The following is a 173397-nucleotide window of genomic DNA, read 5'->3' as shown; positions in this document are numbered from 1 at the left end:
CACGCTGCGGCAGATGCTGGCACAACGAATTGCCCGCATCCTGCCTCGCTGCCCATGCTGCGGGCGGGCGAGGAGTAATTTATGACACAGTCAAACTAGGCTGCTGGCCTTGAACACCGGGCGCGGCCGCCGCCGCGCCCGGATTTTGCGTTTCACCGCGCCCAGGACGGCACGGCCTGGGCGCGGTGCTGAACGCGGTTATTCCTTCGTCTCGATGAGCCACCACACGGCACGCGGCAAGGCGCGGCCCGTGATGGGATGAATGTCGGTGAGGTCGGCGCAGGCCGTCCAGCCCGAGGGCGGGCGGTAGCCGCGCACGTCGCCTGCGCCGTGCCAGCGCCGGGCGCGTACCGTGCCGGGCGCGTAGATCGCCGCCATGCGCGGGCGGCTGGTGGTGGTGCGGGTCATGGGGGCTTCTCCTTCCAGCAAAGCGCCCCGGTCGAGGCCGGGGCGCTCGCCTTCGGCGCGGGTCAAGCGGCCAGCGCCTCGGCAGGTTCATCCGCCATTGCTTCGGCATCCTCCGGGGCGTCCTGCTCCGGGCCTGCCTCCTGCGCGGCATCCTGCGAGCCTGCGGTCTTGAAGATGGCGGGCATCCAGCCCGTGCCATCGGCCAGCCGTTCGGCTTCATTGGCAATGTCGGCCTTCTTCAACTTCGCCAGCCGGGTGACGGATTCCGGTGCAAACGCGCCCACGGCATCCAGAATCACGGCCTTGGAAACGTGCTTGAAGTAGCCTTCTGCGGTCGGCTTCCACCATGCGCCCATATCGAGGCCCACGGCCTGCGCCAGTTCCTCGCCGGGCTGGTGCGGCGTGGTGCGAGGCGTCACCACGTCCACCGTGGAAGCCACGCACACGGCCAGCAACCGCACCAGTTCGTCTTGCGGCTTCGCCAGCAGCGCGGCGAACAGTTCGGCGCTGTCCTCCGGCAAGGCTTCACCCGCCACCTGTTGCAGTTCGCGCAGCGCCACGGCGGCGGGTGATTCGGGCCAGTCCGGGGCCATGCCTTCCAGCCGGTCTTGCAGTTTGAGGCCCACGCCCAGCGGCAGAGAATCACGGCTGCGGCCGTAGCGGCTGTCCTGCAAGACGGTCTGCACCATGCCATGCACCACAGCGGCCAGCGCAGCTTGCGGATGCCGGGCGACTTCGATTTGCAGCGCGGCGGTGCGGTGCGCGCTCAGGCGCTGCGCCAGCCGGTCGGACATGGCGGCGGTCTTGGGCTGCCTGTCGTCGTCTCCGTCCTCGCCTTCGTCGTCATTCGCGGATTCGCCTTCGCTGCCGAACCCTTGGCGCAGCCGTTCCAGCGTGCGAAGTGCCTTGGCCTCGGCTTCGCGCAGCAGGCCGCGATGAATGACGGCCTCGCCGTTGCGGTCGATGGTGACGATGGCACCGGCTGCGGCCTTCACATTCGCGCCGTAGCCCTGCAAGCCATCTTCCAGCGCCTGCAACTGCTCGCCCAGGGTTTCACCTTCCTCCTGCAAGGCGTCGGCCTTTTCCTCGTCGTCGGCGTCCAGTGCGGCATCCACGGCTTCGGCCAGTTCGTGCATCTTTGTTTGCAACTTCTCGATGCGTGCCGCTTCGCGCTTGTTCGGCTCGCGCCGCTCCCTCGGCGCACGCTGAAAAGCGTGCAGGTCGGCATGGGTCATGCCCGGCGTGGCATCCACCCACGCCCAACCCTCGGCGCGGACAGTGGCAGCGATGCCTGCCAGCTTGTCTTGCGCCAGCCGTTCCAGCAGCGCGGCATCGGTCAGATACACGCCCGCATCATCTTCCGCGAACAGGTCACGGCGGATGCCGCCGCCTGCGGCTTCGTAGGTGTCCAGCCCGACGAAGCGCACCAGCGGATGCCGGTAGGCGTCAATCTCACGCTCGGTGAGGCGTTCGCGCAGGTTGGACGGGTGACGCTGCCACGTTGGCGCATCGTAGAACGCGCTTTCCTGCGCGGCGTGGTCGTCCGTGATGGACAGGGCCATCAACTGATCGAGCGTGACAGCATCGGCGCGATAGTCGGCCATCAAGCGCGGGGAGACATTCGCCAGCTTCAAGCGGCGCTGCACCACCAGCGGCGTGACGCTGAAATCCGCCGCAATGTCCTCGATGGGCCGGCCTTCGGCCACCAGTGCCGCGAAGGCTTCAAACTGGTCTGCCGGGTGCATGGCTTCGCGCTGCACGTTCTCGGTGAGGCTGGCAGTGCGGGCCGTGCCATCGGCCACCAGCAGGCAAGGCACCTCCCATTCCTTGCTGATACGGTGCTTTTTCGCCAGCAGCTTGAGGGCCACGAGGCGACGGCCACCGGCCACGACTTCGTAATGCTCGCCATCGGCGGATGCAATCACGATCAGGTTTTGCAGCAGGCCGACACGCTGGATGCTCGCGGCTAGGGCAATGCTGAAAAAGTCCCTGCTGGACTGGGCGTCTGGGTAAATTACGGGGCCATGAAGCAGCAGACCCTTGCCATGGCGGCCGACGCGCAGTCGGGCTTTGAACAGCATCGCAAACCCACCCGGCGCGGCGAATTTCTCAAGACCATGGATGCGCTGGTGCCGTGGGCTGCGCTGTGCGATGAAATCGCACCGCACTACCCCAAGGCAGGCAATGGGCGTCCACCCATCGGTCTGGAGCGCATGTTGCGCATCCACTTCATCCAGCACTGGTTCAACCTCGCCGACTTGGCCTGCGAGGAAGCCCTGTACGACAGTGCCAGCTTGCGCCGCTTCGTTGGCATCGACCTGGGTTGCGAGCCCGTGCCCGACGCCACCACCATGCTCAGGTTCCGCCGCCTGCTCAACGACAACAAGTTGGGCGAAGCCCTGTTCGCACGCGTGGGCATGGAACTGCAGGCGCGCGGCATCAAAGTCAACACCGGCACCATCGTGGACGCCACCATCATCGGCGCGCCCAGCTCCACCAAGAACGCCGACAAGGCCAGAGACCCCGAGATGCACCAGACCCGCAAGGGCCAGCAGTGGTATTTCGGTATGAAGCTGCACATCGGTGTGGACAGTCAGACGGGGCTGAGCCACAGCGCGGTGGTCACCGCAGCCAACGTTCACGACAAACACCCACTGCCTGATTTACTGCACGGCAACGAGCAGCGGGTCTATGGCGACTCGGCCTATGCCAGCCAGAAGGCGCTGATATCAAGCAAAGCGCCCAGAGCCAAAGACTTCACCAACCAGCGCACGCGCTGCGCTGGAGAGGTGGACGAAGTGCAGCGGGCCAAGAACCGCAACAAGTCGCGTGTGCGTGCTCGGGTCGAACACGTCTTTGCCGTGGTCAAGCGGCTGTGGGGATTTACCAAGGTGCGATACCGAGGCCTGCAGAAGAACGCCACGCGTGCGTTCACCGCATTGGCACTGGCAAACATCTACCTGTGCCGGGGACATCTGCGTGGACAGGTGCGCCCGTAAGGGCGGGAATCGGGCCTGAAGGCCCCGCGAACTGCCCAAATGGGCGGTGCGAGAGGCCAAAACATCCGAAAAACTGCATCATCCAGTGCCGCACGGCAAATCACGACGGCTTGTTCAGCGTAGCCCTAGTTCGGGGATGGACATGCGCGGGGTCTTGCGCACGTTGCGGCCCGTGGGGCGCAGCACCAGCCGCGACAGCGGAACCAGAATCAGATTCTTGGTCGGGTCGGCGGCTTCCAGCGCAGGGGCTTGGATGGCGCGGGCTTCGGTTTGGGTGATGGCGTTCATGGTGATAACTCCTTGCGGTTAGGAAATGCAGCAGCGAAGAAAGCGGCAAGGGCTGCTGCCTGCCCCTGCCGCGTGGGGATTCAGGCTTTCAACTGGCGCAGGCCATCGGCCAGCATCCAGAGGGCGCGATTCAGGCGCACATCGGAATCAATGCCCTGTACGGGTCGGGTCTGCTGGCGGCGTCCATTGGCGCTGCGGCCATGCAATCCACCCTTGGTCAGGTTCTCCTGCGTGCGGTTGAACACGCTCCACAGGTCGGGGCGGCGGTCGTCGAACCGGCGCGGCATCAGGATTTGCGATTCGGTGATGGGCGCGGGCTTGCTGTCGGTAGGGTCGTACTTGAGCGCCAGCGCGGAACGGGCGAACACTTCGGCTTCACCTTCGTCCAGCGTGATCGCACGCATGGCATCGCGGGACTCCTTCACTCGGTCGAAGCCGCGCAAGACTTCGTAAGCGCCTTCGATGACATGCCCGGAAACATCGCCTTTGTGGGGCACGCGCACATCGGCCACGGTGTCGCCGCAGACAAGGCCATTGCTGCAAACGAAGCGGAACATTCCGGCCAGCATCTGATAGCTGCTGGTGCCGTCGTGCGAGTTCAGCAGCACGATTTCGTTAGCCTCCGCACCGTTGATCTGGCTGGCGTGGCGCAGGCGCAGCATGTGTTTCGTGTGGTCGCGCTTGCCTTCATCGCGCACGCGGGTCTGCGTCACCATGAAGGGCTGAAACCCCTCCTTGCGAAGTTCGGTCAGTACGGCAGCCGTGGGGATATAGGCGTACCGCTCGGAACGGCTTTCATGCGGAGCGTCCGCAAAGATGGACGGGGCTACGCGGTGAATCTGGTCATCGGACAGCGGGTAATCGCTGCGCAGCGAGGGGGAACGGGAAGCGAAACGGGATGCGAGTTGCATGGTCTTTCTCCTGACAAAAAGAGGTTTGCTGTTCACACCGCACACCGGATTCCTAGATTCGGAGCCCAGCCTTTCGGCTGTTCGGTGCGGTCGGCACGAGGAACCCGGTTGGCCCTGTTGCCACCGTCTTTCCTGAGTTCATCGCCCGCGACGAAAGGGAGCCCGTGGACGGGGGCCGTCAAGGAAACAAGCGCAGGGTTGGTGCGGCCCGCAGGCGCAGCCGAGGACACGGCCCTGCGCGCCTTGACGGCGCACGGGCGCGGGCTACAGTCGCGGACAAGGTGATGAGGTCAGGGAAGACGGCTGGACAAGGCAACGGCCCCTCCACACGCCGACCGCACGGCAAGCGAAGCGCGCAGGCCCGGATCTGGAAGCCGGGCCGGAGGCGTCAGCCGAGCGGAGCGAGGGAACGATGGAAACCCGACAGGGGCGAAACCCCGCAGGGGGTTCGATGCGCAGCACGACAGCGCGACCGGCCATCTCCCAGGTGGCCGGGGACGCCCAGCCTTCAATGCAAGATCAGGACGAATCCACGCAAGGCATCGTGGATCTGCTGCGAATGCGGTCTAGCCGATCCGGCGCAGCCGGGTCGGCGGTGTTCAGGGGCGCCAAGCCTGCGCGGCGGGGATAGCCCGCAGGGCTTTCCCCTGGAGTGCAAGCCGAAGGCGTGCAGGCATCGCGCCACATGGGCGCGATGCGAGGGGGCGTCCCGCGACGCCCCAAGGCCGGGTCAGACGATGACCCGCCCGGCTAGCCGCGCATCGCGCGCGTAGGCGCTCAATCGCTTCTCGGCGCGGAACGACAGGTCGCGCTCGATCGGCAGGCCCAGCCCGCCGCGCACCGTCGCCAGTTCGCCCAGGCTGACCCAGCCAACTTCCGGCTCACCCAGCCCCAGGTCGCAAAGACCAAAGGCGTGATCGTGGTCATCGGGATCAATCTCGGTCAGCAGCCAGGTCGCGCCGGCGTCCGGCGTGAACAACTTGACCACGGGCGCCGGATCGAAGTCCGGGTTCTGGAGAGATTCGCGGCCGTTGGCCAGCAGCACGATGCGCTGTTCGTCAGTGATGAGTGCGTTGATCATGGTGAACTCCTGAAAGGTTGCCGGGCGGAATTGCCCGACCCGTCCGAGGCACGGCGCAGCGCAAGCAGTCAGGGGACAGCGACGGCCGCAGGCCGCAAGCGCCATCGGCGCGCCGCCCTTGACGGCGAGCACGCCGTGGCACGATGAAGGGAAAAGCAAGACCGCATCCCTCGCGCCTCCACGCTCCCCGGTTTTCGGCAAGCGGAGCGCGCAGGCCCGAATGAAGTCGGGCCGGAGGCGTCAGCCGAGCGGAGCGAGGGAACGATGGAAGCCCGATGGGGCGAGACGCCGCAGGCGGCTCGATGCGCAGCACGACAGCGCGACCGGCCATGCTTCTTGGCCGGAGACGCCACTACTACACCTATAAATTCACCATCAGTGAAATTCTATTGACATTACGCGCAGACTTGTGCTGTAATGCCCTCGGCTAGGCGAATCGCCTAGGTACACGTTCTTTGAAGTGTTGCTCTTACCGTAAAAGCGAAAGGTCAGTGTATTGCCTGAAGTGATTCAGGCCGCTCCTTCATCCAGTGTTGGAGATTTTGAGGTGAGGCAGGCCGGTAACGATCGGTCCGCCGCGAAGGTTCGCCCTCGCATCGTCCCGCGCACCACGGTTAGCCAGATGCAATCTGCTAATCACAAAGCGCAATCGGATAGACGCTCGGACGGGGCTTCATCACCGCGACGACTGGTGTTGGGCTTGCGCATCGAGTTGGCTCCTTTCGGCCAATCGCCTTGTTACGGGGCTTCGGCGTTGTGCCGGGTTTAGAAGGAGCAATCCATGAAATTTGAAACTTTGAAGAACAGCATCGCAACGCTCCAAAAGCTGCGCGATGCACATTACAGCCAACTCGATGCTGGCGCTCTGGCTGAACTGGATGACGTGTTGTGGCAACTGCGCGATATGTCTGAAAGCTCTGAGAAGCGGGAGCACGATCACGGGAAACTCCTGGATCGGACTCTGCGCATCACTGACATCGTCATCCGCGCAGTGAGCAATCTCACTGACTGGATGAAGTGATGGAAGTGGGCCAAGACGCAGCAAGCCCAATATTTGATTACCGGAGTCGATCATGAACGTTGGACAAGCCATCAAGCTATGCCGCACTCGGCGGGGCATCTCCCAGGCTGATCTGGCGCGACAGGCTGAATGCTCGGTTTCCTATCTTTCCATGCTGGAAAACAATAAGCGTGATCCGACGCTTTCCACCATGACCAAAATCGCCCATGCGTTGCATATGCCCGTGGGCATCATCTTTTTTCTCGGCGCTGAAGGGGATGATCTGACGGGCATCGACAAGTCGCTGCAAGGAGACCTTGCGCGCACGGCACTGGAACTGCTCAATGAGCCAGTCAGCGACCAACGCCCCCTCCTATAGCCAGCGCCGCATCGGCACGCTGCAAGCCCTGCATGTTGCGCTGGGAATGCCTGTCGGCGACCTCCCGACATTGGCCGAGCGTGCTAACGACCTTTACCGAGTCGCAAAGTCCATCACCAAACCGGACGGCAGCATCCGTAATACTTACGATGCACGGGAGCCATTGAAGGAAGTTCATCGAAGGATCAAGAGTCAGATCCTCGACCACGTGAACTACCCGGCCTATTTGACGGGGAGTATCAAAGGCTGCGATTACAAGGTCAACGCCTCGCTCCATGCCCGCGCACGGATCGTCATCAACGAGGACATCAGCGGTTTTTTCCCTTCCACGTCGGCAGACCGCGTGTTCAGCATCTGGCGCGGCTTCTTCGGCTTCAGCGAGGACGTGGCGCGATGCCTGACACAACTGACGACCCGGCATGGCGAACTGCCCCAAGGGGCGATAACCAGTTCATTCCTTGCCAACCTCGTGTTCTGGTGGGATGAGCCCGAGTTGTTCGGCAAGTTCGCAGCCCAAGGTCTTGTCTACTCTCGCTATGTCGATGACATCGCCGTGTCGTCTAAAACGTTCCTGACCAACGAGGCAAAAACGAACGTAGTGCGGCAGGTGTACGGCATGCTGCTCAAGCATGGCTATAAGGCCAAACGAGCCAAGCATGAAATTGCCACATCGGGCAGCCGCATGGCCGTCACGAAGCTCGCAGTGAACAACAAGCCTGGCTTGGACAAAGCCACGCGCAACAAGATTCGTGCAGTCGTCCATGCCGTTGAACGACGCATCGCGCAAGGCGAGGCGCTTTCGTTTGAGCGTGGCCCATACGCCCAGGCAATGGGACAAGTTCTGCATCTGGAAAGATTTCATCCCGGCGATGCGGCACCACTGAAGAGGCGACTATTAGCCCTCAAAGAGGCAGGTGCAGCCCTGCCCCACTCCTAATAGAGAGGGAGGAGACAAGTGATCCTGACCGATAACGAAACCAAAGTTGATCTGCTGAATAACGAAGCCATTGCCACCACGATTATCGGGCTGCTTCGTGCGAAGCCCGACCACCCAGTGACGATCGGAGTGCATGGCGACTGGGGGGCGGGGAAATCCAGCGTGCTCGAAATGATCGAGGCCGGCTTCGCAGACCAGGACGATGTTCTGTGCCTCAAGTTCAATGGATGGCGTTTCCAGGGCTTCGAGGACGCGAAGATCGCCTTGATCGAGGGGATCGTCACAGGCTTGATCGAGAAACGTCCGGCGCTGAAAAAAGCGGCAGTAGCCATCAAGGACGTCTTCCGTCGCATCGACTGGCTGAAGGTCGCCAAGCGATCCGGCGGCTTGGCCCTGACCGCATTCACTGGCATTCCGACACCGGAGCAAATCGGAGCCATTGTCGGCTCGCTCGAAGCGCTGGTGACAGACCCTGCCAAGCTCGTAACGAAGGAAAACATTTCGGCGGCCATCGACCAGGCGAAGGCCGTGCTCAAGCCGGGCGAGTCCAAGAACGTGCCAGAGGAAGTGGAGGCTTTCCGCAAGGCGTTCGACCAGCTTCTGAAAGATGCTGGCATCAAGCAGCTCGTTGTCCTGATCGACGATCTTGACCGCTGCCTGCCTGACACAGCCATTGAAACACTCGAAGCGATCCGGTTGTTTGTTTTCACTGCGCAGACAGCGTTCGTCGTTGCGGCAGACGAGGCAATGATCGAATATGCGGTGCGTAAGCACTTTCCCGACCTGCCTGACAGCACCGGGCCGCGAGACTACGCCCGCAACTACCTCGAAAAGCTCATCCAGGTTCCGTTTCGCATCCCGGCCCTGGGAGAAGCCGAGACGCGAATCTACGTGGCGTTGTTGCTGGCCGGCGCCGAAGTCGGCGAGGACGACGCGGACTACGGGAAGCTGATCGCCGTGGCGCGGGAGAAGCTGAAACGGCCTTGGACCAGCGGCGGTCTGGATGCCGCGACGATCAAGACGGCGCTCGGCAAGCAGGCCGAGAAGGCGAACAACGCTCTTGCGCTCAGCGACCAGATCGGTCCCATTCTGGCGAGCGGCACAAAGGGCAACCCGCGCCAGATCAAGCGCTTTCTCAATACGCTGTTGCTGCGCGAACGCACTGCGACCGCGCGCGGTTTCGGCGACGACATCAAGCTACCCGTGCTCGCAAAGCTCATGCTCGCGGAACGCTTCATCCCACGGTTGTTCGAGCAGATCGCGTTCGTTGCAGCGATCCATCCGCAAGGACTGTGCGAAGACCTCGAAGCATTGGAGAAGAACCTTGCGGCGATTGACGCTAAAGATGGCGAGTCAAAAGGTCAGAAATCCGCAGAGCCCACACCTGCACCCGATAACGCTGTATTGATCGAATGGAAATCGTCGGAGACGGTGTGCGACTGGGCGCGCCTCTTGCCGAAGCTATCTGGACTCGATCTGCGCCCCTACTTATTCGTGACAAAGGACAAGAAGGACTACTTCGGCCCGGTGTCGGTGTTGGGTCACTTGGCTGGTGTGGTCGAGAAGCTGTTCGGCGGCAAGATGACCGTCCAAGGCTACGAAGTCGAGTTGAAGCAACTCGTGCAGCCTGAAGCCGAGAAAGTGTTCGAGGCCATGCGCAGCAAGATCATGGGCACGGGTGTTTTCGACACCAAACCGGCGGGCGTCGATGGTCTCGCCGTCCTCGTGAGGGCGCAGCCCAGCCTCCAGAGCCGGTTGCTGGATTTCCTGGAGGTGTTGCCAAGTAGCAAATGCGGGCCTTGGGTTGTCAGCGGCTGGCAAGGCGTCATCAAAGACACCGAATGCGCCACTCGCCTGACGAAGCTGCTGGGAGACTGGAGCAAAGTCACCAACAACCCCGGTCTCAAGGCCAGCGCCGAAGCGGCGCTCAAAGATCTGAAGGGAGGCCGCTAATGGGAACCTCGACAGCTTACGGCGGGCCAGGTGGCGGGACACCACTTGTTCCATCATGGCTGGGTGACATCGATGGCGGTGGCGCCCCTGCTGCTCCGGGAAATGGTGCAGGACCGGATGGCCAGCCGCCCGCGGACGGCGCCGCACCGCCGGTGCCGCCAAACCGCCCACCTATTCCCAGGACAGCGGACCCGCAGCGCTTCTCTGGCGCTCGCAACAGCTTCACGCGATTCGCTGGCTCTGGTGGCAGCGATCGAGCCAACCTGGGCCGTGCGGTCTCAAGGTACATCTCAACGTCCGCCGGGGGTTCACGCCAGGCTGCCCAGCGCATGGGCGCCTCTCGGGGTGCCGGCGCGCGGCTCCTCGGCTTCTTGGCCGATGCGCAAACGCGGGGTGTGCGCGAAGCGTTGCGTGCCCTGGATCTAGAATCGTTGGCAGGTCGCCCGATCACTGAGATTTTCGTCGGCTTGGCCGACTACATCTGCCCAGGCGCGGGAACGGTCGATGAAGGCATCGCCCGCGAGGCTTACATCGAAACCATTGTTGAATTGGCGAGCGAGGGTCTCACCGACTTGGCCACATTCACCCCGGATCAGATGCAGACGGTTTTCGAGCTATATGCCACCCATGCCATCGAGGCGCGCATCTGCAATGACATCGGCACCAAGGCCGTGACCATGCCGACAGATGCACAGGCAGCACATCGGGTCGAGCAGCAGTTGCGCGACTTCATCCGAGGTGGAGTGAGCGATGCGCTCACGCGAGCACGGGCGGAGACACCCAATCTCACCCCCGAGCGGGTTCAAGGCTTCGTGGACGCGGTGTATGAGTCCGCATTTGCGATCTTGCAGACCCTCGGCGAGGCGGAGGCCAATCAATGAAGCGACAACTCCTGGTGGGTCGTTTTGGCCCGGATGACCGCTTAGATGTGACGGCGGGCGCTGATGAACAGACGACCTACCTGCAACTCGTCGCCGGCGAGAAATCCTTGGATCACGGTATCAGTGGCGCGCTGACGAGTCTGAAGAAGATCGGCGTATTTCCTTCGGAAATCGGCATCGACCTGCTGGTACTGGCCGCCCATGTCCATGCAGCCGACACACGCATCTCTCGCACCGAGCAGTCGCAGGATTCGTGGACGCGCGAGATACGGCTGGTCGTGCCGGTCAGCGATCCGACTCGCTGGGGAGCAGCAGCGCCGACGCTCAAGAGGTCTCTGGACTTCTTGACGGGAGATCGCTGGACGATCGGCTTCAGGGCACGTCCAGATCGGTTCACGACGATCACCCAAGTGGCTCCTCCAAGTCTGATCGCGCCTCCCTTTGATTCCGTCAGCCTATTCTCAGGAGGACTGGACAGCCTTATTGGTGCCATCGACCTACTGGAGGATGGCGCGACGCCATTGCTGGTGAGCCACTTCGGGGAAGGGGCGACGAGCGATGCTCAAGGCAAGCTGTTTGCAGGTTTGAAGAAGTATTACATCCAGTCATCTTTCGAGCGTTTGCGGGTCGGCATGACCTTCAAGAAAGGCCTCGTGGCAGACGTTGGTTCGGAGGACAGCACGCGCGGCAGGTCATTCCTGTTCTTCGCGCTCGGGGTGTTCGCGGGCACAGGGCTTGGGCGCCGTTTTGTCCTGCGTGTTCCCGAGAACGGACTGATCGCGCTGAATGTGCCTTTGGACCCCCTGCGGTTGGGATCAAACAGCACCCGCACCACACACCCGTATTACATGGCGAGGTGGAACGACCTGCTCATCGCACTCGACATAGATGGCGAGATTCGGAATCCGTACTGGGACAAGACGAAGGGAGAAATGGCCGCAGCCTGTCGCAACCCGGACCTCTTGAAGAAGCTGGCGACGGATTCGTTGTCGTGCTCGTCCCCCGCCAAGGCCCGATGGCTAGGACATGGTATTGAGCAATGTGGCTATTGCCTGCCATGTCTGATCCGTCGCGCAGCCTTGACGGCAGCATGGGGGGCCGGGAACGACCCGACGACGTATACCGTTCCAGACCTTCATGCGCAGCCGTTGGACACGCGCCAAGCCACCGGGGTACAGGTTCGGTCGTTTCAGTACGCGATCGAGCGCTTGAAAGGTAAGCCGCAGCTTGCGAACCTCTTAATCCACAAGCCCGGCTCGCTTGTCGACGAAGCCGCACACCTAGACCAACTCGCCGATGTCTACCGGCGCGGCCTCGATGAGGTTGCACGGCTCATCGACGGTGCCGAAGCGAGACCGAGTTGACGAGGGTGAGTACATGATCGCCACAGCAGGCCTCGTGGACTTCCACTGCCATCTTGATCTCTACCCGAACCATGCTGCGGCAGTCCAGGACGCGGAGGCCTCTGGCGTGTTCACGCTGGCGGTGACGACGACACCTCGCGCCTGGCCTCGCAATCACGAACTCGCGCAGCGCACAAAGCATGTTCGAGCGGCTCTGGGACTGCATCCGCAGTTGGTCGCAGAACGCGAGAACGAGATCGAGCTATGGGATCAACACCTTGCGGAGACGCGCTATGTCGGCGAAGTCGGGTTGGACGCCGGCCCCCGGTTCTTCAAATCGCTCGATGCGCAGAAGCGTGTGTTCCAACACGTGTTGCAGCGTTGCGCGCAGGCCGGTGACAAGATCATTACGGTTCACAGCATCAGGTCGGCCAAGGCGGTACTCGATCTTGTCGAAGCACATCTACCGCCCGAGCGCGGGAAAATCGTTCTCCACTGGTTCACGGGAACAAAGAGCGAGGCGAAGCGTGCGTTGGAATTGGGCTGCTACTTCTCGATCAACGCGGCAATGCTGGGCAATGAGAGGCACGCACCGATGGTGCAGGCTATCCCCTTGGATCGGATGCTGACGGAAACCGATGGTCCCTTCACTCGCACTGGCGACAGGCCCTCGCAGCCGACGGATGTAGTAAGCGTCGTCGAGGAACTGGGCTGTTTACATCGGCTACCTGCAAACGACATGGCCAGCCTTATTCGTGACAACCTACGAGCATTGCTCGGATAGCTGGAGACGAAACGCTCCGCGCGAACTCTACATCCGCTTGAGTGTTCCCCAGTTCGCCCTAGCAAGTTGTCCCGATAGCTGCGGAACTTCACCATGTCTCCATGCAGCGTGCTCATGGAGTCCGAGGTGGAACATCTATCGCAAACGACCAACGCGGCCGGCATCGACAACGACATCGGCCGGTCTCTCCCCTTGCCGGGAACGGAGGCCTACGAGGCACTGCCGCAATTTCCGAAGCGCAGCGCCCTCCCCTTCCGACGCACCATTCGCCGCCAGGAACTGCGGCAGATAGTCCCCTTGGCCGAAACGACGATCTACGAAATGGAGCGCCGCGGCGAGTTTCCACGCCGATTCAATCTGACGCCGCGCTGCGTGGTGTGGGACTTGGCCGAAGTAGAAGCGTGGGTCGAAGAACGAAAGCAAGCGCCTCGCGGCGGCACCTCAAAGCCGGATGTCCACCTACGAAAAACCCGCCCTGTCCGGGCGGGTTCGAGCGAGAAATGAGGCCGGCGACGTTCCTCATCCGACCAGGGCTTGCAGTTCCTTTGACGCCGAGCGCGGCAGCCGCCGCCCCTCCTTCGCCACGTTGACCTGCAAAGCCACTCGCGCCACCTCCAGCACGTCCTTGGCCAGCGCATAACTGCCCTTGGCCTGCAACCAAGCCAGCACGTCCGCCAGATGCCAGATCGACGCACTGCCCTCATGCACCGGCGCCGGGAAGCTGCCCGGATGGGCCAGCATCAACTTGCGCATGTTCTGCCGCGACACGCCCACGATGTCGGCCACATCGGTCAGGCCGACCAAATCCGGCGCCACCTCGATCAGCTTGGCCGACGGCGCGGCACGGCGCACATCGGCCAGCGCACTACGCACCGCGTCATCCGCATCCGCCGCCTCGCGCGTGAACTCCAGCGCCAGGCGCCCCGGCTGCCCGATGCCGACCAAGGCATCGTCGCAGCCGGCTTCGCCCAGGCGCTCCACCAACGCCTCCGTGTCGCGGTCGTCGTCGGCAAGCTGGTATTTCAGGGTGAAGGTGTATTCCATCGCGCTACTCCTTGGAACCGTCGTCAGCCTCGTGCTGCTTGCGGTGCGTGGTGCAGTTGTCCACGACGCGCCGCAAGGCGCGAGCGTGGTTGCCGGGGTTCTTCGGCGTGCTCCACACGCTGGTGATGCAGAACTCGCCGCAGCGGCATTCCTCATCGTTGTACGGGCAGTAAATCCGCCCCCAGGCATGGCTACCACCGACTTCGACGCGCCAGCCCTGCCCTTCGGCGTGCCTGAGAGCTTCCTCGACCTCTTTCTTTGGATGAGGGGAACGAGCCATCAGTGACCTTCAGTATGAGGATGGCCGGCAAGGTTGTCAAGTGACAACCTTGCCAGGACAAGATCAGGCCACATATCGCCGACCAGCGAGAAGTTCAGATTTCCTCGTTTTCGATCACTCAAAGTGATCGCTTCCTCGAAATAACAAACCTGGCACAACCCGGCAAAGACCGATTCAAGGCAACCCATGATGCGGCCCTCCTACGCGATCGCGCTCAACGCCGGCACGACCACGTTCTCCGGCATCAGCTTCGGCACGTAAGTCTGTCCGCCACCCCAGGCATCGACCAGGTTGGCCCACTCTTGCAGCATGTGGCGCCGCTGCTCGGCGTATTCGGCCTTGTTGTAGACCGAACGCGAGGAACGCCCCTCCTCGTGCGCCAGGCACTTCTCAATCCAGTCGCGGTTGAAGCCGATTTCGTTCAGCAGCGTCGAGCCGGTGCGGCGCAGATCGTGGACGGTGAACGGCTGTAGCGGCAGATCTTTGGCCTTGGCACCTTCTGCCACCAGCATCGTGATGCGATTCAAGGTCGCATTGGACATGCACCGCTCTGCATCGTAGCGAGAAGGGAAAACGAACTTTGAGCCAGCCGCACAGGCGTGCAGCGTCACGAAGATGTCGAGCGCCTGGCGCGACAGATAGACCACGTGCGGATTGCGACCCTTCATCCGCTGCTTCGGAATCGTCCAGGTCTTGCGCTCGAAATCGACTTCATCCCAAGTGGCCTGGATCAGTTCGCTCTTGCGCACCAGCGTCAGCAGGATCAGGCGCAGCGCCAGCTTGATGGTCGGATAGGTCGCCACCGTCTCCAACTGCTGCACCATCAAACGGATTTCCAGCGGCGAGAGGGCACGATCCTTCGGCACGAAGGTGGCGATCGAGGACGGCCCCACGCTGTCGGCGGGGTTGACCACCTTCTCACCGTGGGCGATGGCGTAGACGTAGACCTGCTTCACGATGTCCCGGATCTGCACCGCGGTGGCTGGTGCCCCGCGCTCCTTGACCTTGTTGCACAGAATCCGAAGGTCTTCGGCCTGGATCTCGGTCAGCAGCCTATTCTGGAAAACCGGCAGGATGTCCCGGTCGATGATGTGCTTGCGCACGGCGCGGGTGCTGTCGGCCCATCTCGTGTGGGCAAGATACGTCTCCATCGCCGCGCCGAAGGTCTTGATGGCGCGAACCCGGCGCTTGTCGCGTTGCTTCTCCAGCGCGGGCGATATGCCCTGGAGAACGGCCTTGCGCGCCTCCAGAAGCAGTTCACGCGCCATTGCCAGCGAAATGCCGCCTGCACCGTAGCGGCCGATGGTCAAGGTCTCGCGGCGGCCGTTGAGACGGTAGTCGTAGCGGAAGGTGACGGTATTTGCGGGCGATACCGTCACGTACATCCCGTCCCGGTCAGAAACCTTATAAGTCAATGACTTAGGCTTCAGATTGCGCAGTGCTGTGTCGGTCAGCATCGAGGTTTACCTCCTGTTTTGCGACGGCTTTTACCGTCAAGGACCAGGAGACCCACTGATGCCCGGAAAGCCGCATGCAATAAGCTTTCCCGAGAAGGCTTTTACCGTCAAAGACGGTAAAAGTCTGAATAGTGAACGAGAGTGTCTTAATTCGGCCTCAGTTCTTACCGTCAGCTCTACCGTCAACCGTTTTTGCTGGTCGGCGATAGCCACCGATAGCTGCCGCGACGTATTTCCTTCTAAATCAACACGTTACGACGGGTTTTCGGATGGCTGGCGATAGTCCCTGAAGGACGTAAATTCACTCCCACTCGATCGTCGCGGGCGGCTTGGAGCTCACGTCGTAAGTGACGCGGTTGATACCGCGCACTTCGTTGATGATGCGGCTGCTCACTTTTTTGAGCAGTGCATAGGGCAGTTCAGCCCAGTCGGCGGTCATGAAGTCGCTGGTCTGCACGGCGCGCAGGGCCACCACCCAGTCGTAGGTGCGGGCGTCGCCCATCACGCCCACGCTTTTGACGGGCAGGAACACGGCGAACGCCTGGCTGGTCAAGTCGTACCAGCTCTTGCCGGAATGGGGTTCGATGGTCGAGCGCAGTTCCTCGATGAAGATCGCATCGGCGCGGCGCAGCAGTTCGGCGTACTCCTTCTTGACCTCGCCCAGAATGCGCACGCCCAGGCCCGGGCCGGGAAAGGGGTGGCGGTACACCATGTCGTGCGGCAGGCCCAGCGCCACGCCGAGCTCGCGCACCTCGTCCTTGAACAGGTCGCGCAGCGGCTCCAGGAGCTTGAGGCCCAGCTGCTCGGGCAGGCCGCCGACGTTGTGGTGGCTTTTGATGGTGACGGCTTTTTTGCTCTTGGCGCCGCCCGATTCGATCACGTCGGGGTAGATCGTGCCCTGCGCGAGCCACTGCGCGCCTTTGCTGCCCGGGCGCGCGGCCTTGAGCTTTTCGGCTTCGGCCTTGAACACATCGACGAACAGGCGGCCGATGATCTTGCGCTTTTGCTCGGGGTCGCTGACGCCCGCGAGCTCGCGCAAAAAGAGTTCGCTCGCGTCCACGCGCACCACCTTGGCGTGCAGCTTGCCGGCGAACATCTCCATGACCATGTCGCCCTCGTGCAGGCGCAGCAGGCCGTGATCGACGAACACGCAGGTCAGCTGCTCGCCGATGGCGCGGTGGATCAGCGCCGCGGCCACGCTCGAATCGACGCCGCCCGACAGGCCCAGTATCACCTCCTCGTCACCGACTTGCGCGCGGATGTTTTGCACCGCCTCCTCGATGTGGTTTTGCATGATCCAGTCGGGCTGGGCGCCGCAGATTTCGAGCACGAAGCGCTCGAGGATCGCGCGGCCCTGCACCGTGTGCGTGACCTCGGGGTGGAACTGCACGCCATAAAAGCGCCGCGCTTCGTCGGCCATGCCGGCGATCGGGCAGCTCGGCGTGCTGGCCATGACTTTGAAGCCCGGCGGCAGCGCGGTGACCTTGTCGCCGTGGCTCATCCACACCTTGAGCATGCCGTGGCCCTCGGGCGTGGTGAAATCCGCGATGCCCTTGAGCAGGGCGGTGTGGCCGTGCGCGCGCACCTCGGCGTAGCCGAATTCGCGCGTGGCGCTGCCCTCGACCTTGCCGCCGAGCTGCTGCGCCATGGTCTGCATGCCGTAGCAGATGCCCAGCACGGGCACGCCGAGCGTGAACACGGCGTCGGGGGCGCGGTCATCGACCTCATAGACGCTGGCGTGGCTGCCCGAGAGGATGATGCCCTTGAGGTGCCCGTCGGCCGCGTAGGCGCGCACCCAGTCGTCGCTCACGTCGCAAGGATGCACTTCGCAATACACATGCGCTTCGCGCACACGCCGCGCGATGAGCTGCGTGAACTGGGAGCCGAAGTCGAGGATGAGGATTTTGTCGTGTTGCATGGTGGGTGGCCGGAGAAAAAACGAAAAGCCCGAACGCCGCGTGCGGTGGGTTCGGGCCTGTGACGGTACTGCCTGTCAGTCGGCGCGGTAGTTCGGCGCCTCTTTGGTGATCTGCACGTCGTGCACGTGGCTCTCGCGTATGCCGGCTGCGGTGATCTCGACGAACTGGGCTTTTTCGTTCATTTCCTGGATGGTCGCGCAGCCGCAATAGCCCATCGCCGCGCGCACGCCACCCGCCATCTGGAAGATGATGGACACCACCGAGCCTTTGTACGGCACCCGCCCTTCTATACCCTCTGGAACGAGTTTGTCCGCATTGGGATTGCCGGTGCTGCTCTCTTGAAAATAGCGGTCGGCGCTGCCCTGCTGCATCGCACCAAGGCTGCCCATGCCGCGGTAGCTCTTGTAGCTGCGGCCCTGGTAGAGGATGACCTCGCCGGGCGCCTCCTCGGTGCCCGCAAACACGCCGCCCATCATCACCGTGGCCGCGCCCGCGGCCAGGGCCTTGGCCACGTCGCCGCTGTAGCGGATGCCGCCGTCGGCGATCAGCGGCACGCCCGTGCCCTTGAGCGCCGTGGCCACGCTGTCGATGGCCATGATCTGCGGCACGCCGACGCCGGCCACGATGCGCGTGGTACAGATCGAGCCCGGGCCTATGCCGACCTTGACGGCGTCCGCGCCGGCCTCGACCAGCGCAAGTGCGGCGGCGCCGGTGGCGATGTTGCCGCCGATCACCTCGACCTGCGGGTAGTGCTGCTTGACCCAGCGCACGCGCTCGATCACGCCCTTGCTGTGGCCGTGCGCGGTATCGACCACGATGGCATCGACGCCCGCGCGCACCAGCGCTTCGACGCGCTCTTCGGTGCCCTCGCCCACGCCCACGGCCGCGCCCACGCGCAGGCGCCCGGACTCGTCGCGCGCGGCGTTCGGAAAGCTCGTCTGCTTGGTGATGTCCTTGACCGTGATCAGCCCCTTGAGCTCGAAGGCGTCGTTGACCACCAGCAGGCGTTCGAGCTTGTGCTGGTGCAGCAAAGCCTTGGCCTGCTCGGGCGTGGTGGCGTCTTTTTCATTCACGGTGATGAGCTTTTCGCGCGGCGTCATGATCTCGCGCACCTTGACGTCGTAGCGCGTCTCGAAGCGCAGGTCGCGCCCCGTGACGATGCCCACCACCTTGCCGCCATCGCATACTGGAAAGCCGGAAATGCCAAGCTCCTCGGACAGCTGCAGCACCTGCAGCACGGTGTGCTCGGGCGTGATGACCACCGGGTCGCGCAGCACGCCCGATTCATAGCGCTTGACCTTGGCCACCTGCGCCGCCTGCTCCTGCGGCGTGAGGTTTTTGTGCACGATGCCGATGCCGCCCTCCTGCGCGATGGCGATCGCCAGACGCGCTTCGGTCACGGTGTCCATGGCGGCGGAGACGAGCGGCAGGTTCAGCCGGATGTTGCGCGAAAGCTGGGTCGCGAGGGATGTGTCTTTGGGCAAAACCTGCGAGTAGGCTGGCACCAGCAATACGTCGTCGAACGTGAGCGCTTTTCCGAGTAGGCGCATGTGAAAGCTCCAAAAAACGAATTGTATCCACGGCCACCCGCGCGGCCGCACCCGGCGCGATCTGTCCTACACTCGCCTTCCATGAAAAAGTCCCCGCTGCTTTTGTTCACCCTGGCCTGCACCTTCTCGCTCGGCGCTGCAGCCCAGTGGCAATGGATAGACAAAGACGGCCGCAAGGTCTTCAGCGACCGCCCGCCGCCCGTGGACGTGCCGGACAAAAACATCCTCAAGCAGCCCGGGGGCAACAGCAGCCAGCGCAGCTTCCACCCGGTGCCCGTAACGGATGCCGCCTCTGCCCCGGCCGCGGCGGCCAGCACTGCCGCAGGTGCCGGCAAGGACAAAGAGCTCGAAGAAAAGAAGGCCCAGGCCGAAGCTGCAGAAGCCGCCAAAAAGAAGGCCGAGGCCGAGAAAATCGCCAAGATCAAGGCCGACAACTGCGCCCGTGCGCGCCAGGCCAAGGCCGCCTACGACTCCGGCCGCCTCATCGCCACCACCAACGCGCAGGGCGAGCGCGTGTTTCTCGACGAAGCCGGCCGCGCGGCCGAAACCAAGCGCCTCGAAGGCATCATCGCGACCGAGTGCGCGCCCTGAAGTCGTGCGCCTTCGCTGGCGGGGCGCGGCAGGAGCCTGACGATCAGTCCTCGGCCGTCTTGGCCGTGCGCTTGGCAAACAAGCCACTGCCGCGCTTGCCCTGGCGCTCGAAGCGTTCACGCCGCGCGCGTTTGGGATCGACCTGCAGTGGCCGATAGACCTCCACCCGGTCGAAGGGTGCAAGGGGCTGCGTGAGCGCCACTTTGCGCCCCCAGATGCCGCAATCCAGGGCTTGTGCAGCGGGCGCTGCGCCGGTCGGCTGCGCGCCATCGACGCCGCATGCACGCAGCGCATCGGCCACCGTGGCGCCCGCGGGCAGTTGCAGCTCCAGCTCGCGCACCCGGCGCGGTGCGAGGCACACCGCCACGGTCACCGGGATAAGAGTAGGGGCATCGATCGCGTCAGCCATAGACTTTCTGTGCGCGTTGCACGAACGCATCGACGAGGCTGTTGGCGATGCGGTCGAACACCGGGCCCACCAGCGCCGCGAGCGCCCTGCTGGAAAAGCCGTAGTGCAGCCGCAGCTCCACGCGGCACGCGCGCTGCGTGCCGTCGCCCACGGGGTGGAACTGCCACTCGCCTTCGAGCTGTGAAAAAGGCCCTTTGACGAGCTGCATGTGCACGCGCCGGCCCGGCTCGTGCGTGTTGCGCGTGACGAAGGTCTGGCGGATGCCGCCGAGCACCATGCCCACCTCGGCCACCATGCCCGTGGGCGTGCGCTCGAGCACGGCGGCGTGGTCGCACCAGGGCAGAAACTCGGGGTAATGCTCGACCTGCGTGACGAGGTCGAACATCTCCTGCGGGCTGTACCAGATGAGGACGGACTTGTGGACGGTTTTCATGCAGACAAGGCAAAAGGAGGCAAGGCGGTCGGGGGCGGACTCTTACAATCGCGGGCCCGCGCCACGCGTTTGCACACGTCCGGGATTGTAGGCAGCCCCTTTATTCCCCCGCCGCGCACCGCATCTACGACCCCATGGCGAAAAAATCCGAACTCCCATCCCGCATTGCCGAAAACAAAAAAGCGGCTTACAATTACTTTTTCGAAGAGCGCTACGAAGCCGGCATGGTGCTGCACGGCTGGGAGGTCAAGGCGCTGCGCGAGGGCAAGGTGCAGCTCACTGACGGCTACGTGCTGATCCAGGGTGGCGAGCTGTTTTTGATCGGCTGCCAAATCAACCCGCTCAGAACCGCTTCGACGCACGTGCGCCCCGACGCCGCGCGCACCAAAAAATTGCTGCTGCACAAAGACGAAATCAAGCGCCTGATCGGCAAGGTCGAGCAAAAAGGCTACACGCTGGTGCCGCTGAACCTGCACTGGAAGAACGGCCGCGTGAAGTGCGAGATCGCGCTCGCCAAGGGCAAGGCCGAACACGACAAGCGCGACACCATCAAGGAGCGCGAGGGCAAGCGCGAAGTCGAGCGCGCGCTCAAGAGCCGCCAGCGCTGAGGGTGACGGGAAGCGGAGCGCGCGTAAACCCAGATTGTTCATTCGGACGCGGGATTATCGTTCCCCGTCATTGCGAGAGCCGAAGGCCCGCGGCAATCCATGGGGCCTTGGCAACAGCGCCTGCGCACGCTGCGAAGGACGGGACTGGATTGCCGCGCCCCTGCGGGGCTCGCAATGACGGGTTTCTTTGCTGCGGCCAAAATGACCGGCAGCCTTCCGCCAACGCCCGCGTAGGTGCGCAGCACCGCCTAATGGACAATCTGGGGTAAAACCACTCGCTACCAATACAGAAGCTGCCAGCGCTCTATTTACATTGGTTTCAGACACTTTCATCTCTGAAAACATTGACCATCAAGCGCTTGCAGCTACCATCATGAGAGCATGCGCAGCGGATGCGCCCACGTGGGCCAGGGGCTTTCAAAAAAGGGTTGCCACATCTCGGGCGTGACGTCTTCGATGCGCGGAGGGTTCCAGCGCGGCTGCTGGTCTTTGTCGATGGCGAGCGCGCGTATGCCTTCGACGGTCTCGCTCTGGCCGGGGCGCAGGAAGAAGCAGTGGCGCACGATGTCGCGCTCCATGCGCAAATCGTCGGCCAGGCCCAGGTGGCGCGCGCGGCGGATCTGCTCCAGCACCACGTGCAGCATGAGCGGCGAGCGGCGGCGCAGCGTGGCCGCGGTGGCGCGCGCCCAGTCGCTGTCGGCGGCTTCGAGCGCCTGCACGATGTCGCGCACCGTGGGCAGCGAAAAATAGTGGTCGATTTGGGCTCTGAGGCTTGCGAGGTCTGCGCTGGCAGCTACGAATTTTGCTTTGATGATGGCCTCGATCGCGGCGCCGTCGGCAAAGCCCTGCGTGGCGATCGCCTCCCACACCTCGGCCTGCTGTGCAGCGGGCAGGCAGCCGTCGGCGAGGCCGAAGGCGATCGCGTCGCCCGCGCCGATGGTCTCGCCCGTGAGCGCGAGCCACTCGCCCACGTGGCCGGGGCAGCGCGAGAGAAAGTAGCCGCCGCCCACGTCGGGGAACAGGCCTATGCCCGTCTCCGGCATGGCCATTTTGGTGCGCTCGGTCACGATGCGCAGGCTGCCGCCCTGGCTGATGCCCATGCCGCCGCCCATGACGATGCCGTCCATGAATGCGATGTAGGGCTTGGGATAGTTGTGCGTGAAGTGGTTGAGCACGTACTCCTCGGTGAAGAAGTCCTCAATCTTCGGGTCGCCTTTGCTGCCGGCCTCGTGCAAAAAGCGGATGTCGCCGCCCGCGCAGAACACGCCGAACGGCCCGTCCTTGCCATTGCCGCGGATCGCCACGGCCTGCACGCGCGCGTCATGCTGCCATGCGAGCAGCACCCCCATGAGCGCGCGCACCATGCCGAGCGACAGCGCATTGAGCGCACGCGGGCGGTTCAGCGTGATCAGGCCCACGCCGCCGCGCACTTCGCTTTGGACTTCTGCATTCTGTTCAGTGGGTTGCGTCGTCATCTTTGCTCCTTTCGTCTGGTGGTGGCACACATCAGGCATTTTCGCGGCTTGCGCGCTTGCGCTCGTGCTCCTTCAAAAAGCGCTTGCGCAGGCGGATGCTTTTGGGCGTGATCTCGACGAGCTCGTCGTCCTCGATGAATTCCACCGCGTATTCGAGCGTGAGCTCGATCGGCGGCGTGATCTTGATCGCGTCTTCTTTGCCGCTGACGCGGAAATTGGTCAGCTGCTTGGTGCGCGTGGCGTTCACCACGAGGTCGTTGTCGCGGCTGTGGATGCCCACGATCATGCCCTCATACACCGGATCGCCCGCCTTCACGAACATGCGCCCGCGGTCGTCGAGCTTGCCCAGCGCGTAGGTGAAGATTTCGCCGTCGTCCATCGAAATCAGCACGCCGTTCTTGCGCCCGCCGATCTCGCCCTTGTACGGCTCGTAGCCGTCGAAGATGTTGCTGATCAGCCCCGAGCCGCGCGTGAGGTTCAAAAACTCGTTCGAAAAGCCGATCAAGCCGCGCGCCGGGATGCGATATTCGAGCCGCACGCGCCCGCGCCCGTCGGGCTCCATGTTCACGAGCTCGCCCTTGCGCTCGCCCAGCGCCTGCATCACGCCGCCCTGGTGGCCTTCTTCGATGTCGGCGGTCACGAGCTCTATGGGCTCGCAGCGCTCACCGTTGATCTCCTTGAACACCACGCGCGGCTTGCCCACGGCGAGCTCGTAGCCCTCGCGGCGCATGTTTTCGAGCAGGATGGTCAGGTGCAGCTCGCCGCGGCCCGAGACTTCGAACACGCCGTCCTCGTCGGTTTCCTTCACGCGCAGCGCGACGTTGCTTTGCAGCTCTTTTTGCAGCCGGTCCCAGATCTGGCGGCTCGTGACGAACTTGCCCTCGCGCCCCGCGAGCGGGCTGGTGTTGACGCAGAAGTTCATGGTCAGCGTGGGCTCATCGACCTGCAGCATGGGCAGCGGGCGCGGGTTCGCCGGGTCGGTCACGGTGACGCCTATGCCTATGTCTTCGATGCCGTTGATGAGCACGATGTCGCCCGGCCCGGCCTCGGTGACCTGCACGCGATCGAGCCCCTCGAAGGTCAGCACCTGGTTCACGCGGCCTTTGAACGACTTGCCCTCGGGCCCTTCCATCACGAGCACGTCCTGCCCTGGGCGCAGCGTGCCCGCGTTGATGCGGCCCACGCCGATGCGGCCGACGAAGCTGTTGTAGTCGAGCGCCGAAATCTGCAGCTGCAGCGGCGCGCTCGGGTCGCCCTGGTGCGCAGGCACGTGCTTCAGGATGGTTTCGAACAGCGCCGACATGTCCGGCCCCCACTGCTCGCCGGGCGCGCCCTCTTGCAGCGAGGCCCAGCCGTTGATGCCCGAGGCATAGACCACGGGAAAGTCGAGCTGCTCGTCGGTCGCGCCGAGTTTGTCGAACAGGTCGAACGCAGCGTTGATGACCTTGTCGGGATTGGCGCCGGGCTTGTCCACCTTGTTGACCACGACGATGGGCTTCAAGCCCAGCGCGAGCGCTTTTTTGGTGACGAAGCGCGTCTGCGGCATCGGGCCTTCTTGCGCGTCGATCAGCAGCAGCACGCCATCGACCATGGAGAGCGCGCGCTCGACCTCACCGCCGAAGTCCGCGTGGCCCGGGGTGTCGACGATGTTGATGTGCGTGCCGCCCCAGCTCACGGCGCAGTTCTTGGCCAGGATGGTGATGCCGCGCTCGCGCTCGATGGCGTTGTTGTCCATCACGGTATCGACCACTTTTTCGTGCGCGGCAAAGGTGCCCGACTGGCGCAGCAGTTGATCGACCATGGTCGTCTTGCCGTGGTCCACGTGGGCGATGATGGCGATGTTGCGAATTTGTTGGCTCATGGTGTTTCCGATGGGCCGCCGGCCGAGGCGGGCGGCAAGTTTTGCAGGATTTGTTGAACTTCGATGGGGCTCAGCAGGCGGTCGGGCACGAGCTCGCCCGCCTGGACATGCGCGCTGCCCAGCAGCACGCGCGGACGCTCGGCAAACACGGCGACTTGCGCCGCATCGGGCCAGCGCCCGCGCAGACGCGCGCCGCACAAAAAGCGCCCGGCATGCTCATCCGCGAGCGTGACAGGCACGTGTGCGGCCAGCAGCACCTCGGGCGGCAGCAGGGCGCGCAGGCGCTGCGCCTCGTCCATGGCTTCGAGCTGCGCGAGCGTGAGGCACTGCGCCTCGCTAAACGGCCCCGTGGCCGTGCGCCGCAGCCGCGTCAGATGCCCGCCGCAGCCTAAGGCGCGGGCTATGTCCTCGCCCAGCGTGCGGATGTAGGTGCCTTTGCTGCACTTTACTTTGATTTCGATAGCTGCTTGCGCTTGCTGCGTCTGCGTCAAGGCCAGATTCAATGCATGAATCGTGACCTCGCGCGGCGCACGCTCGACTTCGACACCGGCGCGTGCGTATTCGTACAGCGCCTTGCCGTCTTTCTTGAGCGCGCTGTGCATGGGCGGCACCTGACGGATGCGGCCCAAAAAGCGCTGGCGCACGGCTTCGAGCAGCGCGGGCGTGATCGGTGGCACGTCGCAGCGTGCGCTCACCTCGCCTTCGGCGTCGCCCGTCGTGGTGCTCACGCCGAGCAGCAGGGTGGCTTCGTAGCTCTTGTCGGCGTCCAGGTGTAGCGCGCTGAACTTGGTCGCGGCACCAAAGCACAGCGGCAGCACGCCCGTGGCAAGCGGGTCGAGCGTGCCCGTGTGCCCGGCCTTTTCGGCGCGCAGCAGCCACTTGGCCTTTTGCAAAGCCTGGTTGCTCGAGAGGGCTAGCGGTTTGTCGAGCAGCAACACCCCATGCACAGGGCGCCGCTGCACCCTGGTGCGTGGCGCGTTCATCGCTTATTCGTCTTTGGCGCGCGAGGAAACCGCCTTGGCGATCAAGGCGTTCATGTCTGCCGCACGCTCGGTCGTGCGGTCATAGATGAAGTGCAGCGTGGGCACGGTGTGGATGTGCAGGCGCTTGAACAAGTGATTGCGCAAATGCCCTGCGGCGTGGTTGAGCGCCTCTTGCGCCACCAGCGGGTCGCCCGTGAGCACGCTGAAAAACACTTTCGCGTGCGCATAGTCGGGCGAGATTTCGACGCTTTGCAGCGTCACCATGCCCACGCGCGGATCCTTGAGCTCGCGTGCGATCAGCTCCGACAAGTCGCGCTGGATCTGGTCGGCAATGCGGTAGCCGCGGTTGGGAACGGTGCTCTTGCGTGGCATGGAACGGTGGGACGGACGGACTTTGAATCAAAAACCATAGCTGCCAGCGCTCGATGAACGAGCACTGACAGCCATTTTCATCACAAGGTGCGGGCGATTTGCTTGATTTCAAAGAACTCGAGCTGGTCGCCCTCTTTGATGTCGTTGTAGTTCTTGAGCTTGATACCGCACTCGAAGCCTTCCTTGACCTCGCGCACGTCGTCCTTCATGCGCTTGAGCGACTCGATCTCACCCGTGTAGATGACCACGTTGTCGCGCAGCAGGCGGAAACGCGCATCGCGCCGCACCACGCCCGAGGTGACGTAGCAACCCGCCACGGTACCGATCTTGGAGGCCACGAACACCGTGCGGATCTCCGCCGTGCCTATGACTTCCTCTCGCTGCTCGGGTGCGAGCATGCCCGACATGGCCGCCTTCAGGTCATCGACGGCGTCGTAGATGATGTTGTAGTAGCGGATGTCCACGCCATTGCTCTCGGCGAGCTTGCGTGCATTCGCGTCGGCGCGCACGTTGAAGCCGATCACCACCGCCTTGGACGCGATCGCGAGGTTGATGTCGGACTCGCTGATGCCACCCACACCCGCGTACACGAGCTGCACCTTGACCTCGTCGGTCGAGAGCTTGAGCAGCGACTGCGCCAGCGCCTCCTGCGAGCCCTGCACGTCGGCCTTGAGGATGATGGGCAGGGTCTTGACCTCGCCCGCCGTCATCTCGGCAAACATGTTTTCGAGCTTCGCGGCCTGCTGCTTGGCGAGCTTGGTGTTGCGGAACTTGCCCGCGCGGTAGGTGGCGATCTCGCGCGCACGGCGCTCGTCGCTGAGCACCATGAACTCGTCGCCGGCCTGCGGCACTTCGGTCAGGCCCAGGATTTCGACCGGGATCGAGGGCCCGGCGGACTTCACCGAACGGCCGTTTTCGTCGAGCATGGCGCGCACGCGGCCGTAGGTCTGGCCGGCCAGCACCACGTCGCCCACCTTGAGCGTGCCCGACTGCACGAGCACCGTGGCCACGGGGCCGCGGCCCTTGTCGAGCTTGGCTTCGATCACCAAGCCCTTGGCCGGCGCATCGACCGGCGCCTTGAGCTCCAGCACTTCGGCTTGCAGCAACACCTGCTCGAGCAGCTCGTCGATGCCCTGGCCGGTCTTGGCCGACACCGGAACGAAGGGCGCATCGCCGCCGTACTCCTCGGGCACCACCTCCTCGGCGATGAGCTCCTGCTTGACGCGATCGGGGTTGGCGTCGGGCTTGTCGATCTTGTTCACCGCGACCACGATGGGCACGCCCGCAGCCTTGGCGTGCTTGATCGCCTCTTTCGTCTGCGGCATCACGCCGTCGTCGGCGGCCACGACCAGGATCACGATGTCGGTGGCCTGGGCGCCGCGCGCGCGCATGGCCGTGAACGCCTCGTGGCCCGGCGTGTCGAGGAAGGTGATGGTGCCGCGCTGCGTCTGCACGTGGTAGGCGCCGATGTGTTGCGTGATGCCACCGGCCTCGCCCGCGGCCACCTTGGCGCGACGGATGTAGTCGAGCAGCGAAGTCTTGCCATGATCGACGTGGCCCATCACGGTCACCACGGGCGGGCGCGGCAGCAGCGGCACGTTGGCGTGCGCGGCATCTTCCTCGGCGAACGCCTCGGGGTCGTCGAGCGCGGCCACCACGGCCTTGTGGCCCAGTTCCTCGACCGCGATCATCGCCGTGTCCTGGTCCAGCGGCTGGTTGATCGTGACCATCTGCCCCATCTTCATGAGCACCTTGATCACTTCCGACGCCTTGACCGACATCTTGTGCGCGAGCTCGGCCACGGTGATGGTCTCGGGCACGTGCACTTCGAGCACGCGCGCCTCAGGCGCAGCCGACTGCTGGCGCTGGTCGTCGCGCTGGTCGCGCTCGTGGCCACGGCGCCCTTTGGGGCCGGCGCGCCAGGCGCTGCGCCCCACGCCGCTGCTCGTATCGCCGCGCGTCTTGATCTCTTTTTTCTTGGCCGCGTCGCCCGCCCAGCTCGACGACAGCTTGGCCGACTTGACTTCCTTGCTGCCGCCAGGCGCGGCCGGCGCCGCCGTGCGCGCAGCGCCGCCCGCACCGGCACCCGCCTGGGCCGCCGGCTTGTGCAAAGTGCCTTTTTTGGCGTCGCCCGCAGGCTTGGCCGCGGGTTTGGGCTCTTCTTTTTTCTCTTCCTTCTTGGCCACCATCACGGATTTTTTGGGCGTGGCCAGCATGGAACGAATGGCCGCAGCCTCGGCCTCGGCCTTGCGCCGGCGCGCTTCGAGGTCCGCGGCACGCGCGGCCTCTTCTGCGGCGCGCGCTTTGGACTCGGCCTCGGCCTTTTCACGCTCGGCCTGCTGCTGCGCCGCACGCGCTGCAGCCTCTTCGGCCTGCTCGCGCACTGCCTCTTGCTGGGCCGCCGTGGCCTTGGCTTTCTTTTCGGCCTCTTGCGCAGCGTAGGCAGCGGCGCGTTCGTCGGCTTCACGCTCGCGCCGCGCGCGCTCTTCGCGCTCTTGTTGCTCGCGCGCTTCGCGCTCGCGCCGCTCCTGCGCCAGCGCTTCTTCCTGGCGCCGGATCAGCTCGGCCTGCTGGCGCGCCTCTTCCTCGCGGCGCTCCCATTCGTGCTCCTGGAGCTCCTCGTGCGCTTGCACCTGCGGCTGCGCTTGCGCCGCGGCAGGCATCTCGGCGCCCGCCTCGGCCGTGTCCTCGCGCTTGATGAAGGTGCGTTTTTTGCGCACCTCGACCTGGATGGTGCGCGCCTTGCCGCTCGCATCGGCCTGCTTGATCTCGGTGGTGGATTTCTTCACCAGGGTGATCTTTTTGCGGTCGCCCGAAGCGGTGCCGTGGCTGGCCTGCAAGTAGGCGAGCAGCTTTTGCTTGTCGACCTCGGTGAGCCGGTCGGAAGCGCTGGCCTTGGCCACGCCTGCGGCGCGCAACTGGTCGAGCAGGACGGCCGGGGATTTCTTGAGTTCGGTGGCGAACTCTGCAACGGTATTACTGGACATAAATGCTTCGTGCCTCCCTGACCCTCATTGCTGGCCCGCAAACCAGTGTTCGCGCGCTTTCATGATCAAGGCTTTGGCCTCTTCCTCGGATTGGCCGGTGATGGCCGTCAGTTCATCGACGGCCAGGTCGGCCAGATCGTCGCGCGTGTGCACGCCGTGTTCCGCCAGCTTGGCGATCGTCTCGGCCGTGAGCCCTTCGATGTCGCGCAGGTCTTGCGACAGCTCCTCTACGCCTTCTTCGCGCGCGATTTCCATCGTCAGCAGCGCATCCTTGGCGCGCGCGCGCAGTTCATTGACCGTGTCCTCGTCCAGCGACTCGATCGCCAGCATTTCCTGCAGCGGCACGTAGGCGACTTCTTCGAGGCTCGAAAACCCTTCGGCGACCAGGATGTCGGCGATCTCCTCATCGACGTCGAGCTTTTCCATGAACAGCTTGCGCAGCGCCGCGGTTTCCTCGGCCTGCTTTTGCGCCGACTCGGCCGCGTCCATGATGTTGATCTTCCAGCCCGTGAGCTCAGAGGCCAGACGCACGTTCTGGCCGCCGCGGCCGATCGCGATGGCGAGGTTTTCTTCATCGACCACCACGTCCATCGCGTGCTTTTCCTCATCGACCACGATGGACTGCACGTTGGCCGGCGCAAGCGCGCCGATCACGAACTGCGCCGGGTCTTCCGACCACAGCACGATGTCGATGCGCTCGCCCGCGAGCTCGTTGCTCACGGCGTTCACGCGCGAGCCGCGCACCCCCACGCAGGTGCCTATCGGGTCGATGCGCTTGTCGTGGCTCAGCACCGCGATCTTCGCGCGGCTGCCGGGGTCGCGCGCGCAACTTTTGATTTCGAGCAAACCTTGCTCGATCTCGGGCACTTCCTGGCGAAACAGCTCGATCATGAACTCGGGCGCAGCACGCGAGAGGATGATGGGCGCACTGCGCAGCGTCGGATCGATCTCGAGGATGACGGCGCGTACCCGGTCACCGATGCGCAGGTTCTCCTTGGGGATCATCTCGCTGCGCTTGAGGCGCCCTTCGACGCGGCCGCTCTCGATGATCAGGTCGCCCTTGTCCATGCGCTTGACGGTACCGCTGAAGATTTTTTCGCCGCGGCTCAAAAAGTCGCTGAGCAGCGTCTCGCGCTCGGCATCGCGGATTTTTTGCAGGATCACCTGCTTGGCCGCCATCGCACCGATGCGCCCGATCGGCACCGACTCGACGGGCTCTTCGATGTATTCACCCACCTGGATGCCTGGCACACGCTCGCGCGCGTCCATGAGCAGCTCTTCGGCGTCGGGGTTTTGCAAGCCGGCCTCGTCGGGCACGACCAGCCAGCGGCGGAAAGTCTCGTAGTCGCCCGTATCACGATCGACCGCCACGCGGATATCCACATCACCCTTGTAGAGCTTTTTCGTGGCCTGCGCGAGCGCCGCCTCGACGGCAGCCTGCACCACGTCGCGCTCCACGTTCTTCTCGCGCGAGATGGCATCGATCAACATCAACAATTCGCGATTCATGCGACAACTCTCCTGTAATCCAATCCTTGTGCCCGCGGCGCGTGCGGCTTGCGCCGCCGCTCAGGCACCGCGCCCTTTGAAGTCCACGATGGGCGCAAGCCGCGCCTCGCGCAGCTCGTCGAGCGTAAAGCCCAGCACCTGCACGGGCGCGGGCGCACGCTTTTTGCTCACCCTCTGCCCAGGCTTGGGCGCGGGCGCATCGCTCCAGACGATCTGCCAGCCCCCCGCATCGGAGCGCTCCAGCGTGCCGCGAAACTTCTTGCGCAGCGCATGCACTTGGCCCGCCGCCGCACCGCCTATGGGCGCCTTGAGGGTGATGTCGATCACCGCCCCCGTGAAGCGCACGAAATCCTGCTCATGGCGCAGCGGCCGGTCTATGCCCGGCGAAGACACCTCGAGGCGCTTGTAATCGACCCCCTCGACCTCGAGCGCAAACTGCAGCTGACGCGTGACCCGCTCGCAGTCCTCCACGGTCACGAAGCGCTCGACTGGCTCGACTGGCTCGATCGGCCCAGCGGGCTCTGCCGACTCCACCGGCCCGCTCGACGCGGCGACCTGCCCGGCGGCCGCCTGCGGCGGCGCCCATGGCATGTCTATGGTCACGCGCAGCAAGCCCCCCGCAGAGCGCTCGACCTCCACCAGGTCGTAACCCAGCCCGCGCACCACTTCTTCGACGACTCGCTGCAATGCCACAAAAATCCGTTCCCCGCCAGAAAAAACAAAAACCCGACAACCCTGAAAAATCTGCGGTCAACAACAGAAATCCCAAGGCTTCGAGCTCCCGAACCGATAACCCACGATGACCGAGCCAAAAAAAAGGGGCGGTTGATTCCCGCCCGCTCGGTCGTTAGCCGGCCATTGTAGCCGTGCATTGGCAACTTTGCAAGCAAAAAGGACGCCAAGCGCACGTTCGGTGGAACGTTCGATGAAACAATACGCCCGTATGCCAGACTTGCCCGCCACCTGCGTGCCGGTGGCGGTTGCGGTGATCAACACGCGAAACAATACGCCCGTATGCCAGACTTGCCCGCCACCTCTGCGGCCTCATCTTCCCTGCCCGGCACCGACACCGCCAACCAGGCGCCGGCGCGCACAGACGCCGCCACGCGCACGCCTTGCGCGCCCTGGTGGGGCCCGGCGCGCATGCCTTTTTTGTTGCTCACGCTCGCCTGCATGGCCTGGGCGGTGGCTTGCTGCCGCTGGCTCGCACAGCACGGCGGCAACGCGTTGCACTGGAGCGATGCAGCACTCGCCACCCTGGGCGCGCTCGCCGCGCATGGGGGCACCAACGCACTCAACGAATACGTCGACTTCCGCTCGGGTCTGGACGCATGCGCACAGCGCACGCCATTCAGTGGCGGCAGCGGCACCCTGCCCGCGCGCCCGCGCCTCGCCGCCGTGGCGCTGGGACTGGGCGTCGGCGGCCTGGCCTTGAGCGCCGCGCTGGGCTTGTATTTTCTCTGGCACCACCCCGCCAGCCGGCCCCTTTTGCTGCCGCAGGGGCTCGCGGGCCTTGCGCTTGCCGCCGCCTACACGCCCTGGATCACGCGCCACCCCTGGCTGTGCCTGCTCGCGCCGGGCCTGGGCTTTGGTCCGCTGATGACGCTGGGCACGACCGCAGTGCTGCTCGACGGCCCGGGCCCACAGGCCATCGCCACCATGGCCGTCGCGGCGCTGCTGCCTTTTGGCCTTGCCAATGCGCTGTTGCTACTCAACCAGTACCCCGACATCGAAGCCGACCGCCGCGTGGGCCGGCGCACGCTGCCCATGGTGCTGGGCCCATCGCGCACCTGGCCCGTGCTCGCCCTGCAATACCTGCTCGCTTACGGCGCCTTGCTCGCGTGTGTCGGGGCGCTGGGCTTGCCGCGCCCTGCGCTGCTGGGGCTGCTCACCGCGCCCTTGGCCGCACGAACCGTGCACGGCGCAATGCACCACGCGCACCACACCGCCGCGCTGCTGCCCACGCTGCGCCGCAACGTGCGCGTGTGCCTGCTCACGCTCTTGCTGGCCGCCATGGGCGTGGCGATGGGATCTTGAACGCCCCACCCCACTTCTTCACACACGCATCCATGTCGCGCGCCCCTTTCACCTTCACGCGCCGCCTTGCGCGGCGTTTGTTTTGGCAACGAATGCTACATTTTTCGCAGTGGCAAAGTACCTTGCTTTGGGCGATGGTGGCTGGTTTTCTGGGTGCCTTGGCAACGCTGGGATTTCGCTTTCTGCTCTATGCACTCGACCGCCTGGCGCTGGGCCGCGGCGGCAGCCTGGTGGCCATCGCGCAAAGCCTGCCCTGGTGGGCACGCCTGCTGAGTCCGACGGTGGGCGGCCTGCTGGCCGGGCTGCTGCTGGTGCTCGCGCGGCGCCTCGCACAACGCAGCGCCCGGCAAGGCAGGCCGCAAAGCGAAGCGTCCGACTACATGGAAGCCGTGGTGCTGGGCGACGGGCGCATCCCCGTGGCGCAGACGCTGGTGCGCAGCGCCTCGTCGCTGCTCTCCATCGCCAGCGGTGGCTCGATCGGGCGCGAGGGCTCCATGGTGCAGCTCGCGGCGCTGTGCGCGTCCGTGCTCGGGCAGCGGTTGCGCTTTCCCGTCGAACACTTGCGCCTGCTCGTGGCCTGCGGAGCGGCAGCCGGTATCACCGCAGCGTACAGCGCGCCGATCGCGGCGGCGTTTTTCATCGCCGAAATCGTGCTCGGCTCGATCGCCATGGAAAGCGTGGGGCCGATTTTGATCGCCTCGGTCTGCGGCCACATCACCATGCAGCGCTTCGGCCTGGGCGCACCGCCCTACACCCTGCCCGCGTTTGCCGAAGTCACCGGGCCCGAGGTGGCGCTGTTCGCGCTGCTGGGCCTCTTCATGGGCGGCGGCGCGGCGCTGTTTCTGCAGGGCATGAACCGCAGCAAGCACCTGTTCGCGCGCCTAGCGCCGCCGCTGCCGCTGCGGCTCGCGCTCGGGGGGTTGGTGGTGGGGCTGATTTCGATCTGGCTGCCGCAGGTTTGGGGCAACGGCTACAGCGTGGTCAACCAGGTGCTGCAACAGGGCGACAGTATGGGCTGGAGCTGGCTGCTTTTGCTGCTCGCCGCGAAGATGGTGGCCACCTTTGCCACCGTGGGCTCGGGCGCGGTGGGCGGCGTGTTCACGCCCGCGCTGTTTTGCGGCTGCTTCGTGGGCGAGCTGTTCGGCCTGGGCGTGCACGCCTTGTGGCCCGCCGCCTCGGCCGCGCCCGTGGCCTACGCGGTCACGGGTATGGGCGCCTTTCTCGCCGCGGCCACGCAGGCGCCCTTGATGGCCATCCTGATGATCTTCGAGATGACCTTGCGCTACGAAGTCATGCTGCCGCTGATGGCCTGCAGCGTGGTCGCCTACTTCGTGGCGCGCTCGATCGGTGCCGGCTCGATGTACGAGATCACCATCAAGCGCCGCGAACATGGCGACGAAAAGCTGCGCCTCGCGCAGCTGCGCGTGCGCGACCTAGTGCAGCCCACCGACACCGTGGTGCCGCCGGACGCCGACCTGGAAACCATGAGCCGCCTATTTCTGCAGCAGCACGTGAAGTATCTCTATGTGGTTGATGCACAGCGGCATTTCCTCGGCGTGGTGCCCCTGCCCGCGCTGAGCGCGCACGCCGCACGCACCCCTACTGCGCCACCGCCGCGCGCCGCCGACCTCCTGACACAGGAGCTGTGCCCGCTCACGCAAGACATGCAACTGGGCGAAGCGCTGCAGCGCTTTCTCGAACACCACGGCGAACGCCTGCCCGTGATCCGCTCCGCGCAAGACCCGGTACTGCTCGGCGCCGCGGACAAGAGCACGCTGCTGGCGACTTATGTGCGGCTGGCGCAGACGTGGTGAGGTGCGCCATGATCGGGGCCGATACCCCGACCCTGAATTACTCCGGCTTGCCCGCAATAGGCCGGAAAGACGCACTCACTCCCCCACCCCAAAGCGCGCCCCCAATGCTGCGTCGAGCCCGAATTGGGCCAGAAGGGCGTGCAGGCGCTCGGCGGCGCTGCGTTTTTTCTGCCCGGTGTGGCGCGCGATGATGAGTTCGTTTTTCAGGCTGTGTTCCCAGCCGACGAATTCGGTCACGGTGACGTGGTAGCCGCTGGCTTCGAGGCGCAGGCAGCGCAGCACGTTGGTGAGCTGGCTGCCGAATTCGCGCGTGTGTAACGGGTGGCGCCAGAGTTCGGCCAGCGGCGTGCGCGCGAGGTGCTGCGCCTTGTCGCGGCGCAGGCAGGCCGCGACTTCGGCCTGGCAGCAGGGCACGAGCACCATGGCGCGCGCCTTTTTTTGCAGCCCGAAGTCGATCGCATCGTCGGTGGCGGTGTCGCAGGCGTGCAGCGCCGTGACGATGTCGATGCGCTCTGGTAGTTCGGCAGCCTGCGCCGACGCGGCGGCCGGGAGGTTCAAAAAGCGCATGCGCTCGAAGCCCAGGCGCTGCGCCAGGGCGCGCGATTTTTCGACGAGCTCGGGGCGCGTTTCTATGCCATAGACCCAGCCGCGCCCGAGCGGCTTGAAATACAAGTCGTAGAGGATGAAGCCCAGGTACGACTTGCCTGCACCGAGGTCGGCCAGCGTGGGGCCGAACGCGGGGTCATGGCCATGCGCTGCGCACTCTTGCAGCAGGGGCTCGATGAATTGGTACAGGTGATAGATCTGCTTGAGCTTGCGCCGCGCATCCTGGTTGAGCCGCCCCTCGCGCGTGAGCAGATGCAGCTCTTGCAGCAGCGCGATGGACTGGCCGGGACGCAACTCAGCCGCGTCGGGATGCGTGGCCGCTGCGGCCGTGGCGGCGCTCGCAGGGCGTTTGCGCCGGGGAAGAGACGTGGTCATGGGCGGGATTGTGCCGGTTGGCAGGCAAGCCCCTTGCCTGACACGCCGCGACATTGCTACATTTTTTATTGCAAAATACTGATCATTAAATTGGCATGCAGCGCTCAAAAATTCAGCGCAAGCAGCTTCTGGAAAAAGAGCAAAAATGCAAGATGCTCCGCTTGCTGCAAGCCCTTGTCCTCTATGGTATTTTTGCCGGCTTTGCAGCGCCCGCGCTGGCATGGAGCATTCTTTTGATCCTGATCCTGATTTTTCTGGCCGGCCTGTGGGCCGGCGTGCAAAACGCCCTTGCGGGCGGTGGCTCTTTCATCACCTTGCCGGCGCTCATGCTCGCGGGCATGTCGCCGCTTGCGGCCAACATCACTTCGACGGTGGCACTGTTTCCGGGGCAGATCACCTCGGGGCTGGCGGGGCGGCGGCTCGTGACGGGTGCGGGGCGGCTGCCGTTCTGGGCGCTGTTCGTGATCAGCATCGCGGGCGGGGCGGCGGGCGGGTTGTTGCTGCTGCACACGCCGCCCACGGTGTTCGCGCGCCTCGTGCCCTGGCTGGTGCTGTTTGCCACGGTCGTTTTCGCGTGGGGGAGTTTTTTTCGCAAGACGGGCGATCAGGCCACACACATCGGCCCCGTGGCCGCGGGCATTGCGCAGTTTTTGATCGCCATCTACGGCGGCTACTTTGGTGGCGGCATCGGCTTTTTGATGATCGCCGCGCTCACCATGGCGGGCCTGCCCACGCGCAACGCCGGGGCCACCAAAAACGCGCTGGCCGGCGTCATGAACGCCTCGGCCGTGGCGCTGTTCGTCACCTCGCCGGAGTTGCACTGGCGCGAGGCGCTGGTGCTGTGCGCAGGCGCCATCGGCGGCGGGCTGATCGGCTCATGGGCGCTGCAGCGCGTGAACGAGCGCGCGCTGCGCGTGGCCATCGTGTGCATCGGGCTGGCGCTCACGGTGGGGTTGTTTTTGAAGCCGGTGTAGGGTAATTTGGGCGATTGATTAAAAAGCCGCTTAAAATTCAGGGAAAATTCATGGAACACGTGCAAGAACTCTGGATCATGTACAACCAATGCGCCAACCTGTTGGCTGAGTTGCTTGGCGGAACGGGTGGTATCGTGGGCGAATATGGCGAACATCTGGCTCTTCAGCATTATGGCGGCAAGCGTCTTCCGGCCTCCAACAAAAGTGCGGACATTGAAGGGCCCAACGGCAAACTGTACCAGGTGAAGTCCAGAAAATTGAGTGGCAGCACCTCTACTACGCAATTAGGTATCATCAGGTCGTGGGATTTTGATGTATTGGTGGTGATGATTTTTGACGCAAAAGGGTATTTGCTGAAAGCGCTGGAAATATCCAAGGACGTCGCCCAGGCATTGGCAAAGCCCAACAACCATCAAAACGGCTACGTGATCACCACGGATCAGGCATTTTTCAACCACCCGCAAGGCAAAGACATCACGAGCGATATTGCAAAATTTACGCCTCTCGCAGAAGACGTCCTTGTCAAGAAGCCAGATGCCATCCTCGCAGCTCCAAAGCATCATGCCCCAATGACAAAAATGCAAAAAGCCGTTGCCCTAGAAATTGTCAATGTGACGCCGAAGAAGGGCATTCACTTCTCGAATATCAATGAAGCCACTCCGGTCTGGTGGCTCGATATCCCGACATGGGAAATTGAATCCGAGAAATTGGAACTCATCACCTTTGTGTTACATGATCCTGATGGGCGCCGGCTGCACGTACTTGAAATCCCAACTGCGTTCCTTCGAGAAAACATCAAAAGTTTATGCTTTTGGTCCAAGAAGACCGGAGATTTCTATAGTTTTGTGCTTTCCACTGATCCGAAAAATAAATTCACCAACATAAGGCCTATTGATTCCGGATTGGATTTTTCAAAGTTTCTGAAAAAATCCGTCCCCACGCCATAATTCCATGAACCCCAATTGCCCAATGAATGCCAAACGCCACGCATTCACCATCGTCGCAGCAGTGTCGCGGCTGCATGATGCGGGCTACGGGCGCTTGCGTATTCTGTGCTACGTGAAGGACGGTATCAGTGCTTGGCGCCACAGGCTTTTTGCTTCTGACGGCTTCAACCCTGATGACGCGCCAGGGACGTTCTTGTATTCGCTGCCGGGCCGGAGCATTGCCACCGGCAAGAACTCCAGGGCCGTTGCGGCCCATTTGCTCAAGGCATTTCCCGAACTGATGCAGGCAGCGCAAGGCCCTTCAGACGACTATGCCGCCTGGCTTCGAAGCCTTTTGGTGCAGCACCCGGGCGCCGTCTTCGAGATGGAAGAGCCGGAACATGCGTTGGTCAATGGATGGCGCGTGAAGTCGCCGTTTTTCGGCGAGCGCCCGGACGACACCTTTGCCGTCCATTTTTTCAAATTGCTGCTTGATCGCCGGAATTCTCTCTCTGGTGGCGGCCTGGGTGTCGATGGTGAAAAGACCGTGACAAAGCGTGCGGCAGCCTATGATGCGGGCAAGATATCTCCCTGCCCCGCAGACGAGGTGTTTGCCTTGGCCAGGAGGATTGCTCAATGAGCAGAAGGCTGCTGTTTCTCCCCGATGCGCGCCGAGAATTTTTGTCGGCGGTGGCTTTGTACGAGGAGGCGAGGCCCGGCCTTGGGGCCGAGTTCGCTCGAGCCGTTGAGCAGGCGGCGGGAAGGGCGCTCGCTTTCCCTCGGTCTGGCGAGCCCTCGGTCGCGGATACACGCTGCGTCGGGGTTGCGGGGTTTCCGTTCTCGCTGTCGTATCGATCGCAGGGCGACGGCGCGCTGCTCGTCCTGGCTGTTGCGCGCCCCAGCAGATGGAATTACTGGGGCGGCGTCACCCGCCGTGGGTGAAAGACAAACATTCCGGCACGTTCGGCCACGTGCCGCGCCGCTGCACTGCATGGTCGTGTAATTGGGGTCAGATGGCAATTAGCAGCGCGTTCAGGGCCTGGTTGTGGGTGGACGGCGCTTTGCGCCGTTCGTTGGCCAGCATATTCAGGAATGCCTCCCCTTCCGCCGCCCCTACGTCGCGCGGGTGGCGCATGCCTTCCGCACGGCCATGCCAGCGGGTACAGCATCAAGTCTGTATCCCGTTGATGTGGGACAGCTTTGAGGATGATTCTGTGCCAAGAATATTCCGCACTGCCCAGCTTATCCGAAAGTATCTGCCGGATACATTACCTTGGGTCGCTTGAGGCGAACCCTGAGACCTCACCGCGATAGACTTCGAACAGAGGTGCAGATCATGAATCAAGCATATACGGCGGTTGTGAAGCAGGATGGGCCCTGGTGGATCGGCTGGATTGAAGAAATCCCTGGGGTCAATTGCCAGGAGCCCACTCGGGCCGAGCTCCTGGATTCTCTACGAGTTACGCTTGTGGAAGCACTGGAGATGAACCGCGAAGATGCCCGCCATGCGGCGGGCAATGACTATGAAGAACTCAGCATCGCTGTATGAAGCGGCGCGATCTGCTCCAGCATCTCACTGCTCACGGCTGTTCATTGTTGCGAGAAGGCGGCAGCCATTCCTGGTGGCACAACCCAACATTGAACAAACGAAGTGCAGTTCCTCGTCACAACGAAGTAAACGACTACCTGGTGAAAAAGATCTGCAAAGATCTTGGTGTTCCAGCACCATAGCGCGGCGCCAGCAGGCGCTTCAAGCCGATGCTCACGCCCTGCGCTGCGCTCCGGTGCGCTCCGGAGCGAGCGCGGCTTAAGCTGAGCGTTAGGACGCCCACATCGCACTCCGCAGGTAATTGGAATCTGACCCCATTACTGACCCCAATTATTCGTAACGCAGCTTCCATTTGCGACTGCTCTGTCGTTGTATCCGGGTACAGCCGATAGCTGGGTGCGACTATGGGCGCCACCGTCCGGGCCTGCACGACGATGATGCTGTGTATCGGAAAACGTGGGCCGGTAACGCAGGCGATATGGTCATTTCCTATGCCCCCACCGCCGGCAGCCCCGACAGCGCCTGCGCGAGTTCGCGCTCGTCGTAGGACTCGTCCTTGAGCTGGCCGGCGAAGTAGGCCTGGTAGGCGGCCATGTCGAAGTGGCCGTGGCCGCTGAGGTTGAAGAGGATGGTCTCGGCCTTGCCCTCGCGCTTGCAGCGCAGCGCTTCTTCGATTGCGCCCTTGACGGCGTGGTTGGCTTCGGGCGCGGGCACTATGCCTTCGGCGCGCGCGAACTGCACGCCCGCGGCAAAGCAGTCCACCTGGGTGTAGGCCACGGCTTCCATCAGGCCCAGCTCCCGGACGTGGCTCACGAGCGGCGCCATGCCGTGGTAGCGCAGGCCGCCGGCGTGAAAGCCTGGCGGCGTGAAGGTGCTGCCCAGCGTGTGCATCTTGGTCAAGGGCGTGAGGTGCGCGGTGTCGCCGTAGTCGTAGGCGTATTTGCCGCGCGTGAGGCTGGGGCAGGCGGCGGGCTCTACGGCCACGATGCGCGGCTTGGGGCCGCCGCGCAGGCCGTGGCCTATGAACGGGAAGGCGATGCCGGCAAAGTTGCTGCCGCCGCCGGTGCAGGCCACGACCACGTCGGGCCAGGTGTCGGCCATTTGCATCTGTTCCATGGCTTCGAGGCCGATGATGGTCTGGTGCAGCAGCACGTGGTTGAGCACCGAGCCCAGTGCGTATTTGGTGTCGTCGCGCTGGGCGGCGATTTCCACGGCCTCGCTGATGGCGATGCCGAGGCTGCCCGGATGGTCGGGGCGCTCGGCCAGGATGCGGCGGCCGTATGCGGTTTCCGTGCTGGGCGAGGCGATGCAGCGCGCGCCGTAGGTTTCCATGACGGCACGGCGGTAGGGTTTTTGCTCGTAGCTCACGCGCACCTGGAACACCTGCACGTCGAGCCCGAAGAGCTGCCCCGCAAACGCGAGCGAGGTGCCCCATTGGCCGGCGCCGGTCTCGGTGGTGAGGCGGCGCACGCCGGCCTGCGCGTTGTACCAGGCCTGCGGGATCGCGGTGTTGGGCTTGTGGCTGCCGGCGGGGCTCACGCCCTCGTATTTGTAGAAAATCTTGGCGGGCGTGCCCAGCGCCTTTTCGAGGCGGTGCGCGCGGTACAGCGGCGCAGGGCGCCACAGGCGAAACACCTCGCGCACGGGCTCGGGGATTTCGACCTCGCGCGTGGTGGTTACTTCCTGCTCGATCAGGCTCATGGGAAAGAGCGGCGCCAGGTCGTCGGGCGCGATGGGCTGCAGGGTCACGGGGTGCAGCACCACCGGCAGCGGCGCGGGCAGGTCGGCCTGGATGTTGTACCAGAAGCGGGGCATCTGGCTTTCCTGCAGCAGGTATTTGGTCGGGGAACTCATGCGTGCGTCTCCTTCAATAAACGAAAGCCATGGAGCGCACATGCGCCGCCATGGCAGAATTTGCTATATTTTTGATTGCAAAATTTGCATCATGAAAACGACCTCTAGCGCAGGTATTATCTGCGCTTAAAGCTCACTTTTCCGTTAGCAAAAACCAATCATTGGCGGTTTTGGCGCCGCCTAGCAGCCTGTCGGACTTTGGGCGTCGAAAGCGAGAAGGTGCCCCAGCGAGGCCAGTTTTTGCCGGATTCGCAGCCCCATAGCGGGACTATGGGGCAAGAAGCCGGTAAAAAATGGGCCGCTGCGGCGCATTCGCAGCCGACGATTCCAAAGTCCGACAGGCTGCTAGGCTCACTGCGCTTGGGGCTCATCGGCCGCGGGCTCGACCACGATCGCCATCGAGCGCGTGATGCGGGCCTTGACCTGGTCGCCGACTTTGACTTTTTCGAGGCGCGCCGGGTCGCTCACGTGCACGTCATAGAGGCGGTCGTTGGCGTCGCGCAGCGTGACCACGCTGCGGGTGCGGTCCAACGCCTCGACGTTGGCGACGACGACGATGGTCTGGCGCGCCAGGCCGCCGGGCTGGCCGCTGGGCAGCGGACGCTCGCCCACGCGCTCGACGCGCTCGCGTATGCCAGAGCCGTTTTTGGCCAGCTCCAGCGCAATGCTGACGTGGTAGCGCACGTGCACGCGGTCACCGCGCTGGATTTTTTCGAGGTTTTGCACCTCGGGGCCGACCTGATAGATCGAATAGCCGCCGCCAGGCCGCTTGATGACGATTTGGCGCGCCGCCGTGTCCACGTCGACCACGATGCCCGTGCCGCTCACCGTCATTTCTTTGAGATCGGCGTCCTCGACCTTCTGGTGCTTGTGCCCCGCAGGGTGCTTTTGCGCCATCGCTGCGGGCGTGGCCATGCCCAAGGTAGCGGCCAAAGCCAGCGCCGACCAGGGCAGGAATTTGCGGGCTTGGGAGGAAACTCGAAGGCTTGCTTTCATCAGGGACTCCTGGGTGGTGAGGGAAAGAGGGGTGGAGGATTTTCACACCGGGGCGTCACGCAGCCCGCGCTTGCAGCCACGCGCCCAATTGCCCGGCGGGCATGGCCTTGGCGAGCAGCCAGCCCTGGTAGTGGTCGCATTGCGCAGCGCGCAGAAAGTCGAGCTGGGCCTGCGTTTCCACGCCCAAAGCATACTCTGTAAAAGCAAAGCGTCGGTCAAGCAACTTGCTTGCCACGTTGGCGACTGCGCAGCCGTGCGCTGCCGCCCTGCCCCGCGCGCTACTCCAGCGGCCGCAGCAGCTCGGCCAGATCGTCCTCGGTGAAGAGCGGCTCCTTGCGCGCGCTGGCGCCGCTGTACATGCTGCTGGCGAGCTCGGCCTTGCGCTCTTGCAGCGCGAGGATGCGCTCTTCGATGGTGCCCTGCGCGACGAGCTTGAGCACCCACACGCTTTGCGTCTGGCCGATGCGGTGCGCGCGGTCGGTGGCCTGGGCTTCGACGGCGGGGTTCCACCACGGGTCGTAGTGGATCACGGTGTCGGCCTGCGGCAGGTTGAGCCCCACGCCGCCGGCCTTGAGGCTGATGAGAAAGAGCGGCACTTCGCCGCTCGTGAAGCGGTCGATGACCTCGTCGCGCTTGCGCGTCTGCCCTGTGAGCTTGGCCCACTGCAGCTTGTGCTTGTGCAGCTCTTGCTCGATCAGCGTGAGCATGCTCGTGAACTGCGAAAACAGCAAAATGCGCCGCCCTTCGGCAAGCATTTCGGGCAAGAGCTCCATGAGCTGCTCGAGCTTGGCCGAGGTCTTGACCTTTTTTGCGGCATCGAGCGGCACCAGGCGCGGGTCGCAGCACACCTGGCGCAGCTTGAGCAGCGCGTCGAGGATGGTGATCTGCGACTTGGCCAGGCCCTTGGCCGCGAGCGCCTCGCGCACGGTTTTTTCCATGCCCAGGCGTATGGTTTCGTACAGGTTGGCCTGCGCGCCCGAGAGCTCTACGCGCAGCACGGTTTCGACCTTGGGCGGCAGCTCGTGCGCCACCAGCGCCTTGGTGCGGCGCAGCATGAAGGGCGTGATGCGCGCGCGCAGCTGCGCCAGGCGCTCGGCGTCGCCGTGCTTTTCGATGGGCGTGCGGTACAGCTCGGTGAAGCGCTTCTGGCTGCCCAGAAAGCCCGGCATCAAAAAGTGGAACAGGCTCCAGATTTCGCCCAGGTGGTTTTCCATGGGCGTGCCGGTGAGGCACAGGCGGTGGCGCGTGTCGAGCGCGTACACCACCTGCGCGGCGTGCGTGCTGGCGTTTTTGATGTGGTGCGCCTCGTCGAGCACCACGATATGCCAGGGGTTTTGCAGCCAGCGCTCGCGGTCGCGCTGCAGGATCGAATACGGCGCGATCACCAGGTCGTATTCAGAGAGCGTTTGCGCCACCTCGTGCCGCTCCTTGCCGTGCAGCACCAGGCTGCGCAGCTGCGGGCAAAAGCGCGCGGCCTCGCGCTGCCAGTTGCCCAGCAGGCTCACGGGGGCAACGATGAGCGCGGGGCGGTCGAGCCGGCCCGCGTCTTTTTCGACCTGGATGTGCGCGAGGGTCTGCAAGGTTTTGCCCAGGCCCATGTCGTCGGCGAGGATGCCCGCGAGGCCGTGCGCGCGCAAAAACTGCAGCCAGTTCAAGCCCTGCTGCTGGTAGGGGCGCAGGCTGGCCTGCACGCTCGCGGGCACGGCCACTTCGGGCAAGGCAGCCTGGCCGCGCAGCTGCTGCAGCAGCGCACGCAGCGCCTCGGCGCCCTGCCACTGTGCGCCTTCGCCGAGCGCGGCGCTCGCGCGTAGCGCCTCCAGGCGCGACAGGCGCAGGCCGTCGCCCGCAAAGTCGTGCCCGCGCTCGCCCACGAGTTCGAGCAGCGCGGCCATCCAGGGCTTGAGCGGCTCGGTGGGCAGGCGCACGAAGCCCTCGCCGCCGGGCATGGGCAGAAACACGTAGGGCGGCAACGTGGGCTCGCCCGTGGCGGGGTTGGGCGGGTGCGCGGCCGCCGCATCGATGAGGTCGGGCAGCCAGGGCAGGATGTTGTGGCGCTGGCCGTCGATTTCCATGCCCAGCGAGAGCGTGAACCAGGGCGAGGTGCTGTCGTCGCCTTCGTGCAGGCCCGCGTCCTCGGCCCCGCCCGCACCTTCAGGGTGCATGCGCACGTCGAGCACGTCGGCATGGCGCACCCAGCCGGCGAGCTCGGGCGCGAGCGTGAGTGCAAAGCCTTCGGCGCGCAGCGGCGCAAAGTCCTGCTCGAACCATTCGAGCCAGGTGCTTTGCAGCGCCGGGCCAGGCAGGTAAAAGCGCCCCGCGTCCGTGCCCAGCAGGCCCAGCGCCTGCAATCGCGCAAAGGCTGCGCGCTCGGCCTCGGGCTGGCGCACGAGCAGGATGCGCCGGGTCTTGGCCACGGCGGCCGCATCCGCAGCATCTGCCGCCGCAGCGTCGGCCGCAGGCGCATCGAGCAGCACGGGCGCGCCGTCCAGCCCCCACCAACCGCGGTGGCCCTGGTAGTCGAACTGCAGCTGCGCGGTGATCAGACCCTGCACGGGGCGCTCGGCCAGCGGCGTGGGCGCAAGCGTCAGCCAGGCTTGCGGCGCACCGCCTTCGACGCGCTCTATTTCCGGCAGCACCGGCGGCAGCGGCAGCCGGCCCAGGCGCTGCACGAGGTGGTTTTGCTGCTGGCGCAGCGCGCGCTCGTCCAGGGCCGGGGCGTGCAGCAGCAGCTCGAGCTGCGCGGGTGTGAAGCCGTCGGTCTGCAGCAAGCCCGTCAGGCCCAGCTCCAGGTCGAGGTACAGCGGTGGATCGTTCAGGCACAGCCAGACGCGCGGCGCGGCGGTGCCGGCGGTGGCGGTGGTGCCGGCGCTGGCGGCTGGGGTGGGCGTTGCGGAGCGGCTCGGCACCGCGGCGCCGGGCGCCGGGATGGCGGGTGCGCTGGATGCGGCGGCCATGTCGGCTGCGGCTTGTGCTGCTGTGGCGGCGCCCGGTGCCTGCAGCAGCTCGGGCGACGCCTCTTGCGCCGGCGCCTCTTGCGCCGGCACCTCTTGCAGCGGCGCGGCGAGCCGGGCGCAGAGTTGCCAGAGGCGCGGCGCCGGTGCTTCGGTGGCTGCTTCGGCGGCTGCCTCGGCCGCAGCGTCGGACGGGGCTGCCTTGGCGGCCCTGCGTGCTTTGTCCGGCGCCACCTCCTGCCATGCCCAGTCGAGCGCGCGCGGCGGCCCCCAGCGCAGCGGCATGCCGAGCTCGTGGGTCTCGGTGGCGGCAAACAGGCGCCCCGTGCCCGCGGCCATCTCGAGCGCCATCACGCTCAACCGCCCTTCGAGCACGGCGCTCGGCAGGCTGCCGCTGTAGTGGTAGTAGTAGCCATACGAGGACACTTGCGGCACGCTCGCGAGCAGCTGCAGTATCTGGCGATCGGCTTCGCTCGCGTGGTCGTAGGCCTGGTTGCCGGGGCCGGGCGGAGTGCGGATGTTGCGCGGCTTGGCCCAGCCGCCCGAGACTTTGGGCGTGGACAGCACGGCCTCGAGCCGCAGCAGTGGCCGGCGCGAAGTGCGGCCCTGCACCGAAAGCAGGTACAGGTATTGGTCGATGCGCGGCGCGCGGCGCTCGCCCTGCGCAGCGCGCGGGCCGCGCTGGGACGGCTGCAGCTCGGCGCTGTCGAGCGCTATCAGCCAGTCGAGCAGCCTGGCCTCGGCCTGCAGGCGCTCTTGCTCGGCGCGCTGCGCCCGCAGCCGCTCGCGTTCCTCGGGGCTGGGCTCCGGCGCCGCGGCCATCTCGGCGGGCGCAATGCCGTGCGTCTGCAGCCAGCGCTGCCCCTGGTACGCGGCCTTGAGCGAGAGCGCGACGGCGTGCTTGCATTGAAAGCCCACCGGGCAGGTGCAAAGGCCCTGCCAGGACTGCAGCACGCCCTTGTGCCGAAAGGCCAGCTGCACGACCACCTCGTAGGGCTCGCGCTGCGTGCCCTGCACTTCGCCGCTGACCTGCCAGCGGTCTGCGAGCGCTTCGATGCGCATGCTGAGCACGCGCTGCCCACGGTACAGCGCCGCGCCGCGATCCCAATTGTTGGAGGAACAGAGCGCGCGCAGCGAGTCGGGGTCAAACCAGGTATTCATCAAAAGAGTCGCTTTTTCGTAGGGATTTCGGTCGCACCGGAGGCTGCAGGATCGCCCGGCCTCAATCCGCCGCTGCCGGCTCGGCCGCGGCGATCACTCCGCCGCCCAGGCACACCTCGCCCGCGTAGAGCACCGCGCTCTGGCCGGGCGTGACGGCCCACTGCGGCGTGGCGAATTCGAGGCAGAACTGGTCACCCTGCGTGTGCACCAGCGTGCACGCCGCATCCTGCTGGCGGTAGCGCGTCTTGGCGGCGTAGGCGCCCGGCGCGGGCGGCTGGCCGGCGACCCAGCTTGCGTCTTGCGCATCCAGGCGCTGCGAGAGCAGCCACGGGTGGTCGTGCCCCTGCACCACGCGCAGCACGTTGCTCGCCAGCTCCTTGCGCGCGACGAACCAGGGCGCGTGCGCGCCGCCGCCGCGCTGCGCGCCGCGCTCTTTGACGCCGCCTATGCCCAGGCCCTGGCGCTGGCCCAGGGTGTAAAAGCTCAGCCCCACGTGCTCGCCGAGCTTGCGCCCCTTGTCGTCGAGGATGGGGCCGGGCGTGTGGCGCAGGTAGCGCTGCAAAAATTCACGAAACGGCCGCTCGCCAATGAAGCAGATGCCGGTCGAGTCTTTTTTCTGCGCGTTCGGCAGCCCGATCTCGGCGGCGATGCGGCGCACCTCGGCTTTTTGCAGCTCGCCCACGGGGAACAAGGTCTTGGCAAGCTGCGCCTGGTTCAGGCGGTGCAGAAAATAGCTCTGATCCTTGCCGGCATCCAGCCCCTTGAGCAGCTCGAACCGCCCGCTCGCCGGGTTCTGGCGCACGCGCGCATAGTGGCCGGTGGCGATTTTTTCCGCACCCAGGCGCATCGCGTGGTCGAGAAACGCTTTGAACTTGATCTCGGCATTGCACAGCACGTCGGGGTTGGGCGTGCGCCCGGCTTCGTATTCGCGCAAGAATTCGGCGAACACGCGGTCTTTGTATTCGGCCGCGAAGTTGACGTGCTCGATTTCGATGCCCAGCACGTCGGCCACGGCTGCGGCATCGACGAAATCGACATTCGACGCGCAGTATTCACTGTCGTCGTCATCTTCCCAATTCTTCATGAAGATGCCGACGACTTCATGCCCCTGCTGCTGCAAAAGGTAGGCCGAGACGGCGGAATCCACCCCGCCCGAGAGGCCCACGACGACGCGGTATTTGTGCATGGGCGGAATTATCCCGCGCCAGGCTGGCTGCAGGCAGCGCTTGCGGCGTCAGGCGATTGCGTTGGGCATCAGGCACCACCGTTCCACACGCTCGCGTCGGTGTGGATCAATTCGAGCGGGTGGCGCTGCCCGGCCAGGTAATCGTGCAAACATTGCAGCAGCACGGGGCTGCGGTGGCGCTCGGCGCAGGCGCGGATTTCGTCGGGCGTGAGCCACAGCGCGCGCACGATGCCCTCGTCGAGCTGGCGCCACTCGTGGTGCGTGCCCACCGTGCCTGCAAAGGCAAAGCGCAGGTAGGTGATGTCGTCGCCCGTGCGCGTGCGCCGGAAGCGGTTGAGGTAAATGCCCACCAGCGCCGTGGGCGTGAAGTCGTAGGCCGTCTCCTCGAGCACCTCGCGCACGCAGGCCTCTATGGGCGACTCGCCCGGGTCCAGGTGCCCGGCCGGGTTGTTGAAGCGCAGGCCATCGGCCGTGTCTTCTTCGACGAGCAGAAAGCGGCCTTCGCGCTCGATCAGCGCCGCCACGGTGACATTGGGTTTCCAGCGGTTGGGCATGGCGCGCATTATCGCCATGCACGCGCCGGCTCGTGCGAGCGCGCAACGCCGACAGGCTGCATGCCGGCTTCAACCCAGATTGTTCATTAGGACGCGGGATGGTGGCGAGGCGGCTGGCGTGGCAGTTTGGTCGCGGGTGAGAAGTCCATGGCCAGTGCCATGGACGCCGAAGCCGCGGCCGAAATGACCGGCAGACGTCCGCCAACGCCCGCGTAGGTGCGCAGTACCGCCTAATGGACAATCTGGGTTCAATACACCGCGCGCAATTTCGTGGCACGATGGCGCCCCTTGTTTTTGCTCTGTTTTTGTTTTCACAGGAGACGCCCTGCCATGAGCCTTGCCGTCCAAATCCGCCAACCCGGCGGCCCCGAACAACTCCAAATCGTCGATGTGCCCGTGGGCGAGCCCGGCCCCGGCGAGGTGCGCATCCGCCACCATGCCGTCGGCTTGAACTTCATCGACGTTTACCACCGCACGGGCCTGTACCCGCTGCAACTTCCTGCCACCATAGGCATGGAGGGCGCGGGCGTGGTCGAGGCCGTGGGGCCGGGCGTGACGCACCTTGCCGTGGGCGACCGCGTGGCCTACGCGAGCCACCCGCCCGGCAGCTACTGCGAGCGCCGCGTGATGCCGGCGCAGTGCGTGTGCAAACTGCCCGACGGCATCAGCTTCGAGACCGGCGCGGCCATGATGCTCAAGGGCCTGACGGCGCAATACCTGCTCAAGAAAGTGCGCCCCGTCGAAGGGCTGGAGCCCGGTGACCACGTGCTGTTCCACGCGGCCGCGGGCGGCGTGGGCCTGATCGCGTGCCAGTGGGCCAAACACCTGGGCCTGCAGCTGATCGGCACCGCAGGCACCGATGACAAATGCCGGCTCGCGCTCGCCAACGGCGCCGCGCACGCGATCAACTACCGCACCGAGGACTTCGTCGCGCGCGTGCGCGAGATCACGGGCGGCAAAGGCGTGAAGGTGGTGTACGACTCGGTGGGCAAGGACACCTGGGACAAGTCGCTCGACTGCCTGCGCCCTTTCGGCCTGATGGCCAGCTTTGGCAACGCCTCGGGCCCGGTGCCGCCGTTTTCACCCGCGATTTTGGGCGCCAAAGGATCGCTCTACGTCACGCGCCAGACGCTGTTCACGCACATCGCCACGCGCGAGAGCACGCAGGCCATGGCCGACGACCTGTTTGCCGTGGTCTTGAGCGGCGCCGTGAAAATCCACATCGACCAGCGCTACCCGCTCGCCGAGGTGCAGCAGGCGCACCGCGACCTCGAAGCGCGCAAGACCACGGGGTGCACGATTTTGACGCTGTGATATTCATAGCGCGCCCGGGGCGGCGCTGAACTACGCCCCCGCCCCGAAATCCGGCCCCGGCGCGAGCGTGCCGAGCGGCAGCGCATGCAATTCCTGGAGCAGCAAGGCAAGCTGCTGCGCCGCGGCCTCGACCAGGGCGCGGCCTTTGGCGGCGCTGGCGGCGGCGGCGTTGCCCACGGCGCCGGCGCGGTGGTAGTCCTGCATCTGCCAGCCGAGCTTGGCGCTTTTGCCGTTGCCCACAATGGCGTAGCGCGCCGCGCGGTCTTGTGCGCTCGAGTGAAAGTCGCGCGCCTCGTGCATGGCCACGCGCTCGGGGGCGAGGTGCAGCATCATCGAGGTTTCGATCTCGCCCGCGTGGATGCCGAAGCGGTGCTCGGTGGCGCTGAACAGGCCCTGCACTTCGTCGGGCAGCGGCAGGCTGAACCAGCTTGCGCCATAGACCAGCAAGTCGCACTGCGCGCGCAGCTCGCGCGCAACGATGTCCATCACGCTGACCTGCCCGCCGTGGCCGTTGAAGAGCAGCAGCTTTTTGACGCCCGCGCGCGCCACGCAGTGACCGATTTCGGTCCACAGCGCAAGCACCGTGGGGGGCGAGAGCGTGAGCGTGCCGGCGAAGCGGCTGTGCTCGGTGCTGAGCCCTACGTTTTGCGGCGGCAGAAAGAGCACGGGCAGGTCGGCGGGCAGCAGCGGCAGCGCGGCGGCTATCACGCCTTGCAGCAAGGTGGCATCGACCGAGAGCGGCAGGTGCGGCCCGTGCTGCTCGATCGCGGCCACGGGCAGCACCGCGATGGTCTGCGCGGCCAGGCCAGACGCCTGGCGCGCAGCAAACTCGCGCGCGCTCAGGTCGGCCCAGAAGCGCACGGGGGCGGTGACGGACGAGACGGTGGTGGACGGGCTGGGCGGGCTTGTGGGTGCGTTCATGCCCGCGATGGTAGCGGCCGATGCGCGACTGGCGGTGGCCGCGCTCAGAGCAATTTGACCAGCGTCGCGACGACTGCGGCCTGGGCAACCAGCATGCCCGCGACCCATTTGATGAGGTCGGTCTTGGCGTCTGCGAGGTCGGCTTTGGTGGCCATGCGCAATTCGACCAGATCGGTTTTGGTCGTGAGCTGGGTTTGCTCCGTGAGCGCATCCGCCAGCGCCTCGGCCTGCTCTTCGGCCAGACGCGGATCCATGCCGGCGGCCTTGAGCCGGTTGGCGTATTTCAGGGTATCGAAGGTGATCGCGCTCATGGCGTGAAGTTTAGCAATTCCACCCATGACAAACCGCAACGAAATTGCAACGCCGCCTTGCCCGCATGCGCTACGCTTGCCATGTTTCATCGCTGATTCATCAAACCATGCGCCAAGCCTCCATGCCCGCCCTCTCGTCCGCCTGGCGCCGCTACCGCTGGCTGCGCGCTGCGGCCTGGGCGCTGCTGGCGCTGGGGCTGTGGTGGCTGCTGGGCTGGCTGGTGTTGCCAAGCTTGCTGCACCGGACGCTGGAGCGGTTTGCGAGCGCGCAGCTGGGCCGGCAGGTGACGGTGGGCGCGATCGCGTTCAAGCCCTGGTCGCTGGAGCTCACGCTGCGCGACCTGGACGTGGCCGGCGCCCGGAGCGCCCCTGGAGCCATTGACGCACCGGGCGCGCCGGCCACACCGCCGCAGTTGCACATCGCCAGCATTTACGTCGATGCCGAGCTGCAGTCGCTGCTGCGCCTGGGGCCGGTGGTGGACGCGCTGCGCATAGACGCGCCCGTGCTGCGGCTCACGCACCAGGGGCAGGGGCATTACGACGTGGACGACATCATCGCCAAGTTTTCGGCCCCGTCCGAAAAGCCGCCTGCGAGCGCTGGCCCCTTGCGCATGGCGCTCCATAATTTGGAGCTGACGCACGGCAGCATAGACTTTGCCGACCTGCCCGCGGGCACGACCCACCGCGTGCGCGTTCTGCACCTGGGCCTGCCGTTTTTGAGCACTCTGCCCGCGCAGCGCTTGACCTACGTGACGCCGCAGCTTTCGTTCACCGTGAACGGCAGCCCGTTCGATCTGCAGGCGCAGGCGCAGCCCTTTACGCCCGAGCGTGCCGGCAAGGCTGCGCTGCACTGGAAGCGGGTCGATCTGGCGCCCTATCTGCCCTACCTGCCCGCCAGCCTGCCGGTGCGGCTGCAGGGCGCGGTGCTGGACGTGGATTTGCAGCTGAATTTTGCGCAGGCGCCGCGCCCCAGCGTGCAGCTCTCCGGGCAGGTGCTGGCGCACCAGCTGCGCCTGGCCGACCGGCAGGCGCAGCCGCTGCTGGCGCTCGAGCAGCTGCGCGTGGACTTGACCGACGTGCGTCCGCTCGAGCGCGTGGTCAAGCTCGCGCTGGTGGAGTTGACGGCCCCGCAGGTCTATGCGGCGCGCGCTGCAAATGGGACATTGAATTGGGCTCAACTCGGCGCACAGCCTGCGCAAGCAGCTACGAATTCCGATAACAAGGCAAGCGCCCCAAAAGCACCAGAAACCGCCGCCGCGAACGAACCGGGCAAAGGCGCGGCCGCCCATGGAGCTGCCGTTGCTACGGCCAAGTCCGCCGCCCAGGGTGCAGGAGTTCCCAGCGCTCCCGCCAGCACCCCTGCCGCCACGCCGGCCGCCCCCGCCGACGCGGGCTGGAACGTCGAAGTGGCGCGCGCCGCCGTGCAGGGCGGGCGCGTGCAGTGGCGTGACGCGAGCACGCGCCCTGCGGCGGCGCTCGAAGCGCACAACATCAGCCTCGAAGCAACGGGCTTTGCGCTGCCCTGGCGCAAGCCCATGCCGTTGCACGGCGCGCTGGAACTGCCCGCGCAGGGCACGCTCGCCTTCGAAGGAGAGGCCAGCGCGAACAGCGCCAAGCTGCAGGTCAAAGCCAAGGACGTGGCGCTGCAGCTTGCGGCGCCGTATCTGGCGCAGCTGCTCGAGCCCACCTTGACGGGCCAGCTCAGCGGCACGCTGGGCCTGCAGTGGCAGGCGCCGGGCACTGACGCCGCCAACGCCGCGCACCCCGGCCTGCGCCTGAGCGCACAGCCACTGGTGCTGCAAAAGCTGGCCCTGCGCCAGGGCAAGGACACGCTGGCCAGCGTGGGCAAGGTCGAATTGCAAAACGCTGTGGCCGACTTGGCGCAGCGCCAGATCACGCTGCAGCGTCTGGCGATTGCCGAGCCGCAGCTGGCCGTGGCTCGCGATGCACAAGGCCATTGGATGTTCGAGCGCTGGCTGCGCGGCGGCGTCCAGATGGCAGGCGCTGATGCACAGCCGCCCGCCAAAGCCGCTGACCAGGCCGCCAAAAAAGCCGCCGGAAAAGCAAAATCTGCGCAGACCACCCCGGCAGCCGTGCCGTGGCGCGTACAGCTGGGCGAGCTCGCGCTCAGCGGCGGCGCCGTCGATTACAGCGACGAGGCGAGCAGCGCCACCGTGCGGCCCGTGGCGCTGCGCCTGTCGGCGCTGCAAATCCAGGCGCGCGAGCTGAGCGCCGAAGCGCGCAAGCCCATTGCGCTGCAGCTGTCCGCCCAGGTGGCAGCGCGCCGCGGCAAGCCCGGGCAGCTGCGCTACCAGGGCAGCCTGACGCCCACGCCGCTCGCGCTGCAAGGTCGCATCACGGCGCAAAAGCTGCCGCTGCAGGCGCTCGACGGCTACCTGGGCGAGTTTCTGGCGATCCGCCTGCGCCACGCCGAGCTGGGTTTTCTCGGCCAGCTCGCGCTTGCGCAAACGCCGCAGGGGCCGAAGCTGCTCCTCCATGGCGACATGGCCCTGGACGCCCTGCGCGCCGACAGCACGGCCGCCTCCACCGCCAAGACGGCGCCGCAGGTGGGTCAGGAGCTGCTCGCCTGGCAAGACCTGAGCCTGCGCGGCCTGCGCCTGGCATTGGCGCCGCAGCAGCCGTTGCGCTTGGACGTGCGCGAAACCAGCCTGAGCGACTTTTACGGCCGCATCGCGCTCAACGAGGAAGGGCGCCTGAACCTCGCCGACATCGTCAAGCGCACGGGCAAAGACGCAGGCGGCGCGGCAGCTGCAGGCGCGCCGGGCGGCGCCAGGGCTGCGCCCCCGGACGCGACGCCCGCGCCGGCCGCAGGGCAAACCGTCGCCCAAGCCACGCCGCAAGCCCCCGCCCCCACCACGCCCCCCGCCCCGGCGCGCGACCCGCTGGCGCCGGTGATCCACTTCGGGCCCATGAGCCTGGTCAACGGCACGGTGCAGTTTTCGGACTTTTTCATCCACCCCAACTACTCGGCCGACCTGTCGCAGCTCACGGGCAAGCTCAGCGCGTTCTCGTCCGAAGCGCCGAACGGCGTGCCCGAGCTCGCCGATCTCGAGCTGCGCGGGCGCGTCGAGGGCTCGGCCACGCTGGAGGTCACGGGCAAGCTCAACCCGCTCGTGCGCCCGCTGGTGCTCGACATCCAGGGCAAGGCACGCGACCTGGACTTGCCGCCGCTGTCGCCCTACGCGATCAAATACGCGGGCCACGGCATCGAAAGCGGCAAGCTCAACATGGACGTGGCCTACAAGGTGCAGCCCGACGGCCAGCTGACCGCGAGCAACAAGCTGGTGCTGCACCAGCTCACCTTCGGCGAGCCCGTCGAGGGCGCGCCGACCAGCCTGCCCGTGCGCCTGGCCACGGCGCTGCTGGCCGACAGCAACGGCGTGATCAACCTCGACCTGCCGATCAGCGGCTCGCTCAACGACCCGCAGTTCCGCCTCGGGCCGGTGATCCTCAAGATCATCGGCAACATCATCACGCGCGCCGTCACTGCCCCGTTCCGGCTGCTCGCGCACGCCTTTGGTGGCGGCACCGAAGATCTGGGCCAAGTGGTGTTCGCGCCCGGCAGCCCCGAGCTCACGGCCGCGGCGCGCCAGCAGCTCGACAAGGTAGTGCAAATGCTCACCGCAAAGCCCGCGCTGCAGGTCAGCGTGACCGGCATGGTGAACCTCGTGCAGGAGCGCGAGGGCCTGCAGCGCGAGCGCCTGCGCCAGCTCGTGCTGGCCGAAAAGCGCCGCGCCGGGCGCGCCAGCGCCGCCAGTGAACCCGCCACGCCGGGATCTGCCGGCGCCGCAGCAAAGGCCCCTGCGCCCACCGCGCAAGACCTGGCCACCGACGAGGAACCCACCTTGTCCGCCGACGAATACGCGAGCCTGCTCAGGCGCGTGTACCGCCGCGCCGACTTCCCCAAGCCGCGCAACCTGCTGGGCCTGACCAAAGACCTGCCCGTGCCCGAGATGGAAGCGCTGCTGCTCGCGCACCTGCCCGCGAGCGAAGACCTCGCCCGCGAAGTGGCCACGCACCGCGCCCAGGCCGTCGTGCGCTACCTCAGCGCGCACCAGCTACCTGCGCAGCGCCTGTTCGTCAACGCCCCCAAGGTCCGCACCACGCCCGAAGAGGGCTGGGTGCCGCGCGCGGAACTCGGGCTGGCGATGCGCTAACCTCCACGCCCTGAGCAGCGGGCGTGCCGGTGAACCATTGCGCGCCGACAGGCTCTGACATGCCAAACCCGCCTGTTTTGCACCATGCCCCATCGTTGCTTTTCCCGGTTTTTAGTCACACTCTTTTTGATAGCACTTAGCGCCCTGTGGACGGGCGCCAGGGCCGAATTTTCTTTGAAACTGGGCAGCGCCGTCGCGCCCGCCTCTGCCAGCGCGCAAGCGCGCGCCGATGCCACCGCGAGCGTGCGCACGCCGCATGTGCAGGCGCAGTTGCTCGTGCATGCGCCCGCAGGCGTGGCGCCGGGGCGGCCGTTGTGGCTGGGCCTGCAGATCAGCCACCAACCGGGCTGGCACACCTACTGGAAAAACCCCGGCGATTCGGGCCTCGCGACCGAGCTGCACTGGCAATGGCCACCGGGCCTGCAGGCGGGCGAGGTGGCCTGGCCCGTGCCGCAGGTGCTGCGCGTGGGCGAGCTGGTCAATTACGGCTACGAGGGCCAGGTGCTGCTGACCGTGCCGGTACAGGTCACGCCCGGCTTTGCCGCGCCCGCAGGGCAGGACGCGCTGCCCGTGCGCCTGCACGCAAACTGGCTCGTGTGCCGCGTCGAGTGCATCCCCGAAGAGGGCGACTTCGCCGTGGCGCTGCCGCTGCGCGGCGCCGTCGCACTGCACGCCGAGGCTTTTGCGCGCGCCCAGGCTGCCCTGCCCCACCCTCTGCCACCCGGCAGCAGCGCGCAGGTCGAGGGCGAAATGCTGCGCCTGCGCGTGGTGGGCCTGCCAGCACCGTTGCGCGGGCAAAAGCTCGCGCTGCTGCCCGAGACGCCCGAGGTGTTCGCCCCCGCCGTGCTCGCCGCTGGCGGCTGGAAGCAAAGCTGGACGGGCGAGGTCTGGAACGCCGAGCTGCCGCTCGCACCGCAACGTGACGCGACGCCGGCCACGCTCGCGCTGGTGCTCGTGCCCGCGGCGCCCGACGCCAAGCCTGCCAACGGCGCCACGCAAACCGCGGTGCAGGCTTGGCGCGCCGTGGCCACGGTGCAAGGGCAGTGGAGCACGCCAGCGCGCGCGCAAGTGCCCGCGGCGCTCGCCGAAGCGCTGGCCGCGAACCAGGCGCAGCAGGCCAACCCAAGGCCCGAGGCGGCGCCCTCCTCCACCGCGCCGCCGGCCATTGCCGCGTCCGGCGCCGGTGGTTTGCTGCCTCCCCTGCTCGGCGGCCTGCTCGGCGGACTGCTGCTCAACCTCATGCCCTGCGTGTTCCCGGTGCTCGCGATCAAGCTGCTGGGCCTGGCGCAGCATGGCGGCCGGCGCCGTGCGCAGCGCCTCGCGGGCCTGGCCTATACGGCTGGCGTGCTGCTGTCGTTCCTCGTGCTCGGCGGGCTGCTGCTGGCCTTACGCGCAGCCGGGGCGCAGCTGGGCTGGGGGTTTCAGCTGCAGTCCCCCGCGGTGGTCGCGCTGCTTGCGGCGCTGTTCACGCTGCTCGGGCTCAATCTGGCCGGTGTGTTCGAGTTCGGCGGCTTCGTGCCCAGCCGCATTGCCACGCTGCAGGCGCGCCACCCGGTGGTCGATGCCTTTTTGTCGGGGCTGCTCGCGGTGCTCGTGGCTTCGCCCTGCACGGCGCCGTTCATGGGGGCGTCGCTCGGTTTTGCGCTGGCGCTGCCGCCTGCGCAGGCGCTCGCGGTGTTTGCCGCGCTGGGGCTGGGCATGGCCTTGCCTTTTCTTGCTGCCGCGCTGGCGCCCGCGTTGGTCGGCTGGCTGCCGCGCCCCGGCGCCTGGATGCAGACCTTTCGCCACGCGATGGCCTTCCCCATGTTCGCCACGGTGGCCTGGCTGGTCTGGGTGCACGGCCAGCAAACCGGCATCGACGGCGCAGCTGCGCTGCTGATGCTGCTGGTGGCGCTCGCGGCCGTGGTCTGGGCGCTCACGCTGCGTGGCCGCGCACGGCTCGTCATTACAAGCATTTTGATAGCTGCTAGCGCCCTATTGGCGGGTGCTACAGGCCAATTTGTGCTCAAACCCGCGGCGCAACAGGTGCGCGCCGGTGCGAGCGCTTCCGGCGCTGCCGCCCTCTGGCAGCCCTGGTCGCCGGCGCGCGTGGACGCGCTGCGCGCGCAGGGCACGCCGGTGTTCGTCGATTTCACCGCCGCGTGGTGCGTGACCTGCCAGTTCAACGAGCGCACCACACTCGCCGACGCAGACTTGCTGGCCGACTTTGCCGCGCACCGCGTGGCCCTGCTGCGCGCCGACTGGACGCTGCGCGATCCGGCCATCACCGCCGCGCTCGCGCAGCTCGGGCGCAGCGGCGTGCCCGTTTACGTGCTCTACGCGCCGGGCCGCGCGCCGCAAGTGTTCAGCGAGATTTTGCGCACGCAGGAATTGCGCTCGGCCTTGCAGGCGCTGTAATCGCCGCCGCGCCCGCGGGCACGGAGCGCCCCGGCTCAGCGCGCCGGGGTTTCGTGCAGCAGCGCGCGCACGTCGTCGGCCAGCGCCTGCGCGCCGCTGCCGTAGCGGTGGAACACGCGCACACGCCCTGCCGGGTCGAAAATGTAGCTGCCCGCCGAATGGTCCATGGTGTAGCTCGTGGGCGTCTTGCCCTCGACCTTTTTGTAATAAATCTTGAACTCCTTGGCCACGGCCGCGGTCTGCTCGGGCGTGCCGCGCAGCGCGATGAAGCTCGGATCGAAGTTCGCCATGTACGCCTTGAGCAGCTCGGGCGTGTCGCGCTCGGGGTCTATGGTCACGAAAACGCCTTGCAGACGCTCACCGTCCGGCCCCAGCAGGCGCTTGGCCTCGGCCAGCTCCTGCAGCGAAGTCGGACACACATCGGGGCATTGCGTGTAGCCGAAGAACACCACGACCACCTTGCCCCGAAAGTCCTTCAGGCTGCGCGGCTGGCCGTTGTGGTCGGTCAGCTGCAAGTCGCGCGCGTACTCGGCGCCTGTGATGTCCACGCCATGGAAGCTGGGCTTTTGTTCGGAACATGCCGTAAAAACGGCTCCAGTGCACGCCAATACAGCGCAAGCAGCTACGATTTTGATTGCGTTTCGGCGTCGCGGTATGGGGTGCATGGTCTTCACAACACGTAATGATCGACGAGCAGCGCAGCGAACAGCAGGCTCAGGTGGATCAGCGAAAAACGAAAGGTCTTGCGCGCGAGCGCGTCCGAATAGTGGCGCCAGAGCTGGAACGCGTGCCAGCAAAAGCCCCCGCAGAGCAGCGCAGCCGCGGCCAGGTAGATCCACGAGCTCATACCGTAGATGAAAGGCATCAGGCAGCCCGCGAACAAAATCAAGGTGTAGAGCAACACCTGCAGCCGTGTGAACTCGTTGCCGTGCGTCACGGGCAACATGGGCAGGCCGGACTTGCGGTAGTCCTCGACGCGGTACAGCGCGAGCGCCCAGAAATGCGGCGGCGTCCACAAAAAGATGATGAGAAACAGCATCAGCGCCTCGGGCCCGACCTCGCCCGTCATCGCCGACCAGCCGAGCACCGGCGGCATCGCGCCCGAGGCGCCGCCGATCACGATGTTCTGCGGCGTGAGCGGCTTGAGGATCACGGTATAGACCACGGCGTAGCCGACGAAAGTGGCAAAGGTCAGCCACATCGTGAGCGGGTTCACGAAAAAATACAGCAGCGCCGAGCCGGCCGCGCACAGCGCCGCGGAAAACAGCAGGGTTTGCGTGTTCGAAAGCTCGCCCTTGGCCGTGGGGCGCCAGGCGGTGCGCTTCATTTTGGCGTCTATGCTTTGCTCGACGATGCAATTGAAGGCCGCGGCCGCACCAGCGACCAGCCAGATCCCGAAGCACGCCACGGCCATGCGCGCGAGCTGGTCGGGCGCAGGCCAGCCCGGCACGGCGAGCACCATGCCGATGAGCGCGCAAAACACGATCAGCTGCACCACGCGCGGCTTGGTCAGCGCATAAAACTGCGCCCAGCGCGAAGGCACGGACGCGGCGGAAACGGGGGCGGGAGCGGCACTCATGCGGAAATATTGCGAATCTGGGCGGCCTTGGCGTCGGCGTGGCGGACACTGCGCCCGGGCTGCGGTTCATGGAAAGGCACGGCCACACGCGCCACGCGAACACCGCGGCTCGCCGCGAGCGCCCAGGTCAACACCAGCGCGAGCGCTGCGGCTCCACCCGTGTGCAGCACCGCGGCAAGCAAAGGCCAGCCGAACACCACGTTGCTCAGCCCCGTGAGCAGCTGCAAGAGCGCCAAGCCTGCGAGCCAGCGTGCCTGCGCACGCAGCGCCGGCTCGGCGCGCAGGCGCCAAGCCAGCAGCGCAAGCGCAAGCAGCACGACGTAGGCCATGAGCCGGTGCGTGTAGTGGATGGCCGTCAAGGCCGCGAACGGGATCGTGCTGCCGTCGGCCTGCAGCCCCAGCGGGCGCCAGAGCGTGAAGCCTTGCGCGAAATCCATGCGCGGCCACCAGCTGCCTTGGCAGGTGGGAAAGTCCGTACACGCGAGCACCGCGTAATTCGTGCTGACCCAGCCGCCCAGCAACACTTGCAGCGCCAGCAAGGCCGCCACCACCCAGAGTAGACGCCGCAAGCCCGCGGCCATCGGTACGAGCGAAGCACCGCGTGCCGCGAGCGTATGGCGCACGGCCTGCACGCACAGCAACACCAGCAGCACCAGGCCGCCGGCCAGATGCAAGGTGACAATCGCTGGGAACAGCTTCATCGTCACCGTGAGCGCGCCAAATGCCCCTTGCAAGCACACCCACAGCAGCGTGGCCGTGGGCCACCACGGATGGATGGGCAAAGCCGCATCGGGTGCGCCTGCGGCACGCGCGCGCCGCCAGAGCACCCAGCTTGCCACCGTGAGCACGATGATGAGCCCGCCCACGGCGGTCGCAAGGTAGCGGTGGATCATTTCGATCCAGGCCTTGCCATGCGTCACGGGCCCGCTGGGCAGGGCCTGCTGCGCCGCGGCGATGTGTGCGCGCGCGCCCACGGGGCTCGCCTGGCCATAGCACCCTGGCCAATCGGGGCACCCCAGGCCCGAATCCGTGAGGCGCGTGAAGGCCCCGAAGAGCATGAGATCGAAGGTCAAAAACAGCGTCAGCACGGTGAGCGCCTGCAGCCGGCGCACCGGCGCGCGGCCGCGGCTGCGCCACAGCGCCCAACCGAGCGGCGCGAGCGCGAGCAAGGCGCCGAGCAGCAGCAGCCACACCAAAGGCGCGAGCGAAACGGACGGTGTGGCCGCGGTAACGGCAAGCGGGCTCGCTGGCATCAGCGCGACTCCGGCCGGCCAGGTTCGTCCCACGAAGCCGAGGCGCGCAGCAGGCGCTCGAGGTCACGCTTGGCCTTCGCCGCGCCCGCGCGATCCAGCCCGGCCGGAAAGCGCATCATCCAGTTCCCCATGGGATCGACGAGGTACAAATGGTCGGCCAGCTGCTGCCCCGGCGCAGGCTGCAGCCATGTGGCCAGCGCCTTGGCATCGACGCGCAGCACCGTCGCCTGGCGCAAGGCGGGTAACAGCGCTGCGGGCACGGGCGCGTCGTCGTCGATCAGCCAGACCCAGTCGATGCGGTCTTTCTCCGCGCCCATGCTCTCGCGCAGCTGGCGCTGCAGGTACAAGTGCTGCTCGCAGCTGGCGTTGCAGGCCCCGCCCGACACGCTCACGAGCAGCCACTGGCCTTTGAGCGCGGCAAGCGACCCGCCGGAACGGCCGTCGAGCGTGGTCGTGGGCAGCGCGGGCAGCGGGCGCTGCGGCTGAATCAGCTCGCCATAGTTGCGCCGCGCTTCGGGGCGTATTACGTAATAAGTGAAGTACGAGGCGACCACCGGCGCCGCGCAGACCAGCAGCAGGAGCAGCAGCTTCCAGCGCCCGTAGCGCGCGCGCTCGGCATAGGCCACGGCGTCACCCGCCTGCGGCAGGCTGTGCACCGTGAGCCCAAGCACATGGTCGCGCGGCGGCTCAGGCGGCGGGCTGGGTGCGCGGGCGGAGAAAACGTCGGACGATTTGGAACCAGACATAAAGCAAAGCAATCAGGCCGCTGAGCCCGAACCATTGGAGTGCGTAACCGTAGTGTTTTTCGATACCGAGCGCGACGGGCGGCCAGTCGCGCAGCAGGCCCTCGCTCGCGGGCCCGGTTTGCAGCACCGTCCAGTCGGCCAGTGGCAAGCCCGTTTCGCTGCGAAAGGCGGCAAGATCGAGATTCTGCCGGATGGGCGAAGACCCTGGCGCCGCCGCGCTGTGGCCGAACTCCAGCAAGCTCGAGGGCGGCGGCGCAAGGCGCCCTTCGATTCGCACCCACCCCGCAGGCGTCTGCACTGGCGGCAGTTGCGTGCGCGCCTCGAAGTTACGCGGCACCCAGCCGCGCTGCACCAGCACCACGGCGCCGCCCGGCTCCAGCTGCAGTGGCGTGCAGACGAAAAAACCGGGCCGGCCCTGCATTTGGCGGTTGTCCAGATACACCGTGTGCGCAGGCAGCCAACGGCCCGTGAGCACCACGCTGCGGTACAACAGCGGCTCGACCTGCGCGCGGGCGCGCTGCGCATCCTGCGGCAGATGGGCAAAGAGCTGGTTGCCGTCGAGCGCCGGCAGCGCCGCCTGCTTTGCCATGGCGGCCTGCAACGCCTCTTTCTGCGCGGCGCGCCCCAGTTGCCAGCGCCCCAGCGCCAGCGTAAGCACGACGCCACACACCGCTGCCAGCGTGATCAGCCAGAAGCGTCCACCCAGGCGTTGTCCGGGCAAAGATGTCACAATCTCCCGCATGAAATACGTCGTTCTCGTAGCATTTCTCGCCATTCTCGCGAGCTTGGGCGCCGCGCTTTTTTTCATGATGCGCGGCGACCGCACTGACAAGTCCAAGGGCCACTACATGGCGCGGGCGCTCGCCGTGCGCGTGGGACTTTCGATCGCGCTCTTTCTAGGCATTTTGCTCGCCTGGAAGCTCGGCTACATCCAGCCTACGGGCCTACAACTCGCGCATTGACCGCCCCGCCCCTCGGCCAAAGCGTGCCCAAAGCAAAAAAGCGCCTCCCGGCGCTTTTTTGCTGCGTTGCGCATCACATCCAATACACCAGCACGTACAAGGCGAGCCAGACCACATCGACGAAGTGCCAATACCAGGCCGCCCCCTCGAAGCCGAAATGGCGCTCGGCCGTGAAATGGCCTTTTTGCAGGCGCAGCGTGATGAAAAACAGCATCAGCATGCCGATGAACACATGCAGGCCGTGGAAGCCCGTGAGCATGAAAAAGGTCGAGCCATAAATGCCCGAGCTGAGCTTGAGGTTTGCCTCGGTATAGAGGTGGTAATACTCGTACCCCTGCACGCACAGGAAGATGAAACCCAGCAGCACCGTGAGCCACATGAAGGCAATGGTCTTGCTACGCTGGTCGGCGCGCAATGCGTGGTGGGCAATCGTGAGTGTGACGCCCGAGCTCAGCAGCAAAGCCGTGTTGATGGTCGGCAACCAGAACGGACCCACAGTCTCGAAGGGCTCGACAATACCGGCGGGCGAGCCCGTCGCGCCAGGCACAGCGCTGGGCCACACGGCCTTGAAATCGGGCCAGAGCAGCTGGTTGTCCAGGCTTCCCAGGGCAGGAATGGAATGCGACCGCGCCCACCACAAAGCCGTGAAGAAGGCCCCGAAGAACATCACTTCGGAAAAAATGAACCAGCTCATGGCCCAGCGGTAGGAAAGATCGATCTTGCGGCCATACAGACCACTCTCGCTCTCGCGAATCGCATCGCGAAACCACTGGTACAGCACCGAGAGCCACCACACCAGCCCGAGCGCGAGCGAATACTTGCCCCATTCGTGGCCGTTGATCCACTGGCCTGCACCGAGGATCACGAAAAACAGTCCGATCGCCGCCATGACGGGATGGCGCGACTCGGCAGGCACGTAGTAGTACGGCGTCGTGCCGTGGGTTGTTGCACTCATTTCAGCTCCTCGATTTCAATCTTTGTTTCTCGGTTTTCGAACCAACGAATCTACGCCATCAGACGACCATTTTGACCAGGGCGATCAAGCCTATTACGAGCAAGAACACCGCGAACAAGCCCACCGCAATGATATGCAGCGGGTTGAGTTTTTCGATGTCCCGCTGGTATTCGCTGCCTTTGCGCAGACCGATCAGCGACCAGGCCACCGCCCGCACCGTACGCCCCAGCGAACCCTTGCGCTGCAGCGGTGACTGTGGAGGGTCTTGTCCGCTCATGCGCCAGCTCCTGCCGCGGCCAATGCCGCCTGTTGCGGCGGCGCGGGCGTCTTGCCGCCGACCTCAAAAAACGTGTAGGACAAGGTGATGGTAGTGACATCCTTGGACAAGCGCGGATCGATCACGAACACCACCGGCCACTGCTTTTTCTCACCTGGCTCGAGCGTGTACTGGTTGAAGCAGAAGCATTCGAGCTTGTTGAAGTGCGCCGCCGCCTGGCGCGGTGCATAGCTTGGGATGGCCTGTGCCGACATGCGCCGGTTCTGCGTATTCTGAAACTCATACATCACGGTGGCGAGTTCGCCAGGGTGCACCTGCATCGAGTGCACCGCAGGCTTGAACGCCCAGGGGCCTCGCGCATTCGCATCGAACTCCACCGTAATGGTGCGGCTCGTGTCCACCTGCGTATTCGCGGGCAGCTTCGCACCCTTGCCCGCTCCACCGGGCACATCGAGCTCGGCCAACGAGAGGATGTTGATCCCGGTGAGTTCGCAAATGTGCTTGTACAGCGGGATCAAGGCATAGCCAAAGGCGAACATGCCGGCCGCAACCACAGCCAGCTTGCCCACCATTTTGGCGTTTTCACTGCGAATACTCATGACAAAAACGCCATCACCCAATGCGGATTCAATGCGACAGCCATGCCACCTTGGCCACAAAGCCGAGGAAAAAGGCCAGCGCCACCGATGCCAGGATCAACGCCATGCGCAGATTGCTCTTTTTTTGCTCTGGGGTCGTCATGCAAAAGCCATTCACACCATTCAGCCGATCACGCGCGTTGCCGTGACGTCGAGCTTCGGGGGCGTCTCAAACGTGTGGAACGGCGCAGGAGAGGGAACTTCCCATTCGAGGCCCTCGGCGGCTTCCCATGGTTTTTGCGGCGCTTTGGCACCCTGTCCGCGCATCACGGGCAACACGATGAAGAAGAAGAAGTACACCTGCGCCAAGCCGAAAGCGAAACCACCTATCGATGCGATCGCATTGAAATCAGCGAACTGCATCGGATAGTCGGCGTAGCGGCGCGGCATGCCGGCCAAGCCCAGGAAATGCATGGGGAAGAAGGTGACGTTGAACGAGATCAGCGACCACCAGAAGTGGATCTTGCCGCGCGTTTCATCGTACATCACACCCGTCCATTTCGGGCTCCAGTAATAAAAGGCTGCGAACATCGAAAACAGCGAGCCGGCCACGAGCACATAGTGGAAATGGGCGACCACGTAGTAAGTGTCCTGCAGCTGGATGTCGAGTGGCGCCATCGAAAGGAACAGCCCCGTAAAACCGCCCATCGTGAACACGAAGATGAAGCCCACGGCGAACAGCATCGGGGTTTCGAAGGTCATCGAGCCGCGCCACATCGTGGCAATCCAGTTGAAAATCTTCACGGCCGTGGGCACGGCGATCAGCATCGTCGCATACATGAAAAACAGCTGACCCGTGACCGGCATGCCTGTCGTGAACATGTGGTGCGCCCAGACGATGAACGACAAAATCGCGATCGAGGACGTCGCATAGACCATGGAGGCATAGCCGAACAGCTTTTTGCGCGCAAACGCGGGCACCACCTGGCTGATGATGCCGAAAGCCGGCAAGATCATGATGTACACCTCGGGGTGGCCAAAGAACCAGAAAATGTGCTGGTACATGATCGGATCACCGCCACCCGCGGGGTTGAAGAAGCTCGTCCCGAAATGGCGATCGGTCAGCGTCATGGTGATGGCGCCGGCGAGCACGGGCATCACGGCGATCAACAGGTACGCGGTAATGAGCCAAGTCCAGCAGAACATGGGCATCTTCATGAGCGTCATGCCCGGCGCGCGCATGTTGAGGATGGTCACGATGATGTTGATCGAGCCCATGATCGAGCTCGCGCCAAGGATGTGCATCGCGAAAATGCCCGCATCCATGGACGGCCCCATCTGCAGCGTGAGCGGTGCGTAGAGCGTCCAGCCCGCAGCCGGCGCGCCGCCGGGCATGAAAAACGACGCCACCAGCATGATCGCCGCCGGGATCATGAGCCAGAAGCTGAAGTTGTTCATGCGCGCGAACGCCATGTCGGACGCGCCGATCTGCAGCGGGATCATCCAGTTCGCGAAGCCCACGAAGGCCGGCATGATCGCGCCAAACACCATGATCAGGCCGTGCATGGTCGTGAGCTGGTTGAAGAGCTCGGGATTGACCAGCTGCAGGCCGGGCTGGAACAGCTCGGCACGAATCAGCAGGGCCAGCACGCCACCGACCATCAGCATGGTGAAGGCGAACAAAAGATACAAAGTGCCTATGTCTTTGTGGTTGGTGGCAAAGACCCAGCGCCGCCAGCCGCTCGGCGCGTGGCTGTCGTGGGCGTGGTCGGCTGCATGCCCATGGTGGTCGAGAACTGCGCTCATTTCGGATTCCTCACTGCAAAAAGACGATGATCACTTGCCACGTTGGGCCACGACCTCTGCGGGCTGCACAAGCTGCCCCGTTTTGTTGGACCAATTGTTCTTGGTGTAGGTGACGACGGCCGCAATGTCAGTGTCGCTGAGCTGCGACCACGATGGCATTCCCAATGCCTGGCGGCCATGGAGCACGACCTGGATTTGCTTTGCATGGTCTTCGTCGAGCACGATGGCCGAACCATCGAGCGGCTTGATCGGCCCCGCGCCCTTGCCGTTGGCTTGGTGGCAGGCGGCACAGTTGGCCGCATAGACCTTCTCACCGCGCGCCATGAGTTCGGCTAGCGTCCAGACTTTGCTCGGATCGTCGAGCTTGGCGGCAGCGATCTTCTTTTGTTCACCCACCCAGTTGGTGTAATCCTGCGCCGATACGACCTTCACGTGGATCGGCATATAGGCATGTTCTTTGCCACAAAGTTCGGAGCACTGCCCGTAGTAATCACCAACCGTTTCGGCACGAAACCAGGTGTCGCGCACAAAACCGGGGATGGCATCCTGCTTGATCCCGAATGCCGGCACGGCAAATGAGTGGATCACATCGTTGGCCGTGGTGATGATGCGCACCTTTTTGCCCACCGGAACGACCAGCGGGTTGTCTACACGCAGCAGGTAGTCGGCGGGCGCCTGGCTCACGTCACCGCTGTCGGACATGGCGCGCTGACTGCTGTCGAGGGTGGAAATGAATGAAAGCCCTTCGCCCTCGCCATTGAGGTAGTCGTAGCCCCACTTCCATTGGTAGCCCGTGACCTTGACCGTCAAATCGGCGTTGGTGGTGTCTTTTTGTGCGACGATGACCTTCGTCGCCGGCAGGGCGATCAGGATCACGATGATGAAAGGCACGACCGTCCAGGCCACTTCGACGGCCACCGATTCGTGGAAGCTTGCAGGCTGCGCGCCACGCGACTTGCGGTGTTTCCAGATGGAATAAAACATCACGGAAAAAACGCCAATGAAGATCACCGCACAGATGATGAGCATCATCCAGTGCAGGAAATGCTGCTCTTCGGCAATTTTGGTCGCGGGCGACGTCAGGTTCAACTGCCGCACTGCCGGACCACCGGGCAGGCTTTGAACGGCATGCGCAGCCCCCGCCGTCCATGCCGCCGCAGCGAGCGCAAGATGCGCCAGTCTGTTGGAAATGCTCTTGTTGCTATGTTCCATTTGTTTCTCTGTCTCGATTGAAAACCAACCCTCAGTCCACCGGATGCGCCACCGTCTGCAAATTCAGGCAGCGCGCAAAGCCATACGAATCTCCGAGGCCAATGCCGCACGCAATTCCGGACGCACGAAGCGCCCAACTTCCATCACTTTGCCTTGTGCAGACAAGGTGATCAGAGAGCGATCCCCGGTCTTGGGTTCGACGCGAACCCACTGGCGGTCGAACTCTGCACGCTCTAGCCGCCCTGCAGTTTCCCGCTCCACGACGAGGCGAGCCCCTTCGAGCGAAATCCTCTCACCGTCTGCCGCATGGCGCCCATACAAGACGAACGCGATTCCTACGGCAATGATCTCGATCCCCGTGAACGGCAGCACGAGCAATGCGCCACGTGTCCAAAAAAACAAGGCAATCCCCAGCGATACGGCACACAAAGAAAGGTACAGCCCGCCAAGCTGGGCGGGAGTCACCGAACAATTGCGCGCAAGACGCCAATCGACACGCTGCCCCGTCACGGTGGCAAAACGAAAGACCATGTGACTCACCTGAAAACGCTCTGCCTGCATCAATGGCTGCTTTGGTGCGCATGAACACGCAAACGCACCTACCGCCGGGATACGATCCAAACCAATCATCCGTTCGCTGGGAATTGTAGCGCGGCTTGTTCTAGATCATTGACAAAGAATTTACTCGAGATTTCACTGGAGGGCCTGCGCCCAGCAAGGCCCGCATGTCTTGCAAAGAAATGTGGCTCTGCGGCTGCATGCGCACGCGCGGCGCGGGCTTGAGCGCGTGGCCATAGATGATTTCGAAACTCAGCGCGAGCTGCCCGCCGTGGCGCGAATCGGCCAGTTTTTGCGCCAAGACCGCACACAAACGCTCACGCCAGCGCCGCCCGCGCAAAGCCGCGAAACGCTGTGGGTGCAAGTTGCGGCCCAGTTCGGCTAGCTCTTGGAGCAGGCGCTCGGGCGTCGCGAAAGTCAGCGTGATGCGCTCCATGTCCATGACGGGCTCGGCAAAACCCGCTGCGATCAACATGTCTCCCCAGTCGTGCATGTCGGTAAACGCATGGCTGGGCGGCGGCCAGCCGAGCTCGGCATAAAGCATGCGCAATTCATGCAGCGTATCGGGCCCAAGACAGGAAAACATCACATAGCCGTCCACCGCCAGTGCCTGCAACCATTGCGCCAGCAGCGCTTGCGGATCGGCCTGCATGTGCAGCGCCATGTTGCTCCAAAGCATCTGTACGCTCCCTGGCGCTGGCAGCGCAAAGCGCGTTTTCGGAGCGCGCCAGCGCAGCGGGCGCCACCAGGGCTGCGCCAAGGCTTCGCGCGCCACGGCCGCGTGGCCCGGCACGGTTTCGACGACCACGCACTCGGCGTGCGGATAACGCTGGCTGATCAGGGCATGGGCCTGCAGGCCGCCGCGCACCGGCTCCCAATGGCACCATGTGGCGGGTGCGGCGCGCATCCACTGCAGGCGCTCTTGCATGCGCCGCGCCACTTCTTCGTGCAGCCAAGGCGCCTTGGCGGGCGCCGTTGCATGCCAGCGCGCGGCGGCAAGCGGATCGATGAGGGGCGAATGGTCGGTGTCTGCCATGACCGCATCACAGGAAACGCTCGAGCAAGCGCCGCGAATGGCGATCGAGCGCGGTGGCATCGGGTATCTTGAACTGCAAGCCATCGCTCGAAGCGATCAGCAAGCGCGTGCGGCTGCCCAGGTGGCGGATGTCCTCCTCGCCCTTGAGCACGAATTGCGCTGCTCCACGATCCGTTTGCACCTGCCAGGTGCTGGGCGTGGAAAAGCTCGAAACGGCGAGGATTTTTTCTATCGTCGGCGTGAACTCGCGCACCGCGAGCTCCTCTTCGACGAGCTGCCGATCCGCAGCGCTCAAGCGATCGAAGCGCGCGACCCAAACGATTTCGTGTCCGTCGGGGCCCAGCAGCGCCAGCCCTTCCTGGGGCGCGGCGATGGGAAAGGCGCGCACGGGCGTGACGTCTTCGTGCACGCTGCCGTCCGCCATGGTCAGCACGAGGCGCCCGTGCGCATCGCGCTGCAGCATGTCTGCGCCAGCCGTCAGGGCAGAAGCAGGGGAAATCTTCGGTTCCATGCAAGCCTTCCTTCGCGTCAAACGTCCCCTGCGGGGTGCGCCGAATGCAGCAGGCTGCTTTCGATCACCACGCCCGCAGCCTCGGCGTCTTCCTCGGCGCGGCGCACCTGCGCCTGGTACAGCCGCCAATACGCGCCCTGGCGTGCCATGAGCGCGTCGTGCGGGCCGACTTCGACCACCTCGCCGCGATCCATCACGACCAGGCGATCGGCCTTGCGCAGCGTCGAGAGGCGGTGTGCGATGGCGATCGTCGTGCGCCCTTGCACCAGGTTGTCGAGCGCCTTTTGGATTTCTTTTTCGGTTTCGGTATCGACGGCCGAAGTCGCCTCGTCGAGGATCAGGATGCGCGGATCGATGAGCAGCGCGCGCGCGATGCTGATGCGCTGGCGTTCGCCGCCCGACAGGCCCTGGCCGCGCTCGCCCACGAGCGAGTCGTAGCCATGCGGCAGGCGCAGGATGAATTCGTGCGCGTGCGCGGCGCGCGCCGCAGCAACGATCTCCTCGCGCGAGGCATCGGGCTTGCCGTAGGCGATGTTCTCGGCAATGGTGCCAAAAAAAAGGAAGGGCTCTTGCAGCACCAGTCCGATGTGGCGCCGGTATTCGGACACGGCAAAGCGGCGGATGTCCACGTCATCGACCAGGATGGCGCCTTCGCTGACGTCGTAGAAACGGCAAATCAGGTTGACCAGCGTGCTCTTGCCCGAGCCGCTGTGCCCCACGAGGCCAATCATCTCGCCGGGGTGGATGTCCAGATTCAAGCCACGGATCACCGTGCGACTGCCGTAGCGAAAACCCACGTTGCGCAGGCTGATCGCACCTCGCACCTGCGGCAGCGGCACGGGGTGGGCCGGATCGGGGACGTTGCTCACGTGGTCGAGGATGTCGAAGATGCGTTTGGCGCCCGCGGCCGCTTTTTGCGTGACCGAGACGATGCGGCTCATCGAGTCGAGCCGGCCGTAAAAGCGCCCGATGTAGGCAATGAAAGCCGTGAGCACGCCGACCGTGATCTGGTGGCGCGCCACGAGCCAGATGCCAAAGGCCCAGACCACCAGCAAGCCGATCTCCGTGAGCAAGGACACGGTGGGCGAGAACAAGGCCCAGGTCTTGTTGAGCTTGTCGTTGACTTCCAGGTTGTGCTGGTTGGCCTCGCGAAAGCGCTGCGCTTCGCGCTGCTCCTGCGCAAAGGCCTTGACCACGCGGATGCCGGGAATGGTGTCGGCGAGCACGTTGGTCACTTCAGACCAGACGCGGTCGATCTTCTCGAAGCCGGTGCGCAGGCGGTCGCGCACGGTATGGATCAGCCAGCCGATGAAGGGCAGCGGCACCAGCGTGACGAGCGCAAGCCAGGGGTTGATCGAAAACAGGATCACCGCGGTCATCAGGATCATGAGCACATCGGTGATGAAATCGAGCGCATGCAGCGACAAAAACACGTTGATGCGATCCGTCTCCGAGCCTATGCGCGCCATGAGGTCGCCCGTGCGCTTGCCGCCGAAATAATCGAGCGACAGGCGCAGCAGGTGCTCGTAGGTCGTGGTGCGCAGGTCGGCGCCAATGCGTTCGGACACGAGCGCGAGGATGTAGGTGCGCGCCCAGCTCAGTCCCCAGGCGAACACCGCCGACAGCAGCAAGCCACCCAGGTACAGCGTGACCAGGGCGGGGTCTATCGCCTGCCCGTTCTGGAACGGAATCAGGATGTCGTCCATCAGCGGAATGGTCAGGTACGGCGGCACTAACGTGGCCGCGGTCGAGGCCAGCGTGAGCAAAAACCCCGCGATGAGCTTGCCCTGGTAGGGCCGCGCAAACCGCCACAGGCGCAGCAGCACCCAGGTGGAGGTTTGCGGCGGCTGGGCGCGTGCGCACGCCGGGCATTCGTCACTGTCGGGCGGCAGCGGCGTGTGGCAGACGGGACACAGGGGCGCCTCGGAGACTTCATGCGCAGCGCCGCCGGCCATCTGTTGCTCGAAGCGTTGCAGCAGCCGCAGCGCCTGGCCATGTCGAGATTGGGTAAAGCGCCACAAGGCAACGCGCGCCTGCGCCGAATGCAGCTCCAAGGTGCCGACACCTGCATGGTCAAAGAGGCGCAGGCTCCAGCCCGGCGTGAGCGGCCAAGAGCGCCAGGCGGCAGCTCCGCCGCTGCAGTCAAGCAGACGCCGGTTCGTGAGCACGAGCCAACCCTCGGTGAAGCGCAGATCGGCACTCAGGTCAACCTGTAACACGGCCAGCACGTTTTCATCGGAGGCAAGCTCGGCGCGCAGCGCCGCCCCGGCAGCGCCGGAAAAGACATCAGAGGTATCCACGAGCAGGGTGATTAATAAAGAGTCTAGTGTGGCAGGGATTATCTCCCGCCACACGCTCCAGCCGGCCGAAGCCGCCATTTCGCGCTGGGTCTCATGGGCCTCACAATAGCAACCGCAAACGGCTACCTACTGCCACGCCTACCGCCGTCCCTCTTCCTTTCTTCCACTTTATGGCCCAAACCTTCGAAGACATCCGCTTGCTGCGCATCCATTACCTGCGCGGCCCGAACATTTGGACTTATCGCCCGGCGCTCGAAGTGTGGCTGGACCTGGGAGCGCTCGAGGACTACCCCTCGAACCGCCTGCCCGGCCTGACCGAGCGCCTGACCGCCTGGCTGCCGGCGTTGATCGAGCACCACTGCGGCGTGGGCGAGCGCGGCGGCTTTTTGCAGCGGCTGCAGGAGGGCACCTGGTGCGGCCACATCCTCGAACACGTGGTGATCGAGCTCCTCAACCTCGCCGGCATGCCCACAGGCTTCGGCCAGACGCGCAGCACCTCGCAGCGCGGCGTGTATCGCATGGTGTTTCGCGCACGCGACGAGCAGGTGGCGCGCATGGCGCTCGCGCAGGGGCATCGCCTGCTCATGGCGGCGATCAACGACCAGCCCTTCGACGTCGCCGCCGCCGTGGCGCGCGTGCGCACCGAGGTCGATGAGCGCTACCTGGGCCCGAGCACGGCGTGTATCGTCAGCGCCGCGACCGAGCGCGGCATTCCGCACATCCGCCTCAACGATGGCAACCTCGTGCAACTCGGCTACGGCGCGCGCCAGCGGCGCATCTGGACGGCCGAGAGCGAATTCACGAGCGCCATCGCCGAAGGCATTGCCTGCGACAAAGACCTCACGAAAAGCCTGCTGCAGTCCTGCGGCGTGCCCATCCCCGAAGGCCGCATCGTGCACAGCCCCGAGGAAGCCTGGGAGGCGGCGCAGGACATCGGCCTGCCCGTGGTCGTCAAACCCTCGGACGGCAACCACGGCCGCGGCGTGACGCTGGACCTGCGCCAGCACGAGGACATCGAAGCGGCCTTTCGCGTGGCCGAACCCGAGGGCAGCGAAGTGATGGTCGAGCGCTACATTCCTGGAAGCGAACACCGCTTGCTGGTCGTAGGCTCCAAGGTGGTTGCAGCTGCACGCGGCGAAGTGGTCAGCATCACCGGCAACGGCACGTCGACGGTTGCCGAGCTCATAGACGCGCAACTCAACTCCGACCCGCGCCGCGGCTATGAGGAGGAATATCCGCTCGAACTCATCGACGTGCGCAGCAACCGCGCCGTGCAGCTCGAACTGCAGCGCCAAGGCCTGGATGCCGACGCCGTGCCCGCCGCGGGCCAGCAGGTCGTGGTGCAGCGCAACGGCAACGTGGCCGTGGACTGCACCGACGAAGTGCACCCCGAAGTCGCCTACACCGCAGCCCTTGCGGCCAAGGTGGTGGGGCTGGACATCGCGGGCATAGACCTCGTGGCGCAGGACATCGCGCGGCCGCTGCAGGAGCAAGGTGGCGCGATCGTCGAGGTCAATGCCGGGCCGGGCTTGCTCATGCACCTCAAGCCCGCCGTGGGGGCGCCGCAGCCCGTCGGACAGGCCATCGTCGAACACCTGTTTCCTTCGGACGACGCGCACCAGCCCGCGGGCCGCATCCCGGTGGTGGGTGTGGCAGGCAGCCGCAACACGTCGCTGATCGCACGGCTCGTGGCCTGGCTTGTGCACCTGAGCGGGCGCCACACCGGGCTGGCCTGCCGCGCGGGCCTGTTCCTCGATCGTCGCCGCGTCGACGCCAGCGACAGTGCCCACTGGGAAGCCGCGCACCGCTTGCTCGTGAACAAAATGGTGCAGGCCGCGGTGATAGAAAACGACGCGCGCGCGATCCTGCGCGACGGCCTCGCGTACGACCGCTGCCAGGTTGGCGTGGTCACCGACATGGAGGGCGCGCAAGACCTGGCCGAATTCGACATCCAGGAGCGCGAACAAATGGTCAAGGTGCTGCGCACCCAGGTCGACGTGGTGCTGCCCGAGGGCGCAGCCGTGCTGCACGCGGCCGACCCGCTCGTGGCGGGCCTCGCGCCGCTGTGCGACGGCAGCGTTGTGCTGTACGCGCAAGACCCCACGCTCGAGGTGGTCGCGCAGCACCGCGCGCGCGACCACGGCCGCGCCGTGCTGCTGCGCCAGGGGCAGGTGGTGCTGGCCACGGGCAGCCATGAGCAGGTGCTCGGCGCGCTCGCAGACCTGTGCTTCGGGCGCAACGCCGTGGTGCCCGACACCGAGGCACTGCTCGCCGCGATCGGTGCAGCCTGGGCACTCGACATCTCGCCCGACCTGATCGCCGCGGGCATCAAGACCTTCGAGCCTGCGCTGCCCTTGACCGAGATGGCAGCAGCCCAAGTCTGACCCGCGTTTTCATTCATACAGCCACGCTATTCGGGCGACACTGGCTCGACAACCTCCCCAAGAGACTCTCATGGAAGTATCCCGTATCCGCGCGCTGCGCGGCCCCAACCTCTGGAGCCGCCACACTTCTATCGAAGCCATAGTGGCTTGCGCAGAGGCAGAGCGCTCCATAGACCAATTGCCCGGCTTCGAGGCGCGTTTGCGCGCGCTCTTTCCAGCCATCGGCGCGCTGCACCCCGAGGGCGGCGGCGCAGTGTCGCTCGCGCACGTGCTGCAGGCCGCGGCGCTCGCGCTGCAGGCGCAGGCCGGCTGCCCGGTGAGTTTTGCGCGCACCACGGCCACGGTCGATCCCGGCGTGTACCAGGTGGTGGTCGAATACAGCGAAGAGGCCGTGGGCCGGCAGGCGTTCGAGGATGCGCAGCGCCTCATCGCGGCGGCGCTCGGGCAAGGCAACTTCGACGCCGACGAAGCCATCGCGCAGCTGCAAGCGCTCTACGAAGACGAGCGCCTGGGCCCGAGCACCGGCGCGATCGTCGAGGCTGCGGCGGCGCGCGGCATTCCGTGGCGGCGCCTGACGCGCGGCAGCCTGGTGCAGTTCGGCTGGGGCTCCAAGCAGCGCCGCATCCAGGCCGCCGAGATCGATTCCACGAGCGCTGTGGCCGAATCCATTGGCCAGGACAAAGACCTGAGCAAACGCCTGCTGCATGCCGCGGGCGTGCCGGTGCCGCGCGGTCGCCCGGTCGAGAGCGTGGACGAGGCCTGGCAAGTGGCGCTCGAAATCGGCCTGCCCGTGGTCGTGAAGCCGCAGGACGGCAACCAGGGCAAGGGCGTGACGGTGAACATCGTCGACCGCACCGGGCTCGAAGAAGCCTACCGCAGCGCGGCCGAATACGGCACCGTCATGGTCGAGCGCTACCTGCCTGGCTATGACTTTCGCCTGCTCGTGGTGGGCGACGAGCTCGTCGCGGCGGCGCGGCGCGACCCGCCGCAGGTGCTGGGCGACGGCCAGCACACGGTGCGCGAACTGGTCGAGCAGGTCAACCAGGACCCGCGCCGCGGCGAGGGCCACGCCACCGCATTGACCAAAATCCGCCTCGACGACATCGCGCTCGCACGGCTCGCGGCGCAAAACCTCACGCCCGAATCGGTGCCCGCCAAGGGCCAGCGCGTGATCCTGCGCAACAACGCCAACCTCTCCACGGGCGGCAGTGCCACCGACGTGACCGACGACGTGCACCCCGAGGTCGCGGCGCGCGCCGTGGCCGCCGCGCAGATGGTGGGGCTGCACATCTGCGGCGTGGATATGGTCGCGCAAACCGTGCTGCGCCCACTCGAGGAGCAAAGTGGCGGCATCGTCGAAGTCAACGCCGCGCCGGGGCTGCGCATGCACCTTGCGCCCTCCTACGGCAAGCCGCGCAACGTCGGCCAGGCCATCGTCGAGCGGCTGTTCGCGCACGGCCAGGATGGGCGCATCCCCGTGGTCGCGGTCACGGGCACGAACGGCAAGACCACCGTCACACGCTTGATCGCGCACCTCTTTACTGCGCATGGCCAGCGCGTGGGCATGACCAACACCGACGGCGTTTACGTCGACGGCCGCCAGATCGACAGCGGCGACTGCTCGGGCCCGCGCAGCGCGCGCAACGTGCTGCTGCACCCCGAGGTGGACGCCGCCGTGTTCGAGACCGCGCGCGGCGGCATCCTGCGCGAGGGCCTGGGCTTCGACCGCTGCCAGGTGGCCGTGGTGACCAACATCGGCGCGGGCGACCACCTGGGCCTGAACTACATCACCACCGTCGAAGACCTGGCCGTGCTCAAGCGCGTGATCGTGCAAAACGTCGCGCCCACGGGCTACGCCGTGCTCAACGCCGCCGACCCCATCGTCGCGGCCATGGCCGCGGCCTGCCCGGGCCAGGTGATCTACTTCGCGAGCGACCGCCACCACCCCGTGATGGCCACGCACCGCGCGCAGGGCAAACGCACGGTGTACGTCGATGGCGACTCCATCATCGCCGCCGAAGGCTCGTGGCGCGAGGCCATCCACCTGCGCGACGTGCCCATCACGCGCAACGGGCGCATCGGCTTTCAGGTCGAAAACGTCATGGCCGCCGTGGCCGCGGCCTGGGGCGTGGGCCTGCCCTGGCAGACCATACGCCGCGGGCTCTCGGGCTTCGTAAACGACACCGACAACGCGCCGGGGCGCTTCAACCTCATGGACTACCGCGGCGCCACGGTGATCGCCGACTATGGCCACAACGCCGACGCCATGCGCGCCCTGGTGGCCGCCATCGACGCCCTGCCCGCGCGGCGGCGCAGCGTGGTCATCAGTGGCGCGGGCGACCGGCGCGATGAAGACCTGCGCGTGCAGACCGAAATTCTGGGCGACGCCTTCGACGACGTGATCCTCTACCAGGACGCCGCCCAGCGCGGCCGTGCCGATGGCGAAGTCATCGCATTGCTGCGCGAAGGCCTGGCCAGTGCCAAGCGCGCCCACCACGTCGAGGAGGTACGCGGCGAGTTCCTCGCCATCGACAAGGCGCTTGCGCGCCTGCAGCCGGGCGACCTGTGCCTGGTCCTCGTCGATCAGGTCCAAGAGGCGCTCGCGCACCTCGCGCGGCGCATCCAGGAAGCCCACTGACCGCAGGCCGCAAAAACTATCAAAATATGAGCTTCAAGCGCCCGTCAATAGGGCGCGAAGCTCGGTTTTGAGCACTTTTCCGTAGCTGTTCTTGGGCAGCGCCTCGACGAACTCATAGCGCTTGGGGCGCTTGAAGCGCGCGATGTGTTCGAGGCACAGCGCGTCGAGCTCTTCGGCGCTCACCTCGTCGCCCACGATGAAGGCCACGGGCACCTCGCCCCATTCGGCGTCGCGCAGGCCCACCACGGCCACTTCGCGCACCTGCGGGTGCAACAGCAGCACTTCCTCGACCTCGCGCGGGTAGATGTTCGAGCCGCCCGAGATGATCACGTCCTTGGAGCGGTCGAGCAGCGTGAGAAAGCCATCCTCGTCGAACTGTCCCACGTCGCCCGTGTAGAGCCAGCCGTCGCGCAGCGTCTTGGCCGTGGCCTCGGGGTTGCGCCAGTAGCCGGGCATCACGCTCGGCCCGCGCACCACCACCTCGCCCAGGGCGCCGGGCGGCAAGGTGTTGCCGGCCTCATCGACCACGCGCACCTGCACCGCCGCCTGCGCCACCCCCACCGAAGCCGCGCGCTGCAGCCAGCGCGGGTGGCTGGTGTCGGCCAGGTGCGTGCGCGCGAGCGCCGTGATCGTCATCGGACTCTCGCCCTGGCCGTAAATCTGCACGAAGCGCTGCCCCATCACGCGCAGCGCCTCGCGCAGATCATCGACGTACATCGGCCCGCCGCCATAGACGATGGTTTTGAAACCCGACACATCGGCGCCCGTCGCCTTCACGTGCTCCACGAGGCGGCGCACCATGGTGGGCGCGGCAAACAGCGTGAGCCGCCCCACCGAAGCCGCGAGCCGCACGAGCTCGGCCGGATCGAAGCCGCCCGAGCGCGGCACCACGTGGCGCGCGCCACGCTGCATCTGCGCGTAGTTGTAGATGCCCGCGCCGTGCGACATGGGCGCGGCATAGACCATGGCGTCCTCGGGCGCAATGTCGTCCACGTCGGAAAAGTAGCACAGCGTCGTGGTCAGCAGGTTGCGGTGCGTCTGCATCACCCCTTTGGGCCGGCCCGTGGTGCCCGAGGTGTAGAACAGCGAGGCGAGGTCGTCGGGCGCGCGCTCCTGCAGCGCCAGGGGTGCGTGCTGCACGGCCTGCTCGTACGCCGGGCTGCCAAGCACCAGCGTGTGCGCCGCATCCGCACCCGCGGCGAGCGCCGCCTCCCGCAGCTCTGCGGAGACGAACACCCAGCGCACCCCGGCGTCGGCGAGCACGTAGGCCAGTTCCTTGGCATGCAGTTTGTAGTTGACCGGCACTGTGACCGCACCGGCCCAATACACGGCGTGCAGCACCTCGAGGTACTGCGGGCAGTTTGCGGAAAAAATCGCCACGCGCTCGCCCGGCGTCACGCCCCATTGGCCCTGCAAAAAACCCGCGAGCGCAGCCACACGGGCGCCGAGCGTGCGGTAGTTCATCAACACCTCGTCGCCCGCCAGTACGGCGGGCCGCTCGGCATACGCAAGGGCGCTGCGGCGCAAGAGTTCGGTGATATTCATAGGGCGTAGTCTCCTGAAGAAAGCAGGCCATTTTCCTGCCGTCGCCTCGTCTGGTCGCCTCCCGCGCATCGGTGAAAACCCTGATGGGCATCCTGCAAAAAGGCCTTTATTTCCCCTTCTTTTTGACGAAATACAGAACGAGAAGGCGAAAATCCCTTTCGCATCACTCTACTTCCTGGTTCAAGGAGCATCGCTATGCCCATTTCTGCCGTAGATCGATCTCCCCCCTGGCGGCCACAAGGGGCGGATTTGTATTCGAGCGGCGCCTCTGGCGCTCCGCCCGTGCGGCCGGTCAACACCTCGCACCCGGTCGAATCGACCGATGGCCTTGGCCAGGGCAGCACCTTGCGCACGCCGGACGCATCCCAAACCAAAGAGGTGGCGGGAACGGATGGTATGCGTGCGCGCCGCGACGGCATCGAAACCCCCGCCGAAAAAGAGCAAAAAGCCAAAGAACAAATCCCGCCGCAGCCGCCGCTGTACCAGCAATTGATCGATTTCATCCAATCGATGTGGCGTGCCAGCAGCAATGCCGTGGAGGTCGCGCAAAGCGTCCACCAGACCGCGCAGCAAGAGCGCCTAGCGCAGCAAGTGCCCCAGGAGTCACCGACCTATTCGGCGCCCAAGGTCAAGCGCAGCAGCGGCTCGTGAAGCTCCGTGCCCGTAGCGCTTGCGCTTTACGCCCATGGCCGCCTTGCCCGCTTTGCCCGTAGTCGGCCCCGGTTTTGCCGCGCAGGTAGCGCGCAAGGTATACAGCCACCTTTTGCGGCGCATCCCCAGCCAATGCGCGATCTGCGGCGCATGGCCCGCTGAGCGCCTCTGCGCGGGCTGCGTGGCACGCTTCGCGCAGCCGCGCGCGCGTTGCCTGCGCTGCGCGCTGCCCGTGCCCGCGGACGTGCACACCTGCGGCGCCTGCCTGCGCACGCCGCCGTTGCTCGACGCCTGCCACGCCGCCGTGGATTACGGCTACCCCTGGGCCGGAGTGATCGCAAACTTCAAATTCCATGGTGACCCGGGCTGGGCGGCGGCGCTGGCGGGCCTGCTGCGTGCCACGCCCGGCGTCGAGCCCGCGCTCGACGCCGCCGACCGCGTGCTGCCCGTGCCGCTCGCGCGCGCACGCCTGCGCGAGCGGGGCTTCAACCAGGCCGCGTTGCTTGCACAGCAGCTTGCAGCGCACAAAACCGACAAACACCTGCTGCTGCGCCTGCGCGACACGCCAGCGCAAAGCAGCCTGCCGCGCCACGAGCGGCTGCGCAATCTGCAAGGCGCTTTTGCCGTCGAGCCGCTGCGTGCGGCGGGCCTCGCCGGGCAGCGCGTCGTGCTCATCGACGACGTGCTGACCACCGGCGCTACGCTGGACGCTGCGGCGCAGGCGCTGCGCGCAGCGGGCGCCGTGCACATCACCGCCCTCGTGCTCGCGCGCACGCCGGCGGCACGCTGAGCCAGTGCTGGGCGCGACAATACGCGCCATGTTCCGCATCGTCCTCGTCGAACCCGAAATCCCGCCCAACACCGGCAACGTGATCCGCCTCGCGGCCAACACCGGCTGCGAGCTGCACCTGGTCGAGCCGCTGGGCTTTGCCATGGACGACAAGCGCCTGCGCCGCGCGGGGCTCGACTACCACGAATATGCGCGCGTGCAGCGCCACCGCGACTGGCAAGCCTTGCTGCAAAACCAGCAGCCCGACCTCACACGCATGTTCGCGCTGACCACGCAGGGCAGCCAGAGCGTGTACGCCTGCCGCTTCTTGCCCGGCGACTGGCTGGTGTTCGGCGCCGAAACGCGTGGCCTGCCGCCCGCGCTGCGCGAGCGCTTTCCGGCGGCGCAGCGCCTGCGCCTGCCCATGCTCGCGGGCCAGCGCAGCCTCAACCTCTCGAACGCCGTGGCCGTGACCGTGTTCGAGGCCTGGCGGCAAAACGGTTTTGCCATGCCAGGCAATGCGCACTGAAGCGCCACGCGATGCTCAGGCATCGAGCCAGGCGCAAATCCCCTGCCACTGCGCCAGGTCGCGTGCCACGCGGCTGGGCGCGACGTCGAACAGCGTGAGCCCGTGCGCCGCGAGGTGCACATAGTTCTGCGTGTCGCGCAAATAGCCGAGCACCGGCAAGTCCAAGCCGGTGAGAAAGCGCTGCAGCTGCTCGGCCGCATGGGTGCGCTCGTCTACGCGCATGCCCACCAGGCCCACCGGCACGCCCGCGGCGCGGCGGTGCTCGGCAAGCTGCTGCAAGAAGGCATGCGTGGCAAAGATGTCGAACACGCTGGGCTGCAGCGGCACGATGACCTTGTCGGCGCGCTTGAGCAAGGCGTCCAGGCGCTTGCCGTGCAGCCCCGCGGGGGTGTCGATGACGACATGCGTCGTGCCCTTGGGCGGCTTGGCGAGCAGGTCGGGGCCAAGGTCCCAGCTGCCTATGGGGCGCGCCTGCGCGGGGCGCAGCCCCAGCCACAAGCGTGACGATTGCTGGCGATCGGTGTCGCCGAGCATGACGGCGTGGCTTTGCGCGGCAAAGTAGCCCGCGATGTTCGTCGCGAGCGTCGATTTGCCGACACCGCCCTTGGGGTTGGCGACCAGGATCACCCGCATTTCAGTCCACGCTCGCTCCGGAAGCCTGCACCACCTTGCTCCACTTGGCAGATTCGCTCTGGATGAAAGCGGCAAATTTTTCTGCAGTTTCAGGGTGCGCCTCGCCACCTTGCTCGGCGATCCTTTTCTTGACCTCGGGTTTGTTCAGCACCTTGACGATGGCCGAATGCAGCTTGCCGACGACCGGGGCCGGCGTGCCCGCAGGCACGAACAGACCAAACCAGGACATGGCCTCGTAGCCTGGCACGCCGGCCTCGGCGATCGTGGGCACGTCGGGCAGCTCAGGTGAGCGCTTGGCCGTGGTCACCGCCAGGGCGCGCAGCTTGCCCGAACGCACGTAGGGCAGCGCCGAGGGCAGGTTGTCGAACATGATGGCGATCTGGTTGCCGAGCAGGTCCGTGATGGCCGGCGCGCTGCCTTTGTAGGGCACGTGCTGCATATCCACCTTGGCCATGGTTTTGAACAGTTCGCCCGAGAGATGGATCGAGCTGCCGTTGCCGGCAGAGCCGAAGTTCACCTTGCCCGGATTGGCCCGCGCGTAGGCGATGAGCTCGGGCACGGTCTTGAAGGGCTGCGCCGGATTGGCCACGAGCACATTGGGCACGGTCGCCACGCGCGTGAGCGGGACGAAGTCCTTCACCGGGTCATAGGGCAGCTTTTTGTAGAGCGCGGCATTGATCGCGTGCGTGCCCACGGTTCCCATGAACAGGGTGTGGCCATCGGCGGGTGCGCGCGCTGCGGCCTGCGCGCCGATGTTGCCGCCCGCGCCCGCGCGGTTGTCTATCACCACCGGCTGGCCAAGTTCGGCCGCCAGTTCCTGACCGACGATGCGCGCGAGCAAGTCGGTAGTGCCGCCGGGCGTGAACGGCACGATGATGGTCAACGGCTTGGTCGGAAAGCCCTGCGCCGCAGACGGCAACGGCAACAGCACCGCCGCGGCAGCAGCGGCCAGGGTGCATAGCGCGGTACGACGCGCAAAAAAGCGGGAAATGGCCATCAACGTCTCCTTCATGAATATGGTGTTGTGGTGCAAGCAGCCGTTCACACGCGCTCGAGGATCACGGCGATGCCCTGCCCCACGCCTATGCACATGGTGCACAGCGCGTAGCGCCCACCCGTGGCGTGCAGGCGGTTCACTGCGGTAGTGGCCAGGCGCGCGCCGCTCGCGCCCAGGGGGTGGCCGAGCGCGATCGCGCCGCCCCAGGCGTTGACACGCGCGTCGTCGTCGGGCAGGCCGAGCAGGCGCAGCACGGCCAGACCCTGCGCGGCAAAGGCCTCGTTGAGCTCGATCACGTCGATCTGCGCGAGGTCGAGCCCCGTTTGCGCGAGCACTTTTTGCGTCGCGGGCACGGGCCCTATGCCCATGATGCGCGGCGCCACGCCGGCCACGGCCATGCCAACCACGCGCGCCTTGGGCGTGAGGCCGTGGCGCGCGGCCTCGGATTCGCTCGCGAGCAGGAGCGCGCAGGAGCCATCGTTCACGCCGCTCGCATTGCCCGCGGTCACGCTGCCGTCGGGCTTGACCACGCCCTTGAGCTTGGCCAGCGCCTCGAGGCTGGTTTCGCGCGGGTGCTCGTCCTGCGTGACGACGATGGGGTCGCCCTTTTTCTGCGCAATGTGCACGGGCGTGATCTCGCGCGCAAGATGGCCCGCGCGTTGCGCGGCCACGGCTTTTTGCTGGCTGGCGAGCGCCATGCGGTCTTGCGCCTCGCGCTCGATCTTGAATTCGGCGGCGACGTTTTCGGCCGTCTCGGGCATGGAGTCGGTGCCGTAGAGCTGCTTCATGCGCGCGTTCACGAAGCGCCAGCCTATGGTCGTGTCGTAGATCGCGGCGTTGCGGCTGAAGGCGGACTCGGCCTTGGGCATCACGAAGGGCGCGCGACTCATGCTCTCGACGCCGCCGGCGATCATCAGGCCCGCTTCGCCCGCCTTGATCGCACGCGCCGCCGTGCCCACGGCATCGAGCCCCGAGCCGCACAGGCGGTTGATGGTTGCGCCCGGCACCTCCACGGGCAGGCCCGCGAGCAGGCTGGCCATGTGCGCGACGTTGCGGTTGTCCTCGCCCGCCTGGTTGGCGCAGCCATAGAGCACGTCGCTGAGGCGCCCCCAGTCGACCTTGGGGTTGCGCTGCATCAGCGCCTGGATCGGGATCGCGGCGAGGTCGTCGGTGCGCACGCTCGCGAGCGCGCCGCCGTAGCGGCCGATGGGGGTGCGGATGGCGTCGCAGATGAAGGCTTGGGTCATGGAGTCTCCGAAATCGGTGGTTGGAAAAAACAGCAATGGCGGCGGCGATTTTGCCCCGCGCGTGAACGGCCCGCGCAGCGACCGCGATCAGCCGTCAATGGGCCGGATCGGCAGGCCCACGAGGCGCTCGAGCGCTTCGTGGGCAAGACCGGGCACGCGATCGATGCACTGCAGGCCCGCAGGCGTGCAAGCAAACGTCGCATGGTCGGTGTAGATGCGCCGCACGCAGCCCAGGCCCGTGAGCGGGTAGCTGCAATGCGAGACGATCTTGCTGTGCCCCTGTTTGGTCAGCAAGTCCATCATCACCCAGGTTTGCCGCGCGCCGACGGCCAAGTCCATGGCGCCGCCCACGGCGGGGATGGCGTCGGGCGCGCCCGTGCTCCAGTTGGCGAGGTCGCCCGTGGCCGAGACCTGGAACGCCCCGAGCACGCAGATGTCGAGGTGGCCGCCGCGCATCATCGCAAAGCTGTCGGCATGGTGGAAGTAGGCGCCACCGGGCAGCAGCGTCACGGCTTGCTTGCCGGCGTTGATGAGGTCGGGGTCTTCCTGGCCCGGCGGCGGCGCCGGCCCCATGCCGAGAATGCCGTTTTCGCTGTGCAAGATGATTTCGCGTCCCGGCGGCAGGTGGTTTGCCACGAGCGTGGGCATGCCGATGCCGAGGTTCACGTACGCCCCCTCGGGGATGTCTGCCGCGACGCGCCGGGCGAGCGCCTCTTTGCTTCTTAGTTGATAGCTATTCACGCTTTATCCACCTAGGTTTTTTGCGTTTTTTACATAAATATCGGGCACCATCGCGTCAGCGCAGCGCGCGCTCGACCTGCACGATGCGATCGACGAAGATGCCTGGCGTGACGATGCACTCGGGGTCGAGCGCGCCCAGCGGCACCACCTCGTGCACGGCGGCGACGGTGTAGCGCGCAGCCATGGCCATCACAGGGCCGAAGTTGCGCGCCGCCTTGCGGTAGGTCAGGTTGCCCCAGCGGTCGCCGCGCTCGGCCTGGATCAACGCCACGTCGCCGTGGATCGGGTATTCGAGCACGTAGTGCCGGCCGCCGATCTCGCGCGTCTCCTTGCCTTCGGCGAGCTGCGTGCCATAGGCCGTAGGACAGAAAAACGCCCCTATGCCCGCGCCTGCCGCGCGCATGCGCTCGGCCAGATTGCCCTGCGGCACGAGTTCGAGCTCGATCTTGCCGCTGCGGTAGAGGGCGTCGAACACGTAGCTGTCGGCCTGGCGTGGAAAGCTGCAGATGATTTTGCGCACGCGCCCCGCGCGCAGCAGCGCGGCGAGCCCCGTGTCGCCGTTGCCGGCGTTGTTGTTGACCACCGTGAGCTCGCGTGCACCCTGGGCGATCAGGCCATCGATCAAGGCCTCGGGGATGCCCGCGGTGCCAAAGCCGCCGATCAGCACGGTGGCACCATCCTGCACACCCGCGAGCGCCTCGGCCACCGAGGCCGCTTGTTTGTCGATCATGCGCATATCCTTCGTGGGTCGGGTTCGGCTGGCCGTCGCTGGCGCTCACGCCCAAGCCTGAAACCCAGATTGTCGATGAGGCGGCGCTGCGCGCCTACGCGGATCTAGGAGCCTGTCGGACTTTGGGCGTCGATAGCGAGAATGGGCCCCAGCGAGGCCAGTTTTTACCGGATTCGCAGCCCCATAGCGGGACTATGGGGCAAGAAGCCGGTAAAAAATGGGCCGCTGCGGCGCTTTCGCAGCCGACGATTCCAAAGTCCGACAGGCTCCTAGCACCTCGCAATGCCAGGGAGCCCATCATCCTGCGTCCTCATGAACAATCTAAAAACTCTCCCATTCGTCATCGTCATTGGGCTTGGCCTTGCCGTGCAGGCTCGCGGCGTCGGGGCGCTTGAGCTGCGGCGCGGGAGCGGCCGAAGCGGCAGCCGCGGCACCGCCAACAGCGCCTGCCCTGCCCTTGCCTTTGCCCTTGCCCTTGACTTCATTGGACAGCTGCACGATGGCCTGCCCCACGCGCTGCGACGCCCGTGCAAATGGCGAATCGGCAGCGATCTGGCGCTGCGCCTCTTGGTACGCGCCGCGGTTGATGGTCTGCGCGACCTTGCCGGCCTCTTCATGGAAGTGCCGATGTTCTTCGATGAGATGGGTGAACGACGGGCGAGCACCATATTGCGACCGCCCCTTGCCGTGCAACCATTTGCCCAATTCGCAGCAGTCGTCGCGGCCGATGGTCTCGACGTCCAGGGTTTCCTTGTTTTGGATCGCCCCGCGCAGCTTGATTTTCCAGTCGGCATGCGCGCGGATCGCGTTGTCCAGCCGCACCTGCGTCTCGTGCACGCTCTCGCCAGACGGCGCTGCGGCAAGATGCATGGGGTTGGATACATGCGGGGCGGCCGTGAGCGCCGACGTGAGCGCCGGCGTGGGCGCGTGCACGGGCCCGGCCGCAACGGCTGGCCCATGCGCCGATGGCGCCGTATCGAGCTTGAACATGGACACGGCGCGCACAAGCTCCTGCGCCTGGGCGTTGAGGCTCGCGGCGGCGGCCGCCATTTGCTCGACCAGCGCGGCGTTTTGCTGCGTGACCTGGTCCATCTGGCTCACGGCCTCGCCCACCTGCGCGACGCCCGCGCTTTGCTCGCTGCTGGCCGCGCTGATCTCGCCCATGAGGTCGGTCACGCGGCGGATGCCGGTGACGATCTCCGCCATCTTCGCGCCCGCCTGGTCGGCCAGCGTGCTGCCCTGGCCTATGCGCGTGACGCTGTCGGTGATCAGCGCCTTGATTTCCTTGGCGGCCTGCGCGCTGCGCCCGGCCAGGCTGCGCACTTCGCTCGCCACCACGGCAAAGCCGCGGCCCTGCTCGCCCGCGCGTGCGGCCTCGACGGCGGCGTTGAGCGCGAGAATGTTGGTCTGGAACGCGATGCCGTCGATCACACCGATGATGTCGGCGATTTTTTGCGAGGAGCCGTGGATGCCCTTCATGGTCTCGACCACCTGAGCCACGACTTCGCCGCCCTCTTGCGCGACGGCCGAGGCGCTTTGCGCGAGCTGGTTGGCCTGGCGCGCGTTGTCGGCGTTTTGCTGCACCGTGCTGCCAAGCTCTTCCATGGAGGCCGCGGTTTCTTCGAGCGCGCTCGCCTGGCTTTCGGTGCGCGCCGAGAGGTCGGCGTTGCCGGCGGCGATCTGGGCGCTCGCCACGGAGACGGAGTCCGAGGCGTGGCGCACGTTCGACACCACCTCACGCAGCGCAGCCTGCATACGCGCGACGGCCGCCAGCACGCTCGCGCGGTCGCCCGCACGCACGGGCAGCTCGACCGACAAATCCCCCTCGGCCACGCGCCCGACTGCGGCGGAGAGCTCGTCGGGCTCGGCGCCGAGCGCGCGCGTGATGCGGCGCGTGATCAGCCAGCCGGCAAGCACGGCAAATGCAAATGCCAGCACACAGACGGCGATCAGCAGGTTGCGCTGCAAAGCAAACTCAGCGGCAGACGCTGCAACGAGCTGGCTCGCGCGCTGGGTTGCATAGTTCACGTACTGCTGCGTAGTTTCATCCAGCGCGCGCAGCAGAGGCAAACATTCGTTGTTGATCTTCGTAATGGCGGCCTCGCGCTGCTGGTTCGCAGCCAGATCGACGATGGCGAGGGCGACGGGTGCGTATTGCTGCTCGATGCGGTCGATTTCTGCCACCATACGCCGCGCTTCTTCGGTGGCGCCCGCATCTTGCACCAGCGTTTTGAGCTTTTGCAGCTGGCTTGCGACTTCTGCGTGAGCCTGTGTCGCTACTTGTTTTTCGGCCGCGATGTCCTCTGGCTTGGCGCGCAGCACCATGTTGCGCACCGCGATCGCTCGCCGTTGCACGGCCTCCTGCATTTCGTGGGCGGCATTGAGACGCGCGCCCATGCCTTGGACGTAGTTTTCAAAGCGCTGATTGGCGTCATTCATCCCTTTGATGGCAAACACCGCCACGAGCAGTACCAACAGAGCCAATCCACCGAAAGCCCAGCCGAGCTGAGCACGCACCGTCATTTTTCGCATTCTTCCCTCCACAAGCAATTGATAGAAGCCGAGAGTCCACGAGCGAAAAGCATAACCGCAGACACTGGCCTCACCGTCAGGACTCGAACCTGAATCTTCCGCTTAGGAGGCGGAGGCACTATCCCTTGTGCTACGGCGAGAGAAAAGAAGAAGCAAAGACTCTGCCCGAAAGCGCGCCCATGGTGGGCTGGCAAGCAGGGGCAGGGGCGCATTGTAGGGCGGCCCACGGAGTTCTCTCCACCCGCTGCAAGCTCAATCCCGGCGCAGCGTGTAGATGATGTCGAGCGCGCTTTTCTCGCCCGTCTGGCCGCGCAGGGTCAGGTGGCGCGTGAGGTCCAGGAAGATGTAGATGGCGCCGAGCGCGTTCGTGAGGCCGTATTCGTAGGTCACGTACATCTTGTCCGACAGGCGCTTGCCCAGCGACAGCGCGGTGCCGTTGCTGTCGGCGCTGTCGCCGCCCAGGCCCAGCTCGTCGAGGCCCAGGCGGCTTGCAATCTGTGCGCCGGGGCTGGCGCCGCCGCGCCCGAGCAAAATCAGCGCGGCCTGCTGCAGCATGGCGGTCTGCGTGCCCCCCTGCGCGGCGGCGCGGCCCAGCACCACCCACGAGAGTTTTTCGGCCTCGGGCATTTCAGGGTCGGAATACAGGCGCACGCGCGGCGCCTGTGCCGTGCCGCTGATCTGCACGCCCGCGCGCACACTGAGGTTGGGGCGCAGTGCGAGGATGTCGAGCGCGGGGTTGTCATAGGGGCCGTTGAAGTGGATATGCCCGGTTTCGATATCCAGCGTCTGGCCCCAGGCGCGGTAGCGGCCCTGCTCGGTGGCGATGTCACCCGTGATGCGCGGCGCGCCGCCGGGCTCGGGGCTGGAGCGGATGTCGAGCGTGCCGCGCAGGCGCGTGGTCAGGCCCATGCCCTGCAGCGCGAAGTCGCGCCCCAGGTTCAGGCTCACGGCGATGTCGGGTGCGCGCGCGGCCTGCACTGTGGCGCGCGCCTCGGGCTGCGCGGTCTTTTGCGTGGCCGCGTCCTTGGCGCGCGAATGCACCACCACGTCGTCGCCCAGACGCGGCGCGCCTTGTTCGGGTAGCAAGATCGCAGCGCGGTCTATCGTGAGCTGGCCGCGCAATCGGATCTGGCCGCCCTGCAGCTGCGCCTGCACCGGGCCCGAGACGCTGACCTGCCGGTCGGCGCGCACCAGCACTTGCAGCGCGCGCGCCTCGCCCTGCAATTGCATGGCGATGCCCGCGTCGCCGTCGGCAGGGCTGCTCCAGCGCAGCGTGCCCGTGCCGGCGAGCGTGCCGCCGTCCTGCGGCGGCGGCGTGCGGTTGCCGCTCAATCCGGGGATGCGCGCATTGCTGCCGCGCCCGCCCTGGATGCGCCATTCGGTGATGGCCAGCGTGTCGCCGCGCAGCGTGGCGCGCAAACGGCCTTGCTGCAGGTCGATGCCGTCGAGCACGGAGCGCACGGCCACGTCGTCGGCAGCGAGCGTGCCCGACCAGCGCGGCGCGGCGCGGCTGCCCGCGAGCTGCGCGTCCGCTTCGACCGTGCCACGCACGCGCCAGCCCGGCGGCGCGAGCAAAGACCAGGCGCCGAGGTCGGGCAGGCGCGCCTGCAGCGTGCCGGCCATGGGCGCGTCGGCGGGCCAGACGGGCGCGCCTTGCACCCAGGCGATGCGCGTGTCGGCCGTGGCGTTGACGTGGCCCGCGCGCTCGCTGTCCCACAGCAGCCGCGCGTGCACGGCGTCGCCCTGCGCTTCGAGCGCCACCTCGGCCGCGCGCACGCCGGCCTGGGTGACAGCGGATGACTTGCCCGCGCCGCCATTGCCGACTTTGCCGCCGCTGGCCGCTTTGCCACCCGCGCCGCCGGCGCCATTCATGCCCTCTTCGAGGCGGATGCGCAAGTCGCCACGCGCGCGCTGCAGGCCCACGCGCGCGCGCAGGCCGTCGCGCGCGGTGGTGTCCACGCTCCACTGGCCGTCGAAGGCCAGGTCACCACCGAGCCCGAGTCGCGTGAGCAGCGGCGCCGTGTCGGCGGAACGCGCCTCCAAGGCATCGACCCAGGCGAGCGGCAGGCCGAGCACGCTGCCTTGGGTCTGCAGGCGCATATCGGCGACGCCCGTGCCCGTTCCCGTGCCACGCGCCCAGCGCAGCGGCTCCCAGCGCAATTGCACCGTGCCGGGCAAAGGGCCGCTCAGCGCCGCCTGCCCGGCCGTGGCCTGCACAGTCCAGGCCGCGGCTGCCGAGGCGCTGGCTTGGCCGATCGGAATGTGCCCGTCGAGTGCGAGCGGCGCACCGAGCGTCAGCGTCCACGGGCCCGGGCGCTGCGCGTCTTCGGCTTGCAGGCGCAGGGTTTGCACACGCGCCTGCCAGGGCAAGCCGGCGCCGGTCTGCGCGGCGCGCTGGATGCCACCGTCCAATCTGGTCTGCAGCGCAAACTGCAGACCGCCGTGCTGCAGCGCGCCATCGAGGGCGAGTGTGGCCTGTGCGGCAGAGACCGCGAATTCGGCGCGCACGCCGCGCAGCTGCCAGGGCGCGGCGCCGGGCCCGGTGGCGTTGAGTTGCGGCACGGCCAGCGTCGCCTGCAGCGTAAAAGGGGCTGGGGCTTTGTCGCGCGGCGCTGATGACGCCCCGGCCGTGGACGCCGGGCGCTGCAGCATGTCCCAGGCGCTTTGCCAGCCGCCCTGCCAGCGCGCGGACAGTTGCGCCTGGCCTTGCATGTCGCCTTGCTGCGCGAATCCGAGTCCTGGCACGCCGAGCGCAGCCAGGCGCGCGAGCCACTGCTGCGTGGCGCGCAGGTCTTGCGCCTGCAGCTGCAGCATGCCGGCGCCGCGGCGCGCGTCCAGGCTGCCGTCGGCCGCGGCGACGGCACCGGGCACTTCGAGCTGCACGCGCCCTTGCGCCGCAGGCGACGCGCCAAAGGCCATGCGCAGCGCCTGCGCCTGCACGCGGGCCTGCAACGCGACGAGCTGCAACGTGCGCAATTGCACGCTGGGGCTGCCGTCGGCCTGCTGCTGCCATTCACCCTCGGTCTGCAAGGCGTCTATGCGCAGTTTGGCCGCGGGCGTGGCTTTTGCCGTGGCCTTGGGCGCTGGCGCGGCTTTGGAAGGCTTGGGGGGCTTGGCCCGGCTGCCGCTCGCAGGGTTGCTTGCTGCGGCCTGGACGCCGTTCGCGGCGGCTGTGCCCTTGCCAACCGGCGCTGGCTGCGCGTGCAGGTCTGCCGCAAAGCGCACGGCCCCGGCTTCTTCACGCCGTGCCGTCAGCCAACCCGCAAGCGCCTGCACGTCGAAGGCCGAATGCACGGCGCCGGGCGACACGCCGTGCAAGTCCAGCCGGCCGTCCCACGCGCCGCTGGCCGGCGTGTAGTGCGCCTGCAGCGTGGCCGTGCCCGCGCCCAGGCCCACGCTGGCCGCGGGGGCGCTCCAGCGCTGGCCGTCGTACTCGACGCGCCCTTGCAGCGCCGTGGGCGGCAGGCGGCCCGTGTCCCAAGGCCCGGCCAAACGGTTGGCGAGCTGCACCGCGATGGCCCAGCCCGACGCCACGGGTGCGGCTGGCGGAGCCGCGGATGGAGCGGATGGAGCGGGTGCCGCAGGCGTTGTTGGCGATGAGGATGGTGGAGCTTTGTCATGGTTGCGCACCGGCTGGGCCAAAGGCCCCGCGTGCAGCGTACCGTCGAGCAAGGTGGTCGGCGCCCCTGGCCACAGGGCCGCGAGATCGACGCCGCGCAGCCGCGCCTGGGCCTGCGGCAGCGACTGCGCCGCCCACGGCTGGAGCGTGGCGCTGAGCTCGGCCTGCATGGCATCTGCGGCGGACGCGGCCTGGGGCTTGGCAAGCGCTCGCTTGCCCTGGTCGTCGGGCCGCTTTTTTTCTTCTGAATCGATAGCTGCTTGCGTAGGCGTATCAAGCGCTAAGAGCATTTTTAACTCTAAACTCGCCGCGGCCGTGGCAAGCTGGCCTTGCACGCTCGCGTGCGCCTTCGCCTGGGTGCCCGCGTAGGGTGCGCGGGGCGGCGTCTGCGCTGCGTCGCTGGGCGGCGCGATGGGCACCAAGCCGTCGAGCGTCGCGGCGAGTGCGAACGGCGCCTGCGCGCCCAGCGTGGCCTGGCCGCGGTACTGGCCGCGCCCGAGCGTGAGTTCGCGCAGCGTGAACTGGTGCTGCGCCTCGCGCCAGCCGCCGAGACTGAAGCCGCTGCCCGTGTAGCGGTAGCCGAGCTTCACGTCCTGCAGCTCGAGCGCGGGTGTGCCCGCCCAGCGCAGGCGATCGACGCGCAGCTTCACGTGCAGCTGCAGCGGCACGGGCAGCGCGAGCGCGGTGGGCGGTGTGGGCGGCCCGGCATCGGTGCTGCGCGCGCCCGCAGGCGTGAGCGTGACTTGCGCAACCTGCAGCTTGCCGAGTTCGGCCTGCCCTTGCAGCAGCGCGGCCCAGCGCCAGCCCAGCGGCTGGCCAAAGCGCAAATCCTGCACTTCGACGGCGAGCTTGGGGTTGCTCCAACGCAGCCAGCCTATGTGCCCGCCCTCGCGCAGCGTGCCTTGCACGGCGCGGCTTTCGAGCCGCTGCTCGACAGGCAACAGCCGCGCGACCAGCGCGAGCGTGTCCGCAAGCGAGCTGCTGCGCCCGGCCCACCACCAGCCGCATGCCGCAATCACGAGCAGCAAGGCTAGCAGCAGCCCCAGCAAGATCGCGCCCAGGCGCAACAAGCTGCGCCCCACGCGGCGCCGAGGTGGCGCAGGTGGCGAAGGTGGCTGCTGGGGAGGCGGCGCGTCAGGCCGCAGCGCTTCTTGCGATGGCATCTGGGTCGTGCTCAAAAATTGAACCCCAGCCGCATGTGCAGCCGCAGGCTGTGCACACGCACGCCGTAGGCCAGGTCGGCCTGCAGCGGCCCCACGGGGCTGCGCCAGCGCACGCCCGTGCCTACGCCCACGCGCGGGTCGAGCGCGCGCACGCGGTCGGCAACGGCGCCGGCGTCGATGAAAAAGGTGTTTTCCCAATCGCTCACGCGGCCGTCGCGCAGCATGGGGCGCTGCCATTCGATGCTGCCCACGGCCAGGTAGCGGCCGCCGTAGAGTTGGTTGTTCTCGGTGCGCGCGCCTATGCTGCGGTAGGCGTAGCCGCGCACGGTGGCATCGCCGCCGGTGAGGAAGAGCTCGGTCACGGGCACGGGGGCGTTGGTGCGCGCGAGCACGGCGCCCAGGTCGGTGCGCACGGCCAGGCGGCTGCGGCGCCCGCGTCCGTCCTCGCCTTCCACGCGCCCCAGTGGCACGAACCACTGCCAGCGCAGCAGGCTGCGCGCATAGGGTTCGTGGTGTTCGCCGAGGGTGCTGCCCGCGCCCAGCTCCAGCCCCAGCCCGTAGCCGCGCGTGGGCGCGAGGTTGCTGTTGAAGTAGCGCCCCGTCCAGCTGGTGTTGGCGCTGAGCGAACTGCTCGTGGGCGGCGGGTTCAGGCCCTGGCTGTGCGCGTTGTCGTACTGCAAAAAATAGCTGCGGTCTATGCGCAGGTCGCTCATGCTGCGGCCCGCGCGCAGGCGTCCGCTGTTGACGCGGTAGTCGCCCGTGTCCTCGCGCTGCAGCTTGCCGCTGCCGAACCAGCGCCAGCCCGATTCGTCGGGCAGGTCCATGAGCTCGGTGCCCAGGAGCTTGTCCTTGTTGTCGAGCGCGATCCGGCTCACGGCGCGCCAGCCTATGCCGGGCACGCGGTTGTGGATGTGGTCCACGCTCAGGCGCGGGCCGGCGTCGGTGGAGACGCCCGCGCCGAAGACATATTTCTGCAGCGGCGCTTCGCGCACCTGGGCGACGACGGGCGCGGCCTTGGGGTCGGGCGCCTCGGTGTCGAGCAGCAAAAACACGGTGTCGTAATAGCCGCTCGCGGCCAGGCGCTGCTGGGCGTCGAGCATCTGCGCCTCGGAGTAGAGGCTGCCCGTGGGCAGGCGTGCGATGCGGCGCGCGCCTTCGGGGTCGTAGCGCTGGCTGCCTTCGACTCGCAAAGGGCCGAAGAAATACGGCGGGCCCGGGTCGTAGAGCACGCTCAGCGTCGCCTCGCTCGTGTCGGCGTCAATGTCGGCGCGGCTGCTCTCCAGACGCGCGCCGGCGTAGCGACGCGCCTGCAGCTGGTGCAGGCTCTCTTTCTTCGCGGCGTCCCAGCCTGCCTGGGTGAAGGGCTGGCCGGGCGGGAGCTCCCAGCTTCTTTGCACGCGCTGCAACTGGCGCGCGCCGCTTTCGGGCGCACCGGGCCGGGCGACGGGTGTGTCTGTCTGCGCGCTCACGCTGTGGCCGACGAAGCCGATGTCGGCGCGCACGACGCGCGTCTGCGGCCCCGGATCGACGCGCAGCCGCACCACGCGCACGGCCGCTGCATCACCGGGCGCGGCATGGGTTTCGATGGTGATGCGCGGCGCAAAATAGCCTTGCGTCGCGAGCAGCTCGCGCGCGTCTTCGTCGGCACGCGCGAGCAGGCGCTGCAGCTCGCCTTCCTGCAAGTCGGGCAGCTGGCGAAAACGCTGCAGTTCGAGGTGGCGCTCGAGCAGAGCCCGCAGCGCATCGGGCGCCTGCACTTCGAGCGTGAACGCGGCGCGGCCTTCGCCTGTGGCGGCCGCATCGGCATCAGTGCCCCGGCCCGTGACGCGCTGCCACACGCTGCAGCCAGACAGCAGCAGGGCGAGCGCAAACAGCAGAAAAAACAACGCCGGCCCGCGGGCCGGCGCTGCGACACGGCGACACATGCAGTTATTTTGACAGCAGCCGCATCGCGTCTTCGAGCCCTTTGAGCGAGAGCGGGTACATGCGCTGCGCCATGAGCTGCTGGATGATGCTGATGCTCTGACGGTACTGCCACACACCGGGCGGCTCGGGGTTGATCCAGGCGAACTTGGGGAAGGCGTGCGTGAGCCGCTGCAGCCATTCGGCGCCGGGCTCCTCGTTGTTGTATTCGACGCTGCCGCCGGGCTGCAAAATCTCGTAGGGGCTCATGGTCGCGTCGCCCACGAAGATCAGTTTGTAGTCCTTGTTGTATTTGCGGATGATGTCCCAGGTGGGGAATTTTTCGGCAAAGCGCCGGCGGTTGTTCTTCCACATGAAGTCATAGACGCAGTTGTGGAAGTAGTAGAACTCCAGGTGCTTGAACTCGCTGCGCACGGCAGAAAACAGCTCTTCGACGCGCTGGATGTGCTCGTCCATGGTGCCGCCCACGTCCATCAGCAGCAGCACCTTTACGTTGTTGTGGCGCTCGGGCACCATTTTGATGTCGAGGTAGCCCGCGTTCGCGGCCGTGCTGCGGATGGTGTCGGGCAGGTCGAGCTCGAGTTCGTTGCCCTCGCGTGCAAAGCGGCGCAGGCGGCGCAGCGCGACCTTGATGTTGCGCGTGCCCAGTTCCTGCTGGTCGTCGTAGTCCTGGTAGGCACGCTGCTCCCAGACCTTGACGGCGCTCTTGTTCTTGCTCTGCCCACCCATGCGTATGCCCTGCGGGTTGTAGCCGCCGTTGCCGAATGGGCTGGTGCCGCCCGTGCCTATCCACTTGCTGCCGCCTTCGTGGCGGCCTTTTTGCTCTGCTAGGCGCTTTTTGAGCGTTTCCATGAGCTCGTCCCAGCCGAGCTTTTGGAGCGCGGCCTTTTGCTCGTCGCTGAGCTCGCGCTCGAGCATCTGCGTGAGCCAGTCCGAGGGCAGCTCGCGCGCAACGTCGGCCGCAGCCTCCACGCCCTTGAAGTACGCGGCAAAGGCGCGGTCGAACTTGTCGTAGTGCTTTTCGTCCTTCACGAGCGCCAGGCGCGCCATGAAGTAGAAGTCGTCCAGGCTCCAGGCGTCTTCAGAGCGCGGGCCGACGACGCCGGCCTCGAGCGCTTCGAGCAGGCTGAGGAATTCCTTGACCGATACCGGCAGCTGCGCGGCGCGCAGCGTGTAGAAAAAGTCGATGAGCATGATTTTGGCCTCCAGCGCTCATGTAGCAAGCGCATGCAGCTGCAAAAGGTAGAGCAATTGGGCGCGCGCCTCGGGCCACTCGCCGGCGCGCATGCTGTACATCACGGTGTCACGTATGGTGCCGTCGCGGCGCAGCGCGTGGCCGCGCAGCACGCCGTCTTTCTTCGCGCCCAGGCGCTCGATGGCGCGCTGGCTCGCAAAGTTGAAGTTGTCGGTGCGCCAGCCGACCACGTGGCAGCCCAGCGTGTCGAAGGCGTGCTCCATGAGCAGCAGCTTGGCGGTGGTGTTTACATGCGTGCGCTGCACGCTTTGGGCGTACCAGGTCCAGCCGATCTCCAGGCGCTTCACTGCGGGCAGTATGTCATGGTAGCTCGTGCTGCCGAGCACGCGCCCCGTGGCCTCGTCGCACACGGCAAAGGGCAGGCGGCTGCCCTCGGCCTGCATGGCCAGCGCCTGCTCGATGTACGCGCGCGTGTGCTGCGGCTCGGGCACCGAGGTCACGCGCAGGCGCCACAGCTGCCCGTCGGCCGCGGCAGCGGCGAGCCCCGCCTCGTGCGCAGCAGCAAGCGGCTCCAGGCGCACGCCGTGCGCGCGCAGGGTGACGGGCTGGGCGAACGCGGTCATGGTTGCGGGCGTTGGCAGACGCAGTTTGGCCGTGGCAAGTTGGCGCCGGCGCTCAGCGGTTGCGCTGGTTCATGAACACGAGCTTTTCGAACAGGCTCACGTCCTGCTCGTTCTTGAGCAGCGCGCCCACGAGCGGCGGTATGGCGATCTTGTCGTCGCCGCTTTGCAGCGCCTCGACGGGAATGTCCTCGGCCACGAGCAGCTTGAGCCAGTCGAGCAGCTCGCTCGTCGAGGGCTTTTTCTTCAGGCCGGGCAGGCCGCGCACGTCGTAAAACGTCTTCATCGCAGCGCTGATGAGCTCACCCTTGAGCGTGGGAAAGTGCACGCCGATGATCTGCCGCATGGTGTCGGCGTCGGGGAACTTGATGAAGTGGAAGAAGCAGCGGCGCAAAAACGCATCGGGCAGCTCTTTTTCGTTGTTCGAGGTGATGAACACCAGCGGGCGGTGCTTGGCGCGGATGAGCTCGCGCGTTTCGTAGCAGTAGAACTCCATGCGGTCGAGCTCGCGCAGCAGGTCGTTGGGAAACTCGATGTCGGCCTTGTCGATTTCGTCGATCAGCAGTGCCACGGGCTGGTCTGCCGTGAACGCACGCCAGAGCACACCTTGCACGATGTAGTTGCGGATGTCCTGCACGCGCGCAGCGCTGTCGGGGTCGCCGAGCTGGCTGTCGCGCAGGCGGCTCACGGCGTCGTATTCATAAAGGCCCTGCTGCGCCTTGGTCGTGCTCTTGATGTGCCATTGCAAGAGCGGCATGTCGAGCGCCTGCGCCACTTCTTCGGCAAGCATGGTCTTGCCGGTGCCGGGCTCGCCCTTGATGAGCAGCGGGCGTTGCAGGGTGATGGCCGCGTTCACGGCAAGCATGAGGTCGGGCGTGGCGACGTAGTTCTGGGAGCCTTGGAATTTCATGGATCGAATTGCAAAAACGTTGATGAATGGGCTTGACAGGCGCTGGCTATAATCGACCATCGATCACAGCCGCAGGCTGTTTTTTTACACCATTGTGCGCGCAAAATGACAAAAAAACTGACCACACTGTTTGCCCTGGCTGTCGCTTCCGTGACCGCCATCGCCACCGCCCACGCCGCCGAGGTGCAAGGAGACGCACAGGCAGGGGCCAAGAAAACCGCCATGTGTACCGGCTGCCACGGCATCCCCGGCTATCAGGCCACCTTCCCTGAAGTCTATAAAGTGCCCATGATCGCGGGGCAAAACGCCAAATACCTCGCCGCGGCGCTCGACGCCTACCGCAAGGGCGACCGCCGCCACCCGACCATGCGCGGCATCGCGGCATCGCTGTCCGACCAGGACATCGCCGACCTTGCCGCGTATTACGAGCAACTCGGCAAGTCCCAGACCGGCAGCACCGAATTGCCCGCCAAACCGCGCATCGAGCCCAAGCCGCAGGTCGCGGCGCTGCTGCAAAAAGCCGCCTGCGTCTCGTGCCATGGCGACAACTTCTCCAAACCGATCGACCCGGCCTACCCCAAGATCGCGGGCCAGCATGCCGATTACCTGTTCGTCGCGCTCAAGTCCTACAAGGCCGAACCCAACGCCGTCTTTGGCCGCGCGAACCCCGTCATGGGCGGCATCGCCAAGCAGTTTTCGAACGCCGAGCTCAAGGCGCTGGCGAATTACGTCGGTTCGCTCGACGGCGAGCTGCGCACCGTGCCCGAGCCGCGCTTTCGCTGAGCATCCGCGCACCATCAAAAAAGCCCGCAACAGCGGGCTTTTTTGATGGTCTTTTTGGCATTTCAAGCAGTATCCATAAGCGCTAGAAGCTACTTTTTCAGTAGCATCTTGCGCACAACTCAATCGCGTGTGGCGCGCCGCTGCACGCAGGCCACGTAGGCGTCGCCATCGGGCGCGCGGCCCTGGCGCTGGCTCTCCCACAGCATCTGGCCCAGGCAGTCCATGGCCACATGGTGTGCGGCGTGCAGCGAATCGAGCCGCGCCGTGAGCAGCTCCACCGCCTGGCGGATGCCGCGCGGCTGGTCTATGCTGCACTGCTCGCTGATTGCCAGGTGCATCGAAAGGTGCAAAAAGGGGTTTGTGCGCTCGGGCGTGTCGTCGTACTGGCGCGCCACGGCGGCTTGCGCGTCGGCCAGGTCGGCGTGGTATTCGGGGTGCTCGGCAATCCACAGCTGCGCGAGCGTCTCGAGCGGCTCGAGTGGCGCGCCGCGCGCGGCTTTGGCGTGCACCTCGCAAAAGAAGCGGCGCACTTCGGCTTGGGTTGGCTGAAACATCCGAGCAGCGTAGCACGCGATGGCCGCCCGGAGTGCAGCAAGGGACATGCTCCTCGGGCTAGACTGATGTCCCCCTGGCGCTGCGCACAGCGGCAGCGCCTTCTGCAGGAGACACGACACCATGCACATCATCGAATCCATTGCGGCTCAAGCAAACGACTTTGCGGCCCTGCGCCGCGACTTGCACGCGCATCCGGAGCTGTGCTTTCAGGAACTGCGCACCTCCGACCTCGTGGCGCAAAAGCTCGGCGAATGGGGCATTCCCATCCACCGCGGGCTGGGCAAGACCGGCGTGGTCGGCATCGTGCACGGGCGCGACGGCGGTGCCTGCGGGCGCGCCGTCGGGCTGCGCGCCGACATGGACGCGCTGCCCATCCACGAGGCCAACACTTTTGCGCACGCGAGCCGCCATCCGGGCCGCATGCACGCCTGCGGCCATGATGGCCACACGGCGATGCTGCTCGCGGCGGCGCAGTATCTGGCGCGGCACCGGCACTTCGACGGCACCGTGTACCTGATCTTCCAGCCCGCCGAAGAAGGCGGTGGCGGCGCGCGCGAGATGATCGCGGATGGCCTGTTCGAGCGCTTTCCGATGCAGGCGGTGTTTGGCATGCACAACTGGCCCGGCTTGCCCGTAGGCCACTTTGCCGTGAGCCCAGGGCCGGTGATGGCCTCGAGCAACGAATTTCACATCACCGTCGAAGGCAAGGGCGGGCACGCCGCCATGCCGCACATGACCATAGACCCCGTGCCCATCGCGTGCCAACTGGTGCTGGCGCTGCAGACCATCATCAGCCGCAACAAAAAGCCCGTCGAAGCCGGCGTGATCTCGGTCACCATGGTGCACGCGGGTGAGGCGAGCAACGTGGTGCCCGACCGCTGCGAGCTGCAGGGTACGGTGCGCACCTTTACGCACGAGCTGCTGGACTTGATCGAGGCGCGCATGCGCGAAGTCGCCGAGCACCTGTGCGCGGCGCACGGCGCACGCTGCAGCTTCGCCTTCAAGCGCAACTACCCGCCGACCATCAACACGCCTGCCGAGGCCGCGTTCGCGCGCCAGGTCATGACCGGCATCGTCGGCGCGCAGCATGTGCTCGAGCAGGAGCCCACCATGGGCGCGGAGGACTTTTCCTTCATGCTGCAGGCCAAGCCCGGTGCCTACTGCTTCATCGGCAACGGCGAGGGCGCGCACCGCGAAGTGGATCACGGCGGCGGCCCTTGCACCTTGCACAACCCGAGTTACGACTTCAACGACACGCTGATCCCGCTGGGCGCGACCTACTGGGTGCGCCTGGCCGAACAGTGGCTCGCGACACCCACGGTCTGACGCCTTGCAGAGGCTGAACAAGCACCCATCGCCTCCATGCAAGATTGGCTGCACCACCTGCTCACGCTGCTCGCACTGCCGCAATACGGCCTCAGTACGGTCTTTTTCGTCTCCTTCGTCTCCGCGACCTTGCTGCCCATGGGCTCGGAGCCTGCAGTGTTTGGGCTCATCAAGCTCAACCCCGACCTATTTTGGCCGACGATCCTGGTCGCCACGGTGGGCAATACGCTGGGTGGCGCGCTCAACTGGTGGCTCGGCCTGGGCACGCACAAGGCGGTGGACAGGGTGCGCGGCAGTCCCACGGAGCTGCGTGCGCTCGCCTGGCTGCGGCGCTTCGGCCCGCGCGCCTGCCTGCTGAGCTGGCTGCCCATCGTCGGCGACCCACTGTGCGCCGTGGCCGGCTGGCTGCGCCTGCCCTTTTGGCCCTGCGTGGCTTACATGGCGCTGGGCAAGCTGCTGCGCTATGTGGTCATGACCGCGGCGCTGCTGCATGTGTTGCCGCAGCCGTTGCAGTGGTAGCAGCGTCGGGCGTCTGGGCGGACGGCAAGAACTGCGCTAGTGCAGTGTTTGATGCTTGATGCGACAAATAAAACCGATGGATTTTTGGTCTGGGCAAGGCGCAAACCGCAGCGATACCGGGTGGTATCGCGAGGATTTGCAACGCGGCCCAGGCCGAAAAGACGCGGTTTTATGTCGCAGATAGCGTCGAACACTGCACTAGCAGCCTGCCGGACTTTGGGCGTCGATAGCGAGAAGGCGCCCCAGCGAGGCCAGTTTTTGCCGGATTCGCCGCCCCATAGCGGGACTATGGGGCAAGAAGACGGTAAAAAATGGGCCGCTGCGGCGCATTCGCAGCCGACGATTCCAAAGTCCGGCAGGCTGCCAGTACGGCATCCCAGTCGATGGGCTGCGTCGTATCCAGATGCAGCGTGTGCGCCTCTTCTTGCGCCGCAAGCGGACGCGCCGTGGCCAGCTGCCGCTCCAAGACTGCGGGCGTGGCCTCGGAGGCATCACCACCGCTTTGCAGGCGCTGGGTGATGCGCGCGCGCAGCACTTCGGGCGGCGCCTCGAAAGCCAGGATGCACCACGGCACTTGCAAATCCGCCGCGAGCGTGACGAAGCGCGCGCGCTGCGCAGCTTCGAGCAAGGTGGCATCGATGAGCACCGGGTAGCCCGCCTGCAACACCACACGCGCGAGCTCCGCTAACCGCGCATAGGTGCGCTCCGTGGCCTCCGGCGTGTAGATGCCGCCGGGCACGGCTGCGCTCAAAGCTTCGGGCGCGAGGCCGAACAGGCGCTTGCGCTCCACGTCGGCGCGCACGCGCACCACGCCACGCGCGACCAAGGCCTGTGATTGCGTGGTCTTGCCCGCGCCGGAAAAACCATGCGCGAGCCCGAGCCAGCACGGCTGCGGCGCGCTCAAGCAGGCCGCGAGCTGCACATAGTGCCGCACCTCGCCGAGCGCTTGCGGCAGCGCGCTGGAGCGCGCCTCAGATGCTGGCTGCGGCACTTGCGACAGCTGCGACAGCCGCACACCCGCGACGCGCGCGCGCACCAGGGCGCGATAGACGCAGTAATAGCGCAGCACCTGCAGCCCCGCATAGTCGCCCGTGCGCTCGAGCCAGGCATTGAGAAAGCGCCAGCCCAGATCGGCGCGGCCATGGGCGTGCAAGTCCATGACCAGGAAGGCCACATCCGCCACGACATCTATCCAGCGCAGCGCAGGGTCGAACTCTATGGCATCGAAAAGCAGCGGCTCGCCGCCTTGCACTACCAGGTTGCCCAGATGCAAGTCGCCATGGCATTCGCGCACCCAGCCTTGCTGCAGGCGCGCATCGAACACTGGCGCCAGCATCTCACCTTGGGCTGTGCACCACTGCGCGAGTTGCGCCACGCGCGCAGCCTCTGAGGCCAATTCCGGCAGCGCCGCCAGGGCTTGGACGGCGTGCAAACACTGTGCGACGGGCGCGCGCACGGCCGCGGCACTGCCCCAGCCCGAATCCGGCGCAGCCACCGCCGCAGCAGCGTGAAACTGCGCCACATGCCGCGCCAGCGCGTCGATATGTGCTGGCAGCAAGCGCCCTTGCGCGAGCAGCGCCGCGAGCAGATCGTCCTGGGCGAAGCGCCGCATGTGCACGGCATGCGCGAGCGCCTGCAGACCCCGGGCGTCGGCCTCGGCCGCGGGCAGCACGCGCAAGCCGCCTTCGTCCTCGACCACGGCGACCACCTCCAGATAGAGCTGCGGCGCCGTGCGCCGGTTGATGCGCAACTCTTCCTCGCAAGCCGCGCGCCGCAGTGCCGGCGTGCTGAAGTCGAGAAATTCGAGCTTCAGCGGCTTTTTGAACTTATAGACATGCTCGCCCGCCAGCAGCAGCCAGGAGATATGCGTCTGCATGAGCTCCACGGCAGGCACCGCATGGCCAAACGCCTGCGGCGTGTGCTGCAGACGCTGCAGCAGCGCCTGGGCTGCTGCGTAGGCGTCAGGGGCGCGACTGGCCATCGCTTACACGTTGAACAAAAAGTTCATCACATCCCCATCCTTGACCACGTAATCCTTGCCTTCGGCGCGCATCTTGCCGGCTTCTTTCGCGCCCTGTTCGCCCTTGTAGGCGATGAAGTCGTCGAACGCGATGGTCTGGGCGCGGATGAAGCCGCGCTCGAAGTCGCCGTGGATCACGCCAGCGGCTTTGGGGGCGGTGTCGCCGATGTGGATGGTCCAGGCGCGCACTTCCTTGACGCCGGCCGTGAAGTAGGTCTGCAGGCCCAACAGCTGGTAGGCGGCGCGGATCAGGCGGTTCAGGCCGGGTTCGTCCTGGCCCAGCTCCTTGAGGAATTCGAGCCGGTCGGCCTCGTCCATTTCGGCGAGTTCGGCCTCGATCTTGGCGCAGATGGCGACCACGGGGGCGTTCTGGCGCGCAGCGTAGTCCTTGAGGCGCTCGAGCAGCGGGTTGTTCTCGAAGCCGTCTTCGCTGACGTTGCCCACGAACATCGCCGGCTTGGCGGTGATCAGGCACAGGGGCTTGAGCAGGGCGCGTTCGGCGTCGCTGAGCGCGAGCGTGCGCACCGGCTGGCCTTCGTTGAGCGTGGCCTGCACCTTGGTGAGTAGCTGCACCAGGGCGGCGGCCTCCTTGTCGTTGCCGCTCTTCGCGGCCTTCGTGTATCGCTGCAGGGCTTTTTCGACGGTGCCGAGGTCGGCCAGGCACAGCTCGGTCTGGATCACTTCGATGTCGGCGATCGGATCGACCTTGCCGGCCACGTGGATCACGTTCGGGTCTTCGAAGCAGCGCACCACGTTGATGATGGCGTCGGTCTCGCGGATGTGCGCGAGAAACTGGTTGCCCAGGCCCTCGCCCTGGCTCGCGCCGGCGACGAGGCCCGCAATGTCCACGAACTCAACGATGGCCGGCACGACGCGCTCGGGGTGGATGATCTCGGCCAGCTGCTGCAGGCGCGGATCGGGCACTTCGACCACGCCGGTATTGGGCTCTATGGTGCAAAAAGGATAGTTTTCGGCGGCGATGCCGGCCTTGGTGAGGGCGTTGAAGAGGGTGGACTTGCCCACGTTGGGCAGGCCCACGATGCCGCATTGGAGGCTCATGGCAGGGCTTTCTGGGTTCGCAAGAAAACGTTCGATTCTACGAGGCGGCCCTCGGGAGCCTGGCTTGCGCCCTGTGGGTTGCGCACCGCCTGCGCGCAACGTGGGTACGAAGTGCGCTCCTACAATGCCGGCCATGGCGCAAACCTATGACATTTGTATCCGTGGGGCCGGGATCGTGGGGCGCACCCTGGCTTTGTTGCTCGCGCGCGAGCGTCTGCGCGTGGCGCTGGTCGCGGCACCAGTACCCGAAGGCGCCGCGCCCGACGTGCGCGCCTACGCGCTCAACGCGGCCTCGCGGCAGCTGCTCGAAGGCGTGCGCGCCTGGCCCGACACCGAACACGCCACCGCCGTCACGCGCATGCAGGTCTATGGCGACCAGGGTGCGCAGCTGCACTTCGACGCCAGCGAACTCGGCGCCGAGGCGCTGACCTGGATCGTCGATGTGCCTGCGCTCGAGGCGCGTCTGGCCGAGGCCGTGCGCTACCAGCCGCAGGTCGAGGTCGTGGCCGAAGCTGTACCTGCAGCGCTCACCGTGGTCTGCGAGGGCCGCGCGAGCCGCACGCGCGCCGAGTTCGGCGTGGAGCTCGAACTCACGCCCTACGGGCAGCACGCCATCGCCACGCGGCTGCACTGCGAGCGTCCGCACGCGCAGACCGCATTGCAATGGTTTTTGCCCGACGGCAGCATCCTCGCCTTCTTGCCCCTCGAAGGCGCGCACGGGCACGCCGTGGCCGTGGTGTGGTCGGTGCCGCAGGAACTCGCGCCGCGGCTGCTCGCGCTGGCGCCCGAGGACTTCGCGCAGCAGCTCGAGACGGCCAGCCAAGGCGCTCTGGGCGCGCTGCAACTGCGTGGCGAGCGCGTGGCCTGGCCGCTGCAGCTCGCGCAGGCGCGCCAGTGGTGCGGCCCCATGCCCGACGCGGCAGCGGCTGCTGGCGCCGGCGCGCGCAGCTGGGTGCTCGCGGGTGACGCCGCGCACAATGTGCACCCGCTGTCCGGCCATGGGCTGAACCTGGGCCTGGGTGACGCGCAGGCGCTCGCGCGCGTGCTGCACGGGCGCGACTACTGGCGCAGCGTTGGCGACTTGCGCCTGCTGCGTCGCTACGAGCGCGAGCGCAAGGCGGCCCTGCTGCCCATGCGGCTCACCACCGACGGCCTGCAGCAGCTGTTTGCGCGCCGCGAGGCCCCCGTGCAGCTGCTGCGCAACCTGGGGCTGCGCAGCTTCGAGCACAGCGGCCCGCTCAAAACCTGGATGGCAAAACAGGCCATGGGCGCCGTACGGTCTGCGTGAGGCGCTCCTTTTTTGATATTTTCACGATCCACACCATGCACCCTTTTTCTGCCTTGCTGGCCGGCGCCGCGCTGGCCCTGAGCTTTGCGGCCCAGGCCCAGGAAGCGACGATCCGCAAAAACCTGGCTGAGCGCATCCCGCAGCTGCAAAAAATCGACGAGGTGCGCCCCACGCCCATGCCCGGGTTGTACGAGGTGCGCGTGGGCACCGACTTGTTTTACAGCGATGCCAAAGGCAACTACCTGATCCAAGGCGAGCTGATCGACACGCAGGCGCGGCGCAACCTGACCGAAGACCGCATTCACCAGCTCACGGCGGTGGACTTCGCCGCGCTGCCGATCAAGGACGCGATCCCCATCGTGCGCGGCAACGGCAAACGCAAGCTCGCGGTGTTCGCAGACCCGAACTGCGGCTACTGCAAGCGCTTCGAGCGTGACCTGCAGAGCGTGGACAACGTCACGGTGTACCTGTTCCTCTACCCCATCCTGAGCCCCGACTCGGCCGAGAAATCTCGCAACATCTGGTGCGCGAAAGACCGCGCCGCGGCCTGGCAAGACCAGATGCTGCGCGACAAGCCCGCCCCCGCGGCGAGCTGCGACACCAGCGCGCTGCAGCGCAACCTTGCTTTCGGGCGCAAATACAAGATCACCGGCACGCCCACGCTGATCTTTGCCAACGGCGCGCGCGTGCCCGGCGCCATCGGCGTGGACGAACTCGAAAAACGCCTGGCCGAAGCTTCCGGTCCCGCTGCCCGTTGAAAGCCGCCATGCCCGCCGCCACCGACCCCAGCGCCAGCGCCGCCGTCCACTACTGCATCGCCCCCGCCGACCTGCACGCGCACCTGTTCACGGTCACGCTCAGCGTGGCCGCGCCGCAAGCGGCGCAGGAATTCGCGTTGCCGGTGTGGATTCCGGGCAGCTACCTGGTGCGCGAGTTTTCCAAGAACCTGCAGCGTCTGCAGGCGCAGCAGGGCGACACGCCCGTGCCGCTCACGCAGCTCGACAAACACCGCTGGCGCGCCACGTGCCGCAGCGGGGCGCCGCTCACGCTGCGCTACGAGGTCTGCGCCTACGACCCGTCGGTGCGCGCGGCCTGGCTCGATGCGGCGCGCGGCTTTTTCAACGGCACCAGCCTGTGCCTGCGCGTCGTGGGACAGGAGGCGGCCGTGCACACGCTCGAAGTGCTGCGCGCGGCGGCCCCGCCCGACTGGCGCCTGGCCACGGCGCTCGCCCCCGTGCAGGTCGATGCCGCGGGCTTTGGCGTGTACCGCGCAGGCGACTACGACGAGCTCGTGGACAGCCCCGTGGAAATGGGCGATTTTTGGAGCGGTGCATTCACTGCCTGCGGCGTGCCGCACCGCTTCGTGGTGAGCGGTGCCGCGCCCGCGTTCGACGGCGAACGCCTACTTGCCGACACGCAAAAAATCTGCGCAGCGGCCATCCGCCTGTGGCATGGCGAGGCCGCGCCGCCGCACACGCATTACCTCTTCATGCTGCATGCCATGCACGATGGCTACGGCGGGCTCGAGCACCGCCACAGCACCGCGCTGGTGTGCAGCCGGCGTGCGCTGCCGCGCCGCTGCGACGCCCTGGCCGCGCCAGCCGCCCAGGCCGACCAGACCGCCAAACCCAGCGAGGACTACACGCGCCTCTTGGGCCTCATCAGCCACGAATACTTCCACACCTGGAACGTCAAGCGCCTGCGCCCCGCGGAGTTTGCGCGCTACGACTATGACCGCGAAAACTACACCGAGCTGCTGTGGTTCTTCGAGGGCTTCACGAGCTACTACGACGACCTGCTGCTGCGCCGCGCGGGCCTGATCGACGACGCCGCCTACCTCAAGCAGCTCACGCAGACCATCCACCAGGTAACGCAGGCGCCGGGGCGCAGCGTGCAAAGCGTGGCGCAGGCGAGCTTCGACGCCTGGATCAAGTATTACCGCCCCGACGAGAACACACCCAACGCTACCGTGAGCTACTACGCCAAGGGCGCGCTCGTGGCGCTGTGCCTGGATCTCACGCTGCGCCGCGAGGGCCGCACGACGCTCGACGCCGTGCTGCGCGCGCTGTGGCAGCGCTGCGCGGGCGGCCCCATGCGCGAGGACGATCTGCGCGCGGTGCTCGCCGAGCTCGGCGGGCGCTCGTTTGCGCCCGAGCTCGACGCCTGGGTGCACGGCACCGACGAGCTGCCGCTGGCCGAACTGCTCGCCGCGCACGGCGTGCGCATGCAGGCCGAAACGCCGCAGATCGCCCAGCGCCTGGGCCTGCGTGTTAGCGAAAACCATAGCGTGCAGATCAAGACCGTGCTGCGCCACGGCGCGGCCGAGCAGGCCGGCATGGCGGCGGGCGACGAATGGCTGGGCGTGGAGGTGCAGGGCCAGGGGTGGCGCCTTGCGCGGCTGGACGAGCTGCCGCTGCTGGCCGGCGCTGCGCGCGAGCTCACGGCCCTGGTCGCGCGCGACGGGCGCCTGCTGCGCCTGCCGCTCGGCTTGCCCGATGGCAGCGGCGCGCCGCCCGACACCTTCCGCCTCAGCGTGGCCGACGGCGCGGCGCTGGGGCGCTGGCTCGGTTCGCCGCTATAGTTTGCGCCGCCCCGCTTTTCCTTCCCTTTCCACGGAACCCAAGGAGCCTCCATGAACTACGAAACCATCCTCGTGCGCACCGAGGCCGACAAGGTCGGCATCATCACCTTGAATCGCCCCAAACAGCTCAACGCGCTCAGCGACCAGCTCATGGACGAGCTGGGCCACGCGCTCAAGGCCTTCGACGCGGACGAGAAGATCGGCTGCATCATCCTCACGGGCAGCGAAAAAGCCTTTGCCGCGGGCGCCGACATCCCCGGCATGGCCAAATACAGCTTCGTCGATGCCTACAAGGGCGACTTCATCACGCGCAACTGGGAGACGATTCGCAGCGTGCGCAAGCCCGTGATTGGCGCGGTGAGCGGCTTTGCGCTCGGCGGCGGCTGCGAGCTCGCGATGATGTGCGACTTCATCATCGCGGCCGACAACGCCAAGTTCGGCCAGCCCGAGATCAAGCTCGGCGTGATCCCGGGCGCGGGCGGCACGCAGCGCCTGCCGCGCGCCGTGGGCAAGTCCAAGACCATGGACATGGTGCTCACGGGCCGCATGATGGACGCCACCGAGGCCGAGCGCGCGGGCCTGGTGAGCCGCGTGGTGCCGCTGGACAAACTGATGGAGGAAGCCCTGGGCGCGGCGCTCACCATTGCCGACCTCTCGCAGGTGGCCGCCATGGCCGCCAAGGAATCGGTGAACCGCGCGTTCGAGAGCACCCTCAGCGACGGCCTGATGTTCGAGCGCCGCCTGTTCCACGGCCTGTTCGCCACCGAAGACCAGAAGGAAGGCATGGACGCCTTCCTGAACAAGCGCAAGCCGATATTCAAGAATCGTTGACGGGACTTCCGCAAACTTTGCGGCGCTTGCCCGGAGCTGTCCGGGCGACGCAGGCATCTTTCTTGCTGATCGGAACCATGTGTTCCGTTGGCTAAGAAAGATGCACCATGCACAGACGATCGTTACTTCAGGCCGCCCTGCTCATGACGGGTGCAGCCCGCTGGGCCCAAGCGCAGTCACCAGCGCGCACGCCCACGCCGCTCAAATTCCAGCTCGACTGGCGCTTTGAAGGCCCGGCAGCGTTCTTTTTGCACCCTGTGGCCAAGGGCTACTTCCAAGCCGCAGGGCTGGACGTGAGCGTGGACGCGGGCAGCGGCTCGGGCGGGGCGGTGCAGCGCGTGGCCTCGGGCAGCTACGACATGGGCTTTGCCGACCTGGCCGCGCTGATGGAGTTCCACGCCAACAACCCTGACGCGCCCAACAAGCCCGTGGCCGTGATGATGGTTTACAACAACACGCCCGCCTCGGTCATGGCGCTCAAGAAAAGCGGCATTGCCAAGCCCGCCGACCTCACGGGCAGGAAGCTCGGTGCGCCCGTGTTCGATGCGGGGCGACGCGCCTTTCCGATCTTTGCCCAGGCCAACCACGTGGGCGAAGTGCAGTGGATCACCATGGACCCGCCGCTGCGCGAAACCATGCTGGTGCGCGGCGACGTCGATGCGATCACCGGGTTTACCTTCACCTCGCTGCTCAACCTCGAGGCGCGCGGCGCCAAGCCCGCTGACGTGCTGGTGCTGCCCTACGCCGACTGGGGCGTCAAGCTCTACGGCAACGCAATCATTGCGAGCCCCAGGCTTATCGCCGAGAACCCGGCTGCGGTCAAGGCGTTTTTGCGCGCCTTCGCACGCGGCGCCAAGGAGGTGATCGCGCAGCCCGCCGCGGCCATCGCAGCCGTGAAGGCGCGCGACGGCATCGTCAACGTGGCGCTCGAAACGCGGCGCCTGCAGCTGGCCATAGACACCGTGGTCAACAGCCCCGACGCGCGCGCCGAGGGCTTTGGCCAGGTGCGGCCCGCGCGCCTGTCGCTCATGGCCTCGCAGGTGTCCGACGCCTACCGCACCAAGACGCGCGTGGACCCGGCGGCCGTGTGGAACGGCAGTTTTCTGCCGCCCGCGGCCGAGCTCGACGTGCTGCCGCGCAAGTGAGCCGTGCAGCTACGGGTGCGGGTGCAGGGACCTGTGCATGTACGGCATCCATGCCCCGGCTTGCTCACTTTTTCGGATTGACTTTCGATAGCTGCTTGCGCTGACCAATCAAGCGCCAAAACCTTATTTGACACCCAAAAATGCAGCCAGAAAACACCGCTTTCATCGAATTCCGCGACGTCTGGCTCGCCTACAGCGACGCGCTGCGCGCGCAAAACCAATTCGCGGTCGAAGCCATCGATCTGCAGGTGCCACGCGGCGCCTTCATCGCCATCGTCGGGCCCTCGGGTTGCGGCAAGTCCACCTTCATGAAGCTCACCACCGGCCTGCGCCAGCCCAGCATGGGCAAGATCCGCGTGGCCGGCCAGCCCGTCACGGGGCCGCTCAAAATTTCGGGCATGGCGTTTCAGGCGCCCTCGCTGCTGCCCTGGCGCAGCACGCTGGACAACGTGCTGCTGCCGCTCGAAATCGTCGCCCCGTACCGCAGCCAGTTCCGGCAAAAACGCAAAGAATTTGAGGAGCGCGCCCGCGCCCTGCTGCACAAGGTGGGGCTGGCCGGCTACGAGCACAAATATCCCTGGCAGCTCTCGGGCGGCATGCAGCAGCGCGCGAGCATCTGCCGCGCGCTGATCCACGAGCCGCAGATGCTGCTGCTCGACGAGCCCTTCGGCGCGCTCGACGCCTTCACGCGCGAGGAGCTCTGGTGCACGCTACGCGACCTCTGGACGGAGCAGCGCTTCAACGTCATCCTGGTCACGCACGACCTGCGCGAGTCGGTCTTTCTGGCCGACACCGTGTACGTGATGAGCAAGAGCCCGGGCCGCTTCGTGGCGCAAAAAACCATCCCGCTGCCGCGCCCGCGCCCGCTCGAGGTCACCTACACCAAGGAATTCACCGACATCGTGCACGAGCTGCGCGGGCGCATCGGCGCGCTGCGCCAAAACGGTGCCGGCGCTGCGCTGGCGCAGTAAGTCCAACCACCGACGAGAGGCCCCCCATGCACCAAAAAACCGTGGAACGCTGGGCACCGTGGCTGCTGCTCGCGGCCATCGTGCTGCTGTGGCAAGTGCTCTGCGCGGCGCTGGCCGTGTCGGAATTCATCTTCCCCAGCCCCTGGAGCATCGCCACGCAGCTCGTGCAGTTTGGCGACGTGATCGCGGGCCACGCCTGGCGCACCTTCTGGGTCACCATGGCGGGCTTTGGTCTGGCCATCGTCGTGGGCGTGCTGCTGGGCTTCGTGATCGGCAGCTCGCGCCTGGCCTACGCGGCGCTGTACCCGCTGATGACGGCGTTCAATGCGCTGCCCAAGGCGGCCTTCGTGCCCATTCTCGTGGTGTGGTTCGGCATAGGCGCGGGGCCGGCCATCCTCACGGCGTTTTTGATCAGCTTCTTCCCCATCATGGTGAACATCGCCACGGGCCTGGCCACGCTCGAGCCCGAGCTCGAAGACGTTCTGCGCGTGCTCGGCGCGCGCCGCTGGGACGTGCTCGTGAAGGTCGGCCTGCCGCGCTCGCTGCCGTACTTTTACGCCTCGCTCAAGGTGGCGATCACGCTCGCCTTCGTGGGCACCACGGTAAGCGAGATGACCGCCGCGAACGAAGGCATAGGCTACCTGCTCGTCTCCGCAGGCTCGTCCATGCAGATGGGCCTGGCCTTTGCGGGCCTGATCGTGGTCGGCGCCATGGCCATGGTGATGTATGAACTCTTCAGCCTGGTGGAAAAGCACACCACCGCCTGGGCGCACCGCGGCACGCAGGGCGGCTGAGCCGCGCCGGTGGCCTCAACGGCGCAGCAACTGGGCAAGCGCCCCATCGAGTTCAGGGTAACGGTAGCGGTAGCCCGCCTGCAGGGTGCGCACGGGCTGCAGCCGCTGGCTGCCCAGCAGCAAAACGGCCATCTCCCCGAGCGCCAGGCGCAACGCCCAGGCAGGCACGGCCAGCAGCGCGGGGCGATGCACGGCGCGCGCCAGCGCTTGCGTGAATTCGGCGTTGCGCACGGGCTGGGGAGCGCACGCCGCAAACACGCCCGCGCCATCGGCGCTCTGCAGCAAGAAGTCGATGCACGCCACCATGTCGTCGATGTGTATCCACGGCATCCACTGCTGCCCGCTGCCCAGGCGCGCGCCCAGCCCCAGGCGAAACGGCGGCAGCAGGCGCTGCAGCATGCCCCCATCGGCCGCGAGCACCGCGGCCGTGCGCAGCAGCAGCACGCGCACCCCAGCCTCGCGCGCACGCAGCGCCTCGGCCTCCCAGGCTGCGCACAGGGTGCTGCCGAAGTCGGGCACGCCCGCGGCGCTGGTCTCGTCGAGCTCGCGCTCGCCTGCGTCGCCCCACCAGCCCACCGCCGAGCCCGACAGCAGCGCCGCCGGCGGGCGCTGCAGTTGCAGCATCCAGTCCACCAGGCGCCGCGTGAGCAGCACCCGGCTGTTCCACAAGGTTTCGCGGCGCGCCGCCGTCCAGCGGGCGTCGGCAATGGGTGCGCCGGCCAGGTTCACCACGGCGTCGAAAACCTCTGCCTTGCCGAGCGCCGCCAAGTCGGCAATACCTTGCGCGCCGCTGCACAGCGCCGGTACCCGCGCGCTCTGGCGGCTCCACACGAGCACCTCGTGCCCACGCGCGATCCAGAAACGGCACAGTGCGCGGCCTATCAGCCCCGTGCCTCCCGTGAGCAAAATCCGCATGGCTTACTCCTAGGCTGTCGCTGGCGGGTGCTGCGGCAAAGCCGCCTGGGCTGCGCCGGTACGCCAGTTTTGCACCAGCACGGGCAGGCGCGCCAGGTCGCGCACGGCATGCACGCCGGTGTGCGCGGGCCCATAAAGCGCATCGCAATCGCCCCCCACCCACAATTGCACCGCCGCGGGCAACTGCGCGCGCAGCGTTTGCACGCTGGCACGCACCAGGGCCGCCGCTTGTACGTCGGCAAAGCTCAGGGCGACGACGTCGGCGCGGTGCGCGCGCGTGGCCTGCACCAGATCGCTCAGCGGGGTTTGCGTGCCCAAAGAAATGCAGCTGCAGCCTTCGAGCGCCAGCAGGGCTTCGACCATCAGCAGCCCCAGGCCATGCAGCTGGCCGGGCAAAGTCGTCAACAGCACCCTGGGCGTGCCGGGCTCGGGCGGTGGCGGCAGCGCCGCCAGGGCGTGCCGCAGCACCGTGGTGACGACTTCGGTGTAGAGGTGCTCCTCGTAAATTTCAAAACGCCCCTGTGCCCAGGCGTCGCCCACGGCAGCGTTCAACGGCGCCACCACCGCGCGCACGAACACGGCCAGCCCCAAGCGCGAGAGCGCGTGGCCGAGCAGGCGCCGCAAGGTCTGCGGTTCGTGTGCGGCGATGGCCCTGGTGAACGGCTCCAGGGGCACGTCCGGTTCGCGCGGCTCGCGTGAGCCGACCGCGGCGGGCGCGGCATCTGGCGCCGTGGCGCGCACCTGCGCGCGCTCGAGGCGCGCGAGCAATGCCTGCAGGGCCGGCTTGTCCAGCCCGACGACCTTGCCCGGCCGCTGCCCCGCATCGAGCAAGCGCGCGATGAGCTTGAGGCGCTGCACCTGCTCGGGCGGGTAGCGCCGGTCTCCGGCCGCATCGCGCAAGGGCTGGGGAAAGCCATAGCGCCGCTCCCACACGCGCAAGGTGTCTTTCGCCAGCCCCGTCTCACGCTCCACGGCGGCTATGGGCAACGCGGCCGCAATGGCGGCAGTCTCAAGATCAGGCACGAAAAATTCCTTGGTTCGGTACAGGGGCCACGGGCCAAGAACACGGCCTGCGTTTCACAAAAATAACATGGACAAAATCATCTTTTTGCATTATTGTCCTAGACAAATATAAATTTGTCCAACACAATCTACTCGACGCTTCGCGCCGCAGCGCGGTTCGCCTTTTGCCTCCTTGCCCTTTTTTGCACCCACACACCATGCACATCGCCATCATCGGTTCCGGCATTTCCGGTCTGGCCGCCGCCCACGTACTGCGCCAGCACGCGCGCGTGACGCTGTTCGAGGCGGCGGATTACTTTGGCGGTCACACGCACACCGTGGACGTGTGCCTCCCCAACGCCCGGGGCGAGCCGGTGACCCACGGGGTGGACACGGGGTTTTTGGTGTTCAACGAGCGCACCTACCCGGGGCTGATCGCCTTGCTGCGCGCGCTGGACGTTCCTGCTGCGCGCACCGACATGTCGTTTTCGGTGCAGGTGCCGGGCGCCGGCCCGGGCGGGCGCAGCCCGCTGGAATGGAGCGGCTCCAACCTGCAGACCATTTTTGCGCAGCGGGCCAACCTGCTGCGGCCACGCTTTTGGGCCATGCTGCGCGAGGTTCTGCGCTTCAACCGCCTGTGCACCGCAGTGGCCACGGCGCAGCACGGCGACACGCTGCGCCAGCCGCTCGCGGACTTTCTGCGCGTGCATGGTTTTGGCCCGTCGTTCCAGCAGTGGTACCTGCTGCCCATGCTGGGCTGTATCTGGAGCTGCCCGACCGAGCAGATGCTGCGCTTTCCGGTGGCGACGATGATCCGCTTTTGCCACAACCACGGCCTGATCCAGGTTCAGGGTCGCCCTGCGTGGTGGACGGTCGCGGGGGGCGCGCGGCAGTACGTACACAAAATGGTCGCCGGCCTGGATGCGCGCCTGTCCACCCCTGTGCGCCGCATCGTGCGCGACGCTGCGGGCGTGCAGCTGCAATGCGCTGGCGGCAGCATGCGCTTCGACGCCGTGGTGCTGGCCGTGCACAGCGACCAGGCACTGCGCCTGCTGGCCCAGCCCACGGCGCAGGAGCAAGCGGTGCTGGGCGCCATCCGCTACCAGAGCAACCGCGCCATCCTGCACACCGACGCGCGCCTGCTGCCGCAGCGGCGCGCCGCCTGGGCCGCGTGGAACTACGAGCGCGCGGCCGACGCAGGGCAAGAGTCTGCGCAGGTGTGCCTGCACTACTGGCTCAACCGGCTGCAGCCGCTGCCGTTCGCGCAGCCGGTGCTGGTCTCGCTGAACCCGGTGCGCGCGCCCGATCCGCGCACCGTGCTTGGTGCGTACGACTACGAGCACCCGGTGTTCGACCTCGCCGCCATCGAGGCGCAGGCCCGCATCCCCCAGCTGCAGGGCGTGCAACACACCTGGTATTGCGGCGCCTGGACGGGGTACGGCTTTCACGAAGACGGCTTGCAGTCGGGCTACCGCGCGGCACAGGCTATGCTAGCTCGTCTGCAGCACAAGGAGGCCGCATGAGCACCCCGACCCGGCCCGCCCCGGCGCTGCCCACCACGGCCGTGCCGCACATCGGCTTTGGGCGTGTGTGGCACACGCGGCTGCGACCACGGCGCCACCGCTTCGCCTACCGGGTGTTCTTCGTGCTGCTGCCCATGCGCACCCTGCAGACCCGGCCGCAGGTGGCCGGTGTGCTCGCCTACAACCGGCGCGGCGCGCTGTCGTTTCACGATGCCGACCACGGCGACGGGCGCAGTCCCGCCGCGGGCGGCGCGCTCGCCTGGCTTGACGCGCTTTTGGCCGCGGCAGGCATCCACGACGCCAGCGGCGAAGCCTGGCTGCAGTGCTTTCCGCGCGTGCTGGGTTACGCCTTCAAGCCCGTGAGCTTCTGGTATTGCCATCGGGCCGACGGCAGCCTGCGCGCCATCGTCGCCGAGGTGAACAACACCTTTGGCGAGCGCCACGTCTATCTGCTCGACGCGCCGCGGCCCAGTCAGACCTTGGTGGCGAGCAAGGTGTTCCACGTCTCGCCGTTTTGCCCCGTAGAGGGCGCATACCACTTCACCTTCGCTGGCCAGCCCGACGCGCTGCGCGTGCACATCGACTACCACGACGCCCAGGGCGCGGTGCTGCGCACGGGGCTCGCGGGGCGCCTTGCGCCGCTCGATGCTGCGCTGCGCCGGCGCGCGCTGTGGCGCCATCCGCTCATGACGCTGGCCGTGATCGCGCGCATCCACTGGCACGCGCTGCTGCTGCTCGCCAAGCGCGTGCCTTTCTTTCGCAAACCGCCGCCGCCCGTGCAAACGGTGTCCCGCTCCCATCCTGTTTGAGGCCGCTTGCCATGCCCAGCACCATTGCCACTTCCGTCAACAACAGCACCATCCCGACCGAAGCCCCATTCGTCGCGCGCAAGGCGCTACGTTTGTTGGAGCGCATGCAGCACGGTTGCCTGCACCTGGAGCTGCCCAACGGCCGCGCGCTGCGTTTCGGCCCGGGCGGCGGCCCCACGGCGCGCATGCAGCTCGCCAATTGGCGCGTGTTTCCTGCCGTGCTGCGCGCAGGCGACATCGGTCTGGCCGAGAGCTACATCGCCAAAGACTGGAGCACGCCGCACCTGGCCGAGCTGCTCAAGCTGCTGCTGGCCAACCGCGACGCGCTCCAAGCGCTGGTGTATGGCTCCTGGTGGGGGCAGCTCGCGTACCGGCTGCGCCACTGGCTGCACCGCAACACCAAGGCCGGCAGCCGGCGCAACATCCACGCGCACTACGACCTGGGCAATGCCTTTTACGCCCTCTGGCTCGACCCGAGCATGAACTATTCCGCCGCCTGGTTCGAGGGCGACTTGCAGGGCGATCTGACCATCGCGCAGCGCGCCAAAATGCGCCGCGCCCTGCACAGCGCGGGCGTCGAGCCCGGCGCCCAGCTGCTCGAAATCGGCTGCGGCTGGGGTGCGCTGGCCGAGCTCGCGGCGCAGGAGTTCCAGGCCAGGGTCACCGGCGTGACCCTGTCGCAAGCGCAGCTGCAGTTTGCCCATGCGCGCATGCAGGCGGCCGGTGTGGCGCCGCGCGTGCAGTTGCGCTTGCAGGACTACCGCGACATCGCCGACGGGCCCTACGACGCGATCTGCTCGATCGAAATGATCGAAGCCGTGGGCCGCGCCTACTGGCCGGAGTATTTCGCCACGCTGCGGCGCCTGCTGCGCCCGGGCGGGCGAGCCTGCATCCAGAGCATCGTGATCGACGATGCGCTGTTCGAGGACTACATCCGCGGCACGGACTTCATCCAGCAATACATCTTCCCCGGCGGCTGTCTGCCCAGCAAGGAGCGCTTCGTGGCCTGCGCGGAACAGGCTGGGCTGCGCGTGCAAGAGGCGTTCTCTTTCGGGCCCGACTACGCCGAGACCTTGCGCCGCTGGCACCAGCGCTTCACGCAGGCGCGCGAGGCGGTGCGCGTGCAAGGGTTCGACACGCGCTTCGTGCGCACCTGGGAGTTTTACCTCGCGTATTGCGAGGCGGGGTTCGACCTGCGCAGCATTGACGTGGTGCAGTTCACCTTGGTGCGCGACGCTTCATGACCCGAAAGCTCCTTGTTCGATAGCTGCTGACGCTGGTCTGCCATGCGCAAAAGCCATTTTTTAGCCAAAATCCTCGTGCTCTGCGCCCTGGGGTGGAGCGCACTGCCCGGCCCGGCGCGTGCCGACGCGGCGCCGTCGCTGGCTTTGCAGTCGCTTTCAATACAGGAGCGCCTTACGCTTGCTGGCGAAGGGCAAATGCGCTTTTTGGGCATGGCGATTTACGATGCGCGCCTGTGGGTCGATGCGCGCTTCACGCCCGAGCGCTTCGAGGCGCACCCCCTGGCGCTCGAACTGCACTACCACCGGGCCTTCAGCGCGGCCGCCATCGCCCAGCGCTCACTCACGGAAATGCAGCGCCAGCGCAAGCTGCCACCCGAGCTTGCGCAGCGCTGGGAGCGCATGCTCGCGCAACTGCTGCCCGACGTGCAGCGCGGCGACCGGCTCCTCGGCGTCTATCTGCCTGGCGAGGGCATGCAGCTGTGGCGCGGCCCGCAGCTGCTTGGCACCCTGCGCGAGCCCGAACTCGCGCGGCTGTTTTTCGGCATCTGGCTCGCGCCGCAGACGTCCGAGCCCTCCTTGCGCGCGGCCTTGCTGGCGCGCGTGGCGCCATGAACGCAGCGCCGCCCCCGCACCCTTTTGCGGCCCGCGCTGCGGTGCATTGGCGCGCCGGACTGCGCTACGGCCTGCTGGGCCTGCCGCTCGCGTTTGCCGCGCTGCCCATGTACGTGGTGCTGCCGCACCGCTACGCGCAGCAGCACGGCCTGGCACTTGCGAGCATCGGCGTGCTGCTCATGGTGGTGCGCCTGTGCGATGCGCTCGTGGAGCCGCTGCTGGGCCGCTGGTGCGACCAGCTCTATGCGCGCAGCCTGCACACGGTGCTGGGGATCGCAGGTGGCGCGGCGGCGCTGCTGGCGCTGGGTCTGACGGCGCTCTACTTTCCGCTGCCGACCGATCCGCGGGGCTTGTGGGTCTGGATGTTCGCGGGCCTGGCTGTCACCAGCGTGGCGCACAGCCAGCTCACGCTCGCGCACCAGGCCTGGGGCGTGCGGCTCGGCGGCGACGCCGTGCAGCGCAGCCGCATCGTCGCGTGGCGCGAGGGGCATGCCCTGGTCGGCGTGGTTGCGGCCTCGGCGCTGGCCCTGACCTGGGGGCCGGCGGGAATGCTCGGCGTGTTCGGGCTGGCCTTGGCGGGCGGCTACCTGCTGTGGTGGCAGGCACCGCGCCCCGCGCCGCTGGGTGGGGCGCCTGCAGCCCCGGCGGCGCCCCGCGCCAGCGTGTGGCGGCCGCTGCACGACGCGCGCATGCGGCGTTTGCTGCTGGTTTTTTTGTGCAATGGCACGGCCAGCGCCATCCCCGCCGCGCTGATGCTGTTTTTTGCCCAGGACGTGCTGCGCGCGCGCGAGGACGAGGTGGCCTTGTTTCTGGCGTTGTATTTCGTGTGCGCGGCGCTGGGCTTGCCGCTGTGGTTGCGCCTGGTGGGCCGCTGGGGGCTGGCGCGCAGCTGGCTCGCGGCCATGCTGCTGGCCGTGGCGTGCTTTGGCTGGACGGCCGCCCTGGGTGCCGGGCAGACGCTGTCCTTCGCTGTCGTATGCGCGCTCACGGGCGTGGCTTTCGGCGCCGATCTGGCGCTGCCCAGCGCGATGCTGGCCGGGCTGGTCGCGCGCGCCGGGGCCGTGGGCCACACGGAAGGCGCATACCTGGGCTGGTGGAGCCTTACCACCAAGTTCAACCTCGCCCTCGCCGCAGGGGGTGCGCTGCCGCTCTTGCAATGGTGGGGCTACACGCCGGGCAGCACCGAGGCGCTGGCGCTGCAGCCGCTGCGCTGGACGTATGCGCTGCTGCCCTGCGCGCTCAAGCTGCTGGCCGCGGCGCTGCTGTACCTGCTGTGCATACGCCCCACCCCCCGCACCCCCCGCCACGCCACGAAAGGAGCTCTGCCATGAACTTACGCCGTACCGTGCTGCTCGCCGGCCTGGGCGCCGCGCTGCTGCTGCAAGGCTGCGCCAGCCCGCAACCCAGGGACTACGCCCAGGAGCGCCCCGTGCTCGCGCTTGAGCACTACTTCAACGGCCGCGTCGTCGCGCACGGCATTTTCCAAAAGCGCAGTGGCGAAGTGGCGCGGCGCTTCACCGTCCTGATGGACTGCCACTGGGAGGGCGACGAGGGCGTGCTCGACGAAGCCTTCACCTATTCCGACGGCAGCACGCAGCGGCGCGTGTGGCACATCACCAAGCTCGGCCCGGGGCGCTACAGCGGCCGTGCCGACGACGTCGTGGGCCAAGCGCAGGGCGAAGCCGCAGGCAACGCCTTGCGCTGGAATTACACGCTGCGCCTGCCCGTGGATGGCAAAGAATACGAAGTGCAGTTCGACGACTGGATGTTTCTGGTCGACGACCAGGTGCTGCTCAACCGCGCCACCATGCGCAAGTTCGGCGTGCGCCTGGGTGAGGTGCTGCTGTCTTTTCGCAAGGAGTGAGCATGGCGCTGAACCCACCCATCACCGACTGGCGCGGCAAACGCGTGTGGCTGGTCGGTGCCTCGAGCGGCATCGGCCGGGCCACCGCCGAGCTGCTGCACGCCCGCGGCGCGCAGGTCATCGTCTCGGCGCGGCAACGAACCGCACTCGACGACTTCGTGCGCGCCCACCCCGGCAGCCTTGCGCTCGCGCTCGATGTGACCGACGCGGCTGCCGTGGGCGCTGGCGCGCAAGCACTGCTCGCCACGGGCCCCCTCGACCTGGTCTGCTACTGCGCGGGCTACTACCGCGCCCAACGCGCGAGCCGCCTCGACCTGGCCGAGCTGCAACGCCACCTGCAGGTCAACTACCTCGGCGCGCTCAACGTGCTGCACGCCGTCACGCCGGCCCTGCTGCAGGCCGCGCGCACCGGGCGCGCGCCGCACCTGAGCTTCGTGGCGAGCGTGGCCGGCTGGCGCGGCCTGCCCCGCGCCCTGGGCTACGGCCCGAGCAAGGCCGCGCTGATCCACCTTGCGGAAACGCTGTTTCTGGACCTGCGGCCGCAAGGCGTGGGGGTGAGCATCATCAACCCGGGCTTCGTCGCCACGCCCATGACCGCGGGCAACACCTTCCCGATGCCCGCGCTGCGCACTCCCGAGCAAGCGGCCCAGGCCATCGTGCGCGGCTGGCAGCGTGGCGCTTTCGACATCCACTTCCCGCGGCGCTTCACCTGCGTGCTCAAGCTCTTGCGCGTGCTGCCCTACCGCTGGTACTTTGCCCTGGTGCACCGATTCACCGGACTTTGATCTCGCACACGCCAGCGATGACCGCCACCGTACCGCCCCCCACCGCCAGCGCATCCGCTCCCCCAGCCTGCGAGGCCCACGACGCCCACGACGCCACGGCGCGGGTGGTGGCGTTGTTTGCCAATTTTGGCCCGGCGCAGCTGCCCCTGCTGGACCAATACTACGCGGCCCAGGCGCGCTTCAAAGACCCCTTCCACGACGTGCAGGGTGTGCCCGCCATCACCGCCATCTTTGCGCACATGTTCGAGGCGCTGCACGCGCCGCGCTTCGTCTTCATCGACCAGATCATCGGCGCACAGCAAGCCTTTTTGACCTGGGACCTGCACTTTCGCTTCCGGCGCTGGCGCGCGCACCAGCCCGAACGGATCCACGGCGCCACGCACCTGCGTTTCGACGCACAAGGCCGCATCACCTTGCACCGCGACTACTGGGACAGCGCCGAAGAGCTTTTCGAGAAATTCCCGCTGCTCGGCCCCGGCATGCGCTGGCTGCGCAAGCGCGCCGCAGCCTGATCGGCCCCTGCCGGGCCCCTGCGCCGCGCGGCTGCACAGCCCCCGGCAAGCACCGCCCCCCAAAGGCCCCAAAGTGCGCAAAAATGCAGCAAAAATGCCGCTCGCGCCCGGCTATCATGCGCTGACAGCTCTGACTTCCATAGTAAAACGCGCATGACCTGGCACGCCCAGCTAGACCTGGCCTACACCCTGCAGGCGCAGCGCACGGTGGCGCGCTACGCCCACCAGGGCCCGCTGCGCATCCTGCAAAGCCTGTACCCCGAAGGTGCAGACATTTGCCACAACGTGCTCGTGCACCCGCCGGGCGGGCTCGTGGGCGGCGATACGCTGCAGGTCACGGTCGATGCGGCCAGCGGCACGCACGCCCTGCTCACCACCCCCGGCGCCACGCGCTTTTACCGCAGCGCTGGCGCGCCGGCCCGTCAAGTCACGCAGCTGCGGCTGCACGCCGGCGCGCGCCTCGAATGGCTGCCGCTCGAAACCCTGTGCTACCCCGGCTGCGAGGCGGAAAACCACCTCTGCCTCACGCTCGAACCCGGCGCGCAATGCCTGGGCTGGGACGTGACGGCGCTGGGCTGGATGCCAGACCCCGCGCACGCACCGCACGCCCTGCCCGATGGCGCATCTGGTGCCGCCGCGGATGCCGCCGCGGATGCCACATCTGGCGCCGCACCCTCGCCGCCCGCCGCGGCGGGGCGCTTGCGGCAACACCTCGAAATCCCCGGCGTCTGGCTCGAGCGCGGGGTGCTCGACGCCGCCGACCAGCGCCTGCTGCACAGCCCGCTGGGGCTTGCGGGGCACGGCTGCCTCGCGAGCGTGTTTTTTGCCAGCGGCACGCCCCTGACCCTGGCGCAGCGCGAAGCAGCGCTGGACGCTGCACGCGCCGTGATCGCGCCACACCCGCTCGCCGCCACGGCCGGCGCCACCAGCCCGCACCCGCAACTGCTGCTCGCGCGCCTGCTGGCCCCGCAAGTCGAGCCCGCCGTGGCGCTCGCCCGCGCACTGCGCGCCGCCTGGCGGGCGCACTTCTGGCAACGACCGGCGACTGCGCCGCGGGTGTGGGCGTTGTAGGGACAGAATTCGGTCGCCGGAGTGGTCGGGATGGGGGAGGCGAGAGGGGGAAATCGCTATGGGTGCTCAAACTCCCTGCCGGCGTCTCGCAGCAGCCGCCAAGCGCTGTGCGCTAGCGGCCATTGCGCCCCGGGTTGCACTTGGGGCTTGAATGCGCCCTGGCATTCTGCTGCCCCAATCCACAAATACCCACCTCATCCTGCTTCTCCTGCCCGCTGCAGCCGGCTCATAGCCACCGCTGCAGCGGCGGTGCGGGTTTCCACGCCAAGTTTCTCGAAGATGTGCTCGAGGTGCTTGTTCACAGTCCGCGGGCTCATGCCAAGGATGTCGGCGATATCGCGGTTTGTCTTGCCCTTGGCCAACCAGGACAGCACCTCCGTCTCGCGCGGGGTGAGTGCGGCGCTGGACAGGCGATTGTGCGTAGTACCGGCCGCCTGACCAGCCAAGCGCAGAAGTATCATGGTTTCGCCCGGCCCAGTTTGACCCAAGTACTGCGCCTGCAACTGCATTCCATCAGACAGCGCGGTCAATGTCTTCCCCCGCACCACTGCCTGCCGCAGCCATTCGCGCATGGCCGCAGCATGATGCTCAGGCCCTGGCAAATTGTCCAGTGGTGAGCGGAGGGCGGCTTCCAGCCAGGCCACTGCCTGCGGCGAGCGCCAGGCGACGCGCCCCTGACTATCAAGTAATACCACGCCCAGGCCAGCAACGTCCACTGCTTCTTGAGCCAACCGCGTGACGTGCGCATTGCGCAGGTGGGTGGCCAAGCGTGCCAGTACCTCTGGAATCTTCAGTGGCTTAACGACATAGTCCACCCCACCGCTGGCAAAACCCTCGACGATCTGCTCTGTCTCAGCCAGGCCGGTCATGAAAATCACCGGCACATGCGCCCAAGACGGCTCGGCCTTGAGGCGGCGGCACAAGATGAAGCCGTTGTCCCCGGGCATGATGGCGTCGAGCAGCACAGCGTCGGGTATGGCCACTTCGAAGCGCTCCAGCGCCTCGGCTGCGTCGCGCGCTACCAGCACGGTGTAGCCTTCCTGCGCCAGCGCGTCGCACAGCATGCGCAGGGCGTCAGGGGCATCATCTACTACCAGTACGACGCTGGAAATGGCATCGGGGGTGGGCGTCACGGGTTCAGCATTCATCGTCGGTTGCTTTCAGGCGATCGATCAGGGCATGGAAGTCGAAGCGGTCCACGTCAGCGACCAAACCTTGCAGCAGGTCGGCCATGGCGGGTTCTTCCTCGGCGGTGCTGCGCAGCAGCTGACGCAGACCGCTGGCGTTGCCCAGTCGGGCCAGGCGCACCAAATTCATACGCAGGTCCTCGGGCAACGGCAGTGGACCCGTCGCCAGCGCCACCGCTGGCGTGTCGGAAAGTGGCGGCAGCAGGTTGCTCTCATGCACCCATTCGAGTTGCAGCACGCGCGCCAGCAGGTCCAGCAACTCGGACTCGATGACCGGCTTGCTGACGAAGCCCTGGCAGCCTGCTGCGGCCAACAACTCGGGGCGGTTTTCGAACGGGTCGGCCGACACAAAGACGATGGGCAGCGTGATGCCAACCTGGCGCCGGATCAGCTGCGCGGTCTGCCAGCCGTTAAGGTCGTCCATATTGATGTCCAGCAGCACGGCGTCCGGCCACTCGCTCTGCAGGATCTCCAGCGCCTCGCGCCCGCTGGCGGCCTCGCGCATCGCAAAGCCCAACGGCAGCAGCAGGCTGGCCAGCAACTGGCGCTGGATGGGTTGGTCGTCCACCACCAGCAGGGTGCGCCGGGGTGCCAGGTAGCCGACGATGGGGCGCAGGTCGCGCACGGTCTTCTGCGCCGGGGCGATGATCTCGCGCAGGTACAGGCGTACGCTGAAGGTGCTGCCCTGGCCGACTTCGCTGCGCAGTGTCAGTTCGCCACCCATTAGTTCGGTCAGAAGGTGGGTAATGGTCAGGCCTAGACCAGTACCGACCTCGCTGGCGCGGCGGCCGGCGCTTCCGCGCTCGAAGGGCATGAAGATGCGCTCCTGATCCTGCGGGGCGATACCGATACCCGTGTCCTCCACCTCGAAACGCACCACATCATGTCGACAGTCGACGCGAAAGACAATGGCGCCGGTATGGGTGAACCGCACCGCATTACCCAGCAGGTTGATGAGTATCTGACGCAGCCGCTTAGCATCTGCTTGCACCCAGGAGGGCACGCGACCGCAGGTCTCCAGCCGGAAGGCCAGCCCCTTGCCTTCGGCCTGAGGCCGCACCATGCGCACCAGCTCGGAAAGGAACTCTGGGAACGGTAACGGCGCCATATCCAACCGCAAGCGGCCGGCCTCGATGCGCGCTAAGTCAAGCAGGCCGTCGATCAGCGCATGCATATGCTGGCCACTCTGCTGGATGGTAATGACGGCCTCGCGCACGTCGCTGCGCAGCTCTGGCTTGCGCAACAATATCTGCGCATAGCCCAGAATGCTATTGAGCGGCGTGCGCAGTTCGTGCGTCATGCCGGCCACGTAACGTGTCTTGGCGTTGCTGGCGTTTTCAGCCGCGTCCTTGGCGCTCTGCAGTGCCTCGTCGGTACGCTGGTGGGCGTCGATCTCTTTTTGCAGCAGTTGCGTCTGGCGTTCCGATTCGTCCTGCGCCATACGCCGGCTCTCGTTGGTCAGCACCACCCACCAGGCACAAACAGCCGCCAGCACTGCCAGCAGCGAGAAAGCCTTGATGAAAGGCACGCGCAGCGCATCGGCCGGCATCTGCAGACTCTCCTGCATGTAGACCACCGCAAGCAAGAAGGCCATGACCGCAGTAAGCGAGAAAAACACCGTGAAGTACTGCGCCACGCGAAAGTTGAAGCGCCGGTGCAGGCCAGCCGGCAGCACCACCGCCAGGACCTGGCGCAGCTGATCAGTCGCGCGCGCATGGTGCTTGCAGCGGTCATGGCAGCGCGATTCGAGCGAGCAGCACAGCGAGCAGATGGGTGCGCCATAGGCTGGGCAGGTGGCCATGTCGGCGCTTTCGAACTGGTTCTCACAAACGGTGCAGCGCACCACCTCACCGGGCTGCCATGGGCTGGCGTCGTGGCGCGCGAGGTAGTAGTGCCCACCGGTGGCCCAAGCCAGCAGCGGCGCCGCCAGCAACGCCGTGAAGAGCGCAATGAAAGGAGAGAATGCCGCCGCGGTAGCCCCCAGCACGCCGGCATAGGCCAGACCAGCCAGCAGCACGGCCAAGCCCATGGCGCCTAGACCGACAGGGTTGAGGTCGTACAGGTAGGCGCGACGGAACTCGATGCGCTTTGGGCTCAGGCCGAGCGGCTTGTTGATCACCAGGTCGGCGACGAGGGCGCCAACCCAGGCAATGGCCACATTGCTGTACAGGCCCAGCACCTTCTCCAGCGCGCCGAACACGCCCAGTGTCATCAACAGCATTCCAATGATGACGTTGAACACCAGCCAGACTACGCGACCCGGGTGGCTACGCGTTAGTCGGGCGAAGAAGTTGGACCAGGCCAGCGAGCCAGCGTAGGCGTTGGTGACGTTGATCTTGATCTGCGAGACGACGACGAACAGTACTGTAAGCCACAGGGCCAGCTCAGGGTTACCGAGCGAAAGCCTAAAGCCGGCCAAGTACATCTGCGTGGGCTCCACGGCGTGCGACGGCGCGGCACCGTACTGCAGGGCGACGAAGGCGAGAAAGGCGCCGCCCAGCATTTTGAGCATGCCCAGCATGACCCAGCCCGGGCCAGCCACCAGCACGCCGCCCCACCAGCGCCCGCGGTTTGCCGGCGTGCGCTCGGGCATGAAGCGCAGGAAATCGACCTGTTCGCCGATCTGCAGCACCAGCGAAAAGGCCACCGCCGTAGCGCTGCCGAACATCAGCGGGTCGAAGTCGTTGCTACCCGAGACTAAGCCGGACAGACCAGTGAGTTCGCGATAGAGCCCTGGCTGTTCGACCGCAAACCATAGGAAAGGCCACAGCAATAGCACCGCCCACAGCGGTTGGGTCCAGGTCTGTAGGCGCGAGATCAGCGTGATGCCGTGAAGCACCAGCGGCAGCGCGACCAGCGCGGACATCAAGTAGCACCACACTAGCGGCCAATCGAACACCAACTGCAGCGCCAGCGCCATGATGGCCGCCTCCACCGCGAAGAAGATGAAGGTGAAGCTGGCGTAGATGAGCGAGGTGACCGTAGAGCCCAGATAGCCGAAGCCGGCGCCACGCGTGAGCAGGTCCATGTCCAGGCCGTTGCGCGCGGCGTAGACGGCAATGGGGAAGCCGGTCAGGAAGGTGATCAAGCCCATGACCAGGATGGCCCAGAGCGCATTGGTAAAGCCATAGTTCAGTGCAATGGTGCCGCCTATGGCCTCCAGGGCGAGAAAAGATATGCCGCCGAAGGCAGTGTTTGCCACACGGAATTCGCTCCACTTGCGCGCGCTATGTGGCGTATAGCGCAGCGCATAGTCCTCCATGGTTTCATTAGCGACCCAGGAGTTGTAGTCGCGACGGATGCGGAAGATGCGTTGGGGTGCGCTGTTCATGCGCTCTCCTTTTGGTGCGTGCCTCAGGTGTCAATCAGACCCCTTTCTGAAGCGGAAGCAAGAATCGTTCTCCAGTCGCAATTGCTCTTGCGTACGTCAAATGACGTATGGGCACCATGTGGGGATATCCCTAACCTCAGGGCCGTAATGATTTTGCTTCACCCGACATCTCTACCGGGTGTTCTTGGTTCCCACTTCTCATTTAAGGATCGCATCATGAAGAAACCATCCACCTCGACCTTCCGCCCTTCTGCCGCTGACCTGCAGCGCCGCCGCATCTTGCAAAGCCTGGGTGCCATGTCCATGGTCGGGCTGCCGGTCCTGGGCCACGCCGCTAAACCCGCAACGGCCGCCGTAAATACAACCAAACTTGCTGTGACGGATTCTGAAGTAGTGGTGGGACAACTGCACTCAGCCACAGGCACCATGGCAATCTCAGAGACGGGTTCCATCCAAGCCGAACAACTAGCCATCGACCAGATCAACAGCATGGGTGGCATCCTGGGCCGTCAGATCAAGGTCATCAAAGAGGACGGGGCCTCCGACTGGCCGACATTCGCTGAGAAATCCAAGAAGCTGCTGGTCAACGACCGCGTAGCCTGTGTCTTCGGTTGTTGGACCAGCGCCTCGCGAAAAGCAGTGTTGCCCATTTTCGAGAAGGAAAATGGTTTGCTGTACTACCCAACTTTCTACGAGGGTCTTGAACAGTCCAAAAACGTCATTTACACGGGCCAGGAAGCGACGCAGCAAATCCTATGGGGTCTGGATTGGGCCAAGAACGAAAAGCAGGCCAAGACATTCTTTCTGGTCGGCAGCGACTATATATGGCCACGCACTTCGATGAAGATCGCTCGCAAGCACATCGAGAACTTCCAGAAAGGCAAGGTCGTCGGCGAAGAATATTACCCGCTGGGCAATACCAACTTCAACTCGCTAATCAACAAAATCAAGCTGGCCAAGCCTGATTGCATTTTCGCAGCCGTAGTGGGAGGCTCGAACGTGGCCTTCTACAAGCAGCTCAAAGCTGCAGGGATCACCGGTGCCAAGCAGTTTCTACTGACTCTTTCTGTGACGGAAGATGAAATGCTCGGCATCGGCGGCGAGAATTTCGCCGGTTTCTACTCGTCGATGAAGTATTTCCAAACACTCAGCAACGACAACAACAAGAAATTCGTTGAAGCGTTCAAGGCCAAATACGGCCCCAAAGCGGTCATCGGCGACGTTACACAGGCGGCCTACCTGGGGCCATGGCTGTGGAAGCTAGCGGTGGAGAAGGCCGGCAGCTTTGATGTGGACAAGGTGGTGGCCGCCTCGCCCGGCATCGAGCTCAAAACGGCACCCGAGGGCTACGTGAAGATTCACGCCAACCACCACTTGTGGAGCCGCGCTCGCATTGCTCAAGGACAACCCGACGGCACATTCAAAGTTGTGGCGGAGTCCAAGGACCTGATCGAACCCAACCCTTTCCCCAAAGGCTACCAGTAAGCGGCTCACTATACATAGGAGGCGGCGGCACCCAGAAGAGTCCACCAGGGGCCGTCGCTTGGCAAAGACACAAGGAAGGCAGGTGACGACATGGAATTTTCGGAAGTGCTCAACATCGCCCTCATGCAAGGCTTCGCCGGACTCAGCCTCTTCTCGGTCCTGCTGCTCATGGGGCTGGGCCTGGCCATCATCTTCGGCCAGATGGGCGTGATCAACATGGCGCATGGCGAGTTCATGACCATCGGCGCCTACACGGTGTTCCTCTTTTCCATGCTGACGGAGAAGCTGGCGCCCAACTTCATGCCCTACTACTTCCCGCTGGCCATCGGCGTGGCCTTCATCCTCGCCTTCATCGCGGGCTGGCTGGTGGAGTGGGGCCTGATCCGCTTCCTCTACAAGCGTCCGCTGGACACGCTGCTGGCCACCTGGGGGCTGAGCCTGGCGATCCAGCAGGTGTTCCGTACGGCCATCGGCCCGAAGGAGGTCAGCCCCACCCTGCCCGAGTGGCTGATGGGTTCCTGGTCGCCTCACGAGGGCCTGGACATTCCGATCAACGGTCTGTTCGTGCTGGGCCTGACCGCACTGGTCTCCGGTGGCGTGCTGCTGGCCCTATACAAGAGCCGCTGGGGCCTGCGGGTGCGCGCCACGGTGAGCAACCGCACCATGGCCAACGCCATCGGCATCAACACCAAGAAGACTGACCGCCTGACGTTTGCTATCGGCTGCGGCATCGCCGGGGTGGCTGGCGCGGCCTTCACCACCATCGGCTCCACCGGGCCGACTTCCGGCTCTCTTTACATCGTCGATTCCTTCCTCGTCGTGACCTTCGGCGGTGCGGCGAGCCTGCTTGGCACTGTCGCCTCGGCCTTCGGTATCGCGCAGATGCAATCGATCAGCGAGTTCTTCATGACCGGCTCGATGGCCAAGGTGCTCACGCTCTCGCTGATCGTCGTGATCCTGATGATCCGCCCGCAGGGCCTGTTCGCCAGCAAGGTACGCCGCTGAGATCGGCATTCATTACCGGAGTCCAACCATGAACCAACTCAAAGCATGGATCACCAGTCGCGGCCTGGGGAGCGTTGCCATCCTCGCCGTCCTGCTGCTGCTCGTCTTCCCCCTCATGTTCGACATCTTCCGCCTCAACCTGGTCGGCAAGTACCTGACCTACGGCTTCGTGGCCCTCGGGCTGGTGATGCTATGGGGCTATGGCGGCGTGCTCAGCCTAGGCCAGGGCGTGTTTTTCGGTCTGGGCGGCTACGCCATGGCCATGTTCCTTAAGCTCGAGGCCTCCGACCCAATCAGCACCAAGATACAGTCCACCCCGGGTATTCCGGATTTCATGGACTGGAACCAGCTCACGGCCCTGCCTCTGTGGTGGAAGCCCTTCGAGCATCTGCCCTTTGCGCTGCTAGCGGTGATTGCCATCCCAACCGCATTGGCCTTCATCATCGGCTACGCCATGTTCAAGCGACGCGTAGGCGGCGTGTACTTCGCCATCATCACACAGGCGGTGGCGCTGATCCTTACGGTGCTCATCATCGGCCAACAGGGTTACACCGGCGGTGTCAACGGGATGACTGACCTCAAAACACTTTTGGGCTGGGATATCCGCACCAACAGTGCCAAGTACATTCTCTACTACGTCTGCGCGCTGATGCTGCTGGGCACCGTCGTGCTGTGCGGGTGGATCCAGCGCAGCAAGTTGGGTACCCTGTTGCTGGCCATGCGCGACAAGGAAGACCGGGTGCGTTTCTCAGGCTATGACGTGGCCATGTTCAAGGTCTTCGTGTTCTGCCTAGCGGCAGCGCTGTCCGGTATCGGCGGGGCGCTGTTCACTCTGCAGGTCGGATTCATGTCGCCATCCTTCGTGGGCATCGTGCCCTCGATCGAAATGGTGATCTTCGCCGCAGTGGGCGGACGTATGAGCCTGGTGGGCGCTATATATGGCACCCTGCTAGTGAACTTCGGCAAGACCTACTTCTCGGAAAGCTTCCCAGACCTCTGGCTGTTCCTGATGGCCGCGCTCTTCATCGGCGTGACCATGGCCTTCCCTGACGGTCTGGCCGGCGTGTGGACGCAGAAGGTGCTGCCCTGGTGGCGGCACAACCAGGTCCAGCGCCGCGCTGTGCACCTTGCCGTGGCTCGCGACGCCACCACCTCGGCCGAAGATGCGCCCGCGGCATGCAGCGGCAGCCCCGCGGTGCCGGCCGCGCTGAGCGGCCAGAGCGCCTGATCGCCCACACGCAGGAGCCCCTCATGAGCAATACCGACTTCGCCCTGGCTGTGGAAGACCTTACCGTCTCCTTCGACGGATTCAAGGCCATCGACAACCTCACGCTTTACGTCGACAGGAACGAGTTGCGCGTGATCATCGGTCCCAACGGCGCCGGCAAGACTACGCTTCTGGACCTAATTTGTGGCAAGACCAAAGCCAGCGCCGGCAGCATCAAGTTCAAGAACGAGGAGCTGACCACGCTGGACGAGCACATCCGGGTACGACGCGGCATCGGACGCAAGTTCCAGACGCCGTCGATCTACGAGAACCTTTCCGTGTTCCAGAATCTGGAAGTGTCCTACCCGGCCGGGCGCTCGGTCTTCGGCGCGCTGGGCTTCAAGTGCACCGACGAGGTCAAAGCCCGTGTGCAGGTGGTAGCCGAAGAGATCGGTCTGATCGGTGCTCTGGACATGGAAGCCGGTCTGTTGTCGCACGGACAGAAACAGTGGCTGGAAATCGGGATGCTTCTGATGCAGGAGCCAGAACTGCTGATGCTGGACGAACCCATCGCCGGCATGAGCGCGCGCGAGCGTGAGCTCACCGCCGAATTGCTCAAGCGCATCTGCAAGGGCCGATCAGTGATCGTTATCGAGCATGACATGGAGTTCGTCAAGCAGATCGCGCACAAGGTCACCGTCATGCACCAAGGAAAGATACTGGCTGAAGGCTCGATGGAAACCGTGCAAGCCGATCCCAAGGTGATCGACGTCTATCTCGGTCACTGAACCCCTAGGAGAAGCACCATGCTCAAAGTCACCGACTTGTACACGGCCTATGGCCAGAGCGAAGCGCTGCACGGCATCTCCTTCGAGGGAAAGAAGAACGAGACAGTCGCCATCATGGGCCGCAACGGCATGGGCAAGACCACGCTGTTCAAGAGTCTGATGGGCGTGCTGCCGCTGAAGTCCGGCCAGATCGAGGTGGCCGGCCAGGATGTTTCGATGGACGAGAGCTACAAACGCGTCGCCAAGGGCATTGCCTACGTCCCGCAAGGCCGCATGATCTTCCCCACTCTAACAGTGGAGGAAAACATCCAGACAGGTCTGGAAAACGCCAAGGTCAAGCGCATCCCGGAAGAAATCTACGCGCTCTTCCCTATCCTCTGGGACATGCGCAGGCGCAAGGGTGGCAATCTCTCAGGCGGGCAGCAGCAGCAGCTGGCGATTGCCCGCGCGCTGGTGACCGACCCCAAGGTGCTGCTGCTGGACGAGCCCACCGAGGGCATCCAGCCTTCGATCATCAAGGACATCGCCAAGGCGCTCAACGAGATCCGCAAACTGCGCGAGATCACGATCATCGTCTCCGAGCAGGTGCTGTCTTTCGCGATGGACGTGGCCGACCGCCTGTTTGTCATCGAAGGCGGCCGCCTGGTGCACGAAACTGCACGCGACCAGACCGACATCAACTGCATCAAGTCCTACCTCTCCGTCTGATCCAACTGTCTGATTTCCCTGTCCACAAAGGAGCATCACCATGGCTGAAACCCTGATCAAAGTCGATCTGAACCAACCCGCGCCGAGCAACCCGCTGGTGCACAACCGCTGGCACCCGGATATCCCGATTGCGGTCTGGGTCAAGCCGGGCGACGATTTCATCCTTGAGACCTACGACTGGACCGGCGGCTACATCAAGAACAACGACAGTGCAGACGATGTGCGCGACATTGACTTGACCACCGTGCACTACCTTTCGGGCCCGGTGGGGGTGCAGGGCGCCGAGCCGGGCGACCTGCTGGTGGTGGACCTGCTGGACATCGGTGCTAAGCAGGACAGCCAGTGGGGTTTCAACGGCTTCTTCAGCAAACAGAACGGCGGCGGCTTCCTGACCGACCACTTCCCGCTGGCCCAGAAGTCCATCTGGGACTTCAACGGCATGTTCACCAAGAGCCGCCACGTGCCGGGCGTCGAGTATGCTGGCCTGATCCACCCGGGCCTGATTGGCTGCCTGCCCGACAAGAAGATGCTCGAGGAGTGGAACAAGCGCGAGCAGGCGCTGATCGACACCGACCCGACTCGCGTTCCCGGCTTGGCCAACCCGCCCTTCGCCGCCACCGCGCACTGCGGCAAGGCCCAGGGAGACGTCAGAACCAAGATCGCCACCGAGGGTGCGCGCACCGTGCCTCCGCGCGAGCATGGCGGCAACTGCGACATCAAGGACCTGTCGCGTGGCTCGCGCGTCTTCTTCCCGGTTTATGTCGACGGTGGCGGCCTGTCGGTCGGTGACCTGCACTTCAGTCAGGGCGATGGCGAGATCACGTTCTGCGGCGCCATTGAGATGGCCGGCTGGGTGCACATGCGCGTCAACCTGATCAAGGGCGGCGTGGCCAAGTACGGCATCAAGAATCCGATCTTCAAGCCCAGCCCCATCACCCCAAACTACAAGGACTACCTGATCTTCGAAGGCATCTCGGTCGACGAGCAGGGCAAGCAGCATTACCTGGATGTGACTGTGGCCTACCGCCAGGCCTGCCTGAATGCCATCGAGTACCTGAAGAAATTCGGCTACAGCGGCGCGCAGGCCTACTCCATCCTTGGCACGGCGCCGGTGCAAGGCCACATCAGCGGCGTGGTAGACGTACCCAACGCCTGCGCGACGCTCTGGCTGCCGACCGAGATCTTCGACTTCGACATCAACCCCACGGCGGCCGGCCCGGTGAAGTTCATCGACGGCAGCATCCAGATGCCGATCTCGCCCGACGTCAAGAAGTAAACGCAAGGAGCCCCGCATGCCAACCTATGACTATGCCTGTCCGAACTGCGGCGGTTTCGAAGCGCTGCGCAGTCTGGCACGGCGCGACGAGCCCTGCGCCTGCCCCGACTGCGGTGCCAACGCGCCCCGCGTGTTCGTTGCCGCGCCCCGCCTGGCCTGCCTGAGCAACCATACGCGCCGCGCGCACGAGACCAACGAGAGGGCGTCGCACGCGCCGGGCTCCTCGCGGGATGGATCGTACGGGCGGCTCAAGCATCCGGCGGGGTGTGGTTGTTGCTCGACCGGCAGCAAGCGCGGCGCCACCGTCACCGTCCCCAGCGGCGCCAAGACCTTTCCGTCCAAGCGCCCCTGGATGATTAGTCATTGAGTTCACCCCGAGGCTGCGCGCCCTACGTGTCGCTGCGCCATCCCCTTGCAGGGGGCAAAGCCAATGGTCCGAAACTGCCGGTTCCACGGCTTTTCCCGGCTGGACTGTCGTTGGCTAACAACTTGTGTCTAAAGCCAGAAATTGAATGCACAGGAGTAAGCAATCATGATTCACGGAGATATTTCGAGCAGCAACGACACCGTCGGCGTGGCGGTCGTCAACTACAAGATGCCGCGTCTGCACACGAAAGCCGAAGTGCTGGACAACGCGCGCAAGATCGCCGACATGGTGATCGGAATGAAGCAGGGCCTGCCCGGCATGGACCTGGTGGTCTTCCCCGAGTACAGCACCCACGGCATCATGTACGACGCCAAGGAAATGTACGACACCGCCGCCGCAGTGCCGGGCGAGGAGACCGCCATCTTTGCCGAGGCCTGCCGCAAGGCCAAGGTCTGGGGCGTGTTCTCACTTACCGGCGAGCGCCATGAGGAGCACCCCAACAAGGCGCCCTACAACACCCTGATCCTCATGAACGACCAGGGTGAGATCGTGCAGAAGTACCGCAAGATCATGCCTTGGGTGCCGATCGAAGGTTGGTACCCAGGCTACTGCACCTATGTGTCCGAAGGTCCCAAGGGCCTGAAGATCAGCCTGATCATCTGCGACGACGGCAACTACCCCGAGATATGGCGCGACTGCGCCATGAAGGGCGCCGAGCTCATCGTGCGCTGCCAAGGCTATATGTACCCGGCCAAGGACCAGCAGGTGCTCATGGCCAAGGCCATGGCCTGGGCCAACAACAGCTACGTGGCCGTGGCCAACGCCACCGGCTTCGACGGTGTCTATTCATACTTCGGCCACAGCGCCCTGATCGGCTTCGACGGCCGCACGTTGGGCGAATGCGGCGAGGAGGAAATGGGCGTGCAGTACGCAGCGCTGTCCAAGAGCCTGATCCGCGATTTCCGCAAGAACGGCCAGAGCGAGAACCACCTGTTCAAGCTGCTGCACCGCGGCTACACCGGCAAGATCAACTCGGGCGAGGAAGCCACCGGCGTCGCCACCTGCCCCTACGAGTTCTACGGCAAGTGGATCAACGACCCGGAGGGCACGCGCAAGCAGGTCGAGGCCATCACACGTGACACCGTGGGTGTGCCGGAGTGTCCGATCGAGGGCATTCCCAACACCCCCGCAACCCACCGCTGACGCGGCGCGCGTGCCGGAGGCCTTGCGTCCCTGCACGCATTTTTTCCTCTGCAACTCTGTCCGACGTGAACCTTTCCGAAACGCCCGCCGATCCGCTGGCCGCCTACCGCATCGCCGAGCAGCCCTATTACCGGCCGAGTGCGCGCGAAGTCGCGCTGTACGAACACGCCTGGCGCCACCGCCTTCCCCTGCTGCTCAAGGGCCCCACGGGTTGCGGCAAGACGCGCTTTGTCGAGTACATGGCCTGGAAGCTGGGCCGCCCGCTCGTCACCCTGGCCTGCAATGAAGATATGACAGCGGCCGACCTGGTCGGCCGCTACCTGCTCGACACCGACGGCACACGCTGGCACGACGGACCGCTGACCCTGGCCGTGCGACATGGCGCCATCTGTTATCTCGACGAAGTGGTCGAGGCTCGGCAGGACACCACGGTGGTGATCCACCCGTTGACCGATGCACGACGCATGCTGCCGCTCGACAAGAAGGGTGAACTGGTCCACGCCCACCCCGACTTCCAGCTCATCGTCTCCTACAACCCGGGCTACCAGAGCAGCGCCAAGGACCTCAAGCCCTCCACCCGCCAGCGCTTCGCCGCCCTGGCCTTCGACTACCCGCCCCAGGAAGTCGAGACCGAGATCGTGGCGCACGAGGCCAGCATCACAACCGAGCTGGCCGCGCGACTGGTCCGCCTAGCCCGGCGCACGCGCGAGCTGCGCCAGCAGGGACTGGACGAAGGCGTCTCCACGCGCATGCTGATCTATGCGGGCCAGCTCATGCGCGACGGCGTCGATCCGCGCGACAGCTGCGACATGACAATGACCCAGGCGCTGACCGACGACCACGACTTGGCCGGCGCCCTACGTGCCCTGGTCGATGCCAGCTTTGCCTGACCCCTACGCCGGCGCAGCGGCCCTGTTGCAGGCGCTGAGCGCGCGGGGCCTGCACGTGCAACCTCTGCCACATCAGCCATCCGACGCGCCACCGGCGCGGCCCATCCTCAGCGCCACCCACCTGCTGCTGCCTGAGAGTCTGGACGCGGAACAGCGTCGCGCGGCCGTAGCGCACGCGGCCGCGCATCTGCTGTATTCACCGACGGCGCAGCCCTCGGGCACGCTCAAGCCCATGGCCTTGGCCGTGATCTCGGCCATCGAGGACGCGCGCGCGGAGCAGTTGCTGATGCAGGAGCTACCCGGGGTGGGTGCTTGGTTCTTGGCCGCGCTGCAGGCCAGTGTGGAGCCGCATGGTCTGTCCTGCATGGCCCTGCTCTCGCGCCTGAGTCTGGCCCTGCTCGACGACGACTACCGCGATGGCAATCACTGGGTGGGCAAAGGGCGCACACTGTTCGCCAAAGCACGACGCATGCACGGCCTTCACGACACCGCCGCCTTCCGCCGCGTGGCCTCGGTGCTGAGCAACGACCTGGGCCAGATGCGGGTGCAGTTCAACTCGCGCCAGTTCGCTGTGCCTGCGCCCTACCGCGACGACAACAGCTACCTTTGGGACTACGGCACCTCCCCTGACGCCGACGGCAACCCCATGACCGTGCAGCAGCCGACAAAGCCCGGTAGTCCAGCCGCCGATGACGCGGCGCCGCCGGCCGCGCAGCTGGCCGAGTTGCTCTACAGCTATCCGGAGTGGGATTACCGCCACAGAATCCAACGCCGCGACTGGTGCACGGTCCACGAATACACCGCCGCGGTGCCTACCCCGCGCGAACCGGATGGCCCGACGCCGCGCCTGCCAGCTCCCCTGGCTTGGCGCCGGCTCGACCGCAGCCTGCGCCTACGGCACCAGCGCGAGGGCGAGGCCATCGATCTCGATGCCGCCGTGGACGCACAGGTCCGCCACCACCTAGGCCAGCCCTCGGACGGCCGGCTCTACCTGCGCGCGGTGCCCGCCCCGCGCCGCATCAGCATGCTGGTGCTGCTCGACCTCTCTCTGTCCACAGCTGAGCGGACCCAGCCCGACACCCCGTCCTTGCTCGAACTGGAGCAGGAAGCCGCCCTGCGGCTGGCCAGCACGGCACGCGCCAATGGCGACCGTGTGGCCATCGATGGCTTCTGCTCGGACACACGGGCACGCGTGCACTACCACCCGCTGCTCGACTTCGACGAACCCCTGGATGCGCAGGCACTGCAACGGGTACGCGCTGCTTCGGCCCGGTACTCGACCCGCCTGGGGACTGCCTTGCGCCACGCGGCGCGGCGCCTGCAGGCCGAACACGCCGAACTGCGCGCCCTGGTCGTGCTCACCGACGGTGAGCCGGCCGATATCGACGTGCACGACGTCCGCTATCTGGTGGAGGATGCGCGCGCTGCGGCCTTGGCTGCCACCCGGCTGGGACTGCAGGTCTGGGGGGTGGCAGTCGACCCCGGGGCCGCCGTTTATGCCCGGCGCATCTTCGGGTCGCGCCGCCAGCGGGTGCTGCCCTCGCCGACCCAGCTGCCGCGCCTGCTGGGCGGCCTCTATGCACGGCTGGCCCAGGGCTGAGCCGAATGCCTCGCTGCATCCTGCGCCAGCGGAGTGCAATGCCCTGACATGGTGCGCCAGCCATGAGAGAAACGAGGTTGCGAGCGGTGCAGACGTCCCGGGCCATAGACCATACGCACCCGGCACGGGTATTGCTCTCTCACCTACCAAACGAAGTCAGCCCTATGGAACTCACCCCACGCGAAAAAGACAAGCTGCTCATCTTCACCGCCGCCTTGCTGGCCGAGCGGCGCAAGGCGCGTGGCCTCAAGCTCAACTATCCCGAGGCCGTGGCCTACATCAGCGCCGCCGTGATGGAAGGTGCGCGCGACGGCAAGACCGTGGCCCAGCTCATGAGCGAGGGCCGCGGCCTGCTGACACGCGCGGACGTCATGGACGGCATCGCCGAGATGATTCCCGACATCCAGGTCGAGGCCACCTTCCCCGACGGCACCAAACTCGTCACGGTGCACCAGCCCATCCTCTGAAGCCTCGCCGGCCCACCTCGAAAGACCGCCATGCCTTTGCACAAAACTCTCAAATCAATAGCTGCTTGCGCTGCTGCAACAAGCGCTCAGGCCGCTTTTGCCCATGAAGGCCACGGCCTGCCCGGCCCCCACTGGCACGCCACCGACGTGTGGGGCTTCGTGGCGCTGGCGCTCGCGGTCGGCATGGCGCTGTGGTGGCACCGCGGCGGCAAATGAGCCCGCAGCTGAACCCGAACGCAGGAGCGCACATGATCCCCGGCGAAATCCTCCCCGCCCCCGGCGAACACGTGCTCAACCCCGGCCGGCGCACGTGCACCGTGGTGGTGCGCAATGCGGGCGACCGGCCCATCCAGGTCGGCTCGCACTACCACTTTGCCGAAACCAACGCCGCGCTGCAGTTCGACCGCGCCGCCGCGCGCGGCATGCGGCTGAACATCGCGAGCGGCACGGCGGTGCGCTTCGAGCCCGGCCAGCAGCGCACCGTGGAGCTCGTCGAATACGCGGGCGCGCGCCAGGTCTATGGCTTTCGCGGCCTGGTGCAAGGGGCGCTGTGAGGGCCCACAATTTCAAGCCAAATCGGCACTTTGCCAAGAATAGACATGCGCAAGCAGCTATCAAAACATAAGCACATTACGGAGCAAACCCCATGGCCACCCTAGAGCGACGCGCGTATGCCGAGATGTTCGGCCCCACCGTGGGCGACCGCCTGCGCCTGGCCGACACCGACCTGATCGTCGAAGTCGAGGCCGACTACACGCTGCGCGCGGGCGGCTACGGCGAAGAGGTCAAGTTCGGCGGCGGCAAGACCATCCGCGACGGCATGGCACAAAGCCAGCGCACGCGCGCCGGCGCGGGCCGCGGCCCCGAAGCCGGCGGCGCCGTGGACACGGTGCTGACCAACGCGCTGATCCTCGACCACTGGGGCATCGTCAAGGCCGACATCGGCCTGCGCGACGGGCGCATCGCGGCCATAGGCAAGGCCGGCAACCCCGACGTGCAGCCGGGCGTGGACATCGTCATCGGCCCGGGCACCGAAATCATCGCCTGCGAGGGCTGCATCGTCACCGCGGGCGGCATGGACAGCCACATCCACTTCATCTGCCCGCAGCAGGTCGAAGAGGCGCTCGCCAGCGGCATCACCACCATGGTGGGCGGCGGCACGGGCCCGGCCACGGGCACTTTTGCCACCACCTGCACGCCCGGCCCCTGGCACATCGAGCGCATGCTGCAGGCGGCCGACGCCCTGCCGATGAACCTGGGCTTTCTGGGCAAGGGCAACGCGAGCCTGCCCGGCGCGCTGCGCGAGCAGATCGAGGCAGGCGCCATCGGCTTGAAGCTGCACGAAGACTGGGGCACCACGCCCGCGGCCATCGACTGTTGCCTGGGCGTGGCCGAGGAGACCGACACGCAAGTCGCGATCCACACCGACACGCTCAACGAAAGCGGCTTCGTCGAAGACACCGTGGCCGCGTTCAAGGGGCGCACCATCCACACCTTCCACACCGAAGGCGCGGGCGGCGGCCACGCGCCCGACATCCTCAAGGTGGTGGGCGAGGCCAACGTGCTGCCCTCCTCGACCAACCCCACGCGCCCCTACACCGTCAACACGCTCGACGAGCACGTGGACATGCTCATGGTCTGCCACCACCTCGACCCGGCCATCGCCGAAGACCTGGCCTTTGCCGAGAGCCGAATTCGCAAGGAAACCATCGCCGCCGAGGACATCCTGCACGACCTGGGCGCCATCAGCATGATGAGCAGCGACAGCCAGGCCATGGGCCGCGTGGGCGAAGTCATCCTGCGCACCTGGCAGACCGCGCACAAGATAAAGCAGCAGCGCGGCTGGCTCGCGCCGCCGCCCGAGCGCGCCGAGCCCGTCGAACGCGATGCACGCAACGACAACTTCCGCGTCAAGCGCTACCTTGCCAAATACACCATCAACCCGGCGCTCGCGCACGGCGTGGCGCACGAAGTCGGCTCCATCGAAGTCGGCAAGTGGGCCGACCTGGTGGTCTGGAAGCCCATGTTCTTCGGCGTCAAGCCCGCGCTCGTGCTCAAGGGCGGCAGCATCGCCATGGCCGCCATGGGCGACCCCAACGCCTCCATCCCCACGCCGCAGCCCGTGCACTACCGCCCCATGTTCGGCGCCTTGGGCGGCGCGCTCGTGCGCAGCTCGCTCACCTTCGTCTCGCAGGCCGCGCTCGCCGCCGGCATAGGCGCACGCTACGGCCTCGCCAAGCCGCTCGCGGCCGTGCGCGACATCCGCGGGCTGCGCAAGGCGCACATGGTGCACAACGCCTGCACCCCACGCATGGAGGTCGATGCGCAAACCTACGCCGTGCGCGCCGACGGCCAGCTGCTCACCTGCGAGCCCGTGCACAGCCTGCCGCTGGCGCAGCGGTATTTTTTGTTTTGAGCTGGGCCCTATGCGGGCGGCGCCGATCAGCGCAGCCGGATATGCTCGCGCAACCAGGCGGCAAAACCCGCCTCGTCAAGTTCGCTGCTGGCCACGGCCAGCATGGTCAGCGTGGTCTGCACCTGCGTGGCGTGCAGTCGCTGGCCGTTCACGTACAAAAACAGACCGACAGCCAGCAAAGCCGCGCGTTTGTTGCCATCGACGAACGGATGGTTTCTGGCCAAACCCATTCCATACGCCGCCGCGAGCGCTACAAGGTCCGGCTGCCCATGCAGCGCCAGGTGCAAGGGCCGCGCGAGCGCCGAGTCCAGCAGGCCCGCGTCGCGCAGGCCGCTCGCGCCACCGTGTTCTGCCAGGCTTTCCTCGTGCAGCAGCAGCAAGGCCTCGCGGTGCACCCACTTCCAGCTGGCCGTGGTCCGACCGTTCATTTGGCAAGCTGGTGGAAGGTGTCGCGGTACTCGCGCATGAATGCGCGGCCGGCCTCGAGCTGCGCGTCGAGCTCCGGGTCATACGGCGTCAGCATCACGCCATGCGCCGCCTCGGTCACGAACAGTGCGTCACCCTTGCCCACCTTCAGGCGCGCAAGCACCTCCTTGGGCAAGATCACGCCCACGGAGTTGCCGATCTGGGTCAGTTTGAGCGTCAGAGCAGTCATAGTGCAACCTCAATGTTAGAACGATCGTTATACTACCCCAGATTATCCAAGCCCACACCACCATGCTCACCGTCTCCCGCCTGCTATCCCAAGGCCAAGGCCTGGCCCCCGTGCTGCTGCGCCGCGCCGCGAGCGTCGCGCTCGACTGGGGCGTGCGCCAGAAAAGCCGCTTTGCCGCGACCGACTCTGCGGGCCGCGCGCTCGCGGTGTTTTTGCCACGCGGCAGCGTGGTGCGCGGCGGCGACGTGCTGGTGGCCGAGGACGGCTCGCTCGTGCGCGTGCTGGCCGCGCCGCAGCCGGTGCTGCGCATCACGCCCTGCCCTGCGCACGGCACACCTGTCGACCTGCTGCGCGCCGCCTACCACCTGGGCAACCGCCACGTGCCCGTCGAACTGCGGCCCGACTACCTGCAGATCGAGCCCGACCCCGTGCTGGCCGAGATGCTGCGCGCCATGCACCTGATCGTGCAGGAACGCAGCGAAGCCTTCGAGCCCGAAGCGGGCGCTTATGGCCACGACGCCGCGCCTGCTGGGGGGCATGCCCATTTGCACGAGCACTCCCACGACGATTCCCACAATCATGCGCACGCCCATGACCATGACCACCGGCATGCGCACGGCCAAGACCACGGCCAAGACCAAGGCGCACCCCACGCCAACAACGGCCATGCGCACTGAGCCTGTCCCGCCGCACCTCCCGCGCCGGCTGCGCCAGCGCCCCGCCCCCTTGTCCGCCGCGAGCCTGCTGCAACTGATCTGGCTGGCCTCGCCCGCGCTGCCCGTGGGCGGCTTTTCGTATTCGGAGGGCCTCGAGAGCGCCGTCGAACGCGGCCTGCTGCCTGACGAGGTCGCCGTGGGCGACTGGCTGCTCGACCAACTGCACCTGGGCCAAGCGCGCGGCGACCTGGCCGTGCTCGCGCGGGCCGTGGGCGCGTGGCGGCGCGGCGATCTGGCGCAGGTGCGCGCCCTCAACGACTGGGTGCTGCACACGCGCGAAAGCAGCGAGCTGCGCCTGCAAACCGAGCAGATGGGCCGCTCGCTCAGCGAATGGCTGCGCAACCAGCACCCGGCCGAGACCACGCCGCCGCACATTACGGAACAAATCGCCGCACTGGCCCAGCTGCCGCCCAGCTACCCCGTGGCCTTTGCGCTGGCCGCGGCGCGCACGCAGGCGCCGGTGCGCGAGATTCTGTGCGCCTACGCCTTCGGCTGGGCCGAGAACATGGTGCAGGCCGCGCTCAAGTCCATGCCGCTGGGGCAAAGCGCGGGCCAGCGCATCCTCGCGCGCCTGGCCGCCGCGATCCCCGACGCCGCAGCCCACGCCGCCGCGCTGCCCGACGGCGCACGCCAGGCCTTCACGCCCATGCTCGCCATCCTCTCGGCGCAGCATGAAACCCAGTATTCACGCCTTTTCCGCTCATGACCGCACTGCACCACATTCCCGGCCGCACCAAAAAACTCCCGCCGCTGCGCGTCGGCATCGGCGGCCCCGTGGGCTCGGGCAAGACCACGCTGCTCGAAATGCTGTGCAAAGCCATGCGCGAGCGCTACGAGCTCGTGGCCATCACCAACGACATCTACACCAAGGAAGACCAGCGCCTGCTCACCGCGAGCGGCGCGCTGCCGCCCGAGCGCATCCTGGGCGTGGAAACCGGCGGCTGCCCGCACACCGCGATCCGCGAAGACGCCTCGATCAACCTCGAAGCCATAGACCGCATGCTCGGCACCTTTCCCGATGCCGACGTGGTCTTCGTCGAAAGCGGCGGCGACAACCTCGCGGCCACCTTCAGTCCCGAGCTCTCCGACCTCACGATCTACGTGATCGACGTCGCCGCGGGCGAGAAAATCCCGCGCAAAGGCGGCCCCGGAATCACCAAGAGCGACCTGCTCGTGATCAACAAAACCGACCTGGCCCCGCACGTGGGCGCGAGCCTGGCCGTGATGCAGACCGACACCGAGCGCATGCGCCGCAGCGCGCAGGGGCTCAAGCCCTACGTCTTCACCAACCTCAAAACCCTCGCTGGGCTGGCCGAGGTGGTGGCCTTCATCGAAACCCAGGGGCTGCTGCGCTGAGGCCTAGCAGCCTGTCGGACTTTGGAATCGTCGGCTGCGAATGTGCCGCAAGGGCCTTCGGAAAAATGTGGATAAGCTTTGGGCAAGCTACAATCCGCACCCCCCAAAACGTTCCTCCTATCCACAACCCAAAGCCTGCCTGCAATGACCGAGGAACATCTTTCCGCCTTCGCCTCCTCGCGCTTCGACGACGCACCCGCAGACCCTGGCCTCGGCCTGTGGCAGGCGTGCCTTGAGCAACTCGCGCAAGACCTGCCCGAGCAGCAGTTCAACACCTGGATCAAACCCCTGACAGCGCAGGTCGCGGAGGATTTGTCCCGCCTCACGCTGTTCGTCGGCAACCGCTTCAAGCTCGACTGGATCCGCGCGCAATACGCCAGCCGCATTGCGGCCCTGCTCGAAGCCCTCTCGGGCCACGCGATGGTGCTCGAACTCGCGCTGGCGCCGCGCGAAGCACCGCAGCGCACCAGCGCGCGCAGCGTGGTGCGTGCTGTGTCCAGCCCGGCAGGCGCAGAAGCAGGGACGGCGCAACCCACCCCCTTTGGCCTCACGCCCGGTCAACCCTCCAGCGCCACGACTGCAACGCCACAGCCCAGCGCTGACGCGGCAAGCGAAGGAGCCTTTCGCACGCGGCTCAATCCCGCGCTGACCTTCGACACGCTGGTCGAGGGCTCGGCCAACCGCATGGCACGCTCCGCTGCGCTGCATGTGGCCGCGATGCCAGGGCACCTCTACAACCCCTTGTTCATCTATGGTGGCGTCGGTCTGGGCAAGACACACCTCGTGCACGCCGTGGGCAACCAGTTGCTGCAGGAGCGCCCCGAGGCCAAAGTTCTCTACATCCATGCCGAACAATTCGTCTCGGATGTGGTCAAGTCGTACCAGCGGCGCACTTTCGACGACTTCAAGGCGCGCTACCACGGGCTCGATTTGCTGCTGATCGACGATGTGCAGTTCTTTGCCAACAAGGACCGCACGCAGGAAGAATTCTTCAACGCCTTCGAGGCGCTGCTGGCCAAGAAGAGCCACATCGTGATGACCAGCGACACCTACCCCAAGGGGCTCGCGAACATCCACGAACGCCTGGTGTCACGCTTCGACGCCGGGCTCACGGTGGCCATCGAGCCGCCCGAGCTCGAAATGCGCGTCGCCATCCTGATCAACAAGGCACGCGCCGAAAGGGCCGAGATGCCCGAAGAAGTGGCGTTCTTCGTCGCCAAGAACGTGCGCTCCAACGTGCGCGAACTCGAAGGCGCATTGCGCAAAATCCTGGCCTACTCGCGCTTCAACCAAAAAGAAGTCTCCATCCAGCTCGCACGCGAAGCCCTGCGCGATCTGCTGTCGATCCAGAACCGGCAGATTTCGGTCGAAAACATCCAAAAAACGGTAGCCGACTACTACAAGATCAAGGTCGCCGACATGTATTCCAAAAAACGGCCTGCGAGCATTGCCCGGCCACGCCAGATTGCGATGTATCTGGCCAAAGAACTCACCCAAAAGAGCCTGCCCGAGATCGGCGAACTCTTCGGCGGACGCGACCACACCACGGTGCTGCACGCCGTGCGCAAAATCGCCAGCGAACGCCAGCAACTCACCGAGCTGAACCAGCAGCTGCACGTGCTCGAACAAACGCTCAAGGGTTGATCCCAGATTGTCCCTTAGGCGGTGCTTCGCTCGCGTTCATCCCATGCATTTACAGCTTCCTGCAGCCGCCTTTCGGCTCGCCTATCGAATGGCCGCACGAGGTCGCAGCGGCAGCATGTGCTACCAAGATGCGACGCACTTGGAGGTGTTCACGGGCACGCCGGCACAACCCACTACACCCGCCGCTGCGTCAGACACCCCGGCCAGCCCAACCCCCATTCCGCCGCGCATCTGGACCTACTGGCACAGCGCCACACTCGACCCCGTGGTGCAGCAGTGCCTGGCCAACTGGCGGCGTCACTGCCCGGGACTGGACGTGCAGCTGATCCACGCGCACACGTTGAGCGACGTGGTTGCTGCAGGGGACTTGCCACCCGCATTTGCGACGCTGCCTGCGGCCAAGCAGGCAGACTGGCTGCGGCTGTACGTGGTGCGCAGATTCGGCGGCTTTTGGCTGGACGCGAGCACGTTGCTCACGCAGTCGCTCGCCTGGCTCGATGACCTGCGCCAGGCCCATGGCGCCGAATTCGTCGGCTTTTACATCGACGGCTACACCACGGACTTGCGCTACCCGATCATCGAAAGCTGGGCCTTCGGCGCGCCGCCGGGGGCGCCTTTCGTGTGCGCATGGCAGCAGGAATTCCACCGCGCACTGATCGAAGAGGGCGAGCAGCGCTATTTGCAATCCTTGCAGACACAGGCCGGGGGCGACCAAGTGCTGCAGGGCATCAACGACCCGGCTTATTTGCTGATCCACGTCGCAGCGCAGCAGGTGCTGCGCCGCCCCAACGGCTTCCGGCTGGCTTTGCTGCGTGCCGAGGACACGGCATTTTTCTACCAGCAGGCCGTGTGGTGGAAGTGGTATTTGCTCTATCCGCGGCTGTGCCTGGTGCCTGCAGAGCCGCACCTTGCGCCCTTGATCAAGCTGCGTGGCGGCGAGCGGCGGCACTTTGCCAAACTGCTGCAGGGCCACGGCGGCGCCGCACCGGGCAGCATCTGGCAGCAGGCCACCACGGGCGCCTGAGCGGGGCGCGCAGGGTCAAGGCGTCAGCGCCGCCTGCCCCTTGCCCACGCGCATGAACAGGTCCAGGTACTGCTGGCGCATGCGCTGGCGGTCGAAGGTGGCGCGCGCGTGCGCCTGGCCGGCCGCGGCGATGCGCGCCGTGCCTGCGTGGTCGCGCAGCGCCGCATGCAGCGTCTGCGCCAGCGCCTGCGCGTCGGCATGCGGCACGAGAAAGCCCGTTTCGCCGTGCGTGAGCACTTCGCGCACGCCCTCCACGTCCGAGCCGATGCCGCAGCAGCCCGATGCCATGCCCTCGATCAAACCCAGCCCCAAGCCCTCGTAATGCGTGGAGAGCACGCACAGCTTGACCCGCGCGAGCAGCGCAGGCAAGTCGGCCACATGGCCCAGAAAGCGCACCTGCGCATCCACCCCCAACTCGCGCGCGAGGGCCTGTGCCTTGCCGCGCCAGCTCGCCTTGCCCTCGCCAGCCAGGTACACCGTGGGACGCAAGCCCTGTTGCGCCAGCAGCGCGGTGGCGCGAATCAAGGTGGCGTGGTCTTTTTGCTGCGCAAAGCGCGCGGGCATGACGATGGCGTCCTCGCGCTGCGCCCACGGCAGGCCGGGCGGAAAGCGGCTCAGGTCGATGCCGTTGAGGATCGCAACGCAGCGCTCTGCGGGGTGGCCTAGGCGCACCAGTTCATCGCGCACGGCCTGCGACACGCCCACGATGCAGGCGGTACGCTGCGCCAGCCACAGCGACTGGCGCAGGCGCCCCAGGCGGTAGCGCTCGCGCACGTTGTGCTCCACGTGGATGAGCTGGGGCACGCCGGCGAGCAAGCCCGCGTACCGGCCCCACAGGTGCTCGCTGAAACCATGCGCCACGAGCACGTCCGGTTTCCACTGGCGGCACAGGCGCGCCAGCGCCAAGATGGTGACGATATGCGCCCAGCGCGGCACCACTTCCACCTGCAACCCCTTGGCGCGCAGCGCCGCCACGCGCTCGGTAGGGTCTATGGACGCACGCCGGCGCAGCACGAGCAGCGTCTCCTGGCCCGGAAACTCGCCGCACAGGTCTATGGCCACCTGCGTCGCCCCCGAGAAACCACCCGAGACGAAGTGCAGCACGCGCAGGGGGCGGGACGCTGCGGGGGAGTCGCTGGGCAGGGAATGTTTCATCGTGGAATGGGCGCTCGAAAGGCTGCGGGTGCGCCGGCACCAGGCCAGCAGACGGCCAGCCACAAGCTCATGGGCAGCAGGTACATCAGGTTGCCGTTGTTGTGGGCAAACATGACCTGCGTCATGCCAAAACCCAGGTAGCCGAGCACCGTGACCAGGCCACACAGCGCAGCGGCATGGCACTCGCTGCGGGCGGCGTCCTCATTGCCCGCAGCGGCGGCATTTTCCAGCGGTTCGCGCCCGCCTCGCCGCAAGCAACGCCAACACAGCAAGCCGGGCACGGCATAGAACAGCGCCAGACCGATGACTCCCAGCAGGCCGCGCTTGGCGAACATGTCCAGCCATTCGTTGTGCGCATGGTTGAAGTGCACGGACATTGAAGGCATCTCCTGGCGTGCGACGGCCTCCCGCTGGCTTTGTTCATAACCCAGTTGACCCGCACCCAGCCAAGGGTGCTCAAGACCCAGGCGCCATGCATGCATCCAGAAAGCGAGGCGGGAGCCCGTTGCCGTGTTGGATTTTTCGGGCTCGGGCTGCTGCAGCAATTCCTGCGCGGCCTCGTGCGCACGCTGCTGCACGGGGGGCAAGGCCGCCAGCAAAAGGCAGGTGAGCAGCGCCGCCCCGAGCGCCAGCAACCCCCGACGGCCATGGGAACCCTGCGAGCCCTGCGTTTGCGGCCGGGCGAACCATACGAACAGTACCAGCAGCACGGGCAGCACCACCCAGCCGCCCCGGCTGCCCGAGAGCACGCTGGCAGCGATGCCCAACACTGCGGCCAGGGCGCCGAGCAGGCGTTCGTACGGGCAGCTTGCCTGCACCGCCCAGATACCGCTCCACAGCGCGAGCAAGAGGGACAGATTGCCGAACTGTATGGCGTTGGTATAGCCCTCGGCGCGCACGAGGTGTTGCACCAGCACCTGCCAGCCAGCGAGCACGCCTGCGCCCGCAGCGCCCACCCAGCAGCCCCAGCGCAAGGCCCAGGCGGCCGGGCGCTGCGCCCACACCGCCGGCAGCGCCAACAGCACCAAAAAGTATTTGCTGCTGCGGTCCAGCCCCAGGGTGTTGGTGATGAGCCGGCCGCCTTCAAACAGGTACATCGACCACACCAACCCCATGGCCAGAACCACCAGTGCCCAGGCCCGCAGGGGCGCATGCGGCGCGAGCCGGCCGCGCAACACCGCAGGCCAGCGCCACAGGCCCAGCATCACCAGCAAAATCGCACCGATCGAATAGCCCGAAGGCAGCCACAGCGCAGGTGCGAGCACCAAAAATGCGGCCGCATTCAAAACACCTTGCTGCATTGCCCCCGGCAAAGCAAATCGAGAAAAAGCCATCCAATATCAGGGGCGTAATAGGCAGATCAAAGGCCGTGCAAATCCGGGGCGCGCTCAATGCCCATGCGCGACCTTCTCGCCCGCCTTGAGGCGGTACACCGTGCCGCAATAGGGGCACCTGGCCTCGCCCGTGTGCGCGACGTCGAGGTACACGCGCGGGTGGCCGTTCCACAGCTGCATGCCCGCCTTGGGGTGAGGGCAATACACCTCGCCTTGGGCGCTCAAGTCTTTGGCCAGCAATTCGACGACGGCTTGTGACATGCTCACACCTTGGTCAGCCAGTGGGCGTATTTGGGGTTGCGGCCGTTCACGATGTCGAAGAACGCGTTCTGGATCTTCTCGGTGATGGGGCCGCGCTGTCCGCTGCCGATCTCGATGCGGTCGAGCTCGCGGATCGGCGTGATCTCGGCCGCGGTGCCAGAAAAGAAGGCTTCGTCCGAGATATACACCTCGTCGCGCGTGATGCGTTTTTGCACCACGTCGATCCCGAGGTCCTTGCAGATGTGCAGCACGGTGTTGCGCGTGACGCCATTGAGCGAGCCGGCCGAGAGGTCGGGCGTATAGACCACGCCGCCCTTCACGATGAACACGTTCTCGCCCGAGCCTTCGGAGACGAAGCCAGCCGCGTCGAGCAACAGCGCCTCGTCGTAGCCGTCGTCCGTGGCCTCCATGTTCGCGAGGATGGAGTTGGTGTAATTGCTCACCGACTTGGCCTGCGTCATGGTGATGTTGACGTGGTGGCGCGTATAGCTGCTGGTCTTGACGCGTATGCCTTTGGTGATGCCTTCTTCACCGAGGTAGGCGCCCCAGGCCCAGGCCGCGACCATGACGTGGATGGTGTTGCCCTTGGGCGAGACGCCGAGCTTTTTGTCGCCTATCCACACCAGGGGGCGCAAATAACAGGCGTCGAGCTTGTTTTCGCGCACCACGGCACGTTGCGCCTCGTTGACCTGCTCCTGGCTGAAGGGAATCTTCATGCGCAGGATTTTGGAACTGTTGAACAGGCGCTCGGTGTGTTCTTGTAACCGGAAAATCGCCGTGCCATCGACGGTGTGGTAGGCCCGAACCCCCTCGAAGGCGCCGCAGCCATAGTGCAGCGTGTGCGTCAGTACGTGGATTTTGGCGTCGCGCCAATCGACCATCTGGCCATCCATCCAGATCTTGCCGTCACGGTCGGCCATCGAGGGAACTACGGGGCTCATGGAACTTCCTTTGGTGTATCGGGGGAGAAACAAAACCACGCGGGCGCCTCCTTGGAGCCGAGCCCACGCACAAAAATTTCATTGTACGGCGCCATTTGCATCGGGCGCAGCCAGCGGCAGCACCCTTCACAAGGCGGTGCCGTGCCAGGTGCCCGCCGTGCGGCGGATATATGTTTTATCCAAGCAAAGCCTGCGCAAACTCGCGTGCGTCGAAGGTTTCGAGGTCTTCGAGCTTTTCGCCCACGCCGATGAAATACACGGGCACGGGGCGTTCCTGCGCGATCGCGGCGAGTACGCCGCCCTTGGCCGTGCCGTCGAGCTTGGTGACGATCAGGCCCGTGAGCTGCAGCGCGTCGTCGAAGGCGCGCACCTGGGCGAGCGCGTTCTGGCCGGTGTTGCCGTCGATCACGAGCAGCACCTCGTGCGGCGCGGTGGGCTCGGCCTTGGTGATGACGCGGCGGATTTTTTTGAGTTCTTCCATCAGATGCAGCTGCGTGGGCAGGCGGCCCGCGGTGTCCACGAGCACCACGTCCTTGCCGCGCGCCTTGCCGGCCTGCACGGCGTCGAAGCTCACGGCGGCCGGGTCGCCGCCTTCCTGGCTCACGATCTCGACCATGTTGCGGTCGGCCCAGACGCCGAGCTGCTCGCGCGCGGCGGCGCGGAAGGTGTCGGCCGCGGCCAGCAGCACGTGCGCACCTTCGTGCGCGAGGTGCCAGGTGAGCTTGCCGATGGAGGTCGTCTTGCCCGCGCCGTTCACGCCCACGACCATGATCACCGTGGGCTGGTGCTCGCCGATCACCAGGGGTTTTTCGAGCGGGCGCAGCAGCTCGGTCAGCGCATCGGCGAGCAGCGCCTTGACGGCGGCGGGCTCGGTGGCTTTGCTTTCCTTGACGCGCCGGCGCAGCTCGGTGAGCAGGCGCTGCGTGGCCTGCACGCCGGTGTCGGCGAGCAGCAGGGCTTCTTCGAGTTCGTCATAGAGCGCGTCGTCGATCTGCGTGCCCGTGAACACGCTCGCGATGCTCGACCCGGTCTTGCGCAGCCCGGCCTTGAGGCGGTCGAGCCAGCCTTTGCGTTCGGCGGGCGCGGCGGCGGCTTGCGCGGGGGCGGCAGGCTCGGCAGCAATCGGTGCGGGCGCTGCCGGGGCCGCTGCGCTGGCTGGCGCGGGTGCAGAGACTGGTGCAGAGATTGGTGCGGGCGCTTGCGTGTTCGCGGGCGCTGGAGCCGGCTCTGGCACGGAGGTCGGGGCCGATGCGGGCGCGGGCGGCGCGGCGCTCTTGCCCGCAAAGGGATTGCGCAGCCAGCCGAAAGCGCCAGCGGCCGGCGCGGGTGCTGCGGACGCAGCGGCAGGAGGCTGCGCAGGCTGGGCCGGGGCTTGCGTCGCCGGGACGGGCGTGGGTGCTGCACCAGGGGTCGCACTGGGGGTCGTACTGGGCGTGGCTGCGTCCGCAGACGGTGGGGGGGATTTTTTCTTGAAAAAACTGAACATTTGGCGCTACGTAGAATCTTTCGCTCTGGGGCATACCCCGCTGAGCCATACCATGAAACGCATTCTGACACTCTCTCCCTCTCTCGCCGCACTGCTGCGCGGTGTTTTCTGCGCGGGGGCTTTGGCTTTGTCCGGGCTGGGCACGGCTTGGGCGGACGATTCTGGCGCCGCGCCGCCGCCACCCGCCGACATGCTGCCGCCCATTCCCGCCATCGCGGGCGCGGCGCAGGCGCAGCAGTTCACGCTTGCCAACGGCATGCAGCTCATCGTGCTGCCCGACCGGCGCGCGCCCACGGCGGTGCACATGGTCTGGGTGCGCGCGGGCGCGATGGACGAGGTCGATGGCACCTCGGGCGTGGCGCATGTGCTCGAACACATGATGTTCAAAGGGACGAAAACCGTGCCGCCTGGCGAGTTCTCGCGCCGCGTCGCGGCGCTGGGCGGGCAGGAAAACGCCTTCACCGATCGCGACTTCACGGGTTACTACCAGCAGATACCGGCCAACCGCCTGGCCGAAGTGATGCGCCTGGAGGCCGACCGCTTTGCCCACAACGCCTGGCCTGACGCCGAATTTCGCAAGGAGATCGAAGTCGTCAAGGAAGAGCGCCGCATGCGCACCGAAGACCAGCCGCGCGCCGTGCTGTCCGAGCAATTGTTTGCCACGAGCTTCATGGTTTCGCCGTACCGGCGCCCGGTGGTCGGCTGGATGACCGACCTCGACGCGATGACGCCGGACGACGTGCGCGCGTTCCACCGCCAGTGGTACGTGCCCGCGAATGCCGCCGTGGTCGTGGTGGGGGACGTCGATGTGACGCAGGTGCGCGCGCTCGCTGAAAAATACTACGGCCGCATCCCTGCGCGCGCCGTGCCGCCACGCAAGCCGCGCGCCGAACCCGTGCAGGTCGGGCTGCGGCGCATAGAGGTCAAGGCGCCGGCCGAGCAGGCTTTCGTTGCGCTCGCGTTCCACGTGCCCACGCTGCGGCACGTGGATGCGCTCACCGACGAAGACCGCGACGCGCTCGCGCTCATGGCTTTGTCGGCGGTGCTCAGCGGCTACGACGGCGCGCGCCTGGAGCGTGCGCTCACGCAGGGCGCGCAGCGCGTGGCCGACAGCGCCGACAGCGCGGCCATGGTGTCGGGGCGCGGGCCTAGCCTGTTTTTGCTCATGGGCGTGCCCGCGCAAGGGCGCAGCGCGCAGGAGGTCGAGCAGGCCCTGCGCGCCGAGGTGGCGCGCATCGCGCACGAGGGCGTGAGCGCGCAGGAGCTCGCGCGCGTGCTCACGCAGTGGACGGCTTCGACGATTTACGAACGCGATTCGCTCTTTGCGCGTGCGATGGACCTGGGCAGCAACTGGGTGCTGGGCCTGCCGCTCGATACCGAAGACCGGCTGCTCGCGCTGCTGCGCAGCGTCACGCCGCAGCAATTGCAGCAGGTGGCGGCGCGCTACTTTGGCGACGACCAGCTCACCGTGGGAACGCTGGTGCCGCAGCCCATCGACCCGAACGCACGGCGCAAGGCGCAGGCGCCCGCGATGGGCGGGCCGATCCGCTGAATTCGCTCGCCTACCCGACACCTCGGAGCCCTCCATGATAAGTATCAAAAAAATAGCTGCTCGCGCTTTATTCACGGGCGCTATGGCCATTTTTGGCATCAATTCTGCGTGGGCGCTGCTGCCCATAGAGCACTGGACGCAGCCCAGCGGCGCGCAGGTCTGGTTCGTCCACAGCCCGACGCTGCCCATGCTGGATGTGCGCATTGACTTCGACGCCGGCAAGCGCCGCGACCCGGCGCCGCAGGCGGGGCTGGCCGAGGCCGTGGCGCTGATGGCGTCCAAGGGCGTGCAGGCCGACAAGGTGAACGGCCAGGACGAGGCGCCACTCGACGAAAACGCGCTCGGCGCGGCCTGGGCCGATCTGGGCGCAAATTTCGGTGCTGCCGCCGGGGCCGACGCGCTGCACTACAACTTGCGTTCGCTCACCGAACCCGCGCTGCTCGAGCGCGCCGTGCGCCTGGCTGCGCGCCAGATCGGCACACCGAGCTGGCCCGAGGACGTGTGGCAGCGCGAGCGCGCACGCTGGAGCGCGAGCATCAAAGAGGCGCACACGCGCCCCAGCACCGTGGCCGAAGAAGCCTTCGCCTCCGCGGTCTATGGCAGTCACCCTTACGGCTACCGCGCCACCGAGGAGAGCCTCGCGCGCATCGGCGTGGCCGACATGGTGGCGTTCCACGCGCGCTACCTCGCGCCCTGCCGCGCACGCGTGAGCCTGGTCGGCGCCGTGACGCGCGCGCAGGCCGACGCGCTCGTCGCGACGCTGCTGTCGCGTTTACCGACGCCGCCGCAAGGCTGCGCGCCCCTGCCGCCCGTGCCCGAGGTGGCGCCGCTGGCCGCCGCGAAGGAAATCAAAATCCCCTTCGGCTCGGCGCAGGCGCATGTGCTGATCGGGCAGCCGGGCATCGCGCGGCGCGACCCGGACTTTCTCGCGCTGCTCGTGGGCAACCACATCCTCGGCGGCGGCGGCCTGGTTTCGCGCCTGACCGAAGAAGTGCGCGAAAAGCGCGGGCTCAGCTACAGCGTCTATAGCCAGTTCAACCCCGGCCTGCACGCGGGCGCCTTCGTCGTCGGCCTGCAAACGCGCCCCGACCAGGCCGCGCAGGCCGTGCAGGTGGCGCAGGACGTGCTGCGCCGTTATGTCGCCCAAGGCCCAACCGAGGCCGAGCTGCGCGCCGCCAAGGACAACCTCATCGGCGGCTTTGCGCTGCGCATAGACAGCAACAGCAAGCTGCTCGCGAACGTCGCCAACATCGCCTGGTACGACCTGCCGCTCGACTACCTCGAGCAATGGACGAAAAAAGTCCAGGCCCTCACGGTGGCCGACGTGCGTGCCGCGCTGCAGCGCAAGCTGCAGCCCGAGCGCATGGTCACCGTGGTCGTGGGCGGCCAGCCGTGAAGCGCCGCAACGGCGCGCAAGCGCCTGCGCCTGCAGCCAGAGCCTCGGGCGTACCCATGCGCACGCCCGCGGGCCGTGGCGAGGTGCGCATCATCGGCGGGCAATGGAAGCGCACACGCCTGCCCGTGGCGCAGCAACCGGGCCTGCGCCCCACGCCCGACCGCGTGCGCGAGACCTTGTTCAACTGGCTCGGTTCCAATTTGACGGGCTGGCACTGCCTCGACGCCTTCGCGGGCACGGGCGCGCTCGGGCTTGAGGCGGCCTCGCGCGGCGCCAGCGTGGAACTGGTGGAAAGCGACCCTGCGCTCGTGGCGCGCCTGCGAGCCGTGCTGCAACGCCTGCAGGTGCCGCCCACGCAGCAAGTGACGGTGCAGCGTGGCGACGGCATCGCGGCGCTGCGCCAGAGCGCGCCTGCGAGCCTGCAGCTGATCTTCCTCGACCCGCCCTTTGCAAGCGACCTGTTCACCCCTGCCCTGCAGGCCGCGCGCCGTGCCGTGGCGCCTGATGGCTTCGTCTATCTCGAAGCGCCGCACGCCTGGGACGCCGCCGCGCTCGCGCCGTTGGGCTTTGCCGCGCACCGCACGCTGCGCGCCGGCGCGGTGCATGCGCACCTGCTGCGGCCCGTGGCGCTGGCACAGGATACTTCCATATTGATAGCTGTTAGCGCTTTATACATAAGCGTTTGAGGCACTTTTGGCTTGCAATTCCGACGCACGCCAGACGCGCGACATAATCGGCGTTTGCCGTTTTCGTGGCTTTCGCCGCATTCACCGACAGGAGACTCCCGCCATGGCATCCCCGAGCGTGCTCGCCGTCTATCCCGGAACCTTCGACCCTATCACGCTGGGGCACGAAGACCTGGTGCGCCGATCCATTCAGTTGTTCGACCGCGTCATCGTCGCCGTGGCTGCGGGGCACCACAAAAAGACCTTGTTCAGCCTCGAAGAGCGCCTGGAGATGGTGCGCGAAGTGTTTGCGCCGTATCCGCAGGTGAGCGTGGAGAGCTTCACGGGCCTGGTGCGTGACTTCGTCGTCGCGCGCGGCGGCAAGGCCATGATCCGCGGCCTGCGCGCCGTGACCGACTTCGACTACGAGTTTCAGCTCGCGGGCATGAACCGCGCGCTCATGCCCGACGTGGAGACGGTGTTCCTCACGCCGGGCGACCAGTATCTTTTCATCAGCAGCACCTTGGTGCGCGAGATCGCGACGCTGGGCGGCGAGGTGGAAAAGTTCGTGTCGCCCCCGGTGCTCGCACGGCTGCAGAAAAAAACGGCCCAAGGAGCGGCGTGACGCGCTTTGCGCACCGCGCCGGTGCGGGATCAGCGTGCGCCGGAGTCCGGTGCGCTGGCCGGTGCGCTTGCAGGCTTGCTGGGGGATGCAGGTGCGGAGGCCGCAGCGGCTGCGGGTGCCGGTGCAGAAGCTGGCGCCGCGGGTTTGTTTGCGAGGCTCTCGGGCGTGAGCACCTGCGGCAGCGTCGCACGCTCGCGTCCAGCCGGTTCTTTGGGCAAGTACAAAGGCCCGCGCTGGCCGCAGCCCACCAACACCACCAAAGCGGCCCCGAGGCAGGGGCCGACTAGAATTTTGCGCACTCTCAGCATGGACGCATTGTAATGACCGACCCCGAATTCATGGACCACGCCGAACGCCTGCTGCTGGCCGTCGAGCGTAGCTGCGACCGCATCAGCGAAACCAGTGACGCCGACCTGGACAGCCAGCGCAGCGGCGGCATGGTGACGATCACCTTCCCGAACCGCAGCCAGATCGTGATCAACCTGCAAAAACCGCTGCACGAGGTCTGGATGGCGTCGCAGTCGGGCGGCTACCACTACCGTTTCGATGGCACGCACTGGCAGGACACCAAGGGCGCGGGCGAATTCTTTGCCTGCCTGAGCCGCGAGGCTTCGCGCCAGGCGGGCGTGCCGCTGGAGTTTTCCGCGCAGGCCTGACGACCGGCGCTCCTCTTTTTTTAGCATGCTGCGTGTGGCGTTGCGCGCCAACGCTCGGCGTTCTTTCGGGTTTCTCATGCCTTCGAAACGTCTTGGCCTGTGGGCCCTGCTGGTCGTGACCATGGTCTGGGGCACGACCTTTCCGGCGATGAAGCTGCTGTCAGCGCAGCTCGACGCGCTGCAGATCATCTGGCTGCGCTTTGCCATTGCCTCGCTGGTGCTCGCGCCGCTGTGGCGCGGCATGCACAGGCCCGAGCGCGCGTGGGGAGGGCTGCTCGGTGTCTTGCTGTTCATCGCGTTTTGGCTGCAGATCGAGGGGCTCGCGCGCACCAGCAGCAACCGCAACGCCTTCGTCACGGGGCTCAACGTGCTCGTGGTGCCGCTGCTGGCCATGCTGGTGCTGCGGCGCCGCTACGGCTGGCACCTGTGGGCGGCCTGCGCCATGGCGTGTGCCGGCATGGCGCTGATGTTTCGCGCGGATGGACCCTGGAATTTCGGCGACACGCTCACGCTGGTGAGCACCTTGTTTTATGCGCTCTACATCCTGGCGCTCGAAGAATGCGCGCGCCGCACGGCGGCCCAGCCGCTGCGCGCCACGCGCCTGGCCGCGGTGCAGGCAGGCGTGATGTGTGCTGCCGCGACGGCGCTGCTGCTCGCACGCGGCAGTGGCCTGGGTTGGCTGGCGTCGCTTGAGCGGCTGGATGCGGAGCATTGGTGCGCGCTGCTGTATCTGGGGCTCGTGGCCAGCGTGGTCGTCGTGATTTTGCAAGCCTGGGGGCAGCAGCGCGTCGATGCCGTGCGCAGCGCCATCGTGTACGGGCTCGAGCCGGTGTTTGCCGCGCTTGCCGCGTGGGTGCTGCTGGGCGAGCGGCTGGGCTGGTCGGGCAGCGCGGGCGCGGCGCTGATCGTGGGTGCGCTGGTGCTGAGCCAGTTGCCGTCGCGAGCCTCGCGCCATCCCTGAGCTCAGGGCAGTTGTTGCACCGCGGCGGGCAGCGGCACCTCGGCCGCCTGCCTTGGCTTGCCGATCGGCACGGTGGCCTTGCCGCTGCGCACCGCAGCGATGTCTTCCTCGCTCGGGTATTCGCCCAACAGCCAGTAATCGAACACGCGCCGCGCGATCGGCGCGGCAGCGCTCGCGCCCCAGCCGGCGTTTTCGACGATCACCGCAAGCGCGATGCGCGGCGCCTCGGCCGGGGCGAAGGCCATGTAGAGCGCGTGGTCGCGCTGGCGCTCCTGCAGTCTGCTGGCGTTGTATTTTTCTTTCTGCCCTATGGTCACGGCCTGCGCCGTGCCGGTCTTGCCCGCCGAGAGGTAGCGCGCCCCGGCAAAGGCCCGCGCGGCAGTGCCCTGCTGCGTCACACCGACCATGGCGCGGTGCACCACCTCGACGTTTTCGCGCTTGTAGCCCAGGTTCACGCCGGGCTCGGTCGGTAGCGCCTGGCGCGCGTGCGTGACCGGATCGAGCGTCGCCAGCCCCAGGTGCGGACGGTAGCGCACCCCGCCGTTGGCCAGCGTGGCCGTGGCCTGGGCGAGCTGCAGGATGGTGAAGTTGTTGTAGCCCTGGCCTATGCCCAGCGAAATGGTCTCGCCCGCATACCAGACCTTTTGCTCGGGGCGACGGTAGGTGGCGCGCTTCCAGGCTTGGCTGGGCAGCACGCCGCGCAGTTCGCCGCCGAGGTCTATGCCCGTGATCTGCCCGAAACCCAGCGGCGCCATGAAGTCGTGGATGGCGTCCACGCCCAGGTCGTTCGCGAGGGAGTAAAAATAGACGTTGCTCGAGAGCATGATCGCGCGGTGCATGTCCACCACGCCCAGGCCGCCGTCCTCGTGGCTGCGGAAGGTGTGACCGCCGAAGGTCCAGGCGCCGCGATCGACGATGGTGTCGCGCGGCGTGCGCTTGCCCAGCTCGAGCGCGGCCAGCGCCATGAAAGGCTTGTAGGTCGAGCCCGGCGGGTAGGTGCCGCGCAGGGCGCGGTTGAGCAAAGGTTTGTCGGGCGACTCGTTGAGCGCCGTCCAGTTCTCCACGTCTATGCCCTCGACGAACAGGTTGGGGTCGAACGTGGGTTTGGAGACGAGTGCGAGCACCTCGCCCGTGCGCGGGTCAATGGCCACGAGCGCGCCGCGCCGCTCGCCAAACAGGTCTTCGACCATTTTTTGCAGCTTGACGTCGAGCGCGAGCACCACGTTGCTGCCGGGCGTGGCCGGGCGGCTCGCGAGCTTGCGCACGGCGCGCCCGCCGGCGGAGGTTTCCATGAGCTCCACGCCCGTGGTGCCGTGCAGCAGCGCTTCGTAGCTTTGCTCTATGCCCAGCTTGCCTATGTATTCGGTGCCGCGGTAGTTGGCCTCGTCGTCCGAATCCTGGAGGCGCTCTTTTTCCGCCTGGTTGATGCGGCCTATGTAACCTATGGCGTGGCTCGCAGTCTCGGCGAGCGGATAGCTGCGAAACAGCCGCGCCTTCACGTCCACGCCCGGAAAGCGAAAACGCTGCGCCGCAAAGCGCGCCACCTCTTCGTCCGTGAGGCGTGTGCGGATGGGCAGCGAATCGAAGTTGCGCGATTCCTCGAGCAAACGCTTGAAGCGGCGGCGGTCGCGCGGCCCGATCTCGACCACCTGCGCCAGCGCGTCCAGCGTGGCTTCGAGGTCGGGCACCTTGGAGGGTGTGATCTCGAGCGTGTACGCCGCGTAATTGCTCGCGAGCACCACGCCGTTGCGATCCAGAATCAGGCCACGGCTGGGCACGATGGGCACCACCGCAGTGCGGTTGCTCTCGGCCTGCGCGGCCAGGTCTTCGTGGCGAATCACCTGCAGGTACACCAGCCGCGCGAGCACCAGGCCGAACGCCAGCAGCACCACCGCGCCCATGACGAACACGCGCAAGCGAAAGTCCGCCGCAGCGGCGTGGACATTGCGCAGCTCCGCGATGAATTCGACCTCTTCGCCACCCCCCGGCGCCTGGCCCTCGCGCGCGCGCAGGCGCCCGCGCAAACGCTGCGCGGTCTGGCGAAAGCGCATCCAGCTCGGCATGGTCACAGGGGGCGGTTTTCGTCTGACTCAGGCGGGCGGCGCTGGGGAGCGAGCAAGACCCAGCTCGCAAGCGGCCACAACAGGGTTTCAAGCAGCGGTGCCACGACCACGGCCACGCCTGGGAAGGCTCCGCCTCCAGCAAGCCCCAAAGCGAGTTCTATCGCGTGCGCAAGCAGCAGCAGCGGCAGCACGTGCAAGGCCTGCGCCCAGGCGCTGAACCACGCGAGCCGCCGCTGCAACGCCGCCGCGCCATAAGCGAGCACGGCGTAGGCAAGTGCATGCTGGCCAAGCAAGCTGGTGGCGTGCACGTCCATGCACAGGCCCAGTACGAAGGCCACGCCCATGCCCACGCGCTGCGGCTGGTGCACACACCAAAAGGCGAGCAGCAACATGAGGAAGTCCGGCATCCAGACCTCGCGCCCGAGCGGCAGCATGTTCAGCGCCAGGCCGGCGACCAGACTCGCGGCGATGAAAAAAGGCTTGGCCGGCAGCAGCAGCGGCTGGCCAGGCGGCATGATCATGGTGCGCGTCCCCCCTTCTTTTCGGACTTCTTCTCGGCCTTGTTTTCGGCCTTGTTTTCGCCTTTGCCCTTTTTCTTTGCGGCAGGCGTTTCGGACACGGCTGGCGGCAGTCGCTGCGGCACAACGGCGGCGAGCGGCTGCAGCACGAGCACGTGGCGCGCGCCCTGCACCTGGGCCAGCGGCGCACAGAGGACGCGCGCAAAGGCCGAGTCGGCGCGCCGCTCCACACGCAGCACCCGGGCCACGGGCTGGCCCGGCGGATAGACGCCATCGACGCCGCTGGTGCTGAGCAGGTCGCCCGCGCGGATGTCGGCGCTGCTGGGCATGAAGCGCAACTCGAGACCGCCACCCTGCCCTGCCGTCGGGTCACCGAAAGCGATGCCGCGCACCCCGGTGCGCATGTTCTGCACCGGCGTCGCCTGCTCGCGGTCAATCAGCAGCGTGACTTCGCTCTGCAGCGGCAGCACGCGCGTCACCTGGCCGAGCACACCGGCGGCATCGACGACGGGCGCGCCCGCCACCACGCCCGCGGCCTGGCCGCGGTCTATGACCACGCGGCGGCTGAACGGATCGGCCGCCTCGTAGATCACCTCGGCCGCCAGCGAGGGAACGGCGATGCGCGGCTGCAATTGCAGCAGCTCGCGCAGATGCTGGTTTTCCTGCAGCAGCAAATCGGCCTGGTGCGCGCGCTGCGCGAGCTGCAACATCTGGGCGCGCGCGGCCCGGGCTTCGGCCTCGGCCTGGTGCAGCGACTCGAAATAGTCCAGCCCTTGGCGGGCGAACTCCACGGGCTGGCGCATCAGCCACTGCGCGGGGTAGAGCACCGTCGCCACGGCCTGACGCAGCGGGCCCACGAGCTGAAAGCGCGCGTCTGCCACCATCAGAAACAGCGCCAGCGCGGCGTACAGCGCCAGTTGCGACAGCGGCGACGGCCCCCGTCTGAAGAGCGAGGGCGCGCTGCGCTCCAGGGTTGCGGGCGGCATGGGGCGGGTTCAGGGAGACGCGATCAGCGCAGGGGCGGCAGCACGGTCTGCTGCCGGCGCCCGTGTCGGGGCAAGCCGCGCGGGCATCGGCGTCTGCCGGGCATGGTCAACGCGGCGCCCAAACGCCTCATTCGCTCGTGAAAATGCTGCCGAGCCGGTCCATGCGCTCGAGCGCGATGCCGCAGCCGCGCACCACGCAGGTCAGCGGGTCTTCGGCCACGAGCACGGGCAGACCGGTTTCCTCGGCGAGCAGGCGGTCGAGGTCGCGCAGCAGCGCGCCGCCGCCCGTGAGCATCATGCCGCGCTCGGCGATGTCCGCACCGAGCTCGGGCGGCGTCTGCTCGAGCGCGTTCTTGACGGCCGAGACGATCTGGTTGAGCGGGTCGGTGAGCGCCTCGAGCACTTCGTTGCTCGAGATGGTGAAGCTGCGCGGCACGCCCTCGCTGAGGTTGCGCCCCTTGACTTCCATCTCGCGCACTTCCGAGCCCGGAAAGGCCGAGCCTATGGTCTTTTTGATGAGTTCGGCCGTGGGCTCGCCGATCAGCATGCCGTAGTTGCGGCGGATGTAGTTGATGATGGCCTCGTCGAACTTGTCGCCGCCCACGCGCACGCTGCCTTTGTAGACCATGCCGCCGAGCGAGATCACGCCGACTTCGGTGGTGCCGCCGCCGATGTCGACGACCATCGAGCCCGAAGCCTCGCTCACGGGCAGGCCCGCGCCTATGCCCGCAGCCATGGGCTCCTCGATCAGATAGACCGCCGTGGCGCCGGCCGCCTCGGCCGCGTCCTTGATGGCGCGGCGCTCGACCTGCGTGGAGCCGCAGGGCACGCAGATGATGATGCGCGGGCTCGGCGTGAGCAGGGTGCGCGGGTGCACCATCTTGATGAACTGCTTGATCATCTGCTCGGTGATCACGAAGTCGGCGATCACGCCGTCCTTCATCGGGCGGATGGCTTCGATGTTGCCCGGCACCTTGCCGAGCATGGCTTTGGCTTCGCGGCCCACGGCCTGGATGACTTTCTTGCCGTGCGGGCCGCCTTCGTGGCGGATCGCGACGACCGAGGGCTCGTCGAGCACGATGCCCTTGTCGCGCGCAAAAATCAGGGTGTTGGCCGTGCCAAGATCAATGGCCAGGTCGGTGGAGAAATACCGACGGAAAGCTCCGAACATTCAAAATCCTCTGGGGCACGGCATGCACGTGCGGCCTGCCAGTGCCGGGTTGGTGGGGTCAAAAGTTTTGCTTTTTTCGCACAATGACCGGCAGGAGGGAGGGTATTGCGGCAAAGCCGGGATAATACCCGATCCCCTCTGCGCGAACCGTGCCACGGCTTGGCGCGCAGCACAGTTTTACATCTGTGGCAGCACCACTTCCACCCTTGTTTTTATGGCACTGACACCCCAGGACATCGAGCGCATCGCGCACCTGGCGCGGCTTGCGCTCAGCCCCGCCGAAGCCGAGCGCATGCACACGCAGCTCAACGGCTTTTTTGCCATTGTCGAGCAGATGCGCGCCGTCGATACCAGCGGCCTCACGCCGCTGCCGCACCCCGTCGCCACCGTGCAGCCCGTGGCCCTGCGGCTGCGCGACGACGTCGTGAGCGAGCCCAACCAGCGCGAACGCAACCAGCGCAGCGCCCCGGCCGTGGAGCGCGGCCTGTACCTCGTGCCCAAAGTCATCGAGTGAGGCCGCGCATGACATCGACCCCTGCATTGCACGATCTGGGCGTGGCCGAACTCGCCGCCCAATTGCGCGCCCGCCGCGTGTCCGCCGTCGAAGCGGCGCAGCATTTCCTGGCGCGCGCGCACACCCACCAGCACCTGGGCGCCTACCTCGCGCTGAACGAAGAAGCGACGCTCGCGCAGGCGCGCGCCGCCGATGCGCGCCTGCAGGCCGGCATGGGCGGCCCGCTCGAGGGCGTGCCCATCGCGCACAAGGATATCTTCGTCACCCAGGACTTCCCGAGCACTGCGGGCTCGAAAATGCTCGCGGGCTACCAGTCGCCGTTCGACGCGACCGTGGTGCAGCGCCTCGCCGCGGCCGGCTGCGTGACGCTGGGCAAGCTCAATTGCGACGAATTCGCGATGGGTTCGGCAAACGAAAACTCGGCCATCGCCCCGCTGGGCTTGGACGCGCCCGCGCCGGTGCGCAACCCCTGGGACGCTGCGCGCGTGCCCGGAGGCTCCTCGGGCGGCAGTGCCGTGGCCGTGGCGGCGCGCCTGGCGCCCGCCGCGACGGGCACCGACACTGGCGGCTCGATCCGCCAACCCGCCTCGTTTTGCGGCATCACGGGCATCAAGCCAACCTACGGGCGCGCCTCGCGCTACGGCATGATCGCCTTTGCCTCCAGCCTCGACCAAGCCGGCCCCATGGCGCGTTCGGCGCAGGACTGCGCGCTGCTGCTGTCGGCTTTGTGCGGCCCCGACCCCGACCGCGACTCGACTTCGCTCGACCTGCCCGCCGAAGACTTCAGCGCGCGGCTGGACGACAGCCTCGAGGGCTTGCGCATCGGCATCCCGAAGGAATTTTTCGGCGCAGGGTTGGCCGACGACGTGCGCGCGGCCGTCGAAGCCGCGCTCCAGGAGTACGAAAAACTCGGCGCCACGCTCGTGCCGATCTCGCTGCCGCGCACCGAGCTGTCGATTCCCGTCTACTACATCATCGCGCCCGCCGAGGCGAGCTCCAACCTGAGCCGCTACGACGGCGTCAAGTTCGGCCACCGCGCACGCGACTACACCGACCTCGAAGACATGTACAAAAAAACCCGCGCCGAGGGCTTCGGCGCCGAGGTCAAGCGCCGCATCATGATAGGCACCTACGTGCTGAGCCACGGCTACTACGACGCCTACTACCTGCAGGCGCAAAAAATCCGCCGCATGATCGCTGACGACTTCCAGCAGGCGTTCCAGCAATGCGACCTGATCGCCGGCCCCGTGGCCCCGAGCGTGGCCTGGAAGATCGGCGAGAAAGCCGATGACCCTGTGGCCAACTACCTGGCCGACATCTACACCCTGCCCGCCTCGCTCGCAGGCCTGCCCGGCATGAGCGTGCCCGCGGGCTTTGGCGCGCACGGCATGCCCGTGGGGCTGCAGCTCATCGGCAATTATTTTCAAGAAGCCCGGCTGCTGAACGCAGCGCATCGCTTGCAGCAGGTGACGGATTTTCATTTGCGCCAGCCCGGGGGATTGTGAGATGACGAGCAGCAATTTGATCCACGGCTACGAAGTCGTCATCGGCTTCGAGACGCATGCGCAGCTGGCCACGCGCAGCAAAATCTTCAGCCGCGCCTCCACGGCGTTTGGCGCCGAGCCCAATACGCAGGCTTGCGCGGTCGATCTGGCCTTGCCCGGTACGCTGCCGGTGATGAACCGCGCGGCGGTCGAATGCGCTATCAAGTTGGGATTGGCACTCGGCTCCCACATTGCGCCCATGAGCATTTTTGCGCGCAAAAACTATTTCTACCCCGACCTGCCCAAGGGCTACCAGATCAGCCAGTACGAAATTCCCGTGGTGCAAGGCGGCGAGGTGTCGTTTTACGTGGGTGACGAGAAAAAAACCGTGCGCCTGGTGCGTGCGCATCTCGAAGAGGACGCGGGCAAGTCGCTGCACGAGGAATTCCACGGCATGAGCGGCATCGACCTGAACCGCGCCGGCACGCCGCTGCTGGAAATCGTCACCGAGCCCGACATGCGCTCCACCGCCGAAGCTGTGGCCTACGCCCGCGAGCTGCACAAGATCGTCACCTGGATCGGCATCTGCGACGGCAACATGCAGGAGGGGAGCTTTCGTTGCGACGCGAACGTGAGCGTGCGCAAGCCCGGCCAGCCGCTGGGCACGCGGCGCGAGATCAAGAACCTCAACAGCTTCAAGTTCATGCAGCAGGCGATCGACTACGAGATCCGCTGGCAGATCGAGCAGCTCGAGGACGGCCACGCGATCCAGCAGGCCACGGTGCTGTTCGACCCCGCGACGGGCGAGACGCGCGCCATGCGCACCAAGGAGGACGCGGCCGACTACCGCTATTTCCCCGATCCAGACTTGCCACCGCTCTACATTTCAGAGCAATGGATCGAGGAACAACGTGCGCTGATGCCCGAATTGCCGCGCGCCATGGCGGCGCGCTTCGTAGCCGAATACGGCCTGCCGGAATATGACGCGAACACGCTCACGCAGTCACCCGCGATGGCCGCGTACTTCGAGGCCGTGGCGCGCGCTTGCGGCCAGCCCAAGCTCGCGAGCAACTGGATCATGGGCGAGGTCTCGCGGCGCCTGAACGCCGAGGAAATCGGCATCGCGCGCTCGCCCGTGGGCGCCGCGCAACTTGCGGCGCTGATTGCGCGCATCGCGGACGGCACCCTCAGCAACAGTGCGGCGCGCCAGGTGTTCGACGCCTTGTGGAAGGGCGAAGGGACGGGCGAAGGCGGCGACGTCGATGCCTTGATCGAAGCCAAGGGCCTCAAGCAGGTGAACGATGCTGGCGCGCTCGAGCAGATCATCGCCGAGGTGCTCGCCGCGAACCCCGACAACGTGGCGCAGTTCAAGGCCGGCAAGGACAAGGCCTTCAACGCGCTCGTCGGTCAGGTCATGAAGGCCAGCAAGGGCAAGGCGAACCCGCAGCAGGTGAATGCGCTGCTGCGCGCCAGGCTCGAAGGATGAGGAACGCGCAGCGACGGCAAAGCGCAGCGACGGCAAAGCGCAGCGCCCCTCAGCGCAGCGTGGCCGGCGGACCGTTGACCGGCAAAGGCGTCTGCGCAGGCGCTGCCACCGCGGGTGGCGGGCGCTGGCTGTCCCACAGCTGACGCAGGTGCGCCAGCTCGGCGTCGAAACGCTGGTGGATGCGGCGCTTTTCTTCTTCCCGATCGGCGATGAAGCGCAGCTGGGCCGCCATTTCGTCCTGGTTTTCGGCGATCTGGCGGCGCAGTTTGGCTGGCGCCTTGGACGGGTCTTTTTGATAAAACTCCATCTCCCTGTCCAGCGCTTTGCGCTCTTGCTGCAGCTCTCGCAGGCGCCTTTGGGCGATGGCGATGACTTCGTTGACCTGGGTGAGGGCTTGCGCGCGCTCGGCATCGTGTGCGGCCTGGTTCGGGTAGCGCGCGAGCAGGGCACGGTCGCGGCGGCGCTCTTCGAGGATGCGGGACTGCTCTTCGGCCTCCTTGCGGCGTTGCGCTTCCAGGGCTGCGCGCTCCTGTTCGGTGAGCGAGGGGCCGATTTTGCGGCGCGTCACGCCGGTGGGGCCGAGCTCACGCTGCTCGCGGTCGAGGCACTCGGCGATCGGGCGGTCGGAAGTGATGCGTCGCCCCTGGGCATCGATGCAGGTATAGATGCTGCCGCCCGTGGCAGGTTGGGCGTGGGCAATGACAAGCCCGAAACCCGCGAGCGAGGCCGCACCGGTGCACCAGAATTTTTTCAAGAAGCATCTCCCTCACTGTCGTCATCGACGCCGTAGCGCTCCCGATACGCAAGCACCCGGGCGCGGTGGGCTGCCATGGCGTCGCCCCCCACAGCAGAGAGGTATTGCAATAAATCTGCCAGGCGCGCGATTGCGCACACCTGCAGGCCGAGCTCCCGGCGCACGTACTGCACGGCGCTGTAGGGCACGTCCTGGCCGTTTTCGGTGGCTTTTTCCTGGCGATCGAGTGCGACCACCATCGCATGCGGCGTGGCGCCGGCCGCGCGGATCAGCGCGATCGACTCGCGCGCCGCCGTGCCTGCGGACATCACGTCGTCGATGATGAGCACGCGCCCGCGCAGCGGTGCGCCCACCAGGCTGCCGCCCTCGCCATGGTCTTTGGCCTCCTTGCGGTTGTAGGCGAAGGGCACGTTGCGCCCCTGGCGCGCGAGTTCCACGGCCACCGTGGCCGCAAGCGGAATGCCCTTGTAGGCCGGGCCGAACACCATGTCGAAGGCGATGCCGCTCGCCTGCAGCGCGCTTGCATAGAATTGCGCGAGCCGGCCGAGCTTGGCGCCATCGTCGAACAGCCCGGCATTGAAAAAATAAGGGCTCAGGCGCCCCGCCTTGGTCTTGAATTCGCCGAAGCGCAAAACACCTGTTTCGACGGCAAAACGCACGAAATCCTGCGCCAGCCGGCTTTGCTGCGCGCTTTGTACGCCCTCTTCCTCCATGCAAAAACCCTTGTTCAAGTTAAGCAGCCTCAATCTCAACGGCATCCGCTCGGCCGCGAGCAAAGGCCTGGAGCAGTGGATCGCCACCACGCGGCCGGATTGTATGTGCGTGCAGGAGGTCAAGGCCCAGGCCGCCGACGTACAGGGCCGCTTCGAGCAGCTCGCCGGTCTGCAGGGCTATTTTCACTTTGCGCAGAAAAAAGGCTATGCCGGCGTCGGCATCTACACGCGCCACGCCCCCAGCGACGTGTTGACGGGCTTCGGCGTGCCCGAGTTCGATGCCGAGGGGCGCTACGTCGAGCTGCGCTTCGACACGCCTGCGCGCAAGCTCTCCATCGTGAGCGCGTACTTCCCGAGCGGCTCCTCGGGCGAGGAGCGCCAGCAGGCCAAGTTCCGCTTTCTCGAGGCGTTTTACCCGCACCTGCTGCAGTTGCAGGCCGAGCGCGAGTTCATCCTCTGCGGCGACCTCAACATTGCGCACCAGCCCATAGACCTGAAAAACTGGCGCAGCAACCAGAAAAACAGCGGCTTTCTGCCCGAAGAGCGCGCCTGGCTGACCAAACTGTTGCGCACGAATGACAACCCGCGCGGGTTGGTGGACGTTTATCGCCGCCTGCAGCCCAGCGCCACGGATGCGGCCTACACCTGGTGGAGCAACCGCGGCCAGGCCTGGGCAAAGAACGTGGGCTGGCGGCTCGACTACCACCTGGCCACGCCGGCCCTCGCCGAACTGGCTCGCGCCGAGCATGTTTACAAGGAACAGCGCTTTTCCGACCACGCGCCGATCACGGTCGATTACGCCTTGGCGCTGTGATGCTGGTTTACCTGCACAGGCACCCTTGCCCAGGCACTTTGTGGTTACCAGGCTTTTGCTTATGTCCGATATTTCCAACCCCCCGCTTACCGACCAGATCGCAGACCCTTCCATGCGCAGCTTCACGCCGCCGCATCCAGAGGCACTATGGAAGTTGGTGACCACACCACACCCGCTCGTGGGCCGCGCCAACCATCTTGGCGAAGCGCTGCTACACGCGGGCTTGATCACCCCGCCCGTGCTCGCCGATGCGCTGCAGATCCAGCAGCTGGAACGCCAAACTGGCAAAGACCCGCACCTGGGGCAAATCCTTGTCAGCCACGGCCATGTCACGCCCGAGCAGCTGCAGCGCGTCATCGACAGCTGGCTGGGTGAGTATGTGGTCGATCCCGGCAAGCTGGCGCCCGACCCTGCAGCCCTGGCGCTGGTGCCGCGCACCGTGGCCGAGCGCGAATCGGTGTTGCCCTTGCTGGCGCGCGACGATGCGCTGGTGGTGCTGATGGCCGACCCGCACGATCGCGTGCTGCTCGACGAGCTGCGCTTTCTGACGCAACGGCGCGTGATTCCTGTGCATGCCGCGCCAGGCACGCTGCTGCCGGCCATCAGCCGGTTTTACGGTAGCGCCGGAAATGCCAATGCGAGTGCGAAAGTGGCTGCGCCCGCCACCTCTGCTGGCAGCGCAGGTGCGACAGCCCAAGCCACGACCGCACGGGACTTGGCCAGCAGCCTGGACGCCACGGGCACAGACCTCGACGTGACACCCGCCGACGTCATCGGCGAGTCCGACAACACGCTGGTGCGGCTCATCAACTCGCTCATCAGTGAGGCCATTGCGCACCGCGCCTCGGACATCCACATCGAAACCGAGCCGCCACCGCAGCCCGTGCGCATACGCCTGCGCATCGATGGCGATCTGCAGCCTTATCTGGAGCTGCCCGCGCGCTATCGCTTTGCGCTCGTGGCGCGCCTCAAGATCATGGCGGTGATGGACATTTCGGAGCACCGCAAGCCGCAGGACGGCAAGATCGACTTTGCACGCTTCGGCGGCCCGCCGGTCGAGCTGCGCGTGGTCACGGTGCCCACTTCGCGCGGCCTGGAGGACGTGGTGCTGCGGCTGCTCGCGGGCGCCAAGCCGCTGCCGCTCGACCAGATCGGGTTGAGCCCGGGCAATCTGGCGGGGCTGCGCACCTTGATGCGCAAAAGCTACGGCCTGATCCTGGTCTGCGGCCCCACGGGCAGCGGCAAGACGACCACGCTGCACTCGGTGATCCGCGAGCTCAATACCGACAGCCGCAAGATCTGGACGGCCGAGGACCCGATCGAAATCTCGCAGACCGGGCTACGCCAAGTGCAGGTGAACCCGCGCATCGGCTGGACTTTCGCGGCGGCGATGCGCACCTTTTTGCGCGCCGACCCGGACGTGATCATGATCGGCGAAATGCGCGACGAGGAAACCGCACGCATCGCGATCGAGGCCTCGCTCACCGGGCATCTGGTGCTCTCCACGCTGCACACCAACTCGGCGCCCGAGAGCATCACGCGGCTGCTTGAAATCGGGCTCGATCCGTTCAACTTCTCCGACTCGCTGCTGGGCATTCTGGCGCAGCGGCTGGTGCGGCGCCTGTGCACGGCCTGCCGTGCACCGCGCGTGGCCGAAGTCGACGAGCTCGAAGGTCTGGCCGCGCAGTACCTCGAAAGCGGCACCACCCACACGCCCGAAGTCCGCGCAGCGTTGATCGAGCAATGGCGCAAACGCTTCGGCGGCCAGGACGGCGAGCTACGCCTATGGAAGCACGTAGGCTGCAAGGAATGCGAGGGCCATGGCTACCGCGGGCGCATGGGCATTCACGAGCTGATGCTGAGCGACGACACCATCCGCCAGCACATTCGCCACCGCGACCCTGCCACGGACATCCGCCATTCGGCGCTCGCCGCAGGCATGCGTACGCTGCGCCAGGATGGCATCGAAAAAGTGCTGCAAGGCCTGACCGACATGCCCGAAGTGATCGCCGCAAGCAATTTGTAACCCCTCTACTTCCTCCGCTACGGAACCCGCCATGCTCCAGTACCGCACCATCCCCGTGACGCCTTTTCAGCAGAACTGCTCCATCGTCTGGTGCGACGCCACGCACGAGGCCGCCTTCATCGACCCCGGTGGTGACATCGATCGATTGCTCGCCGAAGCCCGGCGCCTGGGCGTCAAGCCCACGCAGATCTGGCTCACGCACGCGCACATAGACCACGCCGGCGGCGCGGGTGAGCTCGCGCAGCGCCTGGGCATCCCCATCGTCGGCCCACACCCGGGCGACCAGTTCTGGATCGACGGCCTGGCGCAGCAAAGCGCGGCCTTCGGCTTTGCGCCCGCCGTGCCGTTCACGCCCACGCGCTGGCTGTACGACGGCGACAGCGTGCAGGTCGGCCAGGAGACGCTGCAGGTGCGCCACACGCCGGGCCACACGCCCGGCCACGTGGTGTTCCACGCGCCGCAGATCGACCGCGCCTTCGTCGGCGACGTGCTGTTCGCGGGCAGCATTGGGCGCACCGACTTTCCGGGCGGCAACCATCAACAGCTGATCGACAGCATCGTCCAGCGCCTGTGGCCCATGGGCGACCAGACGGTATTCATCCCCGGCCACGGGCCCGAGAGCACTTTTGGGCGAGAGCGGCGCAGCAACCCGTTCGTGGGCGGTACTTGAGCCACGCGCCGGGGATATTAGATAAAAAGTGCCTCTAACCTAATCGGAGCAATCGCAAGCAGCTATCGTTTAGAGAGCTCTTCGAGCAGCTTCGCGTGCACGCCGCCAAAGCCGCCGTTGCTCATGCAAACGATGTGGTCGCCCGGCTGCGCGGCCTGCACGACCTGGCGCACCAGCGTGGCGATGTCGGGCGCGGTCTGCGCGCGTGCGCCCAGCGGCGCGAGCGCCTCGCGCGCGTCCCAGTCCAGGCCCCCGGTGTGGCAAAAGGCCAGGTCGGCCGGCTCCAGGGCCCAGGGCAGCTGCGCCTTCATGGTGCCGAGCTTCATGGTGTTGCTGCGCGGCTCGAACACGGCCAGGATGCGCGTGGGCTGGCCTGCAGCGAGCTGGCGGCGCAGGCCGTCGAGCGTGGTGCGTATCGCCGTGGGGTGGTGCGCAAAGTCGTCGTACACCGTGACCTCGCCGCCCGGCAGCGCCACGCGCCCGCGCAGCTCCATGCGGCGCCGCACGTTCTGAAAGCCCGCGAGCGCCTGCGCCGCTTGCGCCACCGGCACGCCCACGTGCTGCGCCGCCGCAATGGCCGCGAGCGCGTTGAGCTGGTTGTGCACGCCCGTAAGCGACCAGACCACGCGCCCCTGCGGCTGGCCCTGCACGAGCACGTCGAAAGCCTGCGGCTCGCCCGCGGCGCAAAAATCGCTCACCGCGGCGCCAAAGCTGCGCACCTCGCTCCAGCAGCCCTGGTGCAGCACGCGCGCAAGGCTCTCCTCGAGGCCGTTGACCACCACGCGCCCGGCGGCCGGCACGGTGCGCAGCAGGTGGTGGAACTGGCGCTCGATCGCGGCCAGGTCGTCGAAGATGTCGGCGTGGTCGAATTCGAGGTTGTTGAGCACCGCCGTGCGCGGGCGGTAGTGCACGAATTTGCTGCGCTTGTCGAAAAAGGCCGTGTCGTATTCGTCGGCCTCGATCACGAACAGCGGCCGCGGCTGCCCCGGCGCCTGCGCGCCAAGCCGCGCCGAAATGCCGAAATTCAGCGGCACACCGCCCACCAGAAAGCCTGGCGTGATCCCGGCGCTCTCCAAAATCCACGCGAGCATGGAGGTCGTGGTGGTCTTGCCGTGCGTGCCCGCGACGGCCAGCACGTGGCGGCCTTGCAGCACGTGCTCGGCCAGCCACTGCGGGCCGCTGGTGTAGGGCAGGCCCGCGTCGAGGATGGCTTCCATCAAGGGAAACTTGGGCGCACCATCGGTCAGCCGCGCGCGGCTCACCACGTTGCCGACCACGAACATGTCGGGCGCGAGCGCGAGCTGGTCGGCGCCAAAGCCTTCGATCAGCTCGATGCCCAGCGCGCGCAGCTGCTCGCTCATGGGCGGATAGACGCCCGCGTCGCAGCCCGTGACCTTGTGCCCGGCCTCGCGCGCCAGCGCCGCGACACCGCCCATGAAAGTGCCGCAAATGCCCAGAATGTGGATATGCATGGCGGGGCATTGTAATCTTGGAGCAAAAATGGCATTTTGCGCAGATACATCAAGCGCAAGCAGCTATGAAAAAAGGAGTTTTTGCGGGGCCTGCACGGGGCCGCGGGCTGCGGCATGGCGCAGGGCTGCGGGTTCGCGCCACAATGCAGGCTGCAAACCCTCTGCCCCACTGCCATGCCTGCCACCTCCTTGAGCGCCGAAATCGCCAGCACCGCGGCCCGCCTGGCCGTGGAAGAAGGGCTCGAATGGGGCCCAGCCAAGCGCCGCGCGCTGCGGGTGCTGGGCCTGCCGGCGCGCACGCCGCTGCCCGACAACACGCTGGTGGAAGCCGCCGTGCGCGAGCACCTCGCGCTCTTTTGCGCCGACACCCAGCCGCGCGAGCTGCGCGCGCTGCGCCGGCTTGCGCTCGCCTGGATGGAGCGCCTCGCGGAGTTCCGCCCTCACCTCGGCGGCGCGGTCTGGCATGGCACGGCCACGCGGCTTTCCGACATTTACCTGCAACTGTTTTGCGACGATCCCAAGTCCGCCGAGATCGCCCTCATCAACCACAACGTGGAGTACGAACCGCGCACCGTGCCGGGCCTGCACGGCGCGCCCGTCGAGGCGCTGAGCATCTCCAGCCTCGCACCCGAGCTGGGCGAGGCGATCGGTGTGCACCTCTTGATCTACGACCTCGACGACCTGCGCGGCGCCCTGCGCCCCGACGCGCAAGGGCGCACGCCGCGCGGCGACATCGCGGCCGTGCGGCAATTGCTGGCTGCGGCTTAACTCACCCCTTGCGGCGAAAGCCGGCCAAGCGCCGGTCTATGATCTCCTCGGCTTCGCGGACGATGCGGCTGATGAGCTCCGCGCAGGTCGGAATGTCGTGGATCAGCCCTTGCACCATGCCGGCCCAGAACACGCCCTTGGAGAGATCGCCGGTCTCGAGTAGCTCCTTGCCCGCCTTGCCCGAGACGAGCTCGCGCACGTCCTCGAACTTTGCGCCGGGCTCGCTCAGGCGCCGCGCCACCTCTTCGGAGACAGGGCTGCGGCCCACGCGGGCGGTGTTCTTGAGGCTGCGAAAAATGAGCAGGCTGCCGCGCTCGTCGTTTTCGAGGTAGGCCTGCTTGACGCGCGGGTGGATTTTGGCCTCTTGCGTGGCGCAAAAGCGCGTGCCCATGTTGACGCCCTCGGCGCCCAGCGCGAGCGCCGCGACGAGCCCGCGGCCATCGGCAAAGCCGCCCGAGGCGAGCAGCGGGATCTTCACCTTGTCGGCCGCGCAAGGGATCAGGATCAGGCCCGGCACATCGTCCTCGCCCGGGTGGCCCGCGCATTCGAAGCCGTCGATCGAGATGATGTCGCAGCCTGCTTTTTCGGCCGACAGCGCGTGGCGCACCGCCGTGCACTTGTGGATGATGCGCACGCCGTGCGGCTTGAGCATCTCCCAGATTTCGCGCACCGCCTGCGTGCCTGCAGTTTCGACGATGCGCACGCCGCCGTCGAGGATGGCCTGCACGTAGGCCTTGTAGTCGGGCGGGTTGATCGTCGGGAACACCGTGAGGTTCACGCCGAAGGGCTTGTCCGTCATGCTGCGGCAGCGCGCGATCTCCTCGCGCAGCGCCTGCGGCGTGGGCTGCGTCAGCGCGGTCAAAATGCCGAGCCCGCCGGCGTTGGACACCGCCGAGGCGAGCTCGGCCACGCCGACGTTTTGCATACCGCCTTGCACGATGGGGTGCTCGATGCCGAGCATGTCGGTGATGCGCGTTTGAAAAGGCATGGGGAATTCTCCTGAAGTCGTCGGAAAAAGATTCACGCCGGCCGAGGGGAGCGCTGCAAAGACTGCAACACGCCCATCTAGCAGCCTGTCGGACTTTGGAATCGTCGGCTGCGAATGCGCCGCAGCGGCCCATTTTTTACCGTCTTCTTGCCCCATAGTCCCGCTATGGGGCGGCGAATCCGGCAAAAACTGGACTCGCTGGGGCACCTTCTCGCTTTCGACGCCCAAAGTCCGACAGGCTGCTAGGCCGGCTTTGGATGCTATCCGATGCCCGCGCGTGCGGTCGGAGCGGCGTGCTCGCGCGTCCTCACTGTCGGCCCGGATCGCAAGCGCCAACAAAAAAGCCGTCTTGCGACGGCTTTTTTGCTTTGCTGGCAGCGCACCTTTTACAAACGGCAAGCGGCACGGGCCGCTCGGGCGGAGAGAAAAGAGAGTGCGAAAAGCGGGTGACTTCAGGCCGAAAGCACCAACGCCTTGACTTTGGCGGCAAGGCGGCTCTTGTCGCGCGCGGCCTTGTTCTTGTGGAAGATGCCTTTGTCGGCAATTGAATCGACCACCGATTGCATTTTGGCAAACAGCGCGGTGGCTTTGGTCTTGTCACCGGCGAGAACGGCTTTTTCGACGTTCTTCACGGCGGTGCGGTATTTGGAGCGCAGCGAGCTGTTCGCGGCGTTGAGCTTGACGTCCTGGCGGGCGCGTTTGCGGCCCGACGCCAGGCGCGGGTTCTTCTTCTGGGGCTTGGATGCCATGGATCGAATTCCTTCAGTATGTCTGTGGGTGATGCCAGCAAAACCGCAAATTATAGCCGCTCGGCCTTTTCCGTATACACCCAGACATACCATCCCGCAAGCGCTGCGCATACACTCTCGCCGGTGTCACTCTTCAAAGCCGCCTCCACCGTTTCTTTGCTGACCCTGGCCTCGCGCATCACGGGCCTGGTGCGCGATCTACTGATGGCATCGATGTTTGGTGCGAATGTGCTGACCGATGCATTCAACGTCGCCTTTCGCATCCCCAACCTGTTTCGGCGATTGTTTGCCGAAGGGGCGTTCAGCCAGGCTTTCGTGCCCGTGCTCGCGGCCACCAAGGAGCAGCGCGGCGCCGATGCCACACGCGCGCTGATCGCCAGCGTGGCCACGGTGCTCACCTGGGTGCTCGTGCTGACCTGCGCGCTGGGCGTGCTCGGCGCGCCCGTGCTCGTGTGGGCGCTCGCGAGCGGTCTGCGCCAAAGCCCTGCGGGGTTCGACGCAGCCGTGGCGATGACGCGCTGGATGTTTCCCTATATCGGCTGCATGTCGCTGGTCGCACTGGCCTCTGGGGTGCTCAACACCTGGAAACATTTTGCGCTGCCGGCGGCGACGCCGGTGCTGTTGAATCTCTCCATGATCGCCGCGGCCTTGCTCGGTGCGCCGCAGCTCGCGGCGCGCGGCATCGAGCCGATTTACGCCATGGCCGGCGGCGTCATGTTGGGCGGCATTTTGCAACTGGGGGTGCAGCTGCCTGTGCTTTTGCGCATGGGGCTGATGCCGCGCATCGGCCTGCGCTGGAGCGAAATCCGCGCGGCCTGGATGCACCCTGGCGTGCGACGCATCCTCAAGCTGATGGCGCCGGCCCTGCTCGGCGTCGGGGTCGCGCAGGTGTCGCTGATGATCAACACGCAGATCGCCTCTTACCTAGCCCCGGGCAGCGTCACCTGGCTGTTTTATGCCGACCGTTTGATGGAATTCCCCACGGCGCTGCTGGGCGTGGCGTTGGGGGTGGTGCTGACGCCGCAACTCGCCGCGGCGCGCGCGGCCGCCGACGCGCAGCGCTACTCCGCCATGCTCGATTGGGGGCTGCGCCTCGTGGTGCTGCTGGCCGTGCCCTGTGCAGTGGCGTTGTTGACCTTTGCCACGCCGCTCGTGGCCACGCTGTTCCACCACGGCGCGCTGCACGACAGTGACGTGGGGCAGATCGCGCGTGCGCTCATGGGCTATGGCCTGGGACTGCTCGGACTGGTGGCGATCAAGGTGCTCGCACCCGGCTATTACGCGAGCCAGGACATCCGCACGCCGGTGCGCATCGCCGTGGTGGTGCTGGTGATCACGCAATTGCTCAACATCGCGCTGGTGCCGCTTTTGGCGCATGCGGGGCTGGCGCTGTCGATCGGGCTGGGGGCGCTCGTGAATGCGCTGTGGCTGCTCATGGGCTTGCTGCGGCGCGGCAGCTACCGGCCGCAGCCGGGCTGGGGGCGTTTCGTGCTGCAGGTGGTCGCCGCGAGCTCCTTGCTGGCGGTCTTGTTGTTGTGGGGCGCGCAACATTTTTCCTGGCTCGCACTGCGCGCCGACGGCATGCGGCGTGCCGCACTGCTGGCCGCGATTTTGTGCGCTGCCGTGGTGGTGTATTTCGGCGCACTGTGGGCGGCGGGGCTGCAGCTGCGGCAAATGCTGCGGCGCTGAGGGCCTGCGCACGATCTTTTCACGGGATACGCCCGCAAAGGGGTGGAGGGCCCGTCAGCGGCGGCGGCGTCTTTGGTATAGATTGCAGAGGTTTACTGCGGCGCACGAGACCCATGCCATTCAGCTATTCCCTTCCGACCCCGCTCGACTATTTCGCAGCGCTGGTACACAGCGATGCACATTTTCCGTTGCTCGAGGCAGCCGCCAGCATCGCGCAAGATGAATACCCCGAGCTCGATCTGCAGCAGGTGCTGGGCGAGGTGGATCAGGTGCAAGCACGGCTCAAACGTCGCATTCCGGCCAACGCATCGCCGCTGCAGCGGCTGCGCCAGCTCAACCAGTTCTTCTTTACCGAATTGGGCTTTGGCGGCAACGCCAACAACTATTACGATCCCGAAAACAGTTTTTTGCACACCGTGCTGACGACGCGACGCGGCATCCCGGTGTCCCTCGCAGTGCTGTGGCTGGAATTGGCCCACGCTAGCGGACTACAAGCACGTGGTGTGGCGTTTCCCGGTCATTTCATGGTGAAGGTCGTGCTGCCCAATGGGCAGGTGGTGATCGATCCGCTCACGGGGCAGTCGCTCGGACGCGAGGAATTGCTGGAGCGGCTCGAGCCTTATCCATACGCACGCAAGCTCAGCGAAGACGACATGCCGCTGGGCCTGTATCTGCAAGCCGCGATGCCGCGCGACATCGTGGCGCGCATGCTGCGCAACCTCAAGGAGATCTTCCGCGCCCAACAGGATTGGGAGCGCTTGCTTGCCGTACAAAATCGCCTCGTGGTTCTGCTGCCGCAGGTGTGGCAGGAGCGGCGCGAT

General features: G+C 66.4%; 160 protein-coding genes and 1 tRNA gene (1 of these 161 cut by a window edge). 80 read left to right on the top strand and 81 right to left on the bottom strand.

Annotated elements, in window-relative coordinates:
* Positions 1-198: 198 nt before the first annotated feature.
* A complete protein-coding gene (locus DFR45_RS05550) occupies positions 199-408 on the bottom strand; it encodes a hypothetical protein (RefSeq protein WP_114482724.1) in 210 nt (69 codons plus the stop codon).
* A 62-nt stretch (positions 409-470) separates the two neighbouring features.
* Positions 471-2489: a ParB/RepB/Spo0J family partition protein gene (locus DFR45_RS05545; protein WP_241659349.1), complete on the bottom strand. Its 2019-nt coding sequence runs from the start codon at positions 2487-2489 to the stop codon at positions 471-473.
* Here DFR45_RS05545 and DFR45_RS05540 point away from each other — a divergent pair.
* Positions 2433-3407, top strand: coding sequence for an IS5 family transposase (locus DFR45_RS05540; RefSeq protein WP_114482723.1), 975 nt, complete (start codon positions 2433-2435; stop codon positions 3405-3407). The two genes, DFR45_RS05545 and DFR45_RS05540, sit on opposite strands and share 57 nt — an antisense overlap.
* 114 nt (positions 3408-3521) lie before the next feature.
* Here the strand turns inward: DFR45_RS05540 and DFR45_RS14485 are convergent, their stop codons facing one another.
* The 3 genes from DFR45_RS14485 to DFR45_RS05525 all read right to left on the bottom strand — a co-directional run bounded on the left by DFR45_RS14485 (position 3522) and on the right by DFR45_RS05525 (position 5687).
* Entirely contained in the window at positions 3522-3695 is a 174-nt protein-coding gene (locus DFR45_RS14485; RefSeq protein WP_158636978.1) for a hypothetical protein, read from the bottom strand.
* Positions 3696-3775: 80 nt separating this feature from the next.
* Positions 3776-4606, bottom strand: coding sequence for a DUF932 domain-containing protein (locus tag DFR45_RS05535; RefSeq protein ID WP_114482660.1), 831 nt, complete (start codon positions 4604-4606; stop codon positions 3776-3778).
* 730 nt (positions 4607-5336) lie between these two features.
* Positions 5337-5687, bottom strand: coding sequence for a DUF2958 domain-containing protein (locus DFR45_RS05525; protein WP_011516224.1), 351 nt, complete (start codon positions 5685-5687; stop codon positions 5337-5339).
* 781 nt (positions 5688-6468) lie between these two features.
* Between DFR45_RS05525 and DFR45_RS05520 the strand changes: the two genes are divergently transcribed.
* From DFR45_RS05520 to DFR45_RS05485, 8 genes are all read left to right on the top strand, one after another.
* Positions 6469-6708: a hypothetical protein gene (locus DFR45_RS05520; RefSeq protein WP_011516223.1), complete on the top strand. Its 240-nt coding sequence runs from the start codon at positions 6469-6471 to the stop codon at positions 6706-6708.
* A gap of 52 nt (positions 6709-6760) precedes the next feature.
* Positions 6761-7066, top strand: coding sequence for a helix-turn-helix transcriptional regulator (locus DFR45_RS05515; RefSeq protein ID WP_114482658.1), 306 nt, complete (start codon positions 6761-6763; stop codon positions 7064-7066).
* Positions 7032-8003 carry a reverse transcriptase family protein gene (locus DFR45_RS05510; RefSeq protein WP_011516221.1) on the top strand — a complete coding sequence of 324 codons (972 nt, stop codon included), beginning with the start codon at positions 7032-7034 and terminating at the stop codon, positions 8001-8003. Before DFR45_RS05515 ends, DFR45_RS05510 begins: the two co-directional genes overlap by 35 nt.
* Before the next feature lie 18 nt (positions 8004-8021).
* Positions 8022-9956: a Qat anti-phage system ATPase QatA gene (gene qatA / locus DFR45_RS05505; RefSeq protein ID WP_114482657.1), complete on the top strand. Its 1935-nt coding sequence runs from the start codon at positions 8022-8024 to the stop codon at positions 9954-9956.
* The gene (gene qatB / locus DFR45_RS14790; protein ID WP_322790411.1) at positions 9845-10837 is read left to right on the top strand and encodes a Qat anti-phage system associated protein QatB; all 993 of its coding nucleotides are present in this window, start codon (positions 9845-9847) and stop codon (positions 10835-10837) included. The genes qatA and qatB overlap by 112 nt, the downstream gene beginning before the upstream one ends.
* On the top strand, positions 10834-12201 hold the full coding sequence (qatC, locus tag DFR45_RS05495) for a Qat anti-phage system QueC-like protein QatC (RefSeq protein WP_011516218.1): 1368 nt from the start codon (positions 10834-10836) through the stop codon (positions 12199-12201). The genes qatB and qatC overlap by 4 nt, the downstream gene beginning before the upstream one ends.
* Before the next feature lie 13 nt (positions 12202-12214).
* Positions 12215-12964 carry a Qat anti-phage system TatD family nuclease QatD gene (gene qatD / locus DFR45_RS05490; RefSeq protein WP_011516217.1) on the top strand — a complete coding sequence of 250 codons (750 nt, stop codon included), beginning with the start codon at positions 12215-12217 and terminating at the stop codon, positions 12962-12964.
* Between the two features lie 114 nt (positions 12965-13078).
* Entirely contained in the window at positions 13079-13468 is a 390-nt protein-coding gene (locus DFR45_RS05485) for a helix-turn-helix transcriptional regulator (protein ID WP_029310272.1), read from the top strand.
* A gap of 15 nt (positions 13469-13483) precedes the next feature.
* Here the strand turns inward: DFR45_RS05485 and DFR45_RS05480 are convergent, their stop codons facing one another.
* The 5 genes from DFR45_RS05480 to guaB all read right to left on the bottom strand — a co-directional run bounded on the left by DFR45_RS05480 (position 13484) and on the right by guaB (position 19214).
* Entirely contained in the window at positions 13484-14008 is a 525-nt protein-coding gene (locus DFR45_RS05480) for a helix-turn-helix transcriptional regulator (RefSeq protein ID WP_011516215.1), read from the bottom strand.
* Between the two features lie 4 nt (positions 14009-14012).
* On the bottom strand, positions 14013-14288 hold the full coding sequence (locus DFR45_RS05475; protein WP_011516214.1) for a hypothetical protein: 276 nt from the start codon (positions 14286-14288) through the stop codon (positions 14013-14015).
* Between the two features lie 200 nt (positions 14289-14488).
* Positions 14489-15745, bottom strand: coding sequence for a tyrosine-type recombinase/integrase (locus DFR45_RS05470; RefSeq protein ID WP_011516213.1), 1257 nt, complete (start codon positions 15743-15745; stop codon positions 14489-14491).
* Positions 15746-16046: 301 nt separating this feature from the next.
* Positions 16047-17663, bottom strand: a complete 1617-nt coding sequence (guaA, locus tag DFR45_RS05465) for a glutamine-hydrolyzing GMP synthase (protein ID WP_114482656.1) — start codon at positions 17661-17663, stop codon at positions 16047-16049.
* Between the two features lie 75 nt (positions 17664-17738).
* A complete protein-coding gene (gene guaB / locus DFR45_RS05460) occupies positions 17739-19214 on the bottom strand; it encodes an IMP dehydrogenase (protein ID WP_114482655.1) in 1476 nt (491 codons plus the stop codon).
* 81 nt (positions 19215-19295) lie between these two features.
* Between guaB and DFR45_RS05455 the strand changes: the two genes are divergently transcribed.
* Positions 19296-19805 carry a DUF4124 domain-containing protein gene (locus tag DFR45_RS05455; protein ID WP_114482654.1) on the top strand — a complete coding sequence of 170 codons (510 nt, stop codon included), beginning with the start codon at positions 19296-19298 and terminating at the stop codon, positions 19803-19805.
* Between the two features lie 43 nt (positions 19806-19848).
* Here the strand turns inward: DFR45_RS05455 and DFR45_RS05450 are convergent, their stop codons facing one another.
* Together DFR45_RS05450 and DFR45_RS05445 are read right to left on the bottom strand one after the other, a co-directional pair.
* Positions 19849-20214, bottom strand: coding sequence for an RnfH family protein (locus DFR45_RS05450; protein ID WP_114482653.1), 366 nt, complete (start codon positions 20212-20214; stop codon positions 19849-19851).
* A complete protein-coding gene (locus DFR45_RS05445; protein WP_114482652.1) occupies positions 20207-20647 on the bottom strand; it encodes a type II toxin-antitoxin system RatA family toxin in 441 nt (146 codons plus the stop codon). Before DFR45_RS05445 ends, DFR45_RS05450 begins: the two co-directional genes overlap by 8 nt.
* 134 nt (positions 20648-20781) lie before the next feature.
* Here DFR45_RS05445 and smpB point away from each other — a divergent pair, with 134 nt between their 5' ends.
* Positions 20782-21255 carry an SsrA-binding protein SmpB gene (gene smpB / locus DFR45_RS05440; RefSeq protein ID WP_114482651.1) on the top strand — a complete coding sequence of 158 codons (474 nt, stop codon included), beginning with the start codon at positions 20782-20784 and terminating at the stop codon, positions 21253-21255.
* A gap of 371 nt (positions 21256-21626) precedes the next feature.
* Here smpB and DFR45_RS05435 read toward each other — a convergent pair whose 3' ends face one another.
* The 7 genes from DFR45_RS05435 to rimP all read right to left on the bottom strand — a co-directional run bounded on the left by DFR45_RS05435 (position 21627) and on the right by rimP (position 31135).
* Entirely contained in the window at positions 21627-22730 is a 1104-nt protein-coding gene (locus tag DFR45_RS05435) for an enoyl-CoA hydratase/isomerase family protein (RefSeq protein WP_114482722.1), read from the bottom strand.
* 31 nt (positions 22731-22761) lie between these two features.
* Entirely contained in the window at positions 22762-24591 is a 1830-nt protein-coding gene (gene typA, locus DFR45_RS05430; RefSeq protein ID WP_114482650.1) for a translational GTPase TypA, read from the bottom strand.
* A complete protein-coding gene (gene truB / locus DFR45_RS05425) occupies positions 24588-25574 on the bottom strand; it encodes a tRNA pseudouridine(55) synthase TruB (RefSeq protein WP_114482649.1) in 987 nt (328 codons plus the stop codon). The genes typA and truB overlap by 4 nt, the downstream gene beginning before the upstream one ends.
* Before the next feature lie 3 nt (positions 25575-25577).
* Positions 25578-25946, bottom strand: coding sequence for a 30S ribosome-binding factor RbfA (gene rbfA, locus DFR45_RS05420; RefSeq protein WP_114482648.1), 369 nt, complete (start codon positions 25944-25946; stop codon positions 25578-25580).
* An 80-nt stretch (positions 25947-26026) separates the two neighbouring features.
* On the bottom strand, positions 26027-28933 hold the full coding sequence (gene infB / locus DFR45_RS05415) for a translation initiation factor IF-2 (protein ID WP_114482647.1): 2907 nt from the start codon (positions 28931-28933) through the stop codon (positions 26027-26029).
* Positions 28934-28957: 24 nt separating this feature from the next.
* The gene (gene nusA / locus DFR45_RS05410; protein WP_114482646.1) at positions 28958-30442 is read right to left on the bottom strand and encodes a transcription termination factor NusA; all 1485 of its coding nucleotides are present in this window, start codon (positions 30440-30442) and stop codon (positions 28958-28960) included.
* 60 nt (positions 30443-30502) lie between these two features.
* Positions 30503-31135, bottom strand: a complete 633-nt coding sequence (rimP, locus tag DFR45_RS05405) for a ribosome maturation factor RimP (RefSeq protein ID WP_114482645.1) — start codon at positions 31133-31135, stop codon at positions 30503-30505.
* 321 nt (positions 31136-31456) lie between these two features.
* On the opposite strand from rimP, the gene DFR45_RS14590 reads away from it, so the two are divergent.
* Together DFR45_RS14590 and DFR45_RS05395 are read left to right on the top strand one after the other, a co-directional pair.
* Entirely contained in the window at positions 31457-32479 is a 1023-nt protein-coding gene (locus DFR45_RS14590; protein ID WP_199755285.1) for a prenyltransferase, read from the top strand.
* Between the two features lie 32 nt (positions 32480-32511).
* Positions 32512-34293, top strand: a complete 1782-nt coding sequence (locus DFR45_RS05395) for a ClcB-like voltage-gated chloride channel protein (protein WP_199755284.1) — start codon at positions 32512-32514, stop codon at positions 34291-34293.
* A gap of 75 nt (positions 34294-34368) precedes the next feature.
* Here DFR45_RS05395 and DFR45_RS05390 read toward each other — a convergent pair whose 3' ends face one another.
* Complete coding sequence (locus DFR45_RS05390) at positions 34369-35274, bottom strand: class I SAM-dependent methyltransferase (protein WP_114482642.1); 906 nt, start codon at positions 35272-35274, stop codon at positions 34369-34371.
* A 236-nt stretch (positions 35275-35510) separates the two neighbouring features.
* On the opposite strand from DFR45_RS05390, the gene DFR45_RS05385 reads away from it, so the two are divergent.
* Genes DFR45_RS05385 through DFR45_RS05375 form a run of 3 tightly spaced genes read left to right on the top strand, consistent with a single transcriptional unit; the run spans position 35511 to position 37814 of the window.
* Positions 35511-36248, top strand: a complete 738-nt coding sequence (locus tag DFR45_RS05385) for a sulfite exporter TauE/SafE family protein (protein WP_114482721.1) — start codon at positions 35511-35513, stop codon at positions 36246-36248.
* A 50-nt stretch (positions 36249-36298) separates the two neighbouring features.
* Positions 36299-37195 (top strand): hypothetical protein, encoded by an 897-nt coding sequence (locus DFR45_RS05380; protein WP_144686916.1) that lies wholly within the window; start codon positions 36299-36301, stop codon positions 37193-37195.
* Positions 37196-37217: 22 nt separating this feature from the next.
* Positions 37218-37814 (top strand): hypothetical protein, encoded by a 597-nt coding sequence (locus DFR45_RS05375; RefSeq protein ID WP_114482640.1) that lies wholly within the window; start codon positions 37218-37220, stop codon positions 37812-37814.
* 369 nt (positions 37815-38183) lie between these two features.
* On the opposite strand, the gene DFR45_RS14750 is transcribed toward DFR45_RS05375, so the two are convergent.
* Positions 38184-38309: a phage integrase N-terminal SAM-like domain-containing protein gene (locus DFR45_RS14750; RefSeq protein ID WP_114482638.1), complete on the bottom strand. Its 126-nt coding sequence runs from the start codon at positions 38307-38309 to the stop codon at positions 38184-38186.
* A gap of 201 nt (positions 38310-38510) precedes the next feature.
* On the opposite strand from DFR45_RS14750, the gene DFR45_RS05360 reads away from it, so the two are divergent.
* Both DFR45_RS05360 and DFR45_RS14805 read left to right on the top strand, forming a co-directional pair.
* Positions 38511-38723: a type II toxin-antitoxin system HicB family antitoxin gene (locus DFR45_RS05360; RefSeq protein WP_114482637.1), complete on the top strand. Its 213-nt coding sequence runs from the start codon at positions 38511-38513 to the stop codon at positions 38721-38723.
* Complete coding sequence (locus DFR45_RS14805; RefSeq protein ID WP_114482636.1) at positions 38720-38905, top strand: type II toxin-antitoxin system HicA family toxin; 186 nt, start codon at positions 38720-38722, stop codon at positions 38903-38905. The genes DFR45_RS05360 and DFR45_RS14805 overlap by 4 nt, the downstream gene beginning before the upstream one ends.
* Before the next feature lie 307 nt (positions 38906-39212).
* Here the strand turns inward: DFR45_RS14805 and DFR45_RS05350 are convergent, their stop codons facing one another.
* From DFR45_RS05350 to DFR45_RS05325, 6 genes are all read right to left on the bottom strand, one after another.
* Positions 39213-40577, bottom strand: coding sequence for a TrpB-like pyridoxal phosphate-dependent enzyme (locus DFR45_RS05350; RefSeq protein WP_114482635.1), 1365 nt, complete (start codon positions 40575-40577; stop codon positions 39213-39215).
* Positions 40578-40928: 351 nt separating this feature from the next.
* Positions 40929-41573, bottom strand: a complete 645-nt coding sequence (locus DFR45_RS05345; protein WP_144686915.1) for a hypothetical protein — start codon at positions 41571-41573, stop codon at positions 40929-40931.
* Positions 41574-41628: 55 nt separating this feature from the next.
* Positions 41629-41760 (bottom strand): EAL domain-containing protein, encoded by a 132-nt coding sequence (locus DFR45_RS14480; RefSeq protein WP_158636977.1) that lies wholly within the window; start codon positions 41758-41760, stop codon positions 41629-41631.
* Positions 41761-41851: 91 nt separating this feature from the next.
* Positions 41852-45685 carry a DEAD/DEAH box helicase gene (locus DFR45_RS05335; RefSeq protein WP_241659348.1) on the bottom strand — a complete coding sequence of 1278 codons (3834 nt, stop codon included), beginning with the start codon at positions 45683-45685 and terminating at the stop codon, positions 41852-41854.
* A gap of 61 nt (positions 45686-45746) precedes the next feature.
* A complete protein-coding gene (gene mnmA / locus DFR45_RS05330) occupies positions 45747-46871 on the bottom strand; it encodes a tRNA 2-thiouridine(34) synthase MnmA (RefSeq protein WP_114482632.1) in 1125 nt (374 codons plus the stop codon).
* A 68-nt stretch (positions 46872-46939) separates the two neighbouring features.
* The gene (locus DFR45_RS05325) at positions 46940-47425 is read right to left on the bottom strand and encodes an NUDIX hydrolase (RefSeq protein ID WP_114482719.1); all 486 of its coding nucleotides are present in this window, start codon (positions 47423-47425) and stop codon (positions 46940-46942) included.
* 330 nt (positions 47426-47755) lie between these two features.
* Here DFR45_RS05325 and DFR45_RS05320 point away from each other — a divergent pair, with 330 nt between their 5' ends.
* Positions 47756-48739, top strand: coding sequence for a quinone oxidoreductase family protein (locus DFR45_RS05320; protein WP_114482631.1), 984 nt, complete (start codon positions 47756-47758; stop codon positions 48737-48739).
* Positions 48740-48769: 30 nt separating this feature from the next.
* On the opposite strand, the gene DFR45_RS05315 is transcribed toward DFR45_RS05320, so the two are convergent.
* Both DFR45_RS05315 and DFR45_RS05310 read right to left on the bottom strand, forming a co-directional pair.
* Entirely contained in the window at positions 48770-49660 is an 891-nt protein-coding gene (locus DFR45_RS05315; protein WP_114482630.1) for a creatininase family protein, read from the bottom strand.
* A 44-nt stretch (positions 49661-49704) separates the two neighbouring features.
* Positions 49705-49971, bottom strand: a complete 267-nt coding sequence (locus tag DFR45_RS05310) for a CCDC90 family protein (RefSeq protein WP_114482629.1) — start codon at positions 49969-49971, stop codon at positions 49705-49707.
* Positions 49972-50078: 107 nt separating this feature from the next.
* Between DFR45_RS05310 and DFR45_RS05305 the strand changes: the two genes are divergently transcribed.
* Entirely contained in the window at positions 50079-54149 is a 4071-nt protein-coding gene (locus DFR45_RS05305; RefSeq protein ID WP_114482628.1) for a DUF748 domain-containing protein, read from the top strand.
* A gap of 84 nt (positions 54150-54233) precedes the next feature.
* Positions 54234-56546, top strand: coding sequence for a protein-disulfide reductase DsbD family protein (locus tag DFR45_RS05300; protein WP_114482627.1), 2313 nt, complete (start codon positions 54234-54236; stop codon positions 56544-56546).
* Positions 56547-56581: 35 nt separating this feature from the next.
* On the opposite strand, the gene DFR45_RS05295 is transcribed toward DFR45_RS05300, so the two are convergent.
* The 5 genes from DFR45_RS05295 to DFR45_RS05275 are packed head-to-tail and all read right to left on the bottom strand — an operon-like array spanning position 56582 to position 60866.
* Positions 56582-57211 carry an SCO family protein gene (locus tag DFR45_RS05295; protein WP_114482718.1) on the bottom strand — a complete coding sequence of 210 codons (630 nt, stop codon included), beginning with the start codon at positions 57209-57211 and terminating at the stop codon, positions 56582-56584.
* A 5-nt stretch (positions 57212-57216) separates the two neighbouring features.
* Positions 57217-58125 (bottom strand): heme o synthase, encoded by a 909-nt coding sequence (gene cyoE / locus DFR45_RS05290; protein ID WP_114482626.1) that lies wholly within the window; start codon positions 58123-58125, stop codon positions 57217-57219.
* Entirely contained in the window at positions 58122-59378 is a 1257-nt protein-coding gene (locus tag DFR45_RS05285; protein WP_114482625.1) for a COX15/CtaA family protein, read from the bottom strand. Before DFR45_RS05285 ends, cyoE begins: the two co-directional genes overlap by 4 nt.
* Positions 59378-60124, bottom strand: a complete 747-nt coding sequence (locus DFR45_RS05280) for a hypothetical protein (RefSeq protein ID WP_114482624.1) — start codon at positions 60122-60124, stop codon at positions 59378-59380. The genes DFR45_RS05285 and DFR45_RS05280 overlap by 1 nt, the downstream gene beginning before the upstream one ends.
* Positions 60066-60866, bottom strand: a complete 801-nt coding sequence (locus DFR45_RS05275; protein WP_241659345.1) for an SURF1 family protein — start codon at positions 60864-60866, stop codon at positions 60066-60068. The genes DFR45_RS05280 and DFR45_RS05275 overlap by 59 nt, the downstream gene beginning before the upstream one ends.
* Here DFR45_RS05275 and DFR45_RS05270 point away from each other — a divergent pair.
* Entirely contained in the window at positions 60865-61086 is a 222-nt protein-coding gene (locus DFR45_RS05270; protein ID WP_114482622.1) for a twin transmembrane helix small protein, read from the top strand. The two genes, DFR45_RS05275 and DFR45_RS05270, sit on opposite strands and share 2 nt — an antisense overlap.
* A gap of 73 nt (positions 61087-61159) precedes the next feature.
* Here the strand turns inward: DFR45_RS05270 and DFR45_RS05265 are convergent, their stop codons facing one another.
* The 10 genes from DFR45_RS05265 to DFR45_RS05225 all read right to left on the bottom strand — a co-directional run bounded on the left by DFR45_RS05265 (position 61160) and on the right by DFR45_RS05225 (position 70319).
* Positions 61160-62041 (bottom strand): cytochrome c oxidase subunit 3, encoded by an 882-nt coding sequence (locus DFR45_RS05265; RefSeq protein ID WP_114482621.1) that lies wholly within the window; start codon positions 62039-62041, stop codon positions 61160-61162.
* Between the two features lie 58 nt (positions 62042-62099).
* Entirely contained in the window at positions 62100-62318 is a 219-nt protein-coding gene (locus tag DFR45_RS05260) for a DUF2970 domain-containing protein (protein ID WP_114482620.1), read from the bottom strand.
* Positions 62315-62917, bottom strand: a complete 603-nt coding sequence (locus DFR45_RS05255) for a cytochrome c oxidase assembly protein (protein WP_114482619.1) — start codon at positions 62915-62917, stop codon at positions 62315-62317. The genes DFR45_RS05260 and DFR45_RS05255 overlap by 4 nt, the downstream gene beginning before the upstream one ends.
* A 28-nt stretch (positions 62918-62945) precedes the next feature.
* Positions 62946-63059 carry a cytochrome oxidase small assembly protein gene (locus tag DFR45_RS14585; protein ID WP_211306508.1) on the bottom strand — a complete coding sequence of 38 codons (114 nt, stop codon included), beginning with the start codon at positions 63057-63059 and terminating at the stop codon, positions 62946-62948.
* 20 nt (positions 63060-63079) lie between these two features.
* Positions 63080-64702 carry a cytochrome c oxidase subunit I gene (gene ctaD / locus DFR45_RS05250; RefSeq protein WP_114482618.1) on the bottom strand — a complete coding sequence of 541 codons (1623 nt, stop codon included), beginning with the start codon at positions 64700-64702 and terminating at the stop codon, positions 63080-63082.
* 30 nt (positions 64703-64732) lie between these two features.
* Entirely contained in the window at positions 64733-65914 is a 1182-nt protein-coding gene (gene coxB / locus DFR45_RS05245; protein WP_114482617.1) for a cytochrome c oxidase subunit II, read from the bottom strand.
* A 63-nt stretch (positions 65915-65977) separates the two neighbouring features.
* A complete protein-coding gene (locus DFR45_RS05240; protein WP_174564674.1) occupies positions 65978-66475 on the bottom strand; it encodes a DUF2244 domain-containing protein in 498 nt (165 codons plus the stop codon).
* Positions 66476-66575: 100 nt separating this feature from the next.
* Complete coding sequence (locus tag DFR45_RS05235) at positions 66576-67508, bottom strand: methyltransferase domain-containing protein (RefSeq protein ID WP_114482616.1); 933 nt, start codon at positions 67506-67508, stop codon at positions 66576-66578.
* A gap of 7 nt (positions 67509-67515) precedes the next feature.
* Positions 67516-68019, bottom strand: a complete 504-nt coding sequence (locus DFR45_RS05230) for a cyanophycin metabolism-associated DUF1854 family protein (protein WP_114482615.1) — start codon at positions 68017-68019, stop codon at positions 67516-67518.
* A 17-nt stretch (positions 68020-68036) separates the two neighbouring features.
* Positions 68037-70319: a cyanophycin metabolism-associated ABC transporter gene (locus DFR45_RS05225; protein WP_114482614.1), complete on the bottom strand. Its 2283-nt coding sequence runs from the start codon at positions 70317-70319 to the stop codon at positions 68037-68039.
* A 170-nt stretch (positions 70320-70489) separates the two neighbouring features.
* Between DFR45_RS05225 and DFR45_RS05220 the strand changes: the two genes are divergently transcribed.
* Together DFR45_RS05220 and cphA are read left to right on the top strand one after the other, a co-directional pair.
* A complete protein-coding gene (locus DFR45_RS05220) occupies positions 70490-72703 on the top strand; it encodes a cyanophycin synthetase (RefSeq protein ID WP_114482613.1) in 2214 nt (737 codons plus the stop codon).
* 70 nt (positions 72704-72773) lie between these two features.
* Entirely contained in the window at positions 72774-75341 is a 2568-nt protein-coding gene (cphA, locus tag DFR45_RS05215) for a cyanophycin synthetase (RefSeq protein ID WP_114482612.1), read from the top strand.
* 33 nt (positions 75342-75374) lie between these two features.
* Here cphA and DFR45_RS05210 read toward each other — a convergent pair whose 3' ends face one another.
* Positions 75375-76886 carry an AMP-binding protein gene (locus tag DFR45_RS05210; protein WP_114482611.1) on the bottom strand — a complete coding sequence of 504 codons (1512 nt, stop codon included), beginning with the start codon at positions 76884-76886 and terminating at the stop codon, positions 75375-75377.
* A 195-nt stretch (positions 76887-77081) separates the two neighbouring features.
* Between DFR45_RS05210 and DFR45_RS05205 the strand changes: the two genes are divergently transcribed.
* The 3 genes from DFR45_RS05205 to trmL are packed head-to-tail and all read left to right on the top strand — an operon-like array spanning position 77082 to position 78835.
* Positions 77082-77537 (top strand): hypothetical protein, encoded by a 456-nt coding sequence (locus DFR45_RS05205; RefSeq protein WP_114482610.1) that lies wholly within the window; start codon positions 77082-77084, stop codon positions 77535-77537.
* A 34-nt stretch (positions 77538-77571) separates the two neighbouring features.
* The gene (locus DFR45_RS05200) at positions 77572-78327 is read left to right on the top strand and encodes a phosphoribosyltransferase family protein (protein ID WP_114482609.1); all 756 of its coding nucleotides are present in this window, start codon (positions 77572-77574) and stop codon (positions 78325-78327) included.
* A 28-nt stretch (positions 78328-78355) separates the two neighbouring features.
* Positions 78356-78835: a tRNA (uridine(34)/cytosine(34)/5-carboxymethylaminomethyluridine(34)-2'-O)-methyltransferase TrmL gene (gene trmL / locus DFR45_RS05195; RefSeq protein ID WP_114482608.1), complete on the top strand. Its 480-nt coding sequence runs from the start codon at positions 78356-78358 to the stop codon at positions 78833-78835.
* 15 nt (positions 78836-78850) lie between these two features.
* Here the strand turns inward: trmL and DFR45_RS05190 are convergent, their stop codons facing one another.
* The 12 genes from DFR45_RS05190 to DFR45_RS05135 all read right to left on the bottom strand — a co-directional run bounded on the left by DFR45_RS05190 (position 78851) and on the right by DFR45_RS05135 (position 95145).
* Positions 78851-79468 (bottom strand): ParA family protein, encoded by a 618-nt coding sequence (locus DFR45_RS05190; RefSeq protein ID WP_114482607.1) that lies wholly within the window; start codon positions 79466-79468, stop codon positions 78851-78853.
* 1 nt (position 79469) lies between these two features.
* Positions 79470-80465 (bottom strand): Bug family tripartite tricarboxylate transporter substrate binding protein, encoded by a 996-nt coding sequence (locus tag DFR45_RS05185; protein ID WP_114482716.1) that lies wholly within the window; start codon positions 80463-80465, stop codon positions 79470-79472.
* 44 nt (positions 80466-80509) lie between these two features.
* A complete protein-coding gene (pcaF, locus tag DFR45_RS05180) occupies positions 80510-81712 on the bottom strand; it encodes a 3-oxoadipyl-CoA thiolase (protein ID WP_114482606.1) in 1203 nt (400 codons plus the stop codon).
* A gap of 87 nt (positions 81713-81799) precedes the next feature.
* A complete protein-coding gene (locus DFR45_RS05175) occupies positions 81800-82453 on the bottom strand; it encodes a 3-oxoacid CoA-transferase subunit B (RefSeq protein WP_114482605.1) in 654 nt (217 codons plus the stop codon).
* Positions 82454-82508: 55 nt separating this feature from the next.
* On the bottom strand, positions 82509-83183 hold the full coding sequence (locus DFR45_RS05170; RefSeq protein ID WP_114482604.1) for a 3-oxoacid CoA-transferase subunit A: 675 nt from the start codon (positions 83181-83183) through the stop codon (positions 82509-82511).
* Positions 83184-83504: 321 nt separating this feature from the next.
* Positions 83505-85706, bottom strand: coding sequence for a methyl-accepting chemotaxis protein (locus DFR45_RS05165; RefSeq protein ID WP_158636976.1), 2202 nt, complete (start codon positions 85704-85706; stop codon positions 83505-83507).
* A 74-nt stretch (positions 85707-85780) separates the two neighbouring features.
* A tRNA-Arg gene (locus tag DFR45_RS05160) sits at positions 85781-85855 on the bottom strand.
* Between the two features lie 112 nt (positions 85856-85967).
* Positions 85968-90416 carry a translocation/assembly module TamB domain-containing protein gene (locus DFR45_RS05155; RefSeq protein ID WP_244910962.1) on the bottom strand — a complete coding sequence of 1483 codons (4449 nt, stop codon included), beginning with the start codon at positions 90414-90416 and terminating at the stop codon, positions 85968-85970.
* A gap of 92 nt (positions 90417-90508) precedes the next feature.
* Complete coding sequence (locus DFR45_RS05150) at positions 90509-92422, bottom strand: autotransporter assembly complex protein TamA (RefSeq protein ID WP_114482603.1); 1914 nt, start codon at positions 92420-92422, stop codon at positions 90509-90511.
* 4 nt (positions 92423-92426) lie between these two features.
* Complete coding sequence (locus DFR45_RS05145; RefSeq protein WP_114482602.1) at positions 92427-93614, bottom strand: vWA domain-containing protein; 1188 nt, start codon at positions 93612-93614, stop codon at positions 92427-92429.
* An 18-nt stretch (positions 93615-93632) separates the two neighbouring features.
* Entirely contained in the window at positions 93633-94238 is a 606-nt protein-coding gene (locus tag DFR45_RS05140; protein ID WP_114482601.1) for a GNAT family N-acetyltransferase, read from the bottom strand.
* Between the two features lie 52 nt (positions 94239-94290).
* The gene (locus DFR45_RS05135; RefSeq protein WP_114482600.1) at positions 94291-95145 is read right to left on the bottom strand and encodes an AAA family ATPase; all 855 of its coding nucleotides are present in this window, start codon (positions 95143-95145) and stop codon (positions 94291-94293) included.
* A 105-nt stretch (positions 95146-95250) separates the two neighbouring features.
* Here DFR45_RS05135 and DFR45_RS05130 point away from each other — a divergent pair, with 105 nt between their 5' ends.
* Positions 95251-95928, top strand: a complete 678-nt coding sequence (locus tag DFR45_RS05130; protein ID WP_114482599.1) for a c-type cytochrome — start codon at positions 95251-95253, stop codon at positions 95926-95928.
* Positions 95929-96047: 119 nt separating this feature from the next.
* On the opposite strand, the gene DFR45_RS05125 is transcribed toward DFR45_RS05130, so the two are convergent.
* Positions 96048-96482 carry a DUF1841 family protein gene (locus tag DFR45_RS05125; protein WP_114482598.1) on the bottom strand — a complete coding sequence of 145 codons (435 nt, stop codon included), beginning with the start codon at positions 96480-96482 and terminating at the stop codon, positions 96048-96050.
* A 121-nt stretch (positions 96483-96603) separates the two neighbouring features.
* Between DFR45_RS05125 and DFR45_RS05120 the strand changes: the two genes are divergently transcribed.
* Positions 96604-97809 (top strand): M20 aminoacylase family protein, encoded by a 1206-nt coding sequence (locus DFR45_RS05120; RefSeq protein ID WP_114482597.1) that lies wholly within the window; start codon positions 96604-96606, stop codon positions 97807-97809.
* 36 nt (positions 97810-97845) lie between these two features.
* A complete protein-coding gene (locus DFR45_RS05115; protein ID WP_114482596.1) occupies positions 97846-98328 on the top strand; it encodes a YqaA family protein in 483 nt (160 codons plus the stop codon).
* A 286-nt stretch (positions 98329-98614) separates the two neighbouring features.
* Here DFR45_RS05115 and DFR45_RS05105 read toward each other — a convergent pair whose 3' ends face one another.
* Both DFR45_RS05105 and ychF read right to left on the bottom strand, forming a co-directional pair.
* Positions 98615-100309, bottom strand: a complete 1695-nt coding sequence (locus tag DFR45_RS05105; RefSeq protein ID WP_114482594.1) for a bifunctional aminoglycoside phosphotransferase/ATP-binding protein — start codon at positions 100307-100309, stop codon at positions 98615-98617.
* Positions 100310-100312: 3 nt separating this feature from the next.
* On the bottom strand, positions 100313-101407 hold the full coding sequence (gene ychF / locus DFR45_RS05100; RefSeq protein ID WP_114482593.1) for a redox-regulated ATPase YchF: 1095 nt from the start codon (positions 101405-101407) through the stop codon (positions 100313-100315).
* Positions 101408-101540: 133 nt separating this feature from the next.
* On the opposite strand from ychF, the gene DFR45_RS05095 reads away from it, so the two are divergent.
* The 7 genes from DFR45_RS05095 to DFR45_RS05065 all read left to right on the top strand — a co-directional run bounded on the left by DFR45_RS05095 (position 101541) and on the right by DFR45_RS05065 (position 109017).
* The gene (locus tag DFR45_RS05095) at positions 101541-102695 is read left to right on the top strand and encodes an FAD-dependent monooxygenase (protein ID WP_114482714.1); all 1155 of its coding nucleotides are present in this window, start codon (positions 101541-101543) and stop codon (positions 102693-102695) included.
* A 35-nt stretch (positions 102696-102730) separates the two neighbouring features.
* Positions 102731-103453 carry a DsbC family protein gene (locus DFR45_RS05090; protein WP_114482592.1) on the top strand — a complete coding sequence of 241 codons (723 nt, stop codon included), beginning with the start codon at positions 102731-102733 and terminating at the stop codon, positions 103451-103453.
* A gap of 8 nt (positions 103454-103461) precedes the next feature.
* The gene (locus DFR45_RS05085) at positions 103462-105276 is read left to right on the top strand and encodes a M61 family metallopeptidase (protein ID WP_114482713.1); all 1815 of its coding nucleotides are present in this window, start codon (positions 103462-103464) and stop codon (positions 105274-105276) included.
* A 51-nt stretch (positions 105277-105327) separates the two neighbouring features.
* A complete protein-coding gene (locus DFR45_RS05080; RefSeq protein WP_114482591.1) occupies positions 105328-106107 on the top strand; it encodes an enoyl-CoA hydratase in 780 nt (259 codons plus the stop codon).
* A 107-nt stretch (positions 106108-106214) separates the two neighbouring features.
* The gene (locus DFR45_RS05075) at positions 106215-107252 is read left to right on the top strand and encodes an ABC transporter substrate-binding protein (RefSeq protein ID WP_114482590.1); all 1038 of its coding nucleotides are present in this window, start codon (positions 106215-106217) and stop codon (positions 107250-107252) included.
* Between the two features lie 140 nt (positions 107253-107392).
* Positions 107393-108223, top strand: a complete 831-nt coding sequence (locus DFR45_RS05070; RefSeq protein WP_114482589.1) for an ABC transporter ATP-binding protein — start codon at positions 107393-107395, stop codon at positions 108221-108223.
* Positions 108224-108249: 26 nt separating this feature from the next.
* On the top strand, positions 108250-109017 hold the full coding sequence (locus DFR45_RS05065; RefSeq protein WP_114482588.1) for an ABC transporter permease: 768 nt from the start codon (positions 108250-108252) through the stop codon (positions 109015-109017).
* Positions 109018-109032: 15 nt separating this feature from the next.
* Here DFR45_RS05065 and DFR45_RS05060 read toward each other — a convergent pair whose 3' ends face one another.
* Both DFR45_RS05060 and DFR45_RS05055 read right to left on the bottom strand, forming a co-directional pair.
* A complete protein-coding gene (locus tag DFR45_RS05060; RefSeq protein WP_114482587.1) occupies positions 109033-109932 on the bottom strand; it encodes a TIGR01777 family oxidoreductase in 900 nt (299 codons plus the stop codon).
* A gap of 9 nt (positions 109933-109941) precedes the next feature.
* Complete coding sequence (locus tag DFR45_RS05055; RefSeq protein WP_114482586.1) at positions 109942-110955, bottom strand: MerR family transcriptional regulator; 1014 nt, start codon at positions 110953-110955, stop codon at positions 109942-109944.
* 197 nt (positions 110956-111152) lie between these two features.
* On the opposite strand from DFR45_RS05055, the gene DFR45_RS05050 reads away from it, so the two are divergent.
* The 9 genes from DFR45_RS05050 (at position 111153) to DFR45_RS05010 (ending at position 119354) form a co-directional block, all read left to right on the top strand.
* A complete protein-coding gene (locus DFR45_RS05050; protein WP_114482585.1) occupies positions 111153-112457 on the top strand; it encodes an NAD(P)/FAD-dependent oxidoreductase in 1305 nt (434 codons plus the stop codon).
* The gene (locus DFR45_RS05045) at positions 112454-113266 is read left to right on the top strand and encodes a DUF1365 domain-containing protein (protein ID WP_114482584.1); all 813 of its coding nucleotides are present in this window, start codon (positions 112454-112456) and stop codon (positions 113264-113266) included. Before DFR45_RS05050 ends, DFR45_RS05045 begins: the two co-directional genes overlap by 4 nt.
* 11 nt (positions 113267-113277) lie before the next feature.
* Positions 113278-114510: an SAM-dependent methyltransferase gene (locus tag DFR45_RS05040; protein WP_114482583.1), complete on the top strand. Its 1233-nt coding sequence runs from the start codon at positions 113278-113280 to the stop codon at positions 114508-114510.
* A gap of 42 nt (positions 114511-114552) precedes the next feature.
* Positions 114553-115122, top strand: coding sequence for a chalcone isomerase family protein (locus DFR45_RS05035; RefSeq protein WP_114482582.1), 570 nt, complete (start codon positions 114553-114555; stop codon positions 115120-115122).
* Positions 115119-116453, top strand: a complete 1335-nt coding sequence (locus tag DFR45_RS05030; protein WP_114482581.1) for an MFS transporter — start codon at positions 115119-115121, stop codon at positions 116451-116453. The genes DFR45_RS05035 and DFR45_RS05030 overlap by 4 nt, the downstream gene beginning before the upstream one ends.
* Positions 116450-116986, top strand: coding sequence for a DUF3833 domain-containing protein (locus DFR45_RS05025; protein ID WP_114482580.1), 537 nt, complete (start codon positions 116450-116452; stop codon positions 116984-116986). Before DFR45_RS05030 ends, DFR45_RS05025 begins: the two co-directional genes overlap by 4 nt.
* Positions 116987-116988: 2 nt before the next feature.
* On the top strand, positions 116989-117771 hold the full coding sequence (locus tag DFR45_RS05020) for an SDR family NAD(P)-dependent oxidoreductase (protein WP_114482579.1): 783 nt from the start codon (positions 116989-116991) through the stop codon (positions 117769-117771).
* Between the two features lie 17 nt (positions 117772-117788).
* Complete coding sequence (locus DFR45_RS05015) at positions 117789-118283, top strand: nuclear transport factor 2 family protein (protein WP_114482578.1); 495 nt, start codon at positions 117789-117791, stop codon at positions 118281-118283.
* Positions 118284-118436: 153 nt separating this feature from the next.
* A complete protein-coding gene (locus tag DFR45_RS05010) occupies positions 118437-119354 on the top strand; it encodes an urease accessory protein UreD (RefSeq protein WP_114482577.1) in 918 nt (305 codons plus the stop codon).
* Positions 119355-119548: 194 nt separating this feature from the next.
* Here DFR45_RS05010 and DFR45_RS05005 read toward each other — a convergent pair whose 3' ends face one another.
* Both DFR45_RS05005 and DFR45_RS05000 read right to left on the bottom strand, forming a co-directional pair.
* Positions 119549-120502: a response regulator transcription factor gene (locus DFR45_RS05005; protein ID WP_114482576.1), complete on the bottom strand. Its 954-nt coding sequence runs from the start codon at positions 120500-120502 to the stop codon at positions 119549-119551.
* Positions 120492-123872: a hybrid sensor histidine kinase/response regulator gene (locus DFR45_RS05000; RefSeq protein WP_114482575.1), complete on the bottom strand. Its 3381-nt coding sequence runs from the start codon at positions 123870-123872 to the stop codon at positions 120492-120494. Before DFR45_RS05000 ends, DFR45_RS05005 begins: the two co-directional genes overlap by 11 nt.
* Before the next feature lie 216 nt (positions 123873-124088).
* Between DFR45_RS05000 and urtA the strand changes: the two genes are divergently transcribed.
* From urtA to ureC, 14 genes are all read left to right on the top strand, one after another.
* Positions 124089-125357 (top strand): urea ABC transporter substrate-binding protein, encoded by a 1269-nt coding sequence (gene urtA / locus DFR45_RS04995; protein WP_114482574.1) that lies wholly within the window; start codon positions 124089-124091, stop codon positions 125355-125357.
* Between the two features lie 90 nt (positions 125358-125447).
* Positions 125448-126362, top strand: coding sequence for an urea ABC transporter permease subunit UrtB (gene urtB, locus DFR45_RS04990; protein ID WP_114482573.1), 915 nt, complete (start codon positions 125448-125450; stop codon positions 126360-126362).
* A 28-nt stretch (positions 126363-126390) separates the two neighbouring features.
* Positions 126391-127590, top strand: a complete 1200-nt coding sequence (gene urtC / locus DFR45_RS04985) for an urea ABC transporter permease subunit UrtC (RefSeq protein ID WP_114482572.1) — start codon at positions 126391-126393, stop codon at positions 127588-127590.
* Between the two features lie 23 nt (positions 127591-127613).
* Positions 127614-128357: an urea ABC transporter ATP-binding protein UrtD gene (urtD, locus tag DFR45_RS04980; protein WP_114482712.1), complete on the top strand. Its 744-nt coding sequence runs from the start codon at positions 127614-127616 to the stop codon at positions 128355-128357.
* An 18-nt stretch (positions 128358-128375) separates the two neighbouring features.
* On the top strand, positions 128376-129065 hold the full coding sequence (gene urtE / locus DFR45_RS04975; protein ID WP_114482571.1) for an urea ABC transporter ATP-binding subunit UrtE: 690 nt from the start codon (positions 128376-128378) through the stop codon (positions 129063-129065).
* A gap of 40 nt (positions 129066-129105) precedes the next feature.
* Positions 129106-130341: a formamidase gene (gene fmdA, locus DFR45_RS04970; RefSeq protein ID WP_114482570.1), complete on the top strand. Its 1236-nt coding sequence runs from the start codon at positions 129106-129108 to the stop codon at positions 130339-130341.
* A 16-nt stretch (positions 130342-130357) separates the two neighbouring features.
* Positions 130358-130708 (top strand): zinc ribbon domain-containing protein, encoded by a 351-nt coding sequence (locus DFR45_RS04965; protein WP_114482569.1) that lies wholly within the window; start codon positions 130358-130360, stop codon positions 130706-130708.
* A 165-nt stretch (positions 130709-130873) separates the two neighbouring features.
* Positions 130874-131911: an aliphatic amidase gene (locus DFR45_RS04960; protein WP_114482568.1), complete on the top strand. Its 1038-nt coding sequence runs from the start codon at positions 130874-130876 to the stop codon at positions 131909-131911.
* A 65-nt stretch (positions 131912-131976) separates the two neighbouring features.
* The gene (locus DFR45_RS04955) at positions 131977-132801 is read left to right on the top strand and encodes a CbbQ/NirQ/NorQ/GpvN family protein (protein WP_241659343.1); all 825 of its coding nucleotides are present in this window, start codon (positions 131977-131979) and stop codon (positions 132799-132801) included.
* Positions 132794-134401: a nitric oxide reductase activation protein NorD gene (locus tag DFR45_RS04950; RefSeq protein WP_144686914.1), complete on the top strand. Its 1608-nt coding sequence runs from the start codon at positions 132794-132796 to the stop codon at positions 134399-134401. The genes DFR45_RS04955 and DFR45_RS04950 overlap by 8 nt, the downstream gene beginning before the upstream one ends.
* Before the next feature lie 164 nt (positions 134402-134565).
* A complete protein-coding gene (locus tag DFR45_RS04945) occupies positions 134566-134868 on the top strand; it encodes an urease subunit gamma (protein ID WP_114482566.1) in 303 nt (100 codons plus the stop codon).
* A 30-nt stretch (positions 134869-134898) separates the two neighbouring features.
* On the top strand, positions 134899-135084 hold the full coding sequence (locus tag DFR45_RS04940; RefSeq protein ID WP_114482565.1) for a hypothetical protein: 186 nt from the start codon (positions 134899-134901) through the stop codon (positions 135082-135084).
* Positions 135085-135116: 32 nt separating this feature from the next.
* A complete protein-coding gene (locus DFR45_RS04935) occupies positions 135117-135422 on the top strand; it encodes an urease subunit beta (RefSeq protein ID WP_114482710.1) in 306 nt (101 codons plus the stop codon).
* Positions 135423-135514: 92 nt separating this feature from the next.
* The gene (gene ureC, locus DFR45_RS04930) at positions 135515-137284 is read left to right on the top strand and encodes an urease subunit alpha (RefSeq protein WP_114482564.1); all 1770 of its coding nucleotides are present in this window, start codon (positions 135515-135517) and stop codon (positions 137282-137284) included.
* Between the two features lie 26 nt (positions 137285-137310).
* Here ureC and DFR45_RS04925 read toward each other — a convergent pair whose 3' ends face one another.
* Together DFR45_RS04925 and DFR45_RS04920 are read right to left on the bottom strand one after the other, a co-directional pair.
* Positions 137311-137712, bottom strand: coding sequence for a type II toxin-antitoxin system death-on-curing family toxin (locus DFR45_RS04925; protein ID WP_114482563.1), 402 nt, complete (start codon positions 137710-137712; stop codon positions 137311-137313).
* Positions 137709-137939: an AbrB/MazE/SpoVT family DNA-binding domain-containing protein gene (locus tag DFR45_RS04920; RefSeq protein WP_114482562.1), complete on the bottom strand. Its 231-nt coding sequence runs from the start codon at positions 137937-137939 to the stop codon at positions 137709-137711. Before DFR45_RS04920 ends, DFR45_RS04925 begins: the two co-directional genes overlap by 4 nt.
* A gap of 62 nt (positions 137940-138001) precedes the next feature.
* Here DFR45_RS04920 and ureE point away from each other — a divergent pair, with 62 nt between their 5' ends.
* The 5 genes from ureE (at position 138002) to DFR45_RS04895 (ending at position 142679) form a co-directional block, all read left to right on the top strand.
* The gene (gene ureE / locus DFR45_RS04915) at positions 138002-138616 is read left to right on the top strand and encodes an urease accessory protein UreE (RefSeq protein ID WP_114482561.1); all 615 of its coding nucleotides are present in this window, start codon (positions 138002-138004) and stop codon (positions 138614-138616) included.
* Positions 138606-139361, top strand: coding sequence for an urease accessory protein UreF (locus DFR45_RS04910; RefSeq protein WP_114482709.1), 756 nt, complete (start codon positions 138606-138608; stop codon positions 139359-139361). The genes ureE and DFR45_RS04910 overlap by 11 nt, the downstream gene beginning before the upstream one ends.
* Entirely contained in the window at positions 139358-140011 is a 654-nt protein-coding gene (gene ureG, locus DFR45_RS04905; RefSeq protein WP_114482560.1) for an urease accessory protein UreG, read from the top strand. Before DFR45_RS04910 ends, ureG begins: the two co-directional genes overlap by 4 nt.
* A 144-nt stretch (positions 140012-140155) precedes the next feature.
* Positions 140156-141655, top strand: coding sequence for a chromosomal replication initiator protein DnaA (gene dnaA / locus DFR45_RS04900; RefSeq protein WP_114482559.1), 1500 nt, complete (start codon positions 140156-140158; stop codon positions 141653-141655).
* A 115-nt stretch (positions 141656-141770) separates the two neighbouring features.
* Entirely contained in the window at positions 141771-142679 is a 909-nt protein-coding gene (locus tag DFR45_RS04895) for a glycosyltransferase family 32 protein (RefSeq protein ID WP_338324285.1), read from the top strand.
* Positions 142680-142694: 15 nt separating this feature from the next.
* On the opposite strand, the gene DFR45_RS04890 is transcribed toward DFR45_RS04895, so the two are convergent.
* From DFR45_RS04890 to ftsY, 5 genes are all read right to left on the bottom strand, one after another.
* A complete protein-coding gene (locus DFR45_RS04890; RefSeq protein ID WP_114482557.1) occupies positions 142695-143834 on the bottom strand; it encodes a glycosyltransferase in 1140 nt (379 codons plus the stop codon).
* On the bottom strand, positions 143831-145135 hold the full coding sequence (locus DFR45_RS04885) for an O-antigen ligase family protein (protein ID WP_158637007.1): 1305 nt from the start codon (positions 145133-145135) through the stop codon (positions 143831-143833). Before DFR45_RS04885 ends, DFR45_RS04890 begins: the two co-directional genes overlap by 4 nt.
* 87 nt (positions 145136-145222) lie before the next feature.
* Complete coding sequence (locus DFR45_RS04880) at positions 145223-145429, bottom strand: zinc-finger domain-containing protein (RefSeq protein WP_114482555.1); 207 nt, start codon at positions 145427-145429, stop codon at positions 145223-145225.
* Positions 145430-145431: 2 nt separating this feature from the next.
* Entirely contained in the window at positions 145432-146370 is a 939-nt protein-coding gene (locus DFR45_RS04875; RefSeq protein ID WP_114482554.1) for a branched-chain amino acid transaminase, read from the bottom strand.
* A 175-nt stretch (positions 146371-146545) separates the two neighbouring features.
* Entirely contained in the window at positions 146546-147856 is a 1311-nt protein-coding gene (gene ftsY / locus DFR45_RS04870; protein WP_114482553.1) for a signal recognition particle-docking protein FtsY, read from the bottom strand.
* A gap of 52 nt (positions 147857-147908) precedes the next feature.
* Between ftsY and DFR45_RS04865 the strand changes: the two genes are divergently transcribed.
* From DFR45_RS04865 to coaD, 4 genes are all read left to right on the top strand, one after another.
* Positions 147909-149408 (top strand): M16 family metallopeptidase, encoded by a 1500-nt coding sequence (locus tag DFR45_RS04865; RefSeq protein ID WP_421781920.1) that lies wholly within the window; start codon positions 147909-147911, stop codon positions 149406-149408.
* Between the two features lie 34 nt (positions 149409-149442).
* Positions 149443-150804: a M16 family metallopeptidase gene (locus DFR45_RS04860; RefSeq protein WP_114482552.1), complete on the top strand. Its 1362-nt coding sequence runs from the start codon at positions 149443-149445 to the stop codon at positions 150802-150804.
* A 56-nt stretch (positions 150805-150860) separates the two neighbouring features.
* On the top strand, positions 150861-151490 hold the full coding sequence (rsmD, locus tag DFR45_RS04855) for a 16S rRNA (guanine(966)-N(2))-methyltransferase RsmD (protein ID WP_114482551.1): 630 nt from the start codon (positions 150861-150863) through the stop codon (positions 151488-151490).
* Positions 151491-151593: 103 nt separating this feature from the next.
* The gene (gene coaD / locus DFR45_RS04850; RefSeq protein ID WP_114482550.1) at positions 151594-152094 is read left to right on the top strand and encodes a pantetheine-phosphate adenylyltransferase; all 501 of its coding nucleotides are present in this window, start codon (positions 151594-151596) and stop codon (positions 152092-152094) included.
* A gap of 29 nt (positions 152095-152123) precedes the next feature.
* Here the strand turns inward: coaD and lptM are convergent, their stop codons facing one another.
* The gene (gene lptM, locus DFR45_RS04845; RefSeq protein WP_114482549.1) at positions 152124-152402 is read right to left on the bottom strand and encodes an LPS translocon maturation chaperone LptM; all 279 of its coding nucleotides are present in this window, start codon (positions 152400-152402) and stop codon (positions 152124-152126) included.
* 12 nt (positions 152403-152414) lie between these two features.
* Here lptM and cyaY point away from each other — a divergent pair, with 12 nt between their 5' ends.
* Complete coding sequence (gene cyaY / locus DFR45_RS04840; RefSeq protein WP_114482548.1) at positions 152415-152750, top strand: iron donor protein CyaY; 336 nt, start codon at positions 152415-152417, stop codon at positions 152748-152750.
* Positions 152751-152826: 76 nt separating this feature from the next.
* Positions 152827-153711 carry a DMT family transporter gene (locus DFR45_RS04835; RefSeq protein WP_114482707.1) on the top strand — a complete coding sequence of 295 codons (885 nt, stop codon included), beginning with the start codon at positions 152827-152829 and terminating at the stop codon, positions 153709-153711.
* A 2-nt stretch (positions 153712-153713) separates the two neighbouring features.
* Here DFR45_RS04835 and mrdA read toward each other — a convergent pair whose 3' ends face one another.
* From mrdA to DFR45_RS04815, 4 genes are all read right to left on the bottom strand, one after another.
* Positions 153714-155672 carry a penicillin-binding protein 2 gene (gene mrdA / locus DFR45_RS04830; RefSeq protein ID WP_170132845.1) on the bottom strand — a complete coding sequence of 653 codons (1959 nt, stop codon included), beginning with the start codon at positions 155670-155672 and terminating at the stop codon, positions 153714-153716.
* 104 nt (positions 155673-155776) lie between these two features.
* The gene (gene mreD, locus DFR45_RS04825; RefSeq protein ID WP_114482547.1) at positions 155777-156295 is read right to left on the bottom strand and encodes a rod shape-determining protein MreD; all 519 of its coding nucleotides are present in this window, start codon (positions 156293-156295) and stop codon (positions 155777-155779) included.
* Complete coding sequence (mreC, locus tag DFR45_RS04820) at positions 156292-157278, bottom strand: rod shape-determining protein MreC (RefSeq protein ID WP_114482546.1); 987 nt, start codon at positions 157276-157278, stop codon at positions 156292-156294. The genes mreD and mreC overlap by 4 nt, the downstream gene beginning before the upstream one ends.
* A 127-nt stretch (positions 157279-157405) precedes the next feature.
* Positions 157406-158449 carry a rod shape-determining protein gene (locus tag DFR45_RS04815; protein ID WP_114482545.1) on the bottom strand — a complete coding sequence of 348 codons (1044 nt, stop codon included), beginning with the start codon at positions 158447-158449 and terminating at the stop codon, positions 157406-157408.
* 214 nt (positions 158450-158663) lie between these two features.
* Between DFR45_RS04815 and gatC the strand changes: the two genes are divergently transcribed.
* From gatC to gatB, 3 genes are read left to right on the top strand one after another with little or no spacing between them, the layout of a single operon-like run.
* On the top strand, positions 158664-158963 hold the full coding sequence (gene gatC, locus DFR45_RS04810) for an Asp-tRNA(Asn)/Glu-tRNA(Gln) amidotransferase subunit GatC (RefSeq protein WP_114482544.1): 300 nt from the start codon (positions 158664-158666) through the stop codon (positions 158961-158963).
* An 8-nt stretch (positions 158964-158971) separates the two neighbouring features.
* Positions 158972-160468 carry an Asp-tRNA(Asn)/Glu-tRNA(Gln) amidotransferase subunit GatA gene (gene gatA, locus DFR45_RS04805; protein WP_114482543.1) on the top strand — a complete coding sequence of 499 codons (1497 nt, stop codon included), beginning with the start codon at positions 158972-158974 and terminating at the stop codon, positions 160466-160468.
* Position 160469: 1 nt separating this feature from the next.
* Entirely contained in the window at positions 160470-161933 is a 1464-nt protein-coding gene (gatB, locus tag DFR45_RS04800) for an Asp-tRNA(Asn)/Glu-tRNA(Gln) amidotransferase subunit GatB (RefSeq protein WP_114482542.1), read from the top strand.
* 49 nt (positions 161934-161982) lie between these two features.
* On the opposite strand, the gene DFR45_RS04795 is transcribed toward gatB, so the two are convergent.
* Both DFR45_RS04795 and pyrE read right to left on the bottom strand, forming a co-directional pair.
* A complete protein-coding gene (locus DFR45_RS04795) occupies positions 161983-162687 on the bottom strand; it encodes a DUF4124 domain-containing protein (protein WP_114482541.1) in 705 nt (234 codons plus the stop codon).
* The gene (pyrE, locus tag DFR45_RS04790; RefSeq protein ID WP_114482540.1) at positions 162684-163400 is read right to left on the bottom strand and encodes an orotate phosphoribosyltransferase; all 717 of its coding nucleotides are present in this window, start codon (positions 163398-163400) and stop codon (positions 162684-162686) included. Before pyrE ends, DFR45_RS04795 begins: the two co-directional genes overlap by 4 nt.
* A gap of 10 nt (positions 163401-163410) precedes the next feature.
* On the opposite strand from pyrE, the gene DFR45_RS04785 reads away from it, so the two are divergent.
* The 3 genes from DFR45_RS04785 to DFR45_RS04775 all read left to right on the top strand — a co-directional run bounded on the left by DFR45_RS04785 (position 163411) and on the right by DFR45_RS04775 (position 166910).
* Positions 163411-164214: an exodeoxyribonuclease III gene (locus DFR45_RS04785; RefSeq protein WP_114482705.1), complete on the top strand. Its 804-nt coding sequence runs from the start codon at positions 163411-163413 to the stop codon at positions 164212-164214.
* 61 nt (positions 164215-164275) lie between these two features.
* The gene (locus DFR45_RS04780; RefSeq protein ID WP_241659342.1) at positions 164276-166240 is read left to right on the top strand and encodes a GspE/PulE family protein; all 1965 of its coding nucleotides are present in this window, start codon (positions 164276-164278) and stop codon (positions 166238-166240) included.
* Between the two features lie 31 nt (positions 166241-166271).
* Positions 166272-166910: an MBL fold metallo-hydrolase gene (locus DFR45_RS04775; RefSeq protein WP_114482539.1), complete on the top strand. Its 639-nt coding sequence runs from the start codon at positions 166272-166274 to the stop codon at positions 166908-166910.
* 62 nt (positions 166911-166972) lie between these two features.
* Here DFR45_RS04775 and mpl read toward each other — a convergent pair whose 3' ends face one another.
* Positions 166973-168382: a UDP-N-acetylmuramate:L-alanyl-gamma-D-glutamyl-meso-diaminopimelate ligase gene (gene mpl / locus DFR45_RS04770; protein ID WP_114482538.1), complete on the bottom strand. Its 1410-nt coding sequence runs from the start codon at positions 168380-168382 to the stop codon at positions 166973-166975.
* Positions 168383-168556: 174 nt separating this feature from the next.
* On the opposite strand from mpl, the gene DFR45_RS04765 reads away from it, so the two are divergent.
* Complete coding sequence (locus DFR45_RS04765; protein WP_114482703.1) at positions 168557-169150, top strand: hypothetical protein; 594 nt, start codon at positions 168557-168559, stop codon at positions 169148-169150.
* A 1-nt stretch (position 169151) separates the two neighbouring features.
* Here DFR45_RS04765 and DFR45_RS04760 read toward each other — a convergent pair whose 3' ends face one another.
* Positions 169152-170138, bottom strand: a complete 987-nt coding sequence (locus tag DFR45_RS04760; protein ID WP_114482537.1) for an NAD(P)H-dependent flavin oxidoreductase — start codon at positions 170136-170138, stop codon at positions 169152-169154.
* Positions 170139-170590: 452 nt separating this feature from the next.
* Positions 170591-170887: a 30S ribosomal protein S20 gene (gene rpsT / locus DFR45_RS04755; RefSeq protein WP_114482536.1), complete on the bottom strand. Its 297-nt coding sequence runs from the start codon at positions 170885-170887 to the stop codon at positions 170591-170593.
* 123 nt (positions 170888-171010) lie between these two features.
* On the opposite strand from rpsT, the gene murJ reads away from it, so the two are divergent.
* Positions 171011-172576, top strand: a complete 1566-nt coding sequence (murJ, locus tag DFR45_RS04750) for a murein biosynthesis integral membrane protein MurJ (protein ID WP_114482702.1) — start codon at positions 171011-171013, stop codon at positions 172574-172576.
* 113 nt (positions 172577-172689) lie between these two features.
* Positions 172690-173397 carry the 5' portion of a SirB1 family protein gene (locus tag DFR45_RS04745; protein ID WP_114482535.1) on the top strand. Its footprint extends 162 nt past the window's final position, so only the first 708 of its 870 coding nucleotides appear in the window; its start codon is at positions 172690-172692; its stop codon lies off the right edge, out of view.

The sequence above is a fragment of the Extensimonas vulgaris genome, from assembly GCF_003337425.1.
In the GTDB taxonomy this organism is placed as follows: domain Bacteria; phylum Pseudomonadota; class Gammaproteobacteria; order Burkholderiales; family Burkholderiaceae_C; genus Extensimonas; species Extensimonas vulgaris.
The sequence above is the reverse complement of the archived record's forward strand: the minus strand, read 5'-3'. Positions and strand labels throughout refer to the sequence as shown.

Coding starts and splice junctions, on each gene's coding strand:
- DFR45_RS05470 (WP_011516213.1), bottom strand. CDS start 15,745: ATGCTGACCGACACAGCACTGCGCAATCTGAAGCCTAAGTCATTGACT.
- DFR45_RS04775 (WP_114482539.1), top strand. CDS start 166,272: ATGCTCCAGTACCGCACCATCCCCGTGACGCCTTTTCAGCAGAACTGC.
- DFR45_RS05325 (WP_114482719.1), bottom strand. CDS start 47,425: ATGCCCAACCGCTGGAAACCCAATGTCACCGTGGCGGCGCTGATCGAG.
- DFR45_RS05200 (WP_114482609.1), top strand. CDS start 77,572: ATGGCCGCCTTGCCCGCTTTGCCCGTAGTCGGCCCCGGTTTTGCCGCG.
- DFR45_RS05220 (WP_114482613.1), top strand. CDS start 70,490: ATGGCCCAAACCTTCGAAGACATCCGCTTGCTGCGCATCCATTACCTG.
- gatC (WP_114482544.1), top strand. CDS start 158,664: ATGGCACTGACACCCCAGGACATCGAGCGCATCGCGCACCTGGCGCGG.
- urtD (WP_114482712.1), top strand. CDS start 127,614: ATGAGCAATACCGACTTCGCCCTGGCTGTGGAAGACCTTACCGTCTCC.
- infB (WP_114482647.1), bottom strand. CDS start 28,933: ATGTCCAGTAATACCGTTGCAGAGTTCGCCACCGAACTCAAGAAATCC.
- DFR45_RS05480 (WP_011516215.1), bottom strand. CDS start 14,008: ATGGAATACACCTTCACCCTGAAATACCAGCTTGCCGACGACGACCGC.
- DFR45_RS05210 (WP_114482611.1), bottom strand. CDS start 76,886: ATGAATATCACCGAACTCTTGCGCCGCAGCGCCCTTGCGTATGCCGAG.
- DFR45_RS05040 (WP_114482583.1), top strand. CDS start 113,278: ATGCCCAGCACCATTGCCACTTCCGTCAACAACAGCACCATCCCGACC.
- coxB (WP_114482617.1), bottom strand. CDS start 65,914: ATGGAACATAGCAACAAGAGCATTTCCAACAGACTGGCGCATCTTGCG.
- DFR45_RS05485 (WP_029310272.1), top strand. CDS start 13,079: ATGGAGTCCGAGGTGGAACATCTATCGCAAACGACCAACGCGGCCGGC.
- DFR45_RS05075 (WP_114482590.1), top strand. CDS start 106,215: ATGCACAGACGATCGTTACTTCAGGCCGCCCTGCTCATGACGGGTGCA.
- DFR45_RS04865 (WP_421781920.1), top strand. CDS start 147,909: ATGAAACGCATTCTGACACTCTCTCCCTCTCTCGCCGCACTGCTGCGC.
- DFR45_RS05395 (WP_199755284.1), top strand. CDS start 32,512: ATGTCGCGCGCCCCTTTCACCTTCACGCGCCGCCTTGCGCGGCGTTTG.
- DFR45_RS14805 (WP_114482636.1), top strand. CDS start 38,720: ATGAAGCGGCGCGATCTGCTCCAGCATCTCACTGCTCACGGCTGTTCA.
- DFR45_RS05120 (WP_114482597.1), top strand. CDS start 96,604: ATGCACATCATCGAATCCATTGCGGCTCAAGCAAACGACTTTGCGGCC.
- DFR45_RS14750 (WP_114482638.1), bottom strand. CDS start 38,309: ATGCGCCACCCGCGCGACGTAGGGGCGGCGGAAGGGGAGGCATTCCTG.
- DFR45_RS04815 (WP_114482545.1), bottom strand. CDS start 158,449: ATGTTCGGAGCTTTCCGTCGGTATTTCTCCACCGACCTGGCCATTGAT.
- DFR45_RS05515 (WP_114482658.1), top strand. CDS start 6,761: ATGAACGTTGGACAAGCCATCAAGCTATGCCGCACTCGGCGGGGCATC.
- DFR45_RS05035 (WP_114482582.1), top strand. CDS start 114,553: ATGCGCAAAAGCCATTTTTTAGCCAAAATCCTCGTGCTCTGCGCCCTG.
- DFR45_RS05065 (WP_114482588.1), top strand. CDS start 108,250: ATGCACCAAAAAACCGTGGAACGCTGGGCACCGTGGCTGCTGCTCGCG.
- DFR45_RS05360 (WP_114482637.1), top strand. CDS start 38,511: ATGAATCAAGCATATACGGCGGTTGTGAAGCAGGATGGGCCCTGGTGG.
- DFR45_RS05535 (WP_114482660.1), bottom strand. CDS start 4,606: ATGCAACTCGCATCCCGTTTCGCTTCCCGTTCCCCCTCGCTGCGCAGC.
- guaB (WP_114482655.1), bottom strand. CDS start 19,214: ATGCGCCTACTCGGAAAAGCGCTCACGTTCGACGACGTATTGCTGGTG.
- pcaF (WP_114482606.1), bottom strand. CDS start 81,712: ATGACCCAAGCCTTCATCTGCGACGCCATCCGCACCCCCATCGGCCGC.
- DFR45_RS04920 (WP_114482562.1), bottom strand. CDS start 137,939: ATGACTGCTCTGACGCTCAAACTGACCCAGATCGGCAACTCCGTGGGC.
- DFR45_RS05300 (WP_114482627.1), top strand. CDS start 54,234: ATGCCCCATCGTTGCTTTTCCCGGTTTTTAGTCACACTCTTTTTGATA.
- ftsY (WP_114482553.1), bottom strand. CDS start 147,856: ATGTTCAGTTTTTTCAAGAAAAAATCCCCCCCACCGTCTGCGGACGCA.
- DFR45_RS05025 (WP_114482580.1), top strand. CDS start 116,450: ATGAACTTACGCCGTACCGTGCTGCTCGCCGGCCTGGGCGCCGCGCTG.
- DFR45_RS05150 (WP_114482603.1), bottom strand. CDS start 92,422: ATGTGTCGCCGTGTCGCAGCGCCGGCCCGCGGGCCGGCGTTGTTTTTT.
- DFR45_RS05275 (WP_241659345.1), bottom strand. CDS start 60,866: ATGCGGGAGATTGTGACATCTTTGCCCGGACAACGCCTGGGTGGACGC.
- DFR45_RS05450 (WP_114482653.1), bottom strand. CDS start 20,214: ATGGCTGACGCGATCGATGCCCCTACTCTTATCCCGGTGACCGTGGCG.
- DFR45_RS05000 (WP_114482575.1), bottom strand. CDS start 123,872: ATGAACAGCGCACCCCAACGCATCTTCCGCATCCGTCGCGACTACAAC.
- DFR45_RS05270 (WP_114482622.1), top strand. CDS start 60,865: ATGAAATACGTCGTTCTCGTAGCATTTCTCGCCATTCTCGCGAGCTTG.
- DFR45_RS05165 (WP_158636976.1), bottom strand. CDS start 85,706: ATGACGGTGCGTGCTCAGCTCGGCTGGGCTTTCGGTGGATTGGCTCTG.
- qatC (WP_011516218.1), top strand. CDS start 10,834: ATGAAGCGACAACTCCTGGTGGGTCGTTTTGGCCCGGATGACCGCTTA.
- DFR45_RS05015 (WP_114482578.1), top strand. CDS start 117,789: ATGACCGCCACCGTACCGCCCCCCACCGCCAGCGCATCCGCTCCCCCA.
- coaD (WP_114482550.1), top strand. CDS start 151,594: ATGGCATCCCCGAGCGTGCTCGCCGTCTATCCCGGAACCTTCGACCCT.
- DFR45_RS05240 (WP_174564674.1), bottom strand. CDS start 66,475: ATGCAGGCAGAGCGTTTTCAGGTGAGTCACATGGTCTTTCGTTTTGCC.
- ychF (WP_114482593.1), bottom strand. CDS start 101,407: ATGAGCCTCCAATGCGGCATCGTGGGCCTGCCCAACGTGGGCAAGTCC.
- cyaY (WP_114482548.1), top strand. CDS start 152,415: ATGACCGACCCCGAATTCATGGACCACGCCGAACGCCTGCTGCTGGCC.
- DFR45_RS04875 (WP_114482554.1), bottom strand. CDS start 146,370: ATGAGCCCCGTAGTTCCCTCGATGGCCGACCGTGACGGCAAGATCTGG.
- DFR45_RS05540 (WP_114482723.1), top strand. CDS start 2,433: ATGAAGCAGCAGACCCTTGCCATGGCGGCCGACGCGCAGTCGGGCTTT.
- DFR45_RS05050 (WP_114482585.1), top strand. CDS start 111,153: ATGCACATCGCCATCATCGGTTCCGGCATTTCCGGTCTGGCCGCCGCC.
- DFR45_RS05380 (WP_144686916.1), top strand. CDS start 36,299: ATGGAACACGTGCAAGAACTCTGGATCATGTACAACCAATGCGCCAAC.
- guaA (WP_114482656.1), bottom strand. CDS start 17,663: ATGCAACACGACAAAATCCTCATCCTCGACTTCGGCTCCCAGTTCACG.
- DFR45_RS05285 (WP_114482625.1), bottom strand. CDS start 59,378: ATGCCAGCGAGCCCGCTTGCCGTTACCGCGGCCACACCGTCCGTTTCG.
- rbfA (WP_114482648.1), bottom strand. CDS start 25,946: ATGCCACGCAAGAGCACCGTTCCCAACCGCGGCTACCGCATTGCCGAC.
- DFR45_RS04945 (WP_114482566.1), top strand. CDS start 134,566: ATGGAACTCACCCCACGCGAAAAAGACAAGCTGCTCATCTTCACCGCC.
- fmdA (WP_114482570.1), top strand. CDS start 129,106: ATGGCTGAAACCCTGATCAAAGTCGATCTGAACCAACCCGCGCCGAGC.
- DFR45_RS05375 (WP_114482640.1), top strand. CDS start 37,218: ATGAATGCCAAACGCCACGCATTCACCATCGTCGCAGCAGTGTCGCGG.
- DFR45_RS05315 (WP_114482630.1), bottom strand. CDS start 49,660: ATGAACGCACCCACAAGCCCGCCCAGCCCGTCCACCACCGTCTCGTCC.
- DFR45_RS05085 (WP_114482713.1), top strand. CDS start 103,462: ATGCCCGCCGCCACCGACCCCAGCGCCAGCGCCGCCGTCCACTACTGC.
- DFR45_RS04760 (WP_114482537.1), bottom strand. CDS start 170,138: ATGCCTTTTCAAACGCGCATCACCGACATGCTCGGCATCGAGCACCCC.
- DFR45_RS05135 (WP_114482600.1), bottom strand. CDS start 95,145: ATGAAATTCCAAGGCTCCCAGAACTACGTCGCCACGCCCGACCTCATG.
- pyrE (WP_114482540.1), bottom strand. CDS start 163,400: ATGGAGGAAGAGGGCGTACAAAGCGCGCAGCAAAGCCGGCTGGCGCAG.
- DFR45_RS05090 (WP_114482592.1), top strand. CDS start 102,731: ATGCACCCTTTTTCTGCCTTGCTGGCCGGCGCCGCGCTGGCCCTGAGC.
- DFR45_RS05390 (WP_114482642.1), bottom strand. CDS start 35,274: ATGACCACGTCTCTTCCCCGGCGCAAACGCCCTGCGAGCGCCGCCACG.
- ureE (WP_114482561.1), top strand. CDS start 138,002: ATGCTCACCGTCTCCCGCCTGCTATCCCAAGGCCAAGGCCTGGCCCCC.
- DFR45_RS04880 (WP_114482555.1), bottom strand. CDS start 145,429: ATGTCACAAGCCGTCGTCGAATTGCTGGCCAAAGACTTGAGCGCCCAA.
- DFR45_RS05020 (WP_114482579.1), top strand. CDS start 116,989: ATGGCGCTGAACCCACCCATCACCGACTGGCGCGGCAAACGCGTGTGG.
- DFR45_RS05010 (WP_114482577.1), top strand. CDS start 118,437: ATGACCTGGCACGCCCAGCTAGACCTGGCCTACACCCTGCAGGCGCAG.
- DFR45_RS05435 (WP_114482722.1), bottom strand. CDS start 22,730: ATGACGACGCAACCCACTGAACAGAATGCAGAAGTCCAAAGCGAAGTG.
- DFR45_RS05185 (WP_114482716.1), bottom strand. CDS start 80,465: ATGGCCATTTCCCGCTTTTTTGCGCGTCGTACCGCGCTATGCACCCTG.
- DFR45_RS05030 (WP_114482581.1), top strand. CDS start 115,119: ATGAACGCAGCGCCGCCCCCGCACCCTTTTGCGGCCCGCGCTGCGGTG.
- DFR45_RS04925 (WP_114482563.1), bottom strand. CDS start 137,712: ATGAACGGTCGGACCACGGCCAGCTGGAAGTGGGTGCACCGCGAGGCC.
- DFR45_RS04935 (WP_114482710.1), top strand. CDS start 135,117: ATGATCCCCGGCGAAATCCTCCCCGCCCCCGGCGAACACGTGCTCAAC.
- DFR45_RS04765 (WP_114482703.1), top strand. CDS start 168,557: ATGCCTGCCACCTCCTTGAGCGCCGAAATCGCCAGCACCGCGGCCCGC.
- DFR45_RS05445 (WP_114482652.1), bottom strand. CDS start 20,647: ATGAAAACCGTCCACAAGTCCGTCCTCATCTGGTACAGCCCGCAGGAG.
- rpsT (WP_114482536.1), bottom strand. CDS start 170,887: ATGGCATCCAAGCCCCAGAAGAAGAACCCGCGCCTGGCGTCGGGCCGC.
- DFR45_RS05205 (WP_114482610.1), top strand. CDS start 77,082: ATGCCCATTTCTGCCGTAGATCGATCTCCCCCCTGGCGGCCACAAGGG.
- mreD (WP_114482547.1), bottom strand. CDS start 156,295: ATGATCATGCCGCCTGGCCAGCCGCTGCTGCTGCCGGCCAAGCCTTTT.
- DFR45_RS05295 (WP_114482718.1), bottom strand. CDS start 57,211: ATGCACCCCATACCGCGACGCCGAAACGCAATCAAAATCGTAGCTGCT.
- DFR45_RS05545 (WP_241659349.1), bottom strand. CDS start 2,489: ATGCTGTTCAAAGCCCGACTGCGCGTCGGCCGCCATGGCAAGGGTCTG.
- DFR45_RS05525 (WP_011516224.1), bottom strand. CDS start 5,687: ATGATCAACGCACTCATCACTGACGAACAGCGCATCGTGCTGCTGGCC.
- mpl (WP_114482538.1), bottom strand. CDS start 168,382: ATGCATATCCACATTCTGGGCATTTGCGGCACTTTCATGGGCGGTGTC.
- DFR45_RS04835 (WP_114482707.1), top strand. CDS start 152,827: ATGCCTTCGAAACGTCTTGGCCTGTGGGCCCTGCTGGTCGTGACCATG.
- DFR45_RS04885 (WP_158637007.1), bottom strand. CDS start 145,135: ATGCAGCAAGGTGTTTTGAATGCGGCCGCATTTTTGGTGCTCGCACCT.
- DFR45_RS04940 (WP_114482565.1), top strand. CDS start 134,899: ATGCCTTTGCACAAAACTCTCAAATCAATAGCTGCTTGCGCTGCTGCA.
- ctaD (WP_114482618.1), bottom strand. CDS start 64,702: ATGAGCGCAGTTCTCGACCACCATGGGCATGCAGCCGACCACGCCCAC.
- DFR45_RS05265 (WP_114482621.1), bottom strand. CDS start 62,041: ATGAGTGCAACAACCCACGGCACGACGCCGTACTACTACGTGCCTGCC.
- DFR45_RS05190 (WP_114482607.1), bottom strand. CDS start 79,468: ATGCGGGTGATCCTGGTCGCCAACCCCAAGGGCGGTGTCGGCAAATCG.
- DFR45_RS05520 (WP_011516223.1), top strand. CDS start 6,469: ATGAAATTTGAAACTTTGAAGAACAGCATCGCAACGCTCCAAAAGCTG.
- urtE (WP_114482571.1), top strand. CDS start 128,376: ATGCTCAAAGTCACCGACTTGTACACGGCCTATGGCCAGAGCGAAGCG.
- DFR45_RS05455 (WP_114482654.1), top strand. CDS start 19,296: ATGAAAAAGTCCCCGCTGCTTTTGTTCACCCTGGCCTGCACCTTCTCG.
- ureC (WP_114482564.1), top strand. CDS start 135,515: ATGGCCACCCTAGAGCGACGCGCGTATGCCGAGATGTTCGGCCCCACC.
- DFR45_RS05475 (WP_011516214.1), bottom strand. CDS start 14,288: ATGGCTCGTTCCCCTCATCCAAAGAAAGAGGTCGAGGAAGCTCTCAGG.
- DFR45_RS05280 (WP_114482624.1), bottom strand. CDS start 60,124: ATGTCTGGTTCCAAATCGTCCGACGTTTTCTCCGCCCGCGCACCCAGC.
- DFR45_RS05140 (WP_114482601.1), bottom strand. CDS start 94,238: ATGACCGCGTTCGCCCAGCCCGTCACCCTGCGCGCGCACGGCGTGCGC.
- DFR45_RS05070 (WP_114482589.1), top strand. CDS start 107,393: ATGCAGCCAGAAAACACCGCTTTCATCGAATTCCGCGACGTCTGGCTC.
- DFR45_RS05260 (WP_114482620.1), bottom strand. CDS start 62,318: ATGAGCGGACAAGACCCTCCACAGTCACCGCTGCAGCGCAAGGGTTCG.
- DFR45_RS05145 (WP_114482602.1), bottom strand. CDS start 93,614: ATGCTCATCGACTTTTTCTACACGCTGCGCGCCGCGCAGCTGCCGGTA.
- gatB (WP_114482542.1), top strand. CDS start 160,470: ATGACGAGCAGCAATTTGATCCACGGCTACGAAGTCGTCATCGGCTTC.
- gatA (WP_114482543.1), top strand. CDS start 158,972: ATGACATCGACCCCTGCATTGCACGATCTGGGCGTGGCCGAACTCGCC.
- DFR45_RS05230 (WP_114482615.1), bottom strand. CDS start 68,019: ATGGAACCGAAGATTTCCCCTGCTTCTGCCCTGACGGCTGGCGCAGAC.
- DFR45_RS04960 (WP_114482568.1), top strand. CDS start 130,874: ATGATTCACGGAGATATTTCGAGCAGCAACGACACCGTCGGCGTGGCG.
- DFR45_RS05170 (WP_114482604.1), bottom strand. CDS start 83,183: ATGATCGACAAACAAGCGGCCTCGGTGGCCGAGGCGCTCGCGGGTGTG.
- DFR45_RS04895 (WP_338324285.1), top strand. CDS start 141,771: ATGTGCTACCAAGATGCGACGCACTTGGAGGTGTTCACGGGCACGCCG.
- urtB (WP_114482573.1), top strand. CDS start 125,448: ATGGAATTTTCGGAAGTGCTCAACATCGCCCTCATGCAAGGCTTCGCC.
- DFR45_RS14585 (WP_211306508.1), bottom strand. CDS start 63,059: ATGACGACCCCAGAGCAAAAAAAGAGCAATCTGCGCATGGCGTTGATC.
- typA (WP_114482650.1), bottom strand. CDS start 24,591: ATGAGCCAACAAATTCGCAACATCGCCATCATCGCCCACGTGGACCAC.
- DFR45_RS04890 (WP_114482557.1), bottom strand. CDS start 143,834: ATGAAACATTCCCTGCCCAGCGACTCCCCCGCAGCGTCCCGCCCCCTG.
- mreC (WP_114482546.1), bottom strand. CDS start 157,278: ATGCCGCCCGCAACCCTGGAGCGCAGCGCGCCCTCGCTCTTCAGACGG.
- dnaA (WP_114482559.1), top strand. CDS start 140,156: ATGACCGAGGAACATCTTTCCGCCTTCGCCTCCTCGCGCTTCGACGAC.
- nusA (WP_114482646.1), bottom strand. CDS start 30,442: ATGAATCGCGAATTGTTGATGTTGATCGATGCCATCTCGCGCGAGAAG.
- DFR45_RS05060 (WP_114482587.1), bottom strand. CDS start 109,932: ATGCGGATTTTGCTCACGGGAGGCACGGGGCTGATAGGCCGCGCACTG.
- urtC (WP_114482572.1), top strand. CDS start 126,391: ATGAACCAACTCAAAGCATGGATCACCAGTCGCGGCCTGGGGAGCGTT.
- DFR45_RS05305 (WP_114482628.1), top strand. CDS start 50,079: ATGCGCCAAGCCTCCATGCCCGCCCTCTCGTCCGCCTGGCGCCGCTAC.
- urtA (WP_114482574.1), top strand. CDS start 124,089: ATGAAGAAACCATCCACCTCGACCTTCCGCCCTTCTGCCGCTGACCTG.
- DFR45_RS14485 (WP_158636978.1), bottom strand. CDS start 3,695: ATGAACGCCATCACCCAAACCGAAGCCCGCGCCATCCAAGCCCCTGCG.
- mnmA (WP_114482632.1), bottom strand. CDS start 46,871: ATGCACAAATACCGCGTCGTCGTGGGCCTCTCGGGCGGGGTGGATTCC.
- ureG (WP_114482560.1), top strand. CDS start 139,358: ATGACCGCACTGCACCACATTCCCGGCCGCACCAAAAAACTCCCGCCG.
- DFR45_RS05310 (WP_114482629.1), bottom strand. CDS start 49,971: ATGAGCGCGATCACCTTCGATACCCTGAAATACGCCAACCGGCTCAAG.
- DFR45_RS04860 (WP_114482552.1), top strand. CDS start 149,443: ATGATAAGTATCAAAAAAATAGCTGCTCGCGCTTTATTCACGGGCGCT.
- DFR45_RS05550 (WP_114482724.1), bottom strand. CDS start 408: ATGACCCGCACCACCACCAGCCGCCCGCGCATGGCGGCGATCTACGCG.
- DFR45_RS05235 (WP_114482616.1), bottom strand. CDS start 67,508: ATGGCAGACACCGACCATTCGCCCCTCATCGATCCGCTTGCCGCCGCG.
- lptM (WP_114482549.1), bottom strand. CDS start 152,402: ATGCTGAGAGTGCGCAAAATTCTAGTCGGCCCCTGCCTCGGGGCCGCT.
- truB (WP_114482649.1), bottom strand. CDS start 25,574: ATGAACGCGCCACGCACCAGGGTGCAGCGGCGCCCTGTGCATGGGGTG.
- qatB (WP_322790411.1), top strand. CDS start 9,845: ATGCGCCACTCGCCTGACGAAGCTGCTGGGAGACTGGAGCAAAGTCAC.
- rsmD (WP_114482551.1), top strand. CDS start 150,861: ATGCGCACGCCCGCGGGCCGTGGCGAGGTGCGCATCATCGGCGGGCAA.
- DFR45_RS05350 (WP_114482635.1), bottom strand. CDS start 40,577: ATGAGTTCCCCGACCAAATACCTGCTGCAGGAAAGCCAGATGCCCCGC.
- DFR45_RS05510 (WP_011516221.1), top strand. CDS start 7,032: ATGAGCCAGTCAGCGACCAACGCCCCCTCCTATAGCCAGCGCCGCATC.
- trmL (WP_114482608.1), top strand. CDS start 78,356: ATGTTCCGCATCGTCCTCGTCGAACCCGAAATCCCGCCCAACACCGGC.
- DFR45_RS05125 (WP_114482598.1), bottom strand. CDS start 96,482: ATGTTTCAGCCAACCCAAGCCGAAGTGCGCCGCTTCTTTTGCGAGGTG.
- qatD (WP_011516217.1), top strand. CDS start 12,215: ATGATCGCCACAGCAGGCCTCGTGGACTTCCACTGCCATCTTGATCTC.
- DFR45_RS05045 (WP_114482584.1), top strand. CDS start 112,454: ATGAGCACCCCGACCCGGCCCGCCCCGGCGCTGCCCACCACGGCCGTG.
- cphA (WP_114482612.1), top strand. CDS start 72,774: ATGGAAGTATCCCGTATCCGCGCGCTGCGCGGCCCCAACCTCTGGAGC.
- DFR45_RS05095 (WP_114482714.1), top strand. CDS start 101,541: ATGGCGCAAACCTATGACATTTGTATCCGTGGGGCCGGGATCGTGGGG.
- DFR45_RS05005 (WP_114482576.1), bottom strand. CDS start 120,502: ATGAATGCTGAACCCGTGACGCCCACCCCCGATGCCATTTCCAGCGTC.
- cyoE (WP_114482626.1), bottom strand. CDS start 58,125: ATGAGTGCCGCTCCCGCCCCCGTTTCCGCCGCGTCCGTGCCTTCGCGC.
- DFR45_RS04780 (WP_241659342.1), top strand. CDS start 164,276: ATGTCCGATATTTCCAACCCCCCGCTTACCGACCAGATCGCAGACCCT.
- DFR45_RS05255 (WP_114482619.1), bottom strand. CDS start 62,917: ATGAGTATTCGCAGTGAAAACGCCAAAATGGTGGGCAAGCTGGCTGTG.
- DFR45_RS05320 (WP_114482631.1), top strand. CDS start 47,756: ATGAGCCTTGCCGTCCAAATCCGCCAACCCGGCGGCCCCGAACAACTC.
- DFR45_RS05115 (WP_114482596.1), top strand. CDS start 97,846: ATGCAAGATTGGCTGCACCACCTGCTCACGCTGCTCGCACTGCCGCAA.
- DFR45_RS04910 (WP_114482709.1), top strand. CDS start 138,606: ATGCGCACTGAGCCTGTCCCGCCGCACCTCCCGCGCCGGCTGCGCCAG.
- DFR45_RS14590 (WP_199755285.1), top strand. CDS start 31,457: ATGCCAGACTTGCCCGCCACCTCTGCGGCCTCATCTTCCCTGCCCGGC.
- smpB (WP_114482651.1), top strand. CDS start 20,782: ATGGCGAAAAAATCCGAACTCCCATCCCGCATTGCCGAAAACAAAAAA.
- DFR45_RS05105 (WP_114482594.1), bottom strand. CDS start 100,309: ATGGCCAGTCGCGCCCCTGACGCCTACGCAGCAGCCCAGGCGCTGCTG.
- DFR45_RS05335 (WP_241659348.1), bottom strand. CDS start 45,685: ATGAATACCTGGTTTGACCCCGACTCGCTGCGCGCGCTCTGTTCCTCC.
- DFR45_RS05130 (WP_114482599.1), top strand. CDS start 95,251: ATGACAAAAAAACTGACCACACTGTTTGCCCTGGCTGTCGCTTCCGTG.
- DFR45_RS05080 (WP_114482591.1), top strand. CDS start 105,328: ATGAACTACGAAACCATCCTCGTGCGCACCGAGGCCGACAAGGTCGGC.
- DFR45_RS05345 (WP_144686915.1), bottom strand. CDS start 41,573: ATGAAAGCAAGCCTTCGAGTTTCCTCCCAAGCCCGCAAATTCCTGCCC.
- DFR45_RS04965 (WP_114482569.1), top strand. CDS start 130,358: ATGCCAACCTATGACTATGCCTGTCCGAACTGCGGCGGTTTCGAAGCG.